We start from the raw sequence: 230,686 nt of genomic DNA, 5'->3' as shown, positions 1-230,686 counted from the left end.
GAAGTCAAGCGGAACGACGTCAGGATATTTCTCCTTGACTAATTTCAGGTAAGCTTCGAGATCTTCCCATGTTTCCAATGCTGGAGATCCAAGCGCCTTATAGATTTTCTTCTCCACGAGGTAAGCCGCGTTTCCGTTTCCTTTGTCGCCGTTGATGAACCAATTCGGCAATTGGTATAGCTTGCCGTCGCTGCTTCTGAGCATGTTCAATGTTTGCTCTCCGACGACTTCCACGTACTCGGGATACTTCTCAAGATATGGATCGAGCGCGACCAGTTTACCGGCTTGCTGTAAACGTTCAACGTCTTTGCCCTTATCCAGCACGATGACGTCCGGCAGCTCGTTGGCTACGATCATCGTGTTCAGCTTCTGAGCTGCCGCGCCGTTCGATTGAACGGGTTTCAGCGTGACTTGCAGGTTGTCGGTAATCCACTTCGCATGAGGACGTTCTTCCCATGTCGGAGCGGTATACCAATCATAGTTAACGAATAAGGAAAATTCCACGGGCTTCACTTTCGATTGTACGTCGCCTTCCGGCGCCGCGGATTGCGAAGCGCTTTCAGAAGCGGGAGCCGATGGGCTCTCTGCAGCCGAGCTAGCCGGCTGGGAAGCAGCGGGGCTGCTGTTACTGCTGTTATTGTTGTTACCGGAACATGCCGATAGCAACAAGCTCATCGTAAGTAAACTGCCGGTAATCAGGCTTGCGTTCTTCTTGAAATTCATGTACTTTCCCCTCTCTAATAATCACATTATATATGTCATAAGCGGATGTCGCATGCTGACCCCGCGAATAACCGCAAACTACTCTTTCAATGACCCTACCAGCGCGCCCTTAACAAAATATTTTTGCAGGAACGGGTAGACGAAGAGAATCGGCAACGTCGCGACCATCATCGTCGCCATCTGCAGCGCCTTGACCGTAACGGAATTCTGGACCGCGCTCGCCGCATAGGTGTTCAGGTTCGCGATTAGCGTAGCCGTCTGCCCCGCGTTAACGATCTGCACGAGCAACGTCTGGAGCGGAATCAAATCCTGGTTGCTGATGAATACCGCCGGAGTAAACCAGTCGTTCCATAAGCCTACCGCCGTGAACAACGCCAGCGTCGCCACGACCGGCCCCGATATCGGCAACACGATGCGGAAGAACACGCCGAAGTTCGAGCACCCGTCAATGCGGGCCGATTCCTCCAAACCGTCGGGCAGCTCTTGGAAGAACGTTCTGAAAATAATCATGTTGTAGACGTTAACTAAACCGTGAATGATCAGAAACGTAAACGTGTTATATAAATTCAGGTTGTACACGAGAACGAAGTAAGGGATCAATCCCCCGCTGAAATACATCGTGACGATGCAGATAATCATGTATCCTTTCTTGAACACGATCCCCTTCTTGGATAAGCCGTATGCGAAGAGAGCCGTGAAGAACATGGACACGAGCGTCCCGATAACCGTACGGGCTATCGTTACCAAATAAGCATTGAAGATTCGCTTTTCTTTGAATACGATTTCGTAGTTTTCCAGAGTAAAAGACCTAGGCCAGAAGGTAATGCCCCCCGTGGAAGTGTCGCTCCCCGTATTGAACGAGATGACGAGGGAGTTCCAGAAAGGATAGAACGTCAGGAAAGCCAACACGATGAGCAAACAGTATATGATGGTCTGCATGACCTTGTCCGAGAAGTTGAATTTCATCTTATCGCTTCCGTTTCCTGAAGATGATCTTGTCTTACCATAGGCTTGCTTTCCCTAAGCGACGGGCAATCCCGTTCGCGATGAACAATAACATGACGCTGATTATCGATTTGAACAACCCGGCCGCCGTCGCGTAAGAATAACGTTGGTTGTTAATCCCCATTTGGTATACGTAAGTATCAATGACTTCCGCGTATGGCATGACGATTCCGTTGGACAGGTTTTTCGTCATTAAAATGATATCCTCGAAGCCCGCGTTCAGAATATTGCCTACTCCCAGAATCAAGAAGATGATAATAACCGGCGAGATGCTCGGTATCGTAATCAAGAAAATTTGCTTGAACCTGTTGGCTCCGTCCATTGCCGCGGCTTCGTACAATTCCGGATTAATTCCGGCTATGGCGGCCATGTAGACGATCGAGCCGAAACCGATCTCTTTCCATACCCCGACCGAGACGAGAATGCCCCAGAAGTACTCCGGCACCGATAGCCAGTTGATCGGATTCTCGATCAAGGAAAACTTCTGCATCACGCCGTTGACCGGACCGTTATCCACCGCCAACATGGAGAAGACGAGACCCGAGACGACTACCCAGGATATAAAATGCGGAATATAGGTTACGGTCTGCACGATTCTCTTAAAGGCCATGTTCCGCACCTCGTTGAGCATGAGGGCCAGAAAGATCGGCGCGGGAAAGCCGATGAGCAGCTTCAGCAAGCTGATGGCCAGCGTATTGCGCATGATGTTCCAGAATTCCGGAGAATCGAAGAACATTCGGAAATGGTCGAATCCGACCCACGGACTCGCTCCGAATCCGGTAAACAAGTTGTACTCCTTAAATGCGATCAGAACGCCCCACATCGGGATGTAGCTGAATACGATGATGAACGCGAGAGACGGAAGGATCATCAGTTGGTAGTCCCACTGCCGGAAGAACCTGCTCCATACCCCGGTACCTTCCTTGCGGGTATTCCGTGGCAGAGACGGAGTCTCTTTGTCGTACAGCGGAGAAGTTGTGTCGCCTTTCAATTCATCACCATCTTCATAATGTTTGTATCTTTATGCTACGGGATGTCGAATTCCTTTTCTACTCAAGCGATTAACGATTGTTATACTAAATCAACGATGTTGTTCCGGCGTAAAATCATTCGGTTATCCCTTTTGCTCAGGAAAACTTGAGTATGGAGCAAACAAGGATTAGAGGGTGGTTTTGTAGCTTTCGGGGCGGCTTCGAGAGCGTTGGAATAAGTTGAGGTGAGTTGAGGAGGAGGAGTTAAGGAAGGGCATTCTGGAGCTTTAGGGGGGAGGACATCAGGGGAGGTTGGTTGATATAGTATCAGAATCTGGCACAATGGCGCTGGTTCAAGCACGCATGGTGGGTATAGTGTTGGATTCTGGCAATATAGCGCTGTTTCGAGCACACATGGGATGATGTAAAGTAGTCTGTGTACCAACATTTGGAGCCTTAACAGGCAACAAAAAAGTAGGGTATCCTCGGGATTACGACATCACCAAGAAGGAGCCCTACTCGATGACTACTATATCCGAAAATGCGTACGACAATCTACTTGAAAATGCTGTAAAAAAGCTGTTGCAGGAGAAACTAGAACTGCTCATGCGTGAAGAAATTAAGAACTACATGCTTAACGAGCAACAGGATCAGCGAAACAGTCGTAATGGTCACTACAAGCGTACGTTCCAAACCCGTTACGGAACCATAAACGAACTCCAAGTTCCTCGCGACCGTAAAGGGACTTTTCAAACACGTTTGTTCCAACCCTACCAACGTAGGGAAGGCTGGTTGGAAGAGGCCATCATTTATATGTACAAAGGCGGAATGAGCACACGCGAAGTTGCCAAGTTCATCGAGAGCATGTTCGGTACTCAGTATTCTCCGACCACCATCAGTAACATTACTCAGACGGTTATGGAGGACATCGAACAGTGGCAGAAGCGCCCGCTAGAGAAACGCTACTCCGTTATCTATTTGGACGGGCTCTATGTTAAGCTCAAACGTAATACAGTCAGTAGCGAGGCTGTTTACTTGGTCATGGGTATCGACGAGAAAGGGATACGTCAAATTCTAGGATTTTACGTCGGTGGCCAAGAGAGTTCTAACGTTTGGAAAGAGGTCTTAATTGACTTAAAGAACCGCGGAGCAACCGAAGTGCTAGTTGGCGTTTTTGACGGACTACCTGGACTTGAGGAAGCTTTTCGAGCAGTGTATCCTCAAGCCGATGTGCAGCATTGTATCGTCCATAAAGTGAGAAGTACCTTTCCAAAAATTCGAGTCAACGATAAAACCGAGTTTCTCGAAGATTTGAAGGGTGTATACACGGCATTCGATGGCGATGTAGCTTTGGCGGTCTTCGATGGGTTCAAAGCCAAATGGAGCAAGCAATATCCGAAGGAAGTGAAGTCGTGGGAGGAACAACTCCCGACGTTACTGACCTTCTACAAGTTCCCAGCACTCACACGACCTGCGATTTACACTTCGAACCCCATTGAACGGACGAACAAAGAGTTACGCAAGCGCCTGAAGCCAATGAATAGTCTAACTAACATTGAAGCAGCAGAGAAAATCATCTACCTCCAATCCCTAGACTACAATGAGAAATGGTGCGGAAGAGCAATTCGAGGCTTTGTAGACCCGGACACCAAAGCAGCATTTGAGAAGATGTACACTGAGAAATATTCAAGACAAAGGACATAAAGCGGTAGCTCCCGCGCCTTCGCTTGAGCTACGCGCCTCAAGTCACACGACCTTAAACAAATTGATTTTTTCTATCCATCGTCCCGATGGAAAAACCTACTACACAGACTACTTGACGCTACCACACATGGCGGGTATAGCGTTGGAATTTGGCACTATAGCGCTGTTTCGAGCACTCATGGCGGGTATAGCGTTGGAATTTGGCACTATAGCGCTGTTTCGAGCACGCTTGGCGGGTATAGCGTTGGATTCTGGCACTATAGCGCTGTTTCGAGCACGCATGGCGGGTATAGCGTTGGAATTTGGCACTATAGCTTGGGTCAAGCTCGGTTGGTGGGTATAGTGTTGAAAATTTGGAACTGTGGCGTTCATTTAAGCTCGGATGGTTGGTATAATGTTAGAATTTGGTGCTATGGCGATAGTTCGAGCTCAGATGGTGAGTATAGTGTTGAAAATTTGGAACTAGGGCGCTCGTTCGAGCCGATTGGCGACTCAAGCAAAAAACAAAAGCCTGCCCCTCGCAAGTTTCTGCGCAAGGGCAAGCTTCATTCCAGCACAATCTGCAGGTTCCATCATCCTCAATCAAGCTTATTCAATCCAGTTCCCTTTCCAACGTTCAGCCCAGCCCATTCCAACTCAATCCATCTCAATCCATCTCAATCCATCTCAATCCATCTCAATCATCTCTGCTCAGCCCATCCCGAACCATTCCATCTCAATCATCCCAGCCCATCCAAGCCTGCCTCTGCTCAATTTTCACCAAGCAATCATGACGGCTAACCATGCGGCAGCGGCGGGGATCCCCTGCGCGTATAGAATCGACTTCTTCACGGTCAGGCCTCCGAAAATAGCCGCGATCAACACGCAGACGAGGAAGAAAGTCTGAATCTCATATCCGGTCGAAGCAATCGGATGAAGCATTCCCCAGACTAACCCGGCAGCGAGAAAACCGTTGTACAGTCCTTGGTTGGCGGCGAGCGGACGCGAATCCCTTGCGAAGCTTGCCGACGTTCCGAAGGATTTCCGAATACCGGGAGACGTCCACAGGAACATCTCCATAATCAGGAAGTACACATGCTCCAAAGCGACAAGCCCAACCAGTATCGCAGCAATAGTCACCGGGCGGTCTCCTCCTTCCGTTTGCTTGCCTGACATGATGAAACCGCTACTATTTATTTATTCTCAAGGGAGAGGGAATTATCACTCCGTTTTCTCTGAGGAGTGGCATCCGGCTTCCGCTTTTTCCCGGGAAACCACCAGCTTGCCCGTCCGAGCAGCTTCATCGTTACCGGAACGAGCAGCATCCGGATTACGGTGGAGTCCAGCGCAATCGCTACAGCCATCCCGAAGCCTAACATCTGAATCGGCAACACGCCCGAGAACGAGAACCCGGCGAATACGGCAACCATCAAGACGGCGGCGCCGGTAATCAGAGGCCCGGTTTTCTCCATTCCTTCGGCGATGCTCTCCTCGTGGGCCCCCGTCCGATCGTACTCTTCCTTAATACGGCTTACGAGGAACACCTCATAATCGGTGCTGAGGCCGAATAACAGAGCGAGCAGCAATACCGGAACGAAGTGGATGATGTAGCCGTTAGACTCCACGTCGAAGATTTGCGAACCGTATCCCAGAGCGAACACAAGCACCAGAATACCGTAAGTAGCCGCGACGGAGAACAAATTGAGTACGATCGCTTTAAGAGGTAGAAGCAAGCTCTTAAAGGAGAGTACAAGAATCAGGAAGATAAGAACAAGCATGACCCCGAGGGCGGGCAACAAGCTGTCGTTAATCGCTTTGGACGAATCCATGCCGAGCATCGTTTCCCCGCCGATGTTGAAGGTCGTTCCCGCCGGCAACTCGAACGCAGGCAACAACGTATCCCGTAAATGTTTAATAAAATCGCTACCGACGTCGCTGGAGCTATGTTGATCCAGCTCTATCTCCATAACGACGGTATGCCGGTCATTGCTCACATAACGATCGACCATATATTTGACATCCTCCGGCAGCGCACTCTCTCCTCCGTTCAGCACGCCCGAGACGACCGCGGGCTCCATTCCCGGGAAGAAGGACATGACGGAGGACACTCCGGTGACATGATCTTGAGCGGATAACTCCGCTTGAAGCGCGGAAATCTTGGCGATGGCTTCCGGCGAGCTCAGATCGCCTTTCTCGTCGCGAAGCACGATGCTGATCTGATTCGCCGCGCCTATGCCGAACGAGTTTTCCATGAGCGAATATCCTTGGCGAACCGAGGTGTCGGCCGGAAGCGTCTGAATATCCGGAGAATTCAGCTTCATATCGAGCGCCGGATAAGCGAATGCTCCCAATGCCGCCAACGTGACGACCAAGAATAGTACCGGGCGGCGCATTATGCCGTTCGTCCATCTTTTCCAACCGCTCGTACGATCATTCGCGCGGGGACGCAGGAACGGGATGCTCCCCTTGTTAATGCGGGTGCCAAGAATGACAAGAACCGCAGGCAGCAGCGTCAGGCTCGCCAGCCCGGCCACGAACACGACGACGATGCCGCCGAACGCGATGGCCTTAATGGCTGCCAGCGGTACGGTAAACAGCGCGGAAAGCGCGGCGATAACGGTAAGCGCGGAGAAAAACACGGTATGCCCGGCAGTCGTCATCGTTTTCACAAGAGCGTCCTGTTTCGTGTTTCCTTCAACGGCCAGTTCTGCTTTAAACCGGCTAACCATGAAGAGGGAATAGTCTATTCCCACGCCTAGACCAAGCATCATCGCCGAATTCGTTACGAATACCGACAGCTCTTCCTGCAACGCAACCAGATAGATGATCCCCATAGCGGCGAGCACGGAAGCGATCGTTACGATAAGAGGCGTCACCATAGCCATCACCGATCGGAAAACAAGCAGCAAGATGATAATGATGAGAGGGAATACGATCATTTCCGCCTTGGCGAGTCCTTCTTGGCTTTGTACGCTGCTCTCGCCCCAGAACGCCGCTCCTCCTACCAAATAAGCCTCCGCGCCTAGGCTAGCCGCCTGTTCGACCACGCGATCTTGATAATCCGGAACTTCGTTAATCAAGAAATCAATTTTGGTATCCATGGATACGAAAGCGATACTCAGGTTCGGATCCTTCCCGACAAGCCCCGAGCCGATTCCTTCCGAAGCGTTCAGGATGCTGAACACGCCGGATACGCCTTGTTCCGTTTGCAATCGGCCGACGATTAGCTTCAGCTTCTCGTTATATTCAGGCGAACCTACGGCATGTTTCGGATCCTTGAGGACAAGCGTCAACGAGCTCTCGGATCTGCCTTCGAATTCCGAAGCCAACAATTTCCCCGCCGTTAGCGACTGCGATCCCGGAACTTCCCATCCTCCGCCGCTAAGCAGCGGCGTCAGCTTGCCGAAAGCATATCCTCCGAACAATGCGAATACGATCCATAACGTTACGACGGCCCATCTCGCCTTATACAGCGCTTTTCCCCAACCCAACAGTAAACCGTGCATCTCTCTCCACCGTCTCTCTATTTTTGTTTTCGTTCTGGTTCAACACTACGAATAAAATATATGTTGATTATTGTTTGGTCATTCAAACAATAATCACTAAAAAGAAAGAGCCAAAATTACGATTCTCTCTTTTGACTAATGGCTTGATAATAGGCTCCTAACATGACGGCGAGTGCATCGTAGGCTTCGTCGTACTTAAACTCGGGATCCGCGACCTTCTGCAATCCTAGACCTTCAATAACGGAGTAAAGGATGGAGGCAACCGTTTCGGATTGTTCGCGGGAAAAACCAGAGATCGATTCGACCGAATCGGTAATGTATTTGCGCTTCGTCTCCAGCGTTTCCTTCAAAGTTTGCTTCGCGTTCTCGTTCCTTAGCCCGATCGCAAACAGCTCGTATCGAAGTCTGAACCATTCCGGCTCTTGAAGCGCCCTGCTCTTCGGTATCTCAAGCATCTTGCCGATCGCATCGAAGGTTAATGGACCCACATCCTCGCCGGGTAGTAACGGAAGGAACGCCTCGCAATATTTCTGAGTCTCCCGGCGGAACACTTCAGCGAAAAGCAGGTCCTTGCTCGGAAAATAATAGTTAATCAAACCTTGAGCCACGCCGGCCGTATTCGCGATTTCTTTCGTCGAAGCCTTGTCGTAGCCCTTCTCCGATAATACTGTATAAGCGGCCGCTATGATTCTGTCTCTCTTGTCTGCGTCTGTCATCGGCACACATCCTGCATCTTAGAGTTGGAGTTAAATTGAACGATTCTGAAGGGAGCAATTCCTCCTCGATTCAACATTTGAATGAACGTTCAAACAGAGGATAACATATGCGATTATTTAACGCAAGAAGAAAGTCTGTGTGTAAGAAGGAAGCAAGTATAACCCTGAGTGCAAACTCAGGGCGGACGGAACTCGATTCATATGAAGGAATTGTCCCCCGTCCTATGAATCGAGTGTCTATTGAACTGTAGTATCGGATCAACAAAATGATCCGTCAGATACCTTTGATTTATTCCGTAATATGCACCGAGAGCGCAGCCCCCCATCTATCGAATGGCGCTATGGTGCACCCTGTATTCATGGGGTGACAGCCCCGTCGCCTTGCGAAAAACTTTGGCGAAGTAGTTCGGATTGTCGAAGCCCAGCCGCGTGGCGACGTCCTGAACGCGCATGCCGTTATCGCGCAGCAGCTTGGCCGCCTGTTCCATCTTCAGCCTCGTAACGTAAGCCGTCAATTGCTCGTGCGTATACTGCTTGAATACCCTCGACAGATAAGACGGATTCACATGAGCCTTGTCCGCCAACATTTCCAAAGACAAGTTCTCGTACAAATGCGTTTCGATGTATTGTTTGACCTGCCCCACGAGCAGCTCGGTCGGATTTCTCTGCTGCATGCCGATCTCGTCGACCACCTCTTGCAACATGCGCACGAGGAAGCTCCTTAGCTGGGTCAAATTGTTATGCATACGCAAATTGGACATTCTCGCCATATCCTCCGGGCGAATCGCCGATGCAGCGCGGTTCTGCTGAGACAAGCCGACGATACGGCCGCTGATCGACAGAAACCAAGCCGTCAGATCGTTCTCCGATATCCCCGTCGTTCGATCGATTTGCTCGAGAAGCCGATCCAAACCGGCTGCGAACGCCGGAACGTCCTTCAGGTTGATCGCTTCCATCACCGGCAGGAGCATATCCGAAGTCACGCCTTGCGATGCTTGCGAAATCTGCGTAGGTTCCCTGGAAGGCACGAAGATTTGTCCTTGTCCGATCCTAAGCTTGATTCCCCCGATAAGTCTACCGTAGGCATATGCCCATTGTTCCCAAGGGATCCACTCGTTCAACAAAGCGAACGAGCAGACGACCTTAAACGCCCGCCCGACGATCTCCTGGACTTCCCTAAGCCGACCATGCAAAGTATCAAACACTTCAACCGGTTTCTCCCGTGCATACCCGAGTCCTTCGTCCGATTCCGGTTCCTTGGACTGGATCAAGACGGCGATCACTCCGTTGCCCGCGGCAAAACACCTAAAATGGCATGAATCCCCAAGCAGCTCGTCGATCATATTATGCAGCATGAACTGAAGAAGAGCGTCGTCCATGAAGCTCATTGCCTTCTCCATGTTGTCCAGGCTCATTACGAATCCCGTGACGCGCTCCGTCGACCGGAATGGAATATGAAGCTCGCGCAGCTTATCGTCCAACAAGCTGGAGGGAATATCCTGCAAGCTATGCAGCAAATTGCGGAAAAACTCGCCTTGGGCGTAAGGCAACGAATCGTTCAGCTTCTTCTCCGTCTGCTCTTGGGAAATCAACCGGCTTCTCTCCTGCTCGAGCAGTTCGATCGCTTTCCTCAGGCACGCGACGACCTCCTCGTCCTCTACCGGTTTGAGCAGATAATCGCTCGCTCCGAGCTTTAACGCCGTCCTCGCGTATTCAAAGTCGGAGTAACCCGACAGGAAGATGACTTTGCAACCGTCTGCAATCGCCTTAACTTTCTCGAACAGCTCCAATCCATCCATTCGCGGCATGCGAATATCGGTCAGAATGAAATCGAACGATACCTCGCGATGCTTCTCCAGCGCCTCTGCCGCCGAACCCGCCGTGTCAACCACAGAGAAGGGCAACCCGCTGTCCCCCAGCATTTCCGCCAAGCCTTCCACGATAATTTTCTCGTCGTCTACGATCATGATTTTGTACATCGGTTACGATGCCCCCTCCGGAATGAGGAACGATACCTTCAAGCCTCCGCCTTCGTTATCGCCGATCGTTAATCCCCGTTCGCTGTTGTAATGATTCCGCAGTCTCCAATGCACGTTCCATAACCCGCAATGCTCCGCGTTCGGATTCGGGTTCGCGAGAATATCCCGCAACGAACGCTGCTCCTCTTCCGTCATCCCTTTTCCGTTATCGCGGATTTCCACCGACATGCCGCCATCTCCGCGCCGGATATCGATCTCGACGAGGCCGGGGCGATCGACCTGCTCGATTCCGTGAAGAATGGCGTTCTCTACGATCGGCTGGATCGTCAGTCCGGGAATGACGGCTTCTCCCGCCGAGCGTCCTTCTTCCCGAATGACGAAGTCCAACTTGTCCGGGAACCTGATTTTCTGAATTTCGAGATAAGTGACCGTAAACTTCATTTCGTCCTTCAGAGCGATCTCGTCCTGAGCCTGCTTCGTTATAAAACGAAAGTAATCTCCCAAGTATTTGCACAGCCTCGCGATGTTCTCGTTATTGCTCGCCTTCGCCATCCGATAGCCGATATAGAAACAATTGAATAGGAAGTGCGGATTGATCTGCGACTGCAATTGGCGGATTTGCATCTGCTGAAGCTGGATTTTCTTCTCGAGCACTTCCTCGATCAACGTCCTCAGCTGCCCGACCATCTGGTTGCATTGCTTGTAGACGTATCCGAATTCATCGCCTTGCTGGCGGACGAACCGCACGTTCAGATTGCCTCTCTCGACCTCTCTCATCGATTTGACCAAGCTTCTAAGAGGACGGTGTATGTGCTTATAGACGAAATAAGAGAATACGATAAAGAAGATCGGCGATATGCCCATGAAGAGCCATAGCAAGTTCCGAATGACGAGAATCGGCGCGAGCATGTCTTTGATCCGGATGTAAGATACGACCCGGTAGACGCCGTCGGCGGAGAAGTTCGTCAGCGTCATGTATTTCTCCCCGTCCACCGAGATCCGGCGCGATGCGGCGAGATCCGGCTCTTGGGCGACGCTTTCGTAGATGCTCTTATCCAATTCCGTCAACGAACCGCTCCTTACGAGCTCCCGATTGGCGTTCTCCATCAAGAAAACGTTAAAAACGTCGTTCTTCTCGAACATCTTCAGTCCGTCCTGTATCCGATCCGGGTTAATGTCCACGCCCAGCAAATATTCGACCTCCCCGTTAACCGAAGAGCTGTCCTCGAAAGGGATGACGTAACTGAGAATGCCGTCCTTGGAAAAATGGTCGAGCTGCTTCGGAGTGTTCTTAAGCCCCGCCATCATCGCCTTCTTGCCCTCGTCCGGCACGGATTGACCGGAACGGAACGAAATCATCTGGTTTCGTTTCGGAATAACCAAGAAGACGTCGCGGATGTAATCGTTCGAATAATAAATAATGCTCATCTTCGTCGCGATGCTGGATTGCAGATGCACGTTGTCGTAATCGAACTTCCCTTGGGGAAGCAACGCGTACTCCGCCAGATCGGGATCGTTGTTGAGCGCGATCAGCATCTGATTGATGCTGCCGATTTCCTTCTCCAACAAGCTCTTGTACAAATTCATCCTGGATTGGGCCGTGTCTTGCACTTTGCCGGTTACGATATCGGTACTGACCCAGATCGTCGCCAAACATATCGCGTACAGCGGGATCGCGACGCAGACGAAGCCGATAATGATTTTCCACAGCAGGCTGTTCGTCGCCGGTTTAACTTTCAGGTAGGTAAAGACGGCTTCCACCCCGCAAGCGCTATTTGAAGTACTCCCATTATAAGACACGCTCCGCGAAGCCCGATACCGTTAATATTTCGCCTCGTTAACCTTTTACCGCCCCGATGACGATCCCCTCCGTAAAATATTTCTGAAGAAACGGGTACAGCGCGATGATCGGCAGCAGGGAGAGGAACATTTTCGCCCCGTAGATCGACGTCTTGGCCGCATCCTCGGCCGCCATCTTGGCATCCTCGAGCGATAACACGCTCTTAGACTTCTGCAGCAGCAATTGCAAATACGTCTGGAGCGGATATTTGTCCGTGTCGTTAATGAACATGATCCCGTCGAACCACGCGTTCCAATGCGTCACGATGCAGAACAGCAGCAACGTCGCGATGACCGGCTTGGAGAGCGGCAAGTAAATCTTGTACATCGATTTGAAATAGGACGCTCCGTCCATCAAGGCCGATTCCTCGATCTCCTTAGGCAACTGACGGAAAAAGTTAAGCAGCAGAATAATATAGAACACGTTAACCGCCGAAGGCAGAACGAGTACCCACATCGTATTGAGCAGATGAAGCTGCTTCGCGAGAATATAGGTAGGGATGAGTCCTCCGCTGAACAACATGGTGAAAACCAGAATCCAAACATAAACGTTGCGGTAAGGGAACCGGTCGCTTTCCTTGGAGAGCGGATAGGCCATCAGGAAAGTCACTAGCATGTTGATCGCCGTGCCGAGTACGATTCTCTGCATCGTGACGCTTAACGCGCTCAGGAACGGAGCATCGAACGACGCCCTGTAGGCGCCCAGAGAGAAGTCGACCGGCCAGAGTCCGACCTGGTTCCCGTTAACCGCCTCGGCCGAACTCAACGAAACGGCGAAAATATGAACGAGCGGCAAGATGCATAACAGGGCGACTAACGTCAGCGTTCCGTAATTGAACAAACGAAAGGCAGTAGCGCCGGCGGAGCGAGTTGATCTCATAAGCCTTCGATGTCCTTTCTGTTAGAAAATGCGGTAATTGGCGAACTTCACCGCTAACTTATACGAACCCGCGATCAGCGCGAACGCGACTACCGACTTGAGCAGTCCTACCGCGGTGGCCAAGCCGTACTGCGCCTGCAACAGCCCCATCGAGTACACCCACGTGTCGATGATTTCCGAGCTGTCCAACACCAAGTAATTGTAAAGGTTAAAAATCTGGTCGAATCCGGCGTTGAGAATATTTCCGATACTCAGAATGCCGAGCAGCACGGCGACGTGCATGATCCCCGGAAGCGTGACGTGCAACGTTTGCTTAAACCGACTCGCGCCGTCGATGACGGCCGCCTCGTACAAGGCAGGATTAATCCCGCTTAAAGCGGCCAAATAGATGATCGCACCGAAGCCGAATTCCTTTAGGACGTCGGTGACGACCAACGTCACCCTGAACCAGCCGGGATCGCCGAGGAAGAATACCGGCTCGATGCCGATCGCAACTAGCAATTGATTCACGGCGCCGCCGTTACGCGAAAGAATGTTGACCAGGATGCCTCCCATGATGACCCAGGATACGAAATGAGGGAAATAGACGAACGTCTGGATTCCCCTCTTCCACAGCTTGTTTTTGACTTCGTTAAGCAAGAGCGCGAACACGATCGGCGCCAAGAAACCGAAGAAAATTTTGAGCGCCGCGATGATGACGGTATTCTTCACGATGCGGTAGGTGTCGGGCAGCTCCAACATATATTTGAAATTGTCCAGACCGAGCCACTTAGATCCGAAAAATCCTTTTGTCGGGTTGAAATCCTGGAACGCGATCGTAATGCCGACCATCGGCAAGTACGCGAACAGGACGACGAAAATCATGCCCGGCAACAGCATGGCGTGGAGTTGCCAGGATTGCTTCCATTTCAACGGTTTTAGTTTGGGTTTTATCATAACTGCCTCCTAACGAGCACAAAGCAGGGGCAACCGTTCCGGACTTCGACGAAATCGGCTCCCCTGCTTTGGACGCTGCTAACGGTTATTTCGCCGCTTCGTTCACTTCCTGCGTAATTTGGTCGCCGCCCAGGGCGCGCCACTTCTCGACGAATCGGTCGAATTCGTCCAAGGAAGCGCCCATGATGATCTTGATGAACGTTTCCAGTTCCAGCTTGTCGAGCGTCGGGCTCTTGGAGATCATCGACGGAGTCGGAGCTCCTTGATAATCGGAATAACGGATGTTCTTATATTCGAGCAATACCTTCTCCGCTTCGTAGAAAGTTTTCTCGATCGCCCAACCGTAAGAACCGCCTTTGTTCTTCTCGCTAAGTATCCATTGCTCCCGCACGTCAAGCTTGCTCTCGTCTCCGCTTTCCTTCGCCGCGCGCAGATTCTCGCCGTTCTTCAGGTTCTGATAAGGAGAGTCGAAGTTGTACGGCAAAGCATATAGGTTGATATTCTTGCCGGAATACGCGCCGGAATTGGCTTCCGCCCATCTGTCGTTATATTCGTTCGGACCTACGAACATCTCGGCCCACAGGTTCATCGACTTGATCGCCGCTTCGGGATGCTCGAAACCCTTGCGGACGACGATCCATTCGTTCACGAACGATTTGGCCGCTGGAGCCACTTGGCCGTCGGCGCCGGACGGAATCGGGAGCACCGTCCATTCCGCTTTCGGATCGGCTTCCTTGTTCGTCATTAACGGATAGATCGGAGCCGAGAAGACGCCGAACAGGATACCGATTTTGCCGTTCGTGTACATTTCCGTGACTTTAGCGAAATCCTTGACCGCGAACTCGGGATCTAAGGCGCCTAGCTTATACATGTTCTGCAAGAACGCGAGCGTTTCTTTCATCTGCGGCTGAATGCTGCCGTAAGCGAAATTGCCCGAATCGTCCTTTACCCAAAGCTTCGGATAGGCTTTGAAGCCCGCGGCTATCGACGTTAGCATCGGTTGACCCGATACGAACCCCATCTCCTTATCGAAGCCGATGCCGTACGTATCTTTCTTGCCGTTGCCGTCCGGATCGTCGTTCACGAACGCCTTGGCGACCGCTTCCAGTTCCTGCAGATTCGTCGGCGCCTGGAGCTTCAGCTTATCGAGCCAATCCTGGCGCACGTACATGATCCCGATCGATTCCCCGAAATCCCTGGCGAGCGGAATGCCGTAGATCTTGCCCTCTTTAGTGGCGGGAAGGAACGCGATCTTGTCTTGATATTCCGCCATGCTTCTTACTTTCTCGGTCGGGTACTTCGCCCAAGCTTCCGTCAGGTCCTCAACCTGGCCGTTCTTGATCAACATTTGCAATTGATTCAAGCCGACCTTCATCACGTCCGGCAAGTCGTCGCTCGCGATGACGAGGTTCACCTTCTCGCCGGCTTTCGTGGCGTCGACGACCCATTTGTTCTTATACTTGATGTTCAGATATTCCTCATTGAACTTATGGTGAATGTTCGAATCGACGCTTTCGCCTTCGATGAAGGAAGAAGCCTCGTAGTTGCTCTGTCCGATCGTCACCTCGATCGGTTGCTCGTATTTCGTCATCGGTCCGTCTTCGGGCGCCGTGCTCTCGGATGCCGCGGCACTCGGGCTCTCGACGGATGCCGATTGGCTCGCCGTTGCCGGCGAAGCTTCTCCCGTGCTTGCGTTATTACCGTTATTGCCTGAGCAACCCGCGAGCAAGACCGTGCAAGCCAGCGCTGCAGTTAGTAATCGGTACTTCGTTTGGCGTGATGCTTCGTTAATCGATTTCATTTGTGCGAATCCCCCTTAGCGGCTTCGATCGTCTGTTGCAACTCCATCATAAGGGACGGAGAATTCGCTTATAAGCCGAACATTTTTACTTTCGGAAACTATTTTTACTTGTTTGATCGCGCTTCCGTCCCGGCGTCGGCCAGCCCTAGGAAAATCGAGTCGATCGCCGGTCTCGCGACGGCCGATATCCCTTCTTCGGCGGATGCTCGGGCCTCGAACAAGCTCAGCTCCCGCCAGGACGGATCGATGAAATCCGGCGCCCATGGCCGGATCCCGACGAGACCGCTTCCGATCCCTTCGGACGTAAGATACCGCAACGCAGCCGCTTGCCCGGCCTCGTTCAGCTCGAATTGCCCGTCTTTGTTGTTACTCCATTCGCCATAAGGACCGTCCGCGATCGCTTTCGCGGGATAGGCATACTCGGCCAGGAAGGAGGGAAGGTTCAATTGCTTCTTCATTTCCTTAACCGTTGTCAGAAAAGCATCTATACGACTTGATGGCACGTCCATCGAGGTCGGGTACAACGAGAAGCCGGCAACGCCGACCTCAAAACCGCCTTCGCGCATTGCCCGATAGAACGCGACGGCGAATTCGGGAATAGCCCCCTGCGCGATATGCGTCGATAGCTTGGCATCCGGTACGACCGAACGGATGCCTTCCCCTACGGCAGCCATGAGCCTAGCCTGATGAGGCCATAAGTAACGCTCTAACCAAGCATTCCTCTGCGCCGCATCCATTCGGAGCAACGCGACGACGTCTTGCTTGCCGATGGACGGATCAATGGCGTCCGGCGGGGCGTAAAGCGCCATGTTTCCTTCCGCCGGACGCACGGCAACGCCGGCCGTACCGAAATCGACTTCGTTGCCGATGTTCCAACTATTGATCTTCGCTCCCGTAGCCGTCAACTCCTTCGCCACGAGCGCTCCATACTGCTTGAGGATGGGCAACATTTCGTCGACGGTTAACTCTTGCCACCTGCGAGGCATGTCGATCTCCGGATACTCGCTAAAATCGGGAAGCGGTTGGCCCGCTACGTCCCCGTACATCTTGAAGAGAGCGATCTCCGGATTTAAGGGCAATCCCAGCTCCGCGGCGAGCTTCGCTCGGGTAATGCCTAGCTCCAAGCTATGGTCTGTATCGCTTCCCGTAGCATAGCGGTCCGTGGCAATTCGAACGTAGATCTCGTTAGCTCCGTGCGCCATGAAGAGCCGCTGCAACTCCCGGGTCGTCGTCGCCCTGTTGCCTAGTCCGTCCTCGAACGCAATGCCCTTATTGATCTGACTGTCGGTGAACGGACTCACGGACAGAGCGATCCGAAACGGTTCGACGACGGAGGTATCTTCGGCTTGGCCGTCCGAGCAGCTTGCGGACACGAGCAGCGAAGGGACAAGCAGCAACGCGGTGGTCCATTTAGCGCGGTCGGTCTTCATCGGCTTCTCTCCTTTCTTCGCCGGGATGAGGCAGAGCCATGACAAGGTTGCACAGCAACCTGTAGTTCCGCCAATCGGCATGCCATTCCAAGCTATTCGTCAGTAGGGCGGCTACCGTATCGCGAGCGGGGTCGATGAGAAGCATGCAGCCCGTGAACCCGGTGTGCCCGATCGCTTCTTCAGAATTCAAGTCTCCGAAACAGCCGTAACCGTCCGCTTCCCCTTTTCTCCAGAACACCGGAGTCTTAGTCGGGGTTATACCGGGAATGCTCCTACGCATGAAGTCGATTGCCGCCTTTGAGAAAAGCGGCGCGACTGCTTTACTACCGCTGTTATCCCCGTCGCTCAGAATCGGCTCTCTTTCTCCACTATCCCCGCCGCTCAGTACGCGGTCCCCTTTGCCTGTATCGCCGTCACTCAGGAAGAGACGCCCGAACTTCAGCAGATCGTCGGCGGTCGTGAACAGGCCGCGGTCCCCCATAACCGCAGTCATCGCTTCCTCGCGAAGATAATCTCCCCTGCCTGCGTCCCAAGGAAGCACGAACGGCCGATCCGCCAGACTGGCCGGATCGAAGGAGGAGTCGTTCATTCCCGCGGGCAAGAACAATCGCTTCCGAACGAAGGATTCGAACGGCATGCCGGATACCCGCTCGATTACATCCATCAGAATGCAGTAGCCCAACGTGAAATACTCCGATCTTTCGCCGAGTTGATATTTAAGCTCGTTAATCTCGTAGATTCGGGAGAGGTACTTCCGCACTTCGGCTTGCCGGGAAGGAAAACCGAAGCTCTCCACGACCGACGTATCGTACCCGGCAGTATGGTTCAGCAAGTGCAGCAATGCAACCTGCTTCAAAGGGTATTCCGGGATATGCAGCGCAACCGGGTCGTCTATGCAAAGCTTGCCCTCTTCTACGAGCTGTACCAGCGCCGCTCCGGTGACGAGCTTGGATACCGAGCCGACGTTAAACCTCGTATTCTTTGACGAGGTTGTCCCCTCCGCCAAACGATATACGATCTTCCCTCCCTTCAGCACGGCGATAGAGTAAGCGGGAACTCGCTTGTTTTCTAGCAACCGTCTGAATCTCGAATCGTAGAGCACGGAATTGCTCTTGCAGCTTTCAACGTCCGCATTCATCGGCCAGCCCTCCCCGTTGCGATCTCGAACAGCCTTGCGCTGCCAGCCTTGGCAAGATCGACTAGCAGAACGCCGTTGCCGTCATCCCATCGGAAACCGACCTGCTCCTCTGCCGGATAGACGCATCTGACCTGAATCTCGCCACCGTCCGGCAAAACCTCGATCGGAATCGCGCAGCTTGATTCCTCCCCTTGCATCCGCCATACCGCGAGTAGCCGCTTGTCTCCATGCTGCAAGCCAAGGCTCATCCACGGCCGTCCGAACGCGGGTAGCCCCAACGGCCAGAAAGGCTCCGAGAAGCGGATCGTCTCCCGCAGTTCCTTATAAACCTCGATCCCTTGGCGCACCAACTCGAAGTTTGTCTCGTTCAACAAATCCAGCCTTCCGCTAACGCAAATCCTCATCAGCATCGCGTTCACCAGATTCATCGCCGTTTCCTCCGCATCGCCTTCGGGAGACGGGTATGCCCAGATTCCGATCTGCTCCGGGGTCGCCGCCGTCGGAGCGGCGGCCGCGATGACGGCGTTCTTGCGGTAATCCATTTGATCCGTAGCGGAATGAAGGCTCAGCTTGGACAATAGCGCATAATCCGCGCGCATCCCTCCGCTTGCGCAGCTCTCGATCACAAGACCCGGATATCGGTTCAATACGCGCTCGATCCAAGCGACGTATGCCCGGTTATGGCCAAGCAGGCCGTCTCCGAAGCTATCTGCCTGGCGCTCCGTCCCGATTCCGGCGTTGATGTTATAATCCATCTTGATATAACCCGCTCCGTATTCCCGGACGACCCTGTCGATGACGGAATCCGCATAGCGGATAACCTCCGGATTGCGATAATCGAGCTGGTATCGTCCGTGGTCGATCACGCGCTTGCCGTGACGCATGAAAAACCAAGCATCGTCGACCTGATCCGCCATGGCGCAATGGATTCCCATCACCTCAAGCTCCAGCCATAGTCCGGGAATCATTCCGCGCGAACGAATATGCTCGAGTAGCGGCTTCATCCCGCCCGGAAAACGACGCTCCGAAGGCATCCACTCCCCGACGCTGTCCCACCAAGATCCCTCGCCGTACCAGCCGGCATCGACGCAGTAATATTCGCAGCCCGCTCTCGCGGCCGCTTCGATCAAAGGCATCTCTTTGTCCCAGTCCGGATCGGCGTTCAAGCAATTCATATAGTCGTTGAAAACGACGGGAAGCCGCTCGTTGTCGGGGTGCGGGCGCCGAATGGCGCGGCGATAAGCCGTCATGGCCCCGAACGCCTCGTCGATGCTCCCGCCGGCCAAACAAACCGCCGCCGGAACGGAAACGAACGTTTCCCCCGGAGCGAGCTTTTTCCACCAGCCGTTCTCGTTCTCGGTCGGTCCGCTTAGACGCAAATACAAATAACCGGCGACATCGCTGAGCTCCCATTGCCACGAACCGTTATGCTCGATTTGCCACAGCAAATATTCGCCGTTCTCCTCGTTCTCGACGCAGCCCATCGGCAGAAACTCTGAGGTCGACCACGTCCCCGTGCCTTGACAGGAAATTCTTTTCATCGAGAAGTCGTAAACGCGGTTCAGACCGAGCTCCGCAACGCCGTAACTCTTCCACTGATATTCTCCGCACCACGCATTATGCGGCAGATAAACCCTCGTCTTGTCGTCCCAGCTTCGCGAGCCTTCCTTGGCGATACCGGTCAGAGCGAACGAGGAGACGTATTCGAGTCCTTGATCTTTCTCCGTGACGTTCTCGATCTCGGTCCAACTTCGAACGACCGGAATGCCGTCGTATAGCTGGTAATGGCAAGAAACCCTCAACCCCCCGCCTTCGGTGACGATCTCGAGCTTGCGACCTTGCGCGTTCCGAATATCGGCATGCCTAACGTATTTCATGGCTTTGGCCGGCATCGTCCCCAAATGCTTGGAACCGTGATGATCGTCCTGATCTTCTCCCGTAACTTGCGCTTCGACCATCCGGAAAGCTCTTCTCGCCTTTTCCTCTCCGATGAATTGTTCGTCCCATGCCTGGCGCGACAGATGAAGGAGCCTGACGTCTCCGCCGTCCGTCCAGTCGAATAGAAGAGAGATTCCGTTCTCCTCGATCGCGATCCTGTTGTTCATGCTCTTCCTCTCCCCTCTCCTCGAACAACAACTTCCCGCCCCGGATGGGGACGGGAAGCGCTTGAATCACATTGTTCCTCTAACCTTGACCGAATCCAAGTACGCATAATTGACGATCCCGATTCCGCTCGACCTGAACCGGAGCTGGAAATTAACGTTGTTCGCCGCGCTCGCGGGAAGCGTGAACGTCTTCTTCTCCCAGGCAAACGTGCCTGAGATATCCTCCAGCGTGTGCCAATTGGTTCCGTCGAACCACTCCGCTATGAAATGCTGGGAGCTGGTGAAGTTCGGGGAAAACCGCGCGTATTCGACTTTGATGTCATGATAGAAATAAGTGCCGTACAGAAGCGGATGGGTGATCGAGTCGCTCCAATTAAACCTTGCGGCATAGTTGCCCTCGTACTTATAGGTGGATTGAATGTCCGCCCCGCTATTGGTCCAACCGATCTGCGTAAAATTATTATTTTCGAATCCATCCATTAAAGCGGGTACGGCGTCGATTGCCGGAGATGCGGCGCCTAGAGCGATCGAATCGATTGTTCCGTGCGCCGTTTTCGTCAGACTGGAGGACGGATTCGAGCTGAACAGCGCGAGCGGCTCCCATCCGTATCCGCCATAGACAAGATCGGGCGCCCACGGCCTGATACCGGAGAAGCCGAGCGCCGCCGCCCAACTGGACAAGTCCCTCAGAAGCTCGCTCTGGCCTTCGGGCTTCAGCAGATACCCTTTCTGCTGATTGCCCCAAGCGGCGTACGTACCGCTCATCGCTCCGGACGGATACGCGAATTCCGCAAGGAAAATCGGCTTCGCGAAGTGAGCCTTGACCGCTTTCATCGCATATTGGAAGACGAGAATGCTATCGTTCGACGAAGCGAAGGCACTCGGGAAGAAAGAGAAGCCAAGCTCGTCGACCGGGAAGCCGTTGTCCTCCATCGCCTCGTAGAAGGCGATCGCGAAGTTGCCGCTCAGCGATTGAGAGATATGCGTGGAAAACTTGGCGTCCGGAAATACGGTAAGAATCCCTTCTCTGACGGCGTTCAACAATTGTGCTTCGTAAGGCCACAGGTTCGTTTCCAGCCAAGCGATCCGGGCGGGCTCCGTCATCGCCAGCAGCGAATTGACGCTTTCCGTGCCGATCGTCGGATTAACGGCGTTCGGCGCTTTGTACCAATTCGGTCCCTGCTCCGATTCGTACGCTCCGGGCATAGGCGCCACGGAAACGCCCGCCGTTCCGAAATCGACCTCGTTGCCCAAATCCCACACGTTCACCGTGACTCCCTTGTCTTCGAACTTTTGCGCGACGAGCGCCCCGTATTGCTCCAGCGCGTCAACCATCTGCCCGATCGTTAACGTCTCCCACGCGCCAGGCAGCGTAATGGACGGATACTCCGAGAAGTCCGGCTGCGGCTGTCCGGCGAAATCCCCGTAGTGCTTCCATAATCCGAGTTCCACGTTCAGCGGCAAGCTGGCCGCGATCGCCGTATCGGCGCGTTCGAGCGCACGGGCGAGACTATGGTTCGTACCGACCGACGGATACGCGGAGTCTGTCGATACCCGAACGAATACTTCGTTCGCCCCGTGGTTCTTGTACATCGTCGTAAGCTCTCCGATATCGTCGGCGGTCATCGAGCCGTCGGTGTACTTCACTCCCGCGGCCAACTGCGAGTCCGCGAACGGACTAATCGACATGCCCACGCGAAAAGGCGTAGTGGCGTTCGCGACCTGCGAACCGAAAGCCGGAAAACTAACGGCCAAAGCAAGAGCCGCGGTTAGAACAAGCTTGAATGAACCTCTCCGAAACATAAGGAAAACCTCCTATGAATTGTTTTCGATTCGAACGATAACTTTGCCCAAGCTGCCGTACAATCCGTGATCGAACGCCGTGTAGTAAATCGCGTACGTGTCATCCTCGTTAGACAGGAGGCACAGCGGAGTACGCACGTCCCTTACCCACCCCCCTTTCCGAAAAAACACGTACTCTCCCTTGGACCAGCGGTAACCGTCTTCGGAAACCGAGTAACCGAATGTGCCATGGTCCGGACCCCCGTCGAACAGCGCGACGTAAGTTCCGTTATCTAGCCGTGTCACGACGGGATTCTCCACCCACGTCTCGTCGATACGAACCGGATTAAGGCCGGAACACCTCGTCCAACCGCCGTCCAGCCTATCCGACTCCGCTAGACCGACGCCCCAGAAAGACACCGGAAGCTTTTCTGTTTTCGCGCTGCCATAGAACGCGAGCCATCGGCCGCCGGCTTGGAACGGAAAGAACGAATCCGTCCCTTGAAGGCCTTCCCACGGTTCCGATTCCGCGCTCGGTTCCATCACGATTCCGACGTTCGCGTACGGTCCCCCGATGCCCTCCTGGCCCCCTTTTTCGGAAACCGCGCGCCAGATTTTCCCCTCGAAGTTCTCATACCAAGCCTGATCCGTGCTCGGCATCGAATTATACGCCACGTAAAATAAATTCCACCTCTCCGCAGCTGGATCGTATATCGGCATAGGCGACCACAGCGATGCTCGCGGATCCTGCCCGAGATATTCGCCGCTGGATTCGAACAACGTCGATACCCGTTCCCACTCGAGCCCGTCGACGCTGCTCCAATGCGCAAGGCGCATTTTGACGAATCTTGGCTTGCCAAGCATCTCCGACGTAAACAGATGGAGTTTTCCGTCTGCTCGCACGACTCGGCCGCCCTCGAACCCGAACTCGATGCCCTCGGTGCCCGCGTCCCCTTTTTTCAACAACGGCCGCTCCAAGCTTGTTTCCACGATTAATTTCATGCCAGCGACGTCTCCTTTCACCCCTGCGGCCTATAGTCCCGGGTTTTCGCAACTTCATGATAGCCCATGTCGCTCCGGCGGTTATACGGAAACATTTTTACTTTCGGCAACTCTGTTTACCAAGCTCCGGCAAAACGCCAAAAAACCTTCGAGTCCGCCATGATAGCGAGACTCGAAGGCACGGTTTAGAGGTTATCGCTCTTTCCTAAGGCTAGAGGTTTACTCTAGGTGCATAATGTACACTTAGATTCCCGGAAACTTTGCATCTTCAACATCTAAGTGGAAAATATACAACTAGTTGGCGGTTCATTGACTCGATTCGAGCAAACCGTTCAAACTAGTTGCATGTTTTACATTTAGTTCACTCTTCGGGAAAACTCATCTCGATCTAAGTGCCATTTTTACACTTAGCCGTTGGTTGGTCTAGCTGGGAGCCAATTCACACTTTCTAAGTAGGCAAAAAAAAGAACCGGGAGCGTAAATCACGCAACCCGGTTCATCCCTAAACGCTATAAATAAGCACATCGTTCGGCTTAAGAGTTTCAACCTGCTCCAACTGCCTATCCTCAAGCAAATGCCGACCTCCGGCCGGAGGTACGACCTCAACGGTTTCCGTGGAATGGTTGATGACGAAATACACGCTGCGATCCCCTCGGCGACGAACGGATACCTCCACCTCGGGATGGTCGACGCTCCATTCCGGAAGCGCTCCGGTTTCCTCGCAGATTAGGTCCAACAGCCGAGTAAGCGCGGCGGCGCCGAGCTCAGTGCCAATGTAATACGCTTGCCCTCGACCATGCGAGTTTCGCGTAACCGCGGGAGCTCCCGCGAAGTAGTCAGACGCGAATTCGGCGATCGTCTCTGAAGCTCCCCGCGGTTGAATGACATCGTACCAGACGCGAGCGCCGTAATCCGCGACCGCATCGCCCTCGAATCTCAGTTTCTGCTCCTCTCCCTCGGCGATAATCCCGTAATCGTCGATCTCGATGCCGAGCAGCTCCTTGAACGGACCCGGCAACACCTCGGAACGCATCCGATTGTCCGGCAGCTTGGCCCCGGCGCGGAAATCCATCACGACCGTGCCTCCGGCTTCGACGTATCGATAGATTTTATTCGCCAATGACTCGTCTACCAAAGCAAGATGAGGCAAGATCAGAAGCCGATAGCCGGAGAAGTCGGCTTCCGGAGAGATCACGTCGACTCCCGTATGCTTCTCGAAAAAGTAGCGATGATACTTCTTCACCCCGCGAAGATACTTATACCCCGGATTATGCGGCTGGATGTCGAACACCCAATCGTTCTCGAAGCAGCGGACGATAGCGGCATTGTGTCGGACCGTGCTCCCTTCCAAATACGGGAACAGCTTATTCAACTCGGCCCCGACGTGCCGGACCTCCTCGTATTTGCGCCCGGGTACCCCGCTATGCTGCAGAATGCCGTGCCAATGCTGCTCGGCCCCGACGACGGCGGTTCTCCAGCGGAAATAAAGGAGCGCATCCGCGCCGCGGGCGATGGACTGATACGTCCAGCGTCTCAATTCCCCCGGCTTCGGAGTAGCTTTTAAGATATGCGCGCCCGGCGTACCGCTCTGATGCTCGAGTATCCAATAGTTCGCCTGCTTGAAGCCTCTCGTCATATCATGGTGAAGCGCGGGAGTATACGGATTGATCGGCTCGTTGTCCGGGAAGTTCGGGTATACGTCGAGCCCCGCGACGTCTAGCGGTTGCGCGAGCTTATAGTAATCGATTTCGTTAAAGGTACCCATCATGTTGTGCGTTATGGTCTGATGCGGCGCCGCGCTCCGGATAACGTCGATCTGAATGTCTTGGAACCTGCAGACGGCATCGGAAGAAAATCTTCGAAAATCAAGCTGATAACTCGGGTTATGAAGTTGATAAACGGTTAACTTAGGCGTCTCGATTTCCTCGAACGAATTGTACATGTTGTTCCATACTATCGTCCCCCAGCTTTCGTTCAAGGCGTCGATCGTGGCATACTTTTCCTTTAACCACTGCTGGAAAGCTACTTTGCACGTATCGCAATAACACCAAGTCGTATCCACGCAACCGAACTCGTTGTCGATTTGCCAACCGACGACATGCGGGTGATCCTTGTATCGCTCCGTCATCGCCCCCACGATCTTTCGAACGTAACCGGGGTATGCCTCGCTGTTAAAACAATAGTGCATCCGCGTACCGAAACCTCTGACATGCCCGTACATATCCCTTTTGTACATCTCGGGATGGCGGTCCATGATCCACTTCGGCGGACTGGCGGTCGGCGTGCCGAGAATGACCCGAATACCCCGGGACGCGAAAGTATCCATGCACCTGTCCAACCAATCGAAAGTGAAATTCCCTTCGGTTCTTTCGATCCTATTCCATGCGAATTCGGTCAACCGCACCAGATTGAACCCGGCCTCCCGCATCAATTCGGCGTCGCGCTCCCAGCGTTCCTCCGGCCAATGCTCGGCGTAATAACAAGCTCCGAAATACATTCTCGCCCCTCCTCGATGGTTAATGCCCCTTGCAGCCTCAACTTTTCGTGCGGAATTCGTTGGCGCTCTTTCCCGTATGCAGCTTGAACTTTTTGTAGAACCAATCGATCTCCTTAAACCCGACTTCTTCGGCGATCTCATATACTTTTTTATCGGTAAAAATCAGTAGATCCTTAGCGGCTTCCAATCTTTTGCGCAACAAATAATCCTTGAAGGAAACCCCCGCGTACGCTCGAAAAAGCTGCCCCAATTGATTCGGATTGGCGAACAATTCTCCTGCGATATGCTTGAGCTCGAGGTTGGTCGCGTAGCGTTCCTTAACGATCTGCTTCACTTCCTCGACCAGCAAGTAATGGCTGTCTTTTCTTTGATTGACCCGCTCCGCCAGCCATACCGGTTTCTCCGATCGAAGCAGCTCCTTCTTGTTCATGACCTCGAGAGCAGCCTCGTAGGAATCCGGCACATCCTCGGGCGAGAGGACGAGCGGGCCGACGGAAACCGCGATATCGGCCTTGGCGAACTGCATGACCTGGTTATGGAGCTCGGTTGCCTTGTTGAATAAGGCTTCCGTGTCTCGCATTTCCGAAGAAGGCATATAGATCACGCCGAAACGCTCCAACGATTCCTCGAACAACATCCCCTCGCTGCCGAACAGTTCCTCTACGACATTGCGAACGGCGAACCTGCGAAGCTGAATCTCGGTACGGGACTGAACTTCCTTCAGGCGTTGCAACTCCGTCAGCTCTACGATGAACACGCAGAACGGAGTTTCGCTCCCTGCGCTTCGACCCGGCAATTTGAACTCTTGGAATGCCGGAGAGTCGACGAGCAACCCGCGCGCCCAACGCCGCACCAACTGCTCGCGAACAAGCGGCATTCCGCGATGCCACTTCGTCCGCTCCATCGCTTCTTGCTCGATGAAGGATTTGACCGCAAGCAGCTTCTCCCTCAATTCGTCGGCGCTAACGGGCTTAAGCAAATAATCTTTCACGCCGAGTTGCATCGCCCTGCGCGCGTATTCGAATTCCCCGTATCCGCTTAACACGAATATGGGCACCTGCGATTGCTCGCGAATGCTCGCGATCAACTGAAGTCCGTCCATCCGGGGCATGCGGATATCGCTAATGATCAGTTCGAATTTGAACTGCTTGAAGCGCTCAAGAGCCTCTTCCCCGTTTGCCGCTTCCCCTCTGATTCGAAATCCGTATTGCTCCCAAGGGATCAAGCCTCGCATCGCTCTTAAGGCAGCCGGCTCGTCATCCACGATGAGCACGTCCAGCATCTTGCATCGCTCCTTCCGAACCCTCATCCCGTCTCAATTCCGCCGCGTTCGCCGGCACATAAAATGCTGCCCTCGCGCCTCGGCCTTCGCTGCTTATCCGGAGACCGCTCTCTGCCCCGAATATGGCCGTCAACCGATAATGCACGTTTCTTATGCCGATGTGGTTCTCGGATAGGACGGACTGCTTGCCAGATAACCACTCCCCGATTTCCGTCAACCGTTCCTCGCCGATGCCGATCCCGTTATCCTCGACGCTAATGAGCCAGCCGTCACCTTTCTTTACCCCGCAAACTTGGATCAACGTAGGTTCCGCATTCGGTTCAAGCCCATGCGCCAAGGCGTTCTCGACCAAAGGCTGAAGGGTCAGCTTGGGAATAAGCAGATCCAACGCGTCTTCGGGTACCTCGATCCGGAATTGCAGCCGGTGCTCGTACCTCAGCTTCTGTATCTTAAGATACGTCCCCACCAGTTCGAGCTCTTCCCGGACCGTGATCCTTTCCGATTTGTTGTGCAGTAGAAAACGGAAGGTACGGGCGATCATATCGACGATATCCGCGTTTTTGCCGTCCTGAAGATCGAGCAGATTCGCACGGAGCATATTCAGAACGTTAAACAAATAATGCGGGTTAATCTGCGCTTGAAGCGCGTAAAATTCCGCTTCGCGAGTTCTTAGAGCCAGTTCCTTGCTGTCTATCTCAGCCTGATAGACTTCCCGAATCAGCCGTTCCAGTTGCTTGACCATCTCGTTGAAGATTCGGCCGAGTTGGCTGATTTCGTCGTTCCCTTTTACTTCCACATAACCGCGGTATCGATCCTGATGCACGTTCCTCATTTTTTTCGCGAGCGTCGTCAGCCTCTTGGTCAGTCCGATCGATAGCCCGTATACGAGCAATGCCGCGAGCACGCAGGAAACGGATAACATCACGTAAGCGAGCCAGCGCATTCGTTCGACTTTCGGCATTAGCTCGTCCAAGGGTACGAGAAGGATCACCTGCATATCCCTTAACGCGCTTCGGCTATTCAGATGGCGGTACAACACCAAGGACGAGCTCCCGTCTTCCTCCAGTTGAAAATGTCCGTCCCCTTCTCCGATCTCCGCAGCGAACGAATATTGCTCCAGCTTGGCTCGTTTTTTCTCGGGATCCGCGCTATCCAGCAGCACATGGCCGTCTTTCAACACGAACAATATTCGCGCATCGCGGCTCTCCTCGGCAACGAGTTGGCGCAGTTCTCTCTCCCGTACTTCAATCGAGGCGTACAACTCCGTCCCCGGTTCCAAGTAATCCAGTTTCTGCCGCAAGCTGAATACCCGTTCGTCGAACATCGGCACCGGATACGAATTCGTCCAGTACATGCCCGAAGGCTTCGCCATTAATGCCTTGTACCACGCTTCCCCGCGGATTTCGTCATCCAAGAGAATCACGTTGGCGAAAGGGAGGGTCGGGTTGTCGGAGTAAAAATTAACGCGATAAATATCCTTCGTCCCCTGAAGCAGGGAAAGATAAGGCTGCAAAAAACCGAAATACTCCCGGTAGGCCAGCCTCTTGTCCGCATATCTTTCGGTCAGCATCTGCTGAAGCGTAATGTTCAGATAAAAAGAGTTGGCCGTTTCTTCGTAGGACCGCAGCTCGTTGTCCAGATTGGACGTAATTTGCGCAAGGGTCTGCTCCTTCGTCTCCGTGATCGCTTCGAATAGCAAGCTTGCGCTTCTCTCCGTCAGGAAATACGTCAAAGCTCCCATTAGCAGGATCGCCGCGAGCAAGTACACGACGAATAATTTGGTCTGAATTCTCACGGCGATCCTCCGTCCGTTCGGGGCAATATCCGCAAAGACGGATTCCCCGGCCCGATCGGCCGAGGAGTCCTCCCGGGCTTATTGGCCCAGCGTTGATTGATAATTCGCGACGTAATCCTTCCATACCTTAGTAAAGGAAGCTTCATAGCTTTCCAATCCGATATCCTTGGCCGATTTGACGAAATCCCCGAAAGCCTTCTCGAATTCGGCATCGTTCTTGGCCATGACGATCTCGGACGTCGTTTTCCTTCTCAGATCGTCCAGCTTCTGATCGATCACCTTGAACTTAGAGTCGCTCGGCGGCGGCAGTTGCCATAGATAACCGGGCACTTTCTCTACGGGAGGCAGAAGTTCGGCCCATGTGGAAATGTTGTATTTGCTCAGTACTTCCAAAGTCATCTCGTCGTACTCGCTGCGGACGGACTCCTGGGTGATCGGCGTTGCGAAGTCGCCATCCGCCAGCTTGGCGCCGTCCCCGATGCTGAACCAATTGGTCGTCTGACCGGTATACTCGCTGCGGAAGCCTTCCTTATAGATCGCATCGGGATCGGATAGCTTCTTCTGGATCCATTCCGGCTTCTGAACGCGCTTGCCGTCCTTGACCTCGTAATGTACGCCTTCGACGCCCCATTGCGTAAGGATTTGTCCTTCGTCGGAGAACAGATAGTCGAAAAATTTCATGATTTTCTCCGGGTTCTTGGCGTTCGTCGTAATGGCGAATTCATGCGTTCCTCCGTTCGCCGGAGTCATGGCATTGCTATGATCGCTGACCGATTCGTCGAAATAAACCGGAATATGCGCATACTGGCGATTGAGTTGCCCTGCCGCGCGCAGCGACGCCTCCGGCGCCGACGAGAACCAAGCCGGGGCATAGGCCGCGAGCACTCGCCCTTGGGCCATTTTCGCTTGGAGCTCCTGATCGCCCATCGAGAAAGCTTCCTTGTCCAGCATGTTGTCGTTGAACAATCTGTTCAAAAATTTATAGTATTGCTTCGTGAAGTCCGATACCGGGTTCCACTGCACGTTACCGTCCGCGTCGATGATAAAGTTGCCGTGATCGGGGTTGCCCGAAGCGCTCGTCGCCGGATTGTTGAAAAATATATTAATCGTCCAAGAATTCATTGCCGCACCGTAAGCGACCGTGTCCTTGCCATCGATCTTCGGATACTTGTCGGCATAGGCTTTAACGACATCGTACAATTGCTCTAGCGTTTTGATTGTAGGAAATCCGGCTTCTCTCAGCACGTCGTACTGAACGACGAATCCCGCTTTGGCATTCGCCGGCGCTTCTTTGGTCAGATTAAGCGAATATAAGGAGTAAATATGGCCGTCGTCGTGGCGAAGCAAATTCAGATAATCTCCCCACTTCTCCTTAATGTTCGGGCCGTATTGGTCGATCAGGTCATCCAGGGGGATGACGGCGCCGGCATCGATGTATTTCTGCAAATGCTCGTTATCGAGACGAACGATGTCCGGGAAATCGCTAGCCGCAAGCCATAGATCCCACTTCTGGAACAGGTCCCCGACGACTTCGTCGTATTTCAACTCCACGCCGGTCTTCTCCGTCAGCTTCTGGGTAATCGGCCCGCCCCAAACGAGCTTGCTATCCCCAACGCCCATCGAGTAGACGGTTTTCTCGTTACTCTCCGATGGCGAATTGGAGGAAGCGGATGCCGCGGGCGAAGCTTTGTCCGTACCGCCGCCGTTGTTCCCGTTGCCGGACGTGCATCCCGCAACCGCTAGAGCCGTTATTGACGCAAGAACGATGCCGGTAAACCATTTCCCCTTACGCATGAGTATTACCCCTCTTCTTGTCTTCATTTTATCTTAAGGCCTAAGCCTTAGATACATCATTAATCGCTATTCTTTCATCGCTCCGACGGTCATCCCCTGGATAAAATAGTTCTGAAGGAACGGATAGACGACCAGAATCGGTACGGTAACGACGATCGTCATGGCTGCGCGTATCGCCTGCGGCGTCACGGCGCTGACGGTGCTTTCCCCGATGTGGGCTTGCTGCGCTACGGATTGGTTCATGGCGCTCAGCAGTATTTTCATCAGCTCGTATTGCAGCAGACTCAGATGAGGCGACCGACTCGCGTACAAATAGTTGTCGAACCACGAGTTCCAATGCGTGACCGCGACGAACAGCGTAATCGTGGCCAGAACCGGCAAACTGACCGGGAGCAGAATTCGGAACAGAGTCTGGAAATGGCCTGCCCCGTCGATCTTGGCCGATTCCGTAAGCCCCGAAGGTAAAGTCTCGAAGTAGCTGCGCATGATGATAATGAAGAAAGCGTTCACCAACAAAGGCAGCAAATAGACGAGAAAGTTGTTCATCAGGTGCAGGTTTTTAATCAGCAAATAAGTCGGGATTAGGCCGCCGTTAATATAGAGCGTAAACACCAACGCGCTGTTGAAGGCCTTGCGGAGCATGAACTCTTTCAAGCTAAGGGCGTAGGCGAACATCGCCGTACATAGGATGCCCAACACCGTTCCGGCGATCGTACGGGCGATGGACAGGAGGAATGCGCCGAGCAGCCTGTCGTTGGAGAAGATAATGGAATAGTTATCGAGCGACCAAATGCGCGGCAGGAGATAGATTCCCCCTCTGATCGTGTCAAGCGGATCGTTAAACGAGATCGCGAACAGATTAAGGAACGGATATACCGTCATCGCTCCGAATAAGGCCAATCCCGCGTATAGGACGACATTGATGAAAAAATCCGCCGTGCCGTGTTTGTTTGTTCTCATCCTCGCGCCCTCCCCCTAGATCAGCCTGCCGGAGCCGGTCCGTCTGGCTAAGTAATTGATCGACAGCACCATTAGAATACTGACAAAGGATTTGAAAATACTGATGGCAGCGCCGATCGAATAATCGCCGATCTGGAACGAGTAGCGCATCGCGTAAAGGTCGAGCACTTCCGAGTAATCGAGCACGATCGGGTTGCCGAGCAGGAATTGCGACTCGTAACCGCTCTGGATAATCCAACCGACCGACAAGGTAAGCAGGATGATCGCCGTGGGCATAAGTCCGGGAATGGAGATGTGCCAGATTTTACGCAGTCTTCCCGCTCCGTCCACGTCCGCGGCCTCGTATAGGTCGGGATTAATTCCGCTGAGCACCGCCAGATAGATGATCGAGCTCCACCCGACCTCCTTCCAGAAGCTCAGGAACGTATGGATCGGCCAGAACCATTGCTCCTTCGCCATGAAATAGAACGGGCTTTCGAGCAGGCCGACTTTCTGCAGAAGGACGTTCAACAAACCTCCGTCCGGGGAAAGCACCATATGGGCAATATTGGCGATGACGACCCATGACACGAAATGGGGGATATACGTGATCGTCTGCACCGTGCGCTTGAACCATTTCACGCGAATCTCGTTTAAGGCTAACGCGAGCACGATTGCCCCGATGAAACCGGAGATCAAATTGAGGAAACCCATCACCAGCGTATTTCGCAGGACAAGATAGAATTGGTCGTCCTGGAACAGTTGCACGAACTTGTCCGCGCCGACGAACGGACTGCCGGAAATTCCTTTCACTACCTTGTAATCTTGGATCGCCATGATCCATCCGTACAAAGGCATATAGTTGAAGACGATGACAAGCGCCATGAGCGGAATTGTCATGAGAAGAAGCTCCTTCTGTTTCATCAAGCGAAGGAATACGCCCGCCGGCTTGATCGGCCGAAGCGGTTTCTTCCCGGGAAGCGGCGGGACGCCGGTTTTCATCGTTTGCTCACTCCTTGCTCGGGCGGGTTGTTGGGCGGTTGTTGACGGGCAACTTGTTGATAGGGCTTTGCGGTTCGTTAGTGCGGTTCGTTAGTGCGGTTCTTTAGCGCGGTTCTTTAGCGCGGTGCGTGGTTCGATTAATGCGTATTGTGAGCTCATCAGCGCGGTTCGTGGTTTTTCCTGCAATCCGTTGCTTAAGTTGTCTGTCATGGCTTCATTATAGGGCGATATGTAAGCGGTTTTAACCGTTCAAACTCTTAGGAATGACCTGACAAAGTTGTGCCTTTGGCTTAGCGCCGAAGTTCATATCGATTCTTTCGAGTAACTCTAGCTGAAACTAGCCACTACTCCCGAATTAGTCGATTTTTTCGAGCAACTCTCGCTGAAACTAGCTACTACTTCAGAATTAGTCGATTTTTTCGTGTAACTCTCGCTGAAACTTGCTACTACTCCAGAATTAGTCGATTTTTTCGTGTAACTCTCGCTGAAACTTGCTACTACTCCCGAATTAGTCGATTCTTTCGAGTAACTCTCGCTGAAACTAGCCACTACTCCCGAATTAGTCGATTTTTTCGTGTAACTCTCGCCGAAACTAGCCACTACTCCAGAATTAGTCGATTTTTTCGTGTAACTCTCTCCGAAACTAGCTACTGCTTCCGAATTAGTCGATTTTTTCGTGTAACTCTCGCTGAAACTAGCCACTACTCCCGAATTAGTCGATTTTTTCGTGTAACTCTCGCTGATACTCTATCCTGCGCTCTAGAGTTTGTAATCCACCAACTTATCCACAGACTTATGCACAGCCTGTCCACAACTTTTGAGATCCCCCTCTCCTGAACCGCGCGCAAAAAAACCCGACCGTAATGCGTCGGGGTTCCCTATTCTCATTTATAGCTATGGTTAATCCCTCATTCTCTAAACCTTCAAAGCCCGAAGCCAGCTCTCGACTTCACGGAATGTCCCCTTGTTCGCGAGGATGCCGTCGTGATCGCAATCCAGTACCGTCTCTACCTTGGCTTGATTGTATTGGGCGAACATCGGCGCATATTGACCGGGAATGAATACTTCCTCTTTATCTCCGACCAATACGAGCGTCGGTTGGGTCATCGCCCGCAAATAACGCTCGTACTTGGCTTTCGGCGTTCTGGACAGCATCAACCTGTAGCTGAGCTCCAAAGTTTCTCGCCCATGTCTGCTCGCAATCGGCTTGTCGTTGCGCATGACGACCCATTTATTCAGATGTCGGATACCAACAGCGCTCAGAACAGTCAAGATGCGAACCCTCTGCTTGTCGATCTGAATCGTGCTCCACGGTTCCTTCTCGTGGCTGATCGGCGCTTTCGGATGAACGGAAGGCGCGAGCAGCAGGAATGCGGCGATCTCCCGGGAAACCCGATGGACGGCCAGGCGAATCGCATTCCCTCCTCCGCCGGAATGTCCCGCCATGATCAAAGTAAGCGGAGAGGACGCGCGCGATCTGAGCCATTTTATCAAATCCTCGATATCGTCGTCATGCTGGCCAATATATTCCACGTCGCCCCTGCGGACCGGATGTAATCCGTAACCTCTAAGATCGGGCACGATGACTTGAGCCAATTGCCGTTTGGAAATAAATTCGGCCAGCGGATGCAAATATTGCCCGTCCTCCGAGATTCCATGCAGCAGAATGACGACTTTATTCGAATCCGCCAAATAATGACGGTAGCACAACGACCTTCCGTCCCTTGCTTCATAGGTTTGAATTGGGGGCAGTACTTTCTCGAACATGATGGACCTCCGACGATCGACTCTATAGATGCGCGCCCGTGTAACGATAGACCAACAGAATTGCAAACGCTATTTTAACCTAGTATACCACACTCGTATAACGCATAGCGTTTAAATTAGGTCTTCGGTCATGCACCTTTTTGACCACTCAATTCCGAAGTTTATGCTCACCCGCCGACTACTTCCTCCTTGAACGCCAAGCCGCTCTGTGATTCAATTACGTTATATGTGTTGGATCGACCAACGATGAACTGGAGGAGTGGCGATGCTGCGGGTCAGGCAAGCTACCAAACAAGACCATAGCGCCCTAAGGGAAATTTATTTGAAATCCCGCGCGCAATATTTTACTTGGATGGATTCCTCCAAGCTCGCGCCCGAAGACTTCGATCGGGACACCGAAGGCGAACTCGTGCTTGTCGCGACCAACGGCGCAAGGATAATTGGATTCGTCGCGGTATGGATTCCCGATCACTTCATTCACCATCTTTACGTCCATCCCGACTATACAGGGCAACAGGTGGGCACGAAGCTCCTGCAAACCTGCTATGAAACTTTCGACGCTTCCCCGCCGCTTACGCTAAAATGCATCAAAGAAAATGCGAAAGCCCTACGCTTCTATCGCTCGCAGGGCTGGCACATTAAAGGGGACGGCGTATCCTCGAATGGGGCGTATTATTTGATGGAGTATGGCGGCATACATCGGACTTAGAGCGATTCTCCGCCTAACTCCCGCTACCCTGCTCATCCGTGACCGAATTAGCCGGATTTTCAGCCTATACCCCGCTACCCAGCCCATCCGTGACCGAGTTAGCCGGATTTTCAGCCTATCTCCCCGCTACCCAGCCCATTCGTGACCGAATTCGCCTGATTTTTCGTCTAATTCCCGCAACCGAGCCGACCCATGCCCGACTTCGCCTGATTTTCCGTCTAACTCCCTGCTACCTAGGCCGGATTTTCAGCCTATCTCCCCGCTACTCTGCTCATCCGTGACCGAGTTAGCCCGATTTTCCGCCTATCCCTCGCTACCGCCCCCACATCCCATGCAGATTATCGGCTCGAAACTCCGAGGATTGGAAAGTTATGACCGCTATTGGACGATCGAAACTCTTAGCAGAAGCGGAAAGATAGCAATCAATAAGAAACCTCTATTATTATTTATAGTTAAAATAAAGATGATAATTTTGCATGGGAGGAAGACAACAGTGACAAAACAATTGTTATTCATTCAAGGTGGCGGAGAAGGAGCATACGATGCGGACGTGAAGTTGGCAGCGCATCTTCAAGAAGTTTTGGGCTCCGGTTACGAGGTGTGTTTTCCAAGAATGCCTGAAGAAGACAAGCCCGACTATGCAGCATGGAAAGAACAAATTATCCAATACATAGCCTCGCGAGATGGAGAAGTGCTCCTTGTCGGGCATTCTTTAGGAGCTTCATTTTTGCTGAAATATCTTTCCGAAGTAGATACCGCGAATCGCATTGCCGGCGTGTTCCTTGTCGCTTCTCCCTACTGGGGTGCCGAGGATTGGGAAGTGGAAGAGTATGCGCTTAATGAACAGTTTGCTTCAAAGCTTTCCAAAGTTCACCCGCTATTCTTTTATCATAGCCGCGACGATGAATGGGTGCCGTTTGCTCATCTTTCGCTATACGCCGAGAAGCTTCCTCATGCCGTTATTCGTCCATTCGATGGGCGCGGACATCAGTTCAACAACGATATGACCGAAGTTGCTCAGGATATTATCAGTTCGGATATTATCAGTTCGGATATTGACGGTTACTGAAGGACTGAGTAGCTCCCCCATTCAACATCTCCCCCGTTGTCTGAGTATCGTATTCCCAGTTAAAATAGCGCCAAATAGCCACTCAGCCTATTAATCCCCCGACGCTGATTGGCTAATTGTTTTACCTTATTAATCGCTTCATGGACGCCTTGTTTTCCTAATTACAATTTTGCGCCGATAATATCCTCCATCTTAAACCGTTCCCCATCGATTAGGAATGTGCGGGTATACGGATCCACCTTATCGACGATACCGATCGCCGCGCAGTCTTCATATTCATGGTACAGCTTAAAATGCGCCACGACCCTCATTCCCAGCGACTCCATAAGCACCCGCATGATCTCTTCCCATTGTTGCTCATCTAACACGGGCTTCATCGACCGCTTCAGCTTGAAATCCGAGTTCTCGGCGATCATTCGTTCCTTGTACTCCGTAAGCATCATCCGACTTGACTCCCATAATCCGGAATCCTCCAGCTTTTTGCTCATTTATAGTGTCCTCCGATCCTATTCGTCCGGTCTGTATAATTCATTATATGCGAACAAACGTTCTTTAATCCATGTTTATTTTTTGTATTTTCGAGCTTATACTGGAAAAGAGGGTTGTAAGAGTCTAGAGGCAGGAGGGACAAGCGATGTGCGGAAGATATACGATCGTAGTGACGATGGAAGAGCTTATGCTGAAGTATCTGGACGAGTTGCCTGCCGGAAGCCGCTATCATTTGCCCCGATACAACGTCGCTCCCATGCAGAACATCCTGGCGGTCATTCATGACGGGGAGAAAAACAGACTAGGGGAGTTGCGCTGGGGACTCGTGCCTTCATGGGCTTCGGATGACAAAATCGGAAGCAAGATGATCAACGCGCGCGCGGAAACGCTGCTCGAGAAAAATTCGTTTAAGACCTTAATCCGGCGAAAAAGAGCGATCGTTCCCGCGGACGGTTTCTACGAGTGGAAGCCCCACGGGGGCAAAAAACAACCGATGCGCATTACGATGAAGGATGGTGCCCTTTTCTCCATGGCCGCCTTGTACGATACATGGTCCTCGCCCGATGGACGCAAAATCAGCACTTGCACGATCATAACGACGACTCCGAACAGCTTAATGGCCGACATCCACGATCGGATGCCGGTCATACTCCGCCCCGAAGACGAAGCCTTATGGCTGGACCGCCGTAACGACGACGTCGAGCGGCTCACGGGTCTGTTGCTTCCTTATCCGGCAGATACGATGAAGGCGTACCCGGTTTCACCGATCGTCGGGAACGTCAAGAACGATACTGCGGAATGTATCGTGGAGCAAACGGTGCTGTTCTAACTCGGGGAGGCTCTTGACGTTTAACAGCAACGAGAGATTTTGCCGCCTTTCGCGTTGTACCGCGCTTCCTGAGCCTCGCGGAAAAACCGATCGCGCGACTTGATCGGCTCATCGGGATGGTGCGTCCGGCGATGCCGGACATAGGTTTCGTAATGGGGCACCCCTACAAGCAAATCGAGAAATTGCCGCCGTACCTTCAACGCTCCGACTATTTTTTCAAACATGCGCTTTCCCCTCCAAAGGTTCGGGATCTCGAACGACGTAAGGCGCTTCATGGAGCGTAAAGGATCGCCCCGACAGAATGCGTGCCCATATCCGGATCGCGGCGATGAACACGACGATAACGACAAGCATGAACATTCCGCAGATGACCGCGTTCACGTAGTTGTTCCTCACGATTTGCGCCATCTGGCCCAAGTTCGCGGCGGCTCCGATGACTTCCCCTTTATTCTTCGCATTCTGGAACTGTCTGGCCTGAGCCAAAAATCCGATAGCGGGCTTAGCATGAAACAGCTTCTGATACCCCGCGGTCATCGTCACGACTAGCAGCCCCGAAGCAGGCAAGAGCGTCACCCATACATAAGCTTTTTTGCCCATTTTGAACAGAATCGTCGTACCGAAGATCAAAGCTATGCCGGCGAGCATCTGATTCGCGATCCCGAACAGCGCCCACAAGGAATTAATGCCGCCAAGAGGATCGATCACCCCCTGAACGAGAAAATATCCCCAAGCGAATACGCAGATCGCCGTGGCGATCATATTCCCCATGAACGATTCCGTATTTCCGAGCCGCTTATTTACTGTACCCAATAATTCCTGAACCATGAACCTTCCTACCCTTGTCCCGGCATCGACCGTCGTCAGAATGAACAACGCTTCGAACAAGATCGCGAAGTGGTACCAGAAAGACATCAAAGCTTTGCCTCCGACGACGTTGGACAAAATATTCGCCATCCCTACGGCAAGCGTCGGCGCGCCGCCCGTCCTGGACAGCACCGTAGATTCTCCGATGTCCCGGGCAAGCGTCGTAAGTTCCTCCGCCGAAACGGAGTAACCCCAGGAAGAAATCGTCGAAGCCGCTTGCAGCGCGTCCGCTCCGATGACCGAGGCAGGACTGTTAATAGCGAAATAAATGCCGGGCGTAATAATGCATGCGGCAATTAAGGCCATCATCGCCACGAAGGACTCGGTCAGCATAGCGCCGTATCCGATGGACGTCATGTGCGATTCGCGCTCGATCATTTTCGGAGTCGTGCCGGAGGCGATTAACGCGTGAAATCCGGACACGGAGCCGCAAGCGATCGTAATGAACAGAAACGGAAATACGTTACCGGAGAAAACGGGACCCGTACCGTCCACGAATTTCGAAGCGTAAGGCATCAACATATCCGGCATGACAACGAGAATGCCGATGGCGAGCGCCGTAATCGTGCCGATTTTCAGGAACGTGCTTAAATAATCGCGCGGAGCCAGCAACAACCATACCGGCATGACCGAGGCGACGAATCCGTAACCGATGAGCAAATAAGCGATCGTTTCCCCTTGATATGTAAACAGAGGAGCAAGCGTCGCGCTTTCGGCTACCGACTGCCCGTAGATCAGCGCCGCAATCAACAGAACGAATCCGACGACCGATGCTTCGGTAACCCTTCCCGGACGGATATAGCGCATATAGACGCCCATAAGCAAGGCAATCGGGATCGTGCACGCGATCGTGAACATCCCCCAAGGGCTTCCGATTAATGCCTTCACTACGATAAGCGCCAATACGGCCAGCAAAATAATCATGATCCCCAATATGCCGATCATCGCGATGAGGCCCGTGACCCGTCCCATCTCTTCCTTGATCATATCTCCCAACGATTTGCCGTCCCGACGCGTCGAGGCGAACAGCACGATAAAGTCCTGCACCGCGCCTGCCACGATTACGCCGACGATGATCCACAAAGCGCCCGGCAAATAGCCCATTTGCGCCGCGAGTACGGGGCCGACGAGCGGGCCGGCTCCCGCGATCGCGGCAAAATGATGTCCGAACAGAACTCCTTTGTGCGTAGGCACGAAATCTTTGCCGTCATTATGCACTTCCGCGGGAGTCTTCCGCCGGTCATCGATCTCGAGCACTTTCCTTGCCATGAACCTGGCATAGAATCGGTAAGCGACGGCATAGAAGCACACGGAAGCCGCGACGAGCCATACCGCGTTTACCGTCTCTCCTCTCATGAGGGCCACAACCGCAAAAGAAGCCGCCCCCGCTAACGAAACGCAACTCCACAGCAAAATCGCTTTCCATTTTCCGCGCAATCCATGCACCTCGTTATGTACGGTTTTCCCACAGCTTTTCGCGAGCGGAAACACCATTGAGAATGCTCCGAAAGCAGGAAAATTATGCATAACGCTGGGATGAATGGATGGCTTCTTCGACTAATTCGGGCTTGGCTAGGTTACAACCCCTTAACCATACCGCCGTCCACGAGCAACGACTGTCCGGTCACGTAGGTGTTGGCGAACGAACCGTAGAATACGACGTGACGCGCGAATTCCTCGGGCGTCCCCGTTCTGCCGAGAGGAATTTGCTTGATCGCTTCCGCTTGAATATCGTCTACTGTCCGTCCTTGATTAGCCGCTCTCTTCATATCCAATTCCGCAATCCGGTCCGTCCCGATTCTGCCCGGCGCGACCGTGTTGATCAGAATGCCGTCCCCGGCCAATTCCGATGCCAGGCTTTTCGTTAAGGCATTAACGCCCGCCCGGAATACGTTCGATAGAATAAGTCCATCGATCGGCTGCTTAATGGAGGTGGACGTCAAATTCACGATTCGACCTCCCCCTGACGCTTTCAGGAAGGGCAACGCTTCGCGAATCATGCGAATGGTGCTGAGCAAGCTAAGCTCGAATCCTCCCGTCCAATCTTTATCCGCCATATCTGAGAAAAAACCACCTTGCGGTCCCCCGGCGTTCGTAACCAGTACGTCCAAGCCGTCGCTTCCCGCGGCAGCCGTCCGGATCGCGTTGCGGATATCCTCGTCTTTCGAGACATCCATCTGAAAAATCCCCACTTCGGCCCCGGTCAACGCCCGGATTTCCTCGCGCGCTTGCGCAAGCTGCTCCAAGCTTCGGCTCGCGATCGTGACGCGTGCCCCTTCTCTCGCATATTGAAGCGCGACCGCTTTGCCCAAGCCTTTGCTCGACGCCGCCACGAAAACGGATTTACCCGATAACATCAAATCCAATTCGATACACCCTTCCCGACATCTTATGAATGGCTGCGTTTCGTTTCAGTTAAATTGCCAGCAGCTTTAAACTAAGAGTGCCATATTGGTAACTCCGATGCAATAATTTCGCCTGTCTTTACGATCTATTGCTCATGTTGACGTGCCTTTGACCTATTTTCTTATAATAAAAGAGGAACGAATGAGCATCGTCCGCAGTTCGGATTGGAAACGGAAAATGGCATCTTGACACTCCTCGAACAGTTCGGTATATTGGACAAACACAACTAATTTTCACAACTAAATTCTCAACGCTTACGATGGAAGCACCCGTAAGATAAGGCTGATTTAAGCCTTTCTTGCAGGTGCTTTTTTGTCGTATCCAAACCAAAGGAGGAATTCGCATGTCGCCAAGAAAGCCCGTCCGGTTGTTCTTGTTCGTTGTATTGTTGCTGTCGTTCGTCGTCTCCATGACCGCTTTGCCCGCCGCCCCGGTTTCCGCGGGGACCGTCGAACTGACGGTGCCCGTCAAAATTTCTTTCGACAAAGCCGTAACGACGGCGGACGCTCAGACGGCAACGAAACTAAACTCGCTATACGGCGAGCTCGGCACCTTGCTTAAGCAAGACAAGGACACAGAGGCAACGATCAAAGCGCTCCGCTACCGTAACGAAGAAGCGGCTATCGCGCTGCGCAAACAAATTCGTTTGATTAACTCGGATCAAATCAGCAAGCTGACCGCCCAAGTCCAACAGACGAAGGATCGTTATCAACCTTTATTCGATGCGTACGCCTCGGTTAACAAGCAGATTACGATCGCCAAACCGCTCAAGAACAAGACGTTGAACGCCCTCCTCCGAACACAGGCCGACGCGCTCAAGCTCTCCACCCAGTATGCCCGGGAGGATATCAGATCTAAGGAAGCCGCGCTCAGTTCGGCGAAGAAGTCGACTTCCGCCAAGATCGCGGCCGCTAGAGAGTCGTTGGATGCCATGGATCCGGTCATGGTTCAGATCAGGGCGCAGCGAAGCGCGGCAAGCTTGCCGCGTAGCAGCTTATCTCCCGTATGGACGAACTTCAAATACGCGATCAAGAAAAGCGAAGTCAAGGGTACGCTAGACTCCCTGTCCACTCTGGTCATGCTCGCTCGACAGATCGTGGAGCAACAACGGAAAATTTATGCCCTGGAACAAAAAAACTCCGACATCATCGCTCAAACAAAAGCCCGATTCCTATAACGCCAATTCAGGATAAGGTATAATAGACTCCACCACCCTGTCGCGAAGATAACCGCAAGCATCTTCGGCACGCAGGTAGAAGGAGTTCATCCACATGGCATTAAACATTCGTCTGATCACCGATCAAGATTTCGAAGAAGCGATGCAGCGCCAAGCTCGCCTGCGCGTCTTCAAGAATGACCATATTGTCGACACCAACGGCATTATCGTCCGCTACGACAGCCAGACCATCGTCGTTCAATCCGGAGTCGGAGATCTGGCTTATCACCCGAGAGGCGATTGCGAGTTCTTCGAGCACAAGAAGCGCTAGGCGATTGTTGCCCGAATAGGAGCCCACGTATGCTCGGGCTCCTATTCGACTTGCCAATCTCTCCCTCCCAAAGCTTGCTTCCGCGCATCGAATTCGACTCCTTCGTCACCATGCGAGGAAGGGCGTTTTTTCCGCTCCGCAACCTAACGATAGTAACCATATTCCCGTTTGTCGCGCATATATAATAGTCAAATCCTTCGGGGAGGGCTATTTATATGAGGGTTGCATTTTGGATTCGATTCATGCTTTTTCTAGTCGCCATGTTTCTCCTTCCGACCGCCGTCGTTACCGCCCACGCGGAATCGGTTCAGCTGGCGCAAAAATACGCCAAACACGAGCAATTCATCCTAATCGACAAATCGTCTAACAAGCTCTATTTTTATGAATCGGGAAAGTTAACCAAATCATTTTCCGTAGCCACGGGAAAGAAACCCTCCTATACGCCTGAAGGGCTGTTTACCATCCATGAGAAAATCAAAAACCGTCCCTATTACAAGGAAAAGATCAAAGGCGGAGATCCCAAAAACCCGCTCGGAGATCGTTGGCTTGGCTTAGAAGTCACCCGCAACGGCAAAACCTCCTACGCTTACGGAATACATGGCAATAACAACGAGAAATCGATAGGCAAGTACGTCTCGGCGGGATGTATCCGAATGCATAACAAGGAAGTTCGCTGGCTCTTCGATCAGATCAAATCTTCCACTCCGGTGCTCATACAGAAGTAAGAACACATACAAAAGTAACAACTTGCATTTTGGAAAGCCGTCAAGCATAATGACTTCATTCATTTAAAGGAATGGAGGAATGCGCATGACCGCTTCGCCAACGCCAGAAGAATGGCGCCGCTTGCTAGAAACCGTCGTTCGTTATAAAAAGCTAGGTTGCTGGCAGTGGATGGAGAATGAAGATTATTTTGCGGTAACCAACCCCGATACCGGAGAAGTCGGCTATTGCGTCGTTCTGGGAGCAGGAGGAATGAACTTCGGTTTCAATGTTTATATCGGCTCAGACGCCAATCTCTTTCTGCAAGAGATCACCGATTCAATGGGAGTGCTCAACGACGATCAACAGGAGTTATCGTTAAATACGAACGCTATCTCCTTAACCTTTGAAGATCGATCCGAACTTGATAAGGAAGACCTGCGAATCCTTCGCGAGCAAGGTCTGAAATTCCGAGGCTCGCAACAATGGCCTCTCTTCCGAAGCTACGAGCCTGGGAGAAGTCCTTGGAGCTTAAATAGTCAACAGGTTGGCTTTCTCACAATAGCTTTGGAGCAGGGAATTCATGTGGCTGAACGGTTTCGTGAAGATCGGGAGTTATATTTCGAACATGATGAAGCGGACAATGGATTCGGCGAGAAACGGCTGCATCGAGTTCCGCAGAAAACCGATCATGGAATCGAGTGGCGGGACGAATGGCTCCCATGGCGAACTAAGGGACAACTGATAGAGCCTTACGTTTATCCGGACGAGGTAAAGCTTCAGTCTCTAAAAAAGCTCAAAAAATCAAAAGAGACATGGGAAGCCGATTTCGACTATGCCGTCATTGCCATCGGGGACACCCGTGAGGAACGCCCTTACTATCCCCGGCTATGCTTGTGGGTCAACAAGGGAAACAGCATGATCATGGACGTAAAGCTCGGACAAGAGGCTGACTGCCGGGAGTTGTTCGTTCAACAGTTGATTCGGCTGCTAGAAAAAGTGAACTATAAGCCAGCAAAGATCGAAGTGGGCTCGAACAAAGCGTTCCTCGCTCTGCAAGACAGCGCTGAGCGATTGGCAATTCCGATTAGAGTCAACCCTCATCTTGAAGCATTATTAGAAGCGAAATACGCGATTGAAGATAGGTTGTAACAATGGATTGGGGAGAAATCCTACTTTACGAAGAAATTAATGAAGAGTCCCCGTCAATAGGAGAACTCTTCATTAAGCTTCGTCGTTGCCTCTGCTCTGAGAACGCCGCATTCTTAAATATATGTGGAGCGATATGGCCTTCAAGAACGTCGTGGATTGAATATTGAGATCAAAAATACCGGCCTCAATAATGGGTGAATTTATACAATCGGAGTATTATTTGGAATTCACCGTCCGCCTCTCTTGCCCTACCCACTCACCATAAAATTTCGCCCTAGACTTCTTACTCAATTGTTGAATAAGCCGTTACCCTCATTTTCCATATTCATATTCTATTGCGAGAGATTATTAAACATCCTTTTATAAAGGAGTGATGTAATGGAATTAAGCCCAGAAAGATCAAACAAGCCGGGTGTTTCCATTATTACCTGTACGAATCGCCAAAATTGTTTAAAGAACCTGTTTCGAAATTTCATCCGACAACGCCACCCAAAGAAAGAACTCATCATTATTGTCAATAACAATAAAGCACCTCTTTCAGCTTATCAACACTTAGCCAAAAAGCTTCGAAACGTCCGAGTTTTCCGCTTGCCGGAGCAATACTCTCTTGGTGCTTGTTTAAACTACGCAATTAGGAAAACGAAGTACAGTTACATTGCCAAGTTCGATGATGATGATTATTACGCTCCCTACTATTTGACAGGCAACTTGCAGGCATTTAAAAGAACAAGCGCCGATATCATAGGAAAACGTGCTCACTATATGTATTTACGCGGGTCCAAGACTCTTATCCTTCGTTTCGAAAACGATGAAAATCGATACGTATCCACACTTCCTGGTGCTACACTCGTCATAAAACGCAAGGTATTTAACAAAGTTCGATTTCCTAATAAGAACGTTGGCGAAGACGATATTTTTTGCAAGAGAAGTATTAAGAAGGGGTACAAAATTTATTCTGCACAGAAGTATAATTTTGTCGCAATACGCAGGAAAAACTCATCAAACCATACATGGATCATCGACGATAAAAAACTATTAGCACTCCATAGAAAAATCCCGAATGTTCGGAAATATAAGAAGTTTGTAAAAAGTAAGCCAAAGGGGCGTTAGATCATGATGACTGGGTATTTCTAGTGATGCGGTCCATCCCACTTGCCCCGAAATATCCCTTGCCTATACTCCTGAGACGTCGGCGAAAATTAATCCTTGATCGCCGAAGTCCAGCCCCAATAGAAAGCGTCGCGATCCCAAGCCGCTTTGCCGCCGTGCAGCCTTTTGAACGCCTTTTTTACTTCTTTGTCGATTGATTCATGACCATTGTCATTAACGTAAATGAATTGTTCTCCGAACTGTTCCTTAATATGGTTAACGGCTGCCGTTTGATACAAAACACCCGCATTTTTCAATTCCGAGAACATCCACTCCGCAACCTCGACTGTTGTATGGTTCATCTAACGGTTCACTCCTTTTTTAATCGTTGCTGCAAGCCGCTGCGAGCGGTCTAACTGAGCTGCACGTTTCCATGGAATAGTTCGCTGTACAAGCCCGGTTTTGCTAGCAGTTCCTCGTGAGAGCCTCTCTCCAGCAGCCTTCCGTCCTTCAGGACAAGAATTTGATCCGCGCGGCGAATCGTATTGAGGCGATGGGCGATGACGAAGCTCGTGCGCCCTTCCATCAATCGCTGCAGGCCTTCCTGGATCTTGATTTCGGTTACGGTATCGATGCTGCTCGTTGCCTCGTCCAGTACCAGAATCGCAGGGTCCGCCAGAATCGCCCGGGCGATCGCCAGCAACTGCTTCTGCCCTTGGCTGATCCCGCTTCCGTCTCCCTGCAGAATCTTATCATACCCGCCGGGCAGACGCACGATGAACGAATGGGCATTCGCGAGCTTCGCGGCCGCCTCGACTTGCTCGTCCGTCGCATCCAGCTTACCGTAACGGATATTTTCGCGTATTGTGCCTTCGAAAAGGAAGGAATCTTGCAACACGAAAGCCATATGAGAGCGCAGGCTCTCCCGCCGGATCGACGTGATCTCATGACCGTCTACCGTGATGGTCCCGGAATCCGCTTCATAGAAACGCGAGAGCAGCTGTATAAGCGAAGTTTTGCCCGCGCCGGTAGGTCCGATAATGGCGATCGTTTCTCCGGGACGCGCTTCGAAGGTGATGTCCTTAAGCGTCTGCTCCCCTGGATTGTAAGAGAACGAGACGTTAGAGAACGCGACGGCTCCTTGTACCGAATCAAGCGATCGGGACGCCGCTTCATCCTTGGCCTCGACGTCTTCATCCAGAATCTCGAATACCCGCTCCGCTCCCGCAATAGCCGATAACAGCGTGTTCCATTGATTCGCCAGATCGTTAAGCGGTCTGGTGAATTGTCTGGCGTATTCCACGAAAATAACGATAACCCCAACCGTTATCGCCCCGCGGATAGCGAGAATTCCCCCGATCCCCGCAATAATCGCGAAGCTTAAATTGTTAAGCCCGTTCATCACCTTCGGAATAAAACCCGAAATCGCCTGAGCCCAGAAGCCCGACAGCTTAATCCGCAAGTTTCGATCTTCGAACTCCCGAATGACCCTCTCTTCTTGAGAAAATGCTTTTACGATACGCTGACCGGACAGCGTTTCCTCGATGTAGCCATTCAATTCCCCTAAATTGCGTTGACGCTCCTTGAACAGGACGCCGGTTCTGCGCGTAATCCATCTCATGCCGATCGCCATGAGCGGCACGACAAGGAAGGTCAGCAACGTAAGCAGCGGGCTAAGCAGCAGCATCACGATTACCGTTCCGACGAGAATGAGCACGCTGGAAAAAATCTGGATCGCGGAACTGTTCAACGTAGAGCTCACGTTGTCCATGTCATTGGTCATCCGGCTCATCAGCTCTCCGCGCTGACGCTTGGCGAAGAAAGGAATAGGCAGCTTATGCAGATGGCCGAACAAATCGACGCGCATCCGATAGACCGTTTCCTGCGCGATCGAGATCATCCATATATTTTGCAGCCAACTTACGACCGAACTTAACACATATACGGCAACGAGCCCCCCGAGGAAAAGAAGCCATGGTTTGCCGCCCGGCCCCTCGAGATAATGGTCGATCGCCCGTCCGATCAGATAGGGGCCGAGAAGGGTTAACGCGGAGCTGAGCAGAACCATAAGCAATACGAGACTTAATCGCCCTTTGCGGTGCGAAAGATAATGCCATATTCGCCTTAATGTCGCGCGCCAATCCTTCGCCTTCTGCTTGGGACGTTTAACCGTCGCCCCTCGATCCGCTTCTTCGACAAGAGTTTTCGGCCTCCGATAGCGGAAGGGCTCACTTAATGCTTCCCACATGCGACCCCTCCTCCCCGAATTGCGATTCATAGATGCGACGGTATAGGTTGCTGACGGACATGAGCTGCCGATGATTCCCTTGAGCGATAAGATGACCGTCATCGAGCAGTAAAATAAGGTCCGCGTTCAGGGTCGAGCTGATTTTCTGCGTAATGAGGAACGTCGTGCAGGACAAGCTTTCGATCGCCTGCAGAAGAGCGCTTTCGGTACGAACATCCAACGCGCTCGTGCTATCGTCGAGTACCAATATCGCGGGCTTCCGGATAAGCGCCCGGGCGATGGAAATTCGCTGCTTCTGGCCTCCCGACAGATTAATGCCACGCTGTCCGAGCAACGTGTCGTAACCGTTCGGAAGCTGAATGATCGTATCGTGGATCTGCGCCAGTCGGGCCGCCTCAACGATCCGTTCGCGGCTTACGTCCTCAAGTCCCCAAGCGATATTGTCGCTTATCGTTCCCGTGAACAATAGAACCTCCTGCGGCACGTAACCGATAGAATCGTGAAGCTGTCGGATATCCCATTCGCGAGCGTTACGCCCGTCGATTCGAATACTGCCGCTATCTTCTTCATATAGACGAAGAATAAGCTGAACGAGCGAGGATTTCCCGGAGCCGGTAGCGCCCAATAGCGCTATCGTTTCGCCCGGATTCGCCCGGAACGAAATTTCTTCCAAGATCGGAGCTGCCGTATTCGGATATTGAAAAGTAACCTTCTCGAATTCAACCGTTCCTTCGCTGATCCGGTCTGGCGACTTTCCGGTTTCTTGACCGACTCGCGTTCCGCTGTCCGTTTCCAACGCTTCGTTAATGCGCTGCGCCGAAGCTCGCGCTCTCGAGAATGCCGAGACCAACATCGACAGAGCCGATAAGGCGCCTGCGGTCCGAAGCGAATAATTCACGATCGCGATCACCTCGCCGGTCGTCGCGCTGCCCGCGCGAATTTCAAGCTGGCCGAACCACAGAACCGCGATAATTCCCGCGTTCATGATCAGTACGATGAACGGGAGCGTAATCTCGGTTAAACGCAAAGCAGATGAAGAGCTTTGCATTAGCTCTCCGCTATGCCGGGCGAATCTCGCCGCTTCTTGCTCTCTGCGCACGAAAACGCGAATAAGCCGCATGCCCGTTAGATTTTCCTGCATGACCCCATTGACGTTATCGAGTCGCTGCTGAACCCTCTTGAACAGGAAAGCCGCTTTTTTTACGATCCAGATAATAAACAAAATCAGCGCGGGAACGGTCAGCAACAGCAAAAATCCAAGCCCCGCATGGACGACAAGCGCCATTATCATGCTCCCCAACACCACTAACGGTACCCGAAGCATAAAACGAAGTCCCATGAACGTCGTGTCTTGAACCTGGTTGACGTCGTTCGTTAAGCGCGTAATGAGCGACGAGGTGGCGAATCGGTTGAACACCGCATAAGAGAAAGCTTGAACTTTGCCGTAAAGCTTTTCACGCATGTCGTACCCTAGACTCTGGCTCACGTGCGCCGCGAAGAACGAACTTAATATTCCCGCTCCGAAAGCCAATAGAGTGCCGGCTACGAGAACTCCGCTCCATAAGAGAACTACGCCAGAGTCTTGCCGGGCGATTCCGTCGTCGATAATTTTGGAAATCAGCAATGGTTGAACGAGCTCTACCGCCAGTTCGACCAGCATAAGAAAAACTGCCATTAAGGCAGCTATTCGATATTTCCCTAAAAAACGGAAAAATGATTGCATCCCTTGCCCTCCGGTGAATTGTGCCCTCTATCGTTGGCTATGTCCGCATATACATATCCTCGCCTTTCTATTTTACCCATAATTCCCCCCTCGTGGGAACCCGTTAATTATCCTCTATGCGTATATTCGGATCGTAGTCGGCTACGACGAGCACATCCATGTGGCGTCCGTGCCGCAAAATCGATTTCACGACGGGCTTCCGCAGAAGCGATTGCCAGAAGCCGCGCGCCGACTGGCCGACGATCATCTGGGTACTGCGATATTCGGCCGCCTTGCGTAAAATAACCTCCGGCAGCTGTTTAGACGTACTCGCGCGTTCGGTCTCGTATTTCCCGCCTAATCTGCCGGTCAAGTCTTGCAAAGCTTGAATTCTCTTGTTCGTTTCGTCGTTAATCGATTGACCCACGTGGACGTACATGACATGCCAGTCCGCCTTCAAACGATGGGCGATCCGGAATCCCCGCCGAATAAGCCGGTCCGCGTTTCCGCTCGTCGTTACGCACACGAATATGCTTTCGCGCCTTCTCCAGGGCCCTCTGAGCGAGCCGTTCTGCTCCCAAGATTCCAACCTTTCGTCCACGTCGTCCGCAATTTCCCTAAGCGCCATTTCCCTTAAAGCGATCAAGTTGCCCGTCTTGAAGAAGTTGCCAAGCGCCTGTGCCACTTTGTCCATCGCGTACACTTTGCCTTCGCGCATTCTCTGCTGCAAGGCTTTGGGAGCGACGTCGATCAATTCCACTTCGTCCGCCAGCCTCAGAATACTGTCGGGCACCGTTTCGCGGACCCGCACTCCCGTAATCTGTTCGACCGCATCGTTCAAGCTTTCCAGATGCTGCACGTTCATCGTCGAGATGACCGATATGCCCGCTTCCAACACTTCGAGGACGTCATCGTATCTCTTCTTGTTTTTGCTGCCGGGAACGTTCGTATGGGCAAGCTCGTCGATCAGGACCACTTCCGGATCGCGGATGAGAATTGCCGGGACGTCCATTTCTTCGAGCTTAGCTCCTTTGTAGCTGATCGTCGCGCGGGGAATGACGTGGAGATCTCCCACTTGCGCCAAAGTTTCCTCCCTGCCGTGCGTTTCCAACAGCCCGACGGCAACGTCGATCTTCTTGCGTAATAGATCATTGCCTTCCCGCAGCATCATGTAGGTTTTGCCGACGCCGGGAGCCGCGCCGATGTATACTTTGAACTTGCCGCGCTTGATCCGTTCAATCTTCTGCTCGATTTCCTCCGGGCTTAAACGGCGATAAGGGTCGGAAGCCGCTTGGGGAGCGGAGGTTTTCGTGGGCAGTACCCTTTCCCCGTCGTAGTCGGCTCTATCCGCTACGAAGAACACGTCGACGTTTTTTGTTTTTTTCAAAATACCGTCCGCGATGGAACCGTGCCAGAAGTCTTGCCAGGAGCTTTGTTTCGAGTGGCCGAGCACGATGCGAGTGACATTGTTGAGCGTCGCGTATCGGACCAAGATCGCTGGGAGCCGGCGCCTGGTAGGTAACGGTAATTCCTCGAACGACGCATCGATCTTGTCCGCCAGCTTCTCGATGGAACGCTTGAATTGCGCCGACTCCTTCGAAAGGGTTTTACGCGGATTCGCGAGCGTCACGATCTTCAGATCTCCGCCGAGCCTCTTCGCAATCTGCTGCCCGCGCCGAATGTGGATCGACCCGTTCCAATGGTATTGCGCCGAAACAAGGATGCGCTCGGTTGCGCCGGACGGGCCAAGCAGCCCTTCCTTCTCGCGATGCTTCTCCAGCGACTCGTTCACGTCTTCGGCCATAAGCCTGAGAGCCAGCTCCCGCAGCTTGCCGATATTCCCTCTCCTCAGAAGTCTCGGATCCTTCAGGTTCAGGTTGGGAAGGTTCCCTTCGTCCAGACGCTTCAATATCGTCTCGGGGCTAACGTCGATGAGACGCACTTCGTCCGCGAGATCGAGCGTGTCGGCCGGAACCGTCGCCTCCGCTTCGATGCCGGTCAGCTTCTGCGCAAGCTCGGTGACGCCCTCCAATTCGTAGACGTTCACGGTCGTGATGACGCTGATGCCGCGACCGAGCAAGTACTGGATGTCTTCCAACCGGGTCGCGAATTTGGCATCGGGCCGATTCCGGTGAGCGAGTCCGTCAACGAGCACGACCTCGGGATTCCGTTGCATTAACGCCTCGAGATTAAGATCCTTTTTCTCCGTTTCGCCCTTCATCCAATGGATGCTCGGAATTCTCTCCAACCCTTTCAGTTGCTCCGCCGTTTCCGGACGGCGCATCGTCGAGACGGCGCAGACGACGACATCGATGCCTTGGTTGCGCAGCGTCTGGCCTTCTCGCAACATATGATAGGTTTTTCCGGAGCCGCTAACGGCGCCGATATATATTTTTAACCGGCCGTTCTGGATCTTGAATATCGAATATAAGAGCTCTTCCGGCGTCTTCCGGCGGAAACTGTCCATTGTTCGTTGTCTCTCCTTTCTTCGTGGTGGCGATAGACCGCTATAGACAGCTAATCGTGGCTATATGTGCTTGCTAGAGGGTACTGGTTGGTGGTGCTAGTTGGTTGGTGCTGGTTGGTTAGTGCTGGTTGGTTGGTGCTAGTTGGTTGTGCTAGTTGGTTGTGCTAGTTGGTTGTGCTAGTTGGTTGTGTTAGTTGGTTGTGCTAGTTGGTTGTGCTAGTTGGTTGTGCTAGTTGGTTGTGCTAGTTGGTTGTGCTAGTTGGTTGTGCTAGTTGGTTGTGCTAGTTGGTTGTGCTAGTTGGTTGTGCTAGTTGGTTGTGCTAGTTGGTTGTGCTAGTTGTTTGTTTGTTGTGCTAGTTGGTTGTGCTAGTTGGTTGGTGCTAGTTGGTTGGTGCTAGTTGGTTGGTGCTTGTTGGTTGGTGGTGCTTGTTGGTTGGTGCTAGTTGGTTGGTGCTAGTTGGTTGGTGCTAGTTGGTTGGTGCTAGTTGGTTGGTGCTAGTTGGTTGGTGCTAGTTGGTTGGTGCTGGTGTTGTTGGATCTTACTAGCAGCTAATTCGTCATCCGTTTCAACCTCCCTTAGCGTACTAACACAATTCACCCGATCCAACTTCCTTGCACTCGACAGATTCACTATTTACCATATAAAACCAATATTTCTTGACAGGCACAGCCTCTTCCGTCCATTTAAAGCGGCGTAGCCGCTCTATTTCCTCCAATAGTGCCTCTTCCGTCGATTTAAAGCGGTGTAGCCGCTCTATTTCCTCCAATAGTGCCTCTTCCGTCAATTTAAAGCGGCGTAACCGCTCTATTTCTTCCAATAGTGCCTCTTCCGTCGATTTAAAGCGGCGTAGCCGCTCTATTTCCTCCAATAGTGCCTCTTCCGTCGATTTAAAGCGGCGTAGCCGCTCTATTTCCTCCAATAGTGCCTCTTCCGTCGATTTAAAGCGGCGTAGCCGCTCTATTTCCTCCAATAGTGCCTCTTCCGTCAATTTAAAGCGGCGTAGTCGCTCTATTTCCTCCAATAGTGCCTCTTCCATCCGCTCTAACCCGGCCCAGCCGCTCTATTTCCTCCAATAGTGCCTCTTCCATCCGCTCTAACCCGGCCCAGCCGCCCTATTTCCTCCAAAAGTGCCTCTTCCATCCGCTCTAACCCGGCCCAGCCGCCCTATTTCCTCCAATAGTGCCTCTTCCATCCGCTCTAACCCGGCCCAGCCGCCCTATTTCCTCCAATTCGCCACTTCCGTCCGCTCTAACCCGGCCCAGCCGGGCTATTTCCTCCAAATCGCCACTTCCGTCCGCTCTAACTCGGTCCAGCCGCCCTATTCTCCCTCCAGAGATTTCATTCTCTACCGAACAAACTCAAGCCGCAAGCCCAACAGTCCAACAGCTTATGATGTGGTTACTCACATCATAAGCTGCCTTCCCTCTATTATTTAATTAAAGTTTGTAAATCAAGGTTCAGCTTCAGAACGTTAACGCGAGGTTCTCCGAACACGCCCAAATCGCGGCCTTCGGTGTGCTTCTCGACCAGCTTCTCCAAGTCCGTTGCCGCCACGCCCGTCAGCTTGCTGATACGGGAAACTTGAACCTCGGCGGATTCCGGAGTGATGTGAGGATCGAGCCCCGAGCCGGAGTTGGTGATGAGAGCGATCGGCAATTTGGAAATCGGCACATCCGGATTATCCTTCTTCCAAGCCTCGATGGAATCCTGCGTACGTTGCAGCATATCGGGGTTGGACGGAGCATAGTTGTTGGAGCCCGAACCTGCCGCATTATAATCGATACTCGATACGCGCCCTTGGAAGTACTTAGGATCGGCGAATTTCTGGCCGATCAGTTCGGAACCGACCACGTTACCCGCAGAATCCTTGATTAGACTCCCGTTTGCGTTATGCGGCATAATCAGCTGCGCGATTCCGGTAGTCGCTAGCGGGTACAGAATCCCGCACAGAATGATAAACACGATACTAGCCCGTATAGCAATTCCAACATAAGAAACTCCGGTAGCACCGGGATAACTAGCTGTTCGATTACTCATCTTATTTCCCCTTCCTCCTATGCGATCCGACTACCACGCGCGCAAACGCGAGGATAGTCGGTCGACATGTTCGTGCAAATTATACCCATAAATGGACGACTAAATCGATGACTTTGATTCCGATGAACGGCACGATGACGCCGCCGAGACCGTAGACGAGGATGTTGCGGCTAAGCAGCTTCGACGCGCTCATCGGCTTGTAGGCTACGCCCTTCATCGCGAGCGGGATGAGCAACGGAATAATAATGGCGTTAAAGATTAACGCCGATAAGATCGCCGACATCGGAGAGCCCAATCCCATGACGTTAAGAACGCTCATCTCGGGAATCGCCAATATGAACATCGCCGGGATAATCGCGAAATACTTGGCAATATCGTTCGCGATACTGAAAGTCGTAAGCGCGCCGCGAGTCATGAGAAGCTGCTTTCCGATGGATACGACCTCGATAATCTTGGAAGGGTCGGAATCCAAATCGACCATGTTGGCGGCTTCCTTGGCGGCAATCGTTCCACTGTTCATCGCCAATCCCACGTCCGCCTGGGCCAATGCCGGCGCATCGTTCGTGCCGTCGCCGGTCATCGCGACAAGCTTGCCTTCGGCCTGCTCGCGGCGGATCAAAGCGATTTTATCTTCCGGTTTGCTCTCCGCTACGAAGTCGTCGACCCCGGCTTCGCGGGCGATCGTTGCCGCCGTCAGAGGATTGTCGCCCGTGCACATGATCGTCTTGATGCCCATCTGGCGCAATTGATCGAACCGTTCGCGCATGCCCGGCTTAACCGTATCCTTCAAGTAAATGAGTCCGAAGATCCGATTATCGACCGCTACCGCGAGGGGAGTTCCTCCTTCTCGAGCGATCGCATCCCCGTTCGCATCCAAATCTTCCGGAATGGTTCCTCCTTGCGCCGCAACCCATTTTTTCATCGCATCAACGGCACCCTTGCGTACTTTTCTCCCATCCCGAAGGTCCATACCGCTCATCCGCGTCTCCGCTTTGAACTCGACGAACTCCGCTCCGGAAGCTAGCGACGCATCATATGCCATCCCTTGTTTCTTCATAAGCTCCAGCACCGAACGGCCTTCCGGCGTCTCGTCTTGCACGGAACCGATCGCCGCCCATTCCCCTACCGTCCGAGCGTCTGCTCCACCCACCGGAACGAACTCGCTAGCCATCCGGTTCCCGTAAGTGATCGTGCCCGTTTTATCCAAAATCATCGTGTTGATGTCCCCGGCCGCTTCGACCGCTTTACCGGACATGGCCAGCACGTTAAACTGCGTCACCCGATCCATTCCGGCGATTCCGATCGCGGAGAGCAATCCGCCGATCGTCGTCGGAATAAGACAAACTAGCAAAGCGATAAGCACGGGCACCTGCAGATCAATATCCAAGTAGCCCGCGATAGGCCCTAACGTTACGACAACGATGAGGAAAATAATCGTTAAGCTAGTAAGCAAGGTATTAAGAGCAAGCTCGTTCGGCGTTTTCTGACGTTTGGCCCCTTCCACCAGTGAGATCATTCGATCGATGAAAGATTCGCCCGGATCGCTCGTGATCCGCACCTTAATCTTATCGCTGACGACCCGGGTTCCGCCGGTGACGGAGCTAAAATCCCCTCCGGCTTCCTTAATGACGGGCGCGGATTCGCCGGTAATGGCCGATTCGTCGACGGACGCCAACCCTTCGACCACTTCGCCGTCTCCGGGAATCATCTCTCCTTGAGACACAATGACCACGTCGCCTTTGCGCAAATCCGCAGAAGAGACGACCTTAATGACGCCCCCGACCAATTTGTTCGCGTTGATCTCTTTTTTCGTATTTTTCAATGAATCCGCTTGTGCCTTTCCCCTGCCTTCGGCCAATGCTTCCGCGAAGTTCGCGAACAACACGGTGAACAGAAGAATGAAGAACACGGTCAGGTTAAACCCAATATCGTCTTGCGTATTAAAATATCCGGGAAACAACGTCATCAACAGAACGACGACCGTTCCGACTTCGACGACGAACATGACGGGATTTCGCATCATGCTTACGGGATTTAATTTAGTGAAGCTTTCCTTTACCGCACGGCTTACGATCGCGGAGGTCAGCATCGATTTGCGATTAGCATTCATGAACGATTCACCTCATCCTTAGCCTAACTTCAAATGCTCTGCGACAGGTCCCAGCACGATAGCGGGCAGGAACGTCAACGCGCCGATAATCAATACCGTTCCGATCAGAATGCCGTAAAACAACTTGTTATCCGTCCGGAAAGTACCGACCGTCTCAGGCACCCATTGCTTGCGTACCAAGGATCCCGCGACGGCTAGCATCGCAATCATCGAAACGTAACGCCCCAGCAGCATAACGAGCCCCGTCATAATGTTCCAGAACGGCGTATTGTCCGCCAATCCCTCGAAACCCGAACCGTTATTGGCCGCGGAAGACGTATATTCGTATAACACTTGAGTGATGCCGTGCGATCCCGGATTCGTAATGGACCCTTGACCCAGGTCCGTCAGGAAGGATATCGCGGTCGGCACGAGAATAATGAAAGGATGCGCCAGAATGGCGATCGCGATCAGCTTCATCTCCCGAGGCTCGATTTTCCGCCCCAGAAACTCCGGTGTCCTTCCCACCATTAATCCGCATAAGAATACGCCCAGCATTGCGTACATTAGCATATTGATCAGTCCGACGCCTTTGCCCCCGAACACGACGTTCAGCATCATTTCTCCTAGCGTTCCGAGACCTCCGAGCGGAGTGAGCGTATCGTGCATGTTGTTGACCGTTCCCGTCGTCGCCGCCGTCGTGACCGCGGAGAAGAGCGAGGACTGCGGAATGCCGAATCGGACTTCCTTGCCTTCCATGCTGCCTTGCGAAGAATCGATCCCCATAGCGCTGATGGCCGGATTTCCGCGAAGCTCCGAGAAATAGATCAGCGAGAGGAATAAGAGGAACAACGTCATCATCGCGCTGAATACGACCCAGCCTTGCTTGCCGTTCTTTGCGAACCGTCCATATACATAAGGAAGAGATGCTGGCAGAACCCACATGGACAAGATCTCGACGATGTTCGTCAGAGGATTCGGATTCTCGAACGGATGCGCCGAGTTCACTCCGAAGAATCCGCCGCCATTCGTGCCCAGATGCTTAATGGATTCCAATGCCGCTACCGGACCGATGGCAATGTTCTGCACTGCGCCTTCAAGCGTAGTCACGGTTAACGTCGGATCTAGCGTTAGCGGTACTTGCAGGGAGACAAGCAGCAATGTGACCACGACGGCCGCCGGAAGGAAAATACGGGTATGCGCTTTGACGAAATCTTCGAAAAAGTTCCCTAGCGTTTCTCCCTTGGTCGTAATCCCTCTAATAAACGCCATGGCAACCGAAAAACCGGTAGCGGCCGAGGTGAACATCATCATCGTGATAACGGCCATCTGCGAGAAATAGGACAAGCCGGATTCGCCGCTGTAATGCTGTAAGTTCGTATTCGTAATAAAACTGACGATGGTGTTAAAAGAAAGCGTCTGTTCCATGTTATCTATGCCGCTCGGATTAAACGGCAAGTACTTCTGCAGCCGCAAGATTAAGTATCCGACGGCCACGAGCACGATGTTGGTCAATAGAAAGCTTAAAGCGTACTTTTTCCATGTCATCCCGCTCCGGTTCTTAAGTCCGATCAGCAGGTAAATAAATCTTTCGAACGGTCCGAAAATGCGGTCTTGCCGGTTCGGTTCATTGGAGAATACGTGATAGACGTACGATCCGACCGGTTTCACGAGCAAGACAAGAACCGCGATCACGATAACGATTTGCAGAATGCCCATATAGCCTTTCCTCCTCTATCTTTATGACAACCGAGCGTCTCGTTCAAGACCGGCTATCGGTTGCACATGCAACGAACGGATTAGAACTTCTCTGGATTCACTAAGGCGTAAATTAAATATAGAAAGATGAATACGGTGAAGATCGATACGATGATCATTTTCGCTCGCCTCCCGCATCGTTGACGACCCGGTCGCACCAAGCCATAAAGCCGTAAAATATCGCGAACGTTGCCGCCAGCAGCAAAACCATATAAAGATCTAGCATGAAGCAGCCTCCTCAAAGGTTAATAGAACTAAACGTCTTACGATTTCAAATCGTCCGTAATAAGAAATCCGTAGTCTTGCGCGCCGCTGTGAATGACGTAATCGACGCCTAAGCTTTTGTATACGTTTCGGGGATTCTGGCTGCCCGTAATGACGTAAATCGGTTTGGATGTCCAACTCCGGCAAATCTGGACGTACCTGCAGCATAAATTCAAACTTTTCTCGAAAAGATATACTTTACCGACTCCGACCTCGGGGATTAACCAAGAATCTTCTTTGGTCGTATTTACCACAATAATGTGTTCAGCCCCGAGGCCTCTTATACGTTCGTATTCGGCCGTGTTATTAACGATCGCCGCATACGGGATATTTTTCTGCTTCAATAACTTCATGAATCGTTCGCCAGCAACATTAGGGGCCGATACGAGCACGACGTCCCGGTTAACCATTCCGTTCATCTCCTGTTCTCAGTCGAAAAAAGGCAACAAAAAAGAAGCCCAGTGAAGAGGAACTCTTCTCGTGGCTTCTTGGGCGCGGCTATAGAAGCCGTCTCCAATCACGATCATCGTTGCCTCTCTCGGTACGCTTACGAGGTTAGCTGTCGGATTCGGGCGTGAGAGTCGCCCTACCTTCCGGCCCGGAGCTGGAGCTCCTTGCCTTCCGGATTCACCCCATGAATTCCTCGTTCCGGAATCCGTTTGGTTCCCCCGCTTCCCGGTCTACTACCGGAAACTCAGCGATCAATAAACATAACAAAAACCGCAAGGAATAATCCCCTGCGGCCTATTCGGTCACAAGTTCATCATCCTCTCTCCACTGCGCGCGTCCATGAAACGACGATCGGTTGCACGCATCAACGCTTACGAGGTTAGCTGTCGGATTCGGGCGGTGAGAGTCGCCCTACCCGAAGCGGCCGCATCCTAGGTGCGGTCGCTTCGGGATTCACCCCGGACGGCGACGTTCGGCTCTCACACCGAATGAACGCCATCGATTGGTTCCCCCGTTTTCCCATTTCGGAAAACTCAGCGATTACGAATGGAACAATATCAAAATCATGAATCGAATATTACTCCTGCCCCCAACCTTTGTAAAGCAATCCCAATTCCGCCTGTAGAGCAAATTACGTCAACGTGGTAAATCGTACCGCTTACAATTGACGCGATCTCCAGAATACTCTTTTTATCTCTCTATTTCTCGGTTTTTAACAAAAGTCAGCATATATCCCGATCACCGTCCCGATCGCTTTTCAACCCGAAAACCGTGAATGAAAGCTAGAGCGAGCTTAAGCCTCCCAAATGCACGAAAGAAGTGGTTTTATCGGATTAAATATCCGTAATTTGCACGAAATCGCCATTAGGTGGACAGATTTGGAATTGCCTCTATATTTACAAAGCATCCCGACTGGAGTTATATTCGGATTTGTCTAACGCTGAATTCCTTAACGGGAAGCGGGGGAACCATCGCGGCCGCGGCCGCTGGGGTGAATCCGGAAGGATAATGATATCCGAAGGTAGGGCGACTCTCGCGCCCGAATCCGACAGCTAACCTCGCAAGCGTAATTTGAGAGAATTCAAGGAGTGCTTAGGATGGCGGAAGAAATCAGAATTACGAGCTTTCAATTGTATCTGTTCGAAGATCCCCGCGATTTACCCGATGGCGCATGCGCCAAAAACGACGCGAACTGCCGGTACGGTTTGCTCAGAATCTCCTGCTGTGGCCGGGTCGGATGGAGCGAATGCGTGCTGTCCGAGAACAAAAAGTATTTCGACTTAGCCCAATGGGCCGCTTTCCTGCAATATTTCCATAAGCCTACTTTAACGGAAGCCTATGAAACGGTAGATCATCTCCATGATAGATGGGGGGATACGAAATCGGAGCTGGTCCGATCGGCGCTGAACGATCTGAATTCCCAGTTTCAGAACGACAATAGCGGATCTCATCAACGCCGAGGGCCTTCCGCGTATCGCTACTCCATGGATCCCGCTTCATTAATGGAGCATTGTCGGGCTCATTATGAAATCGTGTAATTATAGTTTGGGCACGCTATGATTCGCCTCGCCGCGATCCCCCGGATCGCGGCTTTGACATGACATAAACGTTTGTTAACTAAGCCGCGGTGGAATCCTTTTCGAGCAAATGTTATGATACGAGAGGATATAGAGGACAAGGGGGATTTGAAATTGAAATCCGCAAAAATTCGATTTACCGTCTCGCTGCTTACGATCATTGCGTTATTGGCTATCGTAACGGGATGCGGCGGCAAGGAAAAAAATCAAACCGATGCATCGGCCACAGGTAACGGCGCGGCATCCACACAGGAGGCTTCCCCAATGAGCGAAGTAGACACATCCGGCGACAACCCGATCGTCACCATTGAAATGGACAGCGGCAAAATCATCAAAGTCGAGCTTTACCCTAAAGTAGCGCCGAATACGGTAAACAACTTTGTCTCCCTCGTGAACAAAGGCTTCTACGACGGCACGATCTTCCATCGGATCATCCCCGGCTTCATGATTCAGGGCGGCGACCCTGACGGTACGGGAATGGGCGGACCCGACTACTCGATCGCCGGAGAATTCACGCAAAACGGCTTCGAGAACAAGCTGAAACATACGGCCGGCGTTCTCTCCATGGCGCGCGCGCAAAATCCGGACAGCGCCGGATCGCAGTTCTTCTTGATGGTCGCGGACTCTCCGCATCTAGACGGAGCCTATGCCGCTTTCGGCAAAGTTACCGAGGGTATGGATGTCGTGAACGAGATCGTAGCGCTGCCTAGAAACTCCAACGATCGCCCGAACACGCCTCCGGTCATGAAGAAAGTGACCGTGGATACCCGCGGCGCCGCCGTTCCGGAACCGGAAATCATTAAGTAAATGCAAGAATAGAGCTTGAAGCTCTTTCTACCTAACAAGGATCACTCCTCGGTAAACCTTACCCTAAGAGTGATCCTTGTTTTATTTATGCAAATACCCGTGAACCCCAATTAGCAACTCCGCCGCTTCGGCGCGGGTTAGCAACACTTCCGGGTTAACCGGTTGCTACTTGCAAATGATTATTTGAGTTTGTTTAATTCTTCAATCGTAAGACCGGTGAGCTTCATTATTGTCTCGATGTCCAATCCGATCGCGAACATGTTTCTTGCGATCTCTTGTTTCCCTTCAATCCTTCCATCTCGCTTACCTTGCTGAATACCCTTTTGCTCGCCGATTTCAATTCCTTCTCTGATTCCCGCTCTTCTCGCGGCTGACATCGCGCTATTGTATTCGATGAACGCTTCTTCTCGAGCTTCATACAAACGAAGCGTTTCCTCATCGCAACTTAGCCGTTGCAGGCGTTCCTCAGCTGTTTTAATCGTGGAATCCATAGTAACCAACTCCTCTAATTGTTGTTCTGTGATCTTCTCGTCCAGAAACAATAACCATCGGTGTAACGGATTATTCAGATCATGCTGCATCAAGCGAAATTAATCGAGCCAACGAATAGCTTGCTAAGGTAGAAGAGCGTTCTCTTATCCATAGCATGGTCAACAATCATCATTATCCCCCTCAGTATAACATTTCAGATAGCTGTAACAAAACATGAAAAAGCCGCTACGTCTTCCCCGATTAAGGGAAAACTAGCGGCGTGTGCTTCACGTCCGTATAGATTTCTACTTTAAAATAGCACAGATTGTCTATCTACAACAGTGGAAACCAACTTAAAGGTCGGCCATCAACAACGTTATCGAATTATTTGAGCTCCCCGTACGTAATCTCGAACTCCGGCATCCCCGCCGCATACGGCGTATACTCGTACTGCCCGAAATAGATAACGACGCCGTTATGTTTCAGGAAAAAGTCTCTGTCCGGTTCGATCGTCTCGAAAGGGCTAATCAATCCAAGCCCGCGCGCTTTGATCTGACTCTTGATTTTATCGTTGATGATCGACACGTACTTGGCATTGCCCTCCGTAACGTCCTTCAGCTTCAACAACTCGCCCGTCGTCAGATCGAACGTATAGGGCACGCGGGCGGTCGAACCATGAGCGCCTCCCGTGTAGATATAATAGTCTACATACAAGCTGAGTTTCCCTTGCTCGTTATACGTGATCGTGTAGGTTCCGTCAAAGGAAACATCCGGAAGGGAATCATCCCCGTCTCCCAGCGCTTCATTCAGCGAATCCCGGGCAGCGGCGGCATTCGTTTCCGCTTCGGATTTCAACAAGTCATTGATTTTCTTCTGAACGTCCGCGTTCGCGTAGCCCGAGATTTGCGGGTAATGGATGATCAGCGATTTCTTGTCGCCGACTTCCTTAAGGGCTGCCGTCGAGATCTTGAGGTCGTTCTCCTTGATCGCTTCTACCCCGATCAACTTCGTTGCCGTATCGAAAGACACCCCGTATCCCATCCGCTCTAACAAGAAACGAAAAGGAACATAGGTCGTGTTGTTCTGCACGATCGCCGGCAAACCGTAATTTTGTTGCTCGTTCAGCATCGCGCTCCCATCTTTCAGGTTAAGCACGAGTTCCCTATCGCGGCCGGTCACCGTTACCGTTTGCTTCGCCTTGTTCCAGTCCGTCGTCAACCCGACGTGTTTGTTTAAGCTGCGTATGGCAATATAGGTCGTATTGTCCGTGTTTAACGCGGACAAGCTTGTCTTAACTCCTTCGACAGCGATCGCTTGATCGATGATTTTATAATTGCTATTCGAAGCCGCGCTCGCATGTTGCGTAACCGGTCCGGCTAGTGGAGCCGCCGCCAGCATTGCCGCGACCGTAAGCGCGATGAATCCTCGTTTTCCCTGTTGCTCCGATATCTTCTTCATATTCATCTTCCTTTCTCGATGCGATTTAGGTTGAATCCTAACCCCTTGCACACTATAGACGATAGAGATGCGATAATAGTTCTAGAGATAATCAATGAAAGAAAGGAACGATTCCTTTATAATAAATCTAGCTCCCAGCGAATAGATTAGGCGGTGCATGAAGGTGTCTGACAATGATAAGCAAAGAGCCGGAAGAAACCGGACGATCACGCTGAACGATTCCGAGAAAATAAAGTACGGCGCTCGACTGACCCGGTTGACCGCGAAGGCGGCACCGGAAGAAATCATTAACCGCACGATCCACCAAAACCTATTCGAAGCGCTCGACTATTTGCCGGATGCGTTCGTCGACCTCCTGTTCGTCGATCCTCCTTACAACTTAACCAAATCCTTTAACGGGAAAACCTTTAACCAAATGAATCAACGACAATATACGGAATGGCTTGACGAGTGGTTCTCGCGTATCGTCCGGATCTTGAAACCCCATGCTACGGTCTATATTTGCGGCGATTGGCGTTCAAGCCACTCGATTTTCGAAGTCGCATCCAAGTATTTGAACGTCATCAACCGCATTACCTGGGAACGGGAAAAAGGCCGGGGCGCGTTATCCAACTGGAAAAATGCCTCGGAGGACATTTGGCACTGCACGAAATCAAGCGACTATAAGTTCTACGTAGAGCGCGTGAAGGTCAAGAGAAAGGTAATCGCCCCCTATCGCACGGAAGAAGGCGCGCCGAAAGATTGGGAGGACGATTCCGACGGCAAATTCCGACTCACGCATCCGTCCAATCTGTGGACGGATTTGACGGTCCCCTTCTGGTCGATGCCGGAGAATACCGACCATCCGACGCAGAAGCCGGAGAAGCTGCTCGCGAAGATTATTCTGGCAAGCTCGGACGAGAACGACGTCGTATTCGATCCTTTCAGCGGAGCGGGAACGACCTCGGTCGTCGCGAAGAAGTTAAACAGGCGATACGTGGGCATCGAGATCGACGAAACTTACTGCTGCCTTACCGAGAAGAGGCTGGAAACGGCCGAGCAAGACCCTTCGATCCAAGGTTATTCGGAAGGGGTGTTCTGGGAACGGAATACGCTGCGAGAGCAAGGCAAGTCGGCCAAGCCGGACAGGCAGGTTGACACTCGTAACTGACCATGCTATGTTGAACGCAACTAGGCATTTCGCATGATAGGGCGGATGACTACCTTATTTATAATTACACGTACAAGGAGTGCATGCCACGATGATACAAGTAAAAGAATTTTTAGATACCGACATGTCTCTTGCGGAGAAAAGGGTAAATGAATTTCTTGCGGAACTCGCCGACGATCAAGTCATTAATATTTGTTACGGATCGATCAACAAAGTGACGCCGACTAAATTAAGCGAGCAAAGAAGCGCGATATTGGTCGTCTATAGGAAATAGCCCCTTTGGCATACATAAGTTCAAACAAAAACGGGATGGATCGGGTTAACCCCTCTCCACCCCGTTTTTGTTTGAACTTATCATAGCTTTTAATCCGTCCAGTTGAACCTCGAAAGCAGCCAGGAAAGTCGGCGTCAATCTTCCCATCAACTGATCGACCGATTCTTCGGAGAACGTATAGGTCGATACGATTCCATGCAAAGTAAAGAAATAGATCCGGCTGCACATCAACAACCGTTCGTCCTCCCGTTCAAGCCGCAAACAAGTTTGCAGCGCCTCCGTTAGTTTTCCGAACAACCTATTCCGCACTTTGTTTATTTCGAGTTCGGGAGCTTGCTCATCCACGCGAACCGACTTCACGTTGAAGAATAGGCCATACATATTGCGATTGGCCAGGCAGAATTCAATGAACGCCAGACTAACGTTCTTCAATTTCTCCTCCGGAACGCCGCTACTCCCCAACAAGGCATCCATTCGGCTCGCCAGCGTTTGAAGCGGCGGAAGCGAAAGATGTTGGAGCAACGCCTCCTTGTCTTTAAAGTAAATATAAATGGTCGTATGAGAACAACCTGCCTCCTTAGCAATTTCGCGCATCGTTACGACATCGTAGCCTCTGCCGGCAAATAATCGTCCCGCGGCGAGCAGAATGCTTCTTTTCGTCTCTTCCGAACGTTGTTCCTGTTTGGTTAACACCTTTTCCCACTCCGTCCCGTTTCTTTGCCCCAATTGTAACCAACGGTTACAGAGTAGTCAATTTCGCCTTTATTCCTGCGAACGGGAGCATCTCGAGTCCAGCCATCCGCACAAAATTGTAAATAAGAGCAAATAGACAATAAAGCTCATCCTCCAGCCCCCCTTAAAATATTCCCGTAACGTCCGTAATCAGAGATAAAACGAGCAGTGTTCCAAGGACTGCCGAAGAAACGTAGGATGCCTTTTTCCTGCCGCCACCCGATGACTTCATGACAGATCGCGTATACAGGGTAAGACCTACCGCGATTAGGATTAACTCCAAGGCAACGGATAAGCCTTCAATCTTCCAAGCGCCCAATCCGAGCAACGGAAGATCTCCGATGTTACCCGGCAATAGCGGCATATCCGCGCGGTGAACGATTAGATCCAGCAGCCAATGACTAAAGGTTACCGCCCCTATCATGCGCCCTGCCCTAACACCCCACCATCTTATCGCCAACATGCCCGCCAACCCTGCAATCATTAACGCTCCCAGTAAGGAATGCGTGTAATCCGCATGAATGATCCAATCTCCATAACCGCTGCCAGGCTCACCCTCCAACGTTTCGGCCCCCGTCAGCAACAAGGGAACAAACGCCACATCCAATAATTGAGTCGCGAGCATAAGCGCCCAGAGCGGTACTTCCGGAGCCTTCGCCCGAATTCCCGCCGCTAATCCGAAATGTCCTGCGAACATGGATTTCACTCTCCTTATCCCTCTTTCGGTCTTTTGTAACCATCGGTTACTAACCGTTGGTTATATAGTAACCAGTGGTTATAAATGTGTCAAGAAAAAAAAAGAACGCCGTAGCGCTCTTTTATTTTCCGCCTTTATTTGCCGATAGGAATTCCGCGGGCCCGTCGCCCTTCGAACACGGTCAGTTCCTTATAGCCAGCTCCGATGGCCAACGTGCGCGCTTCATCCAACAGCATCCCGATATCATCGGGAAAGTGGGAGTCGGAGGAGAGCGTTATCGGAACGTCGCGCTCCGCCAGAACGGACAGGAACAGCGGACTCGGACAAGCCTCCGCGACCGGGTAACGGTAGGCTAGACCGGTATTGATCTCCGTTGCTACGCCCGCGAGAACCATCTCTTCCGCCATTTCGCGGTAGTAGGGTAACAGCTCTTTCTCGATCGCAGGACGAAAGCCGAATACTTTGAGATTGTCGGGATGGGCAATAATATCGAACAACCCGGAGCGGCAAGCTTGCCGCAGGAGTCCGAAATACCGTCCATAAGTCTCCATCGGGCTTAAATCTTCGAAACGCGACTGCGTTTCCGGATTATCGAAGCCCCAACCGTCAATAAAATGAACCGAGCCGATAACATGATCCCAGTCAACCCCCGCAAGCAGCCGTCCGAGCTCCTCTTCTCCGCCTTCGAAGAAGTCCGCCTCTATTCCGAGCAGGAGATCGGGACGGGTTTTCTTTGCCTTCGCGATAAAGGCTACGAACTCATCCAACGAGGCGACGCACACCTGATCGAGCCAAGCCTCTTGAAGCCGCCCAATGGGACTGTCGTCCAGAAGCATGTGTTTCTCATAATAGCTTCGACATTCGCGAAACCGATAGAGATGATCGACGACCCCGAACGCGCTAATCCCTCGCGAACGCCCCGTTACCAGATAGCGATCCAGCCATTCCTCACTGAAACAGCCTTGCTGCATGCGGAGATCGAGCTTCGAGGACAGTTCCTCCGCCCAATCCAGAGTATGGCCTGCCCCATTCCGTGAAGACGCGCTCGCATCCGTAGCGATCAAAGCTTGCATCGTACGCGAAAGCCAGCGCAACGAATAGGGTCCTTCTTCCAGGTGAAAATGCATATCAACCTTCATCGTCTATCTCCCCCAGCCAAGTATTTCGCGAGAGCGGGAACGACGGATTATGTTGGACGGTCATGACCGGCGAAGGCTCAAGCCCCAAGCACCGGCACATTAACGGAGCCACGTTTAGCTGTCCAAGAGTTTGCCCTTCCTTCAGGGGAATGATTCGGTCTCCGACGATATAGAGCGGAACGAGCCGCTCCTCGTTAGCCGTCCCTCCGTGCTGGCCGTTCGCATCCATCCCGTGATCCGAAGTCACGATTACGCGATAACCTTCCGACAGCCAGGTAGGAACAAGCATTGCGAGTATTCCGTCCGCCATTCGCACGGATCCGTCGTATCCTTTGCTCTCCCCACCGAACTTGTGGCCGGCGTCGTCGATATTCATGGAATGAATATATAGAAAATGCGGATCATGCGCCGTTCGTAAATATTCCGCGTCCGCGAACAAATGGCTATCCGGGTAATGATCCTCGAAATAAAAGGCGCCATGCTGGATCGGCTTGCTCTCGTCATGTTGATGACGGTCGCGAAGCGGATGAAAGGGAGCGGAGTTATACAGCTCGCTAACCCAATGATAAGCGGCGGCGGCCGTTCTTAAACCCGCGGCGGCAGCAAGATGAAAGACGCTTTGCTCTTGGCTTAGACGAACGATATGATTGGTCGTAATTCCGTTCGCGTATGCCGGCGTGCCCGTCAATAACACTTCGTATAATGGCCTCGACAGGCTCGGCAGCTCCGACTTTACTTGATAACAGACCGCTTCGCCTTGTTCGACGAGGTGCTCCATGTAACCTAAGCATCTACGGGCCGTATCGTAACGAAGTCCGTCCAATACGATAACGATCAATTTGGGAGACTGCGGTTGTGACATTCTCTTCACGCCTTTCCTTATGCTTCTATCCATTGAATGCGGTGCGATTTTAGAACAGGCATCCATTCTTTAGGCGGCGCGACGTTGCTTACGATCGTATCGATCCGGCCAATCGGCGCGAGCTCGATGAACGCTTCCTTGTCCAGCTTCGAATCGTCCGCAAGCACGATCGTCTGGCTTGCCGCCGCGACCATCTTCCGGGAGAGCATCGTTTCGTCCAAGTCGTAATCGCTAGCTCCTCGTTCCACGGAAATTCCGCCGATCGAGATGAACGCCTTGTCTACGCGAAATTGCTCCATCATCCGTTCTCCAATCCCTCCGGACAAGGACTGCTGCTCCGGATTAAGCTGCCCGCCTATGACGATGATTTTGCCTGAAAAACGGCCTTCGACGACCGATTCCATGAGATGGTAGGCCACGGCGATAGAATTCGTCAGCACGGTAAGCCGTTCCTTGCCCGAGATGGCCTTCGCCAGCTCCAACGCCGTCGTCCCGACATCGATGACGATCGTATCTCCCGAAGAGATGAGCTCGGCCGCCCTCGTGCCGATTTGCGCTTTCTCCTCGGCTTTCACTTTCTGGCGGAGCAAATACGGAGGTTCGAAGTTAGCCTGCTTAGTTCCTAACGCTCCTCCGTAAACGCGCTTCACTTGCCCCTCGTTCTCCAACTGAACGAGATCCCTCCGGATCGTTTCTTCCGAAACTCCGCACCGAAGCGACAACTCCTGAACCTTCACTTGGCCTTCCTGTCTAAGCTGCTCTAGAATACTCCGTTTGCGTTGCTCCGACGATACCGACATCCTTAAGCCCCTTCCTTCTCCAATTGCAACAACTGGGAAGGATCGAGCGCCAATCGAACCGCGCCTCCATCTTGCGTGCGGCGCGAACGTCCGTCGTTCAGAATATCGACCGTTAACCGGACGCCTTCCGCTTGGACGAAATAACGAATGATATTGCCGAGGACGCTCACCGATTCGATCGACCCTTCAACGATGCGCTTCTCGCCCTGCGAACCCTCGCTATCCTCCGCGTGCTGCGAAAGCAGCTTCACCGACTCCGGTCGTAACGCGAAGCTATCCGCGGAACCGACCCCTTGACCGAACAGCCGAACGGCTTCCGTTCTAGCCAATACGTTATAGCTGCCCATGAACCGTGCGACGAATTCGGTGCGCGGAGTCGAATACAAGGCTTCGGGAGAGCCGTCCTGAACGATATGCCCGTTGTTCATAATGCAGATTCGATCGGATATCGTCAGCGCCTCTTCCTGGTCATGGGTAACGAAGATCGTCGTCATCTTCAGCCTTTTCTGAATCTCTCGGATTTCCATTCTCAAGCTTTTGCGAATCTTCGCGTCGAGCGCGCTGAGCGGCTCATCAAGCAGCAGAACCTTCGGCTGCACGGCTAGCGACCTCGCAAGCGCGACCCGCTGCTGTTGCCCGCCGGACAAATGCTGCGGGAACGCATCCCGCTTATCCGCCAGATCGACCAGAGCTAGCAGTTCCTCGCACCGCGTCTCTCTTTCCTTTTTGGCGACGCCTCTCATCTTAAGCCCGTATTCTACATTCTCGCGGACGGTTAAATTCGGAAACAAAGCATACGATTGAAAGACCATCCCCACCTCGCGACTGCGCGGCGGCAGACTGGCGATATCTTTCCGTTCAAGGATAATTCGCCCGCTATCGGGTTCGGTCAAGCCCGCGATGCAACGCAACAACGTGCTTTTCCCGCATCCCGAAGGCCCTAGCAGAGTGACGAGCTCGCCCTCCCGAATCGTTAAATCCACATTGTCCAACACGGTCGAAGCCCCGAACGTCTTCCGTATGCCCTGAAGCTCCAAATACGACGGATTCATCTCTCCACCTCCCTGTTGACCTTCTTGCCTAGCTTCATCAGTATCGTAGACATGACTAGAATGAATAAGAAATACGAAATCGCGATTGCGCTTGCCAGATGTCCGCTTTCCCCGACCCGTTGGTACAAATACACCTGAATCGTCTGAATATGGCCGCCGACCAGCATATTCGTAAGCACGAACTCGCCGAACAGAACGGAGAAGCTGAGCAACGTCGAGATGATCACGCCTGGCCATATATTCGGCAGAATGATCGTCGCGAACGCCCTCATCCGAGAAGCTCCGAGCAATTCCGCGGCATTAAGCAGTTCAACCGCCGAGACGGTAAGCAAGCTGTTGCGGATTCCTTGGTACATATAGGGAAGCACGACGACGAAGTAAGCTCCGATCAAAATATAAGCCGTTCCGGCAATATTGATCGGACCCGAGGAATAGGTACGGATAAGCCCGACTGCGGCCACGACGCCGGGAACGGCATAGGGCAGCACGACTAATCCTTTCATGAACGTTTCCCACTTCGGCAAGTACACCGTGATGACGAATACGGCGGGCAACATTACCGCAAGGCTTAACGCGATGCTGATGAGACAGAGATAGAGAGACGTCCATAACGCTTCAAGAAATCGGACGTCCTTGAACATCTCCCGGATCCATTCCAGCGTCCAGCTCTCGGGAAGAACCGTCGTCTGCCACTCCTTGGCGAATCCGTACAAGAAGGTAGCGAGCAGCGGAAGCAGCAAGTAAGTCATGAGCAACAGCATAAGCGTACGATGCGTCCATCTTGATCTGGATTTGATCATGGATTCACCCCCTCCTGAGCCGGAGCGCCTTGCCTTAGCTTGCGAGAACGGAGACCCTTGAGGTTCTGATTAGAAGCATAGGCGGCAGTAAAGCGCTGGGAACGCTTAGACATCTGATGGTTCAGGAATACCGCCAGCAACGTAGATAGTGCCAGCAATACCGCTAACGCGCTGCCGAGCTCCGGTTGGTTCACGACATCTCCCGCCACTAAGGAGCCTATGCGAATCGCCAGCAAATTGTAATTACCGCCGACGAGCGCGTAAGCCGTTGCGTAGGCTCCCATGGCATTCGCGAACAGGATACCGAGCGTTCCGAATATCGCCGGTGTCAGCATAGGCAGTCCGACGGTTGTCCAGAACTGCCATCGGGTAGCTCCGAGCAACTCCGCCGCTTCCCTCCATTGTTCTCGGATTCCGTAGAAGGAAGGGTACAATAACAGCAAAGCAAGCGGCACTTGAAAATATACGTACACGAGTACTAGCCCCGTCCAGCTATACAAGTTAAAGCCGGAGAAGATATCCCAGCCCCACTGCTTGAACAGAAGCGTGAACACCCCATTGTTGCCGAGTAAAATAATATAAGCGAAGGCAAGCGGAACGCCGGCGAAATTCGAAGTCATGTTGGATAACATGAGCAGCCTGTCTCTAGCTTTGGGCGCAAATCGGGTAATCGAATACGCGAACAGAAGTCCGGCGACAATCCCAATCAGGCTCGAGTATACAGCGATCAGCAAGCTATTCTTGATCGCTTTCAAATAATAGGCGCTGTGAAAGATTTTATCGTAATGGGCGAACGTTAATCCCGATGCGCCCGACTTGCTTATACTTCCCGTGAGCATGGACAGGAGCGGCGCGAATTGGAATGCCAGCACCATCAGCGCGAAGGGAACCAATCCGAGCAGCATCCAGCGGTTTCTAGCCTTCATGCCTTCCACTCTCCTATGGCGGTATTAAAGCAGGCGCCCTCGCTACGCGGACGAAGGCGCCTCAATGCTGCTATCCGCTCCGCTTTAAGCGGGCAATCCGTTAATTGATATGGACGAGAACGCGCTCCTGCCATTGCTCGGGAATGCTCTTAGCCGTTTCTTCCCATACTTTGTAATCGCCGACCGGCTTCGCGTTTGCGTAATCTTCCTTAGGCAGCAGCTTCGCCGCCACGTCGTCCGGAAGCTTCACGCTGTCTCTGATCGGTCTGGCATAGCCTTTAGCCAGATTGATCTGTCCCGCGTCGCTAAGAATGTATTCCCGCGTCAGCTTAGCCGCGTTAGGGTGCGGAGCGTATTTGTTAATGATCGTCGCGTATCCGCTGACGACGCTACCTTCTTTCGGAATCGTTACCGCATACTGATCCTTGCCAAGCTGATCTCTGTAGTTCAGAGCGTTAAAGTCCCACAGCAAAGTCACTTCGACTTCGCCCTTCTCGATGTTAGCGACCGATGCTTCTACGTTAGCCAGTCGGCCGTTCTTCGCCAGATCTTCGAAGAACGCAAGGCCGGGCTCAATATTCGACTCGTCTCCGCCGAAAGCCATCGCGGCGGCCAATACGGCCATTTGCGCTTGAGCGGCTTTCGTCACGTCTCCCGTAACGATTTTATAATTGCCGTTCTTCAGATCTTCCCAGCTTTGCGGCGGGTTCGCTACGAGTTTCTTATTCGTGAGGAATGCGATCGTCCCTTGATAACCGATCAGCCAATGTCCGTCTTGGTCTTTCGCCCAAGCGGGAATTTCGTCCCAGTATGAAGTTTTATAAGGTTGAGTGACGCCTTTCGCGATCGCTACCGAACCGAACGCAATGCCGACATCGCCGATATCCGCAGTCGGTTTATCCTTCTCCGCCTCGAACTTGGCAATCTCCTCCGCGCTCGACATATCGGTGTCGGTATGGCTAAGTCCGTACTTGGATTGAATATCCTCCCACGTGCCTTTCCAGTTCGCCCAAGAGTCCGGCATGCCGACGCTGACGACGGAGCCTTCTTCTTTCGCTTTGGCTTCGATTTCGGTTAAAGACAATTCCTTGGCACCCGAATTATTCGTTTTATTATTGTTTTCGCCTCCACAAGCAGCTAGCAGCACGACGAGCAAAGTAAGGATCAACCCGACGGCAAGCTCTTTCTTGAACCGATTTTTCATGATTCCCTTTTCCTCCCATGTGGTTTTTTGTGGGGTGTCTCTTTAGTCTTGTTGCTATCTCTACCCTTCACAACTATAGAACTGTTCTATTTCCGAGGAATTAAGCGGGATGATATAGTTTGTAAAATAAAAGAAGGTACCTACAGCCTGAACACCTCTTTCTAAGTGTCCAGTCTATGGGTACCACGGCTCTTTTCTTTATTTGGAATAGAATTGATTATTCAACTTTGAAATTGCGGAAGGTATTCTCTGTTCTGTTCCAAGATGTCGTTCAGGATCGATTGCGCGATTTCAGCGTCGCCGACAAGCGGATGAATCGTTAAAGCCTGCAAAGCCGCCTTGAGATCACCGTGCACCGCCGCCTCTACCGTTAGTTCCTCGTAAGCCTTCACCAATTGGAGCAACCCTCGTATTTCAGGACCTACTTGTTTCCCAAGCTGAATAGGATGGGCGCCGTCCGCGTCTATGATCGAATTCACTTCTACGGAAACTTCGTCCGGCAGAAAAGGAATAATACCGTTGTTTCTAACGTTCACGGTCTGAATGTCCTTCTTGTTGTTATAAATAGAAGTCATGAGATTAACCGCCACTTCCGAATAATACGCGCCGCCTCTTTGCTCCAGTTGAGGAGGTTTGATCGCGAGATTCGGGTCCTTGTACAGCTCGAACAATTCCGCCTCCACTTGTTTGACCACGTCCGCGCGAGTCCCTTGGGTTTCCAAGTCTTCCAGTTGCTCAGCTAGCATAGCATCCTTCATATAGAAATAACGATGATAGCTGCAAGGTAATGCACCCAACGATTGCAAGAATTGTCCGTCCCATTCGAGGTCGGAAATATTCTTCATCGTCAGTCCTTTAGCCCCGGCCGCCTTGTCCAAGAAAGATTCGGAAACGTCGACGCCGTCTATGAGAATACGAGTCGTCCAATTTAAATGGTTTATTCCGATCATCTCGATATCGACCCTTGAGGCTTCCACTCCGTAAAACTCTCCGATCTGCATCTTAATGCCAATCGGCAAATTGCATAATCCGATCGTCCGGATCTTACTGTATTTCAAAGCCGCCTCGGTAACGATACCGGCCGGATTCGTAAAGTTAAGCAAGTAAGCATCGGGGGCTAGTTGTTCCATTTCCTTGCAAATATCCAATATGACCGGAATCGTCCTGAGAGCTTTCGCGAATCCGCCCGCCCCTGTCGTTTCTTGACCGATGCGGTTGTATTTAAGCGGAATACGCTCGTCTCTACCTCTTGCTTCCAATTGTCCTACCCGAAGCTGCGTCGTCACGAAATCGGCATCGCGAATCGCCTCCGCCCTGTCCATCGTCAGATGGATTCGAATGTCCGCGCCCGCTTTCTCCACCATCCGTTTCGCCAGCGCCCCGACGATCTCCAGCTTCTCTCTACCGGATTCGATATCTACCAAATACAAATCTTTGATCGGCAATTCATGCCGACGCTTAATTAATCCTTCCACCAATTCCGGAGTGTATGACGATCCGCCGCCAATCACGACCACTTTTAATCGTTTCTTGTGATTCATTAACCGTTCATCCTCTCGATCGCAACCTTTGTCGAATCTCTCTAATAATAAGCTTCCATCGCTACCCGAATCAGACGCCCGTCCGACCCTAATTTGTTATAACCATTATTCGTAATTATAGTATTTGATACAACATTTAGTCAAGAATTAATGCGGAATTTCGATATACTGAAACACCTGTAAGATGCTGGTCGTACTTTTTCGTAGATATAGATAAACAGACTAGTTTCCGATTTTGTAATAACCATTGAAACCCAACAAACTACATAAATACTGCTTACTTTAACACCGTTAATAGCTATGATATAATAATATAAAATTGACTTTCGGAGGTAATTTGTAGTGACAAAGCGTCAAAAAAGTTCCTTGTACTATAACATTAAAGAAAAGATTCTCAAACAAATCCAAACAGGCATTTACAGCGTTGGTCAGAAATTGCCAACCGAAGCCGAATTGTGTATTCTATACAACGCTAGCAGAACAACGATTCGACTCGCGCTGAACGAACTTGAATTTCAAGGCATTCTGGAACGCATTCAAGGCAGAGGCACCTTCGTCAAGCGCAAAGAGCTTCAATTGATCCAAACCCGCAGTTTTACCGAAGATGTGTTGATGCAAGGTAAGGAACCCAAGAGCAAGCTGCTGGAAGCGAAGGTCATTCCTGCGGAAACTCCCTTAGACGAGTTTCTGCATATCCCGCCTAACGCCCCTATTAATCAATTATTAAGAGTCCGATATGCGGACAACGAACCTCTCCTCTACGAAAGAACGCACATCGCCTGGAGTATGGCTCCGGGTCTCATCAATGACTACAAGGACGGTTCCTTATTCGACTTCCTGGAAACGAAATACAATCTCAAAGTTCATCGGGCCGTAGAGCAGCTTAAGCCGGTTCTCGCCGACAAGACAGCCAAGAAGCTCCTGAATATCAAGGAAGGTTCGCCTTGCCTTCAGATAAAAACTTTCACATATCTATCCGACAACACCCCGCTGGAATACAGCTTCGGCGTGTTTCGCGGAGACTTCCCGAACTATACGATTGAGAGGTTCTTCTAAATCGCAAAACAAAAAAGAGGGGCGAACCCCTCTTTTTTTTGTTTTATCCATTACTGCGCTTCTTTAATGATGCCGAAGTAGCGGCCCATCCAGTAAGGGAGGGTGAATACGGTCGCGCTCTCCAATTCGTCTTGTACTTCGTAATTAAAATTCGGATTGGCGGAATACTCGCCTTCGATCGTCTCGAACGGATTGTTGTTGTTCTTAATGATCAGCCGCTCATCCGGAGGCAGCGCGTAGTTGGTCTGCGAGTACTCGTCCCGATCGCCGGGCTCGATATAGAATACGTCTTGACGGTCGTACTGCGACTTAAAGGTGATGCGATATTCCGGCATACGGTACAGAAATCTAACCGCGGAAGTCAAATCCACGTTCGTATAATCAGGGTGTGCCAGTTGATAGAGGAAAGTGTAGAACGGATTTTCCTCCCGTACCTCATTGGAATACCACTGATCGAACGCGTCGACGATCTGCTTGTGTCTTTGCGGATCTTTCTCCAACATAATTAATTGGAATACGGGGAACCATCCGAGCTCTTCATCCGAATAATTGATATACTGCGTCCAATCTTGGTGTACGGTTGCGTTTGCATTGGAATCCATCTGTAATTTATCGCCTTCGTCAATATCTTTGGAAATTTCGGGATAAACGATGGTCTCCCTCGTTACGGGAATGTTGTCGTGGTTATTGTATGCATTCGTCGCTTGGCGCACTAATCTACGCTCAATATATTCGTTGGCTAATTGGATATATCCCTTGCCGTTCACGAATGGTTGTGCCGTGCTATACTCTCCGTCGAACGCCAGATCGTATGCCGCCGCGAATTTCGCTTGATCTTGCGGATATTCCTCCGCGGTAACGTACATTGCCGTCTTAAGCAATCCCATAACTCCCAGCGCGTTCAACGGACCGTCTTCATAGCCATAGGACAATGCATCGTCGCCATTCTCGTCCGCCCCGATCTTCAAGGTCCAGAGAGAGTTCTGCTTCATGACGCTCACGCTGTCATTAAAGTATTGCGACAACCAACGAGACCACTGAGTCGATTTCCCCGTCGCGTCTTCGATATAATAATGGTCGTCTTCCAAGATCAGGTTAGTCAAACGGTTCGATGCTTTGGCGATTAAACTCTTCATTTCATTCGTCACCGCATCGGTGGGGTCGTCGCATAAAAATTTATACGCCGCGAAGAACAACGCGGAATGTCCGGCGATTTCATCGGAGGACGTGTCTGCTTTATACACGATCTGATTCATATCGATTTTGCCGTTCACAACGACGCCGGCCGGGAATAAATCGTTAAAGAAAGTCGGAATCTCCTCGTAAACCGGGGCCGTAAGTTGGAATAGCGGGCGATTAACGCTACTTGTACTCGTATCCTCGAAAGTAACGTTATTATTTGTTGCCGCAGTTATAACAGGAAGCACCTGGTAGACCGGTTTATTCGCTTTGCCGACATTCGTCTTGATATCGATTCCCAGCTTTTGACCGTCAGGACGCGTTTCGTTAAGAGCATCGATCGCTGCCTGGCTAAGAGCAATACCGTTGTAGTTCATGACATCCGTGCCGCCCGAAGGGAACAAAGTCGATCCCTTCTTCGTCAAGGAGTCCCTCGTAACCCTCACTATGGAATAACCGATCGGAGTAGCGTCGTCCCTTCTCAGGCTCGGAATAATACCGTTAGGATTATACACGGCTCCGGACACGCTCACGACATGATGGAACCAGAAGCCTTTTTCATAAGGCTGGTACCCGTAATCGTCCCCCGTGTTCGTTATTGCCCCTGCCTCGCTGGTCAGCATATAGGAACGAGCAGGATACCCGTTGCCGCGTCCGGAAACGTAATCCAGCAGCAGAACCGCTTTAGTCGCTCTAATGGCGGCGTCTTTAGCCGTTTTAATCTCGTTTGCCTGAGCGATTGTAGGCGCCGCTCCGTATTCGCTCTTCAAAGTGGAATATCGGAAAATCTCTCCCAACGCATACATAGACGTCCATAGACCGTCGTTATCGCTTGTGGAAGGGTGGCCCGTGAATATCCCCGACGGAGAACTATAGTCGGTGTATGTGTTTTCCGGATCATCGAACGTAAAGCTTGTTCCCGTTACCATTCCAAACCGATCGTTCACGGGAGCGATTAATTTCTCGTAAACGGCGGATTTTTCGTACAAGGTTTTCATCGGCATTTCAATGTGAGTCACTCCGGTAGCCGTTCTTGCCCAGATGCCGCCTTTATTATCGGAGGCTAATCCGGTAATGTGATCGTCGCCTCCGTAGAGGTAACGCGGTCCCGCTAAATATTGCACGATATCTCTCGCGTCGGTCTCTTTGAAGTCTACCCGCTGCAGGCCGTTCTCCGTCCCGATCCAGAAAACTCCGTCCGCGTCCTTAACCACGCTAGTAACGTCGTCCGTAACCGCGGTAGGAAGGAAAACGAGATCCGTTTTTTCCGTTACCCAGACGATATCGCTTGGAATGGAACTATCTCCGGCTTTGTAATACGTCATTTTTTTCGTTGGAGTGGCCTTTAACTGAACCGTGGAGTACTGGGCTCCGGCCGGCTTTCCCGCTGACGCGAAAGCTTGGGTTACGGGCAAAGTAAACATCAAGGAAGCAGCTACGACTCCCATCACGAACTTTTTAGTTGTTGCTTTTGACATGGGTTGAATCCCCTTTCCTTATTGTCGGATATAGGAGACGCCGGTGTCCGTGATCGCATACACACCGGTGCTTCCGTCAGAGATTAATAACAACACGCGATTATCCGGCAATTGTTTATTCTCTTTCGTATAATTCGTCATCGCATTGCTGGATAAGTTGATTTTCGTGACCCCATCGTCGGTCCCAATCCACAAAAATTCGCGGGATAAAGTGAGAACGGAAGTGTTAACTCCTCTCATCGAAGGGAAAATCGAAGGTTTAACCGTAAAGTCCTTATTAACGAATGTCTCCGCGTTCAGCAGTTCAGGCAAGTAAGTCACATTATTAGCAATCTCGGGATCATAAGTAGAATCGCCCAAGAACTGAAGATACTTCTTCACGTTCCCTTGAGCTCCCGTATCGCTGAAACTATTAAGTACCGTGGCACGGTCGTAGAGTTTAGTGCTCATATCATCGGGCTTTGGACCGCCGCTCCCGCCGCCTCCGCCGCCCGTTCCTCCGGTCGAGGTCCAGCCTTTAGTGACGTCTTTGCCGCCGATATTCGCGTTAGCGGCATTCAGGATCAGTGCCAATGGAATTTTAACCAGAACAACGCCATCCGCATTGATCGTAACTTCGGCGACTTCTCCGTCCCCGGTTACGGTCACGGCGGCATTCGCAATCATTTTCCCGATTTTAGCTTTCGCGTCGAGCTTAGCCTTGCCGCCTTTGGACAACTTCGAAAAGATTAGATTAGATATGATTCCTTCCCCGATGTTCAGCGTACCGTTCGAATTAAACGTCAATTCGATAACGTTACCCGACACGCCAACCGTATCCGTCGCATTCGAGGAAACGTTAATGGCTGCGATCGGATTCGACGACTCGTTCACGATCTGCGCGCCGGTGAGCACTTCGAAAGCGTCCGCGGACGAAGTTCCGGTAAGGACAAAACGAAGAGGACCGGATGGTTTGAAAATCTTCACCTTCTTCGCCTTGCTGTTCTTAAAGATAATGCTATGTTCTCCGCCGCCAAGCACGAATACCGTTCCGCCGATCTCCGATCCGTTGATCGTGAAGTCCCCTTCGCCTACGCCCGGGGTTATGTACAAGTTGCCCTTAATCTTGGCATTGGACAACGTTCCGCCCGCCGTATTCACGACCACGTTTCCGCCTTGAACATTCGCATGGGACGAAGAATCCGCGACGAGCGTTCCCATGACGTTGTTGATCATCTTAACGGCTTCCGCGCGGGTCAAGCCTTTGCGCGGTTGAAACTCTCCATTCGTTCCTTCCACATATCCCGCATCTTTCATCGCGTAGACGGCCTCGGTCGCCCATGTCGAGATTTTATCGTCGTCCGCGAATTTGAAGCTTGTCGACCCCGACGATACGATATCGAAGACGCGACTTAGAATAATGGCAGCTTCCTCCCTCGTCAATGTCGCTAACGGCGAGACATCGCCTTTCGCGTTACCCTGCAGAATCCCAGCCGCGTAAGCTTTCGAGATCTCATCGGCATACCACGCCGTCGGAGACACGTCGCCGAACGTTTTATCGCTTGTTAATCGGTAATTAAACACCCGATTCACGAACGCAAGGAATTCCGCCTTCGTTACCGTTTGATTCGGCAACAAGTTCCCCTGCCGATCCCCTTGAAGCAGACCAAGCCCCTTCCAAGAGCTCATTTCCGCGGATGCCCATGCCGGAATCGTTTCTGTGGTCGTAGCCGCGCTCGACAGCGGCGCATAAGCAAGCAGCATTGTCGAAGTCATCGCGATAGCGACGCTTTTCTTCAGCTTTCTGTTCACATTCGTTCCTCCCTCGTCTTTTTGTTCATCATTGAAACCCGACTGCTCCTTGCCTCGCGATCTCGAACGTTCTAATATCGTTCTGAAATTCAGCGCTTTAACCTCGGATAGAAAGCGATTACACATTCGCTTTTCCCCCACCCCTCCTCGATGCCTAATTGTAGTAACATTTCATTACTTTATTATTAGTCATAATAACAAATTGTCAATATGTTAATTTTATAATAACAATCTTTTTTCATGGCTTTCTATTGTCCTTACATTATGCTTCCCTTCTAAAAATCCTTAAAAACCACGTTAATATCGAATAAACTCATTGACAATATGTTGTTACGATCATTACAATGCAATTATATTGTTACTACAAATCAGTCGATTTTCATGATTTGTATACATTAGTTTACAAAATACTCCACTAAAGGCGGTGAGCGACATTTCGTCTTTGAGAAACCTCATCCATTGAACCTCGGCCAGCCGGTCCGAATCTCATTCGACGCGCTCTACAATATGAAATTTATTAAAGGGAGATCATAAAACGATGAAAAAGCTGATCATTGGTCTTACGTTAGTCGCACTCTCCGCGGGAATCGCGGGTTGCTCGGGCTCGTCATCCAAAGGAGACGAAACAACCCTGCGCATAGCGATGGTTTCGCCAGGCGAAGGCGTCATTAAAGTCTGGGAGCAAATCAAAGAGAAATACGAAGAAGCGCATCCCGATGTCAACGTGGAATTGAATTACCAAGAGGACGCCATCTATCAGTCAATCGGCCTTCCCAACCTTCTTAGCGGGGAAAACGCGCCGGATATTTACTTCGAATGGGCCGGAGAACGTCTTAAAACGAGAATAGAAAGCGGATACGCAGCGGATTTAACCGAGGCGTTGAAGCAGGACGGTCTTAAGGATGCATTCTCCGAGGGCGATTTCAAAGGCATGGAGTTCGATGGCAAAACTTACATGATCCCAACCGCTAGCGATGTGTCCAACATCATCTGGTACAACAAAAAGATATTTGCCGACCTCGGCATTCAGCCGCCGCAAACGTGGGAGCAATTCATTGAAATCTGCGAGAAAATCAAAGCGGCGAACATCACTCCGCTCGCATCGGGCAACAAGGACTTATGGCCGGGCGGCAACTGGATTGCCCATCTTATCTCTCGCGTTGTAGGAGAGCAAGCTTACGGCGATGCATTGCAATTGAAACAGCCGTTTAATTCTCCGGATTTCGTAACCGCTCTCGGTTACGTCCAACAGCTGTGGGAAAACAAATATATTAACGATAGCGTAAACGCGATTGCCGATGACGAAGGAGACGTGCTGTTCTTTAACGGCCAAGCAGCCATGCATCCGATCGGCAGCTGGCTCGTATCAAGCGCCTTGGAAAGCGCTCCCGAATTAGAATTAGGCTACTTCAATCTTCCGTCCATGCCGAATGGCAAAGGCGATCAAACCAGCGTGCTTGGCGTACAAAACGGTTTCGCGATTAACGCCAAATCGGCTCATTTCCAAGAAGCCGTTGATTTCATGGCTCTGTACAGCTCGGTCGAATCTTCTAAGCTGCTCGCAGATGCAGGCGCAATGCCGATCGCCAAGGGCGGAATCGACCCGGAGAAGACGGATGCGCTATCGCTTAGTTTGATCGATATGATGAAACAATCCACGATGCTGGTTTCGCCTCCGGACACGGGATATAACATCGAAGTGGCAAATGCCTTCAACATGGCGATTTCGCAGGTTCTCGGCGGAGTTAGAACGCCCGCTGCAGCTTTGGCCGAATTGGACAACACGATAGCCCCTTTGAAAAAATAAACGTTAAGGAGGCCGACGTTTCCTCTTTCGAGACGCCGGCCTCCTGCCGTATATGCACTATGGAGGTGGAACAATGAACCGCAAGAACCACAGATTCAGCATCTCGCCTTACTTATTCGTAGCCCCTTCCGTATTGTTGTTCAGCCTAACGATCCTCGTTCCTATCGTTATGACCTTCGTATTCAGCTTCTACGATTGGAACGGCTTCGGTCAAATGACCTTTACCGGCTTCGATAATTACGTTCGCGCTTTCCAGGATCGCGTTTACTTACTCTCCTATTGGCATATCTTCATCTACATCGTGCTTACGATAATTCTCGAAGTATTTTGCGGACTCGCTCTCGCGGGCTTAATTACGATGAAAAGACGGGGCAGCGGATTGTTCCGGGTCGCTTTCTTCACTCCGGTCATGCTTCCGATGATCGTAGTTTCTTACCTATGGAAATTCGTATACAATTCCGATTTCGGATTAATAAATTCGGTTCTGAACAGCATCGGTTTGGAAAGCTGGACCCGCGTGTGGCTAGGCGATCCCAAATTCGCCATCTATGCCGTAACTTTCGTTTCCGGTTGGGTTTTTGCGGGCTACTATATGACCATCTTCTACGCCGGCATTCAACGAATACCGAACGACATCTACGAATCGGCCTATCTGGACGGGGCAAGCAACTGGGATATTTTCTTCAAAATAAAAATCCCGATGATTCGGGATCTGGTGGACGTCGCTATTATGCTCTGCGTGCTCGGCGGTTTCCAAGCTTTCGACCTCTTCTACGTCATGACCAACGGCGGTCCATATAACTCGACGGAGATCGTTACGACCTACATAGTCAAAGTGGTATTTAACAATATGAGCATCGGTTACGGCTCCGCTTTGGCTGTCATCATGTCGATCGTCATCGCCACTCTCGGCATCGTGACGAACAAATTGAAGAAAAAAGACAACGGTACGCTGGAATACTAGACCGTCTTTAAACCGCAAAGATTCAAAGAGAAAGAGGTGCACCCCATGGCAACAGCCACTTGGAGCGCTAAAGGCAGAGAAAACAGCAAGATCGATAGAAGCGGAAGCCGTTGGCTGTCCCGAATCTCTTATTACGCGTTCATGATCGTGCTCTCGTGCTTCTACTTTTACCCGATGATATGGCTCGTCCTGTCCTCTTTTCGGGAAAATCGCGAGATATTCACGAATCCGTTCCGGTTTCCCGAACAAGTAAACTTTCAAAACTGGGCGGACGCTTGGCAAATCGGACATATTAGCACCTATGCTACGAATAGCGTCATCGTGACGTCCTTGACCGTTATCTTCATTTTGTTATTCGCCAGCATGGGGGCTTTCGCGTTCAGTAAGCTTCCGTTTAAGGGTAGCAAAGGGTTGCTCATGCTGTTCGTCATCGGCCTGTTCATGCCTTTGCAATCCTTTTTTATCGCGCAAAGCTACATTTTCGACAAGCTGAGTCTTAAAGATTCCTACATGGGCCTTATTCTTCCGTATATCGGAGTAGGATTGCCTTTAGCCGTATTTCTATTGAAATCGTTTCTTGATTCCATTCCGAAAGATTTGATCGAAGCCTCTCGGATCGACGGGTGCAGTGATCGCATCTTATTTATACGCATTATCCTTCCGTTGCTCGGTCCCGGTTTAGCTACCGTTGCGATTTTCTCTTCGCTGAATGCATGGAACGAGTTGCTGCTAGCCATGCTCTACATTCAGGACGACGGTCTGAAGACGCTCCCCGTAGGACTGCTCGCGTTCTCCAGCCGCTACGTGACCAACTATAAGCTGCTATTCTCCGCGCTGGCTTTAATCACGATTCCAATGATCCTGGCGTACGTCGTATTTCATAAACGAATCGTAAGCGGGTTAACGGAAGGATCATTGAAATAGGACAATCGGTATCCCGGATAACTTCCTAGCTCCGCCCTAACCCTGACCTTGATCGTTCAGGGTTATTCGGCGTTCAATTTCTCACTTCCGTCCGTAATCGGCTTTAATCTCGCCCCATTGCTTCGTTTGCCATTTGACGACCTTGTTCGGATACTTATTCATCTTCAGCCATTGGACGGCGCGGTCCACCAGTTCCCATATTTCCTTAGTCGACTCGTCTCTGACCAATGTCGAGGACACTTCCTTCTGCTTCACCCATTTCAACGCGTTAACCGAATCGCTGTAGACGGTTTTGTTGCTCCCCTTTTTCTGCAAATAGGCCAATCCGTGCACGATCGCGAGGAATTCTCCGAGATTATTCGTCCCTTTCCTTATAGGTCCCACGGAGAAAACGACTTCGCCCGTCTGCGTATCCACGCCTTTATATTCGACCGGTCCCGGATTTCCGCTAGTCCCTACATCGACGGAAATACTGTCGTAGTCGATTTCTTCCGTCGTTTCCACGCCGGTCGTTCCGGGTTTGAAGCGGCTTCCAGCACCTGCTCCCGCCGGCTTTCCGCTTCCCCAATGCTTCTTCCAGCCTTCTTTATAAGCCAATTCGGCAGCAGCCTTCGTCTCGTAGGACTTAAATTTCGCGTCGTCGAATTTGTTGATTTGTTCCTGGCAATCCGCCCAACTCGCGTAAACTCCGGGTTTTCTGCCAACCCATACTACGTAAAATTTTTGTTTAGCCATCTATTCTTTACCTCTTTCATTAGGAAGACTAATCCTTGCTTCTTAGTCTAGTAAAGCAGTAATAACACCGATAAACAAGTATCACCGTAGATATCCACGTCTGAATTTCGCCTATTACATCACAACCAAATAAAAAAAAGACCGCCGTAACGGGCGATCTCGAGAAGTCATCGATAGGATAAAACCGTTATTTCAAAATTTCGTCGATACGAGCCAATTCCTCGATGGAGAAGTTTGGCTGGCGCAACGCTCCGACCGCATCTTCGATCTGGCCGACTTTGCTCGCTCCGATCAATGCCGACGTCACTCGTCCGCCGCGCAGCACCCAAGCCAGCGCCATCTGAGACAGCTTCTGTCCTCTTTCCGCAGCAAGCTCGTTCAGCAACCGGACTTTGCCGAGCGTCTGCTCGGTCAGCTCTTCCGGCCTCAGGAATACGCTCGGCCCTGCCGCTCGCGAATCCGGCGCTATTCCGTTCAGGTAACGATCCGTAAGGATGCCCTTGTGCAGCGGTGAAAAAGCGATCGAACCGATTCCTTCCTCTTCCAGCACATCCAGCAGCCCGTTCTCGGGTCTCCTAGTTAACATCGAATATTGCGGCTGATGAATCAAACACGGCGTACCTAGACGTTTTAATATTCGGGAAGCTTCCTTCGTCTGCTCCGGAGAATAATTCGACAACCCGACATACAACGCCTTCCCTTGACGCACGATCAGATCAAGCGCCGACATCGTCTCTTCCAGAGGCGTATCCGGATCGGGGCGGTGATGATAATAGATGTCGACATAGTCAAGCCCAAGCCGCTTCAAGCTTTGGTCGAGACTGGACACGAGATTTTTCTTCGACCCCCATTCCCCATATGGGCCAGGCCACATATAATAACCTGCTTTGGTCGAAATAATCATCTCGTCGCGATAGGCCGCGAAATCCGCCTTCAGGATGTTACCGAACGTCGTTTCGGCAGATCCCGGAGGAGGGCCGTAGTTGTTCGCCAAGTCGAAGTGGGTAATGCCCAGGTCGAATGCCCTTGCGATCATCGCCCTGCCATTCTCGAAAGTATCGATTCCTCCGAAATTGTGCCACAAGCCAAGCGAAATGGCTGGCAGCTTCAAGCCGCTTTCCCCGCTGCGATGATATGTCATCATGTCGTATCGTTGCGAATCCGCAGAATAAACCATTTTAACTCCTCCTTGTTGTTCGTCTCTAAGTTCTCTCTAAGAGAAATAGTAACAAGAAGGCGAGGTCAAGCCTATATCATTAGGGATGATAGATATGGGTTAATGTCTCATTCACCGATAATGCTTGGGGGATACTCCCTTGATTTGCTTGAACATCTTCGAAAACTGCAGCGCATCCTGGTAGCCGACGGACCTCGCGACCTCCCCGACGGAATAAATCCCTTTTCCGAGCAGTTCGCAAGCTTTGTCCATCCGATATTGCAGCAAATATTGCCGGGGAGGCACGCCGACGGACTCCTTGAAAATAACCGACAAATACTTCCGATCCAGCCCGAGCACGCCGGCCAATTGCCGTACCGAAATGTCGTCTCCGTAATGGGAGTGGATAAATTCCATGCTGCGATGCACGTATTCATCCTGTTTTTTCCCGCTAACGGGACCTTTCGCTTCTCTAGGCATAACTTCGACCAACGTAGACAGAAATTCGTACAGCATCGCTTGCCGACGTATACCGCCGCTATCCTCGCGACACATCGCTTCCGTCAAACGGTCGTATAGATCGGGCATCGTTCGGACATCCATCGGGAATACGGGACATTCCGGCGTTAATGCGGTTCGGGCAATAATCGAAGGCACCTGAGCTCCATAGAATCCGATCCAAGAATAAGTCCATGGGTCACGCTCGTCTGCTGCATAGTAAGTAACGGTATGCGGATAGATCAAGAAGGCTTGACCTGCGGACAGCCGGTACTCCCGCTCTCCGACCCGAACAACGCCTTGTCCTTGATGAATAAAATGAATCTTATAGGTTTCCTTAATCCCCGGACCGACCGCATGTCCGGGCACGCAATGCTCCTTGCCCCAATATTGGAGATAGAGATCCGGATCCTCGCGCTGGGGGCGTTCCGGATTATATCGGAACACGCGCGACTCCTTTAACATGCGGTTACGATAATGGGCTTATTATTCGTGATGATGATCGTGTGTTCGAATTGCGCGACGCGGCTACGGTCGGGAACGGCTAACGTCCAACCGTCGGTTTGTTCCACGACATAGGACGTGCCCGTGGATAAGAACGGTTCGATCGTGATGACTTGACCGACCTTCAGCACTCTGCGATCTCGCGGTTCGAAATACGGCAATATTTCGAACGGCTCCTCGTGCAATCCTTTGCCTACTCCGTGGCTGCACAAATTTTCAACGACCCGATACCCGCCTTTTCTCGCGTGATCCTGAATGATTTTACCGACCTGATTGAGCTTTACGCCCGCCTTCAGGTTGGAGATGACCTTCATCATCGTCTCGTAAGTATATTGGCATAAGCCCCCCACCTCATTCGTAACCGGAGGCACCTGGAACGACTGCCCGGCATCCGCATAATACCCGTTAAGCTCGGCCGATACATCGATGTTAACGAGATCTCCCGCGTGTATAACCCGTTCTCCGGGGATGCCATGGGCAACTTCCTCGTTAACGCTAATGCAAGTGTATCCAGGAAAATCCACGTCCTTCATAGGCGCGGAAACGGCTCCGTAACGAGCTAGCACCTCTTTCCCGATCTCGTCCAGTTGTCTTGTCGTCATGCCGGGGCGGGCGTTTTGTTTCATTTCCTCTATGGTAGTCGCGACAATTCGACCGATTTTCATTAATTGCTCGATATCTTCCTGCGATTGTATCGTCACTGCGATTGCATCTCCTTCTCGTCTAGCTTAATCCGATTGGGGAATAACCATGTTAATACATTACCGTTTTCCCCCAGTCTCTTCAAGTTCGGCATTCCCATGACAGGAAGAAAAAGCCGACCCAAGGAGGTACCCAGGAGGTCGGCTTCGCGCAAAGTGATCGGCTACATCAAATATCTCAAATAAACATAAACGCTTGAAATCACGATGGAAAGCAACATTAACGGAAAGGCGTATTTCAGGAACTTAACGAACGTTATCGGATAGCCTTCTTTCGCCGCGAGTCCAGCCGTAATCAGATTCGCACTGGCTCCGATCAACGTACCGTTGCCGCCTAAGCATGCTCCAAGAGCCAGGCTCCACCACAACGGCTCAAGATTGCTCACGCCCATGTTGCCCATTTCTTGGATCAGAGGTATCATCGTGGCGACGAACGGAATATTGTCCATGAACGCCGACGCGATAGCGCTCATCCACAGAATGAGCATCGCGGTCGCGGTCAGATTGCCGCCGGTCAAATCGATCGCTTTCACGGCCAGATCGCTGATAATACCCGTGTCGACAAGCGCGCCCACTAACGTGAACAAACCGATGAAGAAGAAGATCGTCGCCCATTCCACCTTCGTGAAGGCCTCTTCCATCGTATGTTCCCCAGCGAGCAGGAGCAGCAGGAACGCGCCGATAAGCGCCACAACGGACGATTCGACGTGCAAAGCCTGATGAAGGAAGAAACCCGCAATCGTGAGTCCTAATATCACTAGGCTCCGGATCAGCAGAGGGCGATCGGTAATAAGCTTGCTTTCGTCCATCTCCATGATTCCGCGCTTGTACTCGTCGGACGTACGCAATTTTTTGCGAAAGAGCAGAACGAACAACGGAAGATGAACCGCCATAATGACAATGACGATCGGAGCTAAGTTATCGATGAACGCCATGAAGGTGAGCTCCTTCACCGCGCTCCCGATCATAATGTTCGGCGGATCGCCAATCAACGTTGCCGTCCCCCCGATATTGGACGCTAATATTTGCGTAAATAAAAAGGGAAAGGGATGTACTTTTAATTGGCGCGTCAGGCTGAACGTTACCGGAACGATCAGCAGCACCGTCGTGACGTTGTCCAGGAAGGCCGAGGCTACCGCCGTAACCAAGGCTAAGGCGATCATAATTCTGACCGGCTCTCCCTTCGCTTTCTTCGCCGCCACTATCGCAATATAACTGAACAAACCCGTCTTGGCCGTAACGCTTACGATAATCATCATCCCGATAAGCAATCCTAGCGTATTAAAATCGATATGATGTACGATTGCCGATTCTACGTCCACGATGCCTAAAGCGACGACGAGAAGGCCGCCTAGCATGGCCACGATCGTTCTGTGGATTTTCTCCGCGATGATCATCCCGTAGGTGATCAGAAATACGGCAAGCGCTAGAATCGCCTGATGTTCCATAGGACCTCCTTAGATGTTCCAGTTTCTCCTCGGCTTGTAGGCCGCATTTCCAATAAACTCGCGCTCCGTTTCAAGAGGCAGTCCCGTCATCGGAATACCCGCGGACTGTGAAACGACCAACATCTTACAAGCCATTTCCAGCGTCTGAAGCGCCATTCTGGCTTCCCGGATCGATGTGTCGTACACGAGCACCCCGTGGTTCTCCAATAGAAGAATATTAGCGGACTTCGCTTTCTCGCGCACGCCTTCGCCCAGCGCCTCGCTTCCCGGATGATAATAAGGCACCCGAGCTACTTTCTCCAAATAATACATCGTTTCGATAAACCAGTTCGTAGGAATCTCGATCTTGGAAGCCGCTATTAACGTACTGTAGAACGGAGAGGCATGCAAGACAGCGTTAATCTCCGGACGTTGTTCATAAACGGCGCGGTGCATCGGCGTTTCTTTGGACGCTTTTCGACCCTCGGTTCCGTAAGAATTGCCCGCAAGATCGCATTCGATCAGATCCAAGTCATCCAACTCGCCAAGGAACGTTCCGCTTGCCGTAATCAAATAACGGTCCTCGGACGTTCTTGCGCTAATGTTCCCGGAATTGCCCCATGCGATTTCATACTCCATCATGTACTTCCCGGTCTGCTGCAGTTCTTTTCTAACGGTATCAACTTTATTCATATTAGCTTAGTCCTCCTGTATGCGTCTATGATTACGTTCCCTGGAAATAGGAATAGCCGCATAGCGGCCATTCCCCGAAACAATATTTAGCAATATCTACCTGACGGTTAATCAATCCAGCCAGTTGGGAATCAGCATCGTGATTTGCGGAACATAGGTGATCAACAGCAGGGTTATCAGGAGTACGGCATAGAACGGCAACATCCCCCTGGTAATCTGCAGAAGATTGATCTTCGCCAACTGAGCCGAGATGAACAAATTGATGCCAAGCGGCGGCGTACACATTCCGAGCGCCAAGTTGACGATCATAATGATCCCGAAGTGAACCGGATCGATGCCTAACGTAACAGCAACCGGCATAAGCAACGGCGCCAAAATAATAATGGAAGCATTCGTTTCCATGAACATTCCGACTACGAGCAAAAACACGTTAACAAGCAGCAGGAACACGTACGGATTATCGGAAATTCCGATGAAGAACTGCGCGACGTCTTGCGGAATGCCTTCCCGCGTTAGAATCCATCCGAACAATCCCGCACTCGCTAGAATGAACATAATAGCCGATGTCGTGACGACGGACTGGGTAAGGATATTCATGAGCTTTGGAAGCTTAATTTCACGATAGATCAGCACGCCGACGATGAAGGCATATGCAACCGCAACCCCGGCCGCTTCCGTTGGCGTAAAGTAACCTCCGTAAATTCCCCCAAGAATGATAACCGGCATTAGCAAAGCGAAGAACGAATCCTTGAAAGCTTTCCACAGCTCTTTGCCAGACTTTCTCGTTTCCTTCGCGTATTTGCGTTTCTTGGCGATAATAAATACGGTAGCGATTAAGGATGCACCGATGAGCAAACCCGGCAGAAATCCTGCCATAAACAGAGCACCGATCGAGGTTTCCGTTGATATCCCGTATAGAATCAGCGGAATACTAGGCGGAATAATAACTCCCAGCTCGCCGGATACGGATTGAACGGCTCCCGTAAAGTTCCTGTGATATCCTCTGGCAATCATCGCCGGAATCAGAATACTCCCTAATGCTGCGGTCGTGGCCGCGCTGGATCCCGAGATCGCCGCGAAGAACATCGACGTTACGACCGTAACGATAGCGAGTCCGCCAGAGAAGTGACCCGTCAGTGCATTAGCGAACGCGACAAGCCTTTTGGATATCCCCCCGTATTCCATCAACACTCCCGCAAGTACGAAGAATGGAATCGACATAAGAGGGAAAGAATCAATCGAGGTGAACGAACGTTGCACGAGAACGATAAGCGGAGTCCCTCCATCCCACAAGATCGCGACGGCAGCCGCAAGACCCATGGAAATCGCTATTGGAACGCCGAGCGCGAAGAAGAGGATAAGGAATACAAATAGTATGATTCCCATTACACTTGCCCCCCTGCCTTCAAAGCTTCCGATACTTCGGAAGTATCGATATCTTCATGCGTAAGATAGTCAATAATGTTCGCAATCGAGTTTATGAGCATTAACGCGGCGCCGATCGGAATCGCCATATACGGAATATCCATACTGAAGCCCAAACTAGCCGAGGTTTGACGGCTTACGATTTCGAGCATGTCCACGCCTTTGACGAGCAAAATAAGAAAAAACACGATAGATATTAAAGCGACTATGATTCTTAGAACTTTACGAACCTTGGGTTTCACGCTCTCGGAGATGATCTCGATCGCGATCATTCTATGGTTGCGCAGCGCCAGGGAAGCACCCAAGAACACCGTATATACCATAAGATAACGCGCCGCTTCCTCCGACCAAGTCAATGGATAATCGATTACGAATCGGCAAAATACTTGAACGACGATAATAATGGACATCACGCCTAACATTAAGCCAACGACGTATCCCACTAATTTATTTAAGCCATCGATCGCTTTCAATACTGCTTTCATGAGGTCGTCCTCCTGTTCAGTGCACTAAACATACAGGTTTATGGGCAGAACAAAGGAAGCCGGTGTCCGCACGGCGAGCTTATTGCGCACATCGACACCGGCTCCTCTGATATAGGTTTGCCTTACTTCGTATTTACGATGCTGTCATAGAGCTCTTGTCCGTACTTGCCCGCGAACTCGGCATGAACCGTTTTCGCTTTCTCCATGAACGGAGCCGTATCCAACTCGATAACTTCCATTCCGCCCTTTTTCAAACCTTCCAACAGCTCGACGTCTTGTTTGGCAACCAATTCGTTCTCGAACGTCGTCGCTTCTTTGGCAGCTTCCTCAACCGCTTTCTGTTGATCCTTCGACAGCTTCTGGTACGTGATATCGCTCATCGTCAATTGTACGTATCCATAGACGTGGTTAGTCATCATAAGATACTTCTGTACTTCTTGAATTTTGTTGCTTGCCATGAAGGCGATCGGGTTTTCTTGTCCATCGATTACGCCCGTTTGCAGCGAAGAGTATACTTCGCCGAATGCCATCGGAGTCGGCGATGCGCCCATCGCTTTCCAAGCGGCGATCGATGCCGGGATTTCCGGAACGCGGACTTTCAAGCCTTTCAAATCTTCGACCTTCTCGATTTTGCGGCTAGCCGTCAGCTCGCGAGGTCCGCGAACCCAGAACTCCAGTCCCCGAATTTGCGCGTTGGCGAGCAAGTCCTGCTTCAACTTCTCTCCGACTTCGCCGTAGAGCACTTTCTGCAAGTGGTCGTTGTCGCGGAACAAGTACGGAAGCTCCAGGATGGAGTAAGGCTCGTAGAAGTTAGACAACACGCCCGCTACGAGGGCGAAATCGACGGATCCAAGCTGCATGCCTTCGATTAGATCGCGGTCGTTACCGAGCGTGGAGCTCGGATAGATTTCAACTTCAACGCTACCGTTCGATTTTTCTTTAACTAACTCGGCAAACTTTAATGCGCCTTTGTGCCATGCATCGGTTTCGCCCGTAATATGTCCTAATCTCAGCTTTACGACTTTATCGGAGCTACCTGCATTGGTGGAACCGGAACTCGCCGATGGGTTCGCGCTATTCCCTTCGTTTTTTCCGCAAGCTACAGCGCTTACAAACAATAGAACGATCATCATGGTTACGGCAATGGACTTCTTAAACATTCGTGTCTGCCCCCTAGGTGTGTATTAATAAATTGCGATAAGGATTGTCCGGCCTCACTACGCTTCGGCGTGAAGCCAGATTCCCTGTCTTGACTTAGTTATCGAACATGACTAGCACTTTAAGCGACTGGTCTTCTTTCTTATCTACTAAGCGGAATCCTTCCGCGGCTTGCTCGGGCGTAAGCCTGTGGGTAATAATCGCTTTCTCGTTCACGGCGCCCGCGGCGATCATATCGATCGCGGTAATCGTATCTTCGCGCGTATACGTCATGCAGCCCACGATTTCTTTCTCTTGGTTTTGAAGATTATGAATGTTGAAAGTTTGGTCTCCCTGGAACATCGCGATCGTAACGACACGTCCGCCTTTGCGAAGCAGCGCCAACGATTGATCCACGATTCCCGGGACTCCCGCCGCGATAAGAACCTTGTCGAAGTTGCCCCCGATAAGCGCTTTCGCATCCTGCATCCATTCTTTATTGTTCATGATGTTGAGCGAATGGGTTGCTCCCATGCTCATCGCGCTCTCTAACGCGTAATCCATCACGTCCGTGACCAACAGCGTCGTGGCGCCAGCCGCCTTAGCTGCAGCCATGGCAAGCAGCCCGATCGGACCTGCGCCTAATATCGCAACCTTGTCGCCAACTCCGATGCCTGCTTTGCGAACAGCATGGACACCGACGGCAAACGGCTCGACTAACGCGCCTTGCTCGTAATCCATTCCGTCCGGCAGCTTGAATACCGTCTGTTCGGGAGCGGCGAAATACTCCGCCATCGCCCCGTACCAAGATCCAATTCCCGGAGCGCCCCGTTTCTCGCAGTAATTTACGTTTCCGGTCAAGCAATACTCGCAAGAGCCGCATCCGGTTTGCGGTTCAACCGTAACCCGATCGCCCGGTTGGAACTTCGCGACGGCGGGTCCAACCTTGACGACTTCGCCGGAAAGCTCGTGTCCGATAATAACCGGTGGTTTCCGGAACGGATGAAGCCCCTTATAAGTGTGAATATCAGACCCGCAAATACCGGCCGCTTTCACTTTGATCAACACTTCATTGTCGCCTAACTCAGGCATGTCCACTTCTTTGACGATAACTTCGTAAGCATCTTGCACATATACCGCTTTCATTGTTGATCTCTCCGTTCTGTCTGATCCTGTTGTGTATATTCACGCTATATAAACAGCTTGCTCTTGGAATGTTGAAGATGGTCTCGCATCTTAGCGACGCACGATTCGTCGCCTTGCTTCAGCGATTCGTATATGCCGACATGATCCTGCAAGAAGCCTACCATTCGATTCGGATCTTTCCGCAGATGGCGCAACGTAATGCGAAGCAAATGATCCTGGTAATTAAGCAGTACGCGATAGATTTCCTGATTGCCCGTAAAGCGGCAGATCAACAAATGAAATTCATGATCCGCTTTGCCGAAAGCCTTGACGTCGAGGCGTTTGACAATCTCTTCCGTCGCCCGAAGATTCGCTAATAGCAGCTCGCTTTGCTCCTCGTTCAGCTTCCCTAGAATCGATTGAATGTTGAATGATTCCAGCGCGGTTCTTAGATCGTAAATGTCGATAATCCGGTTGATAGCCAGATCGTTGATTATAATGCCTTGCTTGGAGGAAACGGTTACGAATCCTTCCGCCTCAAGACGGGTAAGCGCCGATTTGATAGGAGTTTTGCTCATCTCCAGCAGCTCGATTAGCTCCCGTTCCGATAAGAACCGTCCGGGCTCGAATCTTTCGTCAAGAATCCGTTCCTTGATTTGGTCGTAAGCGATGTCTTTTAATAAAAGTGCTGCTCCTGGGTTTCTGGAATCCTCCATCGATTGCGGTCCCCTCTCGTCTATCTCGTCTTACCCTTCATTCTAAGGCGGCGTCCCTTACTTTGGCAAAATAATCAGGGCCGCCGAACTGACCGCCTTTCAGGGCAAGCTCGATCCCGTCCATTCGTTCGTCCTGCGCATACACTCTGCACAGCGGCGCCCCGGGCGAGATAGGCAGTAGCATTTCCATTCCGTAAATCCCCATCTCGCTCGTCACGAATCCGGAGGTATCTCCGCCTGCAATGACAACCCTGCGCAGACCGGACTGCTGCATGATATGCTTCGTCCACCGTCCAAGCTGTCGGCCGATATGCTCTCCCACTTGCGATGGGGCGATACCTTCATCGGAAATCCGCTTCCGGGTTTCGGAGATCGCTTCGTCTTCAGGCCCAAGCGCCGTATAGAGCACGACGCTTTCCCCGGAGTTCAGCAGCCGGATAGCTTGCTCTAACATTTCCTGCGGTAAGCTGCCTCCGTCAGCGAGAGACACGGGCGAAATCCGGATGCCATGGAACCCTTGCTCCATAGCGGTTTCAATCTGGCGCTGACTCACGGGGGATGCGCTGCCAGATACCGCCAGAATTCGGTCGGACGGCGAGATTGAAGCCGTCTTTGGTTGCGAATGTCCGGAGGATGCGATGCCCGCTTTCTCCCAGAACGCCGTCAGAGCATATTCCACGCCGGAAGATCCGACCACGAACCGCTCCCCTTCCTCCGCCGCTTCCCAGATAAGTCTGCCGCTCAACGCTAGTCTAGCCTCATCCAGTACGTCGAACAGTATAACCGCCGGCTCCTCTTTCCGTTTCTCGCGGAAACGCTTGCCTACTTGTTCAGGCTCGCCTTCCAATTCGAGAATATTCATCAAGCCGATCTCTTCGTCGAGTTGCATTCTAAGATGATAGCGGAGATCGGCTTCATGCATCGGAGTAACCGGATGGCGAGACATAACCGGATGGCGGTCCAAGCGGAATATTTCTCCGTTCATCCGGGCAAAATGCTGTCCGAAGAGCGTATACCTGCCGAGAGCCGGAGCACCGACGAGCAAAGAAACCGTCTTCTGACCCGGGAACAACTCCCTGGACGTTCGAATCGCTTCCCCGATACTGCCTACTTCCGGCGCCGAGTCGAAAGTGGAACAAGTTTTATAATGAACGACCGGCGCGTCGAGTCGAGAAAGACGCTCCATGATCGGTTTGATCTCCTTCGTCATTTCGGCAGGCGATTTCGCCCTGCTTGTCCCCGCAACGCCCACGCACCGAATGCCTTCGAACCGTTGAAGCATATCCTGCGTCGGTGCTTCAAGGAACAGTACCGTTCGGTATCCGCTTCGGGCCAGCGCTTCCATGGCATCGGTGGATCCCGTAAAATCATCGCCGTAGAACGCGAGCAGAAGTTGATTTTTTTTCATGGTGTCTATACCTCCAAGCAGTTCATGCTATTTATCTCCGAATACGCGTATCGCTTCTTGAAGCTCCGAATGGGTTTCGGCATACTTAGCCAACTCGATCTCCCGTACCGCCGCTTCCCATCCTAACTGCATGCTTCGAACGCCTTCGGCTAATCCTCCGGGATGGGCGAGTATTCCTCCCCCGGCTAGGTGAATCACATCCAGCGTACGCGTCTCCCGATAAGTCGGGATCGCGCTTCCAGCCCATTGCGCCGAAGACAGTACGGGCATCGCCCCGTATCCCCCGAACATCGGCTTGAGACAATCGAGAATCGACCGGACAACCGAATCGTTGCTTTCTGCAAACTTGCTATTCAATCCGTTCGTGTGGAGATGATCTACCCCCGCTAGTCGGCAAAGCTTCTGATAAGCGGTGAAGCTCATTCCCAGCAAAGGGCTTCTCGTCATGGCGCCCCACTGAGTGCGGTGGCCGTGGATTGGCAGTTCGGTATAACCGCGAAGATGCGATACTGCCGCGAATCCAATACTATTCACGCATACCATGACACAAGTTCCGCCAGCTTGAAGGACCGTATCGTGATTTCGTTTCATCTCGTCGATGTCGCCGGTGATATTGAAGGCGTACATCAGTTTCTTGCCGGTTCTATCCGCCGCCTTGTCGATTTCGTTCATTACCGTATTCACTCGTTGTTCGAAAGGAGCGTATGGAGGGTTCGCGCATAACTCGTCGTCCTTGATAAAATCAAGCCCCGCTTCCGCTAGCCCGCGGACAAGCGGTCCGTACTCCTCCAAGGGAAGTCCGATACTTGGCTTGACGATCGTTCCGATCAGCGGACGATCGAACACTCCTGCCAATCTTCGGGTTCCTTGTATTCCGAACTTCGGCCCGGGATATTTAGCGGCAAAAGCTTCCGGAAGTTCCAAATCTAAAAGGCGCAGCCCCGAGAATTCCCGAAGCTCGTACAAATTTCCGGCGACGGTAGACAGTAGGTTCGGTAAGGATGGCCCGAAATTATGAAGCGGAAAGCTTAGCTTCACCACCGCTCTCCTGTAGACAGGTTTATCCATGTCGCGCGGGATATAAACGCCCGGAAGCGAAGGAGATTCCGATTCATCGAGCGGCTCGATTCCAACCACTCTCGCACCGTGGCGCGCTTTGAGCTGCGGCGTCTCTCCGGGCACCGAGATGAACGTACCCGTCGATTGCTCACCCGCCATCGTTTCGGCGGCTTTCTCTACAGGATAAGGCGTCTCTATGAGATAGATAGCTAGCACTTCATCGTTTTTCAATTCGCTCTCCCCCTTTCCCGGCTTTCCAAGCACCCGCTCTTCGTTGCTGGGAAATTCAAGATCGATCGTTTTTCTATGGTTTATCTTAGATCTATCATAGATCTATGTTGGATCTATTTGATATCTATATTATGTTGAGCGCTTTCAATTGTCAACACGTTTTGCGCGATTAGCCGAATGACATTTTATCCCTGAGTGAATGAAGCACTACCGCCAAAACTATAACAAAAACCGTCAGGAGGTGTTCTCCCTGACGGTTTTTCCCAACTTACTCTCGTACTTCTATGCTTCCAATGATGTCTGAGGTTTAGCGAATTCATATCTACGTATCATTACAAAATAACAAACGATAGCCGCGATATCCGTCACCGCGATAATAATCCCCATCGGCAAAGCATTCGTGCTCCCCGCGATCCCGACGATCGGTGCAACAGCGCCTCCAAGCAGGAATGACAACAACCCTAGAAGCGCCGATGCGCTTCCCGCCGTATGGCCGTGATTGCGCATCGCTAGCGAGAATCCGGTCGCGCTCACGATTCCTACGCTGGATACAACGAAGAATAACGGAATAAGCAGCGCGATTAACCCGGTTGATGCAACGATCATGGCCAGCAACAAGCTTCCGCTAACGGCGGCGATGAGCAGCCCGGCCAGGAACAGCTTTTTCTCCCCTACCCGGCTAGCTAATCTCCCCGTCAGTTGACCCGCGACAATGATTCCGACACCGTTAATCGCGAAGAAAACGCTGAACATCTGGGGCGATACCCCGTATATATTTTGCAGAACGAATGGCGAACCTGCAATATACGCGAACATGGCAGCCGACACGAGAGCTTGGGCGAGCGCATATCCCATGAACGACCTATCGCGAAGCAGACGACGGAAAGTCGCGATCGTTTCTCTCAGGCCGCCCGTCATTCTCCTATCCGCAGGCAGCGTTTCCGGCAAACCGAACGATACCGCGAGCAGAGTAAGCACGCCCCATCCCGCCAAAACAATGAACAATCCTGCCCATGGCATAACCTTTAACAACTGTCCTCCTACGACTGGCGAGAAAATGGGAGCCGCCCCGTTCACCAGCATAAGCATGGCGAAGAACCTCGTCAGCTCCGGCCCCGAATACATATCCCGCACGACCGCCCTCGAGATGACGATACCGGCGGAACCGGCCAGACCTTGAACGAACCGAAGAGCGACGAGCGCTTCGATAGACGGGCTGAAGGCACACAGAACGGACGCGACGGCGTACATCAATAATCCGATCAACAACGGCAGCCGTCGACCGTGAATATCGCTTAAAGCTCCGGCGAACAGTTGTCCGACCGACAGTCCGATCATGCACGCCGTCAGACTTAGCTGAGCATAAGACGAGGTTGTATTCATATTATCGGCAAGCTCGGGCAAAGCCGGCAAATATAGATCAAGCGATAGCGGACCGAAAGCCGAGAGCGACCCTAACAAGACGATCAACCATATTAGACCGGATTTCTTCGCGCCCGTTCTCCCGATCGCGAGCGATTGTTGACTTTGATTCATTGTGCACCTCTTTGTTTCTCATCATCCCCCTATCATAGTACGAAAAGAATACCGCCGTCGATGACCAATTCCTCCCCCGTCATGAATTAGACTTAGATAAAGTATGCCGTTCGAAGTACCGGTTTCGCGACCCTTTGTTCCCAGGAATCAATCCCTGTTATATAATACATATGTTCCCATCAGCGCATCCTTTAACGACCTTAACCGATAGGAGACCACGCATGGACATTATTCAAATTCCTACGCATCTAATCGATGAAGATAAAGAACAACCGAGATATCAGTTCGACGAGGAGGCTCTTCAAGAACTAATGGACAGCATCGGGGAGCTCGGTTTACTGTCCCCGATTAAAGTCAGAACGACGAATGACGGCCGTTATAAGATTATTTACGGGAATCGACGCTATAAGGCTTGCTCCGCTCTTAAGCTTCCAACGATACCTTGCATTGTTTCCAACGTTACGGACGAGATGGAAATTTACCTGGAGCAAATCGCGGAAAATCTTACCCGACAAGGTTTCTCGCCGATCGAAGAAGCGGAGGCTTTCAACAAGCTGTTGAACGATCCGAAATTCAGCAGCTCCATCAAATACTTGTCCAGTAAACTCGGCAAACCCGAAAATTACATCAAGAACAAATTGGATCTGCTCAAGTTCAGCAACGCCGTAAGATCGCTGATCGTATACGGCACGGAAATCAAAAAAGGCAAACTAACCGAGGATCAACTGATGCCCCTCAAGGATCTATCGATGGAGTATCGCGATTCGCTCGCCTTAATCATGGCCGAAGACGAAATGTCCGTGCCCGACGTTAAACGGATCGCTCGCTTGTTCAAAGACAAGGAGGTCTCGGACGGCACGAAAGGCAAGCTGCTGTTCAAGACGGGACCGCAGTTGCTCGAAACCTGGTCATCGTTCGAGCAGACCAAGAAGGAACGTGCCAAGAACGCCGAGCTTAAAGAAGAAGCTTCCGCCGATAACCTGACCGCAACGATATCCGGCTCGTCCTCTTCCGTCCACGCTCCGCTTACCGGACAGACAAGCGGCGAAGAGAGGACAGCGGACTCGGCGGGTCGGGAAAGGGCAAGAGCGGCGCACGAGGAAGCTCGTTCCGCCGCGGCATCCGCTATATCCGAAGTTTTCTCCGATTCTTCCGCGGAACAGGACCAAGCTCCCGATAGCTATATCGAAAGTTTGTTGAACCTGTTGCTCGCGACGCTCCCTGCGCCTAGCGCACTTTCCGCTAAAGATCTGCCCATGCTTGAAGGCGTCGAACGGAAACAGTTCGTACAGGACGTCGACACGCTCATCGGCGATCTGGAGAAGCATCTGACGGAATGGCGCTCCGTTAAGGACATGCTGACGGTAAGAAACTAGAATAGAGCAACCGCATCCGCAAGATGCATAAAATAACGGGGACATACTTGGGTATGTCTCCGTTATTTGCGTTGGTAAGCGATCGTCTCCCCCTCTTCGATACATAATTAATGAACGTACCTAGTACAAGCTTTAGGATTGCGCATAAAATGTTACGAACGATTGGGAGGTGACTAAATTGTCAATTCAATTTTTGGACGAGCGGCTATCGATCCACCGCAGCGATAGTTCGGGAACGGAGATTTTGACGGCCACGCCTTTATTTATCGGCGACATCGGGCTTCAGGTACTCGCAGCGATTCCTGCCGGCAATGCGGCGAACGTTCGCGTGGCCTTGAACGGGATCGTCGGGATACAGACGGATATCGGCGTCTTCGCCACGATCAATTTAACTGTGGAACGCAATAGTACCGGAGTCGCGGGTACCGGCGTGACGATTTTGACGGAGTCCTATTCAACGGAAGGCGTTGCTTCATTCCCTCCGATCAGCGTCAGCGCCGGAGACTTCCCGCCCGCAAGCGCGGTGTTGGCCGGTCAAATTCGTTATACGTTGTTCATCAGCGTTACCGATACCGAATCATCTCTTGGCCTTAAGGGACCGGTCGTCTTTAACGGTTCCGCTTCGGCAGGGGTAACGACATAAATCGGAAATAAAATCGGGAAGATGCGAATTTGCCAATGATCGTTGCTTGTCCGGGATCGGGGTTGGCAGTATGATGGGGGGATAGCTCGGAGAGAACGCAACTAGAGGTCATATCATCATGAAAATCAGAGACTGGGATATCAACTTAAAAATCAGGCTCGCCGGAGAAGCTTCATTCAACATTATCCTGTGGGCTTTCTTCCCCTTCTTGTCCATCTACTTCGCCGAATCGTTCGGCAAAGGGTGGGCGGGAATATTACTTATGCTATCGCAAGCGTTATCCGTCATCGCTAATCTGTTCGGCGGTTATTGCGCGGATCGGTTCGGACGGAAACGAATGATGGTCATCGCGGCATCCGGGCAAGCCGTCGGCTACGGGATCTTCGCGCTGGCCTCTTCGCCATGGCTGCCAGCTCCGATTCTAGGGTTCGTCGGATTTAGCTTAGCCAGCATGTTCTCCTCCATTTATTACCCCGCAAGCCAGGCGATGGTCGCGGACGTCGTACCGGAGGAGCACCGGGCAGGCGTATTCGCTATCTTCTATACGACGGCTAACATCGCGGTCGTGATCGGTCCGCTCATCGGTTCGGCACTCTATCTAAGTTATCCGTTCATCGTATTATCGGCGGCTTCGGTCATCTGCACCGCTCTTGCCACGGTACTCAGCGGGCGCGTACGGGAGACGTTGCCGAGTCACGTCGCCGAGCGAGTGCGGCAGAAACCCAACGAGCCGTGGCACCGTTTCTTGACGGATCAGTTGCGCGACTACAAGGTCATCATTTCGGACAAAGTATTCCTGCTCTTCATTATCGCGGGCGTCCTAATGTCCCAGACCTTTATGCAGCTTGATCTGCTGTTCCCCGTTTTCTTGAAGGAAACCGTACCTTTAACGACTCTGTTCTCCTACGGAGACTGGAGCTGGCAATTGACCGGGGAGAAATTGTTCGGGATCATCGTCTCGGAGAACGGGCTGCTCGTCGCGCTGTTCACCGTAATCGTGACCAAGTGGATGCTCGGTTACCGGGATCGATACGTATTCATCGGAGGAGCGCTATTCTACGGGTTAGGGATATGGATGTTCGGCCAAATGTCCACGTTCTGGGGCTTCACGGCGGCGATCGTCGTATTCACCTTGGCCGAGCTCATGTCCGCGGGACCGCATCAAGCTTTCGTCTCGCGATTGGCGCCGGAGCATATGCGCGGCCAATACTTCGCGGCATCAAGTCTGCGCTTCACGCTCGGACGCACCATCGCGCCGATGTCCATCCCGCTCAGCAGTTGGATCGGCTTCCAGTGGACTTTTGCCATTCTGGCGGGAATCTCGGTATTGTCCGCCGTGCTGTTCAACATGATGTTCAACCGGTACGATCGTCAATAGGCTTACAAAGGCAGCACCGCACGCGTGAGTAGGATCGTATGGCGGTTACTGCTTAGATCGACTTCTTTTAGAGAGTATTATTAGGCACTTTTTTAATCTGCATCGCCGTAGTCATCATCCAATCTCACACTAATGAATATTCTCCGTGGATCGTTAGCCAACTTTCGTCAGCTGTAAGGTACTCTCAGTGCGCTTCCCGGATCGTTAGCCGACTTTCGGCAGCTGTAAGGTACTCTCAGTGCGCTTCCCGGATCGTTAGCCAACTTTCGGCAGCTGTAAGGTACTCTCAGAGCATTTCGCGTTTCGTTAGCCAACCTTCGGCGGGTGTAAGATACTCTCAGTGCGCTTCCCGGATCGTTAGCCGACTTTCGGCAGCTGTAAGGTACTCTCAGTGCGCTTCCCGGATCGTTAGCCGACTTTCGGCAGCTGTAAGGTACTCTCAGTGCGCTTCCCGGATCGTCAGCCAACCTTCGGAGGGTGTAAGGTTCTCTTTGTGCTCTAATGGATTTGCCGTGGAGCTTTGCGACTAAGTTCAGCTCATCGAAAACTGGGGAGGCCTGAGTTGTAACCGAACGGCGACCCGAAACCTGAAAGAAGGCCAAGCTATGAGGTATCCCCTCCTGCTCGGCCTTCTTTCATAAGCTTCCGTTCCCTTACCGCTGGATCGGTTCGATCCTGTACGTCGCAACGTCCCGCGAGGAAGGTCCGTCTTCGCCTTCCGCATGCACGGCCCAGCCGTACGACAGAACGGACTCCACTAGCGCTTTCTCGTCCAACGTTAGGGAGGCATGCACCGCTTCCCGCCCTTCTTCGAGAAGCAGTTCCGGCTCACGTCCGAAGCGGACCAAGATCCAGCTTCGAATACCGCGCACGGTATTGTACTTGATTCGATATCCTTGCGTTACGGCCGCTTCGAACGTTGCGGGCTCTTCGTTCGCGAACGAAGTCAGCGTCTCGTACTTGAAATGAAAATCGCTCTCGTCTTCCGGAAGCTCGCCTTCCCGAACGCGACGGATCAACTCTTCGTTCGTCCAGCCTTGTCCGCGCAATGATTCCAGCATCAGAGCATCCCATTGCGACAGCTTCACTCTATCCGTTATCCCCATAGCTCAGAGCAACTCCTTTTTTTTGAAAATAACTCTTACCCCGACCCTAATGATCCGCGACGAAATGCCCCGGGCTCGCTTCGCGCAGCTCTCCGCCCGATTCGAAATCCATCGCGCCTTTGTCCCAAGCGATCCTCTGGCTGGTTGCACGCGGATCCGGCACCGGTATAGCCGACAGAAGCGTGCGCGTATAGGGATGCAGAGGGTTGTCGTACAATTCGTCGCTATCCGCGACTTCCACGAGCTTCCCGTCCCGCATGACGCCGATCCGGTCGGATATATGCCGCACCATGGACAAGTCGTGCGCGATGAACAAATACGTAAGCCCGAATTCGGCCTGCAAGTCCTCGAGCATATTAACGACCTGCGCCTGAACGGACACGTCGAGCGCAGAGATCGGTTCGTCGCATACGACGAATTCCGGCCGAACGGACAGCGCTCTGGCAATAGAGATCCTCTGGCGCTGTCCTCCGCTGAACTCATGAGGATACCGGTACAGATGCTCCCGCTTCAATCCGACCTTCTCAAGCAGCGAGGATACCGCCTCCTTGCGCTCGTCTCCTTTATAGACGCCATGAATGTTCATCGGTTCCCCGATCAACTCCAGCACGTTCATGCCCGGGTTAAGCGACGAGTACGGATCTTGGAAAATCGTCTGAATTCGACTCCGATAAGGCTTGAGTTGCTTCTCGTTCAGCTTCGTCAAGTTATGGCCGTCGAAATATACCTCTCCGTCCGTGTAGTCGTAGAGCCGAATAAGACAGCGCCCGATCGTCGATTTCCCGCTTCCGGACTCCCCGACCAAGCCGAACGTCTCGCCTTGGCGAATCTGAAAGCTGACTCCGTCGACGGCCTTGAGTACTTGCGTGCTCCGTCCCCAAATGTCTTTGCCTTTACTAAAATGCTTCTGCAAATTTCGAACGTCCACGAGCACCTTGTTTTTGTTTTCACTCACCGGAAGTCCCCCTCTCCCCGGCCAATGCTTTTAGGGAATCGTCCGAAGTTGGATTCTCTCCATCCCGCAACCAACATAGCGCGCGATGCCCCTCGCCTAACTCAAACAAGGGCGGCCGCTCGACGCACTTCCCGAAGGCATGCGGGCATCGTTCGATGAACGGGCAACCCGAAGGCGGATCAATCAAATCCGGAGGCGTTCCTTCGATCGGAACGAGACGTTCGCGGGATCCGCCGCCGCGTTTCGGCACGGAACGAAGCAATCCCTGCGTATAGGGATGCCCGGGACGATAGAAGATATCTTCCACCGTCCCCTCCTCCATGATCATTCCTCCGTACATGACGATGACACGGGTACATACTTGCGCCACCACGCCCAGATCGTGGGTGATCAGAACGATGGCCATATTCGATTTATTCTTGATCTCCTTGAGAAGATCCAGAATTTGGGCTTGTATCGTAACATCGAGAGCCGTAGTCGGCTCATCGGCGAGGAGCAGCTCAGGCTGGCACGAGAGCGCCATCGCGATCATAACCCGCTGCCGCATCCCCCCGCTGAACTCGTGGGGGTACTGTCCGACGCGACGCTCCGGCTCGGAGATGCCGACTTCCCGCAGCTTGTCGATCGCTTCTTGCAGCGCTTCCTGCTTGCCGAGTCCGCGATGCCTACGGATGACTTCCGTCATCTGATCGCCGATTTTCTTAACGGGGTTAAGGGAAGTCATCGGATCTTGGAAAACCATAGCTATCCGATTGCCGCGCAGGCTTCTCCACTTTTTATCGGATAACCCGGACAAGCTCTCTCCCCGGTAGCGGATATCGCCTCCGACGATTTTGCCCGGAGGGCCGATCAAACCGAGAATCGCCTTCGCGGTTACGCTCTTGCCGCTTCCCGATTCCCCGACAATCCCGACCGTTTCCCCTGCGTCGACATGGAAGCCGACGCCTCGGACCGCTTGATTTTCCCCGTCCCGGGTATGAAACGAAACCTGTAAATCATCAACGGCAAGCAACCGCTCCGTCATGATGTCTTCACTCCTTTGCGCCATATCTGGCAACCGTCTCCGGATTATCGCTTGATCAGCTTCGGTTCGAAGCCTACGCGCAAAATATCGCCCAAGACGTTAAAGCTTAGCACCGTAAGCAAAATAAACAGGCCGGGAAACAAAGCCAAATAAGGAGCTTGAGCGATGTAACCCTGCGCGTTGTTCAGCATGCTGCCCCATGTGGCGTTCGGAGCCTGCACCCCGAATCCAAGAAAACTGAGGGAAGATTCCATCATAATCGCCGAAGCGATATTGTTCGTCGCGCCTACGATCACGACGGGCATCAGATTAGGGAGAATGTGCCGCCCGATAATGCCGAGTGCTCCTTGGCCGGACGCCTTCGCGTACAAGACGTACTCCCGTTCCTTAAGCGACATCGTTTCCGCCCTGACTATCCTTGCGATGTTCATCCACATAAGTAGGGATATGATGACGATAATGTTGCCGACGCTCGGCTTCAAGTAGACGCTGAGCAACAGCAAGATCAGAAACGAAGGAATCGACATGACGATCTCCACGAAGCGCATCAGAAGACTGTCGATGACTCCCCCGAAGTATCCGCTGACGACGCCGACGACGACGCCGATGCCTGTCGCTAGAATCATCGAGGAGAAGCCGACCATGAGCGAAACTCTTCCGCCGTACAAAGCCCGGGTGAAATAATCCCGGCCGTAATCGTCCGTACCAAACCAATGCGAGGCGCCAGGCGCCTTTAATCTATCCACCGCGTTCAGCGCGTTGGGATCGTGCGGAGACAGAAAGGCAAGCGCCGCCGCGATCGTAAAAATAAGAAGGATAACTATTCCGGCGATACCGAATCCGCTCGAGAGAAGTTCGCTCCCGACGCTTCGCCATTTACTCCGATTCATGGGGTCACCTCTTCGTTTGGATTCTCGGATCCGCGATGCCGTACAGAATGTCCGCCGCCAGGTTGCCGAAGATCAGCATCACGGAGGAGAACAGCGTAATACCCATGATTACGGGATAATCCATTCCCCGAACGGCCGTCATGCCGAGCGAACCGATACCCGGCCATGAAAATACCGTTTCCGTCACGATCGCTCCGGCGACGAGTTCACCCATCGACATCCCGAGCAATGTAATTACCGGAAGCAGGACGTGTTTCATGACGTGCCGGAACAAAACCACTCTTTTCGAAGAACCGAAAGCATACTGGATTTGCACGTAATCTTCTTTCAACTGGCCGATCGTGCTGGAACGGATATAGCGAACGTAGATCGCAAGAAAACCGAAAGCCAGCACTATGCAAGGCATAATGCCATGCTTCAGAACGTCCAGCGCGGATTCGACGCCGATCGTTCTCATGCCCATGCTCGGCAGCCAACTCAGTTTGATCGAGAAAAAATAAATCAACAGAATCGCCAGCCAGAAGAGCGGAATCGAGATTCCGACGTAAGAAAATAAATTAATTAATTTGTCTATCCAACGGTTGCGGTTTGCGCCGGCCAACAGCCCGAGCGGTATGGCGAGCAACACGGCCAGCCCGATGGACGCTCCCATCAAACCCGCGGTCGCGGGCAACCGGTCGAGGATCTGATCGAGCACGGGCTGATGGTTAACCAGCGAGTAGCCCAGGTTGCCGGACAAAGCTTCCTTGATCCATAAAAAATATTGAATGTAAGCAGGTTTGTCCAAGCCCAAATTATGGCGAATTCGCTCAATGTCCTCCGCGTGCATGTTCGGGGTCACGAACGAAAGCACGGGGTCTCCCGGCGCGAACTTGATCATGGCGAAGCAGGCGATCGATACGAAGAAGAGCATCGGGATCGTCTGCAGCAGCCGTCTGACGATAAGTTGTCTCATGCCAATACGCTCCCAGCCGTATTCGGACAAAAAAATAAGCTGGACACACCAGCTTATTTTTTCCGCCCGTACTTATTTCAGGTAAATCTTGGACAAATCTTCGAATACGACGACCGGCTTCAGGACGGCTTCTTCGGTGCCGCCGTAACGCTTGTCAAGAGCCACGATCGTCTTCGTGTAAGCAATCGGGTAGATAGCCGCGTCGTCCGCGACGATTTCTTGAATTTGCTTATAGATGCCTTCGCGTTTGGTCGCATCGCCTTCTCCGGCTCCTTGTTTGAAGAGCTCGTCGACTTGTTTGTTATCGTAATGCGAGTAGTTGGAAGAACCGTCGGAAGAGAACAGGATGCTGTACGAATCCGGATCGAAGCTCATGATGTAGCCCGTAACCGCCAGTTCGTAATCCGTCGCCTTCTGGTCGAGGAATTTAGCCACCCACGCGGACGAATCCATGCTTTGCAGCTCGACCGTCACGCCGATGTCTTTCAACTTCTGCTGCACGTAAAGCGAGATCGCTTCTTGCGCCTTGTTACCGGTTTGTACGATGAAGCGAAGCTTCAAGTTGCTGACGCCGGCCGTTTGAAGCAGCTCTTTCGCTTTCGCGACGTCGTTGTCGAAAGTCGGAACGTCGTTCGTCTGGTATAGAACGTCCGGAGTCAAGAACGACTTGGCCGGATCGGCGTAATCGAGCGACGTGTAAGCCACTTGAATCAACTCTTCGCGGTTCAGCGCGTAAGCGATCGCTTGGCGGACTTCCTTCTTGTTCAGCACGCCCGTGTCGCTCTTCTGATTAAACATCATGTAACCGAGGCGACCTTCGCTATAAGGAAGAATCTCGAAATTGTTCGTCGCTTGGATCGTCGCCACGTCTTGCGGGTCGAGATACTTCAGGTTGATCTCGCCGTTCTGCAGCGCCAGGTTGGCCGCATTAGTATCCTTCGCGACGCGATAAGTGACCGAATCGAGGTGCGGCTTGCCGCCGAAGTAGTTATCGAATCTCTCGAGCGTCAAGTACTCGCCCGTCTTATATTCTTTGAATTTGAACGGTCCGGAACCGATCGGCGCTTTGTTCTTCTCGCTCTTCTCGATATTCGTCTCGTTCTCGAAAATATGCTTCGGAATCGGGAACACTTGCACGAGAGCCGCTTCGAACGCCGGGCTCACTTGCGGAAGCTTGAATTCCACCGTCGTATCGTCGACTTTCGTCGCTTGGACCGGCTTGCCGCCGATCACGAAATTGGCGCGAAGGAAGCTATTCTGCGATTCGTCCAAAATCTTCTCGAGCGTGAACACGACGTCGTCGGCCGTCAGCTTCTCTCCGTCATGCCAAGTCAAGCCTTCCTTCAATTTCAGCGTGTACGTCAGACCGTCTTCGGATAGCGACAGGCTATCGGCCAGGTAGAACGTCTTCTGTCCGTTGTTCACTTGGAACAAAGGCGCGAACAGCGCTTGGTCGATCGTCAGGCTGACGCGGTCGCCCGCGTAGTTCGGGTTAAGCACGATCGGGTCGGAAGCGACCGCGAAGATCAGGCTTCCGCCGTCTTTCGCTTGGCCGCTCTCGGCGGGTTGCGAAGCGGACGGGGTTGTATTCGAAGCGCTCGGCGAAGGGGAAGAATTCCCGTTATTGGAGCAGGCGCTTACGACCAAGGTCAATATTGCCATGAGAATAATTCCGTACAAGCTTTTGTTTTTACGGGTACGCATAATGTGTTCCAGCCTCCATGTCTATCTATGATGTAAATAGTTTTCTATATAGTATATCGGATTACTCGGAATTGCAACTAGTATTCTAAAAAACTCGATTTCGTTTCCGTTCCGTTTACCTCTACGCGTGCTCGTCCCACACTTTGACCGACCTCATTTTATCCCCGCGCCTCAAGACGTCGACGTGCTCCATCCCCGATACGACCTGCCCGAAAACGGTATGCCAGCCGTCCAAGTAATCGAATTCGTCGTAGCAAATAAAAAATTGACAACTGCCCGTTCCCGGCCCGAAGTGCGCCATAGATACCGCTCCCCTGACGTGCTTGTGCGGATTGTCCTTCGTCTCGCACGGGATTTTGTCCGTGCCTCCGCGACCGGTTCCGTCCGGACATCCGCCCTGGGCCACGAATCCGCGCACGACCCGCTGGAAAGCCAATCCGTCGTAAAATCCGCGCGTCGCCAGCTTTTCGAAATTCGCAACCGTTCCCGGCGCGTCCCGGTCGTATAATTCGATGACGATCCGGTTTCCGTTGTCCAATTCGATCGAGCCTTTCTTCATCCGTTTAACCCCGCTGACTGCTAGGTTCTGTTCGATCCGAACAGCCTATTTATGGTATTCCTCAATTGGTCCGCCAATATGTGCTATCGTTTTCGCCGGTTGCTCCGGCGCGTAAATTTCCTGCACGTCGTCCGCCTCCAGCGGACGAAATCGCCCGTCCTCCCCGCGCAAGATTACGTCGGCTTTCGGATTCATGGCCAGCAGCAAATTGATTAGCTCTTGAACTTTAAGCGCGTTGGTCATCGTATTCCCTGCTTTCTAGTTCGTAGCGATTATACGGTGAAAAATCCCCCGTCGTATTCGGCTTCTATGCAGCCGTAGTATACAACTAACCGCACCGAAGCGCAAATCTGCGCGTCGCCCGAATGCCGAAACGCAAATCGCGAAGATAACGTGAACCGCAAGATATTATCCATTTCGAACGACTCCCCCTTCCGCTTGTTCCGATTGTCCGTCTTGACTCAGCCTAAGGGATAACGCCGGAATCGCCGAGAGTACGCATAAGACGGCAGCGGCCATGTATGCCGGTACGATACCCGCCGTATTGCTCAGGATGCCCGACGCCGAAGTACCAAGCAACAAAGCGCCCATGAATAACGGCATCATTAGCCCGTTTACCCTCCCGATCATCTCCGCCGGAATTCTCGCGATTACGTAACTGCCGACCGCGGTGTTGACGATCGCCATCATAACGCCGTTGGCGAACCGGAACGCGCCCGTCGCGACCGGCCATACCGAGAGTGCTTCAACGACGTAAGTCACCCCCATAAAAGCGACCGCCGCGGGCAACAGGTAACGCAACTTCAATAGCCCCGTGAATGCGACGGCAAGCAAAGCCCCGAGTAACAACCCAAACCCGTCCGCGGCCGCAAACCATTGTACTTTGTCCGGGGATAACCCCAACCGCTCCGTCACGATGAAGATTTCGAGCGGCTGTACCAGCCCCGCCCCCAATCCAATCAAGGAAAAGGCGAGAAACAGCCGCTTTAATTGGCTCTCCCCGCGCATGAAGCGAACGCCCTCCCGCAAATCCTCGCGAAGAGTAGAAGAGACATTCGCATCGCCCGTCTTGCCTTTGGGCAGGAACGACAAAACGGCAGCCGACAGCAAGAAGAGCAGCGTCAAGGCGATTAACGAAGCGTTCAGACCTGCCCATTGGTAGATCGCCGTCCCGGCGACTGGGCCGAGAATCAAGAACAGAGAGCTCATGCTCTGGGTAAGACCGATCGCTGCCGGTACTTGGTCTTCCGGAATGTTTTTTTTGAATATTTTAGCGGAGGAGGGCTGGGAAAATTGGCTGAGGATAGCGGACAGGAAAGCTGCGCCGTACAAGGATTGCCACGCATCTCCGGCTATTAGCGCCAGAATGACGACGATGGAAGCCGCGCTCAGCAAATCTCCCGCGATCATCGTGCGCTTCGGATTCCATCGGTCGGCGAACAGGCCGCCTACGATAGAGAAAACGAAGATCGGCGCGTATTCGACGATGGACAGCAAGGACACGGCGAATTTGTCCCCGTTCGTCTTCTCCATGACGTAGTAGAGCAGAGCCATGTTTCGGATCCAGATCGCGATTTGCTGCAGAAGATCGGATACGAATATCAATCTAAAAGTACGGTTTCTCATGAGCATGCGGGCATCCTCCGATTTAGACCGACCAACCGGTCTAATTAATGGACGTAAAAAACGCCAAGCTTCCGGCGGCTAACGTTCAGCCTTGCTTGGCGCGTATTCCGTCTAACGCGAATCTTACCGCATCCCGGTAGTATTCCTTTACGAGGTCCTGCTCCAGATCGCGGTCGACCGTGTAGTATATCTTGCCTAAGCCTTCCATTAAGCTGCTTACGAGCAAGACAAGCCGATCAAGATCCCCTTGGGCGATCTCGCCGTTCTCCATCCCTTCCCGAAGCACTTCCCGACAGGCTTGAGAATTGGTGTCGTTAATTCGCAACAGCCGCTCGACGACTTCTTCCTTGATAATTTGACTGCGGGAATACTCTTCCAACGATTTCAACAACGGATTCTGAAAATCGTTCGCATAATGCTCGGCCAGAGCGTAAAGCTGCTCCTCTATCGAGCCAGCCGACGCCCGGATTCTCTCCCACTCGGAGTTCCACTGCTGCGAATCTTCTTCGACGACTTGCAGGAACAGTTCTTCCTTGCTTGGAAAGTGGTGATAGAGGCTGCCCTTGCTAACCTCTGCCGCTTCGCACACTTCGTTCATCGTAACGGCTCCGTAGCCTTTCTGGTTAAAAAGTTGCGTTGCCTTGGCGGTTATTCTCTTCTTCGTTTCTTCTCCGTCGGAGCGTCCTCTAACCATGACAGCACCCCCTAGACCGACCAGTTGGTCTAATTATAGCACGGCCGACGACGGACGATCAACCGGCCGGTTTGCTAGCTAAAGCCTGCTCTTCGGAATCATCGACCGTCCGTCCTTCACCCTAAGCGACACGAGTGGTTCGGGGATCGCTTCGCCTTGCCCGGGCGCGGATTCGAACCGGAAATTCGCCGCCAGCGTACCGAGAATCAGCACCGCTTCCAGCATCGCGAATTGCGAACCGATGCAGCCTCTCACGCCGCCGCCGAACGGAAAATAAGCGAACCGCGGCCATTGGGAAGAACCTCCGTCTTCGAATCTCTCCGGACGGAAAGCCGATGCATCGCCGAATACGGCGTCGTTGCGGTGAATGGCGTATGGACTGATCAAGAAGCTGCTGTTGCTCGGAAAACGGTCTCCAAGCAACTCGACCGGCTGCTCGGATTCGCGAAGAATAGCCCACGCCGGGGGATAGAGTCGTAACGTTTCTTGAATGACTTGTTTGGCGTAGGGCATCTCACGGTAACGGTCGTAAGCAGAAATTCGCTCTCCGTTACGCTCTTCCTTGGATCGGATGCGATCTTGCTCCTCGTGCAGCCGGGCGAGCGCGTTCGGGGAACGCTCCAAGGCGTACCACGCCCAGACTAAAGCGTTGGCCGTCGTTTCGTGTCCGGCGAGCAGCATTGTCATCATCTGATCCCGGATTTCCTGCTCGGGCAATGCTTGTCCGTCCTCGCTTCTCGTATCAAGGAGCAGGCCTAACATGCAGCCCTCATAAATATCCGATTGACGTTTCGCATCGGCGATCGCGTCGTAGATCATCTCTTCCAGCGTGCGGATCGCCTTCTTGTGACGAACGTTGCCCGGCGTCGGCCATGAGAAAGGCAGGATGACCGGCGAGAAAATCGTACCCGCCGATCTCCGGATCGTCACGTCGACCGCCGCGGCCAGCTCCGACTTATCTTCCTCCAGTTCCGTATTGAACAAGCTCCGCGCGATAATGCCGAGCGTCAGTTCCATCATCGCCTCATGCATCGGAACGGGACCGTCTTCGGTCAACTTGCCCGCGAGCCGCTCCGTCTCCTCCCGCACGATCTCGGCGTAAGCTTGAATTCTTTCTTTATAGAATACCGGAGTCATATACCGCTTCTGTTCCCGATGCTCTTCGCGCTCGGAAGTCAATAGACCATCGCCGACCGTGCGGCGCAGCACTCCCGAACTTCTCCCTTTGCGAAAGAAGCGATCTTGGTGAACGAGTATTTCCTGGACGAAATCCGGGGAATTCACGATAAACGTCGGTTGGAACGAGCTCGTCCTGAGCGATACGACATCCCCTATCGGCAGCGCGTTCAAGAGAAATCCGAGCGGATCCCGTTGGAAGCTGAAGAAGTTTGCCGTTCTCGAAGTAGGAATATCCACTACCCTTGTCATCTCGTTTCCCCCTTCCTATCTAGGAAAAGTGTATCATTTTCCGATAGGAGGATGCCAGCTTGCGTTCATCTTCGGGCTACACGCTGCGAAGAAGGAATCTCGCTTTCGAAAATGGAATATCTATAGACATCTAACGTCGCTAATCGTTAATCGCCTTAAAGGAGTAAACCTTATGGATGATCCGCTCGTTTCGCGGGTTCGCGGTCTTTTCCCTTGCTTCTCCTCCGTGCCCGACGCGCTATGGAAACATGCCGAACTCGTCTCTGCAACCCCCTCTACTCCACATCCCGTTCGGGAAGGCCATCTTCTCGAGCATGCGCTTTTTATCGTGAGCGGGGGAGTGCGTATCTTCAAAATATGTCCCGAATCGGGAAGAGAAATTACCCTTTACCGCGTCTTCGGGGGCCAATGCTGCGCGCTGATGATGGCAAGCATCCTCGGCGAAACGGAATACGAGGCATCCGTATCGATCGAGATGCCGACGGAAGTCCTCATGATTTCCCTTCCTGAATTCAAGAACTGGATCGACGAGATTCGGCCTGTCCGGCAGTTCGTCTACAAACAAATCATGGGCCGGATCGCCGACGTTACGACGCTGATCGAGAAGGTCGCGTTCCAACCTATCCCGGTTCGCTTGGCGGACTTCCTGCTCGTCCGTCTATCCGCGCGAGAACCTGCGACCCTTGAGATCACGCACGACCTCATCGCAGCCGAGCTCGGCACGGCCCGCGAAGTCGTCTCCCGAACGCTGAAAGCTTTCGCCGCCCAAGGCGCGGTTCTCTTGCAGAGAGGTCGAATCACCCTCCTTCGCAGAGAACTTCTGCATCGCATCGCCGAGCGTCTTCGTGACTAAGTCACGGTCTTTCGGTCTTCCCTTTCGTAGAATCGTTATTAGATTCATAATCGAAAGGAAGGATAACCATGAAACCTTACTATTCTCCTGCCAACCTAGAACGGATTCCCGAGTTGATTCGCCTTGCCCCTCAAGCCGCCGCTTCGTTCCTTGCGTTCGAGAAAGACGTCTACCACACAGCAGAGGCGCTTCCTCCGCGAACGAAAGAATTGATCGCCGTTGCCGTCGCTCATGTCACGGGCTGCCCCTACTGCATCGATACGCATGTCAAGAAGTACAAAATGCTCGGAGGCACGCCGGAGGAAATCGTCGAAGCCGTGCTCGTCGCTGCCACGACGCGAGCCGGAGCGATTCTGAGCCACGCCACGCATGCGCTGATCGCATTCGATCAGCAAGACGGCCCGACGGCGGCGGAATCTTCGAAATCTGGGCCGGCTTCCTCTCCGTCCGACCCCGAATGCTTATGCTAGAATAAGCCAAAGCCCCCGATCGCATTCGATCGAGGGCTTTCCGATTTGGTTCTACGCTCTCTTTTCCCATACGTCCGCGTATTCCGAGTTACGCTTGAATTGCGTCAGCGCATAAGAGCATGACGGGATAATTTTCTTCCCTTCCGCGCGAGCCTCTTCGACGACAATATCCAGTAGTTTCCGCGCGATATTGCCTCCCCGGTAGCGAGGATCGAGAAACGTATGGTCGATAACCCACGTATCCACGTCGGCTAACCTATAAGTAATCTCGCCGACTTGTCCGCCGACTCCCAGAACGACGAAACTCGTGCCTTGTTTCCGGATTTCCACTTGCGAGTCGGCCCGTTCGCGTTCTTGGGCGTTAGGCTCGACCTCGCCAGATTCGTTCGGATGAAGTTCGTTAACGTTCATATCGCAACACCTCCCTATGATGATTTACCCACGGAAGGCGAGTTTGATCGCTACTTTAAGATTTCTTTGACCCATCGCAACGAATAGCCGGTATGCTGGACGACATCCATCAAGGACGCGCCGGGATTGTTCTTGATGTAATCTTTGACGACCGATGCCTCGAAAATGTAAATTTGTTGGCAGTCCTTGCACAGCGTATCCGGCCTTTGTACCTGCAACTTCCCGCACCTGCCGCAATTAATCAGTTCCATCGTAGCCCACCCTGGAGTCCGTCTTCAGCCTCAACCGCGACTTTGTGATTAATGCTATTGTAACATCTGAACAACGGGACGTCTCCTTAAAGGTTGGCAAATAGACCCAGTATACAGCCCGATTATAACGTTAGAAGCCGCACTATAGGTATAAACACCTAGCGCGGCTTCTCTATCTGCTTATATCAATCTATCAATCCGGACCGACGCAGCAATCGGCTAACGATGACCGCCGTCTCCGCGCGGGTCAACGTATTCTTCGGCAATAGCGCCGACGAACGGTTCCCCTGGAGTAGTCCTTCCTCGACGTTAAGCGCTACCGATTGCCTCGCCCAGCCGCTTACGTCGGCGGCATCCCCGAATTTCGCCAACGTTATCGCCGCGGACGCTTCCGACTTTTCCTTATGTTGAGTCAAGCCGGTCAGATCCATGGCTCTGGCAAGCATGACCGCCGCCTCTTCCCGGGTAATCGTCGCGGACGGACGGAAATTCCCCTTAGCATCCCCTTCCGCGATCCCGAATCGTGCGGCTTGAGCCGCGGCTCCAGCGTACCAAGCGCCTGGAGCAACATCCGCGTAGCCGGAATTCCCGTCTGGATCGGATATGCCTAATGCCCTTACGAGCATCGCGACGAATTCCGCTCGAGTGACCGAAGTCGCGGGAAGGAATCGCCCGTCGCCGCTTCCCTGAAGAATCAAACGGGAAGCTAGATCGTTCGCTTCTTTTTTCGCCCAATGGTTGTCCACATCGGAGAACGCCCCGGAATAACGGACTAGCGCGTAGACGCTGTTCGTAAGACTGTTTGCGACGGCGACGGGTTTCCCGTATCTCTCTTCCATCCGGGTAGGCACGTGGCGAACGGAGCCACCCTCCTCCAAAACGACGGCAGTCGAAATCTCGTCCGGACGGATGCCGGAAGGAAGCGGGAGATAACGTTCCACGAATACGCTGAAATGGTCTGCTTCTTTCGTAACGCCTCCGTACGATACGGACACCGCGAACCCGACCGGGATTCCGACGACCGGTACGTTCCCGGCGCGCCTCGCCTCGGCTTGAGAGATCGAGATCGCGATAATCGCTTCGTCGAGGGACCTCCCGTCGAAGAGCCGCGACAGCCGTTCCAAATCAATTGCGGCCGCGGGCAATTCGTAACCTCCGTAAGGCGTCCGAATCTCGAGAATCGAACCTTTCTTGGCCATCTCTTGAACCACTTTACCGGTCAACTCCAGAACCGCGTCGGTATCGGACTTGTCCGCCTCGATCACGAGACGGGACCGATCCGGTTCGCGGGCAAGCCTTGCAAGCAGCGATCCGGCTTCGATGGAAGCCGTCAGCTTGACGCGACCTGTTCCGGACGCCGTCCGCTTGACGGTTAGGAATTCGGTCAAAGAATAACCGCCGACGGTCGCCTTCAAATTCGACTCGGCTGCCGGGGGCTTCGGATCGGTTACCGTACCGCCGCCGTCTGGAACACCCGAAGCGCTTTCCCTTGCCCTTACCAATTGGACAACATACTTCGTTAGCGCCCCGTTCTCCGCGGTGACGTTCAGTTCGATCCTGTTATTCCCTACTTCCAAGGGAAACGACTCGCTCGGCACTCCATTCGTCACCTCGTGCGGCCCAGACGTGAGCAAGCCTGAGTTGCCATAGACGCTGGCGGTTACGCTTGCCTTGGCATCGTAAGTCGCAGCCGTAACCGATACCGACGATACGTTATATCCCACTTCGGCCTTATAGGCCGTTTGGCCCCGAGAGAACGCTGGGCTAAATGGAACGGAAGCTCCATTCCATAAGACCAAGGATTCGAGCGTCGAATCGCCGCTCTCGCCCGGATAAACCGGCGCGCTTTCCCTTACCACTTGGACAACATACTTCGTTAACGCCCCGTTCTCCGCGGTGACGTTCAGTTCGATCCTGTTATTCCCTACTTCCAATGGAAGCCCCTCGCTTGGCACTCCATTCGTCACCCGGTGCGGCCCAGATGTGAGCAAGCCTGAATTACCGTAGACGCTAACTGTTACGCTTGCCTTGACATCGTAAGTCGCAGCCGTAACCGACACCGAAGATACGGTATTCGTCACGCTAACGGAATAGTCCGTTTCAGCCCTAGCGAACGCCGGACTTAACGGAACCGATGCTCCGCTAGCGACCGACAGGCTCATCGAAGCAAGAGTCGCGTCATCCCCGGGAGGATCGACGGGCTCAGCTTCGGTAACGAACGTCCATGTCGTATCGTCCGAGATCCCGGCATAGGCGTTGCCTGCAACGTCATCGAACGCGCCCGGGTCGATACGGATCGCGTATTCGGCCGATAGTTGCAACGGTACGGATAGCAGCAAACTCACTTTGTCTCCCGCGACCGCAACCTTAGAAGCATCCGTGACGGATAACGTCTCTTGCCAACTGCCGTCCGTTCTCGAGACCGTGATTGATTTCCCTGGCACCGCCGTCACTGGCTCGTTGAATTCCAACCCTAATGGCGCATTCGCGGATACGTTCACGGCGTTGGACGGCGGCGAGTATTCGACAACCAGCGGTGCCTCAATATCGGGCAAAACCCTCCAGTGGGCGAATAAAGTCACGTCGGACGCAGGCATCACGAGCGTGTCCCCGGGAAGATAGGTATCGCCGCTGCCGTCTGCCCTCGTATTCCAACCCTCGAAAGCGAAACCCGACTTTTCAAGGCCGTCTAGGTTTCCCAGAACGGTAGCCCACTCTCCTACCCAATACTCGAAAGAATCGATCGGAGGCTCTCCGCGCGTATTTCCGTTTCCTTCGTAAAAAACGACATACGTAGGCTCGTCCAGCGTCCTGACCCTTATTTTCTGATATACGCTTTTCTGCCCGACTTTGTCTTTCACGATTACCACATAATAATACGTTTGACCACTGACTAGACCCGTTACTTGCTTCGTTGAAACATCAGCCTGGTAAGCCCCGAGCGGGGTTCCGCTGGATTCGATGGCGCTGACCGTTCCCGGATTGCTGCCCGTAACGCGATAGATCCGATATTCCAGTTCATTCTGCTTGCTTAGATTATCGGTTGCCGGCGTCCAAGATAAGGTAACCCCCGTTTGCGTAATATCTGTAGTCGTAATTGTCGGATCGCTTACGGTAGGAGACGTCAAATCCAGCACGGCTTTATTAATGACGGGCACGCGCCGCTCCTCGGTCGTGCCGTCTCCTAATTCGCCGCTCGAATTCAATCCCCAGCCCCATACCGTGCCGTCGGTTTGCATCGCGATCCCATTAAAACCGCCTGCTCCCAATGATTCGATATCCGACAACGCCGTGATTTCCACCGGCGTATAACGCCACTCCCACGTTCCGTCTCCGATCTGACCTTGGGCATTAACCCCCCACGCCCATACTTTGCCGCCATTCGTCACGGCGTAGCTATGGTTTCCTCCGCCTACGACGGCTTTAACGTCGCTAACTAAACTGGCTTGTACCGGAGTCAGCCGATCGTAACCGGAACTATCCCCCAGCATTCCCCAATAATTTCGTCCCCAGCTCCACACCGTACCGTCGTTCTTAACCGCAAGGCTGTGGTTATTGCCCGCCCCAACCGATTTTACGCCGCTAATGCCGATCTGCTGCGGAGTCGACCTCGCGACCTTCGTTCCGTCTCCCAATTCGCCGTATTGGTTATTCCCCCACGTCCAGACGGTTCCGTCGGACTTCACGGCGAGACTATGCCAGCCCCCGGCGGCGACCGCGACCACGTTGCTCAGACCGGATACCTGAACGGGAGAGTTCCGTTGTATCGTCGTTCCGTCCCCCAATTGTCCACTGTTGTTCGTCCCCCAAGCCCATACGTTGCCGTCGTTATCGATCGCGAGGGTATGATAACCTATCCCCGTCGATATCGCCTTGACTCCGCCCGTAATTCCCGTAATTTGCACGGGCAACTTTCGGTTCTCCGTCGAACCGTCGCCCAACTGGCCGTTCTCGTTCATTCCCCAAGCCCATAACGTCCCGTCTTCCTTAATTGCATAGCTGCTCCGATTCCCGGTCGCTATCGACTTTACATGATCCAGATTAGCGACTTCAACCGGCGCCGACCTCCCCCCGGTCGAGCCGTTTCCCAGTTGCCCCATCGTGTTTTGCCCCCAACCCCAGACCCTTCCGTCCGTCGTCAAAGACAAACTGTGATAATACCCCGTGGCAATCTGCGGAGTGACTACGTATTCGGCCGCATGAACGGTTTTCGATTGAAGCATCGGCATGCTTCCCAACAATAAAATAAATCCCAGAACGAATTTGCTAATCCGCGACATCTTGTTTCATCCTCCCGCACAATATCCCTTTAAGCGACACCTTCTTTCATTTTAAGGAGCAAAAAAGCAGAATTCGATTTACTAAAGTTAACTATTCGAAATAAATTTCCGTCATCGCGCAAAAAAAAGACGCTACCTCCTTAATAAAGGAGAAACGTCTTCATCTTTTCCAGCTATACCGCTTATATTTGCCGTCTTCACGCGCCGTCTACTATCGATACAACTCCATAATCCGATGACCGTATAACATGAACCCGGACAATACGCCGGCCAATAACAAGTACGCGACGAGAACTTTCCATTTCACGGAAGCCGGGGCTTTGTAATAAGTACGGTAGTGTTGAATCTCTTCGTCCAGCAACTGAATTCTTGCTTTCGCCTTCTCAGCCGCGTCTGCTAGCAGACGCGATGGAATCGGTCTCGAAGGATCCGATTCCTCGTACATGACCGGCTGGTGCTCCCATTCCTGAATCAGGGAGAGCGTTAAGCTCGCATATTGTTGATCCATCGTCGCTTGATCGCCGGCAAGCTTCTCTTCATCCTGAAGGAATGGAATAAATTTCTTGTTCTTTCCTTCTCCCGCCTTCTTAGCGGCTTCCAATCGTGACGATAAAGCTTGTTTAACGTTCCAGGTGCTCGTCAAGCTCGGCCACTCCCGAATCGCCGCAAGGTACTCCTCCAACTTCTCCCGTTCGTAGGCCAACAGGGAGCCCCGATAATTTTCCCGACCGCGGCTCCACCAAGAGAATAATCCGATCAATATTATAATATAGAGCAGCGGGCTTGGAGAAATCGCGACGATAACGCCGAGCACCAACAATCCGGCAAGCCAGATCTTCGTCGAGAGCACGGAGACGATTCGCCCTCCGTCTAGCGGCGATACCGGAATCAAATTAAACAGGTTGATCATCGCGCCGAGAAATACGACCAACGCCCAGAAAGGTTCCTTCGTCGTCTCGTACAGCACGACAGCCGGCAAGAAGGATATCAGACCGGCGAGCGGCCCGCCGTATGCCAGATAGGCTTCCGTCGCCGCATCCCGCGGACGTTCTTTCATGGAGACGAGAGCGCCTACGAACGGTATGAAGAACGCCGGCGACATCGGAATTCCTTTGCGCTTAGCTGCCACGATATGTCCCATCTCATGGATGAAGATCAAATATACGAGAGCTACCCCGAATTTCCATCCGTAGATCGCGGCATACGCCCCTAAACTGACCATCATCGTAATCAAAGTGCCGCCGAACTTCGTCCACTTCAACAAGGCGAGCGCCCACTTGAATTTCGCTAACAGGAAAATACCTATGCCCATCAGAACCGATCGGCTTTTGGATTTATTCACGTCGAACTTCCTTTCACTGCAATACTGTAATGTAGGACATTGAACTATTATCTCACTTTATACGAGAATAGATAAGGCGCGTTTCGTCTGCTCCTTCTAAAATCAACGCGAATTGTCCGGTACGACGACGGAATATTAATAAATGCCAGAAAGACGGCGAATAGTTTGGCGTTGTCGCAGTTAAGTTGATTTATTAAACTTTACCCACCATTCGATGCTGTGTTAAAATAATGCATACTTAAAGGAATGGAGGGTTACGTGTGATAGACTACATCCGAGTTAGATCCTTGCGCGGCTAATTGAATAGCGCTTAAGGCTCTGCCTGTGTGCAGAGGACTCAGGATTGGTCTGTCCTATTAACCCTTTATAACGGCAATGAACGGCTATGCTTGGAACGGATGATGGAATGGCGGGAGAGGTCTCGCCGTTTCATGACCGGGCAGCGCTCGTTTGTTATTCGCCGTAGGAATAGGCATGATCGGCATGCACGTGCCTGCGGGCTTTCATCGCCCGCAGTCGGCTAACGCCTCATTTCCCGATCCCTCTAACGTCATACGACCGCACAGGCAGAGCGCTGCCTGTGTTTTTATTTTGTTCGTACACGAATGGAGGAGTAAGAATATATGGAACAACTACGCGATAAAGCCGTAACCGTCGGATTGGAATTGAACCACCGCCCCGGCTTCGCAAGCGCGATGGAAGAATTGCGCAACTTAGCCGATGCATGCGAAATCGAGGTCGTTGGCGAGCTGACGCAGAAAGCCGATCGGGTAAACCCGTCCATGTATATGGGAAGCGGCAAAGTAAATGAATTAAAGGAACTGATGGCGAGCAAGGATGCAACCATCGCTATCTTCAACGACGAGCTGTCGCCTTCGCAGATCCGCAACCTGGAGGCCGGGCTGGATTGCAGAGTCATCGACAGGACGATTTTGATCTTGGATATTTTCGGAAGCCGGGCCCAGACCAAAGAAGCGAAGCTTCAAGTCGAAGTCGCTCGGTTGCAATATATGCTGCCTAGATTAGTCGGTCTTAGGGAATCGCTGGATCGACAAGGCGGCGGTGGCGGAGGGGGTCTTAAAAATAGAGGCTCCGGGGAGACGAAACTCGAACTCGACCGGAGGAGAATCGAGGACCGGATCGCCGCGCTGCAAGCCGATCTGGAGAAGCTAGTCTCCCGGCGGCAAATCCAGCGCAAGCAGCGGCGCAAGAACGAGGTTCCCGTCGTCTGTCTAGTCGGATACACGAACGCAGGGAAATCCAGCTTGATGAATGCTTTAATCCAGACGTATGCGCCCGGAACCGGCAAAGAAGTGTTGGCCAAAGACATGCTGTTCGCCACGCTGGAAACGTCCGTTCGAAGCATCCAATTGCCAGACCGCAGATCTTTTCTCTTGGCGGACACGGTCGGCTTCGTAAGTCAGTTGCCCCATCATCTGATTAAGGCGTTCCGGTCGACGTTGGAAGAGGTGACGGAGTCCGACTTGCTGCTTCACATCGTGGACTGCTCGGACGCGGAACGCAACGAACGAATCGCCGTTACGAACGAGACGTTGCGCGAGCTCGGAGCCGGAGAGATTCCCAGTCTGTACGTTTACAATAAAGCGGACTTAAAAGCCGATCAGGCCTATCCGCTGATCGAAGACGATGGCGTCTACCTCTCCGCTCGCGAGAATATCGGGATCGAGGAGCTCGTTCAATTGATCTGCCAGCGCGTATTCACCGATTACAAGAAGTACGAGATTCTGATCCCCTACGCCCAAGGCAGGCTCGTATCCTACTTCAACGAGAATGCGCACGTGCATGCGATGAGCCATGAAGAGGACGGAACGCGGTTGATCATGACGTGCCGGGAATCCGATTACGAGAAGCATAGCGATCTTTTTACGCCGATAAATTGAAAAGGAGGATGTCCCCGAGGTTTGTAAGCCCCAGGGACATCCTCTTTGCGCCTAGTGGTGCTGTTTAGCGTGTTCAAGCAACTCTTATCCGATCTTAAATCGGTTTGCCAATTGTTTCATCTTGTCCGACATTTCGTTGAGCTGCTTAGCAGAAGACGAGATCTCCTCCATGGAGGCTAAATGCTCCTCGGTAGAGGCGGATATCGTAGTGGAAGCCAGCGCGGAATTCGAGGAGACGCTCTCCATCTGCTGCAAGGAAGCCGCTACTTGTTGAGCGCTTGCGGACATCTGCTCGGCTACCGCGGATACTTCTTCGGCTTGGATGACCACGTTGCGGGTCGATTCGAGAATGCGGGTGAAGGCTTCGCCCGATCGGCCGATGGAAGCCGTTCCGGCCGTCACTTCCAGCTCTCCGTTTCGCATGGATTCATCTGCCGCCGCAATGTCTTTAAGTATCGTTTCGATCAATTCCGTAACCTGGTTAGCGGATTCGTTGGAACGTTCCGCAAGCTTGCGAATTTCGCTCGCTACGACGGAAAACCCTTTGCCGTGCTCTCCCGCCCTAGCGGCTTCAATAGAAGCGTTAAGAGCCAACAAGTTCGTCTGCCCCGATATATCCCTTATCGTGCTCGCGATATCCCCGATCTGTTGGGAACGCTGACCTAAATGCGCGACAACCGTGCTCATATTGCCTACAGTAGAGCTGATGGTCGCCATCTGCTCCGAGGATCGGATAATCAATTGGTTCCCTTCCTCCGCTTCTTGCAGCATCGCCGCCGAGGATTCGAACGTCGTCGTTGCCGAGAATGCGATCCGACCGATACCGGCCGTCATCTCTTCCATCGCTTTCGACGTTTCCTCGATGCTGCCGGCTTGTACCTCATGATTAACCGCTAACTCCGACAGCGAGTCCGATGTCTGTTGTGCTGCCCGAACGGAATCCACGATGACGCTGGAAAGGCTGCTTGAGGATGCGGCCAACACATTCGCGCTGAGCAGTTGATTGCCCGCCAATTCCCGAAGATTATGAAGCAATCGATTGAAGGAGGAGGTTAGCTGTCCGACCTCGTCCTTACCGGTGACAACGATACTATCTCCCGTCAGGTCGCCTTCCGCCATTCTCTCCGCCATTCGCGATACCCGTACGACAGGTCTAGAAATGTGTAATGCAAACAGGGTTAGCACGGTGAGGCCTATGACCATGCAGGCTCCCAGCGTAATGATCATCGAGTTCAAAATCCCTTGTTGTCCGCTGTTGTAGTCTTGCAAATAAGAACCCGCCGTAATCACCCAACCCCAGGAATTGGCATTTTCCGCATATACGATTTTACGAGCCTCCTTCGAGGATTCGGGCAACGGCCAATCGTAATAAGTAAAGCCCCCGCCGTTCTGGGCGGACTTAATGACGTCTCTTATATAATAAGTGCCATCCGCGGTCTGCTTGTCCCAGATGTTCTCGCCTTCTAGCAAGGGATGGGCTAATAAAGTCCCTTTCTCGTCTAGAACATAGAAATATCCGCTCTCGCCCAAGTCGATCTTCTTATTAATCGGTCTCGTGTTATCCGCTTGTTTTTCCCCGAGCAGGAAAACCCGAAAGTTTTCTTCCGCATCCTCTCTCGTCATGGTCCCGTTGCGCACCGCTTTATCTAAAGATTCCAGCATTTCTTCTGCCATTCTGACGTTGTTCTTTAATCCGGTCTCGATTAACGAGCTCGTCTCTTTCGACGCAACCTGATAGGTAACCCCGCCCAGTATTAAAATTGGAACGATCAACAATAAGGAAGTTACGAATAGAAGTTTCCTTTTAATCGTAAGTTTGAACATGCCCTTCGCCTTCGTCTTTTCCATTACTTCCGACCCCCTGCCGATCAAACCGTTGGTTAATTTTACCTAGAAAACTCGTTTGGTACATCATAACAAATGATCGGCTCATTCATTTCTATTATTTGTAATAATGCAGACAATTGTGTGAATAATACTATCAATCTGACAATCATTGCGGAGAGAAGCGACAAAGGGATAACGAATTCCTGATAGTCGTACAAAAAAAAAGAGCACTCATTCGGCGCCCTTGTTACTTCTTCATTATATACTTATATACTGATATAACCTTCGATTACTCAGTCCGCTTTCGGGTCATCCGTGATCCCGATTTCCATATCGATCTCCGGACCCGTCTCGGCATCCACGTCCAATATATCCTGACTCTTTAGAGCTTCCTCGCCGAATAAATCTTTCAGCTTATCTTTCGCTTTGAGCTTGACCCCTTGATCGATGCTCATCGCGACCGCGCCGAGCGCAAGTCCCAACGCTCCCAGATCGTCGACGTACCCGACCGCGGGAAGGAAATCCGGTACGAGGTCGACCGGAAGAATCAAATAGCCGAGAGCTCCGTAGATTTGAACCTTGGCCCTGAGCGGCGTTTTCGGGCTTTGCAACGCGAAATAAAGCAACAATCCGCTATACACGACTTTACTGCCCGCTTCTTTCGCGTTCTTCTTGAGCTTTGACCAAAATCCCTCTTCGGAATAATGTTTCTCGTATTTGGATTCTTTCATCGTCCACCACGCCCCTTTCCTAACAACATTCTACAAACGTCCGGCCATTCCCTTCCCGCAAGATCGCGCAAAAACCCGACCTTGAGAGGCGGGACGCGAAAGTTAGTTGCGGTCAACGACGTTGCAAGCGTATAAGATCCAAGCCAATCCCTCGCGGGCCCCGCCCCGTAAGCGGCAACTTCGCTTCGTAATTGTCAAATATTTTTTTACCCAGAACATATGTTCATAAAGTGATATAATCAAGAGATGAAACGAAGACCATTTTCACTCGGGAGTTCTGCGTATGATACCCACTTATGAAATAAACGATGATCAATGGAATAAGCTCATTCAGGACGTGGCCGACAATTTCAGCGACGTCACCTTAAGCCGAGGGTTCCAATACTATAAGCAAGGCCGCGTGGTAAAGCTTACGATTCCTTCCGATCGTAACGTGAAGGCGATCGTGGAAGGCTCCGAACTCTATCATGTGAATATTAACCTGGATAACCTCACGTCCACTCGCTGCGACTGCCCGGTTAGCTGGAACTGCAAGCATATCTTCGCCGCTCTGCTAAAGTACGCCAACTTGCATAACCGATCGGTGCATACGCTTGTGAACGCCAAGACGACGGCACCGTCCAAGCCGCCTGCCAAATCTTACAATCAAGCGAAACAAATCGAGGCTCGTAAGGCGGCCGATAACGAAACGTTGTTAAAAGAGCAAGCCAAGAGGCTTCCTCGGATGAGCATTCCGGAGTGGCATGAATGGTTCGAGCTTTCGACCGTACGATTGATGCAAAGTTCCAGGAATACTCAATTCATCAACGATGCATTAGCATCCATATACCGGAGAAAACCGACTCTTCCCCCGGAGATCGAAACATTTTTCAAATTTCATGCCCTTCTGTTCGTATTGTCCAAGCTTACGAAACAGCCGCAGGATCTATCCGGATACGCTTATTCCTACTTGGCTTTCCATACCCATCACGCGGCTTCCGATTTGCAGGTTACGATCGAACAAGGGATTTTCCAAGCCGCTTCGTTGGCCGTACAGCCCGCTAATTCAGGCTTAGTCGAACAAACGTTAGCTCACCTTCGCAAGGAAATGTTATCGGAGGCTAACGACAATCATTATTTCCTAGCCCACTACCTGAGCGTGTGGAACCACTGGATCTGTCCAACGGTTAACGATACTCGCTCCTACGCCGAGGAACTTCGGCAATTGGACGAAACAGCCGACCAGGCAGGATCCGTTCTATCGAAATTCGCTTGGAGAATCGCTCGAGCCGGAATGCATATGTACCAATCGAACGATCCCGAAGCTTGGGCGCAGCTCGTAGCCGCCAAGAAGATTTCCGATATTTCCGCGGATTATTTGCTGTTTTATTTGTCCCACCTGTCTCAATCCGAGCAATGGGCCCGCTTAACGGATTGGCTGAGCGAAATATCGCCCTACCTCAACTTGCGACGCAATGCGAACATTCGCCCCTATTCGGAGTTCTGGGAGCTTGCCGTAGATCACCATCCCGAAGCGGAACCCCAAATGTGGGACTCGCTTGTCTCCATGCTTCCTCATTCGCGAGCCCTCTACGAGGAGAAATTGCTCGCTCACGGCAAATGGGAACGTTGGATGGACTTCCATCTAAGCTTGGACAGCGATCCGTTGGATTTTCGCGTAACCGATCTGGCTCCGATCGAGAAGAACGCGCCGGAAATGCTGCTCCCCTTCTATCATCAGGCAGTAGAGCGTTATGTGCTGATTAAAAACAGGGACGGCTATAAATCGGCGGTCAAGCTTCTGAAACGGTTAGCCAAATTGTACAAAAAAATGAAGCAAGAGCCTCGATGGGAGCTCTTCCTATCCTCGTTTACTTTCCGCCATAGTCGGTTACGGGCGCTGCAAGAGGAGCTTCGGAAAGGGAAATTGCTGCAATGAGCTATTACACGGAAACGATAACGATACGGATTCTACTGGGCGGGAACGGGGATGCTCTCCTGCACGGCTCCTATAATGAACATACCTATGCCTCGGGCGTATCCCTTAAACAAGCCTTGTTCGCTTGGCATGAGCCCTCCTTCTACGGAACGGCGTTGGAAGTTCGCCAGATGGAGGGACTCGAGCTCGTCCTGCTCCCGGCCGAAATGGTCATTCCGTTCTTCGCGGAAGCTAAGTTGCTTCGGCACATCGAATGGGTATGGGACGAGCTTGCCGAAAGGCTTGCCCGGGTTGCTCCCTTGCTTGGAACCTGCTTGGAGGAAAAGCGGTATCTCCCGAGCTATGAAGCGGCCTTCGAATCGGGCAAGCTGCAATGGACTTGGGATGAAGAGCCGATGAACCCGGAAGAACGGGCTTTGCTCGAAGCCGCCCGGTCCGATGAGGATTTCGCGAACGGCCTAAAAGCGGCGTTCTCCGCCGCCGTTTTCCAAACCTATTACGGTACGGAAGAAACGGCCGCGGATTTAAGAAGGGAATATCCCTTGTTATTCGCCGGCAAGAGAGCGGTCGATGCGGGGCTGGACGAGCAAGCATGGCTCGTGACGGTCGGCTGGAAAGCGGACAACGCTCCGTTCCGCCCTGCCCTGCAGCTGTTAGAGCCGGATGGCGAAGAAACGGATTGGAGGCTGCAACTTGTCCTGCAAGATAAGCGGGACGCTGCCGGAATTTCCCCCGTTCGGTTGACCGCGGATGGCGAAGCCGTCGGAATGTGGCCAAGCGCATGGACGACGCAAGTCAAGCTGCGATCCGCCGCATGGCTGGAAAGGCTGCTTGCCATCTTACCGGCGGACCGTTTCAACGGAGCGCGCAACGATATTTTCGCGGAGGCGCTCGATGACGAAGCCGCATGGCGGTTCTTAACCGTAGACAGCCAGCGTCTATTGGAAGCCGGTTGGCAAGTACTTCTTCCCGCGTGGTGGGAAGCGGCGAGCCGTAAGAAACCCCGATTGCGGGCCAAGGTTAATTCGGGTACGGGCGAAGGAGGCAAAGCGGGCGGTTCGTTGTTCGGGCTCGACTCGTTGATCGACTTCGATTGGCGCATCGCGATCGGCGAAGTCGATCTGTCTGAGGCGGAATTCGCCGAGCTCGTTGCCCGCAACGTGAGACTCGTCCGGTTTCGCGGACAATGGATCCAGCTCGATCCGGCTTTGCTTGCGCAAATTCGCCGGGCGATGGCATCCGTCGATAAGGGACAAGGGCTTTCGTTCCAAGACGTATTGCAATTGCATCTTCTCGGAGGAGAAGGAACCGGCGTTACGGATAGGGATGGCGAATCGGAGGAAGAAGCTGCCGCGAACGCGGAACGAATCCGGCTTGAAGTCGAGCTGAACGAGCATCTGCTCAAGCTGATCGGTCAACTCAATCAGATGAGCGATCTTCCGAAGCTGCCGGTGCCTTCCGGGCTTCGGGCCGAGCTTCGCTCTTATCAGCAGGAAGGATACGCGTGGCTTAGCTTCCTCCGTCGCTTCGGGCTAGGCGCATGTCTGGCCGACGATATGGGGCTGGGCAAAACCGTGCAGCTCATCGCTTATTTGCTGTATATCCAAGAGAACGCCCCGCCGGATCCGGATGCCGGTAAGCTTCCTTCCCTGATCATTTGCCCGACTTCCGTGCTCGGCAACTGGCAGAAGGAGATCAACCGCTTCGCGCCTTCCTTGAAGGTCATGCTGCATTACGGCAGCAGACGGCTGTCCGGAGAGGATTTCCTCGAGGAAGCCAAGCAAGCGGACGTCGTGCTGACTTCCTACGCTACCTGCTCTCTGGATCAGGAAACGCTGCAAGGGCTCACTTGGACATCCGTTAGCTTGGACGAAGCGCAGAACATCAAAAATGCGCAAACGAAACAATCGACGGTTGTCCGAAGCATTCCCGCTCGGCATCGGATCGCGCTCACGGGAACGCCTATCGAGAACAGGTTGGCCGAGCTCTGGTCGCTGTACGATTTTATCAATCCCGGATACCTAGGCACCGCCCGCGAGTTTAACACTCGGTTCGCGACCGCGATCGAGAAGGACAAGGACGAACAAAGCACGGCCGAACTGCAGAAGCTGATTAAGCCTTTCATGCTGCGTCGCAAGAAGAAAGACCCTGCCATTCAGCTGGACCTGCCGGATAAGAACGAGATGAAGACCTATGTTCACTTGACCGCCGAGCAAGGCGCCCTCTATGAGCAAACCGTCAACGACTTGATGGAGAGAATGCAGAAGCTGGAGGGGATCGAGCGCAAAGGGGCGATTCTGGCCGCGCTGACCCAACTGAAGCAGCTGTGCGACCATCCGATTCTGATGACGAAGGAATCTTTGCCGGAAGCTGCGGGGACGGATCAGAGGTCGGGCGGGCAGCTCTTGGACGCCGATTCGCTCATCAGCCGATCATCGAAGCTCGAGCGTCTCGTCGCCATGGTGAAGGAGCTTCGCGAGGAAGACGAGCGTTGCTTGATCTTCACCCAGTACATCGGCATGGGGCAAATGCTGAAATCGGTGCTGGAGCAAGAGCTCGGGGAGCCCGTGCTCTACTTGAACGGAAGCACGTCCAAAACGTCGCGCGACCGCATGATCGAGCAGTTCCAATCGCATGCGCAGCCGCCTTCCGCCGATCAGCCGAACGTGTTCATCCTCTCACTCAAAGCCGGAGGAGTCGGTCTTAACTTAACGGCCGCGAATCACGTGTTTCACTTCGACCGCTGGTGGAATCCCGCCGTCGAGAACCAGGCGACGGACCGCGCGTACCGAATGGGCCAAACCCGCGACGTTCAGGTGCACAAGTTCATCTCCCTCGGCACGCTGGAGGAACGGATCGACGAGATGCTGGAGAGCAAGCAGCAGCTTAGCGAGAACGTCATCTCCTCGTCCGAGGGCTGGATAACCGAGCTATCAACGGAAGAGCTGAAGGATCTGTTCACGCTGCGGCGGGATATGGTCGGTTTGTAAGCTAGGCGAAGCCAGACAGTTCCTGTAACCTGATCTAAGAGCCTGACGGGACAAGTTCCGTCAGGTTTTTTGGACTAGGCGCACCATCCCGATCCGCGAAATATTGGACGATAAAATCACGAAACTTACGAGCCGCCAAGGAAAGGTATCGTTTTTCATTCCATAAAATTTGAAAATGACGTCGACAGGCAGGCTGTTCGATGGTCAGAAGATGAAGCTTAGTATCCGGCCCTCCGCAATTTCCGACTAACGCAATGCCTAAACCCGCGCGAACAAGATTAGCTATGGCGGAAGGTTCATCCACCCGGCAGACGAAATTCGGCGTTATCCCCGCTTCCCGGAAAAACTTATCGTTCATTTGCTGAAAGAGAAAGCCCTCTTTATAACCGACAAACGGCTCATCGGCCACCTCGCTTAAGCGCACCTTCTTACGGTCCGATAACCAATGACCTTGGGGAACTCCCAAATAGACATCCTCGTACAGCACGGTCACGGCCTGTATGCCAGGCTTGTCGATAGACTGCACCGTAAAACCTACGTCAACTTCGCCGCCTTCGACCAACCGAGCCATCTCTTCTACCGAAGCCTGGGTAAAACGGAATTTGACTTCAGGGTGAAGCGCTAGGAATTCCCCCAGAGGTTCCGACAGCCTATCTAAAGTCGATGTCGCTAAATGAATGCTCCCATGCTCCATTCCCGCAAGCTCCGAAACTTCCTTCTTCCCCTCATCCAGCAAAGTGAGCGCCGCGTCCACTTTATCCAGAAACGTTCGGCCGAACGTATTAAGCCGAATATGTCTGCCGTGACGGTCGAACAGCGGTACGCCTACGTCTTCCTCGAGCCGGGAAATCGTCTTGCTAAGCGCCGGCTGGGCGATACGCAACTCTTGAGCCGCCTTCGTGATATGCTCCAATCTGGCCACCGTTCGAAAATATCGCAACTGCAATAATTCCATTCCATTCACGCTCCTTATATACCAAAGGTTATATATTATATGGCTTAAGATATATTTTTGTTTATTTAAGACTCATTATAAAATAATCCATGTAAAGTAACAATTGCCTTTCGTGGAGGAAAGGCTTGCAGAGGAGGCGCGTGGCATGGAACCTGCCGCACAGCAACAAACAGGTGAAAAGTTGATTCGTATTCTTGCGTTTACTTTGGTCATATCGGTAATGAGCGCAACGATGTTCAATATCGTCTTACCCGAGATCCGCGAGGAATTCGGTCTATCGTTCGCGCAGGTAAGTTGGGTCTCCTCCGCTTTTCTTTTGATCTATGCGATCGGAACCGTCATTTACGGGAAGTTGGCCGACAGCTACAAGCTTAAAGATCTACTCACGTTCGGTCTCGTCTTCTTTGCCTTCGGATCGGCGGTCGGGCTGATCGCCCAAGATTACTGGATGGTTCTTCTCGGCAGAATCTTGCAAGCCGTCGGAGCGGCGGTCATTCCGGCAACGGCCGGGATCATTCCCGTTCGTTATTTCCCGCCCGAAACCAGGGGTCGCGCCTTAGGGATATCGATGACCGGTCTTGCCATCGGCAGCGCGATAGGGCCTGCCATCGCGGCTTTGATCGTAAGCGTCGTCCATTGGCGTTGGCTGTTCTGCATGCCTCTGTTCACGTTGATCGCGCTCCCCTATTACCGCAAATATTTGAACGAAGAGCGCGGCAAAACAGGCTCGATTGATTGGGTCGGAGGGGGATTGCTTGCCGGCACGGTAGCTTTATTGCTGCTGGCGATCACCAATGAGGCGTGGCTTCCCGCTGTCGGTTGCCTCCTCTTGTTCGTCTTGTTCGTGACAAGAATCCGTACGGCGAAGGAACCTTTTATTAAATCCGGACTTTTCCGAAGCAAAGGGTATTCTTTGGGACTCGCTGTCGCGTTTCTCTCTACAGGCATCGGGTACTCGCTCGCCTTTCTAAGCCCGCAGCTGCTAACTCAAGTCCATCGGTTGGCTCCGGGCTGGGTAGGACTCGCGATGGTTCCGGCTGCCGTTATGACTGCCATCTTAGGAAGAAAAGCCGGGAAGCTCGCGGATAAAAAGGGAAATCCGTTTCTCTTCTACTCGGCCTCGTCGATGTTATTGCTTTGTTTTATTCTCTTATCTTCCTTTGCGGGAATCTCGCCCGGTCTTATCGCTCTCTTCCTCATCTTCGGCAACGTGGGTCAGTCGTTCATGTACATCGCCTTGTCCAATGCGATTTCCCGATCTTTGCCTAAGGAACAAGTCGGAGTCGGCATGGGGTTGCTAGCCATGCTTAACTTCATTTCCGGCGCCGTATCGGCAAGCATCTATAGCAAGACGGTCGACCAAGGCGCCCATTCGAATTGGAATCCGGCGAATTCGGTTCCGGAAGCGTCCGTTTTCGGCAACATTTACTTTATTCTGGCGATTACTCATGTATGCATACTTCTGTTCTATTATTATCAGTTCGGAAGATCCGCTCGGTTAAAACCAATCAGCGAACAAGCGTAAAATGATAGGTAGTTCAAGCGGGCGTGTATATTCGAAAAGAGCACTTACTCCGATTGGGAATAGGTGCTCTTGTCGAGTTCGTGCATCTTTGTATGTTTTATATATTCTGATCGAGTGCCGAAAAATGCTTAAAAATGCCGTTGAGCCTTCGTTTTCTTGATCAACTTGCGAACCGCGACGTTCCCCGCGATGACCGCTAAAGAGCCGGCCATGATTCCGACCGAAGCCGTCGTCATTGTCGTAGTCCCCGTACTCGCCACAACCGTACCGATCGTGGTGCCCAGCGTAATTCCGATCGCCGCAACCGCGATGGACAATGCTTTGCCGGCGGCGGATATGAATCCCGTTCCAACCGTTGCCGCGCATGCTATCGATATCAATACTCCGGCTATTCCCAGTAGGAGCATAACCTCACCCATTCTAGTAAATTTATTTACACTACTAGAATGGACAGTTGTTTCCCCCTTTAAACCTGCGAAATTACCGGTTCTCCACGCTGACCCCTTTTACCCCTTTTAAGTAGGCCTTGATCTGCTTTTGCATTTTATAAGTTACGGGAGCGACAACCTCCCCATTGCTTGTTCGCAGCTTTACGATATTCAGAATCCCATCGAACGACTCGATGCTTTCCGTATTGATGACCGTCCCCCGATCCGTGCGCACGAATCCCGCATCTTCGAGCATGAAGGACAAGTCCTTGACCATCGAGATGATTTTATACTTGTCGTCGTATGAGTAGATCGTGACTTCCCCGGACCCGTTCGTCTGCAAGTAGACGATCTCCCGTACGTCCAGCAACCGGTATTCCCCGCTTGAATTCACCAATGGCAACTTCATCGCCTTCCCTCTTTCCGGATAAAATGATTCCATTCGACGGACTGAAATAGGATCGTTGAATATCTCGAATAAATCGAATAGGAATTATACATCCTAATTATAACGATTAATAATACTTATGAATACTATTTAAATAAAACATTGCATTCATCGACCAATTCATTCCCTCATGCCGATTCCCTACACTTTAGTCAAAGAGGTGTGGACGATGGATAACGATATTCTTAAGCTAGTCGGCAAACGCATTCGAAGCCTGAGGAAAGAACGGGAAATGTCCCAGGAATTGCTCGGGGAGAAGGGCGGCTTTCATTACTCCTACATCGGACAGATCGAGCGCGGGGAGAAAAATATATCTCTTCTTAACCTCGCCAAAGTAGCCTCCGCGTTGGAAGTCAGCTTGTCCCAATTGTTTACGTACGTAGACGAGGAAGAGAAACGCACGGAATCCGAAACGGATTTGCAGGAGATTTTATCTACTTTGCGTTACCATGGGCCGGAACAGGTACGGATGGTCAGGAACGTCGTCAGGGAGATTCTGGGCGAAAACGATAAATACACGACGGATTGAATACCCGTTGTTATTGTAATCATCATCGCAATCGTTACGAGTAAAATTAGCGGAAATTTCTGCCGATATTCGGGGCTGAAGTTAGCTTTCGAAAGCGTTAGCGGAAGGGATTTCCTTTATTGTGGTGCCTTTTCGCGAGTTCAGGTCGCAGGCGGGAGAATAGCGGAAATCCTTGCCGCTAAGCTTTGCCGATCGAGAGAGATGACGCGGAATAGCGGCAGGGATTTCCGTTAATGCGTTGGATTGGTTGGCCGAGGCGGGCTGGACGAGATTGGTTGGTTCGTGGACGATGCAGGGTGAGATATATAGTTGGTGCATGGACGATGCAGGGTGAGATACATGGTTTGTGCGAGTACGATGGTTGGTTTGATTTCAAAGGGATATTCATCGCCAAATAAAGTAAGCCGACCGCAAGGGTCGGCTTACTTTATTTGGCGTATCGCAGAATGGCAGCGGCGGCGCGTTCTCTTCTGTCCGCGTCCTCGCACCGCAACGCTTGCTTCAAGACGCCGAGAGCCTCATCGATCGTCTCTTGATCGACGTAAACCGCCGAGGGAGTTGCGGGCATCTCCCCGAACTGCACATTTTGTGGCTGATCCCGAGGAGAAACCCAATTGTCCAACCCCGCCAAGCGGAACGAATATTCGAACGCTTTAACAGCGCCGCCCTCCGAGTCAAGCCACTCCTGAACGTATGCATTCAATTGGGACCTCGGAATGCGGTTAAGCCAAGTTACGCCTCTCCGATGACACAGACCGTCCTCCTCCGAATCGGAGGCCTCTACGTAATAATAGTCGCCGACGTCTCCGAGATAGACGGAATCCTGATCGGCGACCAAGATATAATCACCGTCCTGCATCGTATGTACGAAAGCAGCCATCTCTTCCGCTCGGTTTGCGAGCTCTTGCCCCACATAGTCGGTAGCCGCGGCTAATCTATCCCTTATTTCGTCCTTGCCTACGTTCTCCAAATCCCCTGTTCCCGGGTGACCCGTGCTAACGAAGTTATCTTTAAGAAACGTCTTCATCCGGTCTATCCCTAGCGATTGGGATAGGATGCGATATAGGTTCATCCGCTACACCCTCCCCAACATTCCAATACGATCCAGATACATTCCATTAGTCCGATTATCCAAACCAATGACTGATATACACCATGATCAACAGCCCAATGATGAACGAATAGGTCGAAGGCCGCTCATAGCCGTGTCCGTGACTTTCGGGAATCAACTCTTTGTAGGCGATGAACAGCATCGCGCCGGCGGCGAAAGCGAGACCGTAGCCGATCATGTTCTCGATACTGCTAGCCGTCAGATAGCCGACGACCGCGGAGACGGCTTCCATAATGCCCGTCAGGAACACGATTGCGAAAGATTTGAGCTTGCTGACCTTGGAATTGATCAGGAACACGGCCAGAATAAGTCCCTCGGGCATATTCTGGGCCCCGATCGAGATCGCCACCATCGCTCCCAACCCTTCGTTTTCGCTGGCATAACTGAACCCCGTGCTTAAGCCTTCGGGAATGTTATGAATGAACAGAGCGATAATGACCAAGAGCGACTTGGAGTCGAACGAGCTAACGCGGCTGTCGTTCTCTACGTCGATATGGGGAATATTTTTCTCGATCAAGTCCAATAGGACGATCCCCAGCATAATGCCGACGGTCAGACCGATAATACCCGATTCCTTCATCGCTTGCGGCATGAGTCCGAAAGTAGAAGCGGACACCATAATCCCCGCGGCGAAGGCGATGAGAATATCCTTCCACTTCTCGGAGAGCTTTCTGATGAAGAAAATGGGGGCCGCGCCGAGCACGGTAGCCATGGCGGATATGATACTCCCGATTAATGCGGATTCCACGGTATAGTACTCCCTTCAAGCCGGAACAAGTTAGCGTTATGAATTGATTCTAATTTGTTGGAACCTCCTTTGCAATCCCTTCCGGCCGGCCTGCTTCTTAACGCTTAGGCGTTGGCGGATGAGAGCGAACTTGATCCTTTTGTAGCGACAAGTAAAAACCCCGCCTATTAGGCAGGGTTCTCATACAAGCAAGTATTCAATTCAAACCAGTACCTTCGCGAGCCAGATTAGCAGATAAAAGGAACCCGTGTTCCTCCGGAAGGATCATCGTCTCCGCCTCCGTCGTATCGTTGTGCGTGAACAAACCCGGCCGTTCTACCCGATCCGCCTTAAGAAAAACACCCGTCCCCGGTTTGGCTAAGCTATTGCGAACGGTAGCCCTCCTTCCGTCTCGCAGCGCAATCGCCGCCCCTTCCTCGGCGCTCCCGGACTGCGGTTGGCTCCCCGAAAACCCGTCGATGACCACGCCGTCGAAGTTCGCGATTTCCAATCCGTTCTTCACGTACTTCGGCAGCTTGCCTTCCCACCGCACGTCGACATGTCGAAGCGTCAGATTCCGAACATGGCTTGCGTACAATGCCGGGATGTCGTGAGCGAATACGTTCAGCCTCGGATCCCGGGAGGGACGGAAATCGAAATTGCCGCCGAACGATTCCTGCAACGGACCTTCCTTCAGCGTGATCCGAACTTGATCGAAGGTCAAATCCTCGATGTAGCTATCCGAATTGCCCGCCACGACGATTCCTTGCTCGCCGATCGCCGTAATGCTGCTAAAGGTCACATTGCGAATCCTCCCCATCGTTCCGCGGAACTCCGACTTGGTATGCGCCGGAAGCGGCACGACGGAAATATGAATCGGCTCCGCCTTGCCCCACCATTTTCCTTTATGCAGCCGGGTGTGGATGACGATGTTGGAGAAAACGACGTTGTCGATCGATTCCCCTTCCCGAAGATAAATCCCGATTCCCCGGTTAGAGCCATGAATGACGATGTTGTGGAACAAAAAGTTGCGGAAATGACACGCGTCCCAGCCGAGGCGAATACCCGCCGATCTGGACACGATCGTGCAATTCTCTACGACGACGTTCTCGCTATCGCTCTCCCCGTACCCTTCGGCGCAAGGGCTGAAAGCAAGCCCATCGTCGCCGCCTTCGATATTGCAATCGCTGATGCGCACGTTGCGGCTCCGGCTAACGTCGATGCCGTCCGCGTTCGGGACAAGCAGACTGTTCTTGATCTCGAGCCCGGTAAGCCGTATTCCCTCTGATCTAGCCACGTGCAGACACCAATTCGGCGAGTTCCGAATCTTGATACCGGTCACCGACACCTCTTGGCATCGGAGGAAAAGGATCAATATGCCGGGGCGCGGTTTGCATGCCAGAGGTCCTTCATCGGGTTGATCGTTAACGAGGTTATATGCCTCGCCTTGCCGCGTGCATTCGACCGAATAATCGCGGGCAAGATCGGCTTGCCCATGCTCCATGAATGCATCGCTATTGCCGTCGATGGCTCCCCGTCCCTCGATCGATACGTTCACCGCGCCGATCGCGACAATCAAAGCCTGATTACGGAACTCGCTCGTATACGGCAGCTTCCTATAGTCGCCGACATCCGGGCTGCCGAGCAGCACCGCTCCGGCTTCCAAGTGAAGCGTGATATCGCTTAACAAATTTACCGTCCCCGTCAGATAAGTACCCGCTGGGACCCGAACGATTCCGCCTCCCCGATCGTGACAATCGGCGATCGCGCGATTGATCGCTTTCGTATCCTTCGCGACGCCGTCCCCGACGGCTCCGTAACTCCGAACGTTAAATAACGACTCTCCGCCCAACCGCGACATCATGCGTCATCCCTCCGCCATGCTACTGCTGCGCTTTCCAAGCCTCGAATTGTTTCTTGTACTCCGCCACCACTTTATCCAGCCCTGCGGCTTTCATTTTTTTCAACGCTCCGTCATAGAAGTCGGCATACTTAACGACGCCCATCTTCATCGGGTACACGCTCGTCTTGATCTCAGCGAGCAAATTCGCGTACTCGACGGAAACCGCAGTCGAGTCGAAAGTAAATCCGATATTCGGAGCGTTCAAGGCATCCGGATTAAGCGTCATCGTGTCCAGCAGCTTCGGATGACCGTTCGTCGGAATCCGCGTGAACGGCGCATACCCGACCATCCATTCGGAGAACTGCACTTCGTTGCCTACCGGACGCAGTCTTTCCATTTTATTCGGCCCCGCGTCCTTCCACCAATCGTCCTTCGGACCGTATACGAGCAAGTCGAAATTCTCCTGGGAGCTGTACAGCCAATCGTAAAACTTAATCATCCCTTCCGGATTTTTCGAAGTTTTCGGAATGACGTTGGCATTCGTGACGAGCACGGGCCGCATCCACTTCTTATCCGGCGCCAAGCGCACCGCGTCCAGCTCTAATTCCGGTTTCTTCTGCTTAATGACCGGATAATCGAAGTAAACGTTGCCAAGCGTGAAGGCGAATTCCCCGTCCGCGAGCGGCTTCGTGACCTGATCAAGCGGTAACGTCAGAATGTCCGGATGGATCAAGCCTTTGGCGTACAATTGGTTGAAATATTCGTTATCCTTCTTGAACTCTTCCGTTTCGATCCAGGATTTAACGTTGCCTCCTTGATCGATATAGATCAGGTCGTCCACTACGTTAAAGGGATAAGTATCATATTCGCGATGAAAAGCGCCAGCGATAAAGTTCGGCTTCATGACGAAGAACATGTTCGGGTTGTTCTCCGCCTTCTTGATTTTCTCGGCGGCATCGATCATTTCTTGAATCGTCGTCGGCGGAGCAACGTTATGCTTGGTCAACAGATCCGAGCGATAACTGATTAATTCGTAATCGTTCGCCCATTCCCGGTTCAATACGGGGATGCCGTAGATTTTGCCGTTGATCTTAAGTCCTTCCCATACGTCGTCGGAAAATCTTCCCTTTAAGTTTGGATATTTGTCCAAGTATTCGTCGATCGGAAGCAGCGCGCCGCGGCCGACGTATACGGAGGATTTGATCCAATCCTCCATGATCGTCAGGTTATCGAACGCCTCGTTCGTGGACAGCATCAGGTTCGTCTTCTGTTCCCACGCGTCCCAGCCGATAAACTCGTATTCGATCTGAATGCCTACCCCGTCCGCTTTCAGCTTCTCGTTAATGGCATCGAACCGTTTCTTGCCTTCCGTCGGTTCGCTACCCGGCGCGACCAGCTTAACCGTCGTCAACTCTTGCGTGCCGGCGCTTTCCGTCTCCGTAGACGTTTTCCCGTTGTCCTTGCTTGCTTCCGCCGTCTTTGACCCGCTCGGCGACGGGCTTGCGTTATTCCCGCTTTTACCTGAACAAGCCGCGAGCACGCTTAACACCAACGCCACCGTTACGAGCAAACTGGCTGCTCTTCTGTAAGTTCCCATTGTTCATGACCTCCTTCGTAGGATCATTGCCCTATGTTGAATCCGTTCCCGCAATGGCTGGGACGCGAATGATCAACCTTTAATCGAACCCACTACCAGACCTTTCACGAAATACCGCTGCAAATAAGGATACATGAGCACGATCGGCCCGATCGTCAGAATAGCCGTCGCCATTTTCACCGATTCCGTCGGAAGAACTCCCGTATTGCTCACTCCTTGAATCATCGTCATCATCTGGATGTCGGATTGCAGCTTAAACAGAAAGTATTGCACCGGATACATCTTCTGGTCGCTCACAAGCATGATGGCGTTCCACCAGTCGTTCCAATAAGCCAGCCCGTAAAATAAGGCGATCGTAGCAAGCACGGGTTTGCATAACGGGAAAATAATCCGAAAAGCGATTACCGCATCGTTAGCGCCGTCGATCTTAGCCGACTCGACCAGGGCGTAAGGCAGCGACAACATATAATTACGCGTCAGGAACAAGTTAAAGGCGCTGAACAACAAGCTCGGAATAAGCAGGGCAAGGATATTATCGTTTAAGCCCAGCTGCCGGCAGATCATATACCAGGGCACGATCCCCCCGTTGAACAGCATCGTGAAGAAGAAGAACAACGCCAAGTGATTCCGGTATCGCACAGCCCTGTTGAATAGCGTATAGGAGGCCATGCCCGTGATCCCCACGGCGGACAGCGTTCCTACTACCGTTACGAAGAGCGAAATGCCGTAGCTTCGAATGACGATAGCCGCATCGTTGAACAACATTCGATAGGCGGCGAACGACATTTCGTTCGGGAACAGGCTGTACCCGTTGTGCCTGATCGAGTCCTCGGAAGTAATCGAGATCATGAGCACGAGCAGCATCGGGCCGAAGCAGAAGAGCGCGAAGAGCGCCAAGAACGCATAGATAAGGACATTCGAGAGCTTGAACCGGGATAAGGCCATTAGAACAACGCTCCTTCCGGGAACTTGCGGCGAATGAACCGGTTAACGGAGTACACGAGGATGAATCCCGTTGCCGCCTGGTAAATGCCGACCGCCATCGCCTGGGAAGGATCCCCCGACAAGCGAAGCGCGCGGTACACGTAAGTATCGATAACGTCGGTCGTAGGCAGCAACAGCCCGTTATCTCGGATGATCGAATACATCATGGCGAAATCCCCGTAGAAGATCTTGCCTATGGCCAGCAGCATCATAATGAGTACGGTCGGCATCATCAGCGGCAGCGTGATCGATTTGATCTGTTGCCAGCGGTTAGCCCCGTCGATTCGGGCGGCTTCGAACAATTCGTTGTCGATCCCGATAATCGCGGCGAGGAATATGACGGCCAGCAATCCGGCATCCTTCCAGATCCGCATGACGGTCAATATGCTCGTCCATGCCCCCGCATCGCCGTACCAATTTTTCGGCTGCATGCCGACCATCTCCAACAATTGGTTCGCTACCCCGTATTGCGAGGAGAAAATATTATAGACGACGTAACTCACGATGACCCAGGACAGGAAATACGGAAACAAGAACATCGATTGCGACGTCCGCAGAAACCATCGCGACTTCAGCTCGTTCATCGCAACCGCGAGAACGACGGCCATCGCGTGCCCGAACACGATAAAAAGGAAGTTAAGCCTGATCGTGTTCCAAGTGACTCTGAGCGCATTATTAGATAAGAAAAAAAACTCGAAGTTCTTGAAGCCGATCAGCTCGTTCTGCCAGAAATACGTTGTGTCGTAACTAAACTTCTGAAAAGCCATCAGCAGATACGGCAACGTCGCGTAACCGAAGATAAACGTGTACAGAATCGCCGGCAACGCCAGCAAATAGCTGATCGGATTTCTTACGATATCGCGGACGATGCCGCCGTTACCCCTTTTTCTTTTCGTTACCACAACGGTCACTCCCTCGCTTAAGCAATCATGCTGTTCCGAATAGCTCAAGTCTAAGCTCGCGGCAATCGCCGGGTAAACTTTAAAAAACGCGAAATCGGGATGTCCCGGGTTTTTGGAGGATTTCAATAATCGGTGATCCCTTCGAAAAGTAAGCGATTTCAAAAATTCCCGTCTTTTCCATTGAAAGTTGGCCGATCTTCGAGCTACAATGCTTCTAAGTTCGTTCGAGGAAATGAGGGTGGAATGAATCCATGACCTTATGGAGTAATCTCAAGCGCTATGCGATTTATCGGAAACTGCTCGTCTCTTATCTCCTGCTCGTGCTCCTATCCATAATCCTGATCTCCGCGTTCCTCTATCAGCGTTTCTCTTATCAAACCCAAGCCGAGATGAATCGGGTAACGCTCTCGACGTTGGACCAGCTCGATCGAGCTTCCTCCTCGATTCAAGATCGGGTCGTTTCCATCGGCAACGAGCTGCTGCACGATCCCGATCTGATCACGGCCATGCTCAGCAACGCGACCTCTCCATTGCTCGATAACGAAGTCGTAATCAAGCTTCGCAACATTCAAGCCGTCTATCCTTTCGTCGAATATATCAGCGTCTTTAACGGCAATACCGGGCGTTATCTTAATCACCGCGGCATTACGAAGGCCATTGACGGGGAACTCATTCAACGGATCCGGAGCGGAAGCAACGATACCTCGCTCGATTTCATTCCGAGGAGGCTGGATCTTAGCCCGCTCGGAACTCCCGTGAATCCGATGCCCATTCTCTCCTACGTTCTGTACTCGAATTTCTCTAATCTGATACCGAAGAGCGGCGCCATCATTATTCACGTTAACGAAGATAAGGCGATCGGGGAGTTGAACCGAAGCCTCTCGGAATCAACAGGAAGCCAATGGATGGTTCTCGACAAGCGAGGCATAGTCATTTCCCATAACGACTCTTCCCGGTTCCTGAACAATCTGTCCAGCGAACCTTTCGTTCAAGCGATACTGGCATCCGGGTCGGCGCAAGGCCATTTTACGAGTGAGGCGTTCGGAGACAAGCAATCGATCTACTATTCCAAATCCGAGGATACGGATTGGATTCTCGTCGGAACCCGACCTTACAACCCTTTGTTCCCGGGCATGGACGACCGGCAGACGATCATCGGGGCTGCTATTCTTATCCTGACCATCGTCGGAGTGCTGCTCGCTTTCCGGCTGGCAAGCGGGATGTACCGACCGTACTCGGTATTCCAGATTCAACAAAACTTGCACGAGGCGTCCTGGAGGAAAGCCTATCCGCTTCTGCAGGAATCTTATCTTCGGCGTCTATTGACGGGTCAATCGCCAAGCGGCGGGACGGAAACGAACCTGCTCGAATGGAAGTTCGGAGGCGAATGCCGATATTGCGTAATCGTCATCCAGATCGACGGATACCGTCAGTTCTTAGGCCGAGACAACAAAGACCAGGAACTGGTCCGCTTTGCCATTCGCAATATCGCCGACGAATTATTAAAGCCTCACGGCACGCACCGGGCGCTGGAGGTCGAGAACGACCGCCTTGCCCTCCTGGTGCAATTCGGGGAAGCGAAGCTCACGGAGCATTTCCTGCTGACGATGATCGAGATGCAGGGGACGGTTCGGCAATATTTCCGGATGTCCGTAACGCTCGGGATCGGCGACGTCGTCCATTCGCAAGCAGCGATCAAAGACTCCTACCATAGCGCCCGCGAATATTTGAAGTACCGCCTGTTTCTCGGTCATGGCAGCATCATCGACCGCGAAACGGCCGTATCCCGGATCGGACTGGCCGGGGACTATCCATCGAAAACCGAAGATTCCTTGATCGAAGCGATCCGGCTTGGCCATCTCAAGGATGCCGAGAAGGAAATCGACCGGTTCCTGGAAGCGATCCAACGGCTCGATTACAAGTACGCGTTCGTGTACGCCAATCAGCTCGTCATCTCCGTGCACAAGCAGTTCGTGAACATCCTTTCTTCCGATGCCGGCGATTACGAGACGCACGGATCCCTGCTGTACGCGTTCTCGGAATTCGAGACGTTAACCGATATCGGGGCTGCATTGAAGCCTCTCTGCGGTACGTTGATCGAACGGATCGACGAGAAAAGAAATAATCGAAATCTCGAAATGATCGAGTCCGTGCTGGAGCTCATACGCGGCCATTACAAGGATCCGAACCTGTCCCTGGAATGGGCGGCCGACCGGATTCATTATTCGAGCGGTCACCTGAGCAAACTGTTCAAGCAGGCTACCCGTCAGTCCTTCAACGATTACGTGAATGCCGCGCGATTGGAGGAAGCGGTCCGGCTGCTCCGGCAGACGAACGATTCCGCCACCGCCATCAGCGAGAAGGTCGGCCTTGGCGGCACTTATTTTTTTACGCTGTTCAAGAAAACGTACGGCATGACGCCTGCCCAGTTCCGCTTGGCTTCCCCGCCTTCCGGGGAAAACGGCAAAGAGGCCTGAGAGCTTAGCCCCTCTCCGGCCGCCATGGTTGCTTCATGATGTCCAAGAAGCCGATCTCGTCCAACTCGAAACCGATTCCCGGCAGATCCGGAACTTGGACGCAACCGTCTTCTCCGAGCTCGAACGGATGTCGCATATACCCGCTTCCGATTCGCGTAATCCCTCCTTCGCGGCTATCGTTCACTTCGTTATGCTCCTGAACCAGATAATTCGGCGTCGCCGCGCCGAATTGTACGCAAGCGGCGAAGCTCAGCGCGCTAAGCGGGCAATGCGGCGCTATGGAAGCGTAAGACGCTTCGGCCATCGCGGCGATTTTGCGAAGCTCCGTGAATCCTCCCGCATGAGCCAGGTCGGGCTGCACCACGGAGACTCCGGCTTCGAGCGCTTCCCGGAAAGCCCACTTGCCCATCCATCTTTCTCCCGCGGCGATCGGCGTTGCGGTTGCGTCTACGACACGCTTGATCAGGTCGATCCGTTCCGGCGGCAGCGGCTCTTCGACGAACAACAGTCCGAAAGGCGCGAGTCTTTCGACGAGTTGCCTTGCTCGGCTCATATGGGTGTTGTGAATATCTACTGCAATATCGACCCGACTGCCCACCGCGTTCCGTACGGCGGCTACGCAGCGCACGATGGTCTCCAAGTCGGCCGGCTCGTCGAGTCGGGCCGAAGGGCCGAAATGCAGCTTTAGGCATTGAAATCCCCAGCGGACAAGCTCCTCCGCGGATCGGGCCATACGCTCGGGAGCCGTATCGGAACGGTCGGTCGGTTCGGCGAAAGTCGGAGGACTCGGGCGATAAGGATGCCCGGGCCTAACCGTATACGGCGGCTCGTCATGACAGGAACGATACACTTTGACCCGATCCCGAAGCTTGCCCCCGAGCAGCTTATAGACGGGCAGCCCGCAAGCTTTCCCGGCAATGTCCCAGAGCGCCATATCGATTCCGCTGATCGCGCTCATCTTGACGGGACCGCCTCGGTATCCGTTACCGGATTCATACATTTTCCGCCATAAGTATTCCAGACGCGTCGGGTCCTCCCCAATGAGATAGGGAACAAGCCGGTTTACTTCCGCCATGACGACTTCCGGGTGATCCTCGAGGTAGGGCTCCCCCAATCCCGTAATGCCTGCATCCGTATGAATACGCACCCACACCCAAGACGGCGGAACCTTTAGCAATTCAAGCCGAGTAATTCTCATCCTCATCCCTCTTTCCGACGACGATTGCGGTTCAATTGCGGCGATTGCGGCGATCAGGATACAGGTTATTCCCCTTCTCTTATTGTAAGACTCGCAATCGCTTCTGTAGTTAGCTAGAATCGAAGGTATAGTATCCAATCTTACGATCCTGCTCGAAATCGAAAACTGGAAGGAGCATTACCGTCATGCCTAAACCCGATCTGGCCGCCCTCCATCCCCAGGAAACGCTCGAAGCGCTCAGCGACTTCCGGTTTCCGCCCTATATTTCGCTCGCCCATATCTTCAACGCCCCCCGCGACTGGGGATTCTCCGGTCGTATTCTGAAACAATACGCGCTCAATTACGTCATAGGCGGACGAGGGGAATTCGCGGTAGGCGACGTCGCCGACGTCGTGGAGAAAGGCGACGTATTTTTCTATCGTCCATTCGAAGTCCATGGTCTGCGCGCTTTGCCCGGCAAAGAGTTCATTTCCATTACCGTCGTATTTCACTTCGCGGATGCCCCTTTTCCGATGGAGGAACTACTTCATGGGACGCACTGGCTAGGAAACTATGCCGGGCAACCGGTCGAGCATCATTTCGCGGAGCTCGTCGCCAAGTACCGCCAACCCGGTCTTGATAACCGATTGGCATGCCAGGCGCTGCTGTTGTCCATCCTTTCCGAAACCTCTCGCCAGGTTTGCGTTCCCAAGCCGGAGGAACCGGAACGACGCAAAAATCTAGCCAGGCTAATTCTGGTCAAGAACCATATCGAGAATCATCTCGATCGCAATCTGAACGTTCCGGAAATCGAAAGACTGTCCGGTCTGTCTTGGAACTATATTATCACCGAATTCAAGAAGACGTTCGGTACGACGCCGATGCAGTTCCTGATCTGGGCGCGCATCTCCAAAGCGAAGGAGCTCGCCCTGCAATCCCCGCTGTCGTTCGGCGAGATCGCCGCTCAGGTCGGATATAACGACATTCACGCTTTCGGGAAAATGTTCAAGAAAAAAACGGGCATGAGTCTGACCGATTTCTGCTCTTCTTTGTACGAGGCCGATCATCGCATTCACTGGCCTAATCAGAGAGCATAGAGCAAAATCGCGATTTTGGACACCTATTTCCCAATGTCGGCTAAATACTTCCTTTCGGAGCCGCTCTTATAATGAAGCGTAGACGAAGCTCCAGAACAGGAAGGTGTGCGATATGAAACTGCGAAATTCCGCTATCGTTGCTAGAGTTGCGGGAAAATGTTTGATCTGGGACACGGAAAAGGATCGGGCCGTACTGGGGCATGAACCGGAATCAGGCGAGATTGAGTCGTCCAGCTTGACTCGAGTCTGTTGGTCCGGCAGTCTTCTGCCGGCGTTCGAGATCGCGTCAGCGGATGGCCGGACCGATTACGTCAAAGCTTCCGTTGCCTCGGTGACGGTCGCGGAGGCTTCCGCTCGGCGAATTTATCACCTCGCGCTAAGCCTTGACGGTTACGGCAGCGGCTCTTTCGTATGCGAAGAGACCGATTGGGGCTTGCGATTCTCGCGGCTGGAGGTAAGCTGGTTGTCCGATACCCGGGTGATCAGCCTGCAATACGGAACCCGGCTGATGACGGACATCGAGCTCGCTCGCGCGCCTCGGCTCGATCATGCCTTCTGGCCGGATTGGTCCTCGGAAGGCTACTGCGTCCCGGCCGCCGGTTCCTCCCCGACGCATTCGTTCTGGCGCTCTTGGGATATGGGCGACGCGCGCTTGCCCCTCGGCAGCTACGGCGATGCGATGGGCACTCCGTATGCCGCGGCCTTCCCTAGACCTATGTACGCCGCGGCGATGGGCGGACGCGACGGCTGGCTGGCTTTCGGGCCGGGCGATATTCCCGACGCGCCGTTGACGCTGCAATTGCAATCCGTGACGGCATGCCTTCATTACTCTTATCGCGAAGACTTGTGGACGTCGCCCGATCTTCGGAAACGCGAGTGGATCGATCCCTTGCGCTTAACATGGGCCGATACGGGATACGAGGCTTTGCTTCGACTATATACCTCCTTCGGGCCTTTCGAGCCCAAGTCTCCTCGCCATGCGCGTTCCTTCATCTGCACTTGGGGCGACTTTAAGGAAGGGCGCTACGATCTTAAACGTTACAAGGAGAGGGTTTCCAGCAGCGTGGAGGCGGACATGATCATCTTGGACGATCGTTGGGAAACGTACAACGGGAGCGGCGAGCCCGATCTGGAGAGGTTTCCGGATTTCGAAGCAGATCTGGACGGACTTCGCGAACAAGGATACGACATTGCGGTCTGGCAGAGTATCGGTTGGTTGGATAACCCAGAGAAGTCCGGCTTGTCCTCGCAAGATTTACTCTGCGGACTGGACGGCGTTCCCCGCCAATGGAGATGGTCCGGCAATCCGATCGGCGAGGGCGGTTACCACTACCTGCTGGATCCAAGCTCGGAGCGGACGAGGCAACTGATCGTCGAACGAACGCAACGTCTCGTTCGCAAGTGGCGGCCCGCGGCCCTGAAGCTTGATTTCGGATACGGCTATCCCGGACCCGACGTCTGCGTTCCCCGCGATCCCGCCTATCGGGGCGAACGGCTTGCCTACTCCTTGCTCAAGCTAACTTACGAGGCCGCCAAAGCGATTGATCCCGACATCTCGATCATCTATTACGGTATTCATCCGCTCATGCGCGACGTTACCGATCTCATCAATATGGACGATCTCGGCGACGCGGGCGATAGCGCGGTTCATGAGATCGCCGGACATAACCAGCGCTGCCTGTGGGCATCGCTCGCCGCATCTCACGGCATGCCGATCAACACATCGACGGGTTATTATTGGGACGCGTTCGGCTCCATCTTGCTCGACACCGCCGTCGTTGGCGTTAACGGCTTAACGATCGGCGAGTTCGATAACGAGGGCAACCGGATCACCGACGCCGACAAGAACCGCTGGGCAGCGCTGCAAACCTGGCATCGGCGCACCTGCGGTTGGAAACCGCTGTGGCTCGAAGCCGACACGGGCAGCTTGAAGGGCGAGCCGAAGCTCGTCTCGTGGGGAAGAATCGAATCCCTGAGCGGACGGGATACCCTCACCTCGTTGGTGCTGCGCAATGATCGGTCCGAGGCCAAGGGATACGATCCAGTGCCTTACATTCGATTCACGGGCCAATGGGCGTTGATCTCTCTGGACGATCGGGATCTTGCTGCTAGCAATAGCTTCGTCTGTATTCCTTTCTCGGCTGGAACCCTCTCGATCGACGGTACTTTCACGTCAGCTCGCGTCTATGGGGCGATCGATGGGCACCTGACCATTCTGAGTACATTGCCAGGCTCCACCTCCATCGGTGAGCCGGAGCTGCGGATCGCGGTGTCACAGGAGGATCTGTCCGGTATTGCAGGATTCGTGATCGCACGAAAGTAAGCATGAGCTATCATCGGTCAAACACACACGCATATACGGGGCTTTGAATGTATCTACCGTATGGAGGACACTGAAGTAGTGCATCTCATCTCATCGAAAAAAGATACAGACCCTCATAATTTTGAGAGATCTGTATCTTTTTTAGTAAGGTTACTTTCATCTTTACGTTACAAATTGACCGCCAACCATAAACATCTTCTTCTCATCATCTAGTATTATTTCTCGTACGCTACCGGCACCGCTGCGCCAATGACGGCAGACTTCTCCGTCGCTTCGATTACCGCGATGTTGCGAGCCGCTTGCTCCGGTTTTACGATTAGCTCAGCATTGTTCATCAAGTGATCGGCAACGTTTCTATAATAAGCCGACCAGTTTTCCTTCAAGTTCATGATTTTCGTTTCGACTGGCAATCCGCCAACTTCCGTATACAAGGTCAAATGATCGTCCCACAGATCCGCATCGACGACGGCGCCTTTCGTACCCAAAATGCGCATCGGCGCTTTCCCGGCCCTTGCGATGTTCGAAGTCGAAATATAGGCCACCGCGCCGCTCTCGAACTCGATTATGCTGTCGATTTGATCCTCGTTCGTGATTTCATGCCATATTTTGTTGTGAACGAACCCGCGTACGGATTTGATTTTACCGGGAATGAAACCTAAGAGGTAATCGATGAGATGAGCGCCCCAATCGTAAAATGTCCCTCCGGAAATCGCTTTATCGGAACGCCACCAGTGACCTGGGTGCTGATAACCGCCCGTAAAGATTTCAACGTGAAAGATTTCCCCCAGCAAGTCCCGTTTAATCAAATCCATGAGCGTCAAATACCAAGCATCCCATCTTCGATTATGGAATACGGACAGCATCAAACCCCGTTCATTCGCCAATCGCGTCAACTCGAAAGCATCGTCGGCGCGAATGCACATCGGTTTTTCGAGAATGCAGCTCTTCCCGCTTTCCAGCACTTGCTTGGCTAGTTGAGCATGCGTGTTATGCGGGGTGATGACAGTAACGAGGTCGATATCTTCCTGGGACAGTAAATCCTCTACCTTCGTATACGTGCGAATGCCGGAGAAATCTACTGCCGCCTGCTCCGCTCGAACCTTATCCATGTCGCAAGCCGCGACAAATGCGATCCCGGAATCCTTCATTTGATTGGCATGGATTTTGCCCATGTTAAAAGCTCCGCCATAGCCGATGACTGCACCACGAACCGTTTTCATTGAATGAAGCCCCTTTTCTTTAATGTAGTGAATCGACTGTTTACCCTAGTCGATGGTTTCGCCGAGAATGTCCCGCAGCGCCTGCTCGATATCGCTGATCGTGCTCGTCAGCACCATTCTTTCGGTCAATAACCCGTATTGTTCCCGCTGACCAGCTTAGTTCCCGCCTGATTCGTAACGGTGAAGCCGCCTTTGCCCGTATTCCCTTTAAGAACGACGCTCGTCACATGAGATCCCGCCACCACATGGGGGACTCCCGGCGTATGGAACACCATCCCGTATCCGTAGAACGTTCCGCCATTCACCGTAATCGGGTACGCCGTCGTCAAGTCGAACGTTTGGAATATCGTCGTTCCGCCGTTTAACGTCGCAATCGGATGGGTAGACCATTTGCCGCCGTTAAACACTTTTAACGTACCGCTGAACGTCGAGCTCGTCACAAAATCCGACAGCTCGGCCGCCGTCTGGGGGTTGATGAACACAATGTCATCCGACGAATCGATTACGACGCCGTATTTGGAAGCATCCACGCCATTGCTGAATACGACACAATTCCGGCAGTTCCCTTCGGTTTGACCAATCAGGTTCATCCCGACATGGTTGAGAATCGTAAAGTTCTGGAACACCTGCGCATTGTTGGCGGAACCGATAACGAATCCCGTCGAATTCGCAAGCAGATCATCAAATAACGTGTCAGAGTCCGCGCTTGGCGTACCGTTATAAGACGTGAACAACCAGTTCGTCGGATTCCAATGGTTATCTTCCACCCAGCCTCCTAGATCCAGCGCGCTTCCTTTGCCGACGCGCAACCCTTCTCTAAGCGTCGTCCCATTGTTCAGCACGACTTGATATTGATCGGGACTATGCGTATCCATATCGATCGCCTTATACGAGTTAACGAAAGCCAGGTATTTCACCCAACTGCCGTCGCCTTGCGCCTGGATCGTCCAAGGGTATGCCTGAATATCCGTAAAATCCTGCTCCGGATAGAAAATCGTCAATCCCCTAACCCCTGAGTTCTGAGCCAATGTGATGAAAGCCGTCCCCGCTTCATTGCCTTGGTTCTCGTATGCAAGCAACACCGTTCCGTTCATGACCATCCCGTGATGCGGATTGTCGAATGAACCTCTTAGCTCTACCCCGGCCGGTACTTGCAGATGAGTGCTCACCCGATAATCGCCCGCCGGCAAGTAGACGGTTCCTCCCCCGGCATTGCCTGCGTCCGTCAGGGCGCTTTGGATCGCTTTCGTATCATCCGAAGCCCCATCTCCCGCTGCCTGGTACGGGGCACTCTTGACATTGTAGAAGTTGGTCCCGACCGCCGGCTGACGCTCGGGCGCATACGAATAGTTCCAATTCGGCAACGGATAAGTCGCTAGCGCGGTATGATCGATCTTCACGTCGCCGCCGCTGGCATTATCGATTTGCGGTGCGCCTACGAACGTATTGCCCAGAATAGCTGCCGCCGTCACCGCGGCGGACAGCGAAATCACTTTTTTGGCCTGCTGAAATTTGCTGCTCTCGACTAATACGGAACCCTTCTGCATCTCTACCGCATACGTTCCGCCGTTGTATCCCCAATCGGTGAAAGTAACGTCCGTCAGATTGAGCACCGAATTCCCGTTCACTTGAATTCCCGCATACGGAGTTCCGCCGATCGCCACATGATTAAGCTGCACGATGTTGTCGCTGTCGGCGTTGTACAGAATGCCGATCGGTCTGCTTCCTTTGGTCGCGTTGATCGTACTGTTCGTAATTTCGAAGCCGGGAATGTATAACCGTTCGAAATGCAGGCCCACATTCACATCGTCAATATTCAAACCGTAAATCTGGCCGTTGCAGTTGCCGTTCGTATAGATCCCGGTTTTCATATCTCTAATGTTGATGTTGTGCATATAGATCCAATCCACCCTGCGGAACTCGAACCCGACGGCGTTAGCCGCCATATAAGCCTTAAGCGCCGATTGCGCGGCGGAAGACGACGGCGCGCCGGCCAGCCCCGAATGAATCCAGTAATCGGCTTTGAAATAGACGTTCTCGTTACGCGCGACGTCGAACGTATTGTCCTGGATCACGCCTGCTTTCAAGATCGTCGCGTACAGATTGCGGAAGACGTTAACCCCGTTCGCGTAACCGTTCTGTCCGAGTTGAATTCCCTTGTACGAATTATACAAGGTCACGTTCATGACCGAGATCGTGTCCTGCTTCTCTCCGCCTGCAATGGTGAAAGGATAGGCATGAACGTTGTTATAATCCTGTTCCGGATACCAGATACTCAAGTTCCGCACGGAGGTGCTGCGATTCATCGTAATGAACGGCGTCCCGTTCTCCTTATCCTTGCCGCTGTACGCCTTCAGAATCGTACCGACGCCGAGGCCGCCATCGTCCGGGCTGAGCCATTCCCCGCGCAACGTCACACTCTGCGGAATGCTCAGCGTACCGTCGATCCGGTACGTACCGGCCGGAACGAATACAACGCCCCCGCCCATCGCGCCGACCGTATCCAGCGCATTCTGAAACGCCGAGGTCGCGTCCGCGTTACTGTTCGGGATGACTCCGTAATCCGTTACCGCAACGGTCGACACGATGACGTCTTCCGTGGTCAAAGAAGGCGTTTGAATGCCGGGCACGATGGCGAAGCTTGGCTCCAGCTTAAGCCAGTTCAAGCGGAGCGCTGTTCCGGAAGTCACGAACTTGAGGGTCACTTCGTGGGTCCCTTTGGTCAACAGCTTCTTGGACAACAGGGAGATCGTCGAATAGGCGTTCAGCGACCCTAATGGAACGATCCCCGCATCCACGTCGTCGATGTACACTCGGATCTTATCTCCGCCATCCGGGCTTTGCACCCGAACCCGGACATCGTAGTTCCCCGTCTCCGTTACTTGAACCGTGTACTTAACCCATTCCCCGTTCGCGATGTTATAGATTTCATAGCCGCCATCCGGGGAGCCCTGCACGTCCACGCCTTCCGTGGCGCCCGTCCGATACACGCCCCCTTCATTGCTCGTCGTCGTGTCCGCATACGCCACGCCGGGTCCTCCCGCGTCGTAATCCTCCGCTTCTATCGTCCAGGGAACCGTATGAGGACCGTTGTACGGCGCATTTCCGCCGTTTAGGAACTCTACCGTCATTTCATCCAGATTAAGCGCTTGAAGAGAACCCAGAGAAGCGTTATATTTCACTTCAATAACGTTCTCCCCTGCATTCAAATCGGCTTCGAAAGCAGTTGTACTCCACGATGACCAGTTAATCGTACTCGGAAACGTCAGGTTATCCGCCACGCTTATCCCGTTCACCGCTAGGTTTCTTGAGGCCGATTGATCGGCGGAATACCGATACGAGATGCGATAGACTCCCGCCGTGGGCACGTTTACCGTATTCCGGACGTACTGACCGTCGCTCAAGAACGAGGCGACGAAGCCGGTTCCCCGATAACCGGGATGATCGGCATTCGCGACCGGCGCAGGCGAACCGCCAAGAGTCCCGGACTCCGCCTGCTGCCCCGTTCGGAACGAGTCGAACTGGAACCAGTCCAGGTTATAGGCGCCCCAGCTATTCGCGTCCGCGCTATAGAGCTTAACGACATGCGTGCCCTGCGTCAGCTCTATGCCGGCCGGTATCGTAAACTCGCGATACTCCGAGTAGCTTCCCGTATTAGGAACCGTATAGCTCCCGTAATCGACCTCGTCGATAAAGATCCGGATCTGCTGGTTATCGTATACGGCCGAAGTTCTGAGCTTCAGATTGTACGTGCCGGAAGCAAGCGCGACAACCTTGTACTTCAGCCACTCGCCCGCTTCGATAGAACTTACCGTATGACCGCCCTCATCGTTAGCCGATAGATCCACCGCTTCGTCAAGCCGTGCGGCTCCCCCAAGGTTGGAAGCCGTCGTGTCGTGATACGCATCGCCCTCACCGCCGATGTCGTAATGTTCGGCCTCCACCCTGCCCGGCGCGAAGCTTGCTCCCGTGTAGGAAACCGAGGAGAAATCGGGCGTCGCAACGAGGATATGATCGAGATTGACCGTTCCCCGCGACTCGTTCTCTTTGTTGTACCGTACCGTAATCTTGTTCGCGCCTGCCTGAAGCTTCGTGATGAACGTCAACGTCCTCCACGAATCCCAGCTCGCGGTAGGAGCGAACTCGAATCGCTCGTAGAGCGGCTTGTCGTTAAGTTCGATCGTCCGATAGATTTTGCCTGCGCTGAAGGCCGCCGAGTACCTTAACGTCACCGCGTAATAATCGTCGGCGGGGACATTCGCCTGTACTTGCACGTATTGGGTGTCGGATTCGAAGTAACTGACGAAGCCGGTTCCGGTATAGCCCGAATGATCGCCGCTGATCTGCGGCCGCGGACTGCCTCCGAGCGTTCCCTCTTCCGCTTCCAATCGGGAACCGAAGGTTGTGAACTCCATCCAATTGACGTTGAAGTTGCCGGTCACGATTTCAAGTTTAACCGCGTGTACGCCGGCATTCAGCCGAATGCCCCGCGGACCCTGTATCGTTGTCCAGGTTTGATAATCTCCCGTGACCGGCACCGCGAACTTCCCCTTGTACTGCCCGTCGATATAGACTTTGACGGCCGCGTTCGCTTCGAATGCATTCGCGACTCGAATATCCATATTGAAATTCGCCGTTGTTTCCGTTTTCACGTTGTACTTCAACCATTCGCCGTCATCCGTCCAAGCCACATTGTAACCGCTTCCGGAATCGCTCGTCGTTTGAATATCCACGTCATCCGTCCGGTAGGTTCCTCCGGTATTGCCGGAAGTCGTATCCGAATAGGCGATTCCGCTGCCGCCCGTATTGTAATCTTCTGCCTGAACCGTGCCAGGGAGCGATACGGACGTTCCGTTGTATGGAGCATACGGTTCCCCTGTCTCCTCGATCTTCAAATAATCGAAATTAGCGGACCCGGTACTGCCTTTCGCGCTGTCGTGTTTTACCGTAATCGTGTTGCTGCCTGCGTTTAAATGAACGTACACCGGTTCGGAGTCCGCCCATGCGTCCCATGAACCGCCGTTCCCCGGAGCCGGAAAAGAGATCGCTCCAAACTGCGCGCTCCCGTTGACCAAAATGCTGCGAACGGCCCCGTAGTCGGACGCATAGCGCATAATGACTTTATAAATCCCCGCCGTGGCCACATTGGCGGTTATCGTGAAAAACTGCCCGTCTTGATTGAAATACGCCACAAACCCTGTGCCCGAGTAGCCGGGGTGATCGCTGTTCATCTGCGGCAGAGGGCTGCCTCCGAGCGTTCCGTCTTCCGCCTCGTATATTGTCGTTGCAGCGTATACCGGATTCGCTCCGCCCGGAACCCAACCCGATCCCGAGAACGCCAAACAGCAAAGCAGCAGCACAATAGTGATCTTTCTCATCCTACGATTCGCCCCTGTCTTCATGAAGGTATAAAAAATAATCCGGAAGTCTACATCTGCCTGGTACAGTCAGACTTCCGGATTCGACTCGCTTATCGCTCCTTACTGCTTCTTGCCGGCAAGGAATTGATCGATCTGCCTCTGGACTTCCGCGGTGATCTTGTCCACGCCTGCCGCTTGCTGCTTGGCTATGTAGTCGTCCACCGCTTTATCGGCATTCTTCACCGTTCCGAATTCGATCGGGAGACCGAATTCGCTCTTGATGCTTTCCCGCTTCGCGACTTCGTTCTTGATGTCGTCTTGCGATATGAACAGGCCGTCGAGCGGAGAGTTGACGTTCATCGGCTCGCTTGCGAACTCGCCCTCCTTCAGCCAGAACCCGTCGCTATACGTTCCCGTAGGTCTCATGAATTGCGGCTTCCACAGCGCCCATTGGCCTGTCCATCCCATATAGCTGCTGGTCGAAGAATCCATGCCGTCCGGGAACGCCGCCGCTTGGCCGTCCAGCTTGTACGTCTTACCGTCGATTCCGTTCTGGACAAGATCGTACAACTGCTTATCCGTCTCGAGGAGATCCAGAAATCTCAGCACTTTATCCGGATTTTTCGACTTTTTGTTGATCGCCACCACATTCGCGAGAGGCGAACGATTCGCATATTTCTTGTCCGGGTACAGAATCGACGATTCCCGCTTGAACGAAGGATCGCTAAAACCCGGATCCGCATTGGTCCATTCGTGCGTCGACAGATCGAAGACGAGCTTGCCGTTTCTCCACTGTACATCTATTCCTTCCTTGTCAACCATGGCATCGCTGCTAATGATCCCATCGTCGTACCAGGTTTTCGCCAGCTGCGCGCTCTCGCGGTAGGCAGCCGTCTGTTCGATCGGAACCGCGCGCAGCTGCGGATCATTCAGATCCACCACATAACCGCTGAATCCGATGTCCATCAGCTCATGCTTCAATTTGAAGAGATCGAGCGGGCCTTTCCGCGTAATCTTGGCCGTCGGATCCGCTTGCTTAATCCGATGAAGCAGCTCGTCTATCGCTTCGATCGTTTGAACCGAATCTTTGGCCGCGCCGATGCCTAGCTTATCCGTTACATCTGAACGCCATTGTCCGAAAGGACGCGTATTCTGCTTCATCGTCCAAGGAAGGCTCACGATCTGCCCATTGACCGAAGCGGCCTGCAACGACCCTTGTCCCTCGTATTTCTTATACAGATTAGGAGCGTATTCCGGGAGCAGTTCATTAAGCGCCATGTACGCCCCTTTGCCAGCCATCTGCTGATACGCGAGCCAATCTCCGTCAAAGTTCAAATCCCACATATCTCCGGCAGCGGACATGACCAGCAGCTTGTCCTTATAGTCGTTGAAGGGAATGTATTGAATATTGAACGTGACATTGATCCCCTTCTGCTTCACGTAATCGCTGACTGCGCCCCACACTTCGTCCATAGCCGTCGGCTTGTCCCCTGGGAAAATCAGCTTCAGTTCCGCTTCCTTCTCGTTTGCTTGCTGCGCTGCGGAAGAGGAAGCCGCGGGCGATGGATTGCCCGACGAATTTTCCTGCTTCTGGTTGTTGCCGCACCCCGCTAGCATAACCACCGCAAGCAGCATGACCGCTTGCCAGACCCTTCTTCTCGAACCCGTCTTCTTCATCTCTATCTCTCCTCGTCATCTTTATCCTATCACAGCCCCAAGCTGAAATAGTCAACCCTTCACCGCGCCAATCATAATGCCTTTCACGAAATACTTCTGTACGAACGGGTAGAGGAATACGATCGGCCCGATCGTAATGACCGTCGCCGCCATCTTGATCCCTTCCGAAGGAAGCTGCGCGGTTAACCGCTGAATGTCCATCGCGTTGCCCGAATTTTTGACGAACTCGATATTGGATACGATCGTGCGAAGAATCAACTGTAACGGCTGCAGCTCCTGTTTGTTAACAAGCATCAGTGCAATAAACCAATCGTTCCAGTACGCTAGCGCGGTGAACAAACCTACGGTAGCAAGTACCGGCTTCGACAAGGGCAACATAAACCGGAAGAAGTATTTCAGATCCCCCGCGCCGTCCATTTTCGCTGACTCGTAGATCTCTTCTGGAACCGACAGCATGTAATTGCGAACCAAATACATGTTGAACGCGTTTCCTAACGCAGGCAGAATAAGCGCGAGCAACGAATCTTGCAAATGCAGGTAGTTTACGCAGACGAAATACCAAGGAACCATCCCCCCGTTGAATAGAAGGGTGATCAAGGCATAGACGGACAGAATGTTGCGATATTTCAGCGCCTTTCTCGTCAAGACGTAGGCTCCCATGCTATTCACCAGTAGTGCCAGCACCGTTCCGATTGCCGTTACAAGGACGGTGACCCCGTACGCATCCAGAATGCGACCCGAACCTAAGAGAAGCACCTTGTAGGATAGCAGCGTGAGATGCTTGGGGATAAGCGTATACCCGTAATCCACAATATCTTTTTCTGTACTCAAGGATCCGCTTATGACCATGAGAAAGGGAATGATACACAAGATACACAAGATGGACACGATCGCAAGGAGACACGCCTGCGTAACATCCATTTTTTTCGAAGCCATCCGATCCCACCGCCTTTACGTGTTAAAACAATGCCGAATCCCGATCGACTTTGCGAGCGACCGCGTTGCTGCCCAGAACGAGGAGGAACGCCACGATCGATTGCAGGAACCCGCTCGCGGAAGCCATGCTAATGTCCCCGGTTTCCCGCAAGCTGCGATAGACGAAAGTATCGACCACGTCCGTGGTGGCGAACAGCATCGGCGCGTCGCCGACGAGCGCGTAGAACATGCCGAAATCCGCATTCAAGATCCGTCCGATCGCCAGCAGCGTCAGAATGATCATCGTCGGCTTCAGCATGGGCAAGCTAATATAGCGAATTTGCTTCCAGCGCGAAGCCCCGTCGATCGCGGCCGCCTCGTAATAAGAAGAATCTATGCTCACCAGCCCCGCCAAATAAAGGATCGTCCCATACCCCGTGAATTTCCAACGCATGATCAGGACAAGAATGAGCGGCCACCAACCCGGAGAATTGTAGAAGTCGATCTTATCCGCCCCTAACCACTTCAGCAGCTCGTTAAAGGCGCCGTGATCATACTGCAGCAGATTGTAGAGGAATACGCCGACGACGATCCAGGAAATAAAGAACGGCAGAAACGTGATCGACTGCGCCGTCCGCTTGAACGCTTTGGAGCGAATCTCATGAAGCAGCAACGCCAAGCCGACTTCAAATACCAATCCGACTGCAATGAACAGAAGGTTAAGCAAAATCGTGTTGCGAATCGCTCGCAGCGCTTGCGATGAAGTGAGCAGGTAATCGAAGTTGTTCCAGATCGGATTCGCCCACTCGCTACCGAAGATACCTTTCGTAAAGTCGAAATCTTTGAAAGCGATAATGACGCCCGCCATCGGCATATAGCTGAACAAGAACAGCAGAACAGCAACCGGAACAAACATGGCATACACCGAACCGTTAAGCTTGATTTCCCGGAAAAATTGCATGTTAACACCTCCCTCTTGCTGACTACTATTAGTCTAGAAAATTTCCCCCGCCCCCACTACCCCTCAAAATTAAACTTTGTGGATTCAGATTGGCCTCCGCTGTCATTAACGAAAAAAAAGCCGCCCCCGTCTAAGCAAGGAGCAGCTGGAATGCTAAGTTCAGTTGTTATTCCGGCAATATCGGATGTCGTATCGTAATCTTCGTACCTTGCCCTAGCCCGGAATCGATCTGCAGACCGTAGTCGTCCCCGTAGTACAGCTGCAATCGCTGATGAATGTTACGAAGCCCCACCCCTCTGCGTTTGCCCGTCTCGGCATGGGGTACAGGGGATAGCAGTTGGGGCAGCACATCTGCAGGAATGCCTTTACCGTTGTCGTGCAATTCGAATTGCAGATCCGCGCCAACCTTCCTCCCAAGCACGATGATTTTCCCGCGCTCCGGATTGTCGCGAATGCCATGATGAATCGCATTTTCCATCAACGGCTGCAGCAGCAGACGCAACATCGCTTTGCCCAGAATTTCTTCCTCCATCATGAATTTGACCTGGAACGGCTTGTCCAAGCGAGCACGTTCGATATCCACATAGGCTCTCGCCTGCTCGATTTCGCGTGCGACCGTCGTCAACTCTCTGCCTTCGTTCAGGCTAAGCCTAAGCAGATTGCCGAGCGACGCGACCATCTCGCTTATGTCGCGCATTCGGTATTGCTCGGCTTTCCAGCGGATCGACTCGAGCGTGTTGTACAAGAAGTGCGGATTGATCTGATGGCTAAGCACCTGAAACTCCAGCTCTTTCTTCAACTTCTCCGACTGATAGACTTCCTCGACCAGCCCTTGGATTCTCTTGACCATTTGATCGAATCCCTGATAGAGCCAACCGATTTCATCGCGACGCCGCGAATCCATGGAAGGCAGCAAGAAACTGCCCTTTTCCAGCTTCCGCATAGAGCGAACGAGCCGAACAATCGGATTGGTGAAGTATAGGGTGATGTAAATGACAATGCCGACCCCGCAAATGAAATAGATCCCAAGCAGAAACGCCGTCAGATGGCCGATTTTCTCCAGCGGACCGATCAGGGTGTCGAGCGGAATGGTACTGACCAGCGTCCATGGCTGATCTTTTAGATGGACGTAAGAGACGAGCGTTCGGGCATTGTCGATCGACATTGTCGCCGTACCGTGACTGTTCGTACCGATCAGATCAAGAAGGGCCGCGGATGGATAAGGCTTGCCTAACCGTTCTGGACGTGAATCCGAAAGAACGATACCGCTCTCGTCCACAAGAACCGATTGCTGTCCCTGCAAGTTCTTAGGGGGTGAGATCATCCGTTGGAAGGAAGAGGCTTCCAAATCCGCTACGATCATTCCCCGAGGCTTGTTGTCGTTGAGACCGGTAAATTGTTTTATTCGCGATATCATTGGGACGGGATACACGGAGCTGGTATGCCCGGGCCACATTAGTTGCCATCGCGGATCTCCGGTCCGCGAGATTTCTTCGAATCCGCGCCGAACGGAATCATCCTCCTCGTAACGAATCATCTTCATGTACTCCGGATAGGCTGCCGCATGGATCGGGTAGACGCGAATGCGGTACACGCCCATTTCGTTTTTCTTCTGATAGGTCAGTTCGGACATCGCGGAAATAAAGGCTCTCTCCTCCTGGCTGTCCTTCGTTTCCTCCCGCAGCAGTTCCTGCAGATGACGGTTGCCGATCACGTCGTTGATCTGATCATTCAGCTTCTCGAGTTGTTCATCGAGGTTACGAGCCGTCTGGATCATATATTCCGACCAGAATAGAGCATTGGCATTCGATATGCCTTCGACCGATTGGCGGTAGGAATAGATAGAAATAAATAAAAACGGCGCAACGAGAACCAGCAGGATTAACACAATAATCTTACGGCGAAACGAGTGCCCTTTGTCCAATATCAGCCTATTCATCCGCGATCCCTCGCTGATTGCGATACTCTTTCGGCGTACACCCTACCGCTTTTTTGAAAGTTTTGGTGAAATGCTCCGGATTGCCGTACCCGACCTCCAGACCGACCTGATAAATTCGGAATCGGGCATCCGCCAATCGGATCTTAGCATGTTCGATCCGCACCCGGGTTAAATATTCGAGGAACGTGACCTGTTTTTCTTTTTTGAACAGTTTGCTAAGCCACACCGGAGTGATGCATATTTGCCGAGCAACCACCTGCAACGTCAGATTGTCCCGATAATGCGCTTGTATGTATTTCTCCGCTTCCGTCAAAATCAAATTTTGCGAAGGTTTGCGTTGGTCGAAGCCGCTCGCGAGCCTCAGCAAATAGGCGGTCATCTGATTCTGAAGGGACTCAAGCGTATCGAACTGCTCGATCTGATCCCAGATCGAGAGCAGGTTCCCCTCCCACCACGGATCCTTACAGCCCGCCGCCGACGCTTCCTTAATCAATTCGAACAACCAGTCGAACAAGCGTCCCTGAATTTCTCGCAAGCTCGACAAGGACCATGTGCGCACGAACACCGGGAAGGCGCTCATCGCCTCGCGGATGTCCGACTCCGAGCCATACCTGATCAGATCCAGTACTTCTTTTATGTTGCTTAGCGAAACTTCCGAATCGACCGAATCGTTTCCCTTCTCATCCGTGATCAACAATTGATTGCCGCCGTAGAGCGCTTTCAATTCTAACGTATCGATCGCTTCCCGATACAGATCGAACAGTCGATTCCACTCGCCGACCGATGAAGCGAGCGCGATCGTCATATTCACTTTGACATTGGCGTTGATTTTATCGATCAGTAGCTTGGCAAGCCCAGCGTAAGCGCTCTGTGCAACATGAGGGCGCCGACTGATCGCAATAACCCAACGTTCCTCCTTATCCTGAAACAACTCGGCCGTATAGCCGCATTCTTCACGTACGACCATCTCCGCCACGTTGCCGATGGCGAACGAAATCAGTTCTTTCTCCCGCTTATATCGTTTGTTCTGTTCCAGGGCCGCCGCATCGTCCACTTCCGCCACCATCAGAACCATTCGATCCTCAAGCATCCATTCCAGATCCAACGTTTTCAGCCGATGTTTGATCCGCGTTGTTCCGTACGGATCAGGCGCCCTGTCGATTAATTCCCGCAGCACCTCTTCCTTCAGACGCGGAACGGCTTGCCGCAGCTGATTCTCGAGCATCCTTTGATTCTGTTCCAGAGTCCTTTCTTCGCGAATTTCGGCAACCGCACGATGGACCACCTGCTTCAGTTCAGCGATCTGGATCGGCTTCAGAATATAATCCGCCGCGCCGAGCTTCATCGCTTGCTTCACCAGGTCAAAGTCGTCATATCCGCTAATCACGATCGTCTTTCCCGTGAAACGCCCCGTTTCTTGCAACCTACCAATTAGTTCAAGTCCAGACATTCGATTCATCTTAATGTCTGTCACGATCACGTCGGGATTGAGTCGTTCGACTAGCATTAAGGCCTCTTCGCCGTCTTCCGCAGTATGCACCCCAGCCACTCCGCACTCCGCCCACGGGAAGACTGTCTTCAGCCCCTCGCGTATTTCCTTCTCGTCGTCGACAATAAGTACCTTATGCATCTCCGCCACGTCCCTCTTCAACGACTTTCCATATATCGGCATCATATTGCATCGGCGTCAAATCTTCAACCTCTGGTGTCAAAATATGATTAAAGGTGCGCCAAAGACGACCAGCGCCCCTAATACCTGAAATTCGAACAGGCTGCCAATGAGATTGGCAACCTGTTCGACATTAAAAGCTGTCCCCTATTGAGCAGGAGCTCTCGGTTAGCGGTTCACGTTCGTTAACTCGCCCCCTTCTCCCGTAGAACCCTCGATATTAGCTTCACGCCGGGGAATTATCGAAATCATGTTCTTCGATAAGATCGCTAATGGATAAAGTAGAGTTGCGAACGATCAATTTCGTCGGAATGCGGATCATCGCTCTATTTTGCAGCGGGTTCTCGATCAAGGAAAGAATTCTCTTCGCTGCCTCGTTACCGATTTGTTCGCCTTGCTGTGCTACGCATGTAGGAGGAATTCGGGCGTCGGAAGAATGATCGTAATCGTCGAAGAAGATTACGGACAGTTGCCCAGGTACAGACCTCCCGCCCTTCTCGGCTGCCCTGATCGACGCCAGTCCGATCTCCTCGTTCGCTGCGAATAAAGCAGTCAAATCGGATTGTTCGTTTAGAAACGCTTCGATAGCCTCCGAGTCCTTCTGCTCAAGCACCCGAGTCTTGTCGAAAATAACGCCGTAATCGTTCAGAGCCTGCCGATATCCTTCCAAACGCTCTTCCAAACTGGTCGTACCCGCACAAGGAGGGGATACGAACGCGATTCGCCGATGCCCGAGCCGCAACAGATGTTCAGTCGCTTCATAAGCTCCGGTATAATGATCGGAGCATACGCAGTTGGTCTCGACTCCACGCAAGTAACGATCGATGACGACGATCGGGTAGCGGTCTAGCGTAAGCCTTAGCATTCCTTCGTTATAGGTCTGACCGTCTGACGGATAGATGATGATTCCTTGCGCTCCCGCTTTAATGGCCTCCTTCAGCCTCTCATCTTCTCTAGATTGGGAATAGTCGGTGGTCAGCATTAAGATCCGATAACGCGAACTATCGAGACCTGCCTCAACCCCTTCAGCCAGACGAGTCATGAGCAAACCGCGCAGCTTCGGAACAATCAAAGCGATAAGGAGCGGTCCATCGCTTTCCCGTGGCGGACTTGCATATCTAATCGGCTCCTTCTCCCCCGTGTACTTACCTATGTAAGATCCCCTTCCCTGGACCCTGTAGACGATCCCTTCTTCTACTAGCTTGGCCATCGCGCTTCGAATCGTAATCCGGCTGACATCGAACTGTTTGCAAAGCTGGTTCTCTGAAGGCAACCTGCGTCCTTCCCTCCACTTTCCCGTTCTAATCTGATCAAGCACGTAATCGCGCACCTGGGAATAGAGCGGCGTTCGTTTGGTCGAACCATCCATCAGAAATCACCTCATCTACATTTATAATAAATATACAACTTTATCTCTCCCAAGTGACTTCAAACCGTTTACACGTCGACTAAAATTTACTATTATCCAGTATAACAAGATACTCTAAACTTGTATATTTGTATTGAATTCGGAGGGTAAAATATGATTGAACCCGTTGCGCATATTATCTCCCATACTCATTGGGATAGGGAATGGTATATGCCCTACGAGAAACATCACGTGCGCTTGATCGCGCTCATGGACGTTCTACTGGATACTTTGGACAAGGACGACGATTTTCGCAGCTTCCATCTGGACGGTCAAACGATTATATTGGAAGATTATTTGCAAGTTCGCCCGGAACAACGCGAGAGGCTTACGCACTGGATTCGACAAGGGCGAATCGTGATCGGTCCCTGGTATATTCTCCAAGACGAATTCCTTACGAGCGCCGAAGCGAATGTCCGCAATCTGCTCATCGGTCATCATGATGCGAAGGCTTACGGTCCCGTCGCGAAGATCGGCTATTTCCCCGATTCCTTCGGCAATATGGGGCAGGCCCCTCAGTTGCTTCTTCAGGCCGGCATTCGGAATGCCGTTTTCGGCAGAGGCGTGAAACCGACAGGTTCCAACAATACCGTGTCCGATTCCGCGGCTTATGAGTCCCCTTTCTCCGAGATGACCTGGCGTTCGCCGGATGGCTCCGAAGTATTGGGAATCCTGTTCGCCAATTGGTATCACAACGGCATGGAGATTCCCGTAAAAGAAGAAGACGCCCTTTCCTACTGGCCCGAGAGAATGGCGAATACGGAACGTTATGCCTCGACGCCTCAGTTGCTGTTCATGAACGGTTGCGATCACCAGCCCGTCCAGACCGATCTATCCGCTGCGCTTGAGACCGCCCGCAAGCTCTATCCCGGCTATCGTTTCAAGCATAGCACCTTCGCGGACTATATCGCGGCCGTAGAAACAGCAATAGACAAGCCTCTTACGGTTGTCGAAGGCGAGCTGCGAAGCCAACGAACGGACGGCTGGGGCACTCTCGTCAATACCGCGTCCGCGCGGGTCTATATTAAGCAGGCGAATACTCGAGGACAAATCCTGTTGGAAAAGATAGCCGAACCTGCGGCGGCCATTGCCGCGCATTTGGGACGAGGGTATCCGGATCATCTGCTCACTTATGCCTGGAAGACGCTAATGCAAAATCATCCGCATGACAGCATCTGTGGTTGCAGCGTTGACGAAGTCCATTCCGAGATGATGACCCGTTTTGCGAAGAGCCGCCACGTGGCGGAATCCCTCGCGCAGACCAGCCTGAAATTCATGGCCAGTCACGCGGACACCTCGCTCTTCTCCGATCCGGCCATCCCTTTCCTAGTCATGAACTACGCCGGGCAAATCAGATCGGGCACAGTTAGCGTGGAATTGGAAATCGAAAAACGATCGCTGCAGTATTCTTCGTCCGTTGAAATCTACGAGCAATTGGATAAAGTCGAGATCGGCGATGGTCTCATCGTCGACGAGAAAGGGCGAATCGTAGAGGCGGAAATCGAAGATCTGGGAGTAAAATTCAACTACGCTCTGCCCGATGAACATTTCAGAAAGCCGTATATAGCGCGACGTCTGCGGATTACGCTGAAAGCGGATCGGGTTCCCGGACTGGGTTATCGCGTTTATGCGTGGCGCCGCGAACCCGGACTCTCCCGCGAAGGCCGAGCCAATCCGGATATCGCTCCGTTAGGTAAGGCCGCTCTCGAGAATGAGTTCTACTCGATCATCGTCAACCGCAACGGAAGCCTGACGTTAACGGACAAAGAGACCCAAGCCGTCTACTCGAATCTCTGCGTATACGAGGATGTCGGCGACATCGGCAACGAATATATATTCAAGCAAGATGGCGGCATGCAAGCGCTGACGACGCAAGATTTGGAAGCAGAGGTTCGGATTCTCTCCAAGAATTCTTTTGTGACTGTCGTGGAAATCATCCATCGGTGGGAAATACCCGCGGAGGCGGAGGCTACGCTGCAACGTGAAATGGCTTCGATGGTACCTGTACGCGACCGCAACTCGCTTCGTTCACAGCGGACAGTGCCGATCGTTATTCGAACCCTCGTCACCATCGAACAAGGAGCAAGGGCGTTGAAGGTTGTCGCTTCATTCGATAATCAAGCAAAGGATCATCGAATAAGAGCCCTATTTCCATCGGATATCGTGTCCGATGTCCATTATGCCGATTCGATCTTCGAGATTGCGGAACGACCGAACGAACCCGCACCGGAATGGCTTAATCCGAGCAACGCGCAGCACCAACAAGCATTCGTCGCTCTGGACGATATCGAACGCGGACTGGCCATTGCTAATATCGGTTTGAACGAGTACGAAATCCTTAGAGATGGACGGAACACGATAGCCGTTACGCTTCTACGATCCGTAGGCGAGCTTGGAGACTGGGGAGTTTTCCCGACGCCTGAAGCGCAATGCTTGGGCAAGCATGAGGTAGAGTTCGCTATTATACCTTACGCAGGCCAAGCTAAGCGCAGCGAAGTCGCAAAGGAAGCCTACTCCTTTCAAATCCCTTGGGCTTCCGTTCAGACGGAAATCCAACAAGGCATTCTCCCGCCGGTTCACGGCTGGCTGGACTGGAGCGGCAAACATCTCGCGTTTTCAACCGTAAAAGGGCGCGAAAAATACGGCGAGTTCATTGTCCGTTGGTACAATCTGTCTAACGAGCATACGGAGCTGATCTTGTCTCCGTCTAAAGAGTCTTCCGAATGGTACGCGAGCAATATACTAGAAGAACGGCTGCGATCTCTTCAACCCGAGGCGGACGGGAAATTACGCGTACAGGTGAAACCTTGCGAGATCGTGACTCTTCTTTTAAATCGTCTATAAGTCCTTACTTTTTCAATTCCTATAGCGGCTTGGCTAGTCGTGCGGAGGGGCTGTCCCAAAACTTTTGGGTAGCTTCTTTCTTTTCTATATCGACCACCACTAGTGAATGAAATGAAACATATAACTAGGGACGAGACCTAGCTGGAGCACATCAAAGTAACCAATCTCCCTCTACAGTTCGGAAATACCTAACTGGAGCACATACGAGTAACTAAATAAGCCTGCTGGGCAGGCTTATTTCATTCGATCGACGACTTTTTAGCAATTTAAGCCTGCTGGGCGGCTTATTCCAGACGCATCGATAGTAACAACGAAGAGGCTACTCCAAAAGATCACTTTCGGGGCAGCCTCTTCGTATGATTAGATCAACGCGCGTGATCCGTAATGAACCGGACGATTTCATCGGGTGGATTCAAACCGTGCGGATGATGGCCAATGCCCGGTTTCAATATGACTTCAAATGTTGCGTTGCGATTCCGATAACTATCGACGATCCGTTGACCATTTTCATCATAGGGTACAATATCGTCACTATCCCCTGCGACTAGTATCATCGGGATGTTCTCGTTCGCTATCCTGGCGATCGCCGATTCAAGGATAGATTCGTATTCCTCGATCGACTGCTCCGATAGATGGAAAGCCCGCTTGCACTCTTTCCATTCGCGCCGCGACACTTTACCGCTGCCTTTGCCTCCAGGCCAGCTTCTAATATCGATAACCGGGGCATCCATGTAAATCATACTTACCTTCTTATCATACTTAGCCGCATAGTGGAGCGCATAAAGGCCTCCCCTGCTGAACCCTATCAGAACGGGCTTATCCGACAGCTCGTACTTCGCTACGACCTGTTCGTGAAATTCCGACATTAATTCAACGGCCTCCGCGCCGCCGTATAAGTCGGACATTCTGATATAAACGAGATGCCAACCTCGCGACGCCATTTCACGATCCGCCTCATCGAAAGCGCCGAAAAATTCCATTCTCCAAATCCATCGACGGTCATCTAACGGGATTAGAGGTTTAATGACAATAACTTCATATCCTTGAAAGAAATAATCATGTCTCTGATAGCCGTGCCATTCTTGGACACTCTCGACCAGGTTATGTTGCCCTATATAGCGATGAATTTGCCGGTTCAAATCCGCAACCTTAGCCTCTAGTTCATTTGCGGGCAATAACTCCGCTTTGTGCGGATTCGTATGACCTAAAGCTTCTTTGATCTCATTGTGCGTCAATCGGTCGCGTTCCGCTATGAATTCTATTAATTTCAACCCGTCGGTCAATATCCGTTCCCCGAATCGTTCCAAGCTGACGCGGAATATTTCCTTCATTAGCAATCTCGCGATAACCCAGTGGCCGTTCAAGTTAGGATGGATACCGTCTCCCGATTGGTAAGCAGGATGATCTTGTCTTCTTCGGACAATATCTTCCGACAGCTCGCGATGCAAATCAATGACCTGGTCGGCATAGTCGTCCATTTCATGCATAATCCACTCGCTGTACGTACGCAGGACTTCATCGTATTGAGCATATGGCCTTAAAAAGCTGAATTCTTCTTCATCGGCTTGCCCTAGCTCCCCTTGATAGGATTGTGCGTCGAATGGCGGAGGCGTAACCACAATCGCTTTGCTATTATGTCGATGGATCTTATTTATTAACTGCTTCATCCCGTTCTTGTAAGCATTAAATCTCTCTTCCGAGAGCGGGTAATAAATACCGTCATTCATTCCGTAGCATACGACTACGATTTCCGGCATCACCTCGGCAAGAATATGATCTACCCGATCATGTACGCAAGGTCTTGGAAAAGGATGCGAGGGTTCGCTTAAGCCCGATGCCGTTTCGCTGCTTACGCCGGCATTGATGAGCTCGACCTGGCATTCCGGCTTATTCAGCAGAAGATAGGAGTGGATAAAAGAAATAAATTTCCCGTCATCCGTAACGCTGTCGCCTAAAAATAGAACTTTGCCTGTCATGGTTTGCATCCGTGTCCAGCTCCTCCGGCGAAAAAAAATCGCTTCCAATTCCTTCTTTATAACCATAATCGGGGTTGGATTTGAATTTGTCCACCACTTCTTGCACGTTTGCCGATCTTCACCTCGTAATGGAGTAGGCTAGAGGCGAGAGAATGATGTGAAACAATAAATTGATGTTATACTGACTGGGAAGATCGGCTTCCAGCCTTAGCGAAAGTTGGGTTTCGAGGATGAATGAACTGCGGATTATAGATCGGATCAAGGAAAACTCCCCCGGAGATATCGGTTACCCGTTCGCCCTGGACGAATTGCTCGGCAGGCAAACGGGAGCCGGAGGACCCTCCGTATTGCATATATGGAACCACCCTCGGGCATTCGTCATCGGATCGAAAGACAGTCGGCTTCCCCGGGCGGCCGATGCGGTACGTTGGCTGGAACGTCAGGGGTATTCCGTGCTCGTGCGCAATTCGGGCGGGGCGGCCGTTCCGCTTGATCTCGGCGTCGTAAATCTTTCTTTGATCCTGCCGATCGAAGCGACGGCAAGCTCCGGATTCCGCGATGATTTCGAGCGGATGTACGCTTTAATCCGGGATACGGCAGCCGAATACGGCTGCAAAGTGGAACGGGGCGAAGTCGCCGGCTCCTATTGTCCGGGAGATTACGATCTGCAGGTCGACGGGCTGAAATTTTGCGGCATTGCCCAGCGCCGGCAAGTCCGGGCTATGATCATTCAAGCCTTCATAATCGTCGAAGGCTCGGGGGCAACGCGTGCGGAGTTGGTCAAAGCGTTCTACGACCGGGCGGCCGTCGGCGCGGAGCCGGGCGATTATCCGGAGGTGCTCCCCGGCGTGATGACAAGTTTGCAAGAGAGAGCGGTCACAGGACTTGAAACGGCCGAGTATTTCGCGGCAGCGATCGCGAGGAAATTGCGGGGTAGACAATCGGCAGCCGCGAGTAACGGCGAGGCTCAATCCTTCGTTATGCCGGATCGTGAAGCGATAGAGTCGGCCTGCGCGGCGCTACGGCTTCGATACCCTTTGCCGAGATAAGAAGCCATTGCATGTTCTAAAAAACCTTAATAGAGAATAGGGATGTATGGCTAGTCAATCTCTCTATTAAGGGTGACCTCCATGCGAAAATTAAGAACGAAACTCCTCGTCGTTATCGGAATCTTGATGATGGTATCCGGCGCGGCTTCCGCAGCGTCGGTATCGACAGCCGAAACGCCGCTCCCGCCGACCCATAGCGTGTATCTGAAATTGGACGGCATTGTTGGAGAATCTACCGCAAGAAACTATGAACGCTGGATCGAGTTGACCGATGTTCAATTCGGCGTTTCCAACGGTTCGGCGAATTCCGCCGCGGCAGGCGGAGGAGGTTCTGCCGGCAAAGCCGTTCTCGATCATTTTACGCTCGCGAAATCCGTTGACTCCTCCTCCATCCCTTTATTCCAAGCCGCGTTAGCCGGAACGTATATTAAGAACGGGCAACTCGTTATCGTGACTAGGGGCGATTCCCCCGCTCCATTGCTCTCCATCGATCTTAGCTCGATCATCTTGGCCGACTACGAATTCGACAATGAGCGCGAAACGATTCAATTGAAATTCGATGCCATTAAATTAAGCTACTTCCCTACCCGTCCGGACGGTAGCAAGAGTCCTCCGACCACGGGAGGTTGGAACTTCAAGCAAAACGTCAAAACCTAAACGCAAAGGCCCCGGCAAGCTGCTTCGCGCAGTCTGTCGGGGCCTTATGCTCGAACTATTCTTTTTTGCTCATCGCATGAATCTCGAATTCGTTCTGATGCCATTTTTTAACCATGTCTTGATAGAATAGATTCTCTTGCCCGCTTAAACCCCGTTTGTTATCCTTCAGGATCATCGATCCGATATTGCGCTTCAGAATTTCGCTCCGACGACGTAACATTTCAATGTGAGTCAAGTTTCTCTACCTCCGAATGATGTCGTTTTTCCCTGCTGCCTGGAAGAGGGATTGTTCTCTATTCAGTGTAAAGAATTAAGCCGAGGTTGGAAAACGGGATTCGGAAGCCTGACATCCGATAATCCGACTTGAGGTTGCAAGAGCGGATGAATAAGCGGGGTTATCGGAAACATCCTGTCCCGTTCTTCGGATAACGGCCAAGCCCGGCTCGAATGGAAAGAGACCAGCGAGTGGCTGGTCTCTTCGTCCTTATTCCGAATCTTAATAAACGCCTTTCCATTCCGCGATGTTGGAAGCATCGAATTTGAACGGATCGCCTAGCATAATTTGCGTGCCTTCGCCGTCGGCGATGATTTCCTTCTCGCCCAATTTGCCTGCCGTGAGTTTGTCGCCTACGGCGCCGGTGATCGTACCGTTCACCAATGCGTCCGCAGCGTGGCCTGCAAGATAACCTACGTCAAGCGGGTTCCACAGGTACATCCATTGGCACACGCCGCTTTCGATATAGGCGGCCATTTCGCTCGGCAAGCCTAGACCCGTCAATTGAACTTTGCCTTTCAAGCCTTTGTCCGTCAGAACTTTACCTGCCGCCGCCACGCCTACCGTCGTCGGGGAGATAATACCCTTAAGGTTCGGGTAGGATTTCAACAACGCTTCGGTTTCGGATACGCTCTTGTCGCGCAGATCGTCGCCGTAAGCGACTTTGACCAATTTTACGTCTTTGTATTTCGGATCTTCCAATTCTTTTTTCATCCATTCGATCCACAGGTTTTGATTCGTCGCTTGGGAAGTCGCGCTCAGAATCGCGATTTCGCCGGAGCCGCCGATCATCTCGACCATACCTTCGACCAACGTGCGGCCGATACGCTCGGGATCCGCTTGGTTGATATGCAGCATGCGGCTTTCCGCGTTAACCGCGGAATCCAAGGACAGAACCTTGATGCCCGCGTTCATCGCTTTCTCCAAAGCCGGTTGAAGCGCGTCCGGATCGTTGCCGACGATCGCTAAAGCGTTGACCTTCTGGGAGATCAATTCGTCGATCATCGTGATTTGAGCTTCCGCCGTAGGTTGGTCCGGAGCTCTCAGGATCGCTTCGTAGCCGAGCTCTTCGATCGCGTTCTTATAGCCTTCCATTTCCTTCTCGCCGTACGGATTGCCTGTATTCTTGTAGATGATGGCAAATTTCTTCTTGGCACCCGAGTCCCCACTCGCGGCCGGACTGCCGGAAGCGCCGCCCTCGTTGTTAGCGTTGTTGCTGCCGCATGCCGATAGTACGGCGACGAACATGACGGCCGTCAGGAAAATACCGAAAAACTTTTTCATTTTCTTTTTCCTCCCTTTTTTAACTCTTTGTGGTGTTGATATGAAATTCATCTATACAAAACAGTCCTAAGACCGAGTTGTAACGCAGGTTCGAGCATTCCTTCTAAGTTGTTGCTTCTAAGTTGTTGCTATTTACTTCTTGCGAGAGTAGGCGAAACGATCCTTCAACTGCGGAATCGCCACGGAGACGATCAGCAGCACGCCCATGATAATAAGCAGCATTTGCGCGGATACGTTCACGAGTCCGAGCCCGTATCGCAGGAACCCAATCAGGAAGATCGCCAGTATGGCTCCGATCATCCGGCCTTTGCCCCCTGCCGTGCTGACTCCGCCGAGCACGACCATCGCGATAACTTCAAGCTCGTATCCGGTCGCGATATTCGGGCGGGTACTCCCCATCCTGGAGGTCAAGAACAGCGCCGTGATCGCGGACATTAAGCCCGCCAAGGTGAAGACGATCACTTTGATCTTGTCTACCTGAATGCCGGAGAACCGTGCGGTGGTAGCGTTATTGCCTATCGCGTACAGCATTCTTCCGAAAGTCGTCTTATGAAGCAAGATCCAGAAAATAACGGCGAAAAATACGAAAGCAATCAGAATAAACGGAATGCCGCCGACATATCCCCAGCCGAGGAACTTGAACCAGCTCGAAAATTTTCCCGATGCCTGATCTTCCAACAGGATGTAAGCGATCCCCCGATAGATGATCATCGTAGCCAGCGTCACGATGACCGCCGACAGCTCCTTGTATTTGACGATCAGCAGCCCGTTGACCCAACCGCAGATCGTACCTACCGCGAGACAGATCAGCATGGCCAATTCCATCGGCACGCCGTGATTAAACAAATCCGCCATAATAACGGAGGACAAGGCGATGATCGAACCGACGGAAATATCGATGTCCCCGAGCAGGATAATGAAAACCATCGGAAGGACGATAAAGGCTTTATCCAGAAATCCCATCGTCGCGTCCCTTAGGTTGTCGCCGTCCAAGAAATACTCCGACAAGTTAGAGTTCATGATGAAGACGGCCGCAATGAGGAGGACGAGTAGCCATTCCCATTGAAGAAAGAAGCCTTTGAGCGTAAATTCCTTCTTGTTCGCGATCAATCTATGTTCCATGGCTAGATCTTCCTCCTCATCAAGTTATTGCGGTCGATTCCCCGCTTGACCAGAGCATTGACCAGCACGGCGATGAGGATGATCGATCCTTGAATGAAGTTTTGCCAGAACGGGGATACGTTGATCATCGGCAGCGCGTTGTTCAGAATCCCGAGCAGGATGGAACCGAGAATAATCCCGGAGATTTTCCCGACGCCGCCCGCGATACTGACTCCGCCGAGCACGCATGCCGCAATGACGCTCATCTCGTAACCCGACGCCGTATCTCCTTGCGCCGAAGCAAACTTCGATACCCACAGCACGCCGGCAAGCCCGGATAGACCGCCCATAATCGAGTAAACCAGCCATAGGATCCGACCCGTGCGAATGCCGCTGATCTTCGCGGATTCCGGATTGCTTCCGACCGCGTACACCCTTCTTCCCGTGCGGGTATGGCTGACGAAGTAATAAGCAATAATATAGATCACAATCGCGATCATGATCAGATTGTTGATTCCGAAAACCGAGCCGGTCGCGATCGATTTGAAGCTTTCCGGCATCTGATGCGCGCTGACCCATTTGCCTCCGCTCGTCTCGAACGTCAGTCCGCGGAAGACGTTCATCATGCCTAGCGTGGCGATGATCGGCAAAATATTGATCCACGAAACCAGAAATCCGATCACGATTCCGCAAGCGATGCCTACCCCGACGCCGATAGCGATCGCGAGCAGCGGATTCAAATCCGGATATTGGCTTACGGTCAATGCCGATACCATACCCGAAAGAGCCAGCGTCGCGCCGATGGACAAATCGATTCCTCTCGTGATAATGACGAGCATCATCCCGACGGCCAGAATACTGAGAATGGCTGTATTCGTCGCGATGTCGTTAATGTTCTCCCAAGTCAGGAAGCTGGGATTTCGAATCTGTACGCCGACCGCCAGAAGGACGATAAACGCGAGCAAACCGAGTTCCCGGAACTTCGCGATATAGGAACTGACCGATTTGGCTTGCTTGTCTTGACCCTCCCGCGCTCCCTGTAAAGCAGCGGATTCCGTTACCGTTTGTTTCATGCTCCAGCCCCCCTTGTCGCATCCGCCTTGGGTGCCGTATCATCCATCGAGGCTTTAAGAATCGCCTCTTGCGTTAACCCGTCGCGATCCAAGACCGCCGTAATCCGGCCTTCCCTCATCACCGCAACCCTATCGCACATGCCGATGATCTCGGGCATTTCCGACGAAACCATAATGATTCCGTATCCCGAACCCGCCAAGTCGCTGATCATTTCGTAGATCGCTGATTTCGCCCCGACGTCGACCCCTTTGGTCGGTTCGTCCAGAATCAAGATATCGAGATCTCCCGTAAGCAGCTTAGCGAATACGACCTTCTGCTGATTACCTCCGGATAGCGCGCTCGCGAGCGTGAACACGCTCTTCGCTTTGACGCCGACCTTCTCCGCCAACTGCTTGGCCGTGTCCAGCTCCTTGCGGGTATTCAACATGCCTTTGCTAGAAAAACTCTTCAGCGTAGGCAAAGTAATATTCCTTCCGATCCCCCATTGAAGGACGAGTCCCTGCTTCTGCCGGTCTTCCGGCAAGTAACCGATGCCTTTGCGCATCGCGTCCTTGGGGCTTTTGACTTTCAACTCTTCGCCTTTGAAAATAATCCTGCCTTTGTCATGCTTCGTTACTCCGAACAGCGTCTCGCACACTTCCGTGCGGCCCGCTCCGACAAGCCCTGTCAGTCCAAGAATCTCGCCTCTGCGGAGAGAAAAGGACACATCCGCGAAGTAACCCGTCTTGCCCAGTCCTTCAAGGCGAAGCAATTCTTCTCCGATCTTCGCTTCCTGCTTCGGAAACAACTGCGAGATTTCCCTCCCGACCATTGCGACGATTAGATCGGAATTCGAAATGCCGTCTACGTCCCATGTGCCGATATATCTCGAATCCCGGAATACGGTAACTTTGCTAGCCAGCCTGTACATATCCTCGAAGCGGTGAGAAATGAAGATGATCGATGCTCCATTGTCGCGAAGCCGTTCCGTAATCCGGTACAGCTCCTCGCTCTCGTTCTTCGTTAACGCGGCCGTCGGTTCGTCCATGATAATGATCTTCGCGTCCACCGACAGCGCTTTCGCGATCTCGACGATTTGCTGCTCGGCTACGCTGAGCGCGCCCATTAGCGTTTTCGGACTAAAGCTGGCGCCCAATTCCTTCAGCAACTTGCCCGCTTCCTCGTGCATTTCGCTCCAACGGATGCGTTTCGTTCCCTTTTGAACTTTCTCGTGGCCCATGAAGATGTTTTCCGTCACGCTCAAATCGGGATAATTCGTCACATGCTGATAGATCGCCGCGATTCCGGCCTTCTGGGCATCCGTCGGATGATTAAACGAAACCTTCTGCCCGTTTAAGATCATGTCGCCTTCTTCCGGAGAATGAACGCCCGTGATCACTTTGATGAAGGTCGATTTGCCAGCGCCGTTCTCGCCCATCAAAGCGTGAATTTCCCCGGGCTTCAATTTGAAATAGACGTCGTCCAGAGCTTTAACTCCCGGGAATATTTTCGTGATGCCTTTCAGCTCCAGTACGTATTCCGCCTCGGCCATTTCGCGTCTCCCCTTTCTCTCTGCGTTGTTCTCGTGGTTTAAAGATACAGTTGTCGGGATGACCTCAGTAGGGGACATTACTCGGATTGGGGGGTTATACTTCGGGTCATGATGTCAGGAATAAATGAAACCGCAAATAGACCGCTATCGCCAAACGGCTGCGGTCTATTTCTTAACGTCAAAAAACCGAACGTCTATTCAGCGTCCGGTTTTCAATCGCCAAGTCTCACTTCAAATAAAACACTTCCCGCATTGGCCGGATCGGTTCCGCTTCCCGCATGTCGAAAGAACCTTCGACCATTCGCGAAGTCAGCGCATTCCAACGGTTGCATACTTCGCTTTCGGCGATGATCGCGAACGCCTTGTCCACGTCGTCGCATTCAAAACAATAAAAAAAAAGGTTGCCCTCCTGAAAAATCGAATAATTCCGAATGCCCGCGCGTGAATGCTCGGCCATCATTTCCGGCCACGGATCCGCGTGCAGCGCAATGTACGCGTCCAAACAGTCCATTTTAACCTTCCAAGTCCACGCGAATTTACGACTCGCTTCCATATCCATCCGCTCCTTCACCCTGAACGAGTAACTGCTCCCTGAATTTCGAAGGGGTTTGCCCGGTAGAATGCTTGAACAACCGACTGAAATACTTAACGTCCTGATAACCGATTCGCCCGCAGATGTCCTGCAATTTCAATTTGTGATCGCCAAGCAGCTCCTTCGCCCTGTCGATTCTTTGCCTCGTTAAATAGTCGAGTACGGTTTCCCCCGTCTGCATCTTGAACAACTCGCTGAAATACGTCGGGTTCATATACACTTGATCGGCGATTTTCTTGATCGTGATTTCCTGATCCAGACGTTCGTTGATCCACCCTTTCGCTTGCTCTACGGGCTTCAAGTTGCTGTTCTCCCTGATCTTTCGAATGTCTTCGATGACGCGGTCCGTCAATTGCTTCACGCAAGTTTTCAGCTCTTGCAGATTCGTTGCCCTCTCCGCCTTGTGCAATTCCTCTTCGAGCGTCGCCGAATTCGCGATTCCGCGATTGCTCTCCAGACCCGCCGAATGAATCAGAATCATCGCGTTCTGCACCGCGTTCTGCAATTGGGCGGGGGATTCCAACCGATCCAACTGGTCGAAAAATTGCTTGGTCATCTCGGACGCTTCCGCCGAATTCCCCTGCTCTACGCTCCGCTTAAGCTTCTGGGCGATCGGAGACAAATCCTTATCCCCGGTTCCCGCGGGCTTCCCCTCGTCACTCATGCCGAGCGGCCGGAAAACCCGGTTGCCTCCGTTAAGGAATCGATAGTTCATAAGAGCTAAAGCTTGGCGCTTCGCTTCGGGCAATAAATACAAATCCTCGATGGCATCGCCGTAAGCGACGGATACCGAAAAAGGCGTATACGTCTGAATGGCGGAACGTACTCGCAGGGCCAAGTCGTGCGCGGCATTGTCCCATTCGTATTCGGGGTCGGGGCTGAACAGCAGCATCCAAAAATCCGATTCGGCTCCCCGCCAGTTCCACCCGAGGCGGTCGGTTTGCCGGAATTGATCGTCCAGCACCTCGGTCATTATATTTTCAAGCGCATAGAAATAGGCTTTCCAATCGTTCGCCTTATAGCTCCTCGTCTTAACGGGCAACGTGTCCATCCGTATGGATAAGAGGACGTACGTTCCTTTGGGGAATTCGTCCACCCAATATCCTAGCGTAGTCATGTCGATGCCCACGGAAGTAATATAGCTCAACGTTTGGATTTGCCTCGACTTCTTCAGCTTCTCGGATTCCCGCTCCATCTCCCCTCTCTTCAGGGTCTGATAACGGCCATTGTTAATGATCGTGCGAATCTCCGCCATCCTCGAACGGAACTGTTCGCGGTCTACCGGCTTCAACAAATAATCCAGCGCGCCCTCCCGCATCGCCGTCTGGAGGTAGGCATAATCGTCGTAGCCGCTAATCAATAGCGGATAGAACGAATACTGCTTCTTCGCTTCTTTGATCAACGTTAGGCCGTCCATCTCCGGCATCTTCACGTCGGTAATCAACAAATCGATTGCTCCTTGATGCTGGTGAAAGCACTCCAACGCTTCCTCTCCGTCGCTTGCGGTAGCTACGATTTCCCAATCCTCCCCGCAGGATCTGACCAACCGTTCGATGCCCCTGCGTATCCGGGCTTCATCGTCCACGATTAACGTTCTAATCTTCTGCATTCGCAGTCATCTCCTCATGGATCATCGGAATTCGGATGATGACTTCAGTCCCTTTGCCGACAATGCTATGGAGCTGCAATCCGTAATCCGGGCCGTGCATCATTACGATTCTCGCGTTCACGTTAATTAGTCCGAAGTGCGAACTTCGTCCTTCAAAGCTGATTTTCTTCAACGATTTCTCCAACTCGTTCAACCGTTCCGCCGCAATTCCCGGACCGTTGTCCCAAATCCGGATCACGACGTCCCGTTTCCCGGAACGGGCTCCGAATTCCAAGCCGACCGAGATATGGATATCCAGCGCCTTGCGACTTTCCAATCCGTGTTTAATCGAATTCTCGACAATGGGTTGAAGAATGAACTTCGGACTGTAGAGACCTTGGAAGTCGGTATCCTCCAACGCTTGCGCGATCTCGAAGTGCACCCGATCCTCGAACCGAAACTTCTGAATCGTCAAGTAATCCTTCACGTGCTGGACTTCTTCGGCGATGGATACGGATTTGGATTGATTCGACACGGAAAACCGCAGCATCCGGCCAAGAAGCGTGACCATATCCACGACTTGATCGGACTCCCCCTCTTCGACGGCCATTCCGATCGTCTCCAACGTGTTGTACATAAAATGCGGATTGATCTGAGACTGCAGGGCATAAAGCTCCGCTTCTTTCTGCCGAATCTCGATCTGGTAGTTTTTCTGGATCAGCTCGCGAATCGTCGAGATCATCGAATTGAAACTGCGCGCCAGCGTGCCGACCTCGTCCCCGCTCTGAACTTTAAGATCGACTTGGAAATCTCCCCGCTCCACCGACTTCATTAAACCGGTCAGTTTCTTCAAGGGGCGAGTCATGTTGTAGGAGATCATGATTCCGATCACGGATGTAAGCAGAAGGATCGCAATAATAACGAATAAAGTTACGTTCCGTACCGTGTCCGCCTTCTCCGTCAATTCGCGCAATGGAATGCCGTGAACGAGCGTCCATCCCCGTCCTGTTGATTGATTGACGCTGACAAGCCGTTGTTCCCCCGTCACGTCGGTACGGAAACTTCCGTTAAGAACCGGGTAACGATCCTTCTCTGCGTCTACGGTACCGATAAAACGCCGATTCGTATGGTAAATGATTTTGCCGGAGGCGTTCATGACCCATAAATCCGCTCTTTCGTTCTTCTCGAAGTTGCGCACGATATTATCGATAAAGGTCAGATCCACCGCGATTAACATCGTCCCTAAGTTTCTGCGATTATCGTCATCGTTAATCTGCTTCAGGATAAATAAGTAAGGGCTCGCGGTTTCGAGCTTCAGGTCGATCTCGTCCGGCAGTACGATTTCCGCCTTTCCGCTCGGCTCGAAACCGCGAACGAATTCCATGATCGTATTGCCCCAACCGGTTTCCTTAAAGCCCACGTTGGAGCTGTCGAACACCCGATTGTTCGAAACGACATACACTCCGAGCACGTCGGCGTTTCTCCCGTTCGTGTAGGTTCGGGCCAAGTAGCTATTCATGTTGTATTGGTCCTTGTTCAGATCGGCTCTGCGATCGTACGACTGTCGCCTAAGAATGCCCAAAATACTCTCCGAGTTAAATAAATTCTCGGGAAGCTTGGTCAATTCGTCGATATGTTTCTCGACATCCGCGTTGGCTTGATAGAGAAACCTGGGCATATATTCGCCGATCTGTTCTTCGACCGATCTCGCGTACTGGATATAGGAAAAATAGACCAACAGAATCATCGGGAATGCGGTCAGCAGAATATAGGTCACGATCAGCTTATAGCCGATCGGAAAATCCTTGAATCGAAATCCGCGCAAACGCTTAAAAATCATATTGGCTCACATTCTCCGCGGTGAAATCCAGCGGTTCTCCCATAATGACCATATCCCCGTTCAAGCGAATATTCCCCACGCCCTCGATCTCCTGCCCATCGACGGGCATTTGCCCGTTCAAATAACGGTAGGCGAGCATGATCGTAAGGAACCCGAGTTTCTTCGGACTCCAGAGAGTCGCGATTTGCGCCGAGCCTTCGCGCAAGTAGCCGTTCATCAGATTGGGGCTGGACAAGCCTACGACTTTCACCGCGCCCGATTTCCCCGCTTGCTTCACCGCTCGGGCCGCGGCCGGGGGCCCGACCGAGGAGTTGCCGAGAATGCCGCCAAGGTCCGGATAATCGACGAGCAGCCGATTGGCGACATCGTAAGCTTTGTCTTGATCGTCGTCCGTGGCTACCGTTGCCACTAGCTTCATATCCGGGTAGTATTCGCGCTGCTGGATATTGATCCATCTCAGCCATTCGTTCAGATTCGCCGCGGAGAACGAACCCGTCATAATCGCGTAATTGCCCTTCTCGCCCATCGTTAAGGCCAACGTGTCCAGAAGATGCCTGCCCAGCACTTCCGGGTCGACCATGTTCACGAAAAACTCCCTGCCCTCGGGTTCCGTATCGGCATCCCAAGTGATGACCTTAATGCCGCGAATCCTTGCTTTCTGCAACACGGGAACAAGCTTAACCGGATCGTTGGCGGAAATCGCAATAAGATCGACCTTCTGGTCGATCAATTGCTCCACGATATCGATCTGAAGATCGGCGTCGGCGGTAGCGGGACCTCTGAAAAGAACATCGATTCCGAGGCTTTTGCCCGCTTCCTTCGCTCCTATCGCGGCATATTTGAAGTAGTCGATCTCGATCCCCTTCGGCACCAAGGCGATCTTGTACCTCTTCGCCGGGACGTTCGGCTCCTCCGGCGGCTGGCTGGCGGAGCCGACGGGTTCCATCGAGTAAACCAACTCGTAGCGAGTTTCCGAGCCGGATCCGCACGAAGTCATCAATAACGCGATCATTAAGAAAGCCGCGATTGTTCGGTACAAGAAACTCGCCACCTTTAAGCCGGAATGTTAATCTTCGGTGCTTTCAGTGCCTTGCCTTTTATAAAGTAACGGTCTTTAACCGCATTAATTCGCCCACTTTGGCAAATAAGGAGCCGTTATGGCCGATCGACATCGCGCAATGATGGGTAGGCGCCTCGGCAAACCAACGAGTCATATACTCATCGGGATGCGAACGGAATCGGACCGGGGTTTGGGTATTGCCGATTCTCATGATCGGGCCGTCCGTCGACTCCGCTTCGCTGGCGATCAGCTTAAGCTTGCCGTCGCCGGTCTGGGTCATCCCCAATGTCGTGATCGGCCCGGTCTTCACCTTCGCTTCCACGGATACCCCCGTACCCTGCTTCCCGTGATACAACCCCATGCCTCTTAGCGTCGGTTTGCCTTCCGATATGGCAATATGGAACGGTCCGTCATGGCCTAGCAAAATCGTCCCGTCGACATAGTCCACCACGACGATCTCGGAATAGCTTCCCCCCGTGCCCAGAATGTCGCAAATTTTCATCGCAACGGCCGTCTTGAGATCGCCTTCTCCCGCGCATGGGATACCTCGTGCCGTCAGCAAAGAATGGCCGACGATAAAACCTCCTTGAAGCTTCTCGTATTCTCCCCCCGGCGCTCCGTGATAGTAATAGCTGAGAGCATCGAGATCGAACTCCCGAACGAGCTTCTCCTGGGCTGCCGCTACCCGGCAGGACCATTCCAATTGCTCGTCGCTTGGCTTTCTGGCGATCGGATCCGACGGGGAATCCCCGCTGATCTGGAACATCTCATGGACCGCTTCCAGCTTAGTCTTCACGTCCTGCGGGGTAACTTCTTTTAACATACGATCGAGATCGCACATTTCCAACACTTCAATATGAAGACCGGTCTGAGCCTGAATCATCGTAAAATCGCTGTACATGTCCAACATTCCGCTGTACGTATTGCCAAGGAAACCGAATCGGCTATGCTTCAATGTACGCGGAACCGAGGCCGCTCGAATCCATTCTTCGATTTCCCTCCATGCACGAATGGCTTCGACCCTTTCATGTGTAATCTCGTTGGTCAAGGAAATATCCGGCGTATAATCGAGACCCAGTATACCATTTACGACTCGAAATGCAATTCCGGCACGGTTGAACGCATTGGCGAATTCCGGTACGGGACATGCTCCGCAATGCGCTAACCATTCGCCGGTTGTCGATTGGTCGTAATTGATCCGATCGGTCGGTTGCAAGTTGAGTACCACCGCGGGAGCCGGGCATAATTGATGAACGGGGAGCACCGTTGAGCTTGTGGAGTACGTAGCCGCATGGCAAAATACCAGATCGACGTTACGTTCGTTAAACCACTCGCCCGCTTGGCGTCCTTCGGTTTCCGTGTCCACCATGCCGTAGAAATGCACTTCGGCCCATTGAGACATCCTCTTCTCGATGAATTTACCGTATTCGATTAGCCGATCGCGCAGTCCGGGAAATTGCTCCCAGTAAGCGCGCAAGCCAACGCTGTAAAGTCCGATGCGCGCTTTGCGCGCCGGTTTAATAGGTTCGAACAAAGACATCTTGACCACCTCGCGAAGGATTGGATTAATTGCTATACTTACGATTGTAAAAGCTTTCATTCGACTTGGCATCCAACGATATTGGCTAATAATAATAGAATCTTGGAGATGATGATCATGGCTGGATTTCGCGAGGAAGCTTCGCATGCTTGGTCGGAGGATTCGGTCCGAATAATCGCCACGCCTTCCGCTTTCGCGAAAGCCTCCTTGTATTATGTCCAAGAGGCCGGTCAATTCCGCACGATGCCTTCTTACTTCACGGAAAGAGAAAGCTTAGACTCCTATTTGATCGTATATACGACGAAGGGGAGAGGGCATTTGACCTACGAGGATAAAAACTATGCAATCGAGCAAAATCAACTATTCTTCCTGGATTGTCGAAAATACCAGTATTATCGAACGGATTCCAACGATCTCTGGGAGATGATGTGGATCCACTTTAACGGTAGCTCTTCGAAAGCGTATTACGACCGATTCGCCGCCTCGGGCAACCCGGTCGTCTCTCTGCGTCCGGACTCTAGAATTTCCGGATTAATGCAAGACATCGTCGACCTTCACCGGTACAAAACGATTCAAACGGAGTTGTCCGGTTCCCGGCTCATCGTCGATCTCTTGACCGAATTGCTGCTCGGCTACCAGGACCGGGATGTCTCTTCCGATCCCGGTATTCCCGACTACGTGCGAAGCATTATGAGTCATTACGACCGGCACTATTCCCGCAAGTTGACGCTCGAGGAGATATCCGCGGCTTTCTCGGTCGACAAGTACCATCTGTCGAAGGCGTTCAAACGCTATACCGGATTTTCCCCGAACGAGTACCTGATCAACACGCGAATAACCCGCGCGAAGGAGCTTCTCCGTTTTACGGATATGCCCGTTGCCGAGATCGCCTCTGCCGTCGGCGTCGACAATGTCAGCCACTTCATCAATCTGTTTCGCGGACGCGAAACGCATACTCCGCTGGCTTTCCGTAAAATCTGGCAACAATCGTAGAATCACCCGCGTTCGTTCGAATATGCTATATTCTAAGGAATACATCTATCGGAGGGGGATATAGGAGAACTATGAAGACAGGGACGAAAATCTTGCTCGCTTCATCCCTCTTACTGGGGGCTTTACCGTTCGCGACTGCATGCGATCCTTTCTCTTCCGTGTTAGCCGCAACTGCTGCGAAATCCGAAGATCAGCTTCGCAAGGAGATCGTCCGCGCCTTGAGCGAGCGCCGTAGTTCGCTTGAAGTCAACTATTCGGGCAAGTCTGCAACGCTGAAAAAGGACATTAAAGAGTTAATGGAAGCCGCGATGAATTCGGATGATTATTTGCACTATATTGTTAAAAAATACGGTTACACGGCTTCGATTAAAGGATCTACCGCGACGATTAAGTTCAGCTTTACCTATTGGGAAACCCTCGCTCAATCTAATGAGGTGAAGAAGCGCGTAACCAACGTCCTTGCCCGAATACTAAAGCCGGGCATGAACGACCACCAAAAAGAAAAAACGATCCATGATTGGATCGTGACTAATCTTGCCTATGATACGAGACTCGTTTCGTATTCCGCTTATGATGGAATCGTGAATGGCAAAACCGTGTGTCAAGGCTACGCCCTTCTGACTTACGAGATGATGAGACAAGCCGGTATTCCGGTGAAAATCGTGGAAGGCACCTCCAGGGGTATTGCCCATACTTGGAACCTTGTCCAGTTAGACGGCAAATGGTACCATCTCGATACGACTTGGGATGACCCCGTACCGGACGTAGCCGGTCGGATCGCCTATAACTATTACAACCTGACCGATAGCCAGTTACGAACCGATCATAAATGGAAGCCTTCGGCATTATATCCTAACGCGGTAACCCCCTTTGACCAAACGCTGTCCTCGCTGTTAATGACGAAAGGCAAACCGAACGCCGACTTCTACGAGAAGCTCTATCAGGATCTTGATATTCGTTTCCTCACCGACGCATATACGGCTACAAGCCTGAGTGAGTTAACTGACATGATACGTTCGGCCGTAGATGACCGAAAAAATGATCTGGTTCTGCGCTATACGCGCGGAGTGACGGTCAAGTCCGATATGAGAAAAGCTTTCGATGCCCAGAAGGGGCTTTCCAGTTATAACTACTCGTCGGAGGAATACACCCGCACGACGTCGAACGACAAGCTGCTACGGATTAAGTTCAATTATTCTTGAGAGAAATCCTACTCCCAAGGATATTTTGTCAATAGATAGTCGGCGAATTTCAGTTCCTGCATGCCGTACTCCTTTGTCTGCCTCTACTCTCTCAAGCTTAATGCGTCTGATTAGAATCCGTTTGCGCAAAAACGTCGTTCTCGTTCTTCAAGAAATCCAGACTCGTATTTAACGACGATAACAAATCCTCCAAATTGGCATTCCGTTGCAACTGAGGTTCGTCTTTGAGCCGTTCCTTAGGCGATAGTTTCGTGATTTTACTCTCGATTAGAGATCTAAGCGCCAGGTCGTAAGGATTGACGTATTTCGAGCCAACGAAAGGAGCGGACATCGCGGCGATCAATTGATTAAAGGCGAACAAATGGGCTTCCGTTACGTGGGAGCCCACGCGATTGGTCGGGGCAACGATTCGTTCCATCGCGCGGATTTCATCCTCGTAAAGCATCGTCGACAGAACTACCCCGTCTTCGGACGGCCATATGGCCGCGAGGTTTTGAACGGATCTGAGCGTGATGTAGCCGATGCCGATCTTCTTGGATTGAACCAGACTCGCTTGGAAAAGCTTGAACGCTTCCTCCCCCACCTCGTCCGTCCCGATATAATAATGCTTCTTCAGCCGAATTCGGCTGATTTCCACCGCCTCCGCGAACTGTTCGATTACGAAGGTTTTCGAAGCTTGAGGAGTAATTCCTTTCAACTCCTCCTCCGTTAACTCCACGAAATTGCCTCCGCCCAGATCGTAGACCTTCCTAATCTCTTCGGCTTCCGCTTTCGTCTCGCAGGCTTGGCAATATTTTAAATGCGAAATCGCCCCCCCGCATATGGCGTGGGTAGTCTTTAGTGAAATCTCCTTGTCCTCGGTCGCTGCATATAGCTTGATCGGAATTTGAAACTTGGCGATCTGAATGGTCCCTTTCCACATCGCGTGCATCCTGATCGTTCCCCCCTCGTTTAAGTGATCTATCACTTTTATTCCCATAGAGAAAGGAAAGGATACTTGAATGGCCGCCTCGCAGCGTGAATTTCATTGCATTCGTCACCCGTCACTTCTTTTCCAGAAGCGTTGCCTTCCCGTTGCTAATCCAATAAATTCGATCGGATACGGGATTGGGCGTCAGTAAACAACTTCGTTTAACCACGTCCCTGAATCTTGATTTCTCCGTCAAAAACAAAGCTTGCTGTAACGTTTCCATTCGCTCGTCCGAATGCATCGTCAGCGCGGTTTTTCTGTTCGTATAGGCAATAAGGAAGTTCCTCGGAACATTACCAATTGCCATTGCCGGGTTCAGAAACTGGCATTCAATCGGATGAGAATTATCCATGTACACTTCGACAAAACAAGACTTACGGGACGGACTCTGCAGGATCAACCGCGACTCTTGCCAGCCCGCGGATCGCAAATTCCGGTATGCTAATCTTTTGACCCTATCTTCTGTAAGTCGGGGGTTGTGGCTTAATAAGGATTCCGAGATGATCTTAGTGCAGCTATCTTTAATCTCTAGAAATATAACGCGCAGTCCCGGCAAATATTCTTCCGATAAGAGTCCCATGTCCCGTCCCGCCTCTTGCACATAACGCTCGTCACGAATAGCAGGATAAATATAGGCAGGATCCAACTCTGCGACGTCCCCCTTCGCGCGGACCCAATCCGAGCACCGAACGATACTGTTCAAATAATCAATAGCGGCGTTCAGATCTCCTCCAGCCATATATGTCCTGAACGTGTTGTGAAGACTAACCTGCAACTTATTCTGCGGATCGTTACGATCTAAACCGACTTCCAGAAGCAGCGGCTCCCCTTCCTTTTCCTTCTGTTGAACGATTACTTCCATGTTCTCGCTCAATTGCCGCATCATCATCTCCGCAAATTGCTGAGGATCGTCGTATACGCGTACAGCCATCGTCATTTGCCTCCTTGGAATTTTTCCAGGACAAAGACAAAAAACCCCAACAAGACGTCATGAACGTCAAGTCAGGGTGTGCTTCACCACTGGAATATTATTGAACTTATCCTACCATTTAAATTACAATATTGGAAGCGTAATAATTTCAATCGCATCATTTCTTATCAACAATTCCCTGCTATCTTCCTACCGTATATTCCCTTAATCATCGCCAGTTCCTATAGTCTTTTTTGCCTATCTCATCATTCCCTAGCATCATTACCCGTACCGTATCATTCCCCAGCATCATTTCCTTGCATCATTATTACTACCGCCATTATCCCCTTCATTCAGGACTTCCATTCGAATATTCAATAGAAATAATTACAGATTTTATAATAATCAATTGAAAAAAGTAAAAATATGAGTTAGAATAAAAGAGAACAAGCGTTCTCATCGGTGGGTGATTGGAATGAATATGACAATGACGTTTGAGCAATTTTGCTCTCATTATGACAATGAAGAAACTTGCTCCCAAGCCTTATTTTCCGCCAGATGGCCGGACGGGTTTATTTGCCCACGCTGCTCTCATCGCCAATATTATTGTATCCGCTCTCGTAAATTACCGCTTTACGAATGCCGTTCATGCGGCGCACAAACTTCGATCCGATCAGGTACGATTATGGAGGGCAGCCGAACCCCCTTAAAACTGTGGTTTCAGGCAATATTTCTTCATGCTGCACCTCAAGGAATTAGCGCACTGCGACTGGCTTCTATTATAGGGACAACTTACAAAACCGCATGGCTTATCTGTCACAAGATCCGCTATGCAATGTCAACCGCCGGTTCCAGCGAGCTTCTTACGGGGCTTGTCCGAATAAATTGCGGTGTCTACGGTCGCCCATATAACCCTACCATCTACCGACATCCTCAAGAGCAGCCATTGCTAATTGGCGGCACAATTGATAATGATCGAATTACTCATATTAAGATCAAACAAGTTCCTGATCACCATCTTATTTACGACCGTATTACTTCGGAAGCGAGTCATGACTTTGTTAAGACGCTCCTCCATTCCGCTACAACGGATATTACGATTGTCATCCATAAGTTTAGCCGTCATAGATACAAGCCACTCATCCAATTGTGTAACTCCGCTACCGGGTGGATTAATAATACTTTTAACGGAATCGGTCCCAAACATTTGCAATCTTATCTAGATCAATTTTGTTTCGGGTTTAATTATGCTAATCGAAACGCCGACCCGTTCGAAAATCTGCTACGACATAGCGCCGTATTCCCCACTCTGACATACCCTGCGCTCATTCGGCGCGAAGATCGCTCCTTGCAACGTAAGCGCAACTATTCTGAGCAATTGAAATCCGTAAGCTAAACTTCGGCGACTCTTCGCCATAACACGGTGTGCTCCTGAACGAATGGGAGATCGGTTGAAAATTTACCAACAGCTTCTTCGAACTCTTTCCCTGAACCAAGGGGATAATTTTAGAAACCGCCAGCAGCTCTAGGATCCTTTTCCCTGAACGGAGGGGATAATGGCTAGAAACCCGTCAGCAGCTACCTCGACCCCTTCCCTGAATCAAGGGGATAATGGCTAGAGGAAGACAAACGGGGAATGACTAACGCTGGCTGGACATTTGACTGACCTGTTATTCCAACGAAAAACGCCCCTTACCCAACCTTATAATGGAAGGATAAGCGGCGTATGATGGAGTCTCTAAATCAAGAAGATTCGTAAAATCTGTTGGAACTACTGTTGGGCCATCTTGCCAGCGAGAAAGCCAAATCTTCGGTAAGTACAGCCATCATCTCCGGTAAAGGACCTACGAGAGGAATCAACTGCCACTTTCCGCGATGGTTGGCAATGCTTAGAACGAAATCGTTTCTGGGCATCAGCGTTAGAATCGCTCTAATCGCAACCTCGTCCCACTCAACTGAATAAACGATTAAGCATCTGCCTTGCCTGCGAACGTGAAGGTGAGTCATTGCCATTGCTTGCAGCTTGTTCTGGATGAAGGTTTTCGCTAATTCCAGAGCCAGAGCCAAATCTCGCAACCTCCTCTAATCAACACTACCCATCCCCATTGTAATCAAGAATCGGTTTGATGACCAGTGCGATCAGCTTTATTTTTTCCGGTGAGCACCCTTCTAGCATATCTATGATTTCATTCCGCGTATAATCGTCGCTAATCTTATTCGTACCACGCAAAATATAATCGGTAGAAGTCTCGAGAACCGCGCAGATTTTGCCCAGGTTATCAAGATTAACAGGTGTCCGACCTCTTTCAATCTTACTTATGTAGGCGTTCGAAACATCCATAGACTCTGCCAAGATCTCCTGAGTAATCCCCTTGTTTTCTCTGGCTTTCTTGATTCGATAACCGATCATAGAGTAGTCGAAACTCAATATTCATCACCCAATCAAAATATAACAATCCTCCCACTCCTCTAACATGCACGTAAATTCAATATAAACCTATAGGTTGAATTAAACGGCACAGAAAAAAGAAAAAACCCAACCGAGATCGGTCAGGCAACTGTCTTCATTTATTTAGATGAGAAGAATTTTTTCCGCAATTATTTTCTGAGCTGGTTCGGGCTTGTATTCACGACCGCGGCCAACATTCTTTCGCTTCTGACCATAGGGGATTTACATAACGAGCACACCGGAACGATGGAAAAAGCGAAATTATCCCTCATCCATCCTTTGCAGCCGTCATCCGAACAACTCCATATCGCGGTTAATTCGTTCGGGATCTCTTCAAGCGGTTTTTTCCGAGAATAATACATTCGCATCCCTCTTTTCCTTGGTTTCGTCGAGCGGTCCAACGATGAAAAAAACCCCAAACGAGAAGTTCGGGGCATTTTACTCGATGCTCTTGGCTTACAGTTTTACGACATTCTCGGCTTGAGGTCCGCGATTGCCTTGTACGATATTGAACTCGACGCGTTGGCCTTCGTCCAAAGATTTGTAGCCGTCGCCGACGATAGCGCTGAAGTGTACGAATACATCGTTGCCGCCTTCAACTTCGATAAAACCGAAACCTTTGTCCGCGTTAAACCATTTCACTGTACCTGATTCCATACTGATAACCACCTTAGTCTTATTTACATGACCTTCTTATTTTACTAAGAAATAAAAAATTCACATAGCGTACAAGGTTATTTTCACCAAAAGAATAACCCTCTACGTTATGTGAATTAGGTCACCGTTTCAATGTCCTTATCATACCATGTCCGAGCTCAAGTAGCAATTCCAAATTGTTGAATTTGTGAATTTCTCCCGTATTCGAGGTGATTAATTGAGCCGGCTGTGCTAAAATACTGTATTTGCTTCTTCATTCCTCAGCGGGAGGTTTCTTCATTCGCCATGCTCATTATCGGAATCGCCGGAGGGACGGGCTCCGGCAAAACAACTGTTGCCCGATCCGTCATTGACCGCCTCGGTGCGGATAAAGTCACATTCATCTCTCAAGATAACTACTATAAGGATCATTCGCATCTCGGCGCCGAAGAACGGAGAGCGATCAACTACGATCATCCGCTCGTCTTCGATAACGAGCTATTGATCCAACACCTCATTCTGCTGAAAAAAGGACAACCAGCGCACGCGCCGGTGTACGATTTTACGGTCGATGCCCGCTCCGCGGTCGAGACGGTGGAACTCAAGCCGAGTAATATCGTAATTATCGAAGGACTCCACGTACTGTCCGACGAGAAGCTCCGCGAATTTCTCGACATCAAGGTGTTCGTCGATACCGATCCCGACGTCCGCATCCTTCGCAGGGTTCTCCGGGACATAGAAGAGCGCGGACGTACGATCCAATCGATTCACAAGCAATATATGACCACGGTTAAACCGATGCACGAAGCGTTCATCGAACCGTCCAAAAAATATGCCGACCTGATCATCCCTCAAGGAGGACAAAACGAGGTCGGCATTGAATTGTTATCCGTTTTGACGGAAAAATATTTGATCTAATTACCTACATTATTCAAATGCAGCGGGGAAATCTAATTTTAATCCTTATAGGGATCAAACTCGTCGGCCCCGGCCATGCAGACTCCGATCGGCCGCAACACATGCAGTACGTCGATCGTTTCCGCATGCGCGTCCAGCACCTCTTGCAGCTTGCGGTATACGAACGGACTCTCGTCGGTACCCGCTCCGCGGAGCTCGACGCCGTAGTCGCGAACGGCTTCCGCCATTCGATCCGGCGAGATCGCTCCACCGGAACGAGTGCGGGACTTCCAATTCATCTTGCCGGCGGCTTGCGTCCGGCTCATGATGCGTCCGGCTCCATGTACCGTGCTATAGAAGGAATCGCGGTTCTCCGCGGTATCTTTGCCCCGTACGATAACGGAGATATCCCCCATGCTACCGCCGATGAATCCGGTTTGACCTGGCGCTGAAGGCGTTGCTCCCTTACGCACGACGATTGCGTCTTTGCCGTTATGCGTCTCTTTCCACGCAAAGTTGTGATGGTTGTGAACCTCGAAATCCGATTCGGCACCGAGAATAGCCAGCAATTGTTCGATGACATAGTCGCGACCCGCATAGGCATATCTTCCGGCAAGTTTCATTGCCCGGAAATACATGTCCCCCAGCTCGCTGTCCATATCCAGTAACGTCGGCGGCTGATCCATCGTCTCGCCCGGGGCTTTGCCCAGAAATTCTCTTCCGGCGGCTAGATTCAGAAACCCGCTCGCCGTCTTATGTCCGAATCCCCGGCTTCCGAAATGGTTGGCGATCCACAAGCGGCCCGTTCCGAATTCTTCGAACAAATCCACGAAATGATTCCCGCTTCCGACAGTCCCCAACTGATCCCGGGCTAAAGCCTTCAGTTTGTCGTGCTCTTGGCGACCGACCGCCGAGTAGACGCTCCAATCCGGGTCGTCGAATAACGCATGATCGACCTTCTCGCTATTGGCGCGACCGATGCCGAACGAGATTTTCCGCGCGATTTCGTTCATGATATTGCCGATTCGGCCTTTCACGTCGGCGGCGTTCAAATTCGTCCTTACCGCCTTGTTCCCGCATCCGATATCGTAACCGACGCCCGAAGGGGAAATTTGCCCGTCATACGCGATAACACCTCCGATCGGTTGACTGTAGCCTTTGTGATGGTCGGCCATTAGCAACGCTTGAACCACGTTGCCGGTTTCCGCGCAGGTCCGAGCTTGCGCTAACGCGCCTTCGTCCGGGTTGCCCCAGACGCGAACCCCGCCGATGGTTTGGTATGCCATTTGGATTCAACTCCTCTTCATGAACTACATTGTAGCTAAGTTTTTCCTTTTGTCGAGATAAGGGCATTCAGTTGCTCCAGCATGTTACCGCCGTTAGATAGAGAGATGCTTCCGATCTTGTCGCAGATCTTCTCCATGAATTCCAACTCCTTCAGACGGTACAGCGTCTCGTTTTCGTCGAGCAGCTTGGCCGTGTTCAACAGGCTACGGGTAGATGCCGTTTCTTCACGGCGCGTGATCAGGTTGGCCTGCGCTTGCTTCTCCGCGATTAGAACCGTGTTCAGAATTTCCTTCACGTCTCCCGGCAGGATAATATCCTTGACTCCTGCGGATTGGAAGCTTACGCCGAGCTCCTCGCCCTTGCCGTTCAGCTTGGAGAGCACGTAAGCTCCGATCTCCTGCTTCGTCCGAAGCAGTTCATCCAGTTTCATCGTTCCTACGTACTCGCGCAGAACGAGCTGCAGCAGGACGTAGATCTGATCCTCGAAGGACTTGATCTCCAGCGCTTTCAGCGGATCCGTTATGCGGTATTGGCAAACGAAGTTTAACCGTAGCGTAACTTTGTCTTCCGTCATCATTTCCTGTCCTGTCATATCCAGCTGAAGCTGCCTCGTATCCACCGTCTTCACGACCGCGGAGACGGGCCCCTTCCAGAAGTAATATTTTCCCGGAACGAGCGTTTTCCGATACGTGTTGTCTATGAACAGCAATCCTTTCTCATGGCTCGTTACCTCATAGGATTGCAAGTATACGCTATTCAGGCGCGTCAACACGGATACGTCCACCTCGGCCGGAATTTCCGGATTGCGGGCATCTACCCGGATGAACTCGTGAGTCTTCCAACCTTTCCAGAACGCGTACTTGCCGGTAGGCAGCAGGCGGGTAATCTTGCCATCTTCGAAGTGAAGCACATACTCGTAATCTTGAACGTCCACGATCGCAAGATCGTTCAAGAGTTGCTCATCCTGCAAGAACAGGTTCAGATCCCGATCCGGGACGGAAAAAGGTTTGTTCACGTTGACCGTTATCGCTTGATAATCGGAAAAAGGCCAGAACCGGTAGGTACCGGGTTTCAAATATTTCATGTAGTTGCCGTCTTTGAACAGGAGTCCCCGTTCGTCGGCTCGTATAATCGTTTTCATGGGTATTTCCTCTTTTCGATAAAATAAGTGCGCCTTCCCCGGAATCCTTCCCGCGCTTCGGCGGAAGTCTCGCTTGAGACGGGAGTCGCGTATGTTCCGTGCGCGGTCGTTCGGCGGGAGCTGCCGATCCCTTTGCTAATCGACGACTATCCACTTTCAGTTACGCGCAAACGAACCATTCTTCCCCCGCCGGTATCCGCGGACCGCAAAGCTTGGCGCGGGTGCGTTGCCCGAAGGCTTCGCGGAGAATTCCGATTCCGGCATTTCGGTTGTCTTGCTCTCGATTAGAAGTCGAGTGCCTACCATGGCTTCACATCTACAATGTGAGAAGGATTCGAACCTCCATATGGGAGAGGCCTACGCCGCCCATCTCTGCAGCATACCGGAAGCGAGCGCTTCGGCACTGCGGGATCATTCCGAAATCCCGTCAATCGCAGGATGGCGCCGATCGTAAGCCCCATTGTTTAATGCTTCACGCTCCATGCTTCATGCAATGCGGAGCGGAATAAGGAATCCAGATGGCTATCCAGCCGGCCTTCCGCTCCCTCCAGGGAAGCGGCCGCGGCCTCAAAATGAGCCAGTCTTTCTTCCAAATAGTCGTTGATCGTATCTATTCTCGGCTCGTCGTCGAGCTCCTCCCCCGCTCTTTTCCGCCGAAACAGATCAAGCACGACTAGCTTCAACTCGCTGCCATCGGGGATCATTCTATCCAGCAACTCATCGAACGAAATCGGAGGCATAGTATCATATCTCTCGATCCATTCGCATGCGAGAACGGGACGAAGTACGTAGAAGTATTTCTTGAGTCTGACACGCTCCCCTTGCAAATAGGTTCTGTAATTCCCTCTGGCCATGTGAAGATAATGGTACATACAAGATTTGGGTGAGAAGGTACGGGACGAGACGCCGCGGATCCGGTCGATCACTCCGTATTGCTCCATATACTCGATCGGAGATTGAAGCCATTCAAGCAGCGGCGGATTCGACTTGCGGAACAGATTCAGCGCTTTTCTCAAGTCCCAGCCGTTAACGTCGAGCAGGTCGCTGATGGGCCGTTCAATGACGTCCCTCCGGTCGAATATGGATAAGTACCATTCCGGCTTGCGAACGTAGATGAAGCGGACGTCGTAGTCGCTGTCTTGCGAAGGGAACCCCCACGCCCGGCTTCCTGATTCGCAAGCGTATAGGATACGCACGTCTTCCGTTTGCTCGATCTTGTTCAATTCGTTAAGGATGGATTTCAGGATACTATCGGACATGGGGAGCTCCCCTTTCTATTTACTAGGCGAATGATTAATGGGACGAAGAAGTTCCGGTCGCCGACGCAAAACCTCGATAAGGCGTCTTCGTAAAACGGTTCGAGACCGCGGATGCTCCGATCGCATCAGGTTTTACCCTTGCCGACATCCCCATCGCTTCCACCCTTCCGACCATATCGGCTACGAATATCGACGTCTTGTTGCGCTTGGCGTCGGTGCCCGCATCGATATCGATAAACAATTGCAGCTCGGCCCCCTGATAAACGTAAGGAAGGATGATATCCTCCAGTGAAGCGCGTTTGGCATCGTCGTTGATCATCGCGATCTCCTGACTGAAGGTTGTCTCCAATGTCAGCTTCTCTTGAATCGAGCGGATTTCCCGAGGGATAACGACCTTTCGGTAGCAGAACCAAGCGCCTCGACCGGGTCGATAAATCACGACGGAAGTAACGAATTTCGTGTGCCCGGAATGAACCTGGGCATCCGTTCCGATGATCAGCTGGTACCGGGCTCGCGGATCGCTCCGCATGAAGCCGCGAATTCGATCAAACACGTCGTCCATGCTCATATGATTATCCGTGACGTTCCGGAAGAGGCTTTCGTGGATATATGCGTACTTTCGTCTTTTCATGATTTTCACCTATATTTCTAAGTACGTTTGGAGACTCCGACGGGACTTGAACCCGCACTGACCAAATTGAAAGTCTGGTGACTTAAGCCATTTTGTCAACGGAGTCATGGGATGGTGCTGTACCCTTGATTCGAACAAGGCACCTCTCCGGTATCAGCGGAGTGCTCTAACCTCATGAGCTAGTACAGCAAATTGGCAGGGATAACAGGACTCGAACCTGTATGTGGACGGTTAACAGCCGTCTGCCTTACCGAATTGGCTATATCCCTGTATGGTCGGAACGGCAGGACTCGAACCTGCGACCTCTTGCTTCCAAGGCAAGCGCTCTAGCCAAGCTGAGCTACATCCCGATGGAGGATAGTAGCGGGTATTCCCCGCTGATCTGTTGACCGACTTTACGGCAGCCTATCTGATGACGCCTATCCATATTGAAAGTTGGGGAGACCAACCAGACTCGAACTGGTACTAACGGAGTCACAATCCGCCGCGTTCGCCTTTTCGCCATGGCCTCCATATTGGTGGTGGTCGGAGAGGGACTCGAACCCCCATCGCGTGGCTCTTCAGGCCACCGCTCTACCGATTGGAGCTACCCGACCGTGTCATTCTTGTCAACAAAAAAGCTACCGGATCTCCGGCATGACCGCCGCTGCCAATAGGCAGAGAACGGATCGTCCGGATCTCGGGTAGCTCAATACGTGAATATAGGGGTTAGCTTCACCCGGTCAACGAAGGTAAGCTTCGCCGCTCGTGCTGCGGCATACTTCGCTGTTTCATATTCAAATATTGACTACCCATGCGGTTATGAGGCAATAGGAAACTATAGAGATCGGCAATAAAATCTCGATTGATCTCATGCTCGATTGGCTGATAATGAGGCTGTTTGCTGTTTCTCATCGTAGTCGCCCTGCCTTTCGCTGATGGGTATGAAAAAAGACCACTTCCGCCCGCTCGACCTTCTTCCACGGCATTTCAGCCATAGAAAAAGACCACTTGGGATCAAGTCGTCTTTACGAGGAACGCTTATGTAGAACTTCCGGCTTTCAACGGGAGTTTAGTCTCAACCGTTGAACCGTTCGTCTATGGCGTCTGTAAAGATCTTGATTATGAAATTGAGGGTCGGCAAAATGAGGCTCCTGCTGCATATATCCGATAGCTGGATGCTCGTCGTGCGGCTTATCATTTCCTGTAATCGTCTCGAGGAAGCGATTCATTTCCCTTCACCTCTTTGCTTCGTTTTTGTTTACGAGGCCTATCATAGCATCGCCTCTTTTTCATTGTCAACCATTATTTTTTATTTTTGGAAATTTATCTCTTGTGTATATTTATAACAAATAAAGGCTGCCTGCACTTCGCCTTCTTCCGCGGAATTCCGTCCGAATCGTCCGGCTCCAACAAAAAAAGGCCGCTATGCCAGCAGCCCGTTGCTCGTAATAAACATTATGACCCTGTTGAAAAGGCCTAATATTCCTCGGAGAAAGGTTTGCCGACGGATCGATGTTCAGGCGCATGCGGAATGAGGCGGCAATCCGTCTCGGGATTCCACTGGTGATTAAACTGGAAGCTTAGATACATTTTCGCTTTTCTCATCTTCATCCGTCTCCTCTCTCGGGTAATGTGCTAAATCATAAATCATCCTGAAATAGGTGTCAATCGTTTTTTTATCTACGAGGGCAAGCATTACGAACGAGGAGCGGCATATCTCTTCGAAGTGCCGAGATATGCTCCAGCATTTCACGAATGATAGCGATCCCCCGCCAACCCTCGATCGTTAACCTGCGTTCGCATTCGAGATAATCGTTATATTGCGCTACGCTGCATCTACGCTCTACGATCTCATCGCCGATAAATTGAAATGCGACCAACGCGTGGTACTCTGACGGGTACAGAAATAAGCAATAAGGGAGCCTGGGGCCACGAAGCGGAAAACCGACCTTTAAGTCGCTAAAATCGTAATTGACCATGGGTCCCCATAACTCCTGCAAGAAAACTCCGACCTCTAATCCGTATTTGGCTACTGCGCTTTTGTTTAGTGATTGTTCTATCCATCGAGTCACACTAGGATGCAGGCAGTACTCTTGCAAAGACTTGTATTCCCCTCGGGGTCCGAACATATCTTCGAATTGATACTGTAAAGCCGAATCGCTTTGGGAGACGACGGCTCCCGATTGGTCGAACACAATATACGCTCTTGTAATGCTGTTCTTATAGTGGAACTCGCCCTCCTCGTTGCCCATGAACATCAGATAACCCATCATTTGATCCTTCTCGTCGGGATGCTCCCGCGCCAAAAAATCGCTCAATGGAGCAAACGCTTTTTCCAACCATTTCTCGGTTACTTTCTTTCCTGGCGACTTCACGATATCGTACATTTCCATGGCCTCCTTAAACACAAATAAGCACCGTGCGCGCGGAATCAAAAGATTCCACTGGCACGGTGCTTATTTGTGTGAATATGATATGGAAAATATATCATACCTTTTACTTTGTTTCAAGATTACTTTTATACACGTTCACCCGTTTCAGAATCCCATCATCGAGTAAAAATATATTCCCGTTATCGTCCACTGACATCTGCAAATTATAGCGATCCAGCTTTAGCGTCTCACCGCCGTAATTCAGCCATTTTTTCGTCTCGGGAACGCCGAATACTCCAGGATTAATTTCAACTTTTCCAAGGTCGGCATAAGCTTCCGCTTCGCCATTGGGCTTGATACGATATACGGTTTTGCGATCGTCTAACAAGTAAAAATACCCAAAGGACGCCGTGGAGTACAAGATGGAGTCCGCATTAATTCCGACCTTCGCGTTCTCTTCCAACCTTTTGCACGTCCATTTGAGAATCTTGCCTCCCTTTCTATCGTAAACGTATAAAACCCCCTCTTTTACCATCGGGATTAACTGGGTTTTTTCCGCTGTCGGGGAGCTTCCGAGCAACTCAAGGGGTTGGCCCTTTTCCGCCGAATAGATCGTTTGATTATAGGGATCGCCTAAGTAGAAAGTCCCGCCGTCCAAAGTAGAGTAGAAGTTGTCCTCTAACTTGAAAAAACCCGACTTCTCCAACTGGTAGGAAACCATTTTCACTTCGGGCGTAATGGCAAAGACCGCCATCCGCAGCTTGTCCGGAGCCATCGATGAGCTTTCCCCAAGTAAATACAACGTATCCGTGGCATCATGATATATGAGTTTCTTCGGAACGAACTCTGCGTAAATAAAATTTACATTGTATTTGCCTTTCACGGAATATTCGAAGTTAAACTTCTGGTCGATAGAAGTCAAGACAGTGACTTTATCGGCTGAATTGGGATCGTATTTCTTGACCAAATAGCCTTTGTTCGGATCCCTATCCAGAATGAAGACTTGATTATCTTTGGCGGCTGCTATGCTTGAGTTTCCATAGGAATGCAGCCCGATCTTATCAAGGCTTTTCAAGTTAAGAGAGATTGCGGTTAAATTATCTACCGTCAGCTTCTCTAAGCGTTGTCTAACTTCTGCAGTTACCTCTTCTATTTCCTCTTTGTCTCCCGATTTTTCCTCCTCATGCGACTTTTCAGCTTCTTTGCTTTTCGGTGAAATCCGGATTTCTTTCGATCTTGCATCATACTTGAGGTCAAGATTCATCTGGTTAACGATAAAACGCAATGGAATCATCGTCGTACCGTTAACGACAACGACAGGCTGATCTAGCTCGACGGGCTGACCGTTTACGATCGAATGTATCTGTCCAGCGGCAAGTTCTAGCGTTACTCCTTCATAAACAATGGTGATTCTATTCGACTTTTTCTCACGCTTCAACTTCGCGCCCATCCCATCGCTTATGATCCGCAAAGGCACGAGGGTAAAATTGTTGAGAGTCATGGGCGGTGCTTGCAGAATGACTTTCTTTCCGTTAATCCACGCGATCGGATCGCCCAGCTTTAATATTGTTTCCCTGTTGGCAGGCTGAATCGTCTCCTCAGCGTAAGCCGAAGTCGCTAACGCTACGGAAAGACATAGCCAAAGCGCCGCGATTACCGGCCACTTCTTTCTCGTCAATGGAAGTCCTCCTATAAGATCGTTCGCATAATAAAATATTTCTACAATAAACAGTCGTTTCCTTCCAAAATCTACAACAAATAACGGCTTTTATAAGATCGATGTTTCACTTTTCCATTGTGGCATCGCTGAACGCCAAAGCCCCGGTCATGGATCTTTCCACGACCGGGGCTAGCATATTTGGCAAGCCAAACTAACAACGCTACCTCGCCACTAACTCATAATAATCCTTCAGCTCCACGGACATCCCGTGATTTAATCGGGAATGCTCCGCGGCGAACGCCATCATGTGGCTCATGACGGAGACCGTTGCGCCCGTGCGGCTTTCCAGCCCGCTAAAGTTACGGACTTCGGAAATAAAGCTGCGCATAAGCTCGTCGTCCCCGCCGCCGTGTCCTACGTAACCGTTGGCGGGAACATTTACGCTAATATGCTGCTTTTCTTTGGTGGCGAAGCGATAGACGGTCATTTCGTTATTTTCCATGTACCCTCTGATTTCGCCCTTCGTGCCCATCACTTGAATGGATCTGGACGTATCGTGCGTAAATCCGCACATGCTGAACGTGGCCGTCGCTCCGTTGGCGAATTCCAGATTCACCACCTGATGATCCACGACATTATTATCGCTCTTGTATACGCATCGTCCATAGGGTCCATCCGCGAGGGCCTTGATAATGCCCTCCCTCGAAGGATCGGTCGTGATCAGCCGTGCCCAGAGGTCCTCTTCTCCCAAGTAAAATCTAGGCGCGGAATAGGCGCATGTCGACTCCACCGCGCATCCGTCCAAGCAACGATTCGTAGATCCGGCAGGCGCGTGAGCTTCATTAAAATGAGTAAGGCTGCCGAACGAGCTAACCCTAACGCAAGGCTGATCGATCAGATAGGCCAGAATATCCATATCATGAGACGATTTCGCCAGAATCATCGGGCTCGATTGCTCGGAATCTCTCCAGTTTCCTCTGACAAAGCTATGCGCGTAATGATAGAAGCCTACGTTCTCGTTGAGTTGAACGGAAGCGATATCGCCGATATCCCCCGACTGAACGATTCGTTTCAACGTTTGCCAAAAGGGAGTGTACCGCAACACGTGGCATACCGTAAGCAATCGACCGTGTTCCTTGGCCGCCTGCTCCATCTCGATGCATTCTTTCGGTTCGGGCGACATCGGCTTCTCGAGCAACACGTGGTAGCCTTTGGCCAAGGCGATCTTGGCCGGTTCCGCGTGCATTCGATCCTGAGTGCAGATGATCGCGATATCGGCTAACTTCGACTGTTCCAGAATGTGCTCCCAAGTGCGGAAAACCTGGTTCTCGTCCAGATCGTACCTCTGCGCAAAACGGTTCCTCTTATTGTCATCGGGCTCCGCTACCGCAACGAATCGGATTTGATGAGGATAGCGTTCCGCATACGGGGCATAAGCGATCGCTCCCCTTCCTCCGGCGCCTATTAATATGGCAGTGATGGGTTTCACTTATTTTCTCTCCCTTGATGTACTCGTTCGACTCGCGCAATTCACGCGGCTTTAGCCTTTAACCGCGCCGCTCGTCAAACCCGCGACGATATAACGCTGAAATAAGATATACAGAAGCGTAACAGGCAGAGCCGTCATGACTAGATCGGCGAACACGAGGTTCCACTGGTTGGCGTATTGCCCGAAGAAATTATATACCGTTAACGGCATCGTCGTTTGGCTTGCCGAATTAAACAGGTAAAGGGGGATCATGAATTCATTCCATACCCCGACCGTTATGATGAGCAGATTCGTGACAAGCACGGGCTGCAGCAAAGGCAAGATCACTTTGAAGAACATCTTGTATGGACCGCAGCCGTCGATGATTGCCGCCTCGTCCATCTCGCGCGGTACGCCCTTAATAAATCCGGTGAAGATCATGACGCTCCAAGGCACGCTTGTTGCGATAGAGACGAGAATGACGCCGGAATAAGTACCGCTGAGATCCAGCAGCTTCAGCAACGAGATCGTAGGCACAACCATGAACGGAGCGATCATGCCCAATGAAAACAAGGCGAATAAAACATTGTACGCTTTGCCTTTTTTTCTGGAGATCGTGAAGGCCGCTAGAGCTGAAGAGATTACCGTAATGCAAGAGCTCATCACCGTAATGATCGTGCTATTCATGAGCGCGATATCCAGTTTCCCGTCCTCGAACACCTTCTTGTAGTTGTCGAAATGCCATTCGCTCGGAAGCTTCAAGTTAAAATAGGACGCTTCATGCGCCGTTTTGAAGGAACCCAGCAGCATAACGAGCAAAGGAATGATGACGATGAGGCTGATGATAACCATCGCAACTTCCAACAATATGATTCGGCCTCGCTTGCCCGCGATCATAACTCGACCTCTTTCTTCCTAAGGAACGTAATGACTAAGAGATTAACGATGGCGATACACAGGAAGAGAATCATGTTCATCGCGCTTGCCCGGCCGTATTGTTCGGCGGAGAATGCCCTGAAAATAAACGTATTGATGACTTCCGTATCGGAATGCCCGTTAGTCAGAACATAAACCTGATCGAATACTTTAAAGCCGGAGATCAATGCAATGGTGATAGCTATAGTAAAAGCGGGAGCAAGCATCGGCAGCGTAATGTTGCGGAATTTCTTCAAGCCGTCCGCTCCGTCGATCGTCGCCGCTTCGTACAATTCTCTAGGGATACCTTGCAGTCCGGCAAGGAAAATGATCATGCTGAATCCCGACGCTTTCCATACTTCCATGGCGATTACGGTTCCGAACGCGGTATCCGGATCGCCTAGCCAGTTCGTCTCCGCAAGGCGCGAAAGTCCGATGGACTCCAGCAACTGGTTAAACATCCCGGTCATACTAAAGATGGAGCTGAACAATAGGCCGATAACGATAATACTAATAATGTTCGGTACGTAAAATACGCCGCGCAACAAACTTTTGGTTGCCAGAGGTTGATTTAGCCCCAGCGCGAGCAGAAGCCCGATCACCGTTTTGAGAAACGTCGTGACCAGCGCGAAAAATACCGTGTTATATAAAGCCAGATTAAAGTTTTCATTTTCGAATAAATACTTGAAATTATCGATCCCGTTATATTTAATGGCAAACCAATTCGTTAAGTTGTCCGAGTTCCAGTTGGTGAACGAAAAACCGAATCCGACAAGGGTCGGTAAAATAAAAAACACTCCGTAGATTGCAATCGCAGGAACAATAAACGATTTCGGATAAAAATCGACTTTTTTGCTTTTCACGCTCTAACACCGCCTTCATTACCGCGTCGTTACCTTCTAGCCGTTCTCGATTACCGTATTCGAGAAGAGGTCCTTATCAAGGACCTCTTCTCCTTGCGTTTTTTGTTAGAATCCAGGCTGTTCCTTCTGCTTCATAAAGTCGGTGTAAATTTTGTCCCATGCCGCTACGACTTCATCCGGCGTTTTACCGCCGTCTACCGCCATGTCTACGTACAGCTTCCACAAGTCTCCGAAGATCGGACCCGCGATGCCCATAGGGTCATTCAGTTGAGAAACGTATTTGTTAGTCGCGATGTAGTTATCGAACAAACCTTTAACCGCAGGATGAACTTCTCCGCCGTTCACGTCGGTAAATCCGGGAGATCCGGGATGCGCCGCGAATACGAGATCCATGTAAGCCGGTTGGGAAATCAGGTTCAATACCCTCTTGGCGTCTTCGACGTTCTTCGCTGCTTTCGGAATGAAGAAGCCTTGAACGTAGGCTCCCGTCGCCATAAGCTGCTTGTCCATGTAAGGAATCGGGAACGCCCCGATGTCTTCCGGCTTCATTTGGTTTTTGCTGAGCAAATCTCCGACGGTCCACTCGCCGTTTAGCATCATCGCTGCTTTGCCGGACGCGAGAGCTTCTTTGGCGTTATCGAACGTTGCCGTTACGTGATCCTTGTTCACGTAACCCTTGCGGAACAGGTCTTGATAATCCGTAAGCGCTTGTTTGAATTCGGGGATATCGGCCCACTTGACCTTGTTCGTTAACAAGTTGCCCCATGTTTCTTGGCCCTTCTCGGCAAGAGCTTGCGGGAATGCGGCCGTGACGAAAATCTGCGTTGTCCACGTATCCTTGTTGGACATGAAAATCGGCGTGATGCCGTTTCCTTTTGTTTTGACCGTCTCAAGAATATTGAGGAAATCGGCATACGTTGCGGGCTCTTGCAGACCTAGGTCCGCGAACACTTTCTTGTTATAGTAGAGAGCCGCGTAGAAGCTGGACGATTCTTGAGGAAGGGCGTATATTTTGCCGTCCGCGGACTTGATGATCTCCGGATTAGCAAGGCGGGATACCCATGGCTCGTTGCTCAAGTCGACCATTTTGGTATCGGCTTTCACGATTTGGTATTCTCCGACGGATGCGTTATGCATGAAAATATCCGGCACTTCGTCCGTGGCGATCTTCGTTTTAATAAGCGTCTCGTATTGATCGTCCGGTACGACTTGAATATCCAGCGTTATGTTTTCCTCGGCTTTCAGCTTGTCCACCCATAACTTGTACTGTTCCTTATACTTTCCTTGGGCCGTCATCATGGAGACGGTAACCGCTTTCTTCTCTTCCGGCGGTTGGCTTGCTTCGCTCGTTGCCGGCGAACCTGTTGAAGAGCTAGCCGGCGAGTTTGCCGGTTCGTTAGAATTCGATCCGCAAGCGGTTAACAAAACCATCGAAGCGGCTAACACGGATAATAGCATTTTGCTTTTCATTCTTTGTTGACCTCCCTTTATGTGTTTCAATCCTCTCGACTTCATGATAGAAGATGTCGAATAGGCGATCCATGGACAATTTGAAAATGCGTTTATGGATTAATTTTAAATAAGCCCGTTTCCGCATTGCACGCTCTGTGCGAGAGCGAATCGGTATGATAGACTGTGATTCAGCATGCAAAGGAGGAGTCGAATGTTCAAGCATTTTCATCTGCAGACTCAATTATTCGCGCTGTACTCCTGCATTATATTAGGGATCGTCGTCCTGGCCTTTTCCCTCTTGAACGATTATTTCAGCAAGACGTTCGAACAACGCGCGGTCGAAAATATGGAGCAATTGACGCTCAAAACGTCCGATCAGGTCGATAGTTTGTTGAAGGGAATGGACGGATTGGCGTTACAGATCGCAACGAATCCGGTTACTCAAGACGTTTTCGTTAAACGCGCGAAATCCGATCCGGTAACCGGCAACTATTTTCTGAATCACTTGATCAAGGAACGGGAGGTCAAGGATTTACTCGCCTCTATTAACGGACCGCAAATGTCCGTCATGAGAATGAGCCTGTTCAACGATAAGGAAGACTATGTCGAATTCGGAAGCAAAATGGACAACCCTTCGTCCATCGTTCAACGGTTAGCCTCCGGCGAATTTCAACAATGGTATGCGGACTCTATAGAGAAGAGCGGCCCGATCGTTATTCCGCCCCATTCCGATTATTGGTCCGAGTCGGAGGAACGCGTAATTTCGGTCGTTCGCGGCATCCGGGACATCGTTTACTTCGAGACGAACGGATTCGTCGAAGTCCAACAGCCCTACAGCAAGCTGCAAGCACTCTTGCAGCTCGACAAGACGCCGGATGTACAAGTCTACTTATTGTCCCGGGAAGGAACGCTATTGGGAGATCCGGACGAAAGACTGTCTCGAATCTATCAACAAGAGATGAATCTCGCATCCGGCAATCTCAGACACTTCTACAATCCCGTTCACGATCGATACGAATTGGCAAGCTTCCACCGCTCCGCTTTTTCCGGGTGGACGTTGGCGCTTGTTCAGGATGAACGCACGTTGTTCGCGCCTCTTCGAACGCTTAGGCAAACGTTGTTGATCTCCAGCATAGCCGTGCTGTCGGTCACGATGGCGCTCATCTTCTTCATTACCCGAAGACTGACCAAACCGCTGAAACAGCTCACGCGATCGTTGAGAAAAGTCAATATGAGCAACTTGTCCATCGATATTCGCAACGATCATAATCAGAACGACATCCATCTGCTTAATAAAGCGTTCGGACAGATGTTCGATCGGCTCAAAAATTCAATGGATCTCGTCATTCAATCGCAGGCACAGGAATTCAAAGCGCAGCAGAAAGCATTGCAGTCGCAGATGAATCCTCATTTTCTGTATAATACGCTGTCCGTCATTAGCGCGGTCGGCGATGAAGCCGGCGTGTACAAAGTGATGGAGATGTGCCATAAATTGTCCAATATGCTTAGATATACGACCTCTTTCGATGATAGGGACGTAACGATTCGGCAAGAATGGAAACATGCTCAAGACTACCTCGAACTGATGAAAGAAAGATATGAGCATCAATTCGTATACGAGATGGCCGCGGATGAGAGCGGGTTGGACATCCCCATCCCTAAGCTCATCTTACAACCTCTGATCGAGAATTGCTTCCAGCATGGCTTTAAACAAACGCAACCGCCATGGCGCATCGAGGTGACGGCCGGAGTGAACGGCAATCGCTGGTACATTACGGTCGGCGATAACGGCACGGGATTCGACTCCATCCAATTGGACTCGATCATGGCGAAATGGCGGCGCTTGGAGGACGGCAATGCCGTCGAGATCAACCAGCTTAAATTAGGAGGGTTAGGGCTATACAATACCGTTGTCCGCCTGTATATGCAATTCGGCCATCGGATGATATTTCAAGTTGAACCTAACTCGCCTAGCGGCACCAAAATTACGATCGGAGGAGACATGACCAATGATACGGGTTATGGTCGTTGAAGACGAACCGCACATCTTGCGCAGCATCAAACGAATGATCGAATCCCTCCATCCTCGATTCGAAGTCGTCGCAACCGCTTATAACGGGGAAGAAGCGATCAAGCTTCTTCCTACAGCGGCACCGGATATTCTGTTTACGGATATTAATATGCCGATGCTGGACGGTCTTGATCTGTTAGCCCACGTCAAAAAACAAGGGCTGGATATCGAGCCGATCATCATTAGCGGTTATCAGGAGTTCGAGTATGCGAGGAAAGCTCTGTCTTTAGGAGTGAACGAATATCTTCTCAAGCCGATCTCCAGAAAAGATTTAAGCGATTTGCTGGACCAACTATTCATCAAGCACGAGCGCTCGCAGAAGCGCAAGGAGCTGAAGTATTTAGGAACTTTACTCCTTCAGCATCCAGCGTCTGAACCGCTGCCGTCCCTTATCTCTCTTAACAATCGTTCGTTTGCGGTTTTGCTGCTTTGCTCCGGCTCTTTTCCTTCGCATTCCACCGTTGACGATAGTTTGCGGCACAATTCTTGGTTCGAATTGGACCTGGAAAAAGCTTGCGGCGATCTATGGGTAAACGAGGATAACCGGGCTTGGGTACTGGACGGAAAATCAGAAGCGGAGAAATTTATCGTGTTAGCCGGCGGCGTAGGCGATCGCTTCGCCTCCGACTTAGCCCTCTTCGTATCCGGGCTTACGCGGTTATTAGCTTCGAAGAAGTTGCCCATTACGACAGTCGTAAGTCCCGTTATCGACCATATCCGCGATATAGAAATGATGGGTAAACGGATACGAGCGACGATGGCTAAACAAATCCGGATCGGTTATCCGCAAACGTTACAGGTTTCCGAACTGCAATCGCTACCGCCCGAACCTTATCCGGGCTTGGATTCCTCGACGGAGAGAAAGCTGAACGTAGCCATGGAGCAGGGCAATCTCCAATTGTTCAAACTGGTTATCGGGCAAATCGTCGAGCGCTGGAAATCGGTTCACCCCACGCAATCGGAAACGGAAAAAATGCTGAAACAGATCGTGGCCATCTGTCAGAAGCACCGGAACGCGAATGAAAGCTATACGGCGGACTATCTGGAGTCGGATATCGAGCAAGCGGTATATACCGTTAGCGACTATGACCAGCTATTGCGATATTTATATTGCATCATCGAACTCGTATTCCATATCCAGAAGCAGAAAAATCGCGAAGAACGGCCCAGCAAGCTGCTCGTAGAAGAGATTACGGAATTTATCGAAGCCAACTACACGGAGCCTATCAACCACCAGACGCTTGCCGAGAAATTCGGGCTCGTCCCCTCTTATATCAGTAAATTGTTCAATCAACAAAAGGGCTGTTCGCCGGGTAAATATTTAATCAACCTAAGAATCGATAAGGCAAAAGAACTCATGCGCTCAAGCCCTGATCTGAAAGTATGGAACATCGCGGAGATCGTCGGATACTCCGATCCGCAATATTTCAGTCGCATCTTCAAGAAGGAAACCGGCAAATACCCTAGCGAGTATATCGAATCCTTGCATCTTCAGATGTGATAAATCACCCGTGCGCGACAAAGGATGTCGGCAAGCCAGCCGACATCCTTTGTTTATTTCCCGTATCGTTTTTCCTACAATATTTCGACTTCCACGTAATGATTGTGCGCGTTAACGCTATTGCCGTTAGACCACAACCTCACATATCTGGCGTTCGCGGAAGCGAATGGAATCACTTTGCCGCTTGCCGTCTCGACATACTCCGCATCGGTTCCGACGCCTTGTCCGGCGCTATTATCCGAGTCGTTGTTGAACACGGTAACGACTCCGCTGCTGAAATCCGGCGTGGTGCTGAGTTGGACGATTACGTCGCGATACGTTCTCGCATCTCCGTAGAAGTGCCACAGACGTACTTGGGATAAATTAAAGCTGCTCCCCAAGTCGAATTGAACCCATTGCAAGCCCGAATGCGGGCTGCTGTCCGTATAATTGTTCGTATTCGATGTCACGCCGTCGGAGATAACGGGAAGATTATAGAAAGGTACGGATGATGCAGGGACTTTCCCCAAGACCAAGTTGGACGGAACCGCGGGCGCCATGGGAGACAGGTCGTTGTTCGAGTAAACTTTGAACCCGTCGACCAGCATGTACGTGCCGTCTTTTTTTACAAGCTTGATCGTATGTTTGCCATGAGTCAGATTCGTAACGCTGAACATTAATTTCTGCGTGGACTTGGTCGGCGCGTAACAATTCACCGTCTGCTGATAGACTCCGTCGATATATACGTCGACGTTGCCCATATCGATGTTATTTTCCGTAATATAACCGATTCCCGTACCGACGAAAGTATATTCCAAGGCGCTTTCGTTGACCGTCGTATACTTCACGTTACCGAACAGGTCGCCCGGTCTGCTTCCGTTACTATTCCAGGTGCCGCTCGTTGCCGTATTCCAAACGTCTTCGTTGATCGATCTGGAGCTGTCCGTCCGGATCCCGGAATACGAGTCCTCCAAACCTGCCGTCTGCATAATATCCAAAGCTTGTTGCGGCCAATTCGAATGCGGAATAACCGTTGTGTTCGTGATCGAATTGTTCAGACCGTCGTTCCGAAAGGTTGCCGTATCGGTAAAGTTGTCGTGAATATTGTTGTCATGAATCGTCGTGTTCCACAGGAAAACCCAGAACGGGGCGGTACGTACGACGTTGTTGCGAACTTCGACGAACGCGGTTCCGTCGTCCAGGTAGATCGCTCCTTGATCATGGGCCTGATTGTAGACGTAATTGTTCGCGATCAAAGAATTCGTATGTCTGCCGGAAGTATAAATCCCGCCTCCGTCTTTCATGTACAGCATGACATTATAAATTTTGTTGTTCGTCACCTGCAAATTATCCGTATAAGGGTATGTCGTATAGTTGTAGGCTCCGCCGGGTTCGACGTTATACCCTACGGCTCCCGATGAGAAGCCCGACCATGGCGTATTGCTGATTTCGTTATGATCGACGACCGTGTTAATCGTATAAAACAAACAAATTCCGACGGCATCGTAAAACTCTATGCCAACGTTCGTGATAAAGTTGTTTCTAATCGTCGTGTTCTTAAGCTGCATTCTTACGTCGCTCGGATGGTGACCGTCCGGAGAAACGTCTCCAACCGTAATGCCTCCCGCGGAGATGTCCATGAACCGGTTGCCTAGAATATTGTTACCCTGGCTCCCAAGACCGATGTCGAGAGCCGCGGCTCCAAGATGCTTAAAGGTATTGCCGATGAACTGAATAGAATGTGCGTAGGCGAGCTCGACGTTGCCCGGGTTTTTGGTGAATTTATTGATATTCGATAGGGACGGGGCTCCTACGAAAGTAAACCCGCCTTGGGCATCCGCATAACCGTCGTTGCCGCTAGGCCTCAGCCAAGTCCCGTAAGCGAAGGTCAATCCCTCGAACCGAAGATTACGGATCGGCGTACCGATCGTTCCCTTGACGCTCATTAATTTCTCCAGCGTTGGCAAGACGACCTGGGCGGTCATGATATTTTGCGTTGGAGTAGGGATGTAATATAGGTATCCCGTCGTTTCGTTTAAGTACCATTCGCCTTGGGCGTCCAAGAGCTCATAGGCATTCTCGATCCACGAAATCCCGTCGAATAGCTGGGCGTTGGACCAACAGTTTTGCTTCATCGTCAAGTTGGCGACCGAGATCGAGGCTACCCCGCAACGAGTCATCTGCCACGGGTGGGCTTTCAAGGTGACGATTTCGATTTGGCTTGCATTGCCCCAACTGGACATATTCGCATATAAACCGGAGGATGGGGCGGTAAATCCGTTCGCGACTTTCTTGAATCCGGCAGGATCCTGGTCTCCGCGGGCTCGCGTGGCTCTCTCGCCGTCTACGTATAACTGCCTCGTTTTTACGCCGACTCCTACGAAAGCTTTGTAGATATTTTTGGCGGCATCGTGAACCGACCAGTTGGAGACCGCAACACCGCCGCTTATGACCGGGGATTCTCCCGGCAATGCCCGGTAAACAACATTGAACCCGTTCGTTCCCGAATCGCGAACAGTCGCGTTCTCCTCGAATTGGATCGTACTCGATTGCGTATAAGTACCGCCGCTCAAATACACGACGATATCTCCCGTCATATTGCCGTTGATTGATCTAACGGTATCCCGCGCCTTCTGTATCGTTGCGAACGGCTGACTGCTGCTTCCCGGGTTACTGTCATTGCCAATAGGCGACACATAAAATTCTGCCTGAACTGCCGCGTGTCCGACCCCGTTAAAAACGGACGGCATACTGCTTACGACCAATAGAATAGCCATTGCGAGCAAAAATTTAGCGTGTTTATGCAACATTAGTAAACCTCCCAGACGATGAATTTGAAAGAATACAAACCTCATCATACTAGCAGGAAGTAACCGCTTTCAATGGACGATTTTGAAGGAGCTCGATGGATTATGTTAAACAAGCGCGGGAGATGGAGGTATTTCTGCTCAAATCCTCTAAATAGAAACTACGTGTAAAAAGTACACTTATTTCGCCCGAAACAGGGCAGTTTTCTAGTCTAAGTGTAAAATGTGCAATTAGATTGCGGATAATCTTTCATGGTCGATCAAACTACCCGAAATAGATGTAACTTCTGCAATTAGATTTATTTATAGAAAACCCCACCCTATCTAGATGTCATTTTTACACTTAGATGTTGTTATAGAAAAAACCTTGATTTACCGGAGGCCCGGCACGCCAAGGTAATTCCACAAATTCGTATTACAACAGATCCTCGAACAACGCCTCCAGATCGCTTACCTCCGCTAAACCGTTAACCGTCACCCGGCCGTCCGGGGCAAATCGCACCTCAAGGCGGTTCGGAATGTCCGCAAAGCGTTCTCTGAGTGAAGTATATCGATCCGTGAGAAAATGATATCGCTGATTGGATGAACCTACCCACGGACGGCTCGTATCCAGCAACTCTCTCTTAAACGGGCCATCGACGAGCAAATCCGTTACCGCAAGGAGGTCAAGATAATCTTGATTGTCCGAATCCCGCAAATCTTCCAACAAGTAGCCCGTGAAGGTCATGACGGAAAGGCCTTCCCTCTTCAACAAACGGCCTATCTTCGCCAGTTCCCCAGCCTGCGCGAAAGGTTCGCCTCCGAGGAAGGTGATTCCTTCGACTTCGGGGCCTCGAAGGACCCGTTCCGCGAGTTCCTCCGCTTCGACCGAAATCCCGCCGTGATCCGGCCATGTGAAAGGAACCGCGCAGCCCGGGCAATGGATCGGGCATCCCTGAACCTGCAACATCGCGCGGGTACCCGGGCCTTCCACTTGGGTCGAGGGGAGGAACCGATGGATTCGTAAAGTCATTTAATTCTCCTCCCCGCCGTTAGAAATCGATAATTCGACGGCTTGCGGCAGATGGAGCGGAAGAGGGGGCCGATGCCGACGGAGATGCGCTAGACGGTGAAGCCGTTGACGAAGTCGTCAGAGAGCCTTGGCGCGTTTCAGCGGCCGGACTCGTCGAAAAGCCTGTGCGCGAAGCAGTAGACGGAATAACCGAAGAAGACGCGCGAGAAGGAGTAGCCGTACTGGCCAATCCGCCGAATACGGCGCGTCGCCGCAGCCTCTCCACCTGATGCGGCTTCATTCCGAGCAACGCTCCGACTTCCTCAGCCGATCGAAAACCTCCGTTCTCTTGTCTCGCCTCCACGATCCGCTTGGCATCCGCCGCCCCTACGCTGGGCAGATCGATCAGACGTTCCCAAGTAGCGTTGTTTACGTCGATCGGCTCGGTAACGTTGCCATCTTCCAAGAGTTCATCTATAGAATCCGCAGAAATCGAGGCTCCTCGGTTCGATGAAGGCGGTGTTGGCGTCACGGTAATTGCCGGCGCAGCGGGAACAACGAGGGCTGCCGTCTCCGGATGTCTCAAGAACGGCACCCAATCCGACATCCCCGGTTTCCAGACATAAGCGGAATCGGGTGCGAATTGAAGGGCTTGCACCATGCTCTTTATTAAGGCAAGATCGTAAGGGCCATACTGTTGCCCGTCGATGGCAATTCGCCACTCGAAGCCGTTATCGCCATCGTCGTCATCTAACCGGCATCCCGCGCCGCAATCCCCCGCCTCATCATCTTCGTACTCCTCTTCTTCATACTCGTCGTATGAATCCTCTTCTTCCAATATCTCGATAATTTCGTCCTGGATTTCCTTCAGCAAGGAAACGAGAACGTCCTTCCTGAACGAGCTTCCGGACATATTGAACACGTTCCCCACACCCAATTCAATGTCGTGAACGCCAGCTCTGCGGATGTGCACCTCGGCGAATTCCATCCAATCCAGGAAATTTCTCTCCGTATCGGTTGTCCAATCGTTATGCCAATAAACCCCGGAGGCGCAAATCGCCAGCCCGTTCTTGCCACTGCCGAATACGGTGGCGTCCACGAAAGCGATCACTCGCTCCTCCGCGGGAATCGGGAAAGATTGTCGCGCGTTGAACAGCTTATTGCCCGGTATCGCTTCTTCCACGTAGTAATCCCCGCCCGAGTATTCCGCGCAGATGTCGGTAAGATTATCTCTATCGTAATTGCCCATTCGTTCAGCTCCGAATATTTAAGGTGAGCACGATCGAGCTGTCTTCAAGTACCTCTTCGCTTTCGACCGTCATGTTCTTCTCGGCAACCCGAGCTTTTAATTTCTGGACTACGCTATTTTGCAAAACCCGCTTGTATTCTTCATCTACGTCCGATAGGTAGTTGTATACTTTGCGCAAATCGGGAGCGTTGAGTACTTCGACATGAAACGGCCCATCTCCGCCGGACTGGCGAAAAGTGAGCACGGAGTTTTCCGCCTGACACCGGATATCCGCACCCTGCCTCGTCGGATTCACTCCGAATTCCTTTAATGTTCGGAACAAGAGCTCTCCGTCGCGGTAGTTGGTCGGAAAAGTCGCCGAAGGGACGACCTTCTCCTGCGCGACTCTTGTCTGTGAATGCGACGCCGACTGCCGCTGCGATTGCGCTTGAGCGGAGTAATTCTCGCCGAACACCTGCCGCCCGGCGGCACGGTTAATGTCCGCCATGAACCGTTCGATCATCGCTTTGTCGTCGGACTTGTCGAAGACGGCCGTCCATTGCCCGTCAATGAGCTCCCAGAAGAAAAACAACTCTTCCCCGTCGATATGCGTCTTGATGCTCCCGCCCCATTTTTCCGCGTCGTATCCTGCCTTACGTACCGCCCGGGTGAGCTCAAGCTCGTTCTTCAAGGTCGTCGGCACCTTGTCTTGCATCGAATCGACCCATTTGCTGAAATTTTTCTTGCCCATCACCAGACGCAGCGTTAACGCGACGGGGACAAGGGCTAGCGATACCGACATTTCCGAACCCCCTCCTTCATCCAATCCTCTAGCTTAGCTTAATAGAGTTAACATTTCGTTGATCAACCTCGACGTGCCCGGTTTCGTAATACTCCGCCGTATAGGCCGAATCGACCGTTTCCGCATCAAGAAGCTGTTCAAGAATCTCGATATAGTCCGTGCAGGATTTGCCTTTGACGCCTAGCACCTCAGCTTGAATTCGTCCATCTGGAAACACTTGAACGCGAATTTGCTTCTTGGACATTGAGCCCTCTCCTTATCCGGCTTGATCAAGCCTACACGGACCTTCGCCGTCCTTGTCTAGAAATCAACGGCTCTGCCGCCGCGAGCATAGCGAATGTCCCCGTCTTCCGCCTCGGGAGAGCCTGGAGCCGCAGGAGGCTCTTGTTTATACTCGACCCGATCCTCCCGCGGAGTGGCCGCAACCGCGCGGACGTTCGCCCATTCGCGAATGCTATGGATCTGCTCGGCTTGCGTAACCGAGAGCGGTACCGTCGTGCGAATGGCTTTCTCCAGATCCTCTAAGCGAATACTTCTATCTTCCGAAAAGGCTTCGAATAAAGCGGAGATAACGATCTGCTCCAGTTCGGCGCCCACGAAACCTTCCGTCGCGTCGACCAACGAATCCAGCGTACTCTTGGATAATTGGAACTCTCCGATCACCTTCGGATTGGTAAGTCTCTTGCTAATGTGAAGCCGGAAAATATCTCTGCGCTCCTTCTTCGTCGGCAAATCCACGAAGAAAATCTCGTCGAAGCGCCCTTTGCGCATCAACTCGGGAGGAAGCGAATGAATGTTGTTCGCCGTCGCGATAACGAACACCGACTTCGTTTTCTCCTGCATCCAAGTCAGGAACGTTCCGAAAATCCGGCTGGAAGTCCCGCTGTCTCCGCCGCTGGTCATCCCGACGAAACCTTTCTCGATCTCGTCGATCCACAGTATGCACGGAGAGATCGCTTCGGCCGTTTGTATGGCTTTGCGCACGTTCTCTTCGCTGCTTCCGATGATGCCGCTGAAGATTTTTCCGATATCGAGCCTCAACAGAGGCAATTGCCACATCGCGCTGACGGCTTTGGCGATCAAGCTCTTCCCGCAACCGGGAACGCCGGTGATGAGCACCCCTTTGGGAGCGGGCAAATTATATTGCGAGGCCGAATCGAGCCACGATTTATTGCGCTTAAGCAGCCAGCGTTTCAGATTTTCCAATCCGCCGACGTCTTCGATCCGCAGATCCGTTTTGATAAATTCCAAAATTTCCGATTTCTTGATGATTTGGCGTTTCTCTTCGAGGATGACCTCGACGTCCCGCTTGTCCAGACGTCCGTCTTCGACCATTGCGCGGGCGAACGCATTCTCCGCTTCGTTAAGCGTAAGGCCGAGCGCCGCCTTGGCCAGTCTGTCTTCCTCTTCGGGATTCAGATCGATCGTAATTCTGCCGCTGGATTTGTTGGCATCGATCAATTCCTTCAACAGGCCTTTAATCTCCAGAAGAGAAGGAAGCTCGAAATCGACGATCGTAATTTCCTTCTGAAGCTCCAGAGGAAGGATCAGAGTCGGACTGAGCAGGATCACGTTCTTCGGACTGGCGCTCATCTTCAATGCGGGCACCAGATCGCGCACTTTCCGGATCGCCTGCGGATCGGCCACCCGTCCGCCGCAGCCGAAGCAGAAGTGGAAATCCTTCAGGATGAAGATCGCCGGCTGATCGTAGGCCTCGATGAATTCTAAGCATTTGACCGGATGTTTCGACTCCTCGGAGCCCTTATGCCCTTCTTCCGCCATTCCGTTCGTGAGGCTCCACGTGAATACTTTGCGGGTCGTCTTGATCAAGCTTTCTTGGGTCGCGACCGATCGGATGACGGATAACGCGCGTTCTTCTTCCCAAGTAGAGATGTATAGAAACGGGAACCTTGCTCGCAATAAATTCGATAAATGCGTCTTGAATGCGATGATTGACGTATCTTCCATCACCAATTGTCCCTCCAAATAGATGCGGTCTCTAAATCCTCTTACTCTATTCGACAAAAAGGGGAAGTTTTCCTATTCATTCGACGAAAAAAAGAGACTGGCCCCAAGCGGTTAACTTGTGGGCAATCTCTTTTCAATAGTTTCTATCGTTTACTATTCGATACGTCTTCAATCATCTACCATGCGCTTCTTATACACGAGGACGGCTACAAGGTGAATCGCGATCGCCCAGATGAGCAGCACGCCAAGGTGAACGGCGACTTCGGATATTCCGTCACCGTTCTCGACCCGTTTGGCTAATTCGACCAATTGCAGGTTAGGCAAGTATTCCGCGAAAGAGAGGAACGCGTACTTCTCGATAAGCGTCGTTATAAAGGAACCGAAGCTGAACAAGAAAACGACCGGCAAAATAACTACGGAAGCTTCGATAACCGATTTTGTAAACAGGCCGATTAACGTGCCGATGCCCAAATAAAAAATCGCTGACAATAATAATGCGACGATAATGATCGGAATGTTCTGAGGCCGATAATCGGTCAGCTTTATCGTCAAGGTCACGATGGCGATAGTCCCCAGTAGGCTCAGCAAGCTTTTTCCGGCGAATATCTCGAACGTGCTGGCGGGAGATAACATCAGCCCCCTCAGCGTATTCTTCTCCTTCTCTTCCGCGATTAAGGAAGCTTGTATGTAAGCTCCCACGAGGACAAGAGCCATGCTAATAAGCATATAATACATATCGATTCCCGCACCCTCCGTGCGATTGACCAAGAGAGCCATTACCGGGGGCAGGATTAAAGTCGTCGTAATATACAAATTCCGCGATATGTCTTTGTAATCCTTCTTCAGGATCGCGAGCACCCGCTTCATCGAGAACGTCATGACAATTTCCTCCCCGTCACCTCTACGAAAATATCGCCCAGCGTCGGTTCGTTGGACCAAACGGACGCGACCCTGTTCGCGCTCATATATTGGAACAGCTCCTGAGCTCCCGCGGGACCCTTCGGCACGATCGCCCGCGACCCGTCCGTTAGTTCCACGGTTAACGTTAAGTCGCTTCGTTGTTGCCGCAGCCTCTTGGGAGAATCGAGCAATTGAATTTCCCCATCGTTCAAGAACGCGACCCGATCGCATAACGTCTCGGCTTCGTTCATGTCGTGCGTCGTCAGGAAGATCGTCGTTCCCTTTTCCTTCAACGCGATTAATCCTTCGTAAATATGCCTCGTATTCACCGGATCGAGCGCAGAAGTCGGTTCGTCCAGGAAGAGAAGCTTCGGCTCATGCAGGAACGCGCGGGCTAACGTTATTCGTTGCAGCATCCCCTTCGACAGCTTGGAGACGATTTTCTGGCTCTCTTGAGTCAAGTTTACCATTCGAAGAACCTCGTCGATCCGATTGGGATGAACATCGTATAAGTCGCAATAAAGCTTAAGATTGTCGTAAACGCTCAGCCGCACATACAATGCGGTGTTGTCCGTGATAACCCCGATTTGCTTGCGATACTTCCCTTCCTTGAGCTTGCTTGCGGGAACACCCAACACGTACGCGCTCCCCGAGGTCGGCGTTAATTGGGCGGTCAGCATTTTAATCGTTGTCGTCTTGCCCGATCCGCTTGGTCCGAGGAAGCCGAATATTTCTCCTTTCTTTACTTGAAAAGATACGTTCTTCAGCGCCCGGGTACCGGAAAAGGACTTCTCCAAAGCGTTGGCGTCGATCATATATTCCATCTCTCATTTCCCCTTTCGTCTAATCGTTCGATCTGTTCCAATCGTAGACGGTGAAGGGCTTGAGCGCATTATATTATCGCCGAAAGGAGCGCTTGGGAGGGTGAATGGCGCATAACCGGAAGCGAACGGAGCTTATTTGATCCCCATCATTTCCTTCAATTCCGCCATCTTCGTCTTCGACAACGGAACCGACGACTTTCGGACATCGTCCAATACAAGGCTATAGCTGTTGCGCGTGAAGGTGACCACTTCCCTGACCTTCTGCAAATTGACGATGTAAGAACGGTGGCACCGGAAAAAGCCGTACGACCGCAATCGATCCTCCAACTCGTTGATCTTGAACGATGCGGGAAAAGACTCTCCGTTGACGTAGAGATACGACTGCCCCTCGCCGCTCTCGATATAATCGATCTCCGGGGGATTAAACAGAATGATTTTGTCGTTCATTCGCGTCGGGATTTTCTCGAACCGAACGAACTGGACGATCTGCTCCCTTTCCCCGCCTTCTTCATTATCCCGTTCCTCCCCATCGTAGTCGTCGGATGGTTCCAGTTCGGCATGGCCGATTGGGGCTTCTTGAGCTTCTTTAGTTTCCGGGGCTTTTGGGAGTTTCGGGACTTCTGGGACTTCTGGGACTTCTGGGGCTTCCGAGGCTTCCGAGGCTTCTGGCTTCGCAACGTCGAAAGCTTTCAGCCCTTTATCGTCCAATCGGTAAATCCGGTCGGTAACGCTTAGAGCCGTTTCCATATTACCGGTGAGGATCAGCAACGCTTTGCCGCTGTCCGCAAGCATACCAACCAGCTTCTGAAAAACATGCTTCGTCACGTTATCCACGTTCTGATCCGGTTCCTCGAGCACGATCAACGCCGGATTTTGGAACAGCAGCCGGGCATAATGCACCCTTTTCTTCTCCGACGAAGATAACTTAGCCATTTTAGTTTTCGCCTTCTCCTCCAGCTTAACCGCGCGGATGACTTCGTCTATATGCTTAGTAGATCCGTTTAAGTTTCTATAGAAGGAGAAGCTTTCCTTGACGGTCAACCTTTCGTAAAATCCTTCCTCCAGCAAGAGCAGTCCGATCTCCGCCAAATAGCTTTTGCGGTCGCCGATACAGGTCTTACCATTCACCCGGATTTCCCCTCCGTAAAGCGGCAGTCCGCCCATGAACATAGCCAATAGAACCTGACGCACGTTCGTGCTCGAGTAAATCGCGACCGTTTCATGAGGTGCCACTTCCAGATCAAACGCGGGAAAAACCCTTTCGTTGTCCGTATATCTTTCCAATTGTTTAATTGATAGAATCGTCAATATATCACCTTTATCCATAGCGTTTCACCGGTATTCGCCGTTCGGCTTCTTCATTATATAATACACACTCCGGTTCTAGGCGAAGTCGTTTACGCAACAGAAAAAACCTTTACCTCCGAGACTGCGGACGGTAAAGGTTTTTTGGAGATGGAGATTACTATTTAGACCGCTACCAACGGCTTGCAGCATACTGTTCTCCGATGCCTGACGCTGACTGTAACGCACTGAGAGTACTCTACGCGCACCACCGCGATGCTCGACGCTGACTGTAACGCACTGAAAGTACTCTATTCCCCCGTTGCCGGTTGGCCGGTTCTGCTTCCCACTAGTAACCCACCTCGAGCACCGCTCACCGCAACTCTTGCTTCCTAGTCTCATGAACCGCCGCCAGGCGATCCAAAATATCGGTCAGCATCGCAGAAGAAGCTTCGCTCCGCTCCTTCTGCGAGAGTATCTCGCCTGCCGGCTGGATATACGGCGCTTCTACGAGCTCGCTCTTCCACTCATCCAGCATCGTCCCGATGCACGACGGCGTCGTTTCCAGATGGAATTGCAAGGCCAATACGGAATCCCCGTACGAGAACGCCTGGTTAGCGCATGCGTCGGAATAGGCGAGTCTCCTCGCGCCTTCGGGCAGCGTGAATGTATCCCCGTGCCATTGAAAGCTAACGAACGACGACGGCAACGCATCGAAGATCGGATGCTTCTCTTCCGTTCTTCGGACCGTATGCCATCCGATCTCCTTCTGCTCTCCGCGATACACTTTCCCGCCCAGTACTTCCGACAGCATTTGGGCTCCGAGGCAAATCCCGAGAACGGGCTTGCCTTCGTCGACGCTTTGCCGGACAAACCGTTTTTCCGCGATCAGCCAAGGATGTTGTTCCTCCTCATACACGCTCATGGGACCGCCTAGAATGACGAGCATATCGAATGCCGCTTGCGCAGGATACTCGACAAAGTCGGAAGGCACGAGCACTTGCAGTTCATGACCCTGCCGAGCGGCCCAAGAAGCAATAACGCTATCATCGTCGAAGGAAAGGTGTTTGAACACGATGATTTTCAACATTTTCCCCTCCTCATTTACGGCTATATAAAGACTATGACCGTATATTAATAGTTCGAGAAGGGCATGTCAATAAATATAACACAGAAAAAATCTTATTCGCATGAGCGATATCCCACATTCAATATTACTCGCGATTAGGTACTCCGGTTAGAATCACGCCATTGTCTCCAACGGCAATGAATTTCTTGGTTATTACATACTCTTTCGTCGACTACGTATAATCCTTACGGTTTTACGCCATCGGAAAGACCGCTGACCAAAGAGTCATAGAGCAGAAGCAACTCTTTAGACGGACGAATGCCGAGTTCTCGATTGAGAAGCTTCACATAATCGGTATATTGCGAGGTTAAACCTTTCTTGTTCTCCTCCCGCGCATGGACCCTCATCAGCAGGCTGACGACCGATTCGTCCAGCGAATTGCGGGCATGCAGTTTCGTGAGCAGCTTGGCGGCAGCAACCGTGTTCCCTTGGGAGAGGAATGCCTCGGCCAATCTCTTCACGAAGAAGGAGTAACGCTCCGCTAAGCGCTCCGTCTCTTGAATCGCCCACACGTAAGCTTTACTGCCGAACAGGTCGCCCGTGTACAGCCTTTCGACCTTAAGCAAGTTATCCACGTTACCGTCCTCTACGCCAAGCTGCTGCTCCATTTGCCGTTCGAACGTCTCGTAGTCGATGACTGCCCGGTTTAACTCCAAGACGTAACCGTCATTCTCCGAACGAACCGTCTCCCGTAAACCGAACGGCTCCAATGACTTCCTCAATTGGTACACGGTCGTATTCAAATACTTCTCCGCGTTATCCCGAGTCATGCCTCCGAAAATATCCGTAACTAACCGGGATCGAGCCACTCTTTTGCCTCGATACAACAGCAGGTAGGCGAATAACTCGGCGCTCTTGCTGGAAATCCATTTGACGCGTCCAGATTCGTTTTGTATGGAAAAATCGCCCAATGCCGTAATGACGATTTCGCTTGCGTCCTTGGTTACCGCTGGTTGCCGCTTACTCTCTTTAATGGAATCCCTGCCGGCAAGCACGCGATTCACCGTCCGTTCCAGCCGTTCTTGCGACACGGGTTTCACCAAGTAATCGACGACGGATAACTCGTAGGCCTGCAAGGCGAATTGCTTGTGCGAAGTGACGAACGCGATTTGCATCTTGCTGCCCGTTCTCTCCATCTCGGCGGCGAATGCCAGTCCGTTCTCGCCAGACATGGAAATATCGACGAACGCGAGTCCGACGTCCGCATTCTCGTTCAGGAAGGCGGAAGCCGAGCGAGTATCCGCGAACGCGCCTGCAACCTGCACTTCGGGATGCTTCTCCAACATCTTGCGCATGATGAGGTGCATCACGGGTTCATCGTCAATCAAGATGACTTTCATGCAAGCCCACCGCCGTTTCTCTTTTCATTAATCGTTCGCTGCTCTCCGAACCCGGTAGCGTGAAGACGAACGTCGTCCCTTGACGCGGCACGCTGTCAAACCGTAAGCTGCCTCCATGGATACGAAGGAATTCGCGGGTTAATACGAGACCGAACCGCATCTCGCCTCCTTCGTTTTCCGCCGACGGCCCCTTAAAGAACAGCTCCTCTTCCCGCAACAGCCGGATCGTCTCTTCATCCATTCCCATGCCGTTATCCTTTACGGACACGCTGACCAACTCCCCGGTCAACGAAGCGTCGATCTCGATGCAACCGCCGATTCCGGTAAACTTGATCGCGTTCGACAGCAGGTTCCGGAAAATCAGGTCGAGCATTTCCTTATCGGCGACTACCGTTAACGTCTCGTCGACCTGCTCCGTCATCCGAATTTGTTTCATGCCGGCTCTTGCTCCGGCCAGAGAAAAGGCCTGCCGGACAACCTGTTGCAAATTCCACGCCAACGGGCGGAAGGACACTTCCCCGTTCTGGCTCCGATACCAATCCAGCAGATTGTCGACCAGATGAAACGTACTGCGCACTTGCCCTTTAATCTCCCGAAATACTTCCGCATGGACAATATCGGAGTCCTTCGGCTCCTCGCCCAGCAGTTCGGTCAAGCTGACCAAATGAGCGATCGGATCGCGGATGTCGTGGGCGACGACGGTGAACAGCTTGTCCTTGAACACGTTAAGCTGCGACATCTGCCTCGCGGTTTCCCGAAGTCGGGCTTCGTTCTCCATCAGCTCCGTAATATCGTTGAACATCAGCATTTTGCCGATCGGGGTACTCCCGGTATCGTGAATGTAAGTAAGACTGCAAATAAAATGTTTGATCTTGCCTTCTTGAACGAGTTGCAAGGAGAACCGTTCGTCCCGGCCCTCCGCGGCGGCGATCCGTCCCGGCAGTTCCGGAATTTCGGACAAAAAGCCATGACCCTGCGCAGGATAGTTGCGAATGGCGGCCAGCCTCGGAAACACTTCTTCGGCAGCCACGTTATGGCTAACGATCTGATCCTCATGATCGAGCAAGACGACTCCGTCTCGAATCGTAGCGAACACTTTGGCCAATGCCAGCGGCGTTAACCGAAGCAGATTGAAGCGGAAAATGCCCCATAAGAAAATAATTCCCGATACGGTGAACCCGAACGGCGTGAAATCGATATTTTGCGCGAAGACGTATACGATGTTGAACATCGCCGGCGCGGCCGCTCCCAGAATAAGAACGACGATCTGCTTCCGGTCTTGGGGCAGCATCCGCCAATACATCGGGATAATCGCCCACATGCCGCAAGTCAGAATGGAGTAGTTGTAGATCGAATGTACCGAATACCACGGGCCCTTGACGGTAGTATAGGCAGAAACCGATGCGCCTTCGCTCAGTACGTAATCCGAATAGATAAGATGATGCCAATCGTTAGTAAGGTGTAAGAAGAAGGTTATGAAGGGGATGACGAACAGCAGAAAGGTCAGCCGGCTTCGCAGTTGCGCTGCCGCTCCCGTAAATTGAATAACGATCAGGAGCCAAAGCGAAGTAACGAACGGAATACCTAAATATTGAATCTGTAAGGCGATCTTGATGCCTCGCAAGCTCGGGCTTAGAATCTCTATCGCATAACCTAGCGCATAGAACGCCGCCGCAAGCATCACGAGAACCATCGTCCGCGCCACTTGCAGTTGACGTTTGCCATAAGACAGGTACGCCACGAACAGCATGAGCGCCGTTGCGATAAACAGTAATAGAGCCATCCATTGTTTCGCGTCCACGACGTCTTCCTCCGTATTTCTGCTTGAGCCCGAACGAACGGACTCGATCGAATAAAGCTTATGTAAGTTATTATAGCATTTACCTTGGCATGGGTAGTATGAGATTCATGCCGCTTTCTCCAATTTGGAAATTAGGCGATATTTTTATTGCAATCGACACCGCAAGGAGCATATAGTAATAGTAATTGATCAAATGATCAATTTTTTAATCAATTAGTCAATAAGAGTAAGATTTCGGTAATCGGGTGCCGAACTGAACTAAGAGATGGAAGGATTTTTAATATTGAAAAATAACGCCGGAGAAAAATCAAGCTTTATATCCGAAGCAAGACGCGAACAAATCATGGATGCAGCGATCCAAACTCTTGACGATATCGGTTACGTTAGTGCCAGTCTTGCTCAAATCGCCAAAAGGGCGGGAATAAGCACAGCCCTGATTTCGTATCATTTTGCCGATAAATACGATTTGATGAATCAATTGCTTATGAAGCTTATCGAAAGATCGACGACTTACATTTTGGAAAGAGTTCGCCGGGAAAGCACGGCAACAGACAAGTTGAATGCGTTCATTGTTGCAAGTCTGGCCTATCAAGGCACGCATCCCGCTCATTATGCGGCGTTGCTCGAAATCGTGTTCAATGCCAGGACGCCGGATAACATTCCGTACTATAAGTTAAACGATGAAGATGAGGAGGACCCTATCATGCGGGAGCTGCAACAAATCTTGCGGGAGGGTCAAGAAACGGGAGAGTTTGGAGAATTTCATGTAGACGTCATGGTCAATATGATCCAAGGTTCAATCGGCGAATATATGCTGAACTTTGCTATTACCAAAAAAGTCGATTTGGAGACGTACAGCAACGAGCTTGTAAAAATCATTCATCGCGCAATAAAAAGATAAGGGAGTGGTTGTTAGATGGTTCCCGCATTTCCGTCTAGACTTCGGCGTCTTACCCCCGCAATAGGCTTGCTCTTGCTTGCGCCATGGGTGGGAGAATTTTTACTAGGCAGCAGTCCGCCTCAGAACCTCTTCGCCGCATTAGTGCTCCTTCTACCGATTTACGGTGGAGGTGCCCTGCTTATTCGCGAAGTAACTCGCCGCACCGGGCGAGGTTGGCCGACCCTATTCCTATTGGCCGCGGCATATGGCGTTATCGAGGCCGGTCTGGCCGACCAATCCCTCTTTAATCCCTCCTTCTTCGATGCTGCCGAGAAGGTCGCGCCTATTCCATTATTAGGAATCAGCGCTTATGATGCTTTGACCTATGTGGTTGGACATTCGATTTGGAGTATTAGCGTTCCTATCGCAATTATCGAGATGCTGACTCCTGCAAGAAACAGAACGCCGTGGTTAGGTAAGGTTGGTCTTGCTATGACCGGTTTTTTGTATTTGATTGGCTGCGCCATCGTCTTTGCTTTCATATACGCCGAGGAGAAATTTATAGCTTCGCCTGCGCAATTTGCCGGCGCTGGCGCCGTTGCGCTCGTACTAATCGTTGCAGCCTTCTCTTTAAGATTGAAACACCGTCCGAAAGTGAATTCGTCCCGAACTCTATTGAAGCCTTGGACGCTCGGTATAGGCTCGTTCGTGGCGGCAAGCCTGTTTTTTGCCAAGCCCGAAAGCTGGGCCGGCGTCATTATGGGGATAATTATCCTAGGTATGGCGTGGTTGCTGGTGCGTCGTTGGTCAAGTCATCCGGGTTGGACGATCCGGCATCAGTTCGCTCTTGTTGCCGGCGCCCTACTGACGTATGCGTGGGGCGGCTTTACGGTGACGTGGCTCTTATGGCCGGATAACACGATAGCTTGGATCGGCAATGTTCTCTTTGCTTTGATCGCGATTGCGCTGCTGTTTGCGATAGCTAAGCATTTACCTCAGGATGCCGTTTCCTCCTGAGAGAAAGACTGCTGATGGCGCCTGTTCACGATGAATAGCAAGCAAGAAACCGCGCAAAAACAGCTCAGGATCAAATAGAGCGCGGAGCTTCCCAGATGTTCGACGATGATTCCTCCCATCGCGTTCCCGAGAATTCCTCCAAGCCCCCAAGTTACCGCCGCGTATACCGTTTGCATCGTCGCGGCCGTTCCTTTGGTAGAATAGCTCTGGATGACTTCCACGGCCGTACCCGCAACGAACGCGAACGCAACCCCATTCAATAATTGAACCGCAAGCGTTAAGGAAACGTCGTTGAAAATAAACAACGTTAAATACTGAATCCCATAGATCGCCGCAGCCAAGCTCAATAACGGATATCTGCCTATTCTCCTGCTAAGCTTCGTAGCCACCCAGAACATCGGAACTTCGATAATGGCGGCGATCGCGTAGGCGCTCCCGATCCAACTCTTATCGAAACCCATCTCTTTGAAGTACAGCGGAAGGAAGTTCATGTTAATCGATCCCGACATCATCACGAGCATGCTCGTACCCATGAATATCATAAAGGGTTTGTTGCGAACGACCTTGCCCATTTGCCCGATTAGCGTAATCTTCGGTCGAGCCACCTTGGCTTTAGGAAGGAGCACGATGACGAAACAGAGGGTTAAACTTACGACCGCATAATAAAGGAAAATATCGTCGTAACCGTATTTATCGTATAAAATGCCGGTGGTAAAAGTACCGACCGCATAACTCAGAGCTCCCCACAGCCTAATGCTCCCGAACGGGTAACCGTTCCTGCTTGCGATCTCCACGGCCATCGCGTCCCCGATCGGTCCGGAAGCCGATTGAAACCATGCGAACAACACGGACAGCGCGAGAAACCCGGCCAACCCCTCCGCGATCTGAAAACCCATTCCGAATACCGGCGCCGCTATGGCGCAAATCATCAATATTTTACGGGGATTGTTAATGCGATCGTTGATCATGCCCATCACGGGCTGCGAAACGATGCTTACCGCGGCCCATAAGGACAAAATAAGTCCGACCGAGGTAGGGCTGAAGCCCTTTTCGCTGAAATATAGACTCGTATAAGGCATAAACACGGATACGGCCAAATACCACAAAAAATAATAGCTTGATAGTTTCGTTTTCAAAGATAATACTCCTCTTTCCCATCGCGAATCAAAGCTTAAAATCTAAATCTATGCGGCGGCTCTTTGCGGGCGAAATCCAAAGCCAAGCAGAGCGAAGGCGAGGAATGCGGCGCCCAAGAACAAAAAGACGCTGTGAACGGATAAATAGCGCAAACCGTAACCGCCGACGGTCGGGCCCAATATGCTTCCTATGCTGAAGTGGATCGATGCGATCACATTGGCCGCCGGTAATATGGCTCGGGGCAATATATCCGCCGCATACGCAAGTCCCAGGGAAAAGAACGAACCGACGACACCGCCGGCGATGGCGAATAATACGAACAGGACCGCAACGTTACTCCCGGCGGCAGGGATGGCCAAGAAAGCGATAGAGCCTATGAACCCGCATACGATCAATACCGGCTTTCTCCCGATCCTATCGCTCCAAATGCCAAGCGGCAACTGTAAGATCAGCCCCCCTACGCCAAATGCCAATAACAGTAGGGAAATCCAATGCTGGCTCAATTCAATGCGCAAGCCATATAACGGAAAGCTGCTGTTCATCGAAGATTCCATCAATCCGTACAAGAGACCGGGTATAAGAACAAACCACGCCATGCGATAGGTGGTCACGAACCGATTCTCGTTCCGGGCTCCTTTCGCGGCCCGCTCGGGTTTCTCATTGTTCATCCTTAGCACGAGCAGCAGCACGCATATGAAGAACGAGCAGGTCACGAGAAACGGAACGGCCCTGCCGAACGGAAGCAGATTGATGCCCAGAGGCCCTATGCTAAAGCCGAGCCCGTAGGCCATGCCGTACAGGGAAATGTATTTTCCCCGCCTATCCGCGGGGCTTGAACTTACGATCCATAACTGGGTGGAAAAATGAAGCAAGCTGTCGCCGACGCCGACGAGTAGCCGCAAAACGAACCAAACCGCAAGCGAATGGGTAAACGGGAACAATAGACTGGTAAGAGTGACTACCGAAATGCCTGTTAGGATAACTTTTTTGTATCCGAAACGAAGGACGGGTTTCTCCGCAAAGAACATCGTGCAGAAAATACCGACATACATGGCGGCGGAGTTCAAACCGTTAATATCCGACGAGACGCCGGAATCCTCAAGCAGAATAGATAATAGAGGCAGCAATAGCCCTTGGCTCATGCCGGCGACCACGACGACCAGAAGCAGGACGATTAAACGGGAACGGAAGGATTGAGATGCCGAGGGAATAACACTTGATGACAAATCGTTGCACTCTCCTTGTTGCGATGTTGCGATTACGATGATGTTGGCCTACGATTGCTCGGAATTCCACTTACACATTGTATCCCTGACCGATGAGCCTGACAACCGTAGGCGGAGGAACGGCCAAAAACCGACGATCCGGAGGATCATCGGTTTGAGCGCAGCCCATTGTTATTAAAGAATAGCGAGCAGCGCGTCGTGAATAGCCCCATTGGAAGCGATCAAAGTCTTATCGCTCAGGCTGAACGGAGCCCCTTGCCTATTCGTCACCTTGCCTCCGGCTTCTTGTATCATTAACACGCCGGCCGCAACGTCCCATGGGTAGAGACCCTCATGCCAGAAGCCGGTTAGCTTGCCCGACGCTACTAAACAGAGATCAAGGCTAGCAGCGCCGAGAATGCGCACGCTTCTGGATTGCCCCGTTAAGTTGCCGATCTGCTCGACGGCCGGGGAATTCGGTCTCCAATCATCTGCTTGGAAACCCGTGGCCAGCACGGCGTTCTCCAATAGCGATTCCGGATTTACTCGAATGATCTGACCGTTCAAGTTTGCGCCATACCCCCTCTGGGCAGAATAGAGCTCCCGGGTCATGGGATTATAGACAACCCCGCATACGGGTATCCCATCCCTTACAATGCCGATCGATATCGCAAAATGAGGCAAACCATGAATAAAATTAATCGTTCCGTCGATAGGATCGATAATCCACCCGTATCCCTTTTGCGGCTGCCGGAAGGCTTCATGCGAACTCCTTAGAACGCCATCCGTTTCCTCCGACATAATCCAGTGCTCCGGGTAATCGCCGGCAATCCGTTCCCGAACGATTCTCTCGCTTAGGAGATCGACCTCGGTCACAAGATCCGAAGCGTTCTTCTTCTCTTGGATATGCAACGGCTTCTCCATGAGGCTCACGATCTGCTCGCCTGCCTCCCGCGCATAGCGGGCCGCATCCATCATCAAGACCGTCTCAACCTTCTCGTTATCGTTCATTATTTTCTCCTTAGTCGACGTTAGTTCGATGATTTCATTAAGCACCATACGCCTGCCGCAATAATCAGAATGCTGCCTAGCTTAGATAGATTAAAGGAATTTCTGGGCAAACCCATAAATCCGAAATGATCGATAATTGCCGAAGCTATAATCTGTCCCGCTATGATCAGAACAAAGACCGGCAAAGCCCCGACCGCCCCCGTCGCATAGGAAACTCCGAACATGATGCCTACGCCCAGCATCCCCGCGACGATGATCCACGGAATCATGCTCAGCTCTAACGGAGCAGACTTCACGCGCCAAACGACAAGGGAAGCGACTAAGATTTGTACGGCCGAAACGCCGATAATCATACCGTATTGACCAAGAAACTTACCGATATACGCATTGATGATCCCTTGGACGACTCCCAGCATTCCTGCGGAGAGAGCAAGCAAGAGCGACAATCCATTTGCCTTCAAAGTGATTCTCCTATCCGATTTCGACAATCGCCGTTTCGCTCTCTAATCTGCGAGAAATCTCCCGCTCCGTTTGTCCCGTGATATAGAACGCGGTATCGCCGCCGGAACAAAAAGCCTCCCATTCCGGCCGCAGCTTCTCGGCACTCTCGGCGTTAATGGGGATGATACAATAAGCTGGCTTGATCCAAGAAAGAACGCGGGCATTAAACCCGTCCGGCAACCCGTGATGGGACACCTTCCACACCCAGCATTGAATATCCATTCGCCCGGCGATACGTTCCCATCCGGCTTCCAGTTGATCTCCTCCCAACAAAATGCTCTTGTCGGGCTCGCTCTCGAATTGAAGCCGATATACCGAGCTATCGTCATTGGACAAAGCAAAGAAGTGCTCCAATGCTTGCAAGTCATCGTCCGCAATGGCCTTTAATAGCGTTTCATAGGCAGGGAGCCGGTCGCCGCTCCACGGATAAAGATGAGTCAGCGATATGCCTTCTTCCGACCAAAGTACCGATTGTTCGCTTGATCCGTATTCGTTGCGCCAAATGATTTCGGTCTTTTGTTGCCGTAACAGCCGAATAAGCTCCAAATAAGCCGACAACATCCCGTAAACGCGTTTGGATAACTCGTTTCCGTGCCGTTCCACGATTTGTTCGGATATCGGTTGGAAGGGGGGATAGGGAAGAACCGCCTTGCTCACCGACTTAACTCGGGCCACATCTAGCAGACCGTTCAAATGGTCCTCATGAATGTGAGTCAGAATCATCCAGTCCAGATGCTCGATCCCCCGTCTGTCCATCCAAGCTAACGGATGATCCCGATCAGGGGATTCCAACCCGTCTCCCCCATCGATTAAAGTCAAACGTCCGGAAGGCAACCGAATCAGATGCGCATCTCCCCAGCCGACATTAAGGAATTGAACATGAACCTTGGTCATAGGGCATCTCCCGGCAAAATATGAATGTTGTGCTTATCCAGAGCGAAATGGATGTTGCCTTGCAGGTACCCTCGCATGCTGGGGCTTGTGTCATCGACGATCCATTGAAACGGTCCGACGTTGACCCAATACCGAATCGTGCGTCCAAGAAAGCTGCTTTTCTCGATCGCACCGCTCCACGCGTTTTCTCTGGCGTCCCCGATATCCGTCTCGTTTATAAGCACTAGACATTCAGGTCTTATCACGAGAGTTACCTTGTCTCCCGCTTGCAAGGCAGATTGGCTTTGATACACACGGAACAAGGACGATTCGCTCCGTACCACGATATCGTTTCCTTCAATGGCGGCGACCACGCCCGCTACGAAGTTAGCCGTCCCGACAAAGTCGGCAACAAACGGGGTTCGCGGCTTAAAGTATATATCCCAAGGGGTACCGACTTGGGCGATGCGTCCCTTCTCGAACACCGCTATCGTATCGGAAATAGCTAACGCCTCATCCTGATCATGCGTAACGAAAATAGCGGTAATTCCTAAACGCCGTTGCAGTTCCCTTAGTTCATTCCTCACCTCGACCCTCATCTTGGCATCGAGATTACTAAGCGGTTCATCCATGAGCAGAATTTGCTGCCCCGTAATAAGCGCTCTGGCGAAGGCTACGCGCTGCTGCTGTCCGCCGCTCAACTCCTTGGGCTGTCTTCCCTGCAAGCCTTGAAGCCCGAACATGTCCAACATAGCGTTCACTTTGTCTTTCGTTTCCTGCTTGGACGCCTTCTGCATCTTTAATCCGTAAGAGATGTTCTCGTATACCGACATATGCGGGAAAAGCGCGTATTCTTGGAAAACGAGCGGGGTGTTTCTCTTGAATACCGGCATTCCGTTTACTTGTTGTCCATGGATATGGATTTGTCCGTGATCCGGCTCGTAAAATCCGGCGATCAGCCGCATGAGCGTCGTCTTCCCGCATCCGCTAGGTCCGAGCAACGTCGTGAAACTCCCCATCGGAATATCGAGCGAAACTTGACTGATGGCTTGGAATTGTCCGAAAGATTTCGTCACGTTATCGATTTGAATGGCATGTTTGGGTTCGCTCATGGTGGCCTCCGGCTACAGTTCAATTGATTTACCGTCTTTTCTTAATAACAGCTTCATAACGATCAACGCGGCGAAGGCTATGGAGATCAGCACGACGGTAAAGGCCGATGCGCTGCCCCATGCTCCGTCCTGCACGAGGCTGAGAATGGATATGGTGCCGACGGACGTCTTCGCGGAATAGATAAAGATAATGACGCTTAAGCAGGTGATCGACCTTAGGAACGAGGTGACGATCCCCGTCATGAACGGTCCGCTCAATAAGGGGAGCACGATTTTCCTGAAGGTGGTTACGCTCCCTGCCCCCAGATTCTGCGAGGCTTCTTCAAGCGCTCCGCCGATCTGCTGAAGACCTGCCAAACTCGCGCTGTAACATGTCGGCAAATTCCAGAACATGAGCGCCAGCACCATGATCAAGGAAGTTCCCGTGAGCAGGAAAGGCTCTTTGTTAAAAGCTAACGCGAACCCAAGGCCAAGGAATACGCCAGGAATCGCGCCAGGCAGAATCGCCAAGAAATCAAGCATGCGATTAATGCCTACGCGTTTCTTCTGAACGATATAAGCTAGCGGCAGCGAAAGTAACCCGGCAGCTACCGAGGAGAAAATAGCAAACTTCAGACTGTTATAGATTTCGCGTCCTTTGTCCGTAACGTAATGCATATTTTTCAAGGTGAACGACCAATCATACCCCCAAGTCGTCGTGAAGGCGCCATAGAACAGAACCCCGTAGACCGCGAGAATGAAGAGAGTAACGAACATGCAGAAGGAAAATAGCCCCCATTTCACGGCACGCGGAAGCGGATAATGCTCTAAGGACGTTTCTTTGCCCGTAACGGTAACGTAGGAACGCTTGCCCACCCAAAATCTATTCCATAGAAATAGACCAAGCGCCGGGACGAGTAATGCAGTGGAAAGCACGGTAGCCGATCTTAGATCGAATAGCCCCGTCATCTGCATGTAGGCTTCCGTCGGCAATACGTTGAAGTTCCCGGCTATAATTATCGGGTTTCCGAAGTCGGCCAGCACGTTCATAGCCGCGATTAGAGCGCCGCCGGCGACACCCGGACGGCATAGCGGGAAGAAAACCTTCTTAAAAACTTGCCAATGGGTCCCGCCCAGATTGTAAGCGGCGTACTCCAAGTTCGAAGAGATGGACTTCATAACTCCGTGAATGACAGCGAACGCGTAAGGGAAGAAGGTAATCGTCTGAACCATCCATAACCCTTGCCAGCCGTAAATATCGAAATTCATATGCAGTACGTGTTTGGAAATCATGCCTTGCCTACCGAAGAGAAGAATATAGGACAAAGCAACGATGAACGGCGGAGAAACGATAGGCAATATCGTAATGAACTTAAATAGCCCTTTGAAAGGGACATTTAACCTTGTTATCGTATAGGAAAATGCAAAAGCGACAAGCGTGCAAGAAAACGTGGAAATCGCCGTAATGAACAAACTATTCAACGCGGCCCGGCTCCAGCGGGAATTCGTAAAAAGCTTAAGGTAATCTTCCATATGCGAATAACTAACGACCTTAAGAATCGGCCATAGGACAAAAAAACCGGTAATCGCGATAATGGCTACAATGGCAATGGCGAGCAGAGGTTCTCTTCTTAATCTCTTCATTTCCATCCAGGTTTCTCTAGCTGCGGGAGAAGACACAACGTTCCACACCTTTCGGAGATAAACCGTACGCCTCCTCCCGCGGATGCAAAACTCGTGTGAACTTCTGCAGGAGGAGCGTACGGATATCGTTTATTATTTAGCCGGCAGTTGCGTGAATTTCTCAACGGTCGCAGGCTTCATCTCGGCAGCTTTAGTTCTGTCGTAAGCGACGAGATCCACGTCTTCGATCTTGATCATGCCTTCCGGAGGCGCTACGTCTTTACGAACGGAATACCGATTGGACATTTGGGTATTCATTTCGCCGACGGGCTTCGTTAATAACCAGTCCACGAATTTCTTCGCGTTTTCCGTGTTTCCGCCGCCCTTAACGATACCGACTCCGCCGATTTCGAAAGCCGTTTGTTTCGGAATGATGACTTTAATCGGATAGCCTTGTTTAGCGGACTTCACGATATCATGCGCCCACGACATCCCGATTACGAATTCGCCGGTAGCGGTAAGGTTAATTCCGTCGCCTGCCGCTTTCGTATAATGGTGCACGTTTTCATTCAATTTTTTCAGATAATCCCAACCCTTGTCCTCGCCCAAACGGAACAATTGATCGGCAACGAAGATATATCCGCCGCCGGCCGTAGCCGGGTTGGAAGTGATAAACAAATCCTTATAGTTAGCATCGAGCAGGTCGTCCCACGTCGTCGGTTCTTTTACGCCT

191 protein-coding genes, 6 tRNA genes and 3 riboswitches (2 of these 200 cut by a window edge) are annotated in these 230,686 nt (G+C 51.9%); of the genes, 41 read left to right on the top strand and 156 right to left on the bottom strand.

The features are described from left to right. The 3 genes from HH215_RS27715 to HH215_RS27705 all read right to left on the bottom strand — a co-directional run. A protein-coding gene (locus HH215_RS27715) for an extracellular solute-binding protein (RefSeq protein ID WP_169282837.1) crosses the window boundary here: on the bottom strand, window positions 1–723 show its 5' end (the start). It extends 1,011 nt beyond the left edge of the window; only the first 723 of its 1,734 coding nucleotides appear in the window; the start codon lies at window positions 721–723; its stop codon lies off the left edge, out of view. 78 nt (window positions 724–801) lie between these two features. Then, window positions 802–1,689: a carbohydrate ABC transporter permease gene (locus tag HH215_RS27710; RefSeq protein ID WP_169282836.1), complete on the bottom strand. Its 888-nt coding sequence runs from the start codon at window positions 1,687–1,689 to the stop codon at window positions 802–804. Between the two features lie 34 nt (window positions 1,690–1,723). Continuing rightward, entirely contained in the window at window positions 1,724–2,599 is an 876-nt protein-coding gene (locus HH215_RS27705) for an ABC transporter permease (RefSeq protein WP_169284606.1), read from the bottom strand. 622 nt (window positions 2,600–3,221) lie between these two features. Between HH215_RS27705 and HH215_RS27700 the strand changes: the two genes are divergently transcribed. Next, window positions 3,222–4,403: an IS256 family transposase gene (locus HH215_RS27700; protein WP_169282835.1), complete on the top strand. Its 1,182-nt coding sequence runs from the start codon at window positions 3,222–3,224 to the stop codon at window positions 4,401–4,403. Between the two features lie 756 nt (window positions 4,404–5,159). Here the strand turns inward: HH215_RS27700 and HH215_RS27695 are convergent. The 20 genes from HH215_RS27695 to HH215_RS27600 form a co-directional block, all read right to left on the bottom strand. Next, complete coding sequence (locus tag HH215_RS27695) at window positions 5,160–5,558, bottom strand: DUF1304 domain-containing protein (RefSeq protein WP_169282834.1); 399 nt, start codon at window positions 5,556–5,558, stop codon at window positions 5,160–5,162. A gap of 17 nt (window positions 5,559–5,575) precedes the next feature. After that, window positions 5,576–7,888 (bottom strand): MMPL family transporter, encoded by a 2,313-nt coding sequence (locus HH215_RS27690; RefSeq protein WP_169282833.1) that lies wholly within the window; start codon window positions 7,886–7,888, stop codon window positions 5,576–5,578. 116 nt (window positions 7,889–8,004) lie between these two features. After that, entirely contained in the window at window positions 8,005–8,604 is a 600-nt protein-coding gene (locus tag HH215_RS27685) for a TetR/AcrR family transcriptional regulator (RefSeq protein ID WP_169282832.1), read from the bottom strand. 326 nt (window positions 8,605–8,930) lie between these two features. Further along, complete coding sequence (locus HH215_RS27680; RefSeq protein ID WP_169282831.1) at window positions 8,931–10,583, bottom strand: response regulator transcription factor; 1,653 nt, start codon at window positions 10,581–10,583, stop codon at window positions 8,931–8,933. 3 nt (window positions 10,584–10,586) lie between these two features. Continuing rightward, window positions 10,587–12,383 (bottom strand): sensor histidine kinase, encoded by a 1,797-nt coding sequence (locus tag HH215_RS27675; RefSeq protein ID WP_169282830.1) that lies wholly within the window; start codon window positions 12,381–12,383, stop codon window positions 10,587–10,589. Window positions 12,384–12,420: 37 nt separating this feature from the next. Next, a complete protein-coding gene (locus HH215_RS27670) occupies window positions 12,421–13,302 on the bottom strand; it encodes a carbohydrate ABC transporter permease (protein ID WP_169282829.1) in 882 nt (293 codons plus the stop codon). A gap of 21 nt (window positions 13,303–13,323) precedes the next feature. After that, window positions 13,324–14,238, bottom strand: coding sequence for an ABC transporter permease (locus HH215_RS27665; RefSeq protein WP_169282828.1), 915 nt, complete (start codon window positions 14,236–14,238; stop codon window positions 13,324–13,326). 85 nt (window positions 14,239–14,323) lie between these two features. After that, window positions 14,324–16,039 (bottom strand): extracellular solute-binding protein, encoded by a 1,716-nt coding sequence (locus tag HH215_RS27660; protein ID WP_169282827.1) that lies wholly within the window; start codon window positions 16,037–16,039, stop codon window positions 14,324–14,326. Between the two features lie 104 nt (window positions 16,040–16,143). Further along, window positions 16,144–17,469: a glycosyl hydrolase 53 family protein gene (locus tag HH215_RS27655; protein ID WP_169282826.1), complete on the bottom strand. Its 1,326-nt coding sequence runs from the start codon at window positions 17,467–17,469 to the stop codon at window positions 16,144–16,146. Next, window positions 17,450–18,607 (bottom strand): serine hydrolase domain-containing protein, encoded by a 1,158-nt coding sequence (locus HH215_RS27650; RefSeq protein ID WP_169282825.1) that lies wholly within the window; start codon window positions 18,605–18,607, stop codon window positions 17,450–17,452. The genes HH215_RS27655 and HH215_RS27650 overlap by 20 nt, the downstream gene beginning before the upstream one ends. Next, on the bottom strand, window positions 18,604–20,712 hold the full coding sequence (locus HH215_RS27645) for a glycoside hydrolase family 36 protein (protein WP_169282824.1): 2,109 nt from the start codon (window positions 20,710–20,712) through the stop codon (window positions 18,604–18,606). The genes HH215_RS27650 and HH215_RS27645 overlap by 4 nt, the downstream gene beginning before the upstream one ends. A gap of 66 nt (window positions 20,713–20,778) precedes the next feature. Next, the gene (locus HH215_RS27640) at window positions 20,779–22,515 is read right to left on the bottom strand and encodes a glycosyl hydrolase 53 family protein (RefSeq protein ID WP_169282823.1); all 1,737 of its coding nucleotides are present in this window, start codon (window positions 22,513–22,515) and stop codon (window positions 20,779–20,781) included. Window positions 22,516–22,527: 12 nt separating this feature from the next. Beyond that, entirely contained in the window at window positions 22,528–23,496 is a 969-nt protein-coding gene (locus HH215_RS27635) for a glycoside hydrolase family protein (RefSeq protein ID WP_169282822.1), read from the bottom strand. Between the two features lie 502 nt (window positions 23,497–23,998). Continuing rightward, window positions 23,999–25,993 carry a beta-galactosidase gene (locus tag HH215_RS27630; protein ID WP_169282821.1) on the bottom strand — a complete coding sequence of 665 codons (1,995 nt, stop codon included), beginning with the start codon at window positions 25,991–25,993 and terminating at the stop codon, window positions 23,999–24,001. A 37-nt stretch (window positions 25,994–26,030) separates the two neighbouring features. Next, window positions 26,031–27,275 (bottom strand): response regulator transcription factor, encoded by a 1,245-nt coding sequence (locus tag HH215_RS27625; RefSeq protein WP_169282820.1) that lies wholly within the window; start codon window positions 27,273–27,275, stop codon window positions 26,031–26,033. Beyond that, window positions 27,250–29,070 (bottom strand): cache domain-containing sensor histidine kinase, encoded by a 1,821-nt coding sequence (locus HH215_RS27620; protein WP_169282819.1) that lies wholly within the window; start codon window positions 29,068–29,070, stop codon window positions 27,250–27,252. The genes HH215_RS27625 and HH215_RS27620 overlap by 26 nt, the downstream gene beginning before the upstream one ends. Before the next feature lie 78 nt (window positions 29,071–29,148). Continuing rightward, window positions 29,149–30,864 (bottom strand): extracellular solute-binding protein, encoded by a 1,716-nt coding sequence (locus HH215_RS27615; RefSeq protein ID WP_169282818.1) that lies wholly within the window; start codon window positions 30,862–30,864, stop codon window positions 29,149–29,151. Between the two features lie 66 nt (window positions 30,865–30,930). Continuing rightward, on the bottom strand, window positions 30,931–31,824 hold the full coding sequence (locus tag HH215_RS27610) for a carbohydrate ABC transporter permease (protein ID WP_169282817.1): 894 nt from the start codon (window positions 31,822–31,824) through the stop codon (window positions 30,931–30,933). A 15-nt stretch (window positions 31,825–31,839) separates the two neighbouring features. Next, window positions 31,840–32,805, bottom strand: coding sequence for an ABC transporter permease (locus HH215_RS27605; protein WP_169282816.1), 966 nt, complete (start codon window positions 32,803–32,805; stop codon window positions 31,840–31,842). A gap of 915 nt (window positions 32,806–33,720) precedes the next feature. Further along, window positions 33,721–34,572: an alpha/beta fold hydrolase gene (locus tag HH215_RS27600; RefSeq protein WP_169282815.1), complete on the bottom strand. Its 852-nt coding sequence runs from the start codon at window positions 34,570–34,572 to the stop codon at window positions 33,721–33,723. A 265-nt stretch (window positions 34,573–34,837) separates the two neighbouring features. Here HH215_RS27600 and HH215_RS27595 point away from each other — a divergent pair, with 265 nt between their 5' ends. Both HH215_RS27595 and HH215_RS27590 read left to right on the top strand, forming a co-directional pair. Further along, a complete protein-coding gene (locus HH215_RS27595; protein ID WP_169282814.1) occupies window positions 34,838–35,281 on the top strand; it encodes a GNAT family N-acetyltransferase in 444 nt (147 codons plus the stop codon). Window positions 35,282–35,774: 493 nt separating this feature from the next. Next, window positions 35,775–36,350: an RBBP9/YdeN family alpha/beta hydrolase gene (locus HH215_RS27590; protein WP_169282813.1), complete on the top strand. Its 576-nt coding sequence runs from the start codon at window positions 35,775–35,777 to the stop codon at window positions 36,348–36,350. A gap of 161 nt (window positions 36,351–36,511) precedes the next feature. Here the strand turns inward: HH215_RS27590 and HH215_RS27585 are convergent, their stop codons facing one another. Then, a complete protein-coding gene (locus HH215_RS27585; RefSeq protein WP_169282812.1) occupies window positions 36,512–36,838 on the bottom strand; it encodes a YolD-like family protein in 327 nt (108 codons plus the stop codon). A 146-nt stretch (window positions 36,839–36,984) separates the two neighbouring features. Between HH215_RS27585 and HH215_RS27580 the strand changes: the two genes are divergently transcribed. Further along, window positions 36,985–37,668, top strand: a complete 684-nt coding sequence (locus tag HH215_RS27580) for an SOS response-associated peptidase (RefSeq protein WP_169282811.1) — start codon at window positions 36,985–36,987, stop codon at window positions 37,666–37,668. A 20-nt stretch (window positions 37,669–37,688) separates the two neighbouring features. On the opposite strand, the gene HH215_RS27575 is transcribed toward HH215_RS27580, so the two are convergent. The 3 genes from HH215_RS27575 to HH215_RS27565 form a co-directional block, all read right to left on the bottom strand. Next, on the bottom strand, window positions 37,689–37,892 hold the full coding sequence (locus HH215_RS27575; RefSeq protein ID WP_169282810.1) for a YbdD/YjiX family protein: 204 nt from the start codon (window positions 37,890–37,892) through the stop codon (window positions 37,689–37,691). Then, window positions 37,885–39,969, bottom strand: a complete 2,085-nt coding sequence (locus HH215_RS27570; RefSeq protein ID WP_169282809.1) for a carbon starvation CstA family protein — start codon at window positions 39,967–39,969, stop codon at window positions 37,885–37,887. The genes HH215_RS27575 and HH215_RS27570 overlap by 8 nt, the downstream gene beginning before the upstream one ends. A gap of 140 nt (window positions 39,970–40,109) precedes the next feature. Further along, window positions 40,110–40,898: an SDR family oxidoreductase gene (locus HH215_RS27565; RefSeq protein WP_169282808.1), complete on the bottom strand. Its 789-nt coding sequence runs from the start codon at window positions 40,896–40,898 to the stop codon at window positions 40,110–40,112. A 383-nt stretch (window positions 40,899–41,281) separates the two neighbouring features. Between HH215_RS27565 and HH215_RS27560 the strand changes: the two genes are divergently transcribed. From HH215_RS27560 to HH215_RS27540, 5 genes are all read left to right on the top strand, one after another. Next, window positions 41,282–42,115 carry a hypothetical protein gene (locus tag HH215_RS27560; protein WP_169282807.1) on the top strand — a complete coding sequence of 278 codons (834 nt, stop codon included), beginning with the start codon at window positions 41,282–41,284 and terminating at the stop codon, window positions 42,113–42,115. Window positions 42,116–42,209: 94 nt separating this feature from the next. Then, window positions 42,210–42,425 (top strand): hypothetical protein, encoded by a 216-nt coding sequence (locus HH215_RS27555; protein ID WP_169282806.1) that lies wholly within the window; start codon window positions 42,210–42,212, stop codon window positions 42,423–42,425. A gap of 215 nt (window positions 42,426–42,640) precedes the next feature. Beyond that, on the top strand, window positions 42,641–43,150 hold the full coding sequence (locus tag HH215_RS27550; protein WP_254450246.1) for a L,D-transpeptidase: 510 nt from the start codon (window positions 42,641–42,643) through the stop codon (window positions 43,148–43,150). A gap of 85 nt (window positions 43,151–43,235) precedes the next feature. Beyond that, window positions 43,236–44,279 (top strand): DUF7309 domain-containing protein, encoded by a 1,044-nt coding sequence (locus HH215_RS27545; RefSeq protein WP_169282805.1) that lies wholly within the window; start codon window positions 43,236–43,238, stop codon window positions 44,277–44,279. A gap of 378 nt (window positions 44,280–44,657) precedes the next feature. Continuing rightward, window positions 44,658–45,389 carry a glycosyltransferase family 2 protein gene (locus tag HH215_RS27540; RefSeq protein WP_169282804.1) on the top strand — a complete coding sequence of 244 codons (732 nt, stop codon included), beginning with the start codon at window positions 44,658–44,660 and terminating at the stop codon, window positions 45,387–45,389. A gap of 89 nt (window positions 45,390–45,478) precedes the next feature. On the opposite strand, the gene HH215_RS27535 is transcribed toward HH215_RS27540, so the two are convergent. The 10 genes from HH215_RS27535 to HH215_RS27490 all read right to left on the bottom strand — a co-directional run bounded on the left by HH215_RS27535 (window position 45,479) and on the right by HH215_RS27490 (window position 58,344). Then, entirely contained in the window at window positions 45,479–45,730 is a 252-nt protein-coding gene (locus HH215_RS27535; RefSeq protein WP_169282803.1) for a DUF6953 family protein, read from the bottom strand. Window positions 45,731–45,780: 50 nt separating this feature from the next. After that, on the bottom strand, window positions 45,781–47,616 hold the full coding sequence (locus HH215_RS27530) for an ABC transporter ATP-binding protein (protein WP_169282802.1): 1,836 nt from the start codon (window positions 47,614–47,616) through the stop codon (window positions 45,781–45,783). Next, window positions 47,597–49,339, bottom strand: coding sequence for an ABC transporter ATP-binding protein (locus tag HH215_RS27525; RefSeq protein WP_169282801.1), 1,743 nt, complete (start codon window positions 49,337–49,339; stop codon window positions 47,597–47,599). The genes HH215_RS27530 and HH215_RS27525 overlap by 20 nt, the downstream gene beginning before the upstream one ends. A gap of 103 nt (window positions 49,340–49,442) precedes the next feature. After that, a complete protein-coding gene (locus HH215_RS27520) occupies window positions 49,443–51,785 on the bottom strand; it encodes a histidine kinase (protein ID WP_169282800.1) in 2,343 nt (780 codons plus the stop codon). Between the two features lie 584 nt (window positions 51,786–52,369). Then, window positions 52,370–52,822, bottom strand: coding sequence for a hypothetical protein (locus HH215_RS27515; protein WP_169282799.1), 453 nt, complete (start codon window positions 52,820–52,822; stop codon window positions 52,370–52,372). Window positions 52,823–53,214: 392 nt separating this feature from the next. Beyond that, window positions 53,215–53,823, bottom strand: coding sequence for a potassium-transporting ATPase subunit KdpC (kdpC, locus tag HH215_RS27510; protein ID WP_169282798.1), 609 nt, complete (start codon window positions 53,821–53,823; stop codon window positions 53,215–53,217). Window positions 53,824–53,902: 79 nt separating this feature from the next. After that, complete coding sequence (gene kdpB, locus HH215_RS27505) at window positions 53,903–55,933, bottom strand: potassium-transporting ATPase subunit KdpB (RefSeq protein ID WP_169282797.1); 2,031 nt, start codon at window positions 55,931–55,933, stop codon at window positions 53,903–53,905. Window positions 55,934–55,951: 18 nt separating this feature from the next. Continuing rightward, a complete protein-coding gene (kdpA, locus tag HH215_RS27500; protein ID WP_169282796.1) occupies window positions 55,952–57,631 on the bottom strand; it encodes a potassium-transporting ATPase subunit KdpA in 1,680 nt (559 codons plus the stop codon). Window positions 57,632–57,711: 80 nt separating this feature from the next. Then, a complete protein-coding gene (locus HH215_RS37110) occupies window positions 57,712–57,789 on the bottom strand; it encodes a potassium-transporting ATPase subunit F (RefSeq protein WP_369417972.1) in 78 nt (25 codons plus the stop codon). A 144-nt stretch (window positions 57,790–57,933) separates the two neighbouring features. Then, window positions 57,934–58,344, bottom strand: coding sequence for a hypothetical protein (locus HH215_RS27490; protein WP_169282794.1), 411 nt, complete (start codon window positions 58,342–58,344; stop codon window positions 57,934–57,936). 118 nt (window positions 58,345–58,462) lie between these two features. Beyond that, window positions 58,463–58,644, bottom strand: a riboswitch (cyclic di-AMP (ydaO/yuaA leader). A 93-nt stretch (window positions 58,645–58,737) separates the two neighbouring features. Then, window positions 58,738–58,933, bottom strand: a riboswitch (cyclic di-AMP (ydaO/yuaA leader). A 379-nt stretch (window positions 58,934–59,312) separates the two neighbouring features. Further along, window positions 59,313–59,467: riboswitch (cyclic di-AMP (ydaO/yuaA leader) on the top strand. A 14-nt stretch (window positions 59,468–59,481) separates the two neighbouring features. Between HH215_RS27490 and HH215_RS27485 the strand changes: the two genes are divergently transcribed. Together HH215_RS27485 and HH215_RS27480 are read left to right on the top strand one after the other, a co-directional pair. Beyond that, complete coding sequence (locus HH215_RS27485; RefSeq protein WP_169282793.1) at window positions 59,482–59,922, top strand: hypothetical protein; 441 nt, start codon at window positions 59,482–59,484, stop codon at window positions 59,920–59,922. Window positions 59,923–60,075: 153 nt separating this feature from the next. After that, on the top strand, window positions 60,076–60,768 hold the full coding sequence (locus HH215_RS27480; protein ID WP_254450245.1) for a peptidylprolyl isomerase: 693 nt from the start codon (window positions 60,076–60,078) through the stop codon (window positions 60,766–60,768). A gap of 179 nt (window positions 60,769–60,947) precedes the next feature. Here HH215_RS27480 and HH215_RS27475 read toward each other — a convergent pair whose 3' ends face one another. Beyond that, window positions 60,948–61,349, bottom strand: a complete 402-nt coding sequence (locus tag HH215_RS27475) for an Rpn family recombination-promoting nuclease/putative transposase (RefSeq protein ID WP_254450610.1) — start codon at window positions 61,347–61,349, stop codon at window positions 60,948–60,950. A gap of 274 nt (window positions 61,350–61,623) precedes the next feature. Beyond that, complete coding sequence (locus HH215_RS27470; protein ID WP_169282790.1) at window positions 61,624–62,697, bottom strand: stalk domain-containing protein; 1,074 nt, start codon at window positions 62,695–62,697, stop codon at window positions 61,624–61,626. A 163-nt stretch (window positions 62,698–62,860) separates the two neighbouring features. On the opposite strand from HH215_RS27470, the gene HH215_RS27465 reads away from it, so the two are divergent. After that, window positions 62,861–63,847 carry a DNA-methyltransferase gene (locus tag HH215_RS27465; RefSeq protein ID WP_217362241.1) on the top strand — a complete coding sequence of 329 codons (987 nt, stop codon included), beginning with the start codon at window positions 62,861–62,863 and terminating at the stop codon, window positions 63,845–63,847. Window positions 63,848–63,938: 91 nt separating this feature from the next. After that, complete coding sequence (locus tag HH215_RS27460) at window positions 63,939–64,121, top strand: sporulation protein Cse60 (protein WP_169282788.1); 183 nt, start codon at window positions 63,939–63,941, stop codon at window positions 64,119–64,121. Between the two features lie 45 nt (window positions 64,122–64,166). On the opposite strand, the gene HH215_RS27455 is transcribed toward HH215_RS27460, so the two are convergent. From HH215_RS27455 to HH215_RS27410, 10 genes are all read right to left on the bottom strand, one after another. Then, entirely contained in the window at window positions 64,167–64,814 is a 648-nt protein-coding gene (locus HH215_RS27455) for a TetR/AcrR family transcriptional regulator (protein WP_169282787.1), read from the bottom strand. Between the two features lie 163 nt (window positions 64,815–64,977). After that, complete coding sequence (locus tag HH215_RS27450) at window positions 64,978–65,550, bottom strand: permease (RefSeq protein ID WP_169282786.1); 573 nt, start codon at window positions 65,548–65,550, stop codon at window positions 64,978–64,980. A gap of 134 nt (window positions 65,551–65,684) precedes the next feature. Next, complete coding sequence (locus HH215_RS27445) at window positions 65,685–66,689, bottom strand: PHP domain-containing protein (protein WP_169282785.1); 1,005 nt, start codon at window positions 66,687–66,689, stop codon at window positions 65,685–65,687. Further along, the gene (locus HH215_RS27440) at window positions 66,679–67,551 is read right to left on the bottom strand and encodes an alkaline phosphatase family protein (RefSeq protein WP_169282784.1); all 873 of its coding nucleotides are present in this window, start codon (window positions 67,549–67,551) and stop codon (window positions 66,679–66,681) included. The genes HH215_RS27445 and HH215_RS27440 overlap by 11 nt, the downstream gene beginning before the upstream one ends. A gap of 17 nt (window positions 67,552–67,568) precedes the next feature. Next, window positions 67,569–68,351 (bottom strand): DeoR/GlpR family DNA-binding transcription regulator, encoded by a 783-nt coding sequence (locus HH215_RS27435; RefSeq protein ID WP_169282783.1) that lies wholly within the window; start codon window positions 68,349–68,351, stop codon window positions 67,569–67,571. A 2-nt stretch (window positions 68,352–68,353) separates the two neighbouring features. Continuing rightward, entirely contained in the window at window positions 68,354–69,403 is a 1,050-nt protein-coding gene (locus HH215_RS27430; RefSeq protein ID WP_169282782.1) for an ABC transporter ATP-binding protein, read from the bottom strand. Beyond that, window positions 69,400–70,203 (bottom strand): ABC transporter permease, encoded by an 804-nt coding sequence (locus tag HH215_RS27425; protein ID WP_169282781.1) that lies wholly within the window; start codon window positions 70,201–70,203, stop codon window positions 69,400–69,402. The genes HH215_RS27430 and HH215_RS27425 overlap by 4 nt, the downstream gene beginning before the upstream one ends. Then, a complete protein-coding gene (locus HH215_RS27420; RefSeq protein ID WP_169282780.1) occupies window positions 70,200–71,129 on the bottom strand; it encodes an ABC transporter permease in 930 nt (309 codons plus the stop codon). The genes HH215_RS27425 and HH215_RS27420 overlap by 4 nt, the downstream gene beginning before the upstream one ends. Before the next feature lie 100 nt (window positions 71,130–71,229). Then, entirely contained in the window at window positions 71,230–72,333 is a 1,104-nt protein-coding gene (locus HH215_RS27415; RefSeq protein ID WP_169282779.1) for an ABC transporter substrate-binding protein, read from the bottom strand. Window positions 72,334–72,554: 221 nt separating this feature from the next. Next, window positions 72,555–73,874 (bottom strand): 6-phospho-beta-glucosidase, encoded by a 1,320-nt coding sequence (locus HH215_RS27410; RefSeq protein WP_169282778.1) that lies wholly within the window; start codon window positions 73,872–73,874, stop codon window positions 72,555–72,557. Window positions 73,875–74,216: 342 nt separating this feature from the next. On the opposite strand from HH215_RS27410, the gene HH215_RS27405 reads away from it, so the two are divergent. Continuing rightward, window positions 74,217–74,930, top strand: coding sequence for a GntR family transcriptional regulator (locus HH215_RS27405; protein WP_169282777.1), 714 nt, complete (start codon window positions 74,217–74,219; stop codon window positions 74,928–74,930). 50 nt (window positions 74,931–74,980) lie between these two features. Here HH215_RS27405 and HH215_RS27400 read toward each other — a convergent pair whose 3' ends face one another. Both HH215_RS27400 and HH215_RS27395 read right to left on the bottom strand, forming a co-directional pair. Next, complete coding sequence (locus HH215_RS27400) at window positions 74,981–77,587, bottom strand: two-component regulator propeller domain-containing protein (protein WP_169282776.1); 2,607 nt, start codon at window positions 77,585–77,587, stop codon at window positions 74,981–74,983. Between the two features lie 18 nt (window positions 77,588–77,605). Beyond that, a complete protein-coding gene (locus HH215_RS27395) occupies window positions 77,606–79,378 on the bottom strand; it encodes an S-layer homology domain-containing protein (RefSeq protein ID WP_169282775.1) in 1,773 nt (590 codons plus the stop codon). A gap of 538 nt (window positions 79,379–79,916) precedes the next feature. Here HH215_RS27395 and HH215_RS27390 point away from each other — a divergent pair. The 3 genes from HH215_RS27390 (at window position 79,917) to HH215_RS27380 (ending at window position 83,073) form a co-directional block, all read left to right on the top strand. Further along, window positions 79,917–81,185, top strand: a complete 1,269-nt coding sequence (locus tag HH215_RS27390) for an ABC transporter substrate-binding protein (RefSeq protein WP_169282774.1) — start codon at window positions 79,917–79,919, stop codon at window positions 81,183–81,185. A gap of 73 nt (window positions 81,186–81,258) precedes the next feature. Then, complete coding sequence (locus tag HH215_RS27385) at window positions 81,259–82,149, top strand: carbohydrate ABC transporter permease (protein WP_169282773.1); 891 nt, start codon at window positions 81,259–81,261, stop codon at window positions 82,147–82,149. A 45-nt stretch (window positions 82,150–82,194) separates the two neighbouring features. Beyond that, window positions 82,195–83,073, top strand: coding sequence for a carbohydrate ABC transporter permease (locus HH215_RS27380; RefSeq protein ID WP_169282772.1), 879 nt, complete (start codon window positions 82,195–82,197; stop codon window positions 83,071–83,073). An 81-nt stretch (window positions 83,074–83,154) separates the two neighbouring features. On the opposite strand, the gene rnhA is transcribed toward HH215_RS27380, so the two are convergent. The 14 genes from rnhA to HH215_RS27310 form a co-directional block, all read right to left on the bottom strand. Then, window positions 83,155–83,808 (bottom strand): ribonuclease H, encoded by a 654-nt coding sequence (rnhA, locus tag HH215_RS27375; RefSeq protein WP_169282771.1) that lies wholly within the window; start codon window positions 83,806–83,808, stop codon window positions 83,155–83,157. A 187-nt stretch (window positions 83,809–83,995) separates the two neighbouring features. After that, complete coding sequence (locus HH215_RS27370; RefSeq protein ID WP_169282770.1) at window positions 83,996–84,985, bottom strand: aldo/keto reductase; 990 nt, start codon at window positions 84,983–84,985, stop codon at window positions 83,996–83,998. Window positions 84,986–85,096: 111 nt separating this feature from the next. Next, a complete protein-coding gene (locus HH215_RS27365) occupies window positions 85,097–85,909 on the bottom strand; it encodes an AraC family transcriptional regulator (protein WP_254450244.1) in 813 nt (270 codons plus the stop codon). Between the two features lie 11 nt (window positions 85,910–85,920). Further along, on the bottom strand, window positions 85,921–86,667 hold the full coding sequence (map, locus tag HH215_RS27360) for a type I methionyl aminopeptidase (RefSeq protein ID WP_169282768.1): 747 nt from the start codon (window positions 86,665–86,667) through the stop codon (window positions 85,921–85,923). 164 nt (window positions 86,668–86,831) lie between these two features. Next, window positions 86,832–88,115 carry an ArsB/NhaD family transporter gene (locus tag HH215_RS27355; protein ID WP_169282767.1) on the bottom strand — a complete coding sequence of 428 codons (1,284 nt, stop codon included), beginning with the start codon at window positions 88,113–88,115 and terminating at the stop codon, window positions 86,832–86,834. 9 nt (window positions 88,116–88,124) lie between these two features. Beyond that, window positions 88,125–88,787 (bottom strand): class II aldolase/adducin family protein, encoded by a 663-nt coding sequence (locus HH215_RS27350; RefSeq protein ID WP_169282766.1) that lies wholly within the window; start codon window positions 88,785–88,787, stop codon window positions 88,125–88,127. A 111-nt stretch (window positions 88,788–88,898) separates the two neighbouring features. Beyond that, the gene (locus tag HH215_RS27345) at window positions 88,899–90,173 is read right to left on the bottom strand and encodes a TRAP transporter large permease (protein WP_169282765.1); all 1,275 of its coding nucleotides are present in this window, start codon (window positions 90,171–90,173) and stop codon (window positions 88,899–88,901) included. Further along, entirely contained in the window at window positions 90,173–90,697 is a 525-nt protein-coding gene (locus tag HH215_RS27340; protein ID WP_169282764.1) for a TRAP transporter small permease, read from the bottom strand. The genes HH215_RS27345 and HH215_RS27340 overlap by 1 nt, the downstream gene beginning before the upstream one ends. A gap of 122 nt (window positions 90,698–90,819) precedes the next feature. Continuing rightward, window positions 90,820–91,857: a TRAP transporter substrate-binding protein gene (locus HH215_RS27335; RefSeq protein WP_169282763.1), complete on the bottom strand. Its 1,038-nt coding sequence runs from the start codon at window positions 91,855–91,857 to the stop codon at window positions 90,820–90,822. Window positions 91,858–91,951: 94 nt separating this feature from the next. Continuing rightward, window positions 91,952–92,980: a zinc-dependent alcohol dehydrogenase gene (locus tag HH215_RS27330; RefSeq protein ID WP_169282762.1), complete on the bottom strand. Its 1,029-nt coding sequence runs from the start codon at window positions 92,978–92,980 to the stop codon at window positions 91,952–91,954. Window positions 92,981–93,024: 44 nt separating this feature from the next. Continuing rightward, window positions 93,025–93,675 (bottom strand): GntR family transcriptional regulator, encoded by a 651-nt coding sequence (locus HH215_RS27325; RefSeq protein WP_169282761.1) that lies wholly within the window; start codon window positions 93,673–93,675, stop codon window positions 93,025–93,027. A 37-nt stretch (window positions 93,676–93,712) separates the two neighbouring features. Further along, window positions 93,713–95,083, bottom strand: coding sequence for a four-carbon acid sugar kinase family protein (locus HH215_RS27320; RefSeq protein ID WP_169282760.1), 1,371 nt, complete (start codon window positions 95,081–95,083; stop codon window positions 93,713–93,715). 27 nt (window positions 95,084–95,110) lie between these two features. Next, a complete protein-coding gene (locus HH215_RS27315; RefSeq protein WP_169282759.1) occupies window positions 95,111–96,373 on the bottom strand; it encodes a ribulose-bisphosphate carboxylase large subunit family protein in 1,263 nt (420 codons plus the stop codon). A gap of 282 nt (window positions 96,374–96,655) precedes the next feature. Beyond that, on the bottom strand, window positions 96,656–97,909 hold the full coding sequence (locus HH215_RS27310) for a multidrug effflux MFS transporter (protein ID WP_169282758.1): 1,254 nt from the start codon (window positions 97,907–97,909) through the stop codon (window positions 96,656–96,658). Between the two features lie 221 nt (window positions 97,910–98,130). Between HH215_RS27310 and HH215_RS27305 the strand changes: the two genes are divergently transcribed. The 3 genes from HH215_RS27305 to HH215_RS27295 all read left to right on the top strand — a co-directional run bounded on the left by HH215_RS27305 (window position 98,131) and on the right by HH215_RS27295 (window position 101,306). Next, window positions 98,131–99,285 (top strand): ParB/RepB/Spo0J family partition protein, encoded by a 1,155-nt coding sequence (locus HH215_RS27305; RefSeq protein ID WP_169282757.1) that lies wholly within the window; start codon window positions 98,131–98,133, stop codon window positions 99,283–99,285. Between the two features lie 178 nt (window positions 99,286–99,463). Continuing rightward, window positions 99,464–99,928 carry a hypothetical protein gene (locus HH215_RS27300; protein WP_169282756.1) on the top strand — a complete coding sequence of 155 codons (465 nt, stop codon included), beginning with the start codon at window positions 99,464–99,466 and terminating at the stop codon, window positions 99,926–99,928. Between the two features lie 118 nt (window positions 99,929–100,046). Next, window positions 100,047–101,306, top strand: a complete 1,260-nt coding sequence (locus tag HH215_RS27295; protein ID WP_169282755.1) for an MDR family MFS transporter — start codon at window positions 100,047–100,049, stop codon at window positions 101,304–101,306. 653 nt (window positions 101,307–101,959) lie between these two features. On the opposite strand, the gene HH215_RS27290 is transcribed toward HH215_RS27295, so the two are convergent. The 12 genes from HH215_RS27290 to HH215_RS27235 all read right to left on the bottom strand — a co-directional run bounded on the left by HH215_RS27290 (window position 101,960) and on the right by HH215_RS27235 (window position 112,247). Next, window positions 101,960–102,412, bottom strand: coding sequence for a hypothetical protein (locus HH215_RS27290; RefSeq protein WP_169282754.1), 453 nt, complete (start codon window positions 102,410–102,412; stop codon window positions 101,960–101,962). Window positions 102,413–102,458: 46 nt separating this feature from the next. After that, window positions 102,459–103,367, bottom strand: coding sequence for an ABC transporter ATP-binding protein (locus tag HH215_RS27285; protein ID WP_169282753.1), 909 nt, complete (start codon window positions 103,365–103,367; stop codon window positions 102,459–102,461). After that, entirely contained in the window at window positions 103,360–104,391 is a 1,032-nt protein-coding gene (locus HH215_RS27280) for an ABC transporter ATP-binding protein (protein ID WP_169282752.1), read from the bottom strand. The genes HH215_RS27285 and HH215_RS27280 overlap by 8 nt, the downstream gene beginning before the upstream one ends. A 44-nt stretch (window positions 104,392–104,435) precedes the next feature. Then, window positions 104,436–105,281 (bottom strand): ABC transporter permease, encoded by an 846-nt coding sequence (locus HH215_RS27275; protein WP_169282751.1) that lies wholly within the window; start codon window positions 105,279–105,281, stop codon window positions 104,436–104,438. A gap of 4 nt (window positions 105,282–105,285) precedes the next feature. Next, entirely contained in the window at window positions 105,286–106,236 is a 951-nt protein-coding gene (locus HH215_RS27270; RefSeq protein WP_169282750.1) for an ABC transporter permease, read from the bottom strand. Window positions 106,237–106,308: 72 nt separating this feature from the next. Further along, the gene (locus HH215_RS27265) at window positions 106,309–107,940 is read right to left on the bottom strand and encodes an ABC transporter substrate-binding protein (RefSeq protein ID WP_169282749.1); all 1,632 of its coding nucleotides are present in this window, start codon (window positions 107,938–107,940) and stop codon (window positions 106,309–106,311) included. Between the two features lie 121 nt (window positions 107,941–108,061). Then, a complete protein-coding gene (locus HH215_RS27260) occupies window positions 108,062–108,499 on the bottom strand; it encodes a peptidylprolyl isomerase (protein WP_169282748.1) in 438 nt (145 codons plus the stop codon). A gap of 45 nt (window positions 108,500–108,544) precedes the next feature. Continuing rightward, window positions 108,545–108,742 carry a hypothetical protein gene (locus tag HH215_RS27255; RefSeq protein WP_169282747.1) on the bottom strand — a complete coding sequence of 66 codons (198 nt, stop codon included), beginning with the start codon at window positions 108,740–108,742 and terminating at the stop codon, window positions 108,545–108,547. A gap of 29 nt (window positions 108,743–108,771) precedes the next feature. Further along, window positions 108,772–108,915 (bottom strand): hypothetical protein, encoded by a 144-nt coding sequence (locus HH215_RS27250; RefSeq protein WP_169282746.1) that lies wholly within the window; start codon window positions 108,913–108,915, stop codon window positions 108,772–108,774. Then, window positions 108,908–110,131, bottom strand: coding sequence for an MFS transporter (locus tag HH215_RS27245; protein WP_169282745.1), 1,224 nt, complete (start codon window positions 110,129–110,131; stop codon window positions 108,908–108,910). The genes HH215_RS27250 and HH215_RS27245 overlap by 8 nt, the downstream gene beginning before the upstream one ends. Window positions 110,132–110,210: 79 nt before the next feature. Further along, window positions 110,211–110,819: a TetR/AcrR family transcriptional regulator gene (locus HH215_RS27240; RefSeq protein ID WP_169282744.1), complete on the bottom strand. Its 609-nt coding sequence runs from the start codon at window positions 110,817–110,819 to the stop codon at window positions 110,211–110,213. A gap of 78 nt (window positions 110,820–110,897) precedes the next feature. After that, entirely contained in the window at window positions 110,898–112,247 is a 1,350-nt protein-coding gene (locus HH215_RS27235) for a cytochrome P450 (RefSeq protein WP_169282743.1), read from the bottom strand. Window positions 112,248–112,419: 172 nt separating this feature from the next. Between HH215_RS27235 and HH215_RS27230 the strand changes: the two genes are divergently transcribed. Continuing rightward, window positions 112,420–113,100 carry a Crp/Fnr family transcriptional regulator gene (locus tag HH215_RS27230; protein ID WP_169282742.1) on the top strand — a complete coding sequence of 227 codons (681 nt, stop codon included), beginning with the start codon at window positions 112,420–112,422 and terminating at the stop codon, window positions 113,098–113,100. A 68-nt stretch (window positions 113,101–113,168) separates the two neighbouring features. Continuing rightward, window positions 113,169–113,570: a carboxymuconolactone decarboxylase family protein gene (locus HH215_RS27225; RefSeq protein WP_169282741.1), complete on the top strand. Its 402-nt coding sequence runs from the start codon at window positions 113,169–113,171 to the stop codon at window positions 113,568–113,570. A gap of 51 nt (window positions 113,571–113,621) precedes the next feature. Here the strand turns inward: HH215_RS27225 and HH215_RS27220 are convergent, their stop codons facing one another. The 4 genes from HH215_RS27220 to HH215_RS27205 form a co-directional block, all read right to left on the bottom strand. Beyond that, a complete protein-coding gene (locus HH215_RS27220; protein WP_169282740.1) occupies window positions 113,622–113,981 on the bottom strand; it encodes a GNAT family N-acetyltransferase in 360 nt (119 codons plus the stop codon). A gap of 50 nt (window positions 113,982–114,031) precedes the next feature. Continuing rightward, complete coding sequence (locus HH215_RS27215; protein WP_169282739.1) at window positions 114,032–114,232, bottom strand: hypothetical protein; 201 nt, start codon at window positions 114,230–114,232, stop codon at window positions 114,032–114,034. Between the two features lie 185 nt (window positions 114,233–114,417). Then, window positions 114,418–118,512 carry an RCC1 domain-containing protein gene (locus tag HH215_RS27210; protein WP_169282738.1) on the bottom strand — a complete coding sequence of 1,365 codons (4,095 nt, stop codon included), beginning with the start codon at window positions 118,510–118,512 and terminating at the stop codon, window positions 114,418–114,420. Between the two features lie 211 nt (window positions 118,513–118,723). Continuing rightward, window positions 118,724–119,824 (bottom strand): site-2 protease family protein, encoded by a 1,101-nt coding sequence (locus HH215_RS27205; RefSeq protein WP_169284604.1) that lies wholly within the window; start codon window positions 119,822–119,824, stop codon window positions 118,724–118,726. Between the two features lie 653 nt (window positions 119,825–120,477). Between HH215_RS27205 and hflX the strand changes: the two genes are divergently transcribed. After that, window positions 120,478–121,755 carry a GTPase HflX gene (hflX, locus tag HH215_RS27200; protein WP_169282737.1) on the top strand — a complete coding sequence of 426 codons (1,278 nt, stop codon included), beginning with the start codon at window positions 120,478–120,480 and terminating at the stop codon, window positions 121,753–121,755. An 84-nt stretch (window positions 121,756–121,839) separates the two neighbouring features. On the opposite strand, the gene HH215_RS27195 is transcribed toward hflX, so the two are convergent. Beyond that, a complete protein-coding gene (locus HH215_RS27195; RefSeq protein ID WP_169282736.1) occupies window positions 121,840–123,603 on the bottom strand; it encodes a methyl-accepting chemotaxis protein in 1,764 nt (587 codons plus the stop codon). 272 nt (window positions 123,604–123,875) lie between these two features. Then, window positions 123,876–124,313, bottom strand: coding sequence for a YkvA family protein (locus HH215_RS27190; protein WP_169282735.1), 438 nt, complete (start codon window positions 124,311–124,313; stop codon window positions 123,876–123,878). A gap of 283 nt (window positions 124,314–124,596) precedes the next feature. Here HH215_RS27190 and HH215_RS27185 point away from each other — a divergent pair, with 283 nt between their 5' ends. Continuing rightward, complete coding sequence (locus HH215_RS27185) at window positions 124,597–126,231, top strand: SWIM zinc finger family protein (protein WP_169282734.1); 1,635 nt, start codon at window positions 124,597–124,599, stop codon at window positions 126,229–126,231. Beyond that, window positions 126,228–129,221: a DEAD/DEAH box helicase gene (locus HH215_RS27180; RefSeq protein ID WP_169282733.1), complete on the top strand. Its 2,994-nt coding sequence runs from the start codon at window positions 126,228–126,230 to the stop codon at window positions 129,219–129,221. The genes HH215_RS27185 and HH215_RS27180 overlap by 4 nt, the downstream gene beginning before the upstream one ends. Before the next feature lie 34 nt (window positions 129,222–129,255). Here HH215_RS27180 and HH215_RS27175 read toward each other — a convergent pair whose 3' ends face one another. After that, window positions 129,256–130,176, bottom strand: coding sequence for a LysR family transcriptional regulator (locus HH215_RS27175; protein ID WP_169282732.1), 921 nt, complete (start codon window positions 130,174–130,176; stop codon window positions 129,256–129,258). A gap of 145 nt (window positions 130,177–130,321) precedes the next feature. Here HH215_RS27175 and HH215_RS27170 point away from each other — a divergent pair, with 145 nt between their 5' ends. Continuing rightward, window positions 130,322–131,701, top strand: coding sequence for an MFS transporter (locus HH215_RS27170; RefSeq protein ID WP_169282731.1), 1,380 nt, complete (start codon window positions 130,322–130,324; stop codon window positions 131,699–131,701). Between the two features lie 128 nt (window positions 131,702–131,829). Here the strand turns inward: HH215_RS27170 and HH215_RS27165 are convergent, their stop codons facing one another. After that, on the bottom strand, window positions 131,830–132,108 hold the full coding sequence (locus tag HH215_RS27165) for a hypothetical protein (protein ID WP_169282730.1): 279 nt from the start codon (window positions 132,106–132,108) through the stop codon (window positions 131,830–131,832). 73 nt (window positions 132,109–132,181) lie between these two features. Then, on the bottom strand, window positions 132,182–132,538 hold the full coding sequence (locus tag HH215_RS27160) for a LytTR family DNA-binding domain-containing protein (RefSeq protein WP_169282729.1): 357 nt from the start codon (window positions 132,536–132,538) through the stop codon (window positions 132,182–132,184). Window positions 132,539–132,746: 208 nt separating this feature from the next. On the opposite strand from HH215_RS27160, the gene HH215_RS27155 reads away from it, so the two are divergent. Further along, window positions 132,747–133,106 (top strand): helix-turn-helix domain-containing protein, encoded by a 360-nt coding sequence (locus HH215_RS27155; RefSeq protein WP_169282728.1) that lies wholly within the window; start codon window positions 132,747–132,749, stop codon window positions 133,104–133,106. 427 nt (window positions 133,107–133,533) lie between these two features. On the opposite strand, the gene HH215_RS27150 is transcribed toward HH215_RS27155, so the two are convergent. From HH215_RS27150 to HH215_RS27125, 6 genes are all read right to left on the bottom strand, one after another. After that, window positions 133,534–134,178 (bottom strand): DUF8426 domain-containing protein, encoded by a 645-nt coding sequence (locus tag HH215_RS27150; protein ID WP_169282727.1) that lies wholly within the window; start codon window positions 134,176–134,178, stop codon window positions 133,534–133,536. 55 nt (window positions 134,179–134,233) lie between these two features. Beyond that, window positions 134,234–134,965 (bottom strand): ZIP family metal transporter, encoded by a 732-nt coding sequence (locus HH215_RS27145; RefSeq protein WP_169282726.1) that lies wholly within the window; start codon window positions 134,963–134,965, stop codon window positions 134,234–134,236. 196 nt (window positions 134,966–135,161) lie between these two features. Next, window positions 135,162–136,808, bottom strand: coding sequence for a glycoside hydrolase family 28 protein (locus HH215_RS27140; protein ID WP_169282725.1), 1,647 nt, complete (start codon window positions 136,806–136,808; stop codon window positions 135,162–135,164). A gap of 19 nt (window positions 136,809–136,827) precedes the next feature. After that, window positions 136,828–138,384 carry an ABC transporter substrate-binding protein gene (locus tag HH215_RS27135; protein ID WP_169282724.1) on the bottom strand — a complete coding sequence of 519 codons (1,557 nt, stop codon included), beginning with the start codon at window positions 138,382–138,384 and terminating at the stop codon, window positions 136,828–136,830. A gap of 72 nt (window positions 138,385–138,456) precedes the next feature. Continuing rightward, on the bottom strand, window positions 138,457–139,329 hold the full coding sequence (locus tag HH215_RS27130) for a carbohydrate ABC transporter permease (protein WP_169282723.1): 873 nt from the start codon (window positions 139,327–139,329) through the stop codon (window positions 138,457–138,459). Continuing rightward, entirely contained in the window at window positions 139,329–140,396 is a 1,068-nt protein-coding gene (locus tag HH215_RS27125; protein WP_254450243.1) for an ABC transporter permease, read from the bottom strand. The genes HH215_RS27130 and HH215_RS27125 overlap by 1 nt, the downstream gene beginning before the upstream one ends. 125 nt (window positions 140,397–140,521) lie before the next feature. Here HH215_RS27125 and HH215_RS27120 point away from each other — a divergent pair, with 125 nt between their 5' ends. Then, window positions 140,522–142,747, top strand: coding sequence for a helix-turn-helix domain-containing protein (locus tag HH215_RS27120; protein ID WP_169282722.1), 2,226 nt, complete (start codon window positions 140,522–140,524; stop codon window positions 142,745–142,747). A gap of 4 nt (window positions 142,748–142,751) precedes the next feature. On the opposite strand, the gene HH215_RS27115 is transcribed toward HH215_RS27120, so the two are convergent. Further along, entirely contained in the window at window positions 142,752–143,945 is a 1,194-nt protein-coding gene (locus tag HH215_RS27115) for an enolase C-terminal domain-like protein (protein ID WP_169282721.1), read from the bottom strand. A 185-nt stretch (window positions 143,946–144,130) separates the two neighbouring features. Here HH215_RS27115 and HH215_RS27110 point away from each other — a divergent pair, with 185 nt between their 5' ends. Further along, on the top strand, window positions 144,131–145,021 hold the full coding sequence (locus tag HH215_RS27110; protein ID WP_169282720.1) for a helix-turn-helix domain-containing protein: 891 nt from the start codon (window positions 144,131–144,133) through the stop codon (window positions 145,019–145,021). 112 nt (window positions 145,022–145,133) lie between these two features. Beyond that, complete coding sequence (locus HH215_RS27105) at window positions 145,134–147,344, top strand: alpha-amylase family protein (protein WP_169282719.1); 2,211 nt, start codon at window positions 145,134–145,136, stop codon at window positions 147,342–147,344. A gap of 215 nt (window positions 147,345–147,559) precedes the next feature. Here HH215_RS27105 and HH215_RS27100 read toward each other — a convergent pair whose 3' ends face one another. The 8 genes from HH215_RS27100 to HH215_RS27065 form a co-directional block, all read right to left on the bottom strand. Next, the gene (locus HH215_RS27100; RefSeq protein ID WP_169282718.1) at window positions 147,560–148,564 is read right to left on the bottom strand and encodes a Gfo/Idh/MocA family protein; all 1,005 of its coding nucleotides are present in this window, start codon (window positions 148,562–148,564) and stop codon (window positions 147,560–147,562) included. Window positions 148,565–148,689: 125 nt separating this feature from the next. Then, complete coding sequence (locus HH215_RS27095) at window positions 148,690–153,942, bottom strand: carbohydrate-binding protein (protein ID WP_169282717.1); 5,253 nt, start codon at window positions 153,940–153,942, stop codon at window positions 148,690–148,692. A gap of 102 nt (window positions 153,943–154,044) precedes the next feature. Beyond that, window positions 154,045–155,601, bottom strand: coding sequence for an extracellular solute-binding protein (locus HH215_RS27090; protein WP_169282716.1), 1,557 nt, complete (start codon window positions 155,599–155,601; stop codon window positions 154,045–154,047). A 51-nt stretch (window positions 155,602–155,652) separates the two neighbouring features. Then, complete coding sequence (locus HH215_RS27085; protein WP_169282715.1) at window positions 155,653–156,537, bottom strand: carbohydrate ABC transporter permease; 885 nt, start codon at window positions 156,535–156,537, stop codon at window positions 155,653–155,655. A 22-nt stretch (window positions 156,538–156,559) separates the two neighbouring features. After that, the gene (locus HH215_RS27080) at window positions 156,560–157,477 is read right to left on the bottom strand and encodes an ABC transporter permease (RefSeq protein WP_169282714.1); all 918 of its coding nucleotides are present in this window, start codon (window positions 157,475–157,477) and stop codon (window positions 156,560–156,562) included. 166 nt (window positions 157,478–157,643) lie between these two features. Next, complete coding sequence (locus HH215_RS27075; protein ID WP_169282713.1) at window positions 157,644–159,416, bottom strand: sensor histidine kinase; 1,773 nt, start codon at window positions 159,414–159,416, stop codon at window positions 157,644–157,646. Next, the gene (locus tag HH215_RS27070; protein WP_169282712.1) at window positions 159,409–161,046 is read right to left on the bottom strand and encodes a response regulator; all 1,638 of its coding nucleotides are present in this window, start codon (window positions 161,044–161,046) and stop codon (window positions 159,409–159,411) included. Before HH215_RS27070 ends, HH215_RS27075 begins: the two co-directional genes overlap by 8 nt. Before the next feature lie 265 nt (window positions 161,047–161,311). After that, window positions 161,312–162,454 (bottom strand): GntR family transcriptional regulator, encoded by a 1,143-nt coding sequence (locus HH215_RS27065; protein WP_169282711.1) that lies wholly within the window; start codon window positions 162,452–162,454, stop codon window positions 161,312–161,314. Between the two features lie 153 nt (window positions 162,455–162,607). Between HH215_RS27065 and HH215_RS27060 the strand changes: the two genes are divergently transcribed. Then, the gene (locus tag HH215_RS27060) at window positions 162,608–165,337 is read left to right on the top strand and encodes an alpha-mannosidase (protein ID WP_169282710.1); all 2,730 of its coding nucleotides are present in this window, start codon (window positions 162,608–162,610) and stop codon (window positions 165,335–165,337) included. 365 nt (window positions 165,338–165,702) lie between these two features. On the opposite strand, the gene HH215_RS27055 is transcribed toward HH215_RS27060, so the two are convergent. Beyond that, the gene (locus tag HH215_RS27055; RefSeq protein ID WP_169282709.1) at window positions 165,703–167,322 is read right to left on the bottom strand and encodes an alpha/beta fold hydrolase; all 1,620 of its coding nucleotides are present in this window, start codon (window positions 167,320–167,322) and stop codon (window positions 165,703–165,705) included. A 221-nt stretch (window positions 167,323–167,543) separates the two neighbouring features. On the opposite strand from HH215_RS27055, the gene HH215_RS27050 reads away from it, so the two are divergent. Continuing rightward, entirely contained in the window at window positions 167,544–168,362 is an 819-nt protein-coding gene (locus tag HH215_RS27050) for a lipoate--protein ligase family protein (protein WP_169282708.1), read from the top strand. 81 nt (window positions 168,363–168,443) lie between these two features. Next, on the top strand, window positions 168,444–169,019 hold the full coding sequence (locus HH215_RS27045; RefSeq protein WP_169282707.1) for an Hcp family type VI secretion system effector: 576 nt from the start codon (window positions 168,444–168,446) through the stop codon (window positions 169,017–169,019). Between the two features lie 55 nt (window positions 169,020–169,074). Here HH215_RS27045 and HH215_RS27040 read toward each other — a convergent pair whose 3' ends face one another. From HH215_RS27040 to HH215_RS36565, 10 genes are all read right to left on the bottom strand, one after another. Beyond that, window positions 169,075–169,254 (bottom strand): hypothetical protein, encoded by a 180-nt coding sequence (locus HH215_RS27040; RefSeq protein ID WP_169282706.1) that lies wholly within the window; start codon window positions 169,252–169,254, stop codon window positions 169,075–169,077. A gap of 261 nt (window positions 169,255–169,515) precedes the next feature. Then, the gene (gene rhaS, locus HH215_RS27035; RefSeq protein WP_169282705.1) at window positions 169,516–170,577 is read right to left on the bottom strand and encodes a rhamnose ABC transporter substrate-binding protein; all 1,062 of its coding nucleotides are present in this window, start codon (window positions 170,575–170,577) and stop codon (window positions 169,516–169,518) included. 132 nt (window positions 170,578–170,709) lie between these two features. Then, window positions 170,710–171,699 (bottom strand): ABC transporter permease, encoded by a 990-nt coding sequence (locus HH215_RS27030; protein WP_169282704.1) that lies wholly within the window; start codon window positions 171,697–171,699, stop codon window positions 170,710–170,712. A 2-nt stretch (window positions 171,700–171,701) separates the two neighbouring features. Continuing rightward, entirely contained in the window at window positions 171,702–172,751 is a 1,050-nt protein-coding gene (locus HH215_RS27025) for an ABC transporter permease (RefSeq protein ID WP_169282703.1), read from the bottom strand. Further along, window positions 172,748–174,283, bottom strand: coding sequence for a sugar ABC transporter ATP-binding protein (locus tag HH215_RS27020; RefSeq protein ID WP_169282702.1), 1,536 nt, complete (start codon window positions 174,281–174,283; stop codon window positions 172,748–172,750). The genes HH215_RS27025 and HH215_RS27020 overlap by 4 nt, the downstream gene beginning before the upstream one ends. A 226-nt stretch (window positions 174,284–174,509) precedes the next feature. Beyond that, a complete protein-coding gene (locus HH215_RS27015; protein ID WP_169282701.1) occupies window positions 174,510–174,836 on the bottom strand; it encodes an L-rhamnose mutarotase in 327 nt (108 codons plus the stop codon). Then, complete coding sequence (locus HH215_RS27010; protein ID WP_169282700.1) at window positions 174,820–176,484, bottom strand: response regulator transcription factor; 1,665 nt, start codon at window positions 176,482–176,484, stop codon at window positions 174,820–174,822. The genes HH215_RS27015 and HH215_RS27010 overlap by 17 nt, the downstream gene beginning before the upstream one ends. After that, on the bottom strand, window positions 176,471–178,303 hold the full coding sequence (locus HH215_RS27005; RefSeq protein WP_169282699.1) for a sensor histidine kinase: 1,833 nt from the start codon (window positions 178,301–178,303) through the stop codon (window positions 176,471–176,473). Before HH215_RS27005 ends, HH215_RS27010 begins: the two co-directional genes overlap by 14 nt. After that, window positions 178,293–179,342, bottom strand: coding sequence for an autoinducer 2 ABC transporter substrate-binding protein (locus tag HH215_RS27000; RefSeq protein ID WP_254450242.1), 1,050 nt, complete (start codon window positions 179,340–179,342; stop codon window positions 178,293–178,295). Before HH215_RS27000 ends, HH215_RS27005 begins: the two co-directional genes overlap by 11 nt. Before the next feature lie 58 nt (window positions 179,343–179,400). After that, window positions 179,401–180,963 carry an L-fucose/L-arabinose isomerase family protein gene (locus HH215_RS36565; protein WP_254450241.1) on the bottom strand — a complete coding sequence of 521 codons (1,563 nt, stop codon included), beginning with the start codon at window positions 180,961–180,963 and terminating at the stop codon, window positions 179,401–179,403. A 57-nt stretch (window positions 180,964–181,020) separates the two neighbouring features. Here HH215_RS36565 and HH215_RS26990 point away from each other — a divergent pair, with 57 nt between their 5' ends. Further along, entirely contained in the window at window positions 181,021–181,896 is an 876-nt protein-coding gene (locus tag HH215_RS26990) for an AraC family transcriptional regulator (protein ID WP_169282698.1), read from the top strand. Window positions 181,897–181,967: 71 nt separating this feature from the next. Beyond that, entirely contained in the window at window positions 181,968–183,098 is a 1,131-nt protein-coding gene (locus tag HH215_RS26985) for a transglutaminase domain-containing protein (protein ID WP_169282697.1), read from the top strand. A gap of 97 nt (window positions 183,099–183,195) precedes the next feature. On the opposite strand, the gene ku is transcribed toward HH215_RS26985, so the two are convergent. Then, window positions 183,196–184,029, bottom strand: coding sequence for a non-homologous end joining protein Ku (gene ku, locus HH215_RS26980; RefSeq protein WP_169282696.1), 834 nt, complete (start codon window positions 184,027–184,029; stop codon window positions 183,196–183,198). 112 nt (window positions 184,030–184,141) lie between these two features. Beyond that, window positions 184,142–184,999 (bottom strand): hypothetical protein, encoded by an 858-nt coding sequence (locus HH215_RS26975; RefSeq protein WP_169282695.1) that lies wholly within the window; start codon window positions 184,997–184,999, stop codon window positions 184,142–184,144. 454 nt (window positions 185,000–185,453) lie between these two features. Here HH215_RS26975 and HH215_RS26970 point away from each other — a divergent pair, with 454 nt between their 5' ends. Then, entirely contained in the window at window positions 185,454–186,374 is a 921-nt protein-coding gene (locus HH215_RS26970) for a transposase (protein WP_169282694.1), read from the top strand. A 347-nt stretch (window positions 186,375–186,721) separates the two neighbouring features. Here HH215_RS26970 and HH215_RS26965 read toward each other — a convergent pair whose 3' ends face one another. The 4 genes from HH215_RS26965 to HH215_RS26950 all read right to left on the bottom strand — a co-directional run bounded on the left by HH215_RS26965 (window position 186,722) and on the right by HH215_RS26950 (window position 188,084). Continuing rightward, complete coding sequence (locus tag HH215_RS26965; RefSeq protein WP_169282693.1) at window positions 186,722–187,045, bottom strand: hypothetical protein; 324 nt, start codon at window positions 187,043–187,045, stop codon at window positions 186,722–186,724. A gap of 25 nt (window positions 187,046–187,070) precedes the next feature. Next, window positions 187,071–187,406 (bottom strand): helix-turn-helix domain-containing protein, encoded by a 336-nt coding sequence (locus HH215_RS26960; protein WP_169282692.1) that lies wholly within the window; start codon window positions 187,404–187,406, stop codon window positions 187,071–187,073. A 170-nt stretch (window positions 187,407–187,576) separates the two neighbouring features. Next, window positions 187,577–187,789: a cold-shock protein gene (locus HH215_RS26955; protein ID WP_169282691.1), complete on the bottom strand. Its 213-nt coding sequence runs from the start codon at window positions 187,787–187,789 to the stop codon at window positions 187,577–187,579. A gap of 94 nt (window positions 187,790–187,883) precedes the next feature. Next, window positions 187,884–188,084 (bottom strand): cold-shock protein, encoded by a 201-nt coding sequence (locus HH215_RS26950; RefSeq protein ID WP_169282690.1) that lies wholly within the window; start codon window positions 188,082–188,084, stop codon window positions 187,884–187,886. Between the two features lie 285 nt (window positions 188,085–188,369). On the opposite strand from HH215_RS26950, the gene udk reads away from it, so the two are divergent. Beyond that, on the top strand, window positions 188,370–188,981 hold the full coding sequence (gene udk / locus HH215_RS26945) for a uridine kinase (RefSeq protein ID WP_169282689.1): 612 nt from the start codon (window positions 188,370–188,372) through the stop codon (window positions 188,979–188,981). Between the two features lie 38 nt (window positions 188,982–189,019). On the opposite strand, the gene HH215_RS26940 is transcribed toward udk, so the two are convergent. From HH215_RS26940 to HH215_RS26860, 18 genes are all read right to left on the bottom strand, one after another. Continuing rightward, window positions 189,020–190,246 (bottom strand): RtcB family protein, encoded by a 1,227-nt coding sequence (locus HH215_RS26940; RefSeq protein ID WP_169282688.1) that lies wholly within the window; start codon window positions 190,244–190,246, stop codon window positions 189,020–189,022. Window positions 190,247–190,281: 35 nt separating this feature from the next. Beyond that, window positions 190,282–191,388: a slipin family protein gene (locus HH215_RS26935; RefSeq protein ID WP_169282687.1), complete on the bottom strand. Its 1,107-nt coding sequence runs from the start codon at window positions 191,386–191,388 to the stop codon at window positions 190,282–190,284. Between the two features lie 464 nt (window positions 191,389–191,852). Next, window positions 191,853–192,647, bottom strand: coding sequence for a nucleotidyltransferase domain-containing protein (locus HH215_RS26930; RefSeq protein ID WP_169282686.1), 795 nt, complete (start codon window positions 192,645–192,647; stop codon window positions 191,853–191,855). A gap of 34 nt (window positions 192,648–192,681) precedes the next feature. Continuing rightward, window positions 192,682–193,278: a ribonuclease H-like YkuK family protein gene (locus HH215_RS26925; protein WP_169282685.1), complete on the bottom strand. Its 597-nt coding sequence runs from the start codon at window positions 193,276–193,278 to the stop codon at window positions 192,682–192,684. Between the two features lie 28 nt (window positions 193,279–193,306). After that, a tRNA-Glu gene (locus HH215_RS26920) sits at window positions 193,307–193,384 on the bottom strand. 6 nt (window positions 193,385–193,390) lie between these two features. Next, window positions 193,391–193,467, bottom strand: a tRNA-Ile gene (locus tag HH215_RS26915). Window positions 193,468–193,471: 4 nt separating this feature from the next. Continuing rightward, window positions 193,472–193,547: transfer RNA gene (locus HH215_RS26910), tRNA-Asn, on the bottom strand. A 3-nt stretch (window positions 193,548–193,550) separates the two neighbouring features. After that, a tRNA-Pro gene (locus HH215_RS26905) sits at window positions 193,551–193,628 on the bottom strand. A gap of 86 nt (window positions 193,629–193,714) precedes the next feature. Continuing rightward, window positions 193,715–193,789: transfer RNA gene (locus tag HH215_RS26900), tRNA-His, on the bottom strand. An 8-nt stretch (window positions 193,790–193,797) separates the two neighbouring features. After that, window positions 193,798–193,874, bottom strand: a tRNA-Phe gene (locus HH215_RS26895). Window positions 193,875–193,992: 118 nt separating this feature from the next. Beyond that, on the bottom strand, window positions 193,993–194,172 hold the full coding sequence (locus tag HH215_RS26890) for a hypothetical protein (protein WP_169282684.1): 180 nt from the start codon (window positions 194,170–194,172) through the stop codon (window positions 193,993–193,995). A gap of 564 nt (window positions 194,173–194,736) precedes the next feature. Continuing rightward, window positions 194,737–194,865: a hypothetical protein gene (locus HH215_RS36760; RefSeq protein WP_256376639.1), complete on the bottom strand. Its 129-nt coding sequence runs from the start codon at window positions 194,863–194,865 to the stop codon at window positions 194,737–194,739. 71 nt (window positions 194,866–194,936) lie between these two features. Beyond that, on the bottom strand, window positions 194,937–195,647 hold the full coding sequence (locus tag HH215_RS26885) for a hypothetical protein (RefSeq protein ID WP_169282683.1): 711 nt from the start codon (window positions 195,645–195,647) through the stop codon (window positions 194,937–194,939). Window positions 195,648–195,756: 109 nt separating this feature from the next. Then, the gene (locus HH215_RS26880) at window positions 195,757–197,310 is read right to left on the bottom strand and encodes a stalk domain-containing protein (protein ID WP_169282682.1); all 1,554 of its coding nucleotides are present in this window, start codon (window positions 197,308–197,310) and stop codon (window positions 195,757–195,759) included. A gap of 202 nt (window positions 197,311–197,512) precedes the next feature. Beyond that, window positions 197,513–198,781, bottom strand: coding sequence for a Gfo/Idh/MocA family protein (locus HH215_RS26875; protein WP_169282681.1), 1,269 nt, complete (start codon window positions 198,779–198,781; stop codon window positions 197,513–197,515). 51 nt (window positions 198,782–198,832) lie between these two features. Further along, on the bottom strand, window positions 198,833–199,657 hold the full coding sequence (locus tag HH215_RS26870) for a carbohydrate ABC transporter permease (RefSeq protein ID WP_169282680.1): 825 nt from the start codon (window positions 199,655–199,657) through the stop codon (window positions 198,833–198,835). Beyond that, complete coding sequence (locus tag HH215_RS26865; protein WP_169282679.1) at window positions 199,654–200,538, bottom strand: carbohydrate ABC transporter permease; 885 nt, start codon at window positions 200,536–200,538, stop codon at window positions 199,654–199,656. The genes HH215_RS26870 and HH215_RS26865 overlap by 4 nt, the downstream gene beginning before the upstream one ends. Before the next feature lie 105 nt (window positions 200,539–200,643). Continuing rightward, a complete protein-coding gene (locus HH215_RS26860; protein WP_169282678.1) occupies window positions 200,644–202,008 on the bottom strand; it encodes an ABC transporter substrate-binding protein in 1,365 nt (454 codons plus the stop codon). 193 nt (window positions 202,009–202,201) lie between these two features. Between HH215_RS26860 and HH215_RS26855 the strand changes: the two genes are divergently transcribed. Then, window positions 202,202–204,022: a sensor histidine kinase gene (locus HH215_RS26855; RefSeq protein WP_169282677.1), complete on the top strand. Its 1,821-nt coding sequence runs from the start codon at window positions 202,202–202,204 to the stop codon at window positions 204,020–204,022. Beyond that, window positions 204,000–205,562, top strand: coding sequence for a response regulator transcription factor (locus HH215_RS26850; protein ID WP_169282676.1), 1,563 nt, complete (start codon window positions 204,000–204,002; stop codon window positions 205,560–205,562). The genes HH215_RS26855 and HH215_RS26850 overlap by 23 nt, the downstream gene beginning before the upstream one ends. 74 nt (window positions 205,563–205,636) lie before the next feature. Here HH215_RS26850 and HH215_RS26845 read toward each other — a convergent pair whose 3' ends face one another. The 12 genes from HH215_RS26845 to HH215_RS26790 all read right to left on the bottom strand — a co-directional run bounded on the left by HH215_RS26845 (window position 205,637) and on the right by HH215_RS26790 (window position 220,615). Then, a complete protein-coding gene (locus HH215_RS26845) occupies window positions 205,637–208,351 on the bottom strand; it encodes a right-handed parallel beta-helix repeat-containing protein (protein WP_169282675.1) in 2,715 nt (904 codons plus the stop codon). Between the two features lie 412 nt (window positions 208,352–208,763). Further along, entirely contained in the window at window positions 208,764–209,360 is a 597-nt protein-coding gene (locus HH215_RS26840) for a 4Fe-4S single cluster domain-containing protein (protein ID WP_169282674.1), read from the bottom strand. 19 nt (window positions 209,361–209,379) lie between these two features. After that, window positions 209,380–210,588 (bottom strand): helix-hairpin-helix domain-containing protein, encoded by a 1,209-nt coding sequence (locus HH215_RS26835; protein ID WP_169282673.1) that lies wholly within the window; start codon window positions 210,586–210,588, stop codon window positions 209,380–209,382. Between the two features lie 4 nt (window positions 210,589–210,592). After that, on the bottom strand, window positions 210,593–211,369 hold the full coding sequence (locus tag HH215_RS26830; protein WP_169282672.1) for a hypothetical protein: 777 nt from the start codon (window positions 211,367–211,369) through the stop codon (window positions 210,593–210,595). Between the two features lie 28 nt (window positions 211,370–211,397). Beyond that, the gene (locus HH215_RS26825; RefSeq protein ID WP_169282671.1) at window positions 211,398–211,613 is read right to left on the bottom strand and encodes a DUF2997 domain-containing protein; all 216 of its coding nucleotides are present in this window, start codon (window positions 211,611–211,613) and stop codon (window positions 211,398–211,400) included. Between the two features lie 56 nt (window positions 211,614–211,669). Beyond that, window positions 211,670–213,337, bottom strand: coding sequence for a Ycf46 family AAA ATPase (locus tag HH215_RS26820; protein ID WP_169282670.1), 1,668 nt, complete (start codon window positions 213,335–213,337; stop codon window positions 211,670–211,672). Between the two features lie 168 nt (window positions 213,338–213,505). Beyond that, window positions 213,506–214,216 (bottom strand): ABC transporter permease, encoded by a 711-nt coding sequence (locus HH215_RS26815; RefSeq protein ID WP_169282669.1) that lies wholly within the window; start codon window positions 214,214–214,216, stop codon window positions 213,506–213,508. Next, entirely contained in the window at window positions 214,213–215,061 is an 849-nt protein-coding gene (locus HH215_RS26810; RefSeq protein WP_169282668.1) for an ABC transporter ATP-binding protein, read from the bottom strand. The genes HH215_RS26815 and HH215_RS26810 overlap by 4 nt, the downstream gene beginning before the upstream one ends. 132 nt (window positions 215,062–215,193) lie before the next feature. After that, the gene (locus HH215_RS26805; protein ID WP_254450240.1) at window positions 215,194–216,387 is read right to left on the bottom strand and encodes a LytTR family transcriptional regulator DNA-binding domain-containing protein; all 1,194 of its coding nucleotides are present in this window, start codon (window positions 216,385–216,387) and stop codon (window positions 215,194–215,196) included. A gap of 331 nt (window positions 216,388–216,718) precedes the next feature. Then, complete coding sequence (locus HH215_RS26800; protein WP_254450239.1) at window positions 216,719–217,435, bottom strand: type 1 glutamine amidotransferase; 717 nt, start codon at window positions 217,433–217,435, stop codon at window positions 216,719–216,721. 224 nt (window positions 217,436–217,659) lie between these two features. Next, complete coding sequence (locus tag HH215_RS26795; RefSeq protein WP_169282667.1) at window positions 217,660–218,814, bottom strand: response regulator; 1,155 nt, start codon at window positions 218,812–218,814, stop codon at window positions 217,660–217,662. Further along, window positions 218,795–220,615, bottom strand: a complete 1,821-nt coding sequence (locus tag HH215_RS26790; protein WP_169282666.1) for a sensor histidine kinase — start codon at window positions 220,613–220,615, stop codon at window positions 218,795–218,797. The genes HH215_RS26795 and HH215_RS26790 overlap by 20 nt, the downstream gene beginning before the upstream one ends. A 283-nt stretch (window positions 220,616–220,898) precedes the next feature. Here HH215_RS26790 and HH215_RS26785 point away from each other — a divergent pair, with 283 nt between their 5' ends. Further along, a complete protein-coding gene (locus HH215_RS26785) occupies window positions 220,899–221,516 on the top strand; it encodes a TetR/AcrR family transcriptional regulator (RefSeq protein WP_254450238.1) in 618 nt (205 codons plus the stop codon). 15 nt (window positions 221,517–221,531) lie between these two features. Then, on the top strand, window positions 221,532–222,512 hold the full coding sequence (locus HH215_RS26780) for an AF_0692 family protein (protein ID WP_169282664.1): 981 nt from the start codon (window positions 221,532–221,534) through the stop codon (window positions 222,510–222,512). Here the strand turns inward: HH215_RS26780 and HH215_RS26775 are convergent. The 8 genes from HH215_RS26775 to HH215_RS26740 all read right to left on the bottom strand — a co-directional run. Next, window positions 222,491–223,648, bottom strand: a complete 1,158-nt coding sequence (locus tag HH215_RS26775; protein ID WP_169282663.1) for an MFS transporter — start codon at window positions 223,646–223,648, stop codon at window positions 222,491–222,493. The genes HH215_RS26780 and HH215_RS26775 overlap by 22 nt on opposite strands. A 48-nt stretch (window positions 223,649–223,696) precedes the next feature. Further along, complete coding sequence (locus HH215_RS26770) at window positions 223,697–224,875, bottom strand: MFS transporter (RefSeq protein ID WP_256376637.1); 1,179 nt, start codon at window positions 224,873–224,875, stop codon at window positions 223,697–223,699. A gap of 174 nt (window positions 224,876–225,049) precedes the next feature. Next, complete coding sequence (locus HH215_RS26765) at window positions 225,050–225,865, bottom strand: inositol monophosphatase family protein (RefSeq protein ID WP_169282662.1); 816 nt, start codon at window positions 225,863–225,865, stop codon at window positions 225,050–225,052. Window positions 225,866–225,885: 20 nt separating this feature from the next. After that, complete coding sequence (locus HH215_RS26760; RefSeq protein ID WP_169282661.1) at window positions 225,886–226,326, bottom strand: DMT family transporter; 441 nt, start codon at window positions 226,324–226,326, stop codon at window positions 225,886–225,888. A gap of 10 nt (window positions 226,327–226,336) precedes the next feature. After that, window positions 226,337–227,260 carry a ComEC/Rec2 family competence protein gene (locus HH215_RS26755; protein WP_169282660.1) on the bottom strand — a complete coding sequence of 308 codons (924 nt, stop codon included), beginning with the start codon at window positions 227,258–227,260 and terminating at the stop codon, window positions 226,337–226,339. Then, window positions 227,257–228,351 (bottom strand): ABC transporter ATP-binding protein, encoded by a 1,095-nt coding sequence (locus HH215_RS26750; protein WP_169282659.1) that lies wholly within the window; start codon window positions 228,349–228,351, stop codon window positions 227,257–227,259. Before HH215_RS26750 ends, HH215_RS26755 begins: the two co-directional genes overlap by 4 nt. 12 nt (window positions 228,352–228,363) lie before the next feature. Beyond that, a complete protein-coding gene (locus tag HH215_RS26745; protein WP_169282658.1) occupies window positions 228,364–229,980 on the bottom strand; it encodes an ABC transporter permease in 1,617 nt (538 codons plus the stop codon). A 126-nt stretch (window positions 229,981–230,106) separates the two neighbouring features. Continuing rightward, window positions 230,107–230,686: the 3' portion of an ABC transporter substrate-binding protein gene (locus HH215_RS26740; protein ID WP_169282657.1), read on the bottom strand. Its footprint extends 548 nt past the window's final position; 580 of the gene's 1,128 nt are visible here — the last part of the coding sequence; its start codon lies beyond the right edge, outside the window; the stop codon is at window positions 230,107–230,109.

The organism is Cohnella herbarum (assembly GCF_012849095.1).
In the GTDB taxonomy this organism is placed as follows: Bacteria; Bacillota; Bacilli; order Paenibacillales; family Paenibacillaceae; genus Cohnella; species Cohnella herbarum.
Note: the sequence above shows the minus strand (reverse complement) of the source record. Positions and strands in the feature narration are given on the sequence as shown.

What these genes read in the sequence shown, in the direction of transcription:
- HH215_RS27710 (WP_169282836.1), bottom strand. Translation starts at nt 1,689, where the DNA reads ATGAAATTCAACTTCTCGGACAAGGTCATGCAGACCATCATATACTGT.
- HH215_RS27705 (WP_169284606.1), bottom strand. Translation starts at nt 2,599, where the DNA reads ATGATCCTTCCGTCTCTCGCGTTCATCATCGTATTCAGCTACATCCCG.
- HH215_RS27700 (WP_169282835.1), top strand. Translation starts at nt 3,222, where the DNA reads ATGACTACTATATCCGAAAATGCGTACGACAATCTACTTGAAAATGCT.
- HH215_RS27695 (WP_169282834.1), bottom strand. Translation starts at nt 5,558, where the DNA reads ATGTCAGGCAAGCAAACGGAAGGAGGAGACCGCCCGGTGACTATTGCT.
- HH215_RS27690 (WP_169282833.1), bottom strand. Translation starts at nt 7,888, where the DNA reads ATGCACGGTTTACTGTTGGGTTGGGGAAAAGCGCTGTATAAGGCGAGA.
- HH215_RS27685 (WP_169282832.1), bottom strand. Translation starts at nt 8,604, where the DNA reads ATGACAGACGCAGACAAGAGAGACAGAATCATAGCGGCCGCTTATACA.
- HH215_RS27680 (WP_169282831.1), bottom strand. Translation starts at nt 10,583, where the DNA reads ATGTACAAAATCATGATCGTAGACGACGAGAAAATTATCGTGGAAGGC.
- HH215_RS27670 (WP_169282829.1), bottom strand. Translation starts at nt 13,302, where the DNA reads ATGAGATCAACTCGCTCCGCCGGCGCTACTGCCTTTCGTTTGTTCAAT.
- HH215_RS27665 (WP_169282828.1), bottom strand. Translation starts at nt 14,238, where the DNA reads ATGATAAAACCCAAACTAAAACCGTTGAAATGGAAGCAATCCTGGCAA.
- HH215_RS27660 (WP_169282827.1), bottom strand. Translation starts at nt 16,039, where the DNA reads ATGAAATCGATTAACGAAGCATCACGCCAAACGAAGTACCGATTACTA.
- HH215_RS27655 (WP_169282826.1), bottom strand. Translation starts at nt 17,469, where the DNA reads ATGAAGACCGACCGCGCTAAATGGACCACCGCGTTGCTGCTTGTCCCT.
- HH215_RS27650 (WP_169282825.1), bottom strand. Translation starts at nt 18,607, where the DNA reads ATGAATGCGGACGTTGAAAGCTGCAAGAGCAATTCCGTGCTCTACGAT.
- HH215_RS27645 (WP_169282824.1), bottom strand. Translation starts at nt 20,712, where the DNA reads ATGAACAACAGGATCGCGATCGAGGAGAACGGAATCTCTCTTCTATTC.
- HH215_RS27640 (WP_169282823.1), bottom strand. Translation starts at nt 22,515, where the DNA reads ATGTTTCGGAGAGGTTCATTCAAGCTTGTTCTAACCGCGGCTCTTGCT.
- HH215_RS27635 (WP_169282822.1), bottom strand. Translation starts at nt 23,496, where the DNA reads ATGAAATTAATCGTGGAAACAAGCTTGGAGCGGCCGTTGTTGAAAAAA.
- HH215_RS27630 (WP_169282821.1), bottom strand. Translation starts at nt 25,993, where the DNA reads ATGTATTTCGGAGCTTGTTATTACGCCGAGCATTGGCCGGAGGAACGC.
- HH215_RS27625 (WP_169282820.1), bottom strand. Translation starts at nt 27,275, where the DNA reads ATGCTGGACGTGCTCATCGTGGATGACGAGCCGGCTGCCTTAAGAGCG.
- HH215_RS27615 (WP_169282818.1), bottom strand. Translation starts at nt 30,864, where the DNA reads ATGCGTAAGGGGAAATGGTTTACCGGCATCGTTCTTGCGTCAATAACG.
- HH215_RS27610 (WP_169282817.1), bottom strand. Translation starts at nt 31,824, where the DNA reads ATGAGAACAAACAAACACGGCACGGCGGATTTTTTCATCAATGTCGTC.
- HH215_RS27605 (WP_169282816.1), bottom strand. Translation starts at nt 32,805, where the DNA reads ATGAAAACCGGCGTCCCGCCGCTTCCCGGGAAGAAACCGCTTCGGCCG.
- HH215_RS27600 (WP_169282815.1), bottom strand. Translation starts at nt 34,572, where the DNA reads ATGTTCGAGAAAGTACTGCCCCCAATTCAAACCTATGAAGCAAGGGAC.
- HH215_RS27595 (WP_169282814.1), top strand. Translation starts at nt 34,838, where the DNA reads ATGCTGCGGGTCAGGCAAGCTACCAAACAAGACCATAGCGCCCTAAGG.
- HH215_RS27585 (WP_169282812.1), bottom strand. Translation starts at nt 36,838, where the DNA reads ATGAGCAAAAAGCTGGAGGATTCCGGATTATGGGAGTCAAGTCGGATG.
- HH215_RS27580 (WP_169282811.1), top strand. Translation starts at nt 36,985, where the DNA reads ATGTGCGGAAGATATACGATCGTAGTGACGATGGAAGAGCTTATGCTG.
- HH215_RS27575 (WP_169282810.1), bottom strand. Translation starts at nt 37,892, where the DNA reads ATGTTTGAAAAAATAGTCGGAGCGTTGAAGGTACGGCGGCAATTTCTC.
- HH215_RS27560 (WP_169282807.1), top strand. Translation starts at nt 41,282, where the DNA reads ATGTCGCCAAGAAAGCCCGTCCGGTTGTTCTTGTTCGTTGTATTGTTG.
- HH215_RS27555 (WP_169282806.1), top strand. Translation starts at nt 42,210, where the DNA reads ATGGCATTAAACATTCGTCTGATCACCGATCAAGATTTCGAAGAAGCG.
- HH215_RS27550 (WP_254450246.1), top strand. Translation starts at nt 42,641, where the DNA reads ATGAGGGTTGCATTTTGGATTCGATTCATGCTTTTTCTAGTCGCCATG.
- HH215_RS27545 (WP_169282805.1), top strand. Translation starts at nt 43,236, where the DNA reads ATGACCGCTTCGCCAACGCCAGAAGAATGGCGCCGCTTGCTAGAAACC.
- HH215_RS27540 (WP_169282804.1), top strand. Translation starts at nt 44,658, where the DNA reads ATGGAATTAAGCCCAGAAAGATCAAACAAGCCGGGTGTTTCCATTATT.
- HH215_RS27535 (WP_169282803.1), bottom strand. Translation starts at nt 45,730, where the DNA reads ATGAACCATACAACAGTCGAGGTTGCGGAGTGGATGTTCTCGGAATTG.
- HH215_RS27530 (WP_169282802.1), bottom strand. Translation starts at nt 47,616, where the DNA reads ATGTGGGAAGCATTAAGTGAGCCCTTCCGCTATCGGAGGCCGAAAACT.
- HH215_RS27525 (WP_169282801.1), bottom strand. Translation starts at nt 49,339, where the DNA reads ATGCAATCATTTTTCCGTTTTTTAGGGAAATATCGAATAGCTGCCTTA.
- HH215_RS27520 (WP_169282800.1), bottom strand. Translation starts at nt 51,785, where the DNA reads ATGGACAGTTTCCGCCGGAAGACGCCGGAAGAGCTCTTATATTCGATA.
- HH215_RS27515 (WP_169282799.1), bottom strand. Translation starts at nt 52,822, where the DNA reads ATGGAAGAGGCACTATTGGAGGAAATAGAGCGACTACGCCGCTTTAAA.
- kdpC (WP_169282798.1), bottom strand. Translation starts at nt 53,823, where the DNA reads ATGAGTAATCGAACAGCTAGTTATCCCGGTGCTACCGGAGTTTCTTAT.
- kdpB (WP_169282797.1), bottom strand. Translation starts at nt 55,933, where the DNA reads ATGAATGCTAATCGCAAATCGATGCTGACCTCCGCGATCGTAAGCCGT.
- kdpA (WP_169282796.1), bottom strand. Translation starts at nt 57,631, where the DNA reads ATGGGCATTCTGCAAATCGTTATCGTGATCGCGGTTCTTGTCTTGCTC.
- HH215_RS37110 (WP_369417972.1), bottom strand. Translation starts at nt 57,789, where the DNA reads ATGATCATCGTATCGATCTTCACCGTATTCATCTTTCTATATTTAATT.
- HH215_RS27490 (WP_169282794.1), bottom strand. Translation starts at nt 58,344, where the DNA reads ATGGTTAACCGGGACGTCGTGCTCGTATCGGCCCCTAATGTTGCTGGC.
- HH215_RS27485 (WP_169282793.1), top strand. Translation starts at nt 59,482, where the DNA reads ATGGCGGAAGAAATCAGAATTACGAGCTTTCAATTGTATCTGTTCGAA.
- HH215_RS27475 (WP_254450610.1), bottom strand. Translation starts at nt 61,349, where the DNA reads ATGCAGCATGATCTGAATAATCCGTTACACCGATGGTTATTGTTTCTG.
- HH215_RS27470 (WP_169282790.1), bottom strand. Translation starts at nt 62,697, where the DNA reads ATGAAGAAGATATCGGAGCAACAGGGAAAACGAGGATTCATCGCGCTT.
- HH215_RS27460 (WP_169282788.1), top strand. Translation starts at nt 63,939, where the DNA reads ATGATACAAGTAAAAGAATTTTTAGATACCGACATGTCTCTTGCGGAG.
- HH215_RS27450 (WP_169282786.1), bottom strand. Translation starts at nt 65,550, where the DNA reads ATGTTCGCAGGACATTTCGGATTAGCGGCGGGAATTCGGGCGAAGGCT.
- HH215_RS27445 (WP_169282785.1), bottom strand. Translation starts at nt 66,689, where the DNA reads ATGAAGGTTGATATGCATTTTCACCTGGAAGAAGGACCCTATTCGTTG.
- HH215_RS27440 (WP_169282784.1), bottom strand. Translation starts at nt 67,551, where the DNA reads ATGTCACAACCGCAGTCTCCCAAATTGATCGTTATCGTATTGGACGGA.
- HH215_RS27435 (WP_169282783.1), bottom strand. Translation starts at nt 68,351, where the DNA reads ATGTCGGTATCGTCGGAGCAACGCAAACGGAGTATTCTAGAGCAGCTT.
- HH215_RS27430 (WP_169282782.1), bottom strand. Translation starts at nt 69,403, where the DNA reads ATGAATCCGTCGTATTTGGAGCTTCAGGGCATACGGAAGACGTTCGGG.
- HH215_RS27425 (WP_169282781.1), bottom strand. Translation starts at nt 70,203, where the DNA reads ATGATCAAATCCAGATCAAGATGGACGCATCGTACGCTTATGCTGTTG.
- HH215_RS27420 (WP_169282780.1), bottom strand. Translation starts at nt 71,129, where the DNA reads ATGAAGGCTAGAAACCGCTGGATGCTGCTCGGATTGGTTCCCTTCGCG.
- HH215_RS27415 (WP_169282779.1), bottom strand. Translation starts at nt 72,333, where the DNA reads ATGAAAAATCGGTTCAAGAAAGAGCTTGCCGTCGGGTTGATCCTTACT.
- HH215_RS27410 (WP_169282778.1), bottom strand. Translation starts at nt 73,874, where the DNA reads ATGAATCACAAGAAACGATTAAAAGTGGTCGTGATTGGCGGCGGATCG.
- HH215_RS27400 (WP_169282776.1), bottom strand. Translation starts at nt 77,587, where the DNA reads ATGTCAAAAGCAACAACTAAAAAGTTCGTGATGGGAGTCGTAGCTGCT.
- HH215_RS27390 (WP_169282774.1), top strand. Translation starts at nt 79,917, where the DNA reads ATGAAAAAGCTGATCATTGGTCTTACGTTAGTCGCACTCTCCGCGGGA.
- HH215_RS27385 (WP_169282773.1), top strand. Translation starts at nt 81,259, where the DNA reads ATGAACCGCAAGAACCACAGATTCAGCATCTCGCCTTACTTATTCGTA.
- HH215_RS27380 (WP_169282772.1), top strand. Translation starts at nt 82,195, where the DNA reads ATGGCAACAGCCACTTGGAGCGCTAAAGGCAGAGAAAACAGCAAGATC.
- rnhA (WP_169282771.1), bottom strand. Translation starts at nt 83,808, where the DNA reads ATGGCTAAACAAAAATTTTACGTAGTATGGGTTGGCAGAAAACCCGGA.
- HH215_RS27370 (WP_169282770.1), bottom strand. Translation starts at nt 84,985, where the DNA reads ATGGTTTATTCTGCGGATTCGCAACGATACGACATGATGACATATCAT.
- HH215_RS27355 (WP_169282767.1), bottom strand. Translation starts at nt 88,115, where the DNA reads ATGGAACATCAGGCGATTCTAGCGCTTGCCGTATTTCTGATCACCTAC.
- HH215_RS27350 (WP_169282766.1), bottom strand. Translation starts at nt 88,787, where the DNA reads ATGAATAAAGTTGATACCGTTAGAAAAGAACTGCAGCAGACCGGGAAG.
- HH215_RS27345 (WP_169282765.1), bottom strand. Translation starts at nt 90,173, where the DNA reads ATGGGAATCATACTATTTGTATTCCTTATCCTCTTCTTCGCGCTCGGC.
- HH215_RS27340 (WP_169282764.1), bottom strand. Translation starts at nt 90,697, where the DNA reads ATGAAAGCAGTATTGAAAGCGATCGATGGCTTAAATAAATTAGTGGGA.
- HH215_RS27335 (WP_169282763.1), bottom strand. Translation starts at nt 91,857, where the DNA reads ATGTTTAAGAAGTCCATTGCCGTAACCATGATGATCGTTCTATTGTTT.
- HH215_RS27330 (WP_169282762.1), bottom strand. Translation starts at nt 92,980, where the DNA reads ATGAAAGCGGTATATGTGCAAGATGCTTACGAAGTTATCGTCAAAGAA.
- HH215_RS27325 (WP_169282761.1), bottom strand. Translation starts at nt 93,675, where the DNA reads ATGGAGGATTCCAGAAACCCAGGAGCAGCACTTTTATTAAAAGACATC.
- HH215_RS27320 (WP_169282760.1), bottom strand. Translation starts at nt 95,083, where the DNA reads ATGAAAAAAAATCAACTTCTGCTCGCGTTCTACGGCGATGATTTTACG.
- HH215_RS27310 (WP_169282758.1), bottom strand. Translation starts at nt 97,909, where the DNA reads ATGAATCAAAGTCAACAATCGCTCGCGATCGGGAGAACGGGCGCGAAG.
- HH215_RS27305 (WP_169282757.1), top strand. Translation starts at nt 98,131, where the DNA reads ATGGACATTATTCAAATTCCTACGCATCTAATCGATGAAGATAAAGAA.
- HH215_RS27295 (WP_169282755.1), top strand. Translation starts at nt 100,047, where the DNA reads ATGAAAATCAGAGACTGGGATATCAACTTAAAAATCAGGCTCGCCGGA.
- HH215_RS27290 (WP_169282754.1), bottom strand. Translation starts at nt 102,412, where the DNA reads ATGGGGATAACGGATAGAGTGAAGCTGTCGCAATGGGATGCTCTGATG.
- HH215_RS27280 (WP_169282752.1), bottom strand. Translation starts at nt 104,391, where the DNA reads ATGACGGAGCGGTTGCTTGCCGTTGATGATTTACAGGTTTCGTTTCAT.
- HH215_RS27275 (WP_169282751.1), bottom strand. Translation starts at nt 105,281, where the DNA reads ATGAATCGGAGTAAATGGCGAAGCGTCGGGAGCGAACTTCTCTCGAGC.
- HH215_RS27270 (WP_169282750.1), bottom strand. Translation starts at nt 106,236, where the DNA reads ATGAGACAACTTATCGTCAGACGGCTGCTGCAGACGATCCCGATGCTC.
- HH215_RS27265 (WP_169282749.1), bottom strand. Translation starts at nt 107,940, where the DNA reads ATGCGTACCCGTAAAAACAAAAGCTTGTACGGAATTATTCTCATGGCA.
- HH215_RS27260 (WP_169282748.1), bottom strand. Translation starts at nt 108,499, where the DNA reads ATGAAGAAAGGCTCGATCGAATTGGACAACGGAAACCGGATCGTCATC.
- HH215_RS27255 (WP_169282747.1), bottom strand. Translation starts at nt 108,742, where the DNA reads ATGACCAACGCGCTTAAAGTTCAAGAGCTAATCAATTTGCTGCTGGCC.
- HH215_RS27250 (WP_169282746.1), bottom strand. Translation starts at nt 108,915, where the DNA reads ATGGATAATATCTTGCGGTTCACGTTATCTTCGCGATTTGCGTTTCGG.
- HH215_RS27245 (WP_169282745.1), bottom strand. Translation starts at nt 110,131, where the DNA reads ATGCTCATGAGAAACCGTACTTTTAGATTGATATTCGTATCCGATCTT.
- HH215_RS27240 (WP_169282744.1), bottom strand. Translation starts at nt 110,819, where the DNA reads ATGGTTAGAGGACGCTCCGACGGAGAAGAAACGAAGAAGAGAATAACC.
- HH215_RS27235 (WP_169282743.1), bottom strand. Translation starts at nt 112,247, where the DNA reads ATGACAAGGGTAGTGGATATTCCTACTTCGAGAACGGCAAACTTCTTC.
- HH215_RS27230 (WP_169282742.1), top strand. Translation starts at nt 112,420, where the DNA reads ATGGATGATCCGCTCGTTTCGCGGGTTCGCGGTCTTTTCCCTTGCTTC.
- HH215_RS27225 (WP_169282741.1), top strand. Translation starts at nt 113,169, where the DNA reads ATGAAACCTTACTATTCTCCTGCCAACCTAGAACGGATTCCCGAGTTG.
- HH215_RS27220 (WP_169282740.1), bottom strand. Translation starts at nt 113,981, where the DNA reads ATGAACGTTAACGAACTTCATCCGAACGAATCTGGCGAGGTCGAGCCT.
- HH215_RS27215 (WP_169282739.1), bottom strand. Translation starts at nt 114,232, where the DNA reads ATGGAACTGATTAATTGCGGCAGGTGCGGGAAGTTGCAGGTACAAAGG.
- HH215_RS27210 (WP_169282738.1), bottom strand. Translation starts at nt 118,512, where the DNA reads ATGTCGCGGATTAGCAAATTCGTTCTGGGATTTATTTTATTGTTGGGA.
- HH215_RS27205 (WP_169284604.1), bottom strand. Translation starts at nt 119,824, where the DNA reads ATGGGCATAGGTATTTTCCTGTTAGCGAAATTCAAGTGGGCGCTCGCC.
- hflX (WP_169282737.1), top strand. Translation starts at nt 120,478, where the DNA reads ATGGAACAACTACGCGATAAAGCCGTAACCGTCGGATTGGAATTGAAC.
- HH215_RS27195 (WP_169282736.1), bottom strand. Translation starts at nt 123,603, where the DNA reads ATGGAAAAGACGAAGGCGAAGGGCATGTTCAAACTTACGATTAAAAGG.
- HH215_RS27190 (WP_169282735.1), bottom strand. Translation starts at nt 124,313, where the DNA reads ATGAAAGAATCCAAATACGAGAAACATTATTCCGAAGAGGGATTTTGG.
- HH215_RS27185 (WP_169282734.1), top strand. Translation starts at nt 124,597, where the DNA reads ATGATACCCACTTATGAAATAAACGATGATCAATGGAATAAGCTCATT.
- HH215_RS27180 (WP_169282733.1), top strand. Translation starts at nt 126,228, where the DNA reads ATGAGCTATTACACGGAAACGATAACGATACGGATTCTACTGGGCGGG.
- HH215_RS27175 (WP_169282732.1), bottom strand. Translation starts at nt 130,176, where the DNA reads ATGGAATTATTGCAGTTGCGATATTTTCGAACGGTGGCCAGATTGGAG.
- HH215_RS27170 (WP_169282731.1), top strand. Translation starts at nt 130,322, where the DNA reads ATGGAACCTGCCGCACAGCAACAAACAGGTGAAAAGTTGATTCGTATT.
- HH215_RS27165 (WP_169282730.1), bottom strand. Translation starts at nt 132,108, where the DNA reads ATGCTCCTACTGGGAATAGCCGGAGTATTGATATCGATAGCATGCGCG.
- HH215_RS27160 (WP_169282729.1), bottom strand. Translation starts at nt 132,538, where the DNA reads ATGAAGTTGCCATTGGTGAATTCAAGCGGGGAATACCGGTTGCTGGAC.
- HH215_RS27155 (WP_169282728.1), top strand. Translation starts at nt 132,747, where the DNA reads ATGGATAACGATATTCTTAAGCTAGTCGGCAAACGCATTCGAAGCCTG.
- HH215_RS27150 (WP_169282727.1), bottom strand. Translation starts at nt 134,178, where the DNA reads ATGAACCTATATCGCATCCTATCCCAATCGCTAGGGATAGACCGGATG.
- HH215_RS27140 (WP_169282725.1), bottom strand. Translation starts at nt 136,808, where the DNA reads ATGATGTCGCGGTTGGGCGGAGAGTCGTTATTTAACGTTCGGAGTTAC.
- HH215_RS27135 (WP_169282724.1), bottom strand. Translation starts at nt 138,384, where the DNA reads ATGGGAACTTACAGAAGAGCAGCCAGTTTGCTCGTAACGGTGGCGTTG.
- HH215_RS27130 (WP_169282723.1), bottom strand. Translation starts at nt 139,329, where the DNA reads ATGGCCTTATCCCGGTTCAAGCTCTCGAATGTCCTTATCTATGCGTTC.
- HH215_RS27120 (WP_169282722.1), top strand. Translation starts at nt 140,522, where the DNA reads ATGACCTTATGGAGTAATCTCAAGCGCTATGCGATTTATCGGAAACTG.
- HH215_RS27115 (WP_169282721.1), bottom strand. Translation starts at nt 143,945, where the DNA reads ATGAGAATTACTCGGCTTGAATTGCTAAAGGTTCCGCCGTCTTGGGTG.
- HH215_RS27110 (WP_169282720.1), top strand. Translation starts at nt 144,131, where the DNA reads ATGCCTAAACCCGATCTGGCCGCCCTCCATCCCCAGGAAACGCTCGAA.
- HH215_RS27105 (WP_169282719.1), top strand. Translation starts at nt 145,134, where the DNA reads ATGAAACTGCGAAATTCCGCTATCGTTGCTAGAGTTGCGGGAAAATGT.
- HH215_RS27100 (WP_169282718.1), bottom strand. Translation starts at nt 148,564, where the DNA reads ATGAAAACGGTTCGTGGTGCAGTCATCGGCTATGGCGGAGCTTTTAAC.
- HH215_RS27095 (WP_169282717.1), bottom strand. Translation starts at nt 153,942, where the DNA reads ATGAGAAAGATCACTATTGTGCTGCTGCTTTGCTGTTTGGCGTTCTCG.
- HH215_RS27090 (WP_169282716.1), bottom strand. Translation starts at nt 155,601, where the DNA reads ATGAAGAAGACGGGTTCGAGAAGAAGGGTCTGGCAAGCGGTCATGCTG.
- HH215_RS27085 (WP_169282715.1), bottom strand. Translation starts at nt 156,537, where the DNA reads ATGGCTTCGAAAAAAATGGATGTTACGCAGGCGTGTCTCCTTGCGATC.
- HH215_RS27080 (WP_169282714.1), bottom strand. Translation starts at nt 157,477, where the DNA reads ATGCAATTTTTCCGGGAAATCAAGCTTAACGGTTCGGTGTATGCCATG.
- HH215_RS27075 (WP_169282713.1), bottom strand. Translation starts at nt 159,416, where the DNA reads ATGAATAGGCTGATATTGGACAAAGGGCACTCGTTTCGCCGTAAGATT.
- HH215_RS27070 (WP_169282712.1), bottom strand. Translation starts at nt 161,046, where the DNA reads ATGCATAAGGTACTTATTGTCGACGACGAGAAGGAAATACGCGAGGGG.
- HH215_RS27065 (WP_169282711.1), bottom strand. Translation starts at nt 162,454, where the DNA reads ATGGATGGTTCGACCAAACGAACGCCGCTCTATTCCCAGGTGCGCGAT.
- HH215_RS27060 (WP_169282710.1), top strand. Translation starts at nt 162,608, where the DNA reads ATGATTGAACCCGTTGCGCATATTATCTCCCATACTCATTGGGATAGG.
- HH215_RS27055 (WP_169282709.1), bottom strand. Translation starts at nt 167,322, where the DNA reads ATGCAAACCATGACAGGCAAAGTTCTATTTTTAGGCGACAGCGTTACG.
- HH215_RS27050 (WP_169282708.1), top strand. Translation starts at nt 167,544, where the DNA reads ATGAATGAACTGCGGATTATAGATCGGATCAAGGAAAACTCCCCCGGA.
- HH215_RS27045 (WP_169282707.1), top strand. Translation starts at nt 168,444, where the DNA reads ATGCGAAAATTAAGAACGAAACTCCTCGTCGTTATCGGAATCTTGATG.
- rhaS (WP_169282705.1), bottom strand. Translation starts at nt 170,577, where the DNA reads ATGAAAAAGTTTTTCGGTATTTTCCTGACGGCCGTCATGTTCGTCGCC.
- HH215_RS27030 (WP_169282704.1), bottom strand. Translation starts at nt 171,699, where the DNA reads ATGGAACATAGATTGATCGCGAACAAGAAGGAATTTACGCTCAAAGGC.
- HH215_RS27025 (WP_169282703.1), bottom strand. Translation starts at nt 172,751, where the DNA reads ATGAAACAAACGGTAACGGAATCCGCTGCTTTACAGGGAGCGCGGGAG.
- HH215_RS27020 (WP_169282702.1), bottom strand. Translation starts at nt 174,283, where the DNA reads ATGGCCGAGGCGGAATACGTACTGGAGCTGAAAGGCATCACGAAAATA.
- HH215_RS27015 (WP_169282701.1), bottom strand. Translation starts at nt 174,836, where the DNA reads ATGGAAGCGAGTCGTAAATTCGCGTGGACTTGGAAGGTTAAAATGGAC.
- HH215_RS27010 (WP_169282700.1), bottom strand. Translation starts at nt 176,484, where the DNA reads ATGCAGAAGATTAGAACGTTAATCGTGGACGATGAAGCCCGGATACGC.
- HH215_RS27005 (WP_169282699.1), bottom strand. Translation starts at nt 178,303, where the DNA reads ATGATTTTTAAGCGTTTGCGCGGATTTCGATTCAAGGATTTTCCGATC.
- HH215_RS36565 (WP_254450241.1), bottom strand. Translation starts at nt 180,963, where the DNA reads ATGAAAGCTTTTACAATCGTAAGTATAGCAATTAATCCAATCCTTCGC.
- HH215_RS26990 (WP_169282698.1), top strand. Translation starts at nt 181,021, where the DNA reads ATGGCTGGATTTCGCGAGGAAGCTTCGCATGCTTGGTCGGAGGATTCG.
- HH215_RS26985 (WP_169282697.1), top strand. Translation starts at nt 181,968, where the DNA reads ATGAAGACAGGGACGAAAATCTTGCTCGCTTCATCCCTCTTACTGGGG.
- ku (WP_169282696.1), bottom strand. Translation starts at nt 184,029, where the DNA reads ATGCACGCGATGTGGAAAGGGACCATTCAGATCGCCAAGTTTCAAATT.
- HH215_RS26975 (WP_169282695.1), bottom strand. Translation starts at nt 184,999, where the DNA reads ATGGCTGTACGCGTATACGACGATCCTCAGCAATTTGCGGAGATGATG.
- HH215_RS26970 (WP_169282694.1), top strand. Translation starts at nt 185,454, where the DNA reads ATGAATATGACAATGACGTTTGAGCAATTTTGCTCTCATTATGACAAT.
- HH215_RS26955 (WP_169282691.1), bottom strand. Translation starts at nt 187,789, where the DNA reads ATGTATTATTCTCGGAAAAAACCGCTTGAAGAGATCCCGAACGAATTA.
- HH215_RS26950 (WP_169282690.1), bottom strand. Translation starts at nt 188,084, where the DNA reads ATGGAATCAGGTACAGTGAAATGGTTTAACGCGGACAAAGGTTTCGGT.
- udk (WP_169282689.1), top strand. Translation starts at nt 188,370, where the DNA reads ATGCTCATTATCGGAATCGCCGGAGGGACGGGCTCCGGCAAAACAACT.
- HH215_RS26940 (WP_169282688.1), bottom strand. Translation starts at nt 190,246, where the DNA reads ATGGCATACCAAACCATCGGCGGGGTTCGCGTCTGGGGCAACCCGGAC.
- HH215_RS26935 (WP_169282687.1), bottom strand. Translation starts at nt 191,388, where the DNA reads ATGAAAACGATTATACGAGCCGACGAACGGGGACTCCTGTTCAAAGAC.
- HH215_RS26930 (WP_169282686.1), bottom strand. Translation starts at nt 192,647, where the DNA reads ATGTCCGATAGTATCCTGAAATCCATCCTTAACGAATTGAACAAGATC.
- HH215_RS26925 (WP_169282685.1), bottom strand. Translation starts at nt 193,278, where the DNA reads ATGAAAAGACGAAAGTACGCATATATCCACGAAAGCCTCTTCCGGAAC.
- HH215_RS26890 (WP_169282684.1), bottom strand. Translation starts at nt 194,172, where the DNA reads ATGAGAAACAGCAAACAGCCTCATTATCAGCCAATCGAGCATGAGATC.
- HH215_RS36760 (WP_256376639.1), bottom strand. Translation starts at nt 194,865, where the DNA reads ATGAGAAAAGCGAAAATGTATCTAAGCTTCCAGTTTAATCACCAGTGG.
- HH215_RS26885 (WP_169282683.1), bottom strand. Translation starts at nt 195,647, where the DNA reads ATGTACGATATCGTGAAGTCGCCAGGAAAGAAAGTAACCGAGAAATGG.
- HH215_RS26870 (WP_169282680.1), bottom strand. Translation starts at nt 199,657, where the DNA reads ATGATCGCGGGCAAGCGAGGCCGAATCATATTGTTGGAAGTTGCGATG.
- HH215_RS26860 (WP_169282678.1), bottom strand. Translation starts at nt 202,008, where the DNA reads ATGAAAAGCAAAATGCTATTATCCGTGTTAGCCGCTTCGATGGTTTTG.
- HH215_RS26855 (WP_169282677.1), top strand. Translation starts at nt 202,202, where the DNA reads ATGTTCAAGCATTTTCATCTGCAGACTCAATTATTCGCGCTGTACTCC.
- HH215_RS26850 (WP_169282676.1), top strand. Translation starts at nt 204,000, where the DNA reads ATGATACGGGTTATGGTCGTTGAAGACGAACCGCACATCTTGCGCAGC.
- HH215_RS26845 (WP_169282675.1), bottom strand. Translation starts at nt 208,351, where the DNA reads ATGTTGCATAAACACGCTAAATTTTTGCTCGCAATGGCTATTCTATTG.
- HH215_RS26840 (WP_169282674.1), bottom strand. Translation starts at nt 209,360, where the DNA reads ATGACTTTACGAATCCATCGGTTCCTCCCCTCGACCCAAGTGGAAGGC.
- HH215_RS26835 (WP_169282673.1), bottom strand. Translation starts at nt 210,588, where the DNA reads ATGGGCAATTACGATAGAGATAATCTTACCGACATCTGCGCGGAATAC.
- HH215_RS26830 (WP_169282672.1), bottom strand. Translation starts at nt 211,369, where the DNA reads ATGTCGGTATCGCTAGCCCTTGTCCCCGTCGCGTTAACGCTGCGTCTG.
- HH215_RS26825 (WP_169282671.1), bottom strand. Translation starts at nt 211,613, where the DNA reads ATGTCCAAGAAGCAAATTCGCGTTCAAGTGTTTCCAGATGGACGAATT.
- HH215_RS26820 (WP_169282670.1), bottom strand. Translation starts at nt 213,337, where the DNA reads ATGGAAGATACGTCAATCATCGCATTCAAGACGCATTTATCGAATTTA.
- HH215_RS26815 (WP_169282669.1), bottom strand. Translation starts at nt 214,216, where the DNA reads ATGACGTTCTCGATGAAGCGGGTGCTCGCGATCCTGAAGAAGGATTAC.
- HH215_RS26810 (WP_169282668.1), bottom strand. Translation starts at nt 215,061, where the DNA reads ATGGAATATATGATCGACGCCAACGCTTTGGAGAAGTCCTTTTCCGGT.
- HH215_RS26805 (WP_254450240.1), bottom strand. Translation starts at nt 216,387, where the DNA reads ATGGATAAAGGTGATATATTGACGATTCTATCAATTAAACAATTGGAA.
- HH215_RS26800 (WP_254450239.1), bottom strand. Translation starts at nt 217,435, where the DNA reads ATGTTGAAAATCATCGTGTTCAAACACCTTTCCTTCGACGATGATAGC.
- HH215_RS26795 (WP_169282667.1), bottom strand. Translation starts at nt 218,814, where the DNA reads ATGAAAGTCATCTTGATTGACGATGAACCCGTGATGCACCTCATCATG.
- HH215_RS26780 (WP_169282664.1), top strand. Translation starts at nt 221,532, where the DNA reads ATGGTTCCCGCATTTCCGTCTAGACTTCGGCGTCTTACCCCCGCAATA.
- HH215_RS26765 (WP_169282662.1), bottom strand. Translation starts at nt 225,865, where the DNA reads ATGAACGATAACGAGAAGGTTGAGACGGTCTTGATGATGGATGCGGCC.
- HH215_RS26755 (WP_169282660.1), bottom strand. Translation starts at nt 227,260, where the DNA reads ATGACCAAGGTTCATGTTCAATTCCTTAATGTCGGCTGGGGAGATGCG.
- HH215_RS26750 (WP_169282659.1), bottom strand. Translation starts at nt 228,351, where the DNA reads ATGAGCGAACCCAAACATGCCATTCAAATCGATAACGTGACGAAATCT.
- HH215_RS26745 (WP_169282658.1), bottom strand. Translation starts at nt 229,980, where the DNA reads ATGGAAATGAAGAGATTAAGAAGAGAACCTCTGCTCGCCATTGCCATT.